Below are 207,796 nucleotides of genomic sequence, written 5' to 3'. Positions count from 1 at the left end.
GCCCGCCGCGACCCGGTGCCGCTCGGTGCAGGCGGTCATGCTGAGCCTGCCTGGCATGCCCTTCTGGCCCTCGCCGACCAGGCCGTCGCCCGCCGCGGCCCGGTGCCGCTCGGTGCAGGCGGTCATGCCGCGAGCTCCAGCGCCGGCTGCCGGCGGCGGGCCACCACCGCGACGGTGGCGGTCGCGGTCGCGGCGGCGAGGGCGGCCCAGGCGGTCAGCGTCAGGGAGTCGGGCCGCAGCAACGGCTGGCCGCGCAGGGCCTGCCAGGTCAGCAGGGCGGTGAGGATGCCGTACGCGACGCCGCCGACCGCCAGCAGCCGGATCCGGGTGAGCTCGTCGATCCGGTTGCCGAGCAGCAGGGCGAGCAGCGGCAGCGCCTGCAACGCGTGCAGCCCGATGAAGTGACCGATCCGCAGGTCACCGCCGGTGGTGCTCCAGCCGACCACCGGCAGTCCCGGTCCGCCGTCGCTCACGCCGACACTGTGCCCCATCTGGGCGGGCTGCACCATCGGGATCGCCGCCACCAGGCCGAGCAGAGACAGTCCCAGGCCCCAGCGGACGGCGTGCGCGGACACCCGGTCGGCGATCCGCTGCCGGAGCACCACCACGCCGATCACGAAGTGCGCGATGAACAGCACCATGATCGCGCTGCCCATGACCTGCCACAGCGCGGAGTTCAGCGCGGAGGTCTCGTTGTAGTGGCTGGTCTGCCCGCGCAGCACCTGCGTCACGATCACGACCATCTCGGCGACGGACATGGCGACCACCACGGTGGCGGCCCGTTCGGCGACGCGGCTGCGCCGCGGGAGCAGCGAGAGCATCCAGGCCAGGGTGGAGGTGTAGAGGACGAAGGACACCGCGAACTTGAACGGCTTGAGCCAGATCGGCGCGCCGGTCAGGACGCGCGGGTCGGCGAAGGTGCCGACCGCCGCGACGAGGGCCAGGACGGCCATCGCGGCGGCGAAGATCATCAGTGGGCGGTGCCAGCGCAGCACGTTTGTCATGCCCTTGATGCTTTCGGGGCCGGCGGGCGCTTTCGCCCATCCGCGGGCCCGTCCCCCGGCCGGTGGTCGGAGGCCTTCTCCTCCCTGGGTAGGAGGTCGCCATACTGTCCGCGTGAACGAGGTCGTGTTTCCCCGGGCCGAGGACGGCCGGCGCAGCGGTTCGGCGCTGGGCCGGGCGGTGGTCGCGGACGCTCTGCGGGTGGCTGATCCGGCGGCGGCCGCGGCGGCCGAGCGGGAGCGCGACTGGCGTACGGGCTACCTGCGGCACTTCCGGGCTCTGGTCGAGGCCGGGCTGGACGGCGGCTACGACATCGCGCGGGCCGGGCTCGCGTCTGTGCACAGCCGGATGCGGATCACCAGCGGCGCGGACGAGGTGCCGCTCGATCATGCTTTCACCACAGAGAGCAAAGTCGCCGAGCCGCTGGACACCGTCACCGTCCACGGCGAGGGCAAGCCCGAGCAGGAGCTGGTCCTGCCGTACCGGGGTGAGCTGCTGCGCGGGGACGCCCTGCTGCGCCGGCTCGACGACTGGGTGCGGGCGGGCACGATCGAGGAGTCGTGCGCCGAAGCGGTCCGTGCGGTGGCCGCCGAGCCGGACTGGCTGGACCTGTCCGATCAGCGGCTGGTGGTGCTGGGCGCCGGCGCCGAGATGGGACCGTTGCCCGCCGTGCTGGCGTGGGGAGGCACGGTGATCGGCGTCGACCTGCCCCGGCCGCGGGTCTGGGAACGGGTGGCGGCCACCGCCCGGCAGAGCGCGGGCACGCTGATCGCGCCGGGCGCCACGATCGAGGGTGCGGGCGTGGACCTGCTGACCGGGCTGCCGGCGGCGGCGCAGTGGCTGCTCGGCATCGAGGGCCGGCTGGTGCTCGGCAACTACGTGTATGCGCCCGGGGCGGCGTACCCCCGGCTCTCGGCGGCCGTCGACGCCCTGGCCGAACATGTGCGCCGGGAGCGACCCGGCACCGCCCTGGCCTTTCTGGCCACGCCGACGGATGCCTTCGCGGTGCCGGCCGGCGCCGTCGCGCAGGCCGCGGCGCGGTTCCGGGACCGGCCGGCGGCGGCCAGGGTGCTGGCCGCGATGTCCGGCGGCCGGCTGCTCCAGCCGAACTACCCGCCCGGCGCCGGCCCCGGCATCGCCGACAGTCTGGTGCCCCAGCAGGGCCCGAACTACGCGCTGGCCAAACGCATCCAGCGGTGGCGGGCGTCGGTGGCCCGGCACGACGGCACGACGGTGAGCTTCTCGGTCGCCCCGCCGACCCGGACCCGGTCGGTGCTGAGCAACCGGCTGCTCGCCGCGGCCTACGCGGGCGCGCACGTGTTCGGCGCGGAAATCTTCGAACCGGCGACCAGCAACCGGCTGATGGCGGCGCTGCTCGTGCACCAGCTGCGCAAGCCACGGCCCGCGGCGCCGAGCGCATGGACCGACGAGACCATCGGCGCGGCCCACGGCGGGCTGTGGCGGGTCGCCTACCAGCCCCGGACGGTGCTCGGGCTGGCCGCCGTACGCGGTCTGCCGGCCGCCCTGGCTAGACCCCCACGCGGCTGATCAGCGACACCAGGTCGTCCCGGCTGGGGCCGGTCGGCAGCGGGGCCCGCCAGCCGCCCGCATAGATCTCCCGGGCCCGCGGTTCGGCCGCGGCCAGCGTCGCGGGCAGGGCTTGCATCGACAGGTACGGCCCCACGTAACGCATCAGCGACGGATCCGCCTGAGCTGCCTCGACGATGTAGCCGGAGGCCAGCGGCCGGGACAGATCGATGTCGGCGCCGGCCCACTGGCGTAGCTGCTCGGCGTCCCAGATCATGTGGTCGTCGAACCAGGGCTTGATCTGCTCAGCGCACCACCGGTCGAACTCCAGCGTCACGGTTTCGAGGTCCCTGCTGCCGGGGCCGCCGATCAGCGAGACCAGGTGCTGGGCCTGCAGCACGGAGGTCGTGATGCCGCGGCCCGCGGTCGGGTTGGTGGTGCAGACCGCGTCGCCGAGGTGGATGAGCCCGGGCAGTGCCACCCGGCCCTCCTCGTCGAGCTGACCCCGGTAGGCGTTGTGCAGGTGACCGCCGGGCAGGACGGCGGTGATCGGGCGGGTGCGCGCCGGGTCGGTCCATTCCGCGAACCCGGGCACCGCCCCCGCGGCCGCCTCAAAAGCCTCGGTGACCCGCAGGCCGGCCAGCTCCCGGTCGGTGCTGAGCCGGCAGAACGTGGTGCTCAGCGTGCGGTTGTCCTGCAGGAAGACGGCGAAGAAGTAGCCCGGCATCCGGGAGATCAGGCCGACCGGCGCGTTGACCGGGCCCGGCTCGGCGCCCGGCAGCAGCTCGTACTGCCGGGAGACATAGGACAACCCGCAGTCCCGGCCGGTGCCGGGGGCGCGCAGGTCGTCGCCGATCCGCCCGGCCCGGCCGGAGGCGTTCAGCACCAGGTCGGCGGCTACCTCGGCGCCGTCGACGCGCAGTCCCGCCGCGCGGCCGCGGGAGCGAAGCACGTCCTCGACGTGGCCGCACCTCAGCGTCACGCCGGACTCGGCCGCCGCGGTCCGGCGCAACACCAGCTCGAAAACTTCCCGGCGGCAGGCCATCCCGACCACCGTCTCCGGCCGGGATCCCTCGGCTGGCAGGATGCACAGCTCGGCGCCGGCGGCCAGCAGCGCGTCACGCACCTCGGGCAGTTCCGCCTCGAGGGCCGTGAGGATCTGCCGGCGCAGCCCGTGCGGATGGTGGAACTGCATGACGCCCTTGCGCTCCCAGTCGCCGCCGGGTGCCGGGCCGGGGTCACGGTCCACGACAGTGACCTCGTGACCGTGGCGGGCCAGGGCTGTCGCGGCGTACAGGCCGGTGGGTCCGGCACCGACGATGGCTACCCTCATCCGCCGATCCTAGGGGCCGCCCGGCGGCTGCTGCTCGCTCTCAGTCGGGATCCCGTCACCGCGGCTAGGCTCTGATGATGGAGATCGCCGGTCTGGTTCTCGCCGCGGGCGCCGGTCGCCGCTACGGGATGCCCAAGGCGCTCGTGGCGCACCGGGGCAGCCTCCTCGTGGAGCGCGCGGCCGGCACCCTGCGCGAGGCCGGCGTGGCCGAGCCGGTGATCGTGATCGGTGCGCAGGCGGCCCAGGTCCGCACCGCCGCGCCCGCACTGACCTATGTCGAGAATCCGGGCTGGGCTAGCGGCATGGCCTCGTCATTGCGCACCGGCCTGGCGGCGCTCGCCGCCGGCCCGGCCGGCGCGGCGGTGGTCCTGCTGGTCGACATGCCCGGCGTCACCTCCGCGGCGGTACGCGCCATCGCCACCGACGCCACCCCGGACTCCCTGGTCATGGGCGGCTACGGGGAGCGCCGGTCCCATCCGGTCCTGCTCGGCCGCGAGCACTGGGACGGGGTCGCGCGCGCTGCCACCGGCGACCGCGGCGCCCGCGACTACCTGCGCGCGCACGCCGGTCAGGTCCGCGTCGTCCCGGTCGGCCACCTCGCCGACGACACGGATCTCGACGTACCGGAGGTGACCCGTGCGTGACGTCCTGGACGATCTGCTCCGCTGGTGGCGCGCGGGTGAGCCCGCCGGGCTGGCCACCGTCACCGCCACCTGGTCGAGCGCACCCCGGCAGCCCGGCGCGGCGATGCTCGTCAGCGCCGACGGCACGGCTGTGGGCAGCGTCTCCGGCGGCTGCGTCGAGGGCGCGGTCTACGAGCTCTGCCGCGAGGTGGCCGGGTCCGGCACCCCGCAGACCGTGCGGTACGGCGTCAGCGACGACGACGCGTTCGAGGTCGGGCTGCCCTGCGGCGGCACGATCGAGCTCTTCGTCGAGCGAGCCGGCTTCCCCGAGCTGCCCGTGCTCGCGGAGGCGGTCGCCGCGGGCCGGCCGGTCGCGCTGCTCACGTGTGTCGAGGGCCCACCGGAGGCACTGGGCCGGCACCTGGTCGTCACCGGCGACGCCCGGCACGGCTCGCTGGGCGGTGACCGGCTGGACGACGCGGTCACCGACGACGGCCGGGGGCTGCTCGCCGCCGGACGCACCGGGCTGCTGCACTACGGCCCGGCCGGCGAGCGCCGCGGCACCGGGCTCACCGTGCTGGTCACCTCGTTCGCACCGGCCGCCCGCATGATCGTGTTCGGGGCCACGGACCACGCCGCCGCGGTGGCCCGGATCGGCGCGTTCCTCGGTTATCGGGTGACGGTCTGCGACGCCCGGCCGGTCTTCGCCACCGCCCGGCGTTTCCCGGAGGCCGACGAGGTCGTCGTCGACTGGCCGCACCGCTACCTGGCGGCCGAGGCGGCGGCCGGGCGGATCGACCCGCGGACCGTGCTGTGCGTGCTGACCCACGACCCGAAGTTCGACGTGCCGGTGTTGGAGGTGGCGCTCGAGCTGCCGGTGGCGTACGTGGGGGCGATGGGCTCCCGCCGCACCCACGACGACCGGCTCAAGCGGCTGCGCGAGACCGGGCTGGACCCGGCCGCGATCGCCCGGCTGGCCTCGCCGATCGGGCTCGATCTGGGCGCGCGCACCCCGGAGGAGACCGCGGTGAGCATCGCGGCCGAAATCGTGGCCGTGCGCTGGCACGGCACCGGAGGGCGGCTCACCGGCACCGCGGGGCCGATCCACTCCTGAGCGGTGGTTTGATGGCCGCGTGCTGCACTTGAGGATCATCGTCCCGCCCGACCGCAGGGCCGCCGTCCAGGAGCTGCTGACCGGCAACGACGCCGTGACCCACGTGGTCGTGCTGCCCGGTGCGGCCGTCGAACCGGTCGGTGACCTGCTGTTCTGCGACGTCGTCCGGGAGGGCGCCAGCGCGATCATCGAACGGCTGCGTGAGCTCGGCGTCGAGCGGGACGGCTCGATCATGCTGGAGAAGGTCGACACCACGCTGTCGGCGGCCGCCGACCGGGCCGAGCGGCGGGTGCCCGGGCTCGGCGTGGACGCCGTGGTCTGGGAGGAGGTGGAGCACGCCACCGCGGCCGAGTCGGAGCTGTCCGGCGCCTTCCTGACCTTCATGATCGTGGCGACCGTGATCGCCGGCATCGGCGTCCTGCTCGACCAGCCGATCCTCATCGTCGGGGCGATGGTCGTCGGTCCCGAGTTCGGTCCGCTGGCCGCGCTCTGCGTCGGCCTGGTGCGCCGCCGGCCCCGGCTGGTCCGCCGGGCGCTGCTGGCCCTGGGGGTCGGCTTCTCCGTCGGCATGGTGGTCACCGTCGTGACCACCTGGGCGCTGACCGCGCTGGATCTGGTGAACAAGGGCATGCTGCTCGGCGAGCGCCCGCTGACCGACTTCATCTGGCAGCCGGACGCGCTGAGCTGGGTGGTCGGCTTCCTGGCCGGGGTGGCCGGGATGCTGTCGCTGACCTCGGCGAAGGCCGGCACGCTGGTCGGGGTGCTGATCTCGGTGACCACCGTGCCGGCGGCCGCGAACGTCGCGGTGGCGCTGGCCTACGGCGTACTGGACGAGGCGGCCGGTTCGGCGCTGCAACTGCTCGTCAACGTCGCCGCGATCGTCGCGGCGGGCGTGCTGACGCTGCTCGTGCAGCGGTTCGCCGGACGCCGCCGGTGAGCCCGGCCGACCTCCCACTGTGGACGGACACACAGCCGGGCCGCGGACCGGTATGGTGGCGCTTCCGCCGGTGACCTCGATCGTGGTCACCGCAAGGACACGGGGGCTTCGGGCGTGAGGATCAGCAGGTCACGAATGGTGGCGGGGGCAGCCGCGGCAGTCACCGCGACGGCACTGACAGTGACCGGAGTCGTGCTGACCCGGTCGTCCGACGACCCGGCCACAGCGCCGCCCGCCGCGACCGCAGCCGAGGCCGCCGCCGCGCCGGTGCCCTCCGGCCCGCCACCGGCGCCGGTCACCACGCAGTCGCTGGAGCTGGACGGCAAGCCGACGATCGAGGACGGCCGGGAGACCCTGCGGCTGGCCCGGCGCACCGTCTCGCGGTTCAGCCTGCTCGGCGTGACCTGGACGGACGCCCTGCTCTCGTTCCGGGGAGACGCCGCCGTGCGCACCCGGTCGGCCGCCTCCGGCGACTGGTCCGCCTGGCAGAGCCTGGATCTGGAGCACGCGGTCGCGGCCGGTGACCCGGATCTCGTGGCCGGCCGCACCCGCGGCGGCAGCACCGGCCTGTGGGTCGGGGTCTCGAACGGCGTCGAGGTGAAGGTGGTCTCCCCCGCCGGGCGCGCCTCGAGCCGGCTGCCCGCCGGCCTGCGGCTCACCCTGGTCGATCCCGGCCCCGCGACCAGCGGGGGTCAGGGTGGCGGGATGCCGCTCGCCGATCCGGAGGAGTCCACGCCGGCCGACCCGCCGGCCACCGGCACCGAGCCGCTGCCCGACCCGGAGCCCGAGCCCGAGCAGCCGCCGGCGCAGCCCGACCCCACCGACGAGGGCTCGACCAGTGCCACCCCGTCGGCCCCGGCCACCACCACAGCCGCTCCGCCGACGACGACGGCCGCCACCCCGGTGCCCACCGTCCCGGCGCAGAGCGCGATGCCGGCCTACGTGAGCCGCAAGGGCTGGAGCGCCGACGAGACGCTGGTCAAGGACGCCCCGGTGTACGGCACCACGATCAACGCCCTCTTCGTGCACCACACCGCGCACAGCGGCAGCCGGTCCAACGACTACACGTGCGCCGACGCCGGCAAGGTGATCCGCAGCATCTACACGTACGCGGTGACGGGCAAGGGCCTCAACGACATGGAATACAACTTCCTCGTCGACAAGTGCGGCACGCTCTACGAGGGCCGCAAGGGTGGCGTCGACAAGCCGGTCGTCGGGGCGCACACGCCGCCGTTCAACACCAACTACGCCGCCGTCGCCGTCCTCGGTGAGTACGGCACCACCGCCGTGCCCGCCTCGGTCACCACCAAGATCGCGCAGCTGGCGGCGTACAAGCTCGGCCGGTACGGTCACGACCCGCTCGGCCAGTTCACCACCACCGCGCAGGGCAGCAACGACAAGGTCAAGGCCGGCGACAAGGTCACCATGGGCCGGATCGCCGGGCACCGCGACGTCCAGGCGACCGAGTGCCCCGGCAACGCCCTCTACGGCAAGCTTCCCGCGTTGCGCACCGAGGCCGCCGGCGTGCTCTCCGGGCTGAAGATCACCGGGTTCAGCGGCCGCAAGGGCGTGGTCCGCGACAGCCTCACGGTCTCCTGGTCGGTCAGCACGCCCGGCGGCGAGATCGGTGGCTTCGACGTGCGCGTCGACGGCCGTACGGCCGGCAGCGCCACCGCGTCCGCCCGGTCCGCCACCGTGAAGCTGACCGCCGGCCGGCACACCGTGCAGGTGCAGATGAACCGGGTCGGCGGGCCGACGTCGGTGAGCGACACCCGCACGGTCATCGCCGACCTCACCAAGCCCACGTTCCCCGGCCGGCCGGACCTGGTGCTGCGCACCGGCACGGTCAACCCGACCGCCGCGCCGGTGACCCTCAAATGGCAGGCGGCCGACGCCGTCGGGCTGTCCGCCGTGCAGCTCACCGCACCCGGCCGCACCACGTTCGCCACCGGTGCCCGCAGCTGGAACACCACGGCCCGGCCGGGCGCGGCGACCACCTGGCGGCTGCAGGCCACCGACCTCGCCGCCAACGTGGCCACCGCCCCGGTGACCCGCACCCCCGTGCTGGTGGCCGAGACCAAGGCCAGTCGCTCGGGCAAGTGGGCCAAAGCGTCGAGCAGCGCGCACCTCGGCAAGGCGGCGCTCGCCGGCTCCACCAAGAAGGCCTCGTTGAGCTGGAGCTTCACCGGTCGCTCGGTCGCGCTGCTGGCGATGAAGAGCAAGACAGCGGGCCAGGCGTACGTCTACCTCGACGGCAAAAAGGTCGCCACGATCGATCTGCGGGCAAGCAAGAACACATACCGCCAGGCCGTGTGGACCAAGTCGTGGACCAGCGCCAAGAAGCACACCGTCAAGATCGTCGTGGTCGGCACCAAGGGCCGCCCGAAGGTCACCACGGACGGCATCGTCTACCTGAAGTGACCGCCGCCCGCCGCGGGCGCGCTGATCGATTATTCGCGTGCGCCCGCGGCGGGCGGCGGAGCACACTTCCCGGCGTGCACTCCGCTGTCACGGTGACCCCGGCCCAGCTGCCCGACCTGCTGCTGCACGTAGCGGTCGTGCGGCCGGTCTTCGTCTGGGGCGCGCCGGGCATCGGCAAGAGCTCGCTGGTGCGCGCGTTCGCCGAGTCGCTCGGGCTGGACTGCGTCACACTGGTCGGCACCCAGCTCGCCGCCGAGGACCTGATCGGCGTGCCCGAGCTGCACGACGGCCGCAGCCGCTTCGCGCCGCCGGAGTCGATCGCCCGCGACGAGCCGTACTGCCTGTTCCTGGACGAGCTCAACTCGTCCAGCCCGGAGGTGCAGAAGGCGTTCTACTCGCTGATCCTGGACCGCCGGATCGGCGGGTACGAGCTGCCGGCCGGCTCGATCGTGATCGGTGCCGGCAACCGGACCGGCGACAACGCGCTGGCCCGGCCGATGGCCTCGGCACTGATCAACCGCCTGGTCCACGTGCACCTGCGGGCCTCGCACACCGACTGGCTCAACTGGGCGCCGGCCGCCGGCATCCACCCGTGGATCCTGGCGTACCTGGACGAGCGCCCGGACCACCTGTGGGCCGCACCGCCCAAGACCGAGGAGGTCTTCTCCACCCCGCGCAGCTGGCACATGCTCAGCGACGCGCTGCGCTCCTACGGCGACGACATCGCCGAGGAGACGCTGCGCCTGCTGGCGGCCGGCACGCTGAGCCCCGCGCACGCGGCGGCCTTCTGCGGCTACCTCAAGGTCGTGCGCCACCGGTACGGGCTGGAGGCCATCCTGCGCGGCGACGCGGGCTGGCCGCAGGGCGGCGACGACCGGGATCTGCTCTACTTCCTCGCCGAGACTTTCCGGGCCCGGCTCATCAAGGATCTGCCGGCCGACAAGGACAAGGCGCCCGCCGCGGTACGCCGTTTCGCCCACCGGGCCAAGGGTCTGCTGGTGGAGCTGGCCGAGCTGTCCCTCGAGTGCGGCCGGCTGGTGATCGCCGCCGACGCCGACGGCGCCCCGGTGCTGCCGGCCTGGTTCCTGGTCGAGGTGAGCCGCGACCTGCCGCGCCTGGTCGCGGCCCGCGCCTGAGATGGTCCGGGGGATCCAGCAGGACCCGAACGCCCTGGCTTTCGCGGCGGCGTGGCAGGAGCTGTCGGCGCACCCGATGTTCCGCCCGTTGACCGCGAACGCGTGGCCGCGGCCCAGCGCCGGCGCTGTGCTGGTGGACAGCTCGGACCTGGGGTACGCCGAGGTCTCGACCGACGGCCGGATCCGGGCCAACCGCGGCCGGCGGCTCGACCAGGCCCAGTGGACCTGGGTGCTGGCGCACTGCCTGCTGCACCTCGGCTTCGGCCACCTGGACCCGCGGCACGGCCACGACGCGGCGTTCCGCGAGGCGGCCTGTGTGGCGGTGACCCGGTTCCAGCGGGCGGTGAAGCTGGGCAGCGAGCCGGAGTTGTTCCCGGTCGCGCTGCCCAAGACCGACGAGGCCGTGCTGGTGCGCCAGTGGCGGCTGGACGGCGTACCGGCGGAGTTCGCCGGCTGCGGTGCCGGCGCACCGGACCTGGTGGTGCGGGCCGATCCGGTCGCGCCCGGCCACGAGCCGGCCTGGCCGGACCGCTTCGCCCTGGGCCTGTCCGCCGCCGCCACCGCCGCGGTCGAGGTGGCCGGTGGCGCGCGGACGTCGCTGACCGATCCGCGCGCCCCGCGCAAGCCGTGGGAGCGGGCGCTGAGCTGGTTCGTCGGCTCGTACCCGCTGCTGGGCGGGCTGGCCGCCGGGTTCACCCTGGTCGCCGACACCGACCTGGCCCGGGGCTGGGACATCACCGTCGCGGCGGTGTCGAGCGCGGCCGGCGAGATCTACGTCAACCCGCTGCGGAAGCTGAGCGAGGCGCAGTGGCGGTTCGTGCTGGCCCACGAGATGCTGCACGTCGCGCTGCGGCACGGCGACCGGGTCGGGCCGCGGGAGCCGTACCTGTGGAACGTCGCCTGCGACTACGTGGTCAACGGCTGGCTCGTCGAGATGGGCGTCGGCGAGCTGCCCGACGGTCTGCTGTTCGACCCCGCCCTGAGCGGGGCCTCGGCCGAGGAGGTGTACGACCGGATCGCCACCGACCTGCGCCGCCTGCGCAAGCTCGCGACCCTGCGGGGCCGGGGCCTCGGCGACATGCTGGGTGAGCCGCTGCCCTGGCGCGGCTCGCGTGCCGGGGGCGTGGACCTGGACGACTTCTACCGGCGGGCGCTGCTCACCGGCTACCGGTACCACCAGCGGGACGGGCGCGGCCTGCTGCCCACCGGGCTGGCCGAGGAGATCCGGGTGCTCGAGCAGCCGCCGCCGCCCTGGGACGTGCAGCTGGCCCGCTGGTTCGACGAGCACGTCCCCGGCCCGGAACGGCAGCGGACGTACGCGCGACCGTCCCGGCGGCAGGCCGCCACCCCGGGCATCCCACGGCCGGGCCGGCACCTGCCGGAGGAGGTCGTACGACGGCACACGTTCGGGGTGCTGCTGGACACCTCCTGGTCGATGAGCCACGAGCTGATGGGCAAGGCCCTGGGCGCGATCGCGTCGTACGCCGCCGCCCGCGACGTGCCCGCGGCCCGGGTGGTCTTCTGCGACGCGGCCGCCTACGACGCCGGTTACCTGCCGGTGCACGAGATCGCCGGCCGGGTACGGGTCCGCGGACGCGGCGGCACGGTCCTGCAGCCGGGCATCGATCTGCTGGAACGGGCCCCGGACTTCCCGCCGGCCGGCCCGCTGCTGGTGATCACCGACGGGCACTGCGACGTGCTGCGGATCCGGCGGGCGCACGCGTACCTGATGCCGCGTGCCGCCCGGCTGCCGTTCCCCGCCCGCGGTCCGGTCTTCAGCCTGCGCTGAGGTGGGCCGGCAGCTCGCGCAGCGAGGTGATCCGGTGGGTCTCGCCGGCCGGGCCACGGTCGTGGCGGTCCAGGTGGACGGCGGACAGCCCGGCCGCGCGGGCGCCGAGCACGTCCAGCGCGTGGTCGTCGCCGACGCTGAGCACCTCGCCCGGCGGGAACCCCCAGCGCGCGCAGGCCCGGCGGAACGCCTCCGCGTGCGGCTTGGCCACCCCGAGGTCGTCGACCGTGAAGACCGGCCCGACCCGGTCACCCAGGCCGGTCCGGCCGAGCTTCCTGAGCTGCTGGCCGCGGGAGCCGTTGGTCAGCACGGCGGTGGGCAGGCCGGCGGCGGCGAGCGCGGTCAGGGCGTCGGCCACGTCGTCGTAGGCGCACCAGGCGCTCTCGTAGTGGGTCAGGTAACCGGCGAAGATCTCATCCAGCTCGGCGTCGCTGCCCTGCGTACCCAGGAAGTCGCGGACCCGGCGGCGGCGCTGCTCGGCGAAGGTGATCCGGCCGTCGCGCCAGGCCGCGAGGTGCGGCTCCTGCACGGCGGCCCAGCGGGCGATCGCCTCGTCCGTCGGCGCCAGGCCGATGCTCGGCAGCCAGCCGCGCAGACCGGCGGCGGCGGCGCCCTCGTGGTCGACGAGCGTGCCGTCGAGGTCGAGCAGGACACCACGCGGATTCACGCCGGGGATCCTAGACTTCCCGGGTGGACACCACGCCGATCGCCCTGGGCACCTGGCCGACCCCGCTCGAGCCGGCACCCCGGCTCGGCACCGCACTCGGTCTCGACGAGCTGTGGCTCAAACGCGACGACCTGACCGGCCTCGGCGGCGGTGGCAACAAGGTGCGCAAGCTGCAGTACACCTGCGCCCAGGCCCTCCAGGCGGGCGCGACGACGCTGGTCACCACCGGCGCGCCGCAGTCCAACCACGCCCGGCTGACGGCCGCGGCCGCCGCCCGGCTGGGGCTGGAGTGCGTGCTGGTGCTGCGCGGGGACGAGCCGCCGGCCAGACGCGGCAACCTGATCCTGGACCAGCTGGCCGGCGCGCGCATCGTGTGGGCCGGCGATGCCCCGCTCGACGAGGTGGCGGCCGCGCAGCCGGGCTTCGTCATCCCGTTCGGCGGCACGTCGGCGTTCTCCGCGCTGGGCTATGTGGACTGTGCGCGCGAGCTGACCGCGCAGCTGCCGGATCTGAGCACGGTGGTGGTGGCGGTGGGCTCGGGCGGCACGATGGCCGGACTGGTGGCCGCGCTGGGCCCGGGCCGGGTCTTCGGCGTGGACACCGGGGCACTGCCGGACGCGCGCGGCACCGTCGCCGCACTGCTCGACGCCATGGGTGTGCCGGTCAAGCCCGACGAGTTGCAGATCGATCACTCGCACGTGGGCGCCGGTTACGCGGCGCTGACCCGTCCGGTGCAGGAGGCGCTCAGCCTGGCCGCCCGCACGGAGGGAGTCTTCCTCGACCCGACCTACACCGGGCGGGCGCTGGCCGGGCTGCGCGCCAGCCCGCCGGACGGCAAGATCGTCTTCCTGCACAGCGGCGGCCTGCCCGGCCTCTTCGGCCACCCGGCCCTCTGACCGCCCGGGCTTCTCCGGCCGTCCGGCCCGTCGGCTTTCAAGCCGCCCGGGTCTCTTCAGCCACCCGACCCGCCGGCTTTCGAGCCGCCCCAGGCCTCTTCGGCCATCCGGCCCGCCGGCTTTCAGGCTGACCGGGCGCGCAGGCGGCGCAGCATGCGGGCGTCCACGAAGCCGACCGCGTGGGCGGCCGCCTCGACCGTCGCGCCGTGCCCGATCAGATACTCGGCGCGCTCGACCCGCAGCTGCTGCTGGTAGCGCAGCGGCGTCCGGCCGGTCGCGGCCTCGAAGCGGCGGGTCAGCGTGCGCTCGCTGACCCCGGCCGAACGGGCCAGCTCGGCCAGCGGCAGCGGCTCGGCGAAACTCTCGTCGATCCGGTCCTGCACCCGGTGCACGGCGTCGCTGAGATGCGCCCGGTGCCGCAGCATCGCACTGGCCTGCTGCTGGTCCCCGTTGCGCCGGGCGTAGACGACCATCTGCCGGGCCACCTGCGCGGCGACCGCCGGGCCGTGCCGCACCGCCACCAGGTGCAACGCCAGGTCGATGCCGCTGGCGATGCCCGCCGAGGTCACCACCCGGTCGTCGGCGACGTAGAGCACGTCGCGGACCACGGTCGCCGCCGGATAACGCCGGGCCAGGTCGTCCTGCACGTCGTGGTGGGTGGTGCAGCGCCGGCCGTCGAGCAGGCCGGCCCGGCCCAGCGCGTCGGCCCCGGCGCACACGCTGGCCACGGTGCCGCCCGCCGCGTGGTGCGCGGTGAGCCGGCCCAGCGTCTCCGCGCTGAGCAGCCCGGTGCCGGCCAGCCTCTCCGCGCGCCAGCCGGGCACCACCACCAGGTCGCCCGGGCCGAGCTCCGGCCAGCTCAGCTCGGCGCGCAGGGTGACGCCCTGGTGCGTCGGCACGTCGGGCCGCTCGGCGACGTAGGACAGCCGGTAGGGGTGCCCGTGGTCCGCCGCGGTCGAGAAGACCTGGGCGGCGCCGGCGAGGTCCAGCAGGTGCAGCCGCGGCGCGAGGACGAAGACCACCTGGTTCACGATCCGGTCAAGCTCCCGGTCAGCTCGGCGACGGTCCGGACGGTGGCGAAGCGGCCGGCCAGCGCGTACTCGGTGCGGGTCACCACGTCCTCGGCGGCCAGCGTACGCGGGTCGGCCAGCAACTCGGTGACGGTCTGGCCGGGCGGGGCCTCCCGGTGCGGGATCGGGAACGTCGCCGTTGCGTCCGTGACGAACGTGACGGCGTACCCCAGATCGGAACCGACCCGCGCGGTGGTCTCGACGCACTGCTCGGTCCGGATGCCGCAGACCGTCAGGTCGCGGATCCCGCGCTCGGTCAGCACCTGCTGCAGATTGGTCGTGGTGAACGCGTTGTGCGAGGTCTTCGTGATGATCGGCTCCCTGGGCGCCGGCTCGAGCCCGGCCATGACCCGCACGTGCCCGCGCGCCGGGTCGAACTCGCCGCCGCTGCCCGGCTCGGCGTGCAGCACCCAGACGACGAGATCACCGGCGGCGCGGGCGGCGTCGACGAGGACACCGACCCGCTCCACGACGGCGGGGTTGGAGACGGCCTGCCACAGCGGCCGGACCCGGAAGGACTCCTGGACGTCGATCACGACGAGCGCGTTGGTCATGCTGCCATCGTGGCGGCCGGGACGGCACCGGGCCAAGGCCTCGACCCGACCCGGACCGGAACGATCCGGTCACTCATGGCGGGGTGAAGATCGGCTCCGGCCGGTAAGGTCGGCAGGCATGACAGGGCCTCTGGCGGGAAAGACGGCAGTGGTGACGGGCGGCTCCCGGGGCATCGGCCGGGCGATCGTGGAACGGCTGGCGCGCGACGGCGCCACGGTGATCTTCGGCTACCGCAGCCGCGACGACGAGGCCAAGGCGGTCGAGGACGCGGTCGGTTCGGCGCGCGGCTTCCGGGCCGACCTGGCCGAACCCGGGGCGGTCCGCGAGCTGCTCGAATGCGCCGACCACCTGGACATCCTGGTCGCCAACGCGGCGGCGAGCTTCGCACCGACCCCGATCGCCGAGGTGACCGACGAGGACTACGACCGCATTTTCGCGGTCAACGCCAAGGCAACATTCCAGGCCATCCGGTACGCGGCCCGGCACATGCGCGACCACGGCCGCATCATCACCATCTCCACCCTGAACACGACGTCCCCCGCCCCGGGCGGCAGCCTCTACGTGGGCAGCAAGGGTGCGGTGGAGCAGTTCAGCGCGGTGGCGTCCCGGGAGCTGGGCGCCCGTGGCATCACGGTGAACACGGTCTCGCCCGGCGCCACGGACACCGAGCTCCTGCGCTCGACCAACAGCGCCGAGGCACTGGAGATGGCGGCCGGGATGACGCCGCTGGGCCGGCTCGGTCAACCGGCGGACATCGCCGACGTGGTCGCGTTCCTGGCGGGCCCGGACGGCCGCTGGATCACCGGCCAGAACATCCACGCCGGCGGCGGCCTGGCCTGAGCCTCAGTCGGCGAGCAGGGCGAGCAGCTTCGGCGAGGCCTGCCGGATGGTGTCGTGCCCGTCCGCCGCCTGGGCCAGCAACCGGTGGCAGCCGTCCCGCTCCACATAGAGCTGGCCGGACCCCAGGTGCAGCACGACGAACCCGCTCGCCGGGCTCGTGCACGCGGGTGCGGGCGCCGCGGCCTCGACCTCTTTCCGGACGGCGGCCCACTGCTGCTCGCTCAGGTAGCGACCGGAGGCGAACTCACCGGCCGGTTTGCCGGTGCGCTGCTGATCGGCCGGCACGCGGTACGCGCAGAGCCGGACCCGCACCGGCCCGTCGAAGCCCGCGGGCACGACGGCCGGCTCACCCTTGATCCCCCACTGCCCCGAGACCCAGACCATGTCCGCCCACTGCTGGGTGCAGCCGGCCGCCGCCGCCTCCGACGACTCGATCTGGAGGATCGGCCGGGACGAGACCGGCGTCAGCCGCAGCCCGCCGAGGGCCTCACGCACCTCGGAGCGGACCTTGCCGCAGCTGTCGTGGGGTACGCCGGGACGCACCCAGCGGCCCTGCGCGTCGAGCAGGGCGAAGAACGGCGGAAGGTACAGCTCCAGGGTGCAGGCGCCGCCGGAGAGCGGCTCGTCCGGCAGCCGCAGCGCGGCGACCAGTGCCGTCACGTCGTCGGCGCGGCTCTCCGTGGCGGTCAGGTCCTCACCACCGTCGGCCCGGCGCAGCGGCGCCGAGTTGCAGACCACCGCCGCCACCGGCTGGAAGCTGTCGTCGAGTGGCGGGAGCCCGGCAAGATCGCCGCCGCCCGAGGCGGGACCGGACGACGCCGCGCCCGCTGCCGCACACGAGGTCCAGGCCGGCTCGATCGCCGGCTTCCCGGGTTCCGCCGCCTGGCCCGCGCACCCGGCGACCGCCCCGACAAGCACTGTCGCGATCACAAATGACACACCACAACGACCCATCGCGCACCTCCGCGCCGCGTCTACGCCCTCTCCTGCGACGGTGCCGGAGGTACGACGGTTCCACTGCCGACACTTTCCGCGCCCCACTCAGTTGATCACGGTATGCGAAAGTTGTCGGTCTTCCTGGCACTGGTCTGCGCGTTCGTCGGCGGCGCCGTCCCGGCTGCGACACCAGCAGCCGCCGTCGGTGCCCGCGCCCAGGCCGCCCCCTCGTTCAACGGCACGGTGTGGGCGATCGCGTTCCGCGGCGACGTCGTCTACGTCGGAGGGTCGTTCACCGCGGTCACCTACCGGGGCCGTAGCTTCGAACGCCGGCGGCTGGCCGCGCTCGATGCCCGTACCGGTGCGGTCCTGCGCTGGCAGCCCGCCGCGGACGGCACCGTCCGCGCCCTCGCGGTCGCCGGCCCGGCGGTCTACGCCGCCGGCGACTTCGACAGCATCTCCGGGCAGAGCCGCGACGCGGTCGCCCGGATCGACGCCTCGACCGGCCGTCCCACCCGCTTCGCCCACCGCGTGACCGGCGACGTGGCCACGCTCGCGGTCGGCAACGGACGCGTGTACGTCGGCGGCAGCTTCTCCGCCGTCGACGGCGTCACCCGGCGCAACGTCGCCGCCTTCTCGCACAGCAGCGGCGCCCTGGACCGCTCGTGGCGGCCGAGCACCGGCGGACGGGTCCGTTCGCTGGCCGTCACCCGCAGCCGGATCTACCTCGGCGGGGAGTTCCACCAGGTCAACGGCTCACGAGCGGCGGACCGGCTGGCGGCCGTGCACCCGGCCACCGGGTCGCTGGTGCGCGGTTTCCGGCCGCACGCCCCGGCCAACGTGATGGACGTGGCCGCGGACGCCCGCGGGGTGTACACGGCGACCGGCGGACCGGGCGGCCGGGCCGTCGGATACTCGGCCTCGGGGGCGATCCGCTGGACCCACCTCTTCGACGGCGATGTGCACACGATCGCTGTCATGGGCGGCATCGCCTACGTCGGCGGGCACTTCGACCGGGCCTGCCGGCGGACCAGCACCGTGCGGCAGCTGGGCTGCCCCGGGGGGTACACGGCGCGGGTGAAGCTGGCCGCGCTGGACGGGCGGGGGCGGCTGACCGGGTGGAACCCGCGGGCCAACGGCACGATCGGGACGCATGTGCTGACCACCTATCCGCCGCGGCATCGTATTGCCGCCGGTGGGGCCTTCACCCGGATCGGGGGTACGGGGCGGGAACGCTTCGCTCTCTTCAACTGACCGGTCGCGCCGCCGGGCCGGATCCCCGGCCCGGCTACCGCGTCACGTCGTCGGTGGCCGAGAGCAGAGCGGCGAGATCAGCCCGGGACGGCAGCCCCTCGCAATCCCCGGGGACCGTGACCGCGAACCCGCCCACCGTCACAGCCGTGGCCAGCCGCTGAGCCGGCGCCGCCCCGGCGAGCCGGTCCGCCAGATATCCCGCCACGAACGCGTCCCCCGCCCCCACCGGGTCCACCACCGTCACGTCGAGGGCCTCGAGCGCATACCGCTCGCCTTCGATCAACCCTGTGCAGCCGCGCGGACCGTCCTTGATCACCACCTCGCCGGGACCGAGCGCCGCCAGTCCTACGGCCACCGCCTCATTCCCACCCAGCACCAGGGCCGCCTCGTCCGGTCCCGCGAAGACCACGTCCGCTCGCGAGACCAGGTCGCGCAGGACGGGCGCGGCGTCGTACCGGGACCAGAGTTTGGCCCGGTAGTTGATGTCGACCGACACCGTCACCCCGGCCGCACGGGCGGTCTCGACCGACTGGAAGACCGCGGCCCGGGCCGTGTCGCCCAGCGCCGGGGTGATGCCGGTGACGTGCAGAATCCCGGCCGACCGCAGCAGGTCGACGGGCACGTCGGTGGGGCCGAGCCGCGAGCCCGCACTGCCCGCGCGGTGATAGTCGACGGTCGTCAGCGCGCCCGTGCGGCGGTGCCGGACCATCAGGCCGGTGTAGGCATCGTCGCGGATGGCCACGGTGTGCACGCCCTCGGCGCGCAGGCGGCGCTCGATCAAGTCGCCGGTCGCGTCGGGGCCGATCCGGCCCACCCAGGTGGCCCGGCCGCCGAGGCGGGCCACGCCGATCGCCACGTTGCTCTCCGCGCCGCCGATGCCGAAGCGGAAGCCGCGCGCGTGCTCCAGCAGCCCGACCCCCTCAGCGGCGACCAGACCCATGGTTTCCCCGAGCGTGACGAGACCGCCGTTCATGAGCGGGCGAACGCAACCGCGTCAACGGCCCGCCGAGCGCGCACCGCCAGCTGAGCCAGACTGCCCCCGGTGGCCGCGTCCCCGATCAGGGGACCACCGAGCCCCACCGCCGAGGCCCCCGCACTCAACCACGTGGCGATGTCAGCGATCTCGATCCCCCCGGTAGGCATGATCCGCACGTCGGGCAGGGGCCCCCGCAGATCCTTGAGGAAGCGCGGCCCGACGGCACCGGCCGGGAAGAGCTTGACCAGCGGCGCCCCGCTCCGGCTGGCATTGAAGATCTCCGTAGGGGTGAAGGCCCCCGGATAGACCGGCACCGGGAAGCCGTCGAGCGCGGCCACCCCGACCGGGGACACCAGGAAGGCGGCACCCGCGTCCACGGCCGCCTTGGCGTCGTCGAGGGTGAGCACCGTCCCGGCCCCGACCGCGACCGAGGCCGGCAGCTGGCGGCGCAACCCGGCGATCGCTTCCAGTGCCCCGCGGGGGGTGAGGGTCACTTCGAGGGCGGTGATGCCCGCCTCGACGAGCACATCACTGACCGCGGCGAAGGCATCCGCGGTGGGCGCGCGCAGCACGGCCACGACGCCGCTCCCGACTACCGCCTCAGTGACCGACTTGTCCGACATGGAGGCCTCCCCAGGATCCATCGCTGCCTCCATACTCCCCGGGCCAGGCAAGATCAACCAGTGACGCGGGACTCCGCCGGCGTCGCGTCGCGCCGGATGTACGAGCGCAGTCCCCGCGACGGTGGCTCCACCGGCGGCAGGGGCGGAGTGGCCTCGATGCCGAGCTCCTCGCGGACCGCCGCCTCGAACTGCTGCATCACCAGCGGCACGTGCCCGAGCATCTCCCGGACCGACTTCTCCGGGTCGACGCCCGGCGGTGGGGTCGGGCGTTCGCCGTACAGCTTCTCGATCAGCAGGTGCACGGCCAGCGCGGCGCTGCGGACCTGCCCCGAGGCCAGCAACCGGACCTGCATGAGGGCGGGTCCGACGGCGTCGACGTAGGTGAACGGCCCGGGCGGGGGCTGGCCGCTGTCGTACGCCGCGCGCAGCCGGTAGGTCGCCCGTTCGAACTCCGTCATCAGGGCGATGTAGGCCTCCTTGCGCTCGGCGTACCACCGTTTGGTGCGCTTGGCGCGGCTGCGGGCGTACTCGTCGCGGGCCGACACGAGCAGGGTCACACCGGCCCCGGCCAGCGCGAACACGACGGCGACCAGGGGTAACGCCCACCAGGGGATCTCAGACACCCGCCAACGGTAGCGATGCCGGTCCGCCGGGTCCCGGGCGAGGGCCGGATCGTGACCTGGCGTCCGCCGGTTCCGGCCGATGGGCCAGGTCGGCGTCGATCGCGGCCAGCGCCGCCTCGACCACCTGGCCACCGGTCAGCACCGCGGCCCGGCGCCGGGCCGCGGTGATCCTCGCCGGGCCCAGCCGTTCGGCGACGGCGGTCCGGGCCCGGAGCAGGCGGCCGGCCTCGGCCGGATAGACCTGGGCGTCGGGCAGCGCCGCGTCGACGAGGGCGGCCGTGTCGTCGGCGCCGATCCGGGCGAGCAGCACGACCAGGTTGCGCAGCGCGGCCACCTGGAGGGTGTCGTTGCCCGCCTCGCGCCACAGGGTGAGCACCTCGCGGAAGCTGCGCAGCGCGGCCGCCGGGTCGGCGTGCCGGGACCGGATGGCGACGGCGGCGGCCGTGGACGCGCCGACGAAGAGCCGGCCGTCGACGCTGCGGGCCAGCGCGGCGGACTCGTCGAGCAGGGCGACGGCCCGGGCCGGGTCGAGATCACCGAGCGCCTCGCCGAGCGCGTACCGGGCGATCGCGCGGGCGGTCGGGTTGCCGGTCAGGTCGGCCACGTCCACCGCGGCCTCGGCCAGCGCCACGGCCTGCTCCGGCTCGTCGGTCCAGGCCAGCACCACCGCTTGGCAGGCCAGGCCGGAGGCGCGCACGGCCGGGTCGGTGGCCGACGCGGTCATGGCCCGGTAGTGGGTGAGTGCGGCCGCGCCGTCGCAGGAGACCAGCGCGATGTCGCCGAGCACCTCCTGCGCGGCGGGATGGGGCCCGGCCGCGGCCAGCAGCTCACGGGCGGCGGTCAGGTCCCCGCGACCCCAGGCGTGGGTCGCGGCCGCCGCCAGGGCACCCGCCGAGCCCGTGGTGGCGGCGGCGTAACCCCAGGCCAGCACCTCGTAGCGCTGGCCGTGGTAGCCGTACCGGTAGACGGCGGCGGCCAGCCGGGCGATCAGCGCGGGATCGTCGCGGGCGGTCTCGACCGCCTGCCGCAGGTCGGGCAGCAGAGCGTCCAGGTCCCGCGTGGCCTCTGCCTCCCGCGGCCCGCGCAGCGCGAGGTCGAGCTCCTCGGCCGCCGCGACGACGGCCTCGGCATGCCGCCGGCGCAGGCCGGCGCTCGCCGGCTGCTGCCGGACGTAGGCCCGCACGGTCTCCAGCAGCCGGAACCGGCCGGGTCCGGCCCGGCTCACCAGCGAACGGTCGACCAGCGCGGCCAGGACCGGCGCGACCTGCGAACGCGGCAGCCCGGCATCGGCGACGACGGCCTCGGCCAGCGCCACGGTGAACGAGCCGGCGAACACCCCGAGCCGCGCCAGCACCCGCTGCTCGTCGTCACCGAGCAGCCCGAACGACCAGTCGACGACCGAGCGCAGGGTCCGCTGCCGGGGCTCACCGGTGCGCCGGCCACGGGTCAGCAGGTCGAGCCGGTCGTCGAGCCGGTCCCGCAGGGTGGCGACCCCGAGCGCGGGGGCCTGGGTGGCGGCCAGCTCGATGGCCAGCGGCAGCGCGTCGAGGGCCGCGACGACCGCGCCGACGGCCTCGGCCTGGGCCGGATCGTCGAGGTCGACCGCGCCGTCGGCCCGGTCGGCGAAGAGCGCGGCGGCGGCGACCGCGGACAGCGGAGGCAGGACGAGGACCCGCTCACCGTCGATCCGCAGCCGCTCCTGGCTGGTCACGACGATCCGGGCGGCGGGCGCGGCGGCCAGAACGGCCTCGACGACCTCGGCGGCGGGGGCCAGGACGTGCTCACAGTTGTCCAGGACCAGCACGTCGCTTCCGGTCCAGGCCGCGGCGACAGCCCGCACGACGTCGTCGCCCGGGGCCGGGCGCACTCCCGTACCGGTGGCGACAGCCTGCAGGAAATCGTCCCGGCCCCGGACCGCGGCCGCGTCGACCCAGGCAACGGCCAGCCCCCGCACGGCCTCGGCGACCAACCGGGTCTTGCCGACCCCGCCCGGCCCGGCCACGGTGACCAACCCGCCGGCGGCGAGCAACGCGGCCCGCTCTCGGTCGCGACCGAGAAAGGACGAGACATATCGGGGTACGCCCACAGCCATGTCCCGCCCCGACAGAGCGACCTCCGGACCGGCCCGAGGCCGTTGCGCCCCCGCCGGGCTGAAGCCCGTCCCGGCCGCCACGTCACCACCCCCAGCGCCCGCACCCGCGCCACCGGCAACTCCGGCCCCCGCACGGCCACCGCCCGTGCCCGCGACCCCGGCAACTCCGGCCCGAGCACGGCCACCGCCCGTGCTCGTCGTGTGGGCGGCGGGCCGGCGGCCGCCGCGGGCGAGCTCGGCCTGGAGCTCGCGGACTCCGGGTGACGGGTCGAGTCCGAGCGTCTCCACCACAGCCTCGGCGTGCCCGCGCAGCACGGCCGCCGCCTCGGCCGCCGGCAGCATCCGGGCCAGCACCAGCGCACCGCGTTCCCAGCACGGGTCGGCGGCCACCTCGGCCGCCAACCGGTCGCTGCCGCCGCCCAGCTCGGCCCGGTCGGCCAGCGCCGTGCGGTGGGCCGCGCCCAGCCGGGCCGCCCAGCCGGCCAGTGGCCCGGCGGGGAACTCGGGCAGCGCCGGCCCGCGCCACAACGCCAGCGCACGGTCGAGCAGCCCGGCGCGCCCGGCCGGACTGGCGGCCCGGGCCTCGCTGAGCAGCCGTTCGAAGCACAGCGCGTCGACCTGTTCCGGTGCCAGCATCAGGCGGTAGCCGGCGGGCTCGTGCCGGAGGACGCCGTCCGGCAGCACCGTCCGCAGCCGGGCCACGTGTGATTGCAGACTGTTGCGGGCCGAGGGTGGCGGGTCGTCGGGCCACACGGCGTCGATCAGCCGTCCGATCGCGACGGGGCGCCCGGCGTGCAGGGCCAGGACGGCGAGCACGGTTCGCTGCCGCGCGCCGGCCACGACGCACGGACCGTGCGGGCCGTCCGCCTCGAACGGCCCGAGCACCCGCACCCGCATGCGACGACCCTAGGGCGGCCGGCCGGGCGGGCGCCGTCGTATTTCCGGCAGCGAAGAGTCGCCGTTCAGCCCCGCATCCGGTAGAAACGCCAGAAATCGTGCGGGATGTCGAGGACCTCGGCCTGCGCGAAGCCGGCCGCACGGGCCCAGCCGAGCATCGTCGGCGCGCGCAGCACTGTCCCGTTGGCGTCGGCCGAGCCCTCGGCGCGGGTGGCGGGCAGGCAGTGCAGGACGCTGAAGGCGTACTGGAGTCGCTCCATCTCCCCGGCCGGGGCGGTGAACTCGTCGGCGACGAGTTCGTCCCCGACGAACACGCTGCCGCCCTCGGTGAGCGCCGCGCGGGCGGCGGCCAGCACACCGACCGGGTCGGCCATGTCGTGCAGGGCCTCGAAGATGGTCACCAGGTCCACATCCGGGCCGGCCGGTCCGGCCGCATCACCGACCGTGAAGCTCACCCGGTCAGCCACCCCCGCCGCGGCCGCGTTCCGCCGCGCCTCCGCCACCGAGTTCTCGTCCAGGTCCACCCCGCGTACGGTGATCGCCGGGTACGCGAGCGCCAGCGCCACCGACGAATGTCCCAGTCCGCAACCCAGGTCGAGCACCCGGGCCCCCGGCGTGGCCCGCAGCCGCCGGTCCACCTCCGGTACGGCGGGCAGCCACTCCCCCGTCAGCTGGTGGGTGAACATCGGCCGGTTGAACGCGGCGATGCCGTGCCGGAGGTGCCGCCCGTAGTCGGCGTACGAGACGCCGGACCCGGTCCGGAACGCCTCCGTGACCGCCGGGAACGTGAGCCCGAGCCCGAGCGCGAACTGTCCGGCCGTACCCAGGTAGGCCGGCCCGGTCTCGTCGAGCAGCACGGCGGCGACCTCCTCGCTCAGCGCGAACCGCCGCTGGTCCGGGTCCGCTCCGGCCGTGGCGGACGCGGTCAGCAGTCCCGCGGCGGCCTGCTGTTCGAGCCATTCGCGGGCGTACCGGGCGTCGATGCCGGCGGTCCGGGCGAGCTCGGGCGGGGTGAGCCGGGCGCCGCGCAGGGCCCGGTAGAGGCCGAGTTCGCGGCCCAGCTCGACGGTGAACAGCTCGGCGGCGGCGGTCAGCGCGCCCAGCAGGCGTTCGGCGGTCTTCTCCGTGGTCGTCATGGGACCACCGTGGACCGGGCCGCGTGCGGTTCGCGTGCAGCCCGCGTGCGGCACTTGACCTCAACCCGGCTTCAGCTTGCAGGGTGGCCGGATGAGAGCAGCGGTGTTCGACCGGTACGGCCCGCCCGAGGTGTTGCGGGTGGCTGAGCTGCCCGATCCGGTGCCGGGTCCGGGCCAGGCGCGGGTCCGGGTACGCGCGGCCGGCGTCCAGCCCTTCGACGTCGCCGTGCGGGCGGGGTGGATGAGACGGGGGCCGGGGCACTTCCCGCATCAGGTCGGCCAGGAGTTCTCGGGGGTGGTCGACCTGCTCGGCGAGGGTGTCACCGGCCCCGTCCCGGGTACGGCGGTGCTGGGTTCCACGATGATGAACGGTCAGGCGACCCACGTGGTCGTGCCGGCCGCGGATCTCGTCGTGAAGCCGCCGCAGCTGTCGTTTCCCGCGGCGGCCGCGCTGGTGGCGGCCGGCCAGACCGCCTCCGGGGCGCTGACCCAGCTGGGCGTCACCGCGGGCGACGTACTGCTGGTGCACGCGGCGGCGGGCTCGGTGGGCACGCTGGCCGTGCAACTGGCCCGGCTCGCTGGTGCCACCGTGATCGGCACAGCCGGCCCCGCCAATCACGACTACCTACGGGAGCTGGGTGCCGTTCCGGTCGCGTACGGCGACGGCATGGTCGAGGCGGTCCGGGCGGTCGCACCCGGACCGGTGACTGTGGCCCTGGACGCGGCCGGGCGCGGGGCCGTCGCCGCGTCCGTGGCCCTCGGCGTGCCCCGGGACCGGATCGGCACGATCGCCGACGACAAGGGGGCCGCCGAGTTCGGCACCCCGGTGGTACGGGCGCCCCGCTCCCCCGTCCGGCTCGCCGAGGTGGTCGCGCTGGCCGGACGGGGGGTGCTGGCGATGCCGCTGCGGGCGTACCCGTTGACCCAGGTCGCCGCGGCGCACGCGGCCGTGCAGGCCGGGCACGGCCGCGGCAAGGTGGTCCTGATCGTCGAGCCGGATCAGTCCGGAGGGAGCTGATCAGGCCGGCGGCGCGCCGGCCGCGGCCTCCTCCTGGGCGCGGCGCTCGTCGCCGCTCAGCGTGTGCAGCGGCTTCTCCTTGATGAACAGGACGGCGAGCACGGCCAGTGCGGCGATCGGGGCACCGATCAGGAACAGGCCGGCCGTGGCCTCGCCGTAGACCTCGCGGACGACGGTCAGCACCTCCGGCGGCAGGGCGGCCAGGTCGGGCACCTTCGCCGTGCCACCGGTGGCGGGCGGGCCGAAGCGCTCAGCCAGCATCGTGGTCACCCGGGAGGCCAGCACCGCGCCCAGGGCGCTGACCCCGATCGCGCCGCCCATGCTGCGGAAGAACGTCAGTGCGGACGTGGTCGCCCCGAGCTCCTGGGCCGGTACGTCGTTCTGCGCCGCCAGCACCAGGTTCTGCATCAGCATGCCGACGCCGATCCCCAGCACCGCCATGGACAGCGCGAGCGTCGGCACGCTGGTGTGGGCGTCGATCGTGCTCAACAGCACCATGCCGGCGGTCATCACCACCGCCCCCGCGACCAGGTACGCCTTCCACCGGCCGTACTTCGTGATCAGCTGGCCGGCCAGGGTGGACGACACCAGCAGGCCGAAGATGAGCGGGAGGCTCATCAGGCCGGCGACCGTCGGGGTCTTGCCGAGCGAGATCTGGAAGTACTGCGACAGGAACACCGTGCCGCCGAACATGGCCAGGCCGACCAGCACGCTGGCCAGGATGGCCAGGGAGACCGTGCGGTTCCGGAAGATGCTCAACGGGATGATCGGCTCCCTGGCCCGCGATTCCACCCGGACGGCGAGAGCGAGCAGCAGGAGCCCGGCCGCGACGAACAGGACGGTCGGCCAGGATCCCCAGGCGAAGTGGTTGCCGGCCAGCGTCGACCAGATCAGCAGGTCACACACGCCCGCGGTGATCAGGGACGCGCCGAGCCAGTCGATCGAGACCGGTCGGCGCGGCGTCGGCGGCAGGTGCAGCGTCTTCTGCAGCAGCACGATCGCGGCCAGCGAGAACGGCACGCCGATCAGGAAGCACCAGCGCCAGCCCAGCCACGACGTGTCCACCAGCAGCCCGCCGATCAGCGGCCCGGCGATGGTCGCGACGCCGAACACCGCGCCGAACAGGCCCGAGTAGCGGCCCAGCTCGCGCGGCGGGATCATCGCGGCCATCACGATCATCGCGAGCGCGCCCATGCCGCCCGCGCCGATGCCCTGCACGACCCGGCTGACGATGAGGATGCCGACGTCGGGGGTGAGCCCGGCGATCAGCGAGCCCGCGACGAACAGGCCCAGGGAGAGCTGGATCAGCAGCTTCTTGCTGTAGAGGTCGGCCATCTTGCCCCACAGCGGCACGGTCGCCGTCATGGCCAGCAGCTCGGTGGTGACGATCCAGGTGTACACGGACTGGGAGCCGCCCAGGTCGGCGATGATCCGCGGCAGCGCGTTGGACACGATTGTGGAGGCCAGGATGGACACGAAGAGGCCGAGCATGAGGCCGGACAGCGCCTGGACGACCTCCCGGCGCGACATCCGGGTGGCGGGCGGGGTGGTGACTGAGGTCATCGAGCTCCCTCGGTGGTGGTGAGAATGACGAGTTGCTGGGTGGCGCGGGTCATCGCGACGTACCGGTCGACCGCGCCCTCGATGCCCGGGCCGAACGCCTGCGGGTCGATGAGGACGACCAGGTCGAACTCGAGGCCCTTGGACAGCTCCGGGGTCAGCGACCGGATCCGGGGCGTGGCCGGGACGGTGGCGCCCCCGGTGCTGATGACGCAGGCGATCCCCTCGGCGTGCGCGGCGAGCCAGGTGTCGAGGATGGACTGCAGTTCGGCCCCGGATCCGTGCCGTACGGGGACGCCGCTGCTGCGGATGGACGTCGGCACGTTGGCGTCCGGCAGCGCGGCCCGGATGACCGGCTCGGCCTCGGCCATGACCTCCTCCGGCGTCCGGTAGTTGATGGTCAGCGACGACATGGTGATCCGGTCGAGCCCGATCCGCTCGAGCCGTTCCGGCCAGGACTCCGTGAAGCCGTGCCGGGCCTGGGCCCGGTCCCCGACGATGGTGAAGCTGCGGGACGGGCAGCGCTGCAGCAGCATCTGCCACTCCGCGTCGGTCAGCTCCTGGGCCTCGTCCACGACGATGTGCGCGAACGGGCCGGCCAGCCGGTCGGGTTCGGCGGCGGGCACCGCGGTCTCGTCGACCAGCGCGTCCTGGAGGTCGAGCTGGCGCAGGCTGGACAGCACCCCTTCGCCGTCGTCGTAGGTGTGGGCGTGGATCAGCTCGTCGACGACCGCGGACATGCGCTCGCGTTCGACGGCGAGGGTGGCGTCGTGCCGGCGGTTGCGCCGGGACGCTTCCGGGTCGCCGAGCCGCCGCCGGGCCGCGTCCAGCAACGGCAGGTCGGCGACGGTCCAGGGCCGTCCGGCGTCCCGGCGCAGCGTGCGGACCTCGTCCGGGGTGAGCCACGGCGCGCACTTGCGCAGGTACGCGGGCACCGACCAAAGGTCCGCGACGAGGTCGGTCGCTTCGAGCACCGGCCAGGCGCGGTTGAAGGTGGCGAGCAGCTCCCGGTTCTGCCCGAGCGACCGCCGGACGAAGGTCTCCGGCTCGTCACCGTCGTACTTCTCCACCAGGATCGTGAGCAGCTCCTGGAAGATCTCGTCCCGGGCCTCGTTGTGCGGCGTACCGGGTCCGGGCGCCTCGAACGCCTCGGCCCAGTCGTCGGCGCTCAGCCGGATGTCGGCCTCCCCGGTGGAGACCGTCAGGGCGGTGGCCGGCGGCTCCTCGTAGAACCGGACGGCTGCCTCGATCGCCCGTACCAGGGGCGCCGACGACTTGAGCCGGGCCACCGCCGGGTCGGTCTCGGGTGCGGCCGCGGCTCCCTCGGTGACGAGATCGCGCAGGGTGCAGATCTGCACCTCCTCCTCGCCGAGGCTGGGCAGGACATCGCCGACGTAGGCCAGGTACGGCTGGTGCGGGCCGATGAACAGCACGCCGCCACGGCGGTGACCGAGGCGGGGATCGGCGTAGAGCAGGTAGGCGGTGCGGTGCAGGGCGACGACGGTCTTGCCCGTACCCGGGCCACCGTCGACGACCAGAGCGCCGCCGGACCCGGCGCGGATGATGGCGTCCTGGTCGGCCTGGATGGTGCCGAGCACGTCGCGCATCCGGGCCGACCGGTTGCCGCCCAGGCTGGCGATGAAGGCCGACTGGTCGTCCAGCGCGGCGTGCCCCTCGAAGCCGTCCGGGCTGAACACCTCGTCCCAGTAGTCGCTGATCCGGCCGCGGGTCCAGCGGTAGCGGCGGCGGCTGGCCAGCCCCATCGGGTTGGCGTGGGTCGCCCCGAAGAACGGCTCGGCCGCGGGCGACCGCCAGTCGAGCAGCAGCCGGCGGCCCGCGCTGTCGGTGAGGCCGAACCGCCCGACGTACACCGGCTCGGCGTCGTCGGCGCTGACCATGCGCCCCAGGCACAGGTCCAGCCCGAAGCGGCGCAGGGAACGGAGCCGCGCGGACAGGCGCCGTACCTCGGTGTCGCGGTCCACCGCCTGCCGGCCCTTGCCCGCGGGGGCCCGGCGCTCGGCCTCCAGCCGGTCGGACAGGTCGGCGATGGACTGCCGCAGGCTCTCCGCGATGGCCGCGAAGTGCCGCTCGTCGGCAGCGATCAGTTTTGGGTCGGCCTTCTGAGCCAGCCGGTCGGGAAGATCGAAGGCGCTGGTCGCCAAGGGATTCATTCACACCTCGATTGCGCAGATTCCGGGCTCGGCGGACGATTCTGCGCCAGGCACCGGGTCTTGCCACAAGCCCCGGGGTGCGATATACGTTAGAAGTGGCGGAGAGTGGTTTCTCCTCTCCTCAGCTCCCGGCAACCCAGTTCTTCAGGTCCGCGGGCAGTTCCGCCTTGCCGTAGAACCAGCCCTGGCCCAGGTCGCAGCCCTGCTCGCGCAGCCAGTCGCGCTGCACCTCGGTCTCCACACCCTCGGCGACCACGCGCAGGTTCATCGCCCGGGTCATGGCCAGCACCGCGCGCACGATGGGCTCGTTGGCGCCGTCCTCGCCCACCCGGCTGACGAACGAGCGGTCGATCTTGACGATGCCGACCGGCAGCCGGTTCAGGTAGCTCAGCGACGAGTAGCCGGTGCCGAAGTCGTCGATGCACAGCGTCACGCCGAGGCCGCGCAGCTGGTTCAGGGTGATCAGCGCGGTGTCGATGTCCTCCATCACGCCGGACTCGGTGATCTCCAGCCACAGCTGCTCCGGCGCGAGCCCGGTGTCGGCCAGCACGTCCCGCACCACCGTGACCAGGGCACCGTCGCGCAGCTGGCGAACCGAGACGTTGACCGAGACGTGCAACCGCCGGGCGTCCGGACCGCGTTCGGCCGTCCAGGCGGCGAGCTGGGCCGCGGACTCGCGCAGCAGCCAGGCGCCGCTCTGCACGATCAGGCCGGTCTCCTCGGCCACCGGGATGAAGTCCACCGGGGAGACCGCGCCGAGCGTCGGGTGCTGCCAGCGCATCAGCGCCTCGAAGCCGTCCAGCTCGCCGGTGGCCAGGTCCACGATCGGCTGGTAGTGCACGGAGAGCTCACCGCGCGGCAGGGCCCGGCGCAGCGCCTGCTCCAGGTTCATCCGGTCCCGGACCTCGTCGCGCAGGGACGTGTCGAACAGCGCGTACGCGTTGCGCCCGCTGCCCTTGGCCTTGTACATGGCGGTGTCGGCGTCGCGGATCAGCTCGAGGGCCTGCGCCCCGCCCAGCGACTTGGCCACCCCGATGGACGCGGAGATGACCACGTTGCCGACGGAGAGCTCGAACGGGCGGGCGAACTCGGCCAGCACCCGGTCGGCCAGCGACTCGGCCAGCGCGGAGTGCGACGGGCTGGCCGAGGCGATCACGAACTCGTCCCCGCCGATCCGGCAGACCAGGTCGGCCCCGCGGATCTGCGCGCTCAGCCGGCCCGCGACCGCGCAGAGCAGCTCGTCGCCGACCTGGTGACCCCAGTGGTCGTTGACCATCTTGAAGCGGTCCAGGTCGATGAAGAGCAGGCTGATCTCCTGCTCGGCGGCGGCGGCCCGGTCGCCCCACTCCGCGATCGTCTCGGCCAGCAGTTCGCGGTTGGGCAGGTCGGTGAGGGCGTCGTGGGTGGCGCGGCGGCGGGTGGCCCGTTCGGCGCGCGCCCGCGAGTTGTTGGAGCGCACCACGCGGGCGAACACGGCCAGGATGAGCAGCACGCAGAGGATCGAGCGGACCACGCCGTTGAGGGTGGAGCCGGCCGGCACGATGGTGGTGATGATCGTCGGCACGACCACCATCAGGGCGATCAGGCCGGTGCGGATCTTGCTGAGGTCGGTGACGACCACGTGTTGCGGCTCGGTCAGGGTGCGCATGGACGGGTGCAGACCGGCCGCGCCGACGAGCAGGAACGTCGCCATGAAGAGCACGTCGACGGCGTGCTGGGGCACGTCGGCCAGGGCGCCGTCGCGGAGCATGAAGAGGAAGTCACCGACGAACATGGTCGCCGAGGCCGACAGCAGCAGCCACAACGAGGGCTGACGGGCGCCGCCGGAGATCGCCAGCTGCGCGGCCAGCACCACCAGCACGACGTCGATGACCGGGAAGAACGAGTTGGCGATGCGCAGCGGGGTCAGGTCGGTCTGCGCCATCGACGGCACGATCAGGTACGTCCAGCACATGAACGCCGCGGCCAGCCCGACCAGCAGCGCGTCCACCCGGGCCGGGTCGTCGTCCGCGGCCCGCCGGCGGCGCAGCATGTCGGCGAAGGCGTAGCCCATCAGCAGGTAGCCCGGCAGCACGAAGGCGTCCGGGATGAGCGCCATCGAGGTCGGCGGGGAGTCCCCGGCGCCGGGCACGACGACCCGCAGCACGATGCCGGCGAAGAACATCCCGGCCGACCAGAGCAGCAGGCGCCAGGGCTTGCGGTGGGCGGGGACGGCGATCCGGCGGACCGCGTACGTGGTGGCCCACAGCCCGCCCACGATCGCGGTCAGCATCAGCGGCAGCTGCAACGACGCCGGCCCGGCCGCGAACAGGGTGATGGCGACGCCTGCCGCGGCGATGTATGACCAGGCCAGCACGGCGCTGCGCCGGGGCAGCACCGGGTACGCCGCGGTCGGCGCGTCCACGTCGCCGCCGGCTCGGACGGGCGCCAGCACAGAGGTCACGTCCTACCTTCGGCAGAACGGCGCGACGCATTAACGAACCCCGTGCCCGGCACCCGGAACAGAGTGACCGGTGTCACGGGAATCGGCAACCCCACACATGAGAGCCGCATACGTTTCATCCTGATCTGGCCTGGTCCGAAGCCTTTCGCGGGGGGAAACGCGTGGAGAACAAGACCCAGAGACGAGTCATGGCCGCCGTTGCCGGCACGGCGATGGCGATGAGCGGCGCGGTGACCGTACTGGCCGCCGGAGGTGGTGCGGCGGCCCGCCCGGAGGCGTTGACCGCGCCCGCCACCGAGCCCACTCTGCAGACGATCGACCTGACCCCGGTGACCGGATCCTCGGTGACCGGGCGCAGCGCGTCCGCCGCCGGTGCCCGGGCCGTCGCGCCGCGTACCACCGGGCGGTTCAGCATGGTCGGGGTCACCTGGAGCGACCCGCACCGCAAGCTCGACGGCGTCGTGGAGATCCGCACCCGGCGGGCCGCCGACGGCGCCTGGACCGGCTGGCAGCGGCTGGAGTCCGACGGCGCGTCGCCGGCCGAGCCGGGCTCGGGCGACGCGGAAGCGGCCCGGGGCAGCACCGACCCGCTCTGGGTCGGCGAGTCGAACGGGGTGCAGGCGCGGATCGCCGACGCCGGCCGGACCCGGCCGCTGCCCGCCGGACTGCGGATGGACCTGGTCAACCCGGGTGAGCCCGCGACCCCGGCGCCGCGGACGACGCCGGCCGCCTACGCACTGCCGGCGCCGGCCGGACGCGCCCGCGCCGACGTCACCGTGCCGCCGCGACCCGCCCCGGCAGTGGTCAGCCGGGCGCGGTGGGGAGCCAACGAGAAGATCGTGCAGGGCGCGCCCGAATACTCCACCGACGTGCAGGTGGTCTTCGTGCACCACACGGCGGGGACCAACAACTACAGCTGCGCCCAGTCCGCGGCGATCGTCCGCAGCATCCAGGCGTACCACGTCAAGAGCAACCACTGGGACGACATCGGCTACAACTTCCTGGTCGACAAGTGCGGGACCCTGTTCGAGGGCCGCGCCGGTGGTGTCACCCGGCCGGTGCTGGGCGCGCACACCCTCGGTTTCAACGCCCGCAGCAGTGCCATCGCGGTGCTCGGCAACTACTCCGGCACCGGCGTGCCGGCCCGGGTCAAGCGGGTGATCGCGCAGGTTGCCGCGTTCAAGATCGGGGCGTACGGCAACACGCCGACCGGCCGGGTCGCGATGACCTCCAGCGGCAGCGACCGCTACGCCAAGGGCAGCACGGCGATGCTGAACCGGGTCTCCGGGCACCGCGACACCGGCAAGACGGAGTGCCCCGGCAACACCCTGTACGCGCAGCTCGGCTCCATCCGCAGCATCGCCGGCGCCGCGCCCAGCGGCCTCGCGGTGACCAAGGTGAACGGCGCCACCAAGGTCGGCACCACCTACTACACCCGCGGCACGATCCGGCCGTTCTGGCAGGTCAGCACCGCGACCACCATGCTGTACCGGTTCGACCTGCTCGTCGACGACGTGGTCACCGCATCGGCGCCGCGCGGCGACCGGGAGCGCCTGCTCACGCTGCCCTCGGGCCGGCACACCCTGCGCGTCCGGGCGGTCGGCCTGAACGGCAAGACGTCGATCACCAGCGCGACCGTGGTGGTGGACCGGACGCTGCCCGAGTTCACCAGCGGACCCAGCGTGTCGTTGCGGACCGGGTCGCTCAACGGGATCGTGCCCGTGCGGGTGCGCTGGGGAGTCACGGACGCGGGCGGGCTCGGCAGCCTGGCCCTGACCGCCCCGACGCCGGTCAAGCTGGCCACGACCACGACGACCTGGGCCGGCAGCGTCAAGCCCGAGGCCGACACCTCGTACGGGCTGCGCGCCACCGACCGGGCCGGGAACGCGAGGTCGGTGGCCGTGCAGCGCACCGCGTCGGTCACCGCGGAGACGGCCGGCGAGCGGACCGGGACCTGGAGCACCGTGACCGGGACGGCGTACCTGGGCGGTCAGGCGCTGCGCAGCACGGCCGCGGCCTCCTCGCTGAGCTGGACCTTCACCGGCCGCTCGGCGGCACTGGCGGTGTCCCGCACGGCGGTGTCGGGCCGGGTCCAGGTCTTCGTCGACGACGCGCCGGCCGGGATCATCGACCTGCGCTCGCCCGAGACACTGCACCGGCGCGCGGTGTGGACGCGGGCCTGGCCCGACAGCACGCAGCACACGGTCCGGATCGTCGTCGAGGGCACCGCGGGCCGCCCCGGCGTGATCACCGACGGGCTGGTCTACCTGCGGTGACCGCCGCCCTGCGGGTCGGGCCGGTCGGCGAGCTGCTGATCGAGCACGACCCGCAGGGACCGCATGGCGAAGTAGAGCCGCGACTTGAGCGTCTCCACCGGTACGCCCCGGGCCGCCGCCGCGTCCTCCAGCGAGACACCCTGGTAGAAGAGCTCGATCAGCACGTCCCGGTGGGCCGCGGCGAGGTCGTCCATGGCCCGGACGATGGTCGTGCCGGCCCGCGGGGACGGCGGGGTGTCGAGCGGTTGCCGGTCGTCGTGGCCGGCCATCCGGGCACTGTCGCGCAGGATCGTCCGAGCGGTCAGCACCAGCCACGGGCGTACCGCCGAGGCCCGTTGCGGGTAGCGCGACGGGTCCTGGGCGGCGCGGTAGAGAGTCTCCTTGAGCAGGCTCTCGGCGGCCGCCTCGTCGCCGCCGGTCAGCCGCAGCACGTACGTCTCCAGCGCCTCCCGGTGCGGTTCGACCAGGGTGTCGAACGCCGAGCCGGCGCGCTGCTGCGCGGTGCGGGCGGCGGCGCTGCCGGGCGTCGGGACGAACAGGTCCGCGTGCAGCGGAGGATTACGAGGCCGGTCGGCCGCGTGGCGGCCCATGGGTGCCCCTCTCTGATGCGGTGAGCCTCCATGCTGGGCCGCCGGGCCGCCCGCGGACACGGGAGAAGTACCCACGATCAGGTATTCGGGTACGGGTCGGGTAGTTCCCCCGTGTCCGCGCGCCGGGCCGAGGGGAACTGTTGGTCGCTGGAGGACCGACATGTTGTGCGTGCACGTGCCGCCCTGTCCCGGGGCGACCCAGACCGACCACGAGGCCGCGCGGGTGGTCGCCACCCATCCTGAGCAGGGATGGAGCCTGCTCTGCAACGGTGTGGTGACCTTCGACGACAACGGCGAGCTGCTCCCCGACGGCCGCGTCACCGCGCCCCGGGGGTGCGCCGGGCTCGCCCTCGCGGCGCGACCCGAGGTGTCCGTGGGCATCCACGCGACGGCAACCGGAGGTCACACCCACTAACGTGCTCCTATGAGCACCGCCACGACCGCGCGTGGTTCCCCCGGCAACCTGCCCGCCGAGGTGACCAGTTTCGTCGGCCGGCGGCACGAGCTGACCGGGGTCCGGCGGATGCTGGCCACCAGCCGGCTGGTGACCCTGACGGGGGCCGGCGGCGTCGGCAAGACGCGGCTGGCCCAGCGCATCGGGCTGGACATGCGGCGGGCCTTCGCCGACGGCGTGTGGCTGGTCGAGCTGGCCGAGCTGCGCGATCCGGACCTGGTCGCCGTGACGGTGGCCGAGGCCCTCGGGGTACGCGAGGAGTCGGTCAGCCCGGGCGCGCCCGGACTGGTCACGTTCCTCGCCGACCAGCAGGCGCTGCTGATCCTGGACAACTGTGAGCACCTGGTCGGCGCCTGCGCGGATCTGGCCGAGACCCTGCTGCGCAGCTGCCCGGGGCTGCGCATCCTGGTGACCAGCCGGCAGGCGTTGCGGATCGCCGGCGAGGCCACGCTGACCGTGCACCCGCTCTCCGTGCCCGACGCGGACGAGGACTGCACCCCGGCCGACCTGTCCCGCTACGAGTCGGCCAGCCTGCTGGTGGAACGGGCGACCGCGGTGCTGCCCGGCTTCGCCGTCACGGACGCGAACTGCGCCACCATCAGCTCGCTGTGCCAGGCGCTGGAGGGCATGCCGCTGGCGATCGAGCTGGCCGTGGCCCGGCTGCGGGTACTGACGCTGGACGAGATCCTGGACCGCCTGACGGACAGATACCGGCTGCTCACCGCCGGTGCCCGCAACGCGCCGGCCCGTCAGCAGACGCTGCGCGCCCTGATCGACTGGAGCTGGGACCTCTGCTCCGAGCCGGAGCAGTTGCTCTGGTCGCGCCTGTCGGTCTTCTCCGGCGGCCTGGAGCTCGACGCCGCCGAATACGTCGGCGCGGACGAGAAGCTGCCGGCCGACGCCATCCTGGACGTGGTGGCGTCACTGGTGGAGAAGTCGATCATCGTGCGCACCGGGGACGGTCCGCGGGCCCGCTACAAGATGCTCGAGGTGATCCGCGAGTACGGCGTCGCCCGGCTCGCCGCCGCCGGTGAGCAGGCGGAGGTCGCGCGGCGGCACTGCGACTGGTTCGCCCGGCTGGCCGCGTACGGCGACACCCACTGGGTCAGCCCGGACCAGGCCGCGCTGATGCTGCGGTTGCGCCACGAGCAGGCCAACCTGCGCGTCGCCCTGGAGTACGCGGTCACCTCGGCCGCCCCGGAGACGGCCCTGCGCTTCGCGGCCGACCTGCAGAACCACTGGTTCGTCCGCGGTTTCCTCTCTGAGGGCCGGCACTGGCTGGACCGGGCGCTGGCCATGCCCGCGCCGCGGCACTGGACCCGGGTCAAGGCCCTGCGGGTGGCGGGCTGGATCGCCTGCGTGCAGAGCGACGCGTCACGCGCGGAGACCCTGCTGACCGACGCCCGGTCGCTGGCGATGACGCTGCCGCCGTCGCCGGAGCTGGCGTTCATTCCGCTGATCGAGGGCAACATCGCCATGTTCGGCGGCGACCACGCCAAGGCGCTGCCGCTGTTCGAGCAGGCCCTGACCCGGTTCCGGGAGCTGGGCTCGCTCAGCGGCGAGATGTGGACGCTGGCGGTGCTGGGACTGGCTCGTGGGCTGGCCGACGACGACCCGACCGACGGCTACCCGGACCTGCTGGCGTGCCGGGACCTGGCGGCGGCCAACGGTGAGGTGTGGTGGCGCTCGTTCGCGATGTGGGCGCTCAGTGTGCTGCGCTGGCTGGCCGGTGACCTGGCGGGCGCGGCCGAGGCGGCCAAGGAGAGCCTCGCCATCGGCAAGCTGGTCGAGGACGAGCAGTTCAGCGTGGGCCTGTCGCTGGAGAGCCTGGGCTGGGTGTGCGCCACCGAACGGCGCGACCAGCGCGCGGCCGAACTGCTGGGCGCGGCCGAGCGGGTGTGGCAGGCGATGCACGCGTCGCTCGCGTCGTTCCACGGTCTGCAGGACCACCACGACGAGGCGGTCGCCACGGTCCGGGCGCGGCTCGGCGACCGGGCGTTCGACGCGGCTTTCCGGCGCGGGAGCGAGCTGAGCACAGCCGAGGCACTGACGATGGCACTGGAACGCTCGGCTCCTCCCAATGTCCCGGCGCCGCGTACGGCAGCGGCCGAGCCGGCTCCCACCCCGGACGCCCGGCTGGCCGAGCTGGGCCTGACCCGGCGCGAACGCGAGGTGATCACGCTGATCGCGCAGGGGCTGACCAACCGGGAGATCGCGGCGCGGCTGGTGGTGGCCCAGCGCACGGCGGAGGGCCACGTGGAGAACATCCTGAGCAAGCTCGGCTTCACGTCCCGCGCGCAGGTGGCGGGCTGGCTGGCGGCGCAACGCGCTACCTGACAGAAGGTGTCAGCTACTTGGGGCAGGATCGGTGCGTCGGCGACGATCAGCGCCGCCCGTACCCGAAAGGCTCCCGCCATGCCCGGTTTCGCCTCCCTCGCCATGATCAATCTTGACGCCGCGGATCCTCCCGCCCTGGCGACGTTCTACTCGCGAGTGCTGGGCTGGGACATCCTGCACAGCGAGGCGGAGTACGCCATGATCGGCGACGGCTCCACCAGCATCGGCTTCGGCCGGCTGCCCGGCTACTCGGCGCCCGGCTGGCCCCAGGAGACCGCCCCGAAGCGCTTCCACCTGGACTTCTACGTCGACGACCTGGACAAGGCGGAGGAGCAGGCGCTGGCCCTGGGCGCCACCAAGCCGGACGAGCAGCCGACCCCGGACCGGTGGCGCGTGCTGCTCGACCCGGGCGGCCACCCGTTCGACATCTGCCTGCGTTCCTGAGCGGCGGGCACGGCCGGCGGCTCGCGGCCTGAGATCATCAGGCGATGCTCGCCGACCTCATCACCGCCCTGACGCCGTACGACGACCTCGCCGCCGCGCACCGGGCCGACGCGCTGGCCTGGCTGGCCGGCACGGACGACGTGTACCGCCGGGTCAAGCCCGCGACGCCGCCGAAGCACCTGGTGTCCTACGTGGTGCCGACCGACCCGGCCACCGGCGACGTGCTGCTGGTGGACCACCGCAACGCGATGCTGTGGCTGCCGCCGGGCGGCCACGTGGAACCGGGCGAGCATCCGGCGCTGACGGCCGCTCGCGAACTGGAGGAAGAGCTCGGCTGCACCGGCGTGGCGGCCGAGCCGGTCTTCCTGACCGTGACGGAGACCGTCGGCGTGGACGCCGGGCACACGGATGTGAGCCTGTGGTTCCCAGCCGTGGTGGGCCGGGACGAGCCGCTGCGGGTGGACGAGCGCGAGTTCGCCGGGGTGCGGTGGTGGTCCCGGGCGGAGCTGGCGGCGGCTGATCCGGCTCGCTTCGAGCCGCATCTCGGCCGCTACCTCGCCGCCCGGGACCGGTCGTGACGTCCCTCAGGCGAAGTACACCGCGCTGTCGGCACCGGTCCAGCCCGCACCGATCTCCACCGGGCTCCCCCACCGGACGGTCAGATCACTGTTGATGCCGTTGTTGTAGTAGCCGTACAGCTTGCCGTCGTCCTTGCGGACCACCTCGGAATAACCGTCACCCGAGATGTCGGCGAAATACACCGCGCTGTCGGCGCCGGTCCAGCCCGCACCGATCTGCACGGGACTGCCCCACCGGACGGTCAGATCACTGTTGATGCCGTTGTTGTAGTACGCGAACAGCTTCCCGTCCTCCTTACGGATCACCTCGGAGTAACCGTCACCCGAGATGTCGGCGAAATACACCGCACTGTCAGCGACCGCCCAGCCGACGCCGATCTGCACGGGACTGCCCCACCGGACGGTCAGATCACCATTGATGCCGTTGTTGTAGTACGCGAACAGCTTCCCGTCCTCCTTACGGATCACCTCGGAGTAACCATCACCCGAGATATCCGCGAAATACACCCCGCTGTCGGCGCCGGTCCAGCCCGCACCGATCTGCACGGGACTGCCCCACCGGACAGTCAGATCACTGTTGATGCCGTTGTTGTAGTACGCGAACAGCTTCCCGTCCTCCTTACGGATCACCTCGGAGTAGCCATCACCCGAGATATCCGCGAAATACACCCCGCTGTCGGCGCCGGTCCAGCCCGCACCGATCTGCACGGCGCTGCCCCACCGGACAGTCAGATCACCATTGACGCCGTTGTTGTAACGCGCCCGCAGCACCCCACTGTCCTTGCTGATCAGCTCGGCGTGCCGGTCGCCGGAGAGCGAGTCGCCGCGCGGCCGCCACAGGGCCGCGGCGATGCGCGCGCCGTCCGCCGCTTCCGGCTGGTACCGCGCCGGATAGGCGGAGACCTGAACGCGCTGACAGACGTCGCCGACGACCGCGTTCTGCCAGCTGCCGTTCGGATAGAGCGACAGCATCTTGCCGAGGAACGCGTTCGTCGCCCAGGTCGGGTCGAGCCGCTGGGCACGGGTGCCCCAGGAGGCCCGCTGCTGGAACAGGCCGAGGCTGTCGTGGTCGACCTCCTGCGAGATGTTCTCGATGGCCGACTCGGGGATCGTCGTGGTGACCGCGATGGTGGCAGCGTGCACGGGCAGGTTCCGGGCCCGTACGGCGGCCACGATCATCCGGGCACATGACACTTTGTACGGTGTCAGCCGATTTCGTAGCTGTCCGGTCAGTTGAGGGCTGAGCTGGGCCGCCAGGGCGGTGTCGCTGCTGGACACACCGGCGGGGTCGCACGCCACGGTCGCGTACGCCTGGGCCGGTGCGGCGCCGGCCACGACGGCGCCGGTGCCGGCCAGCAGGGCCACGGCGCAGGTCAGCAGGCTACGGGTGAACATTTTCATGAGAGGCTCCCGGTGGGATCGAAGGGTGCGGACGGGGCCGATCTCCCACCGGCCCCGTCCGGTGCGGAGAAGGCTCAGGCGACGTAGACGGCGGTGTCAGGCATGGTCCAGCCGTCGCCCACGACGATCGGGCTGCTCCAGGTGACCTTCAGGTCGGAGGTGATGCCGTTGTTGTAGCGGGCGATCAGCTCGCCGTTCTGCTTGGTGAAGCGGTCGGCGCGTCCGTCGCCGTTCAGGTCGGCGAAGTAGACGGCGGTGTCCGCCACGGTCAGCCCCGACTCGACCTCGACGGGGTCGCCCCACCTGACGGTCATGTCACTGTTGATGCCGTTGTTGTAGCGGACGACCAGCGCGCCGTTCTCCTTGCGGATCGCCTCGGCGTAGCCGTCGCCCGAGATGTCGGCGAACTGCACGGCGTTGTCGGCGGCCGGCCATCCGGTGCCGATGCGGACGGCACTGCCCCAGATCACCGCGCCGGTGCCGTGCACGCCGTTGTTGTAGTAGGCGAAGATCTCCCCGTTGGCGTCCTTACGGATCGCCTCGGCGTAGCCGTCACCGGTGAGGTCGGCGAAGTACACCGCGTCGTCGGGCATGGTCCAGCCGATGCCGATCTGCTTGGCCGTGCTCCAGCGCACGCCCAGCGAACTGGTGATGCCGTGGTTGTAGTAGGCGAACAGGCCGCCGTTCGGGTCCTTGCGGATGGCGTCGGTCTGGCCGTTGCCGTCCAGGTCGGCGAAGTAGAGCGCGTTGTCGGACCCGGTCCAGCCGTTGCCGATCTTGGTGGCGGCACCCCAGTTGACCGCGCCGGTCCCGCTGACCCCGTTGTTGTAGTACGCGTACAGGTCACCCGCGGTGTCCTTGCGGATCAGTTCCGCGTGCCCGTCGGCGGACAGCGATTCGCGATTGGTGGCGGCCAGTCCGGTCCGCCGGATCGGGGTGTACGACGTCAGGTCGGCCGCGCTGTCGAAACCGAGGTTGCGGAAGTTGCTGTTCGCCCACGGGTTCTGCACCGTCTCGCCGTCGGTGTTGAAGGAGTACACGTACGCGCCCTGGCTGTGGTCGCCGATGTTCTTCCAGTGTGAGAAGAGCTCCATGTGGCCGTTGCGCACGATGGCGTCGCCCGGCGCGAGCAGGTCCCGACTGGCGAGTCGGGTCCAGTATGGAGACGAGCCCTGGAAGTCGCCGGTGACGTAGCTCTGCCCCAGGTGCCAGGCCATCGACACCAGGCCGGAGCAGTCCCGTCGGTAGGTCTTGTCGGCCCAGGGATCGCGGAACCAGGTGCCGGTCTGGGTGTAGGTGATGCCGGCATCGACCCAGGACTGAGCGCGGGCGAGCACCTCGGAACGGCCGATCGGCCCGTTGACCACGGACGCGTGCGCGGCCTGCGGGGCTGTCACGACAGCTGAGCCGGCGCCCAGGCCGGCACCGGCGGCGGCCATGGCGAGCACGGTCGCTGTGGTGGCGGCGAAACGGCGGAGCCGGGCGGTTGGCAGGGAGGTGGACGCGGTGGGCTGGGACATGACTGGATACCTCTCTCGGTCGAGCGACAGTCGAATGTGGAAGGCAATTGACACCGGCGGCTACTGGCGACGGTGCCGGGGCGCGCTTAAGGTGGCGTGAGGCAGCAAGCAACCGTGTGAGGAGCCAGTCGGCGGCCTCACTCACATACGGGGTGTGCAGTGCTCGTCTCTGGGTGCGTCCTCTTTCCCGGCTTCCGGCCGGACGTCTGGGCTGCCAGGACCATCGCGCAGCGGACGGGAACGAACCTTGACCGATCCTTGACCGAGCCTGATCCCACGCCGGCATGATCGAGTTCCGGCTGCTGGGCGAGGTCCAGCTGTGGGTGTCCGGCCACCCGGTTGCGCTGGGACCGCTCAAGCAGCGGACGGTCCTGGCCGCGCTGCTGGTGGACGCGGGCAGTTCGGTGCCGACCGACACGCTCATCGACCGGGTCTGGGACGATGCCCCGCCGGCGGAGGCGCGCAACGTCCTCTACACCTACATGGCCCGGCTGCGGAGGGTGCTGCTGGCGGCGTCCGCCGACGCGCCGGCGCTGCTGCGCAAGCCGGGCGGCTACCTGCTCGACGTCGACCCCGCGCTGATCGACCTGCACCTGCTGCGCCGCCTCACCGCGCAGGCCCGCGAGCACCCGGAAGGCGATCCGGTCCGGTTGGCGGCGCTCCGGCGTGCCGTCGACCTGTGGCACGGTGAGCCGCTGGCCGGGCTGGGCGGCGAATGGGTCGCCCGGATCCGCGAGGGGGTCCGTCAGCAGATCCACGGGCTGCTCACCGACTGGGCCGAGGCCGAGATCAGCGCCGGCCGGTACGCCGTGGTGGTCGACCGGCTGTCGCCCGTCGTCGACAGTCATCCCCTGGCCGAGCCGCTCATCCTGCACCTGATGCGGGCGTTGCATCTCGACGGCCGCCGCACCGGCGCCCTGGAGCGGTACGCCCGCACGCGTCACCATCTGGCCGACGAGCTGGGCATCGACCCCTCGCCGGAGCTCCAGGAGCTGCACCAGCGGATCCTGCGGGGCACCGCGCAACGGCCGGTCCCGCCGCCCGCACCCGCACCGGCCGAGGCCCCGGCGCCGGCCGCACCCGAGGTCGGCCCGCCGCCCGGCGCCGCCACCGCGGGCTCCGACGAGGGTGTGCCCGGCCGGCAGCTCCCGGTCGGCCTCGACGACTTCACCGGTTGCGAGCCGGAGATCGCCCAGGTGGTCACCACGCTGGGCCGCCCGGCAGGTGCCGACAACCGCCAGGTCGTGGTGGTCACCGGCCCCGGCGGCATCGGCAAGACGTCCTTCACCGTCCACCTGGCCAACCTGCTGGCCCCGGCGTACCCGGACGGTCAGATCCTGGTCGGTTCGCAGGGCCGGGAAGACAACAGCAGCGAGCTCGTCGACCGGGTCCTGCGGGCCCTGGGCGTGCAGGACGCCCACCGGCTGGCCACGATCGAGGACAAGGTGGCCCGCTATCGAGCCACCATCCGCGACCGGCGCGTGCTGATCATCATCGACAACGCCGCCGGTGCCGCGGAGATCAGGCCCCTGGTGCCCGGCGCACCCGGCACAGCCCTCGTGGTGTCCAGCCGGGCCCGGCTCACCACGATCCCGCGCACCGAGCACGTCGAGCTGCGGCTGTTCTCCCGGGACGAGTCACTGACGTTGCTGCGCCGCATCATCGGACCGGAACGGGTCGCCCGCGAGCAGGAGGCCGCCGCCGCCCTGGTCACGATGTGCGCGGGACTGCCGCTGGCGCTGCGCATCGTGGCGGCCCGGCTGGCGGCCCGGCCGCACTGGCGGATCACCCGGCTGCTCGACCGGATGCGCGACGAGGAGCGCCGGCTCGACGAGATGGCGGTCGACGGCCTCGCGGTACGGATCAGCGTCGGGGTGAGCTACGAGGGGCTGCCGCCCGCCGTGCGCCGGGCGTTCCGGCTGCTGGGCTTCCTCGGCTGCGCCACGTTCGCGGAATGGATGGCGGCGGCCCTGTTCGGCGAATCGGTCGGCGACGCCGGGGATCTGCTGGAGCATTTGTTCGACGCCCGGCTCGTGGAGATCGACGACAGCCCGGCCGACTCGGTCGTGCGCTATCGCATGCACGAGCTGGTGCGCCTGTACGCCCGCGAACGCGCCCTCGAGGAGGACAGCGAAGCCGAGCTCACCGAGGCCGTACGACGGACGGTCGCGGCCGCCACCGAGATCGTCGACCGGCTGGGCGAGTCGCTGCCGTACGCGGTGGCCCGGTCCTACCAGGGCATCAGCCCGGTGGCCGGCGTGCACCCGACGGTCCTGCAGACCGACTGCAGCGGCCCCGACTGGCTGGCCACCGAGGCCGACGCGCTGGTGGCCACCGTGGTGCGGGCCGCCGGGGCGGGCCTCGTCGAAGAGGCCTGCGTGCTCGCCGACGCCCTCGTCTATTCGTCGTTCGCGCTCAACAACGACTTCAGCCGGTGGAACCGCGCGCATGCCGCCGCGCACGCCGCCGCCCGGGCGAGCGGCAACCGCGTCGCCGAGGCGGTGATGGCCTGCGGGGTGGGCCTGCTGAGGTACAAGGAGGACCGCTTCACCGACGCGGAGCGCCACTTCACAGCGGCCATCGAGCTCTTCGGCGACGTCGGCCACGAGCACGGCCGGGCCGCCGCTGTCAGTGGTCTGGGCACTGTGCTGCGGGAGGTGGGCCGGCACCAGGAGGCGGTGCCGATGCTCGAACGCGCCCTGCCGGTCCTGGAACGCGTCGGTGACCGCGCCGGCGCCGCCCACGCCGCCTACGGCCTCGGGCACGCCCACCGCGAGCTCGGCCACGACGACCAGGCGATGCGATACCTGGAACGGGCGCGCAACCTGTACCGCTCGGCCGGGCACTGGCGCGGCGAGGCGATCGCCGTCCGTGGCATCGGGCTGGTCCACCGGGCCCGCGGCGACCTGGACGCCGCGGAGGTGTGGTTCGTCCAGGCGCACGACATGGTGCTGCGCCGCGGTGACCGGCTGCTGGCCTGTTACACGACGCAGAGCCTGGCCAAGCTGTGGATCCGGCAGGGCCGGCCCGAGCAGGCCGCCGAGCCGCTCGCCCGCAGCCTGCAGCTCTGCGTCGACGCGCAGGACCGCTTCGGTGCCGCGCTGCTGCGCCGCACGCTCGGCGAGATGCATCTGGCCGCCGGACGGCCGGACGACGCGCTGCGCGACCTCTTCCTGGCCTTCGCGGTGTGGACCGAGCTGGGACACGAGCTCGGCCGGGCCCGTACCCTGCGCGACATCGGCGCGGCACACGTTCTGGGTGGTGACTGCGGGTCGGCCCACCAGGCGTGGCAATCGGCTTTCACCACCTTCAGCCGGCTCGGTCTGCGCGAGGCCGGCGATTTGAACTGGTGGATCCGCAGGTGGGGCTGTTACTGCGACCACGTCTGGCTCACCGGGGACGATGTCGAGCGCACCCTGCCCTCGCGTCCGTGACAGGCCTGCAAGAAACGTTCCAGGTTCCTGTAGGTGCCGGTTCGTAGCGTGACCGCGCCGCACCGCACCCGAACGGAGACCTCGATGAGACTTGCGAAGCTGTCCCTGGTCACGACGACGCTCTGCCTCACCGCTGCCGCGGCGGCTTGTTCGAGCGACGCCGCCACCCCGGCCGGCGCCCCGGCACCGATGTCCACCACTGCGGCGCCGGCAGCATCAGCCGCGGCGCCGGCGACCTCGGCGGCGGCCGAGCCCGTGCAGACAGCCCCGGCCAAGAAGGCACCACTGAAGAAGGCGCCGGCGAAGAAGGCGGCGACCGGTGCCCGCCCGCTCGATCCGGGGCCCCCGCCGACCGATCCGGCGTGCGCGCCGGCGGCCATCCTGCCGACGGCCCAGCGGCTGGTGGACGACCCGGCCGCCGGACTGAAGGTGCAGGCCGTGCAGGTCCCGGTCTGCCGCAACGGGTACGCCCGGGTGTTCACCGTCCCGGCCCGTACACCCCGGCGGTTCGAGGGTGACCAGCTCTTCCTCCGGCTGGTGGACGGCGCCTGGACGCTGGTGGGCCGGGGCGCGAGCATCGACTGCGGCGACGCGGGCCTGCGGCCGGCCATCGCCCGGGCCTGCGCGGCGCTGGCCTGAGCAGCCCGGCTTCTCAGCCACTTCTCAGTGGGGGCCCGCGAGCATGGCGGGCGTGAGGTCAGTTGGCCGACCAGATGGCGGCGTTCAGGGCGGTCGCGAAGGTGACCCAGGCCCAGTACGGCACCAGCAGCCACGCCGCGGCCCGGGAGATCGGCCGGAACAGGAAGATCGTCGCGCCGATCAGCAGCCACATCGCCACGATGTCGACCAGGGCCAGGCCGTACCGGCCGAAGCCGAAGAAGATCGGTGTCCACAGTGCGTTGAGCACGAGCTGCACGGCGTAGACGGTGAGGGCGCGGTTCCACCCCGTACGGCGCCAGACCAGCCAGCCGGCGACGGCGATCATCGCGTACAGGATCGTCCACACCGGGCCGAACAGCCAGGACGGCGGCGCCCACGACGGCTGGTCGAGGTTCTGGTACTCGGCGGCCGTGCCGGCGACGCCGAGGCCACCGATCAGTGCGGCGGCCGCCACCGCGGCGGCGAACGGGAGCAGACCCCACCAGGAGGGCCGGTGTACAGCGGGCGCAGTGGTCATGGACGGGAGATACCCGTAGTCGACGCTCCGCTAACTCGGTGCAACCGCGTAGTCCTTGAGGCTGATCCGCTCGGCCTTGCCGAACTGCCGGGTCATGAGCGCCCGCAGCGGCGGCCGGGTCATCATCCGCATCGACCCGGCCCGCACCGCGATCATCGCCGCCGAGTTCGGGGCGAACGCCCGCACGCCGCCCGGTGGCAGCCGGATGCCCGCCGCCACGTAGTGCCTGAGCTCCCGCTGGTACGCCGCGAACGCCGCGGCCGGATCACCGGGATTCCCGGCCAGTTCACCGGCGAGGACGTACGCGCCGACCAACGCGAGGCTGGTGCCCTGCCCGGCCAGTGGCGATCCGCAGTACCCGGCGTCGCCGAGCAGCACGACCCGCCCGCGCGCCCACCGTTCGACCCGTACCTGACTGATCGCGTCCAGGTAGCAGTCGTCGGCGTCACGCAACGCGGCGAGCAGTGCGGGCACCCGCCAGCCGACGCCGGTCATGCGTTCGGCCAGCACTTCCCGGGAGACGGGCAGGGGCGGCGACGTGAAGGTCAGCGAGGCCATCGCGGTGCCGGGACGGGCCGGGCGCAGACCGGCGACCCGTCCGCCCGGGGCGTTGTGCAGGAGGAACCAGTGGTCCAGATCGCCGGGATCGGGCACGGTGAAATAGCTCGTGTACGCACCGAGGTGCCGGACGAATTCCCGCTCCGGGCCGAAGGCCAGCCGGCGTACGGCCGAACGGACGCCGTCCGCTCCCACCACCACGTCGAAGCGTTCGGTGCGGCCGGAGGCGAACCGCACATCGACCCCGCGCTCGTCCTGGGCCAGCGCGACCAGGTGGTCACCGAACCGGTGCTCCACCTCGGGCCCGGCGTGGTCGCGCAGGACAGCGGCCAGGTCACCACGCAGGATCTCGAGCTCGGCGACGATGCCCTCGCCACCGAAGAGGTCCGCGCCGAGTTCGGCGAGCCGCCGGCCGGAGCTGTCGACCAGGGCCACGCCCCGTTCATCGACGCACCGCGCGCGAATCGTGGCCAGCAGCCCCATCCGCTCGACGACGCCGCGCGCGGCCCCGCGGATGTCGACGGTCTGGCCGCCGGGCCGGGGCGCGACCGCGCGTTCCACGATGGTGGCACCGATACCGTGCCGGCCGAGCCAGTGGGCCAGGGCCGGTCCGGCGATCCCGCCGCCCGAGATGAGTACCCGCATGCTTCTCCCCCGCTCTATGCGTACTGTGTACGCGCAGCTTGCTCAGCCCAGCGGAAACAAGCAAACTGCCCTAGTACGGTCGGTGCTGCCGACGCCGGTGTACTAGGACTGGGGAGGCGCGGTGACGGATGCCGTGCCGCCGTATCGCCGGATCGCGGAGGAACTGCGCCGCCGGATCATCGCCGGCGAGGTGGCGCCGGGCGACCGGCTACCGTCGACGCGGCGGCTGGCCGCCGACTTCGGGGTGGCGATCGCCACCGCGACGAAGGCACTCGCGGTCCTGAGACAGCAGGGCTTCACGGTCGTCCGGCCCGGCGTGGGGACGGTGGTGGCACCACAGGCGACGGTCGCACTGAGCCGCGCGGCGGACGGCGAGCTGAGCCGGGAGCGGATCGTGCGGGTGGCGACGGCGGTGGCCGACGGGCACGGCCTGGGCGAGCTGTCGATGCGTCGGGTCGCGGCCGAGCTGGGGGTGGCGACGATGTCGCTGTACCGGCACGTGCCGGGCAAGGACGACCTGATCCTGCTGATGATCGACGCGGCCCTGGGCGAGGAGCGGCTGCCGGCCGTCCGGCCGGCCGGGTGGCGGGCCGGGCTGATCGTCTCCACCACGCTGCTGTGGCGGCTGTTCCGCCGGCATCCGTGGCTGGCCCCGGCGATGTCGCTGACCCGGCCGCAACCGGCACCGAACGGGCTGCGGCTGGTCGAATGGGTGCTGGAAACGCTGGCCCCGACCCGGCTCGACCGGCGGCAACGCCTGTACGTGCACATCCTGCTGTTCAGCTTCGCCCGCGGTATCGCAACGGCGCTGGAACCGGAGGCGGAGGCCGTGCGCGAGACCGGCGTGGGCAGCGACGAGTGGATGGCCTCACTGGCATCGCCGCCCGCGCTGAGCACGGACGCCCTGCCGCACTTCGCCGAGCTGGTCCAGAGCGACGACTTCGACCTGGATCTCGACCTGCTCTTCCGCTTCGGCCTCGCGCGGCTGCTCGACGGTCTCGACGGGTGGCTGAACCGGCCGGCCTAACCGCTGAGCAGGCCCTTGATCATGCGCTGGGCGATCGCGTCGAAGCTGGGTTCGGCGGCGGGCGCGTTCTCGGCCAGCACCCGGGCCAGTTCCGGATACGCGCCGGTGGCCACCGCCGCCTGCAGCTGTTCGACGTGCGCCGCGATCCGTTCCGGGTCGGTGCGGCCGGCCTGCGCCTGGGCCAGCTCGTGGCTCACGTAGCTGGCGACGAAGCCGGTCAGCAGCGCGAGGATCTCCATCTTCGTGCCGCCGGGCAGCCCGGTCGGGGCCAGGGCGGCCAGCGCGCGTTCCAGGTAGCCGAGCATGTTGGGGCCGGTGAGCTGCCGGTTGGGCAGGGCGGTGGGCAGCCAGGGGTGGCGCAGCATCAGCTGCCGCTGCCAGCGGACCAGGTCGAGCAGGTCCGTGCCCGCGCGCTCCGGATCGAAGGCGCTGATCTGGTCGACCATCTGGTCGACCAGGTCGTCCTTGTCCCGCACGTACGTGTACAGCGACATCACCCCGGCATCGAGCTCGGCCGCCAGCCGCCGCATGGTCAGCGCGTCCAGCCCTTCGGCGTCGGCGACGGCGATCGCGGCCGCGACGACCTGCGTACGCGAGTGCTTGGGCGGGCGGCCTCGTGGCACGGGATCCTCCGGGGTGCTATTTTCAGTACAACGTACGGGAAAGGGGTCCGGTTATGGAACGACTGCCATTTTTCCTTCGCTTGCTGAGCCGCCGCGCACGGGAGGCCGTGCCGTACGAGGTGCGGTGGGAGCCCGGGATCGAAGTGCCCGCCGCCGACGGCAGCCCGCTGATCACCGACCACTACGCCCCGGTCACCGACGAGGAATGCCCGGTCCTGCTGATCCGCAGCTCCTACGGCCGCGGCTTCCCGTGGAACTCGCTGTTCGGCGCCGCCTTCGCCGCCCAGGGCTACCGCGTCATCCTGCAGAGCACCCGGGGCACCGGCGGCTCCGGCGGCGACTTCCACATCTGGCGCAACGAGGCTGCCGACGGCCAGGCCGCGGTCGACTGGCTGCGCAAGCAGGAGTGGTTCCCGGGCGCCTTCGCCACGCTCGGGCCGAGCCAGTTCAGCTACGCGCAGTGGGCCCTCGGCCTGGACCCCCCACCGGAGTGGCGGGCGGCGGTGATGCAGGTCCCCGTGCACGACTTCTACGACGCCATGTACCCGGACCAGCACTGCGCCTTCCGGCTGGAGCTGGGCCTGGTCGCCGGCGTGACGTTCTTCCATCAGGGGGCGGGCACGGGCCGATACCTCCGCGCCCTGCTGCGACTGGCGCGGCATCTGCGGCATGCCGTGCGAGGGGTGCCACTCCTCGACTCCTACCGCCGGGCACTCGGGGGTCGGCGGCCCGAGTTCGAGGAGTGGATCACCCACCCGTACCAGGATGACCTGTTCTGGGCCGGCGCCGACGCCGGGCCGGCGGCGGACCGGATGACCGTGCCGGTGAGCCTGGTCTCCGGCTGGCACGACCTGGCCCTGGACCAGACGCTGCGGCAGTATGCCCGCCTGCGCCGGGCCGGCCGGGAGCCGACCCTCATGATCGGCCCCTGGACCCACACCTCGCTGTTCGAGGTGGGCCGGCCCGAGGTCTTCGCCGACGCCCTGGAGCATCTGCGGGTGCACCTGCGCGGCGAGGGCGACCGCGGAACCCGGATCCGGGTGCACGTCAACGACGCCTGGCGCGAGCTGAACTCCTGGCCGCCGCCGAGCACACCGATCCGCTTCCACCTGCGACCGGACGGCGAACTGGGCGAGCTCGACACCGGCCGCACCACCTTCGACTACGACCCGGCCGACCCGACGCCGTCGTTCGCCGGCCAGTTGCAGTCCCGCACGGCCGGGGCCCGGGACAACAAGACCCTGGAGGCGCGGTCCGACGTCCGGACCTTCACCACCGCGCCGCTGACCTCGGCCCTGGAGATCATCGGTACGCCCACCGCCGAGCTGTACGCGAGCGGCAGCACCGGCCACTTCGACCTGTTCGTCCGCCTGTGCGACGTGCACCCCGACGGCCGCTCGGTGAACGTGTGCGACGGCTTCACCCGGCTGACCCCGGACCACGCGGACGCCGATCTCGTGCGGGTGCCCCTGGGCGCGGCCGGTCACCGCTTCGAGCCCGGTCACCGGATCCGCCTGCAGGTCAGCGGGGGCGCCCATCCCCGCTTCGCCCGCAACTACGGCACCGGCGAGCCGCTGGCCACGGCGACCGAGCTGGTCGCCACCCGGACGACCCTGCACCACGATCCGGATCGTCCGTCCGCGGTGATCCTGCCCCAGCACCGGGTGGTACTTGGCGCCGCCTAATACCGGCGCTATTATGTGACGCATGATAGCGACCGATCCGGGGGACGCCGAGCGGCAGACCCAGTTGCTGCGGGGGGCGCTCGACATGTGCCTGCTCGCACTGCTGGCCCGCGAGCCCGCCCACGGTTACGAGCTGGTCCGCCGGGTGGAGGCGGCCGGCTTCGACGGGGTCGGCTACGGCACCGTCTACCCCCTGCTGACGCGCATGCGCCGGCTCGGGTTGGTTGCCGACGAGCTGCAGGCCAGCCCGGCCGGGCCACCGCGCAAGGTCTACGCGCTCACCGCGGCCGGCCGGGCCCGGCTGGGGTCGTGGCAGCAGCAGTGGGCCCGGTTCGTCGGCGTCGTCGACGCCATGCTGAGCGACACCGTCACCGAGAGCCCGAGGAGCTGACCGTGGACCCCATCGACGACGCGCTGGCCACCGCCGACCGCGCCTGGCGGCAGCACGGCGTGCAGCGGGCCGACCGCGAGGCGCTGGCCGCCGACCTGCGCCTGGACCTGGAGTCGGCGGCCGCGGACGGGGTCGCGCCGGAGCGGCTGCTCGGCGAGGACGTGTCCACCTTCGCGCGGCGGCTCGCCGACGAGGCCGGCGTCCGGCGCGAGCCACCGGAGCTGGGGCGACTGATCGGCACCACCCTGACCGGCGCTGCGCTCGGCGCCGCCGTCGGCTACGCGTTCTTCGTGCTGTTCTTCCAGGTCGCCGCCCGCACCTTCGACATGCCGCGCGGCACCCACGTGCCGGTGCAGGTCGCCGTCGCGGTCTTCTACGGCATCCCCGCCGTGATCGTCGTCGTCGGTGCGGTGACCGCCGTCCGCTACCACCTGCGTGCGCTGCCGCGGATCCGGGCGACCGTGCACGCGATGTGCCTCCTGCTGCCCCTCGCCGGCATCGTCATCACGCCGATCACCATGGGTTTCGCCGCGCTGACCGGTTTCAGCACCTGGGCGCCCGTCGTGCTCACCGAGATGCTGCTGGTGCTGGCCGCCCTGGCCGGCGCGACCGTGCTGGCCCGCCGCTGGGCGCTGCGCGAGCAGGCCGGGATGCGGCAGACCAGCACGGCCTGAGGCGTACAACGGGATGGTCACGGTTGTTTAGCTCGACTCGACCGGGGGGTACATGCCGCGCCGCATCCCCCACACGAATTGAGGAACACCAATGAGCATCCAGGCTCTCTTCTACCTCATCGCCGTCATCCTGCTCGTGCTCGCCGCGCTGCCGATCGGCACCCGGGGCATCTCGCTGGCCCTGCTCGGCGCGGCCTTCGCCCTGCTGGCCTTCTCCTGGGACACCATCACCGGCTGACCCGGCGGTAGATGACGGCCTGCCACGGTTGCAGGACCAGATCCTCGGGCGCCGCGGCGTTGGTGAGCAGCAGTTCGGCTGCCTCCCACGCCGCGGCGTCGTCGATCTCGGCCCGGACGGCCTCGCCTGAGAAGTTGCCGATGACCAGCAAAGTCGTGTCGCCGTGGGTACGGGTGAAGGCGTACAGCCGCTCGTCGTGCGGCAGCAGCATCGTGAAGTCGCCGTAGACGACCGCCGGCTCCTCGTGCCGCAGCGCGATCAGCTTGCGGTAGAAGTGGTAGACCGAGTCCGGGTCCTTGACCGCGGCCTCGGCGTTGACCTGCTCGTGGTTCGGATTGACGGCCAGCCAGGGTGTGCCGGTCGTGAAGCCGGCGTGCGGCGAGGCGTCCCACTGCATCGGCGTCCGGGCGTTGTCCCGGCCCCGGGCCCGCAGCACGGTCAGCACGTCCTCCGGGGCGCGGCCCTCCTGGTCGACGGCCTGCACGTACTGGCCCAGCGCCTCGATGTCCCGGAAGTCGGCGATGGTGGCGAACGGCGCGTTCGTCATCCCCAGTTCCTCGCCCTGGTAGACGTACGGCGTCCCGCGATGCAGGTGCAGCACCGCGCCCAGCATCTGCGCCGACCGGACCCGGTACCGCGGTGAGTCGTCACCGAAGCGGGAGACCACCCGCGGCTGATCGTGGTTGTTCCAGTAGAGACTGTTCCACCCGTTCTCGGCCAGCCCCGCCTGCCAGCGGCCCAGGATCGCCTTGAGGTCGGTGAGCCGCAACGGGTACAGCAGCCAGGGGTCCTCGCCCCGGTCGACCCAGACGTGGTCGAACTGGAAGACCATGTCGACCTCGCCGCGGGCCGGGTCGGTGAACAGCTTCGCCTCGTCGATCGTCACGCCCGGCATCTCGCCCACGGTCAGCAGCTCCTGCGGGCGGCCGGCGAAGACCCGTTCGTGCATCTCGTGCAGGAACTCGTGGATCCGCGGGCCGTTCATGTAGGACGCCGAGCCGTCCCCGTACGTGATCCCCGGCCGCACCGGTCCGTCGGGCAGCGTGGTGTCCTTGGAGATGTAGTTGATGACGTCCATCCGGAAGCCGTCCACGCCCCGGTCCAGCCACCAGTTCATCATCGTGTAGACCGCCTCGCGGACCTCCGGGTTCTCCCAGTTCAGGTCCGGCTGCTTGCGGCTGAACAGGTGCAGGTAGTACTCGCCGGTGGCCGGGTCGAACTCCCAGGCCGGGCCGCCGAACGCCGCGCCCCAGTTGGTCGGCTCGGCGCCGGGCGTACCGGGCTCCATGCCGTCGCGGGCCGGCCGCCACCAGTACCAGTCGCGCTTCGGGTTGTCCTTGGACGAGCGGCTCTCGGCGAACCACGGGTGCTCGTCCGAGCTGTGGTTCACCACCAGGTCCATGATCAGTTTCATGCCGCGGGCGTGCACCCCGGCCAGCAGCTCGTCGAAACCGGCCAGGTCGCCGAAGACCGGATCGATGTCCTGGTAGTCACTGATGTCGTAGCCGTTGTCGTCCTGCGGCGACGGATAGACCGGGGACAGCCAGATCACGTCCACGCCCAGACCCGCGAGATGGTCCAGATGCGCGCTGATCCCGCGCAGGTCACCCATGCCGTCCCCGTCGGCGTCGGCGAAGCTGCGCGGATAGATCTGGTAAACGACGGCGCGGTGCCACCAGGGGTTCTGCATAGTCACTCCTTAACACGGGAACCTCCCGCGAAACATCGGATCCGCTCCCATACTGGGGCCCATGAGAGTGGCACTGCTCGGACCGGTCGCCTGGCGCACCCCGCCGGTTCACTACGGACCCTGGGAGCTGATCACCAGTCTGCTCGCCGAGGGGCTGACCGCGCGCGGGATCGACGTGACACTGTTCGCGACGCTCGACTCGGTCACCAAGGCCACTCTCGACGGCGTCTGCCCGAGTGGCTACGAGGACACCCCGGAGCTCGACGGCCGGGTCTGGGAGGCCCTGCACGTCGCGTACGCGCTGGAGCGCTCCGGCGACTTCGACCTCGTGCACAACCACCTCGACTGGCTGCCGCTGGCGTTCTCCGCGCACTGCCGGGCGCCCATGCTGACCACGGTGCACGGCTTCTCGGGGCCGAACATCCTGCCGGCGTACCGGCGGGGCCGCTCGCACTACGTCTCCATCTCGGACGCCGACCGCTCCCCCGACCTGGACTACCTGGCCACCGTCTATCACGGCGTCGACCTCGAGGGGCTGCCGTTCGACCCGGTCGGCGGGGACGGCCTGGTGGCCTTCGGGCGCATCCACCCGGACAAGGGCACGCACACCGCCATCGAGATCGCCCGCCGGGCCGGCCGCCGGCTGACGCTCTGCGGCATCGTGCAGGACCGGCGCTACTTCGCCGAGCAGGTGGAGCCGCACATCGACGGGGACCGGGTGGTCTACCTGGGCTCGGTCGGGCCGGCGCAACGGGCCGAGATCCTCGGTGGCAGCGCCGCCCTGCTGCACCCGATCCTGTTCGCCGAGCCGTTCGGGCTCTCCGTGGTCGAGTCGATGATCTGCGGGACGCCCGTGGTGGCGTACCGGAAGGGATCGATGCCCGAGGTGGTCGACGAGGGTCTCACCGGCCGGTTGGCCGACGACGTCGACCAGGCGGTGGCCGCGGTGGCCGACGTCGCGCGGCTGGACCGCTCGGCCTGCCGGGCGCGGGCCCGCTCGCGCTTCGGCGCGGACCGCATGGTCGAGGACTACCTGGCGATTTACCGCGATCTGGTCGGCTGAACAGCCGTTCTTGTTAATGTCTCATTACCGAATTGCGGCATTTTCACAGTCAGTCGCCGCCGAAAGCTGAAGCGTGCGCTCACGCTCCACGCCCGCGCGCGCCGGTTTGTGCTGCGGGGAGGCAGCCTCTGATCAGAAAGGTCCGTCATGCCCGCGACCTACGGCTTCCTGAGCACCTATCCCCCCACCCAATGCGGTCTGGCGACGTTCAACGCGGCGCTCGCCAGTCACCTGACGGGCGGCACGCCCGGCAGCGGTGTGGTCCGGCTGCTCTCCGCCGACGCCGCCGGGGGCGGACTGGCGGTCGACCGTACGGCGCCGCGGGTCGCGCACACCTGGCACACCGACACCCCGGGCGGCTGGATGGCCGCGGCCAACGTGCTCAACCGCTTCGACGTCGCCATCGTCCAGCACGAGTACGGCATCTACCCCGGCCTCGACGGCGACGAGGTGCTGCCGCTGCTGCGCGCCCTCAAGGTGCCGACGATCGTCGTCCTGCACACCGTGCTCAGCACCCCCTCGGTCACCCAGCGCATCGTGCTGGAACGCATCGTGGCCGCCGCCGACGCCGTGGTCACCATGACGGACACCGCCCGGCAGCGGCTGAGCACCGGCTACCGGATCGACGCCCGCAAGGTCACCGTCATCCCGCACGGCGCCGGCAGCCACTCCAGCGCCCCGCGCGAGGTCCATGACGTCCCGCACCTGCTCACCTGGGGACTGCTCGGGCCCGGCAAGGGCATCGAGTGGGCCCTGCGCTCGCTTGCCCTGCTGCGCGACCTCAGCCCGATGCCGGCGTACACGGTGGCCGGACGGACCCACCCCAAGGTGCTCGAACACCACGGCGACGTCTACCGCGAGTCGCTCAAGGCGCTGGCCGCCGAACTGGGCGTTGCCGACGCCGTCCGGTGGGACGACGTCTACCACGACCAGGCGACGCTGAGCCGGCTGATCCGCTCGGCCGACGTGGTGGTGCTGCCGTACGACTCCACCGAGCAGGTGACCTCCGGTGTGCTCATCGAAGCCGTCGGCGCGGGCGTGCCCGTGGTGGCCACCGAGTTCCCGCACGCCGTGGAGCTGCTCGCCGACGGCCCCGGCCTGCTCGTACCGCACCAGGACCCGCCGGCCATGGCCGCCGCGATCCGGCACCTGCTGTCCACCCCGGACACGGCGCCGCACCTCAACGGACTCGGCGGCGCCCCGACCCTGCGCTGGCCGGCCGTCGCCGCCCGCTACCAGGCGCTGGCCACCCGCCTGGTGCAGCACCGCACGCCCGCCACCGCCCCCGTACCCGCGTGAGCGTCTCGCTGCGGCTCGTGCCGCCGCCGATCCGGCTCGTCGACGCACCCGAGCCCAACTGGTCCCAGATCGCCCGGCTCTCCGACGACACCGGGCTGCTCGAACACGCCCGGCACGCCACCCCGCGGCGCGAGCACGGCTACTGCGTCGACGACGTGGCCCGCGGGCTGCTCGTCGCCAGCCGGGAACCGCAGCCCACCGCCCTGGTGGCCGGGCTGGCCGAACGCTACCTGGGCTTCCTCACCCATGCCCTGACCGCGGACGGCCGGTGCCACAACCGGCTCAGCTACGACCGGCGCTGGCTGGACGAGCCCGACCTGGGCGACTGGTGGGGCCGGGCGGTATGGGGGCTGGGCACGGCGGCCGGTCGCTGCCCGGTGCCGTGGATCCGGGCGGAGGCCCGTACGGCGTTCACCATCGCCGTGCGCAAGCGCTCACCCTGGCCCCGGGCGATGGCCTTCGCCGGCCTGGGCGCGGCCGAGGTGCTGCGCGCCGACCCCCGCGCCGGCGCGGCGGCCGAACTGCTCGGCGACGCCGCCACCGTGGTCGGGCTGCCCGACTCCGACCCCGAATGGGTGTGGCCGGAACGCGAACTGACCTACGCCAACCCGGCCCTGGCCGAGGTCCTCATCGCCGCCGGTGACCTGCTCGGCGACGAGCCGCTGCTCACCGACGGGCTGCGGATGCTGAGCTGGCTGTGCCGGACGCAGGAGCACCAGGGCCACCTGTCCACTGTGCCGGTCGGCGGCTGGCGGCCGGACGTGCCCCGGCACCGCTACGACCAGCAGCCGATCGAGGCCGCGGCGACGGCCGACGCCTGCGCCACCGCGGGCGCGGTGACCGGGGACGACCGCTGGGACGCGCCGCTGTTCCAGGCCATCGCCTGGTTTCTGGGTGACAACGACTCCGGCACCGTCATGTACGACCCCCTGACAGGTGGCGGGTATGACGGATTGACCCCGACCGGGCCGAACCTGAACCAAGGCGCCGAATCCACGCTCGCACTCGTCTCCACCCTCCAGCACGCCCGCGCGCTGGCCGGGCGGAGCGCGACCCGACCCTCAGGCGGCCCGGCATGACCGATTGCACCGAGCGTCACCCCCCGGCGGCCCGCCACGGCCGCGACCGGGAGGGCCATGAGGGCATGCCGAAGGAGGCACAGTCATGACGGCAACGATGGACCCTCAGGACGTCCGGACCACCACGTTGGCCAAGCGGCACGCGCTCACCATGCAACCCGACGGCCGGCGGGTCGTCATCAAGCTGTTCGTGCCCGGCGAGGACGCCCAGCTCGGGCAGAACCGGGCCTCGCTGATCATCGAGCGGATCCTGCAGCTCGACGACGACGAGATCACCCGGCTGCTCGACGACGTGCTGGCCCGCTTCTCCGGGCGCCACCACGACATCTGCGCGACCTTCCAGCACCACTACGACCTGGTGCAGCACCGGGTGCCGCCGGACATCGAGCTCTCCCCGAGCGCCCGGGCGCTGATCGGGGCCTACTTCAGCCACGAGTTCTCCGTCGAGGCGGCGGCGCTGTGCAATCCGTCGATGGTGCCGCACCCGGACCAGAGTGACCTGGCCCCGGGCGAGCTGCGGGCGGCGATCAGCCTGCGCCAGATCGGCGAGGGGCACATCTCCTCGGTGGGTTTCTGCTCGGCCGTGCTCGGCCCGGACGACCAGTTCCGGCTCGAGGACCGCGACGGGCCGCTGATGATCGGCCAGCGGGTCGGCGCCAAGCACCACCGTGACCTGCTCGCCGCCGGGCTGGCCGAGGAGGACCTGGACAACGAGATCACCGCCACGGTGCTGTCCTCGCTGCCCGACCGCTACGACGACGAGGAGTTCGAGGACGTCCTCGGCCATCTGCCCGGCGAGCTGCTGGCCCGGCCCACCGCCAACGAGTCGCTGGAGGCCATCCGGCGCATCGTGGCCAGCGACTACGCGGTGACCTTCCCGGCCACTGTGCCGCTGCACGAGCGGGTGCTGTGGCCGGCCACCCCGGCCGAGAGCAACGGCATGGAGGACGCCCGCTTCGTGCAGGTCGAGGAGGCGGACGGGCGGACGGCGTACCACGCCACCTACACCGCGTACGACGGGCGGCACATCGGCGGGCGGATGATGCACACCCGCGACCTGCGGCACTTCGAGGTCACCGCGCTGCGGGGCCCGGCGGCCCGCAACAAGGGCATGGCGCTGTTCCCGCGTACGGTGAACGGCCGGCATCTGGCGCTGTGCCGCTCCGACGGCGAGACCCTGGGGCTGAGCGTCCGCGACGAGCAGAACCGCTGGCAGGACGCGGTGCCGCTGCTGATGCCGCACCGCGGCTGGGACCTGATCCAGGTCGGCAACTGCGGGTCCCCGGTGGAGACCCAGGCGGGCTGGCTGGTGCTGACCCACGGCGTGGGCCCGATGCGGCGGTACGCGATCGGCGCGATGCTGCTCGACCTCGACCACCCGGAGCGGGTCATCGCCGACCTGCCGCACGGGCTGCTGGAGCCCGACGAGACCGAGCGCGAGGGGTACGTCCCCAACGTCGTCTACTCCTGTGGCGGGCTGGTGCACGCGGGGCGGTTCTGGCTGCCGTACGGGGCCAGTGACGTCCGGGTCGGCTTCGCCAGCATCCCGCTCGACGACCTGCTCGCCGCGATGGTGCCGGTCGTCTAGCGCGCGTCGTGCACCAGCAGGGCGACCTGGACGCGGTTCGTCAGGTCCAGTTTGGTGAGGATGCGCGACACGTACGCCTTGACCGTGGCCGTGCTCATCCGCAGGGCCGTACCGATCTCCTGGTTGGTGCGGCCCTGGGCCACGAGCAGTGCGACATCGTGCTCGCCGGGGCTGAGCTGCTGGAGCGCCGCGCGGGCCCGGTCGCGTCCCGGGTCGTGCGCCGCCGCGGCGACGTGGTTCATCATCCGGCGCAGCACCTCGGGCGAGAGCATCGGCTCGCCCGCGGCGACCCGGCGCACGGCCCGCGCGATCTCCTCGGGCGGGGTGTGCTTGAGCAGGAAGCCGCTGGCGCCGGCGCGCATCGCCCGCAGCACGTGCGCGTCGGTGTCGAAGGTGGTCAGCACGATCACCTCGGGTGGTTCGCGGCGGGCGCGCAGCGACTCGGTGGCGGTGAGGCCGTCCAGGCCGGGCATCCGGATGTCCATCAGCACCACGTCCGGGCGGTGGGTGCCGACCGCGGCGGCGACCTCGGTGCCGTCGGCGACCGCGCCGGCCACCTCGATGCCGTCGAACGCGGCCAGCATCATCGTCAGGCCGGCCCGCACGAGCGCGTCGTCGTCCACGAGCAGCACCCGGACCGGCTGCGGCTCCGCGGTCACGGGGTCCACGGCAGCCAGGCCCGCAGGTGGAACTCGCCGGTCGCGGTGGGGCCGTGGTCCAGCCGGCCGCCGGCGAGCTGCACCCGTTCGCGCAGCCCGACCAGTCCGGTGCCCGAGCCCGGCAGCCCGGAGCCGCCGGCCCGCAGCAGGTTCCCGACCTCCACGACCAGTCCCTGCTCGGCGTGGCCGGTGACCGCGACCCGTACGCGCGCGCCGGGCGCGTGTTTGCGAGCGTTGGTCAGCGCCTCCTGCACGATGCGGTAGGCGTGCCGGCCGACCCCGGCCGGCACCCCGTCGGCGGCCATTCGCAGCTCCACCCGTTCTCCGGCCTCCTGGGACTGGGCGACGAGCGCGGGCACGTCGTCGAGGGTCGGTTGCGGACGGTCCTCGGCCGGCTCGCGCAGCACGCCGATCACCTGGCGCAGTTCCTCCAGCGCGTCGTGGGCGCTCTGCCGGATCACCCCGGCCGCCAGCCGTTCGCCCGCCGGGGCGTCCCGGCGCACCTCCAGCGCTCCGGCGTGCACGGCGAGCAGCGAGATCCGGTGGGCCAGCACGTCGTGCATCTCCCGGGCGATCCGTTCCCGTTCGGCCAGCCGGGCCTGCCCGACGCGCAGTTCGTCGCCCTGTTCGGCCTCGCGGGCCCGTTCGGCCAGGGACCGGACCAGCCGGCGCTGGGCCCGGACCAGCATGCCGATCCCGACGAGGATCACGTGCAGCAGCACCAGGAACGTCGTCGCCTCCCAGTAGGTCCGGGTGGGGCCGAGCGCGATCAGGTAGACGGTGGCCAGGGAGACGGCGTGCACCGCGGTGACGGCGACGGCCACCGCGGCCGAGCGGTACAGGGCGACGGCGAACAGGGCGATCGGGGTGGCGCCCATGGGCAGCCCGAAGAGCAGGCCGAGCACGATCAGCACGAGGGCGAGCGCCACCGGGCGGCTGCGGCGGTACCTGATCAAAGCGGTGACCGCGACCGCGCCGGCGGCCAGCTCGACCCCGATCGGCCAGCCGTCGCCCTCGCTCAGGGTCGACGCCAGGAAGAAACTGCCCAGGGCCAGGGCGGTGCCGGCCAGGGCCGCTTCGACGAGCCAGCGCCTCATGACTGGACCGTACTGTGCCGGGGCCGGCTCGCGCAGTGGCCGGTCGGCGGCCGCGGCGTCGACTTTGGTCGACGCGGGTGCGACCACCGCCGCTGGCGGGAGCCCGGCGGCGGCCCGAAGACTCGGCAGTCGTGGACGAGACGATTGTGGCGACCCCGTGGTGGGCCCGGGTGGCGGTGTGGACAGCGTTGCCGGCGGCCGGCGCCGGGCTGGGGTGGGTGATACGCGAGGTGCCGGGTTGGGTGCTGCGCATCCCGTTCGTGCCGGTACGGGGGCCGCTGCGCCTGGTGGACCGGTTCGACGAGCCGTGGGCGACGCTCGGCGCGATGGTGCTCGGCACGATCGCCGGCCTGGTGCTGGCCGGGCTCGTCGACCGGGAGTCCCTGACCGTGCGCATCTCGGGCACGCAGGTGACGCTGACCCGTCCGGGCACCACCCGCGCATTGCCGCGCAGCGCTGTGGCGGTGGCCTACCGCGAGGGCGACCAGCTCGTGCTGCTCGGGCCGAGCGGGCGGGAGGTGGCCCGGGAGCCCTCGCACCTGTCGGTCGCGCGGCTCGCCGCGGCCTTCGGCACCGTGTGGTCGGCGCAGGACCCGTACGCCGGCTCCTATCGGCGCTGGGTGCCGGACCTACCGGATGTCCCGGCTGAGGCGGCGGCGCTCTTCGCCGCCCGGCAGCAGGCGCTGGACAAGGGTGACAGCGACGACGCCCGGGACCTGCGCGAGGAGCTGGCCCGGCTCGGTTTCGTGCTGCACGACCGCAAGAAGCGTCAGCACTTCCGCCGGGTGGAAGGGCTCTAGACGGTGGCCGCGACCACCCAGATCGTCAGGACCGCGAGGAACTCGCCGTCGGCGCCGGCCTGCTCCACCTGGTCGAACCAGCGCTCGCGCAGCCCGGTCGGGGTCATCCACGACTCCTGCGGCACCTGGGGATTGACCATCGGCAGCACCACCGCGGCCGAGTCCGGGTCGGGGAAGTAGCAGGTCACCGGGGTGGCGCTGATGTCGCGCAGGCCGTAGCCGACGAGCCGGCGGCGCAGCGTGCGGCCCATGTCGAGCCGGCGCGGGGTGAGCCGGCCGTGCAGGTGCGCGACGATCGTCTCGGCCAGCCCGGTGTCGACACCGTCGAAGGCCAGCGAGTCCCAGTCCGTGTCGAGCAGGCAGAGCCGGCCACCGGGGCGGATCACCCGGATCAGCTCGCCGATCGCCACGTCCGCGTCGTCGACGTGCTGCAGCACGCGCTCGCACCACACGCCGTCGAAGCTGTCGTCGGGCAGGTCGAGGTCGGAGACGTCGCCGGTCAGGTACCGGATGTCGCCGCCGTCGTGGCGGTCGCGGGCGGCGGCCAGCGTGGCCGCGGAATGGTCCAGGGCGATCACCTCGCCGCCCGGCGCGACGGCCGTCGCCAGGGCCCGGGCGACATCACCGGCGCCGCAGCCGGCGTCCAGCAGGCGCTGCCCGGCGGCCGGGCGCAGGGCCTGCCACGCGGTGTGCCGGACCCGGCGGATCTCCGGGTGGCGGGACATCCCCTCGAGGGCGGCCACCAGCATGGCGAACATGTCCGGCGGGATGGCGTCGAGGTCCGCGAAGGGGGTGCGGTCCAGCTGTGCGGGCTCCATGGCTCCGATCGTCGCGCGGCGCGGGCCACGCTGTGGGCAGCGGTCAACCTTCCGACACGGGAAGGCTCGGATTCCGGAAGTTTTCACCGATCGGGTGACTGTGACCCGCATCAGGCAGCTGCTGCCCGCCGGCAACCTGGACCGTACCCGGCTGGCCGCGACGATCCTCGGCTGTCTCGGTCTGGCCGCCGCCCTGGCCCAGGTCGGCAACGAGGAGCGGTCGCCGAGCTGGCACCTGGCGTCGTTCCTGGCCATCCTGCTCGTGATGGTGGCAGTCGGGCTGACCCACCGGCGCGGCCGGGCGCCGTGGTGGGACTCGATCACGCTGCCGGTGCTGATCACCATCGGTGGCGCCGGTCTGCGGGACCCGCTCGCGACCATCGGGCTGGCCTTCGCGGTCGCCCTGGCCCTGAGCCTGTACGGCCCGTCGAGCCTGTGGATCGTGCGTACGATCGGCGGGTTCGCGGCGATCCCGGCCGCCCTGGCCATCTCGCCGGTCTCGCTCGGCCGGGTCGTCTCGTGGCACTCCCCCACCGTGCTCGGCATGCTGCCGCTGCTGGTGCTGACGAGCGCGATGATGCGCGGCATCTACCTGGCGCTGCGGCACCAGGAACGGGTCAGCGCGCGCGACGCGGTGCTGGCCCGGACCGGCAGCCGCATGATCAGCCTGACCGAGGTCACCGCCGTGCGCCGGCTGGGCGTGGAAGCGGCGAACGCCATCGTCGCCCTGACCCCCGGGGTCGCGATGGCGATCGTGCGCCGCGACGAGCGGGGCCTGTTCATCAAGGCCGTGGCCGGTCTGCCGGAGTCGTTGCTGCAACAGCCCGTGCCCGACTCGATCGTGACCGGACCGGCCGGGCTTCAGGAGCTGGCCCCCGGGTTCCGGCACTGGCGGGTCGAGACCTTCTCCGCGGACCTGCATCTGCTGGTCGGCGGGCGCAACCCGGTGGCCGAGGACGTCGTGGCGGCGTTCCGTACGGTGTCCAACCAGGTGGTGCTCGGGGAGGCGGCCTGCGTCTCGCACGCCGAGCTCGACCACCGGGCACACCACGACCACCTCACCGGGCTGCCCACCCGCGACAAGTTCTTCCGCGAACTGGACGCGGCGACGGCGGCCGGGCCGCCGGGCAGTGTCGCGCTGCTGCTCATCGACCTGGACGATTTCAAGGCGGTCAACGACACGTACGGGCACGCGGCCGGCGACGAGCTGCTGGTCGAGCTGGCCGGCCGGATCGTCGGCGCGGGCGGGCCCGGCAGTGTGGCCGCCCGGCTCGGCGGCGACGAGTTCGCCCTGCTGCTGACCGGGCTGGGCGCCCCGGGCGACGCCGACGCGACCGCCTGCGCGGTGAGCGCCGCCATCGTCGCCCCGGTCCGGCTGACCGACGCCACGGTGACGGTCGGCGCCTCGATCGGCATCGCCGCGGCCACCGCCGGCTGCCGCGCCGGCGAGCTCACCCGGCACGCCGACCAGGCCATGTACGCGGCCAAGGCGCACGGCAAGAACCGCGTCGAGCGCTACGACCCCGACCGGCTGCAACCCGCCTGAGCGGCCCGGCCGTCCGGTGCGCGGCAGCGGTGAAGATCGCGGGACGTAGGATCCGGTCCATGACGGCTACACGGATCGGACTGGTGGGGTACGGCTCGGGCGGGCGGATCTTCCACGCCCCCCTGCTCGCGGCGGCGGAGGGTGTCGAGTTCGCGGGTGTGGTGACGCGTTCCGCCGAGCGGCGCGCCGAGCTGGCCAAGGGCCACCCCGGCGTGCCCGCCTTCGACTCGCTCGCCGACCTCGCCGCGGCAGGTGTCGAAGCCGTCGCCATCTCCACCCCGGCGGCCACCCACGCGGCCCTGGCCCGCGAGGCGATCGCGCTCGGCCTGGCCGTGGTGGTGGACAAGCCGTTCGCGCTGGACGCGGAGGCCGCCCGCGAGGTCACCACGCTGGCCGCCGACGCGGGTGTGCTGCTCAGCGTCTACCAGAACCGCCGCTGGGACTCCGACCTGCTGACCCTGCGGCGCCTGATCGGCGAGGGGGCGCTCGGCGAGGTCCGCCGGTTCGAGTCGCGTTTCGAGCGCTGGGCGCCGGACCGGGAGCCGCCCGCGGCCGGCGGTGGCACGCTGCTCGACTTCGGCGCGCACCTGGTCGACCAGGCGCACCTGCTCTTCGGCCCGGCCACCCGGGTGTACGCGGAACTGCGCGGCGACGGCGACCTGGACGACGACGTCTTCGTGGCCCTGCACCACGAGAGCGGCGTCGAGTCGCACCTGTGGGGCAGCTGGCGGCAGGCGGCACCGGGTCCCCGCCTGCGGGTCAGCGGCACAACGGGCACGTACATCGTCGACGGCATCGACGGGCAGGAGGCGGCGCTCAAGGCCGGCCGTTCCCCCGCCGGCCTCGGCGACCGCTGGGGAGCCGAGCCGGAGCACGTGTGGGGACGGCTCTACCGCGGGGCCACGGGTGCGCCGGTCCGCAGTGAGCGCGGCCGGTGGGACACGTTCTACCCGGCGTTCGCGGCGGCTGTCCGCGGCGAGGCGCCGGTCCCGGTCGACCCGTGGGACTCGGTCCGCAACATGGACGTGCTGGACGCGGCCCGGATCAGCGCGACCACCGGCGAGACGGTCGGGCTCTGAAGCGGCCGCACCGGCGGCCCAGGCGCGCGGTCGGGCTCTAGCGCGGCCGCACCGGCGGCCCAGGACGCGCGGTCGGGCTCTAGCGCGGCCGCACGTGCGGGCCCAGAACGCGGGCCGTGGCCAGGGACCCTGCGAAGGTGGCCGGCTCCAGGTCCAGACCGGCCGGCAGCCAGGCCGGTTCACCCTGATCCGGATCGGTCGCCGCGGCCAGGACATCGGCCGGGCTCAGACCCGCCTCCAGTAACGCGGCCAGCTCCCGCGGGTTGATCCCTGGCGGTAACGGGCCGTTGCCCAGATCGGTGCCGTAGCGCACTTTTCCGCCGTGGCCGAGGAATCGCCGCAGGTTGCCGAGCGCCACCTCACGCTCGGGCGTCGCGGTGCCCCAGCCGTGGATGTCCAGCGTGCTGATCCAGGTCATCCGGGCCGCGCAGTCCCGGATCAGGCCGTCGTCGAGGGCCTCGGTCCACGGGGTGTGCGCGAGCACGTCAGCCCCGGCGGCCAGGGCGGCGGCGACCGTACCCGGCCCTTCCGCGTGCACGACCACCGGCAGCGTCACCGCGTGGGCCGCCTCGACCACCGCGGCCAGCGTCGCGTCGCTGAGCATCGGGCCGCCGGCGTGCGCGGTCACCTTGATCAGCGTCGCCCCGCCGCCGTGCGCCTCGTCGACCGCCGCGGCCGCGTCCGCCGCCGACAGCACTTCGCGGCAGCTGCCGGCGGGCGCCCACGACCGGTCGCCGGGATAACCTCCGGGTGCGATCAGAAACGGACCAGCGAAGCGTACGGCCGGAGCACCGCGCGCCGCCTCGGCGGCGACCTTGGCCGGCACCCCGCCCAGGTCCCAGACCGACGAGATGCCCCCGGCCCGCACCGTCGGCAGATCCACCAGCGCCGAGTGCACGTGCGCGTCGCGCAGCCCGGGCAGCACCGTCCCGGGCAACCGCCGCCGCGCCGCCCCGGCCGGCACCTCGGCAACCGGCACGACCACCCGGCCGCCGAACGCCCCGGCCCCAGCAACCGCGCTGGCCCCAGCGACCGCCCCAGCCCCAGCGACCGGGCCGGCCCGAGTGACCGAGCCGGCCTCAGCGGCCCCGGCCTGAGTGACCGAGCCGGCCTCAGCGGCCCCGGCCTGAGTGACCGAGCCGGCCTCAGCGGCCCCGGCCTGAGTGACCGCCCCGGCCTCAGTGACCGAGCCGGCCCCAGCCGCCGGCCGGGCCGGGCCCAGCGCCACGCCGGTCCGCAGCCGGCCGTCCCACCACAACGAGTCCGGCAGCAGCCAGTCCGGGCCCGCCGGGCTCACGACTGTTTCTCGAGCAGGGTGCGCAGCACGGCCAGGCCCCGGTGCACCTCGGCGAAGCTGGTGCTCAGCGGGGCCGGCCCGATCCGGATGCCGTCGGGACGCCGGTAGTCCGGGATGACGCCGTTGTCCCAGAGGCTTTCCAGCAGCTGCTCGAAGCCGGGGCGGCGCAGCGTGACGTGACCGCCGCGCAGCTCCGGCTCGCGGGGGCTGACCACCTCGACGCCCAGCGGCGCCAGCCAGCGGTCGGCCAGCTCCAGGGCATAGCCGGTGAGCAGCACGGACTTGGCCCGTACGGCTTCGATGCCGGCCTCGGCCAGCATGTCCAGGTTGGCGTGCAGCGGGACCATGGCCAGGATCGGCGGCGTGCCGCTGAGCAGCGCCCGTACCCCTTCGGCCGGTTCGTGGCCCGGGCCCATCTCGAACGCCGCCCGGTGGCCCATCCAGCCCTGGATCGGCTGCCGCAGCTCGCCCTGCAGCTCGCGGCGCAGGTAGCCGAAGGCGGGCGCGCCCGGGCCGCCGTTGAGGTACTTGTAGGTGCAGCCGACGGCCAGGTCCGCGCCCCAGTCGTCGAGCCGCACCGGCACCGAGCCGACCGAGTGGCTCAGGTCCCACAGCGTCAGGGCGCCCGCGGCGTGCGCGATCCGGTTGATCTCCGCGGCGTCGGCGAGCCAGCCCGATCGGTACGCGACGTGGCTGAACAGCACCAGCGCGGTGTCCCCGTCGACCACCTCGGCGACCTGGGCCGGCGTGATACCGATGGCCGGGTCCGTCTCGATCCACACCAGGCTCAGGCCGCGCTCGGCGGCGATGCCCTCCAGCACGTACCGGTCGGTGGGGAAGTTGTCGGTGTCCAGCACGATGTTGCGCCGGCCGGGCCGGGCGTCGACCGCGGCCCGGGACAGCTTGTAGAGCAGCACCGTCGTGGAGTCGGCCACCACGACCTGGCCGGCGGCGGCCCCGAGCGCGACCGCGCCGAGCCGGTCGCCGAGCTGCAGCGGCCACTCCAGCCAGCCGTCCGTCCAGCCGCGGATGAGCCGGCCGGCCCACTGCTCGCGGACGAACTCGTCGAGCAGCTGGGCGGTGGCCCGCAGCGGCCGGCCGAGCGAGTTGCCGTCCAGGTACGAGACGACGTCGAAGCCGTCCGGGGTCAGGAAACGCTCGCGCAGGTGGGCCAGCGGGTCAGCGGCGTCGAGGGCCTCGGCCCGGGCCAGCAGGTCGTCGCTCATGCGCCCGCCACGCCGATCTCGGTCCGGACCGCGTACAGCTCCGGGAAGAAGGTCAGGTCGAGCGCCTTGCGCAGGAAGTTCACGCCGCTGGAGCCGCCGGTGCCGGCCTTGAAGCCGATCGTGCGCTCCACGGTCTTGAGGTGGCGGAAGCGCCAGAGCTGGAAGTTCTCCTCCAGGTCGACGAACTCCTCGCAGGCCTCGTACGCCTCCCAGTTGGCGTCCGCGTTCTCGTAGATCTTGGTGAAGACCGGGACGAGGTCCTCGTGGTACCGGTATCCCTCGGTCACGTCCCGTTCCAGCAGCGAGACCGGGACGTCGTGGCCGTGCCGGGCCAGGTAGCGCAGGAACTCGTCGTAGACGGTCGGCGCCTCCAGCGCGCCCAGCAGCAGCTCCTGCGCCGCCGGGTCGTCGTCGAAGACGGTGAGCATCCGGCGGTCCTTGTTGCCGAGCAGGAATTCGACCGCGCGGTACTGGTACGACTGGAAGCCCGAGGACGTGCCGAGGAAGCTGCGGAACTCGGCGTACTCCGACGGCGTGAGGGTGGCCAGCACCGACCACTGCTCGGTGAGGCAGCGCTGGATGTGCTTGACCCGGGCCAGGCCCTTGAGCGCGGGCCGCAGGTCGTCGGCGGCGAGCTTGCGCTGCACGGCGCGCAGCTCGTGCAGGATCAGCTTGAGCCAGAGCTCCGACGTCTGGTGCTGCAGGATGAACAGCAGCTCGTCGTGGTGCTCCGGGACGCTGACCGGGTGCTGCGCCGAGAGGACCTGGTCGAGCCGCAGATACCGCCCGTACGACATGTTGACCTTGAAGTCGCGGACGATGCCGCTCTCCAGGGGCCGTTGATTCGACGACACGTGCCTGCCCTCCTCAGATGATTCACCTGAAGGAGATCACACCCGTCAGATGTTGGCGAGCGGCCCGTCGGTAAGGATCGGACCCCAGTACACCCACTGACCGTCGTGCCGCACGAAGCGGCTGCGCTCGTGCATCTCCCCGGGCCGGCCCGCGTCGCGATAGTGGGCCCGGAACTCCACCACGCCCTCGGCGTCGAAGAGCCCGCCGCGGCTGGTGCCCAGCACGTCGAGCCCGGTCCAGCGCAGGCCCGGGTCCGGCTCGACGTCCGCCGGCCGGGTGTCCGGGTGCCAGGACCGCAGCACGTACGCCGCGTCGTCCAGCACGAAGGCGACGTAGCGCGAGCGCATCAGCCCCTCCGCGGTGGCGGCGGCATGGCCCCGGTGCGCCGGGCCGCAGCACTCACCGTACGGCTGGCCGAGCCCGCACGGGCACGGCTTCGCGTCGTCGAAGCCGGTCAGCGTCGTGGTGCGGCGGGATGCGCGTCGGGCCATGCCCTCATTCTTGCTCACCGGCGGGGTCGAGCGACCGGTAGTAGCGGATCTTCCCGCGGATGTGCTCGCGCTGCTCGGCCAGTTCGGCCAGGCGCCGGCCGATCTCGCGGTCGTGCTCCTCGAGCAGCTCCACCCGTTCCCGCAGGGTGCGCTCGTCGCGGGTCAGGTCGGCGTAGCGGCGCATCTGGGCGATCGGCATGCCGGTGTCGCGCAGGCAGCGCAGGATGCCCAGCCACGCGATGTCGTCGTCGTCGAAGACCCGCTGCCCGCCGGGGGTACGGGCGATGTCGTCGAGCAGCCCGATCCGTTCGTAGTAGCGCAGGGTGTCGAGGCTGAAGCCGGTCTTGTCGGCGATCTCGCCCGGGGAGTAGGTCGGCATCCCGCGATTCTGCCCTTGATCTGGAGCGCGCTCCAGGTGGCACCGTGCCGCCATGAGCGAAATCGTCTTGGGGGCCATGCTGTTCGGCACACGGATCGGCGAGCGTGAGTCCTTCGCCCTGCTGGACCACTTCGTCGGGCGCGGCGGGCGGTGGATCGACACCGCGAACAACTACTCCTTCTGGCTGCACGAGAGCGGCCTCGGCGGGCAGAGCGAACAGGTCGTCGGCCGCTGGCTGGCCGCGCGGCCCGGAATGCGTGACCGGGTACGGATCAGCACCAAGCTCGGCGCGCAGCCCACCGACCCCGCCATCGGCTTCCCGTCGGCCGAGGGCCTGTCCGCACCGGTGATCCGCCGGGCCACCGAGCAGAGCCTGACCCGGCTGGGCATCGAGCACCTTGACCTGCTCTGGGCACACATCGAGGACCGGTCGGTGCCGCTGGAGGAGACCGTGACCGCGTTCGGTGAGCTGGTGACGCGGGGCGTGGTGGGGCGGCTGGGCGCGTCGAACCACCCGGCGTGGCGGGTCGAGCGGGGCCGGCAGCTGGCCGCGGCCCAGGGTGTCGCGGGTTGGACCGCTTTGCAGTTGCGGCACTCGTACCTGCGGCCGCGGCCGGGGGCGGCGTTGCCCGCGTCGGCCCACCGGGTGGTGACCGATGAGGTGCTGGACTTCGTACGGGACAACGAGGATGTGGCGCTGTGGGCGTACACGGCGTTGCTGAACGGGGGTTACGTGCTGCCGGAGCGGCTCGATGAGGCGTACGAGCACCGCGGCACCACGCGCCGGCTGGCCGCGCTGGACGCCGTCGCCGCCGAGCTCGGGGCCAGCCGCCACCAGGTGGTGCTGTCCTGGTTGCTGGGCGGCGGCCCCGGAGTGTGGCCGATCGTGGGGGCGACCACCGTGGCCCGGCTGGACGAGGCGCTGGACGCGTACGAGATCAAGCTGGACGCCGTCCAGCGCGACCGGCTCGACCGGGCCGCGTGAGGCTCAGCGGGCCGGCTGGTCCAGCACGATCGCGCTGATCACCTGCTGGCAGCGGTCCAGCTCCTCGATCAGGCCGCGCATCTCCTCGATCGCCGAGACGGCGTTGCGGGTGTCGCTGCGGATGCCACCGACCTGCCCGCCGATCTCGCTGGTGGCCACGGCGGTCTCGTTGGCCAGGTCCTTGACCTCGCTGGCCACCACGGCGAAGCCCCGGCCGGCCTCGCCCGCCCGGGCCGCCTCGATGGTGGCGTTCAGGGCGAGCAGGTTGGTCTGCTTGGCGATGGTGGCGATGAGCTCGACGACCTTGCCGATCTCGGTGCTGCTGGCCTCCAGCCGCTGGATCACGTCGACGGCGGTCTGGGCCGCGCGGACCGCCGACCGGGTCGCCGTCGCCATGTCGCTGCTGACGTCGGCGAGCCGGTGCGCGGAGCCGGCCGCCGTGCTGTCCGGGTATTCCGCACCGCTCTGCCAGTCCGTCATCGCGTTCCACCCCTCGCCGGCCCTACCTCCAACATCGCACCCCGCGGTTGCCGTTCGCGGCGAATTCCCGCTATCGGGTCGCGTCGGCCCGGCCGCGCGCCGCCAGCCTGGAGTCGGGGTCGTCGGCGAGCCGCCGGGCCGCCTGCCGGCGGGTGACCGGGTCCCGGCCGTTCAGCAGCCGGTAGCCCGCCCGGCGTACCTCGGGCCGGCTGTCCCCCAGCAGCTCCCAGCCCAGGCCGGGCGGCACCCGCCGGTGGAACGGTCGCAGCGCCAGGGCCGCCTCCCGGACCACGGCGGCGGCCGGGTCCCGCAACATCGGCACCACCAGCTCCACCGGTACGGCACCGAGATGGCCGAGCGCCCGTACCGCCGCGGCCCGGACCGGCCCCGACGGGTGGCTCAGCAGCGCGACGAGCACCGGGGCGTCGCGGTCGGAGCCGGCCTCGGCCAGCCCGGCCACCGCTCCCGGCGACGGCTCGGTGGTGCGGTAGTGCCCGACGACGTCCGTACCGGCACGGCGGGCCGCGTCCCGGGCGATCGCCCGGACCAGCGGCGCCGGGTCATCCAGGGCCGGCACCGCCTCGGCCGCCGGTCCGAGCCGGAGCAGTCCGGTGAGGCCGAGGGCCCGCACCCCGGCCGGCCGGGCGGCGAAGAGCCGTTCCAGGGTGGGCCGGTGCTGCCGGAGAACCGCCTGCTCGTAGGCCACCTGCGCGGCACGGTTCCGGATCTGCGCGTCCCCCTCCCGCACTGCGAGGTCCGCCAGCGCGGCCAGGTCGAGGCGGCCCTGGTGCAGGTCGGCGTCGAAGGCCAGCCGCCGCAGGTCGCGACCGGGCGACGCGGCCAGCTGCCGCCGCACGTGGTCCGGCGCGGCGAGCACCGCGGCGATGACCAGCTCCCGCGCGAAGCGCCCGCGGTAGCGGTCGGCGAGCTTGACCGCCATCGGTACGGCACCCGGCAGGAACCGCCCGGGGTCGTCGTTGAGCAGCCGGGTCAGCGCCGCCCGGGCCGGGTTGCGCACCTGCGGGACCCAGTCGTCGGCCCGCAGCACCAGCAGGGCTCCCATTTCCGGGAACGGACGTGCGGCCAGGGCAGTGACGGCGCTCTCCCGGATCCGGCCGTCCCGGTGCAGCGCGGCGCAGGCCAGGGCGATCGGTGTCCGGCGCCCCTGGGCGAACCGCTTCAGCAGCAGGCCGAACGCGGGCGCCGGGCGGTCCGCGTACCGCCAGGTGATCCGGCGGATGCTCTCGTCCAGCCGCACCAGCAGCCGCGGCCGTTCGCCCAGCCGGGCCAGCGCCGCCCGGGCCGCGTGGTCGTCGTCGCCGGAGTCCGCCTCCGCGAGCAGTTCGACCAGGCGCAGCATGGCCTCGTCGTCGTAGGCAGGCGTCTCGAGCGCGGCGGTCAGGGCGTCGGTCATCGGGCCATGGTGTCAACCCCGGCGCCCGTCAGCGCGGCAATATCAGCGGCAGCCCGAAGGCGGTGAACAGGCTGTCGTCCATGAACACGACGGTGCGGGTGACAGCAGCGCCGGCGACCTCGAAGACCTGGATGGTGTGGGCGCGGCCGTCGACGTAGGCCGCCGCCGCGAGACCGCCGTTGGCCTCGATCGGCAGCAACCGCCAGCCGGTGCCGCGCAGCGCCCAGACCCGGGCGATGAAATCGGCGTACGCGTCGGCGCCCACGTACCAGTTGAGCACCGGCGGCATCTCCAGCACCACGTCGGCCACCAGCAGCCGGCGCAGCGCGTCCAGGTCCGCGTTCTCGAAGGCCGCCACGTACTGCTCCACCACGGCCGGATCGGGCGGCGGCCGCAGGTCGTCCTCGGCCACGTCGCCGACCCGGGACCGGGCCCGCTGCAAGCCGCTGTTGACCGCCGCCGTGGTCGTGCCCAGGGTCGCGGCGACCTCCGCGGCGGAGAACTCCAGCACGTCGCGCAGCAGCAGGATCGCCCGCTGGCGGGGCGGCAGGAACTGCAGGGCGGCCACGAACGCCAGCCGGAGCCGGGTGCGGGCGGCGACCACGTCGGCCGGATCGGTGCGCCAGGGCTGCAACCACGGCACTTCCGGCCGGGCCGTCATCGGCGCCTGCGGGTCGTCGAGGGCGCCGACCAGACCGGACGGCAGCGGGCGGCGGGCCCGGCCCTTGAGCGCGGTCAGGCAGGCGTTGGTCGCGATCCGGTAGAGCCAGGTGCGCAGGGACGCGCGGGTCTCGTCGTACGTGCCGAAGGCCCGCCACGCCCGCAGCAGCGTCTCCTGCAGCAGGTCCTCGGCGTCGTGCGCCGAGCCGGACATCCGGTAGCAGTGCGCCAGCAGTTCCCGGCGGTACGGCGCGGTCAGTGCCTCGAACTCCACGCCCATGGATACCGCCGGGCGGCCCGGAAGTCATCGCCCGTCCCGCGATGAATTCCCGTGGCACCCGCGGTAGGTACGGCCGGAACCATCGGACACCCTCGAAAGGACCGATCATGACCGACGAGAACGAGGTGCGTGCGGTGCTGCGCTCGATCACCGCGGCCTGGGACGCCAACGACGCCGACGCCTTCGCCGCCTGCTACACCCCGGACGCGACGGTGGTGCTGACCGGCGGCGTCTTCCACCGTGACCGGGAGGAGATCCGCGGCTACCTGGCCGCGGGCTTCGACGGGCCGCTGAAGGGCACCCGGGGGATCGACGAGCCGGAACTGGTGCGGGTCGCCGGGGACAGCGCGGTGGTGGTCAGCCGGACCGGCTTCCTGATGGTGGGCGAGACCGCGCTGCCGGCGGACCGGGAACGGCGGGCGACGTGGACGCTGCGGCGGACGCCGGCGGGCTGGCGGGTCGCCGCGTACGCCAACGTTGCAACGGCGAACTGACAGTATCCGCAAGACCGGTCAGCAGTTCGTCCGCCGCTGCAAGGTCCAGTACAGGATTTTGCAGAAGCCTGACGTAGTATTCCGGACGTGACCAAACGTCTCGCCGAAGTGGCGAAGAAGGCCGGCGTCAGTGAGGCGACCGTCAGCCGGGTGCTCAACGGCCGCAGCGGCGTGTCCGAGGCGACCCGGGCATCCGTGCTGACGGCCCTCGATGTGCTGGGCTACGAGCGGCCCACCAAGCTCCGCGGTGAGCGCGGCCGGCTGGTCGGCCTGGTGCTGCCCGAGCTGCAGAATCCGATCTTCCCGGCGCTGGCCGAGGTGGTGACCGCGTCGCTGGCCCAGCGCGGTTTCACCCCGGCCCTGTGCGCCCGCACGATCGGTGGTGTACCCGAGCGCGACTACATCGAGATGCTGCTGGACCACCAGGTGTCCGGAGTGGTCTTCGCCGGCGGCTCGTACGCGCTGGCCGAGGCCGAGCACGGGCACTACCGCCAGCTGCTGGACCGCCGGATGCCGGTGGTGATGGTCAACGGCGGCGTGGACGATCTCGGCTTCCCGCACATCTCCACCGACGACGCGGTGGCGGTGGAGCAGGCCTTCGGGCACCTGCGCTCGCTCGGGCACGAGCGGATCGGCATGGTGATGGGCCCGGAGGACCACGTGCCGTCGCGCCGCAAGCTGGCCGCGGTCAAGGAGGTCGCCCAGTGGACCGGCCCCGCGGCCCAGTGGCCGGTCGAGCGCACCAACTTCTCGATGGAGAGTGCCCGGCTGGCCGCGACCCGGCTGATCCAGCGCGGCGTCACCGCGCTGATCTGCGCCAGCGACGTGCTGGCCCTGGGCTCGATCAGGGCCGCCCGCCGGCTCGGCCTCGACGTGCCGCGGGACGTGTCGGTGGTCGGTTTCGACGACAGCGTGCTGATGACGTGCACCGATCCGCCGCTGACCACGGTGCGGCAGCCGATCGAGCTGATGGGTCAGGCGGCCGTCGACGTCCTGGTGAACCAGATCGAGGGCGCCGCCGCCACCACCGACGAGCTGCTCTTCGAACCGGAGCTCGTGGTGCGCGGCTCGACCGGTCCGGTGCCGGTCAAGGCGGGCTGACCAGCACATTCATCACCATCATCAGGGCGGGCCCGGCGGGTCCGCCCTTCTTTGTGCCCTGGCCCACAATCGTCGAGTTTTTTCTGTTGTTGGTTCACTTCTTGCGGGACGCGGTTGGACTTTGTATCGTCACCTCCACGAAACATCGCACCGATGAGTGAACCCCCTTAGGCGCGCACCCCACCCCCAGGAAGGGGTCTATTTCCCATGTTCAGAACCAGGCTGCGCAGTGCCCTCGGGCTGCTGCTCGTCGCCGGGGTCGCGATGTCCGCCGCCGCGTGCGGCGACAGCGACGACGCCCCCGCGGCGACCAAGGACGGCAAGGTCACGCTGGTGGTCAACGGCCTCCCGCCGGCCACCGAGAAGGCCACCCACGAGCGGTTCCTCGCCAACGTGGCCGAGTTCGAGAAGGCCAACCCGAACATCAAGATCGACGCCCGCGAGGGCAAGATGGACCCGCAGACGTTCCCGGCCAAGCTGGCCGGCGGCCAGCTCGAGGACGTCTTCTACGTCTACTTCACCGACCCGGCCAGCCTGATCGCCAAGCGCCAGGTGTCGGACATCAGCAAGTACCTCAAGGACTACCCGGTCACCTCGCAGATCAAGCCCGAGGTGCTGCGGGTGTTCCAGGACGAGGGCGGCAAGACGTACGGGCTGCCGTACAAGAACTACTCGATGGGCCTGCTCTACAACCGGGACCTGTTCAAAAAGGCCGGGCTGGACCCGAACAGCCCGCCCAAGACCTGGGCCGACGTGCGGGCGGCGGCCAAGAAGATCGCCGGCCTGGGCAACGGCACGGTCGGCTACGGCGACTACAGCAAGAACAACACCGGCGGCTGGCACTTCACCACCGAGCTCTACTCCATCGGCGGCGAGATGGCCGTCAACAACGGCGGCACCTGGAAGGCCGCGTTCAACAGCCCCCAGGGTCAGCAGGTCCTGCAGCAGCTCAAGGACATGCGCTGGACCGACAACTCGATGGGCCAGAAGCAGCTGCTGGAGTGGGCCGACCTGCTGCAGCAGATGGGCTCGGGCAAGCTCGGCATGTACCTGGCCACCGCCGACAACATCCCGACCATCGTCAACCAGTACAAGGGCAAGTACGCGACCTACGGCCTCGGTCCGATCCCGGACGGCAAGGGCACCCTGGGCGGTGGCGAGGGCTACATGTTCAAGGCCGGGCTGAGCCCGGAGAAGATCAACGCCGGTCTCAAGTGGCTGACCTTCTGGTTCACCTCGGCCGAGCGCTACGAGGCCGAGAACAAGTGGTCGAGCGAGACCGACCAGCCGGTCGGCCTGCCCGAGCCGGCCATCTTCACCGGCGCGGCGGCGCAGACCCAGGCCGCGGCCGACAAGAAGTACGCCAACGTCCCGCAGGAGAACTACGCCGCGTTCGTGGCCGCCATGCCGACCATCCCGGTGAAGCTGGAGCCGCCGAACGCCCAGCAGATCTACGCGGCGCTGGACGTGGCCATGCAGAAGGTCCTGACCGACAAGAACGCCGACATCACCAAGCTGCTCACCGACGCGGAGACCCAGGCCAACTCCATCCTGGCCGGCGTCAAGTAATTCGGAACGGGCTGCCGGCGGGCCATCCGCCGGCGGCCCGTCCTCAAGACAAGGAGTGACGATGGCGGTTCTGACGGACCGGCTGCGCCGCAGGATCCAGGACAATCTGCTGGCGTACGCGTTCATGGCAGCGGGGCTGCTGTGCTTCGCCTTCTTCTCCTGGTATCCGCTGGTCCGGGGCGTCATCCTCAGTTTCCAGCAGAACAACTTCGTCGTGCCGCCGTACTGGGTGGGCCTGGAGAACTACCGGGCGCTCTTCGACGACCCGCTGTTCTACACGGCCTGGAAGAACACCCTGCTGTTCACCGGGCTGGCGCTGGTCTTCGGCTTCGTCCTGCCGTTCTTCATCGCGGTGCTGCTCAACGAGTTCCGCCACTTCAGCGGCTTCTTCCGGATCCTGGTCTACCTGCCGGTGATGCTGCCGCCGATCGTGGCGGTGCTGCTCTGGCGCTACTTCTACGACCCCGGCAACGGCCTGTTCAACTCGCTGCTGCGCAGTGTGGGCCTGCCGGAATCCCAGTGGACGCAGTCGTCCGGCACCGCGATGATCTCGCTGGTCCTGGTGTCCACCTGGGCCAACCTGGGCGGCGCGACGCTGATGTATCTCGCCGCACTGCAGGGCATCCAGGGTGAGCTCTACGAGGCCGCCGAGCTCGACGGCGCGAGCGTCTGGCAGCGGCTGCGGCACGTCACGCTCCCGCAGATGCGGTTCATCATGCTGGTCCTGCTGCTGCTCCAGATCATCGCGACGATGCAGGTCTTCATCGAGCCGTTCGCGCTGACCGGCACCTCCAACCCGGACACCATCACCGTGCTGGTGCTCGTCTACCGCTACGCCTTCACGGTCAACCAGGACTTCGGCCTCGCGGCCGCGATGAGCATGCTGCTGTTCGTGGTGCTGGGCGCCTTCTCGGCGCTCTACCTGCGGCTGACCCGGACCGCGGACTGAGGGGACTTCCGATGACACTGACCGCCCCGCCGCAGACCCCGATCAGCGGCGCCACCCCGGTGCCGGTGCCGCCGCGCCGCAAGCGCAGGCTGGCCGGCACCAACCCGGCCACCCGTACGCTGATCTCCAGCGTCGACCTGCAACGCCACCGCGGCCTCTACTTCACCGTGCTGGGCCTGACGATCACGGTCTTCGTCCTGGTCTTCCTGGTCCCGCTCTACTGGATGTTCGCCAGCGCGGTGAAGTCGCCGGCCGAGTACGCCCTGAGCACCCCCACCTTCGTCCCGCACTCCTGGCACCCGGAGAACTACGCGACCGCGTGGGACAACATGCGCATCGCCAAGTACTTCACCAACACGGTGCTGTACGCGGCCGGCGGCTGGCTCATCGCGCTGATCTTCGACGTCGGGGTCGCGTACGCCCTCAGCAAGCTCAAGCCGATCTTCGGCAGGATCCTGCTCGGCGCGGTGCTGGCCAGCCTGATGCTGCCGGCCTCGGCCCTGCTGGTCCCGGCCTACCTGACCGTGGTCGACGTGCCGCTGGTCCACGTCAACCTGCTCAACACGCCCTGGGCCCTGTGGTTGCCGGCCGCCGCCAACGCGTTCAACGTCTACGTGCTCAAGCGGTTCTTCGACCAGATCCCCGACGACCTGCTCGACGCGGCGTCGATCGACGGCGCGGGCAAGCTGCGCCAGCTCTGGTCCATCATGCTGCCGCTGTCGCGCCCGGTGCTCGGCGTGGTCTCGATCTTCATCATCATCGCGCTCTGGAAGGACTTCCTCTGGCCGCTGCTGGTGCTGCCGGACCCGGAGGCGCAGACGCTGAGCGTGGCGCTGAGCCGGCTGGCCAACACCAGTCAGGTGCCGCCGACCGAGTTCATGGCCGGGCTGGCCATCGCGAGCGTACCCATGATCGTCGTTTTCCTGATCTTCCAGCGCAGCATCATCGGCGGACTCTCCGCGGGCTCGATGAAGGGCTGATCCCCACCCGGTCCCTGAGGCGGTCAGCGCCGACCGCCGGGACCCGTGCGCCCTCCTCACTCGTCGAGACAGACAGAAAGCAGGTCATCGTGGCTAATTCCGACCAGGATCCCTGGTGGCGGGACGCCGTCATCTACCAGGTGTACCCGCGCAGCTTCGCCGACAGCGACGGCGACGGCATCGGGGACATCGACGGGATCCGTGCTCGCCTGGGCCACCTGTCGGACCTCGGCGTGGACGCGATCTGGATGAGCCCGTGGTACCCGTCCCCGATGGCCGACGCCGGCTACGACGTGGCCGACTTCCGCGACATCGACCCGGTCTTCGGCACCCTGGCCGGCGCCGAGGCCCTGATCACCGAGGCGCATGCCGCCGGCATCCGGATGATCGTCGACATCGTGCCCAATCACATCTCCAGCGAGCACGTCTGGTTCAGAAAAGCGCTGGCCGACCCGGCCGCCCCGGAGCGGGAGCTGTTCTGGTTCCGGCCCGGGCGCGGGCCGGCCGGCGACGAGATGCCCACCGACTGGGTCGGCGAGTTCGGCGGCAGCACCTGGACCCGCACCACCGACCCGGACGGCACTCCCGGCGACTGGTACCTGCACCTGTTCACCCCGGAGCAGCCCGACCTCAACTGGGAGCACCCGGCGGTGCGCGCCGAGTTCGAGGACATCCTGCGGTTCTGGTTCGACCGGGGCGTGGACGGCATCCGGATCGACTCGGCCGCGCTGCTCATCAAGGACCGGGACCTGCCGGCCGTGGTCGAGGGCCGGCCACACCCGTTCCACGACCTGGACGAGGTGCACGACGTCTACCGGGCCTGGCGCCGGATCTCGGACAGTTATCCCGACCGGGCGCTGATCGGTGAGGTGTGGATGCCGGAGGTCGACCGGTTCGCCAACTACCTGCGGCCGGACGAGCTGCACGCGGCGTTCAACTTCGACTTCCTCGGTTGTGCGTGGGAACCCGGCCTGATGCGCGAGTGCATCGACCGGACCCTCGACGCGCACCGGGCGATCGGCGCCCCGGCCACCTGGGTGCTGTCCAACCACGACGTCACCCGGCACGTCACCCGGTACGGCCGGCAGATGACCACCTTCAGCTTCGAGAACAACCTCGACGGCAGCCCGGTCGACCTGGAGCTCGGCACCCGGCGGGCCCGCGCCGCCGCGCTGCTGTCGCTGTCGCTGCCCGGCGCCACCTACGTCTACCAGGGCGAGGAGCTGGGCCTCTGGGAGAACGAGAACATCCCGGTGGAGCAGCTCCAGGACCCGATGTGGGCCCGTCGCGGGCACAGCCGGGACGGCTGCCGCGTGCCGTTGCCGTGGAGCGATGACGAGCCGCCGTTCGGCTTCTCCACCGCGACGCCGTGGCTGCCGCAGCCGCCGGAGTGGAAGGACCGCACGGTCCAGGCCCAGACCGGCGACCCGAGCTCGATGCTGGAGCTCTACCGCGGCGCGATCACATTGCGCCGGGCCGAGCCGGGTCTGCACACCGGCGACATGGCCTGGCTGAGCGTCGCCCCCGGGGTGCTCGCCTACACCCGGGGACCTGAGTTCGCCTGTGTCCTCAACATGTCCGACGTCGCGGTCGCGCTGCCGGACCATCACCGATGCCTGCTCGCGAGCGGTCCGCTCGACGGTGTCCTCCTCCCCCGGGACACCGCCGTGTGGCTGCACCTGCGCACCGAGAGGAAGTAGCACCACCGAGGGGGCTTGGCCACCTGATGAAAGGGATCCCCATGGCCAACCGCACCGCCTACCTGTCCCTCGCGATACTCACGGCGGCCTCGGCCGTCACCGCCGTCATCACCGCGGCGGCCGCCCCGGCCGCCGCGGCGGGACTGTCCCCCTTCGACATCGCCGGTCGCGGCGCCACCGTGCCGTTCACGGAGATCGAGGCCGAGAACGCCGCCACCACCGGTACGAGGACCGGCACCAGCCGCTACTACGGCCAGCTGTCCTCCGAGGCGTCCGGCCGCGAGGCCGTCACCCTGGACAGCGCCGGCGAGTACGTCGAGTTCACCCTGACCAAGCCGGCCAATGCGGTGACCTTCCGCTACAGCCTGCCCGACGGCAACAACGGCGCCGGCCGGGACGCCACCATCGACGTCAGGGTCGGCAACGCGGTCGTCCGGACCGTGCCGGTGACCTCGAAGTACAGCTGGTTCTACGGCGGCTACCCGTTCAACAACAACCCGGGTGACACCAACCCGCACCACTTCTACGACGAGGCCCGGACCATGTTCGGGACCACGTACCCGGCCGGCACCAAGGTCCGGCTCCAGGTCAGCTCCACCGCGCAGTCGCCCAGCTTCACCATCGACCTGGCCGACTTCGAGAACGTCCCGGACCCGATCGGCAAACCGGCCGGCGCGGTCGACGCCGTGGCCCAGTTCGGCGCGGACCCGACCGGCGCCACCGACTCCACGGCGAAGATCCAGGCCGCGGTGAACGCCGGTGGCACGGTCTATCTACCGCCGGGCAACTACACGCTCTACAGCCACGTCATCGTCGACCGGGTCAACCTGGTCGGCGCCGGGCCCTGGTACACGGTGCTCGGGGGCCGGCATCCCACCCAGCGCAACCTGGCCGCCGGCATCTACGGCAAGTACAACGGCCAGGGCGGACCCAGCCAGAACGTCACGGTCAAGGATCTGGCGATCATCGGCGACATCCGCGAGCGGGTCGACGACGACCAGGTCAACGCGTTCGGCGGGGCGATGTCCAACTCGACCATCGACAACGTGTGGATGCAGCACACCAAGGTCGGTGCCTGGATGGACGGGCCGATGGACCGGTTCACTCTGCGGAACAGCCGGATCCTGGACCAGACCGCGGACGGCGTGAACTTCCACATCGGCGTCACCAACTCCACGGTCACCAACACCTTCGTCCGCAACACCGGCGACGACGGGCTGGCCATGTGGGCCGAGCGGGTCCCGAACGTGGGCAACTCGTTCACCCGCAACACCGTGGTCGCGCCGATCCTGGCCAACAACCTGGTCAGCTACGGCGGCCGGGACATCGTGATGACCGACAACGTCGTCTCGGACACGGTGACCAACGGCGGCGGCATCCACGTCGCCAACCGCTACCCCGGCGTCAACGGCGCGACCGGCGTGCAGGGCACCTGGACGCTGGCCCGCAACACCCTGATCCGGGCCGGCAACTCCGACTACAACTGGAACTTCGGGGTCGGGGCGATCTGGTTCTCCGCGCTCAACGAGGCGTTCCAGAACCCGACGATCAACATCACCGACACGGACATCCTGGACAGCTCGTACGCGGCGCTGATGTGGATCGAGGGCCAGACCAACGGCATCCACTTCGACAACGTCAACATCCAGGGCGCCGGCACGTACGCGCTGCAGGTGCAGGCGCCCAGTCAGGTGAGCTTCAACAACGTCCGGGCCAGCGGCATCGCCCAGCCGAAACCCATGCACAACTGCGTCGGCGCGGGCTTCCAGATCACCCGGACCGGCACCAACACCGGCTGGTACACCGACGCGCCGGACTGCGGCCCGTGGCCGGCCCCGCAGTGGGGCAACACCACCACCCCGCCGACCACTCCCCCGACGACCCCGCCGACCACGCCCCCGGCCACCGGAAACCTGGCGCGGGGCAAGGCTGTCACCACCTCCAGCACCTCCGGCGGCTTCGTCGGGGCCAACGCGGTCGACGGCAACGCGGCCACGTACTGGGAGAGCGCGAACGGGAGCTTCCCGCAGACGTTCACGGTGGATCTCGGTTCCCCGCAGGCCGTGGGCCGGCTGGTGCTCAAGCTGCCGTCCGGCTGGGAGGCTCGCACCCAGACCATCGCGGTCGCCGGGTCGGCCGACGGGTCGTCCTACTCGTCCCTGGTCGGCGCGACGGGCTACGCCTTCAACCCGACGGCGACGATCAACCTGCCCACCGGTAACCGGCGCTACCTGCGCCTGACGTTCTCGGCCAACACCGGCTGGCCCGCCGGTCAGCTGGCCGAGCTGGAGGCCTACGCGGACGGCGGCACGACCAGCCCGCCGCCGACCACGACCCCGCCGGCTCCCACCGGCAACCTCGCCGCCGGCCGTCCGATCACCGCGACCAGCCAGGCCGACGTCTACACCCCCGCCAACACTGTCGACGGCAACGCCAACACCTACTGGGAGAGCAGCAGCAACGCCTTCCCGCAGTCGCTGACGGTGGACCTGGGCCAGGCCCGGTCGGTCTCCCGGGTGGTGCTCAAGCTGCCGCCCGCGGCCGCCTGGGCCACCCGGACCCAGACCCTGTCCGTGCTGGGCTCGACCGACGGCTCGTCCTACAGCACCGTCAAGGCATCCGCCGGCTACACCTTCAACCCGTCCTCCGGTAACACCGCGACCGTCGCCTTCCCCGCGACCTCGCAGCGCTACCTGCGGCTGACGTTCACCGGCAACACCGGCTGGCCCGCGGGCCAGATCTCCGAGTTCGAGGCCTACACCTCGTAGCGAGCCGGGGAGGGCGGGACCCACCGAGCCCGCCCTCCCCGATCCCCCACCCAAGAAGGGCGCGCTCCCACATGTCCAGAGTCAGAAAGCTGCTAGCCGCCGCCATAGCCACCACCCTGATCCAGCTCGTCCTGCCCGCCTCCTCCGCCGCCGCGGCCGGCCCGAACCTGGCCGCCGGCAAGACGTTCACCGCCAGCAGCGTCGCCGACGTGTACGGCGCCGGCAACGCGGGTGACGGCAACGCGAACACGTACTGGGAGAGCCGGAACAACGCCTTCCCACAGTGGTTGCAGGTGGACCTGGGCGCGTCCGTCAGCGTCAACCAGGCTGTCCTGAAGCTGCCGCCGGCCGCCGCCTGGCAGACGCGCACGCAGACCCTCACTGTGCAGGGCAGCACCACCGGCTCGAATTTCGCCGACCTCAAGGCGAGCGCCGGCTACACCTTCAACCCGGCCTCGGGCAACACCGTGACCATCGACTTCGGCGCGGCCACCGCCCGCTACCTCCGGCTGAACATCACCGCCAACTCCGGCTGGCCGGCCGGTCAGATCTCCGAGCTCGAGGTGTACGGCCCCACCGCCGGCGACACCCAGGCGCCCTCCGCACCCGGCGGGCTCGCCCTCAGCCAGCCGGCGAGCGGGCAGATCCGGCTCACCTGGAACGCGTCCACCGACAACGTGGGCGTGACCGGCTACGAGGTCTACGCCAACGGCACCCTGCGCACCACCGTGGCCGGCAACGTGCTGACCTATCTGGACAGTCAGCCCGACAGCGCCACGGTCGCGTACTACGTGCGGGCCCGGGACGCCGCCGGCAACGCGTCCGGCAACAGCAACACGGTCACCCGCGCCGGGCAGGGCGGGGACAACACCGCGCCGTCCACGCCGGGCACGCTGTCCTACACCCAGCCGGCCACCGGGCAGATCCGGCTCGCCTGGGGCGCCTCCAGCGACAACGTCGGCGTGACCGGCTACAACGTCTACGCCAACGGCGCGTTGAAGACGACCGTCACCGGGCTCACCTACACCGACAGCCAGCCCGAGAGCGCGACGGTGTCGTACTACGTCAAGGCGCGCGACGCGGCCGGCAACGAGTCGGCGGCGAGCAACACGGTGACCCGTACCGGCACGGTGACCAACGGGACCAACCTGGCGGTGGGCAAGCCGATCGAGGCGTCCTCGTCGATCTTCACCTTCGTGGCCGCCAACGCCAACGACAACGACACCGCCACCTACTGGGAGGGCAGCGCGTACCCGGCGAACCTGACCGTGAAGCTGGGCGCCAACGCCACCACCCAGTCCGTGGTGGTCAAGCTCAACCCCGACACCGCGTGGGGCACCCGGCAGCAGACCTTCTCGGTCCAGGGACGCGAGCAGAGTGCCACCGGCTTCACCACGCTCGTCGGCTCAGCGACGTACACCTTCAACCCGGGCACCGGCAACACGGTGACCGTGCCGGTGAGCGCGACCGCCGCGGACATCCGGCTCAGCTTCACCGCCAACACCGGCGCGCCGAGCGGCCAGGTCGCGGAGTTCCAGGTGATCGGCAACCCGGCACCGAACCCGGACCTCACGGTGACGGGCGTGTCGGCCTCGCCGGCCGCGCCGGTCGAGACCGACACGGTGACCCTGTCGGCCACCGTGCGCAACGCCGGCTCCGCGGCCAGCCCGGCCAGCAACGTCAACTTCTACCTGGGTACGGCCAAGGTCGGCACCGCGAACGTGGGCGCCCTCGCGGCCGGAGCCTCGGCCACGGTCACGGCGGCCATCGGCGCTCGTAACGCCGGCACCTATGTCGTCAGCGCGAAGGTCGACGAGGCCAACACGGTCGTCGAGCAGAACGACGCGAACAACTCCTACACCAGCCCCACCAACCTGGTGGTGGCCCCGGTCAGCAGTTCGGACCTGGTCGCCTCCGTGGTGAGCTGGTCGCCGGGCAACCCGTCCGCGGGCCAGACGGTCACCTTCTCGGTGACCATCAAGAACGAGGGCACCCAGGCCTCGGCCGCCGGCGCGCACGGGGTCACCGTGACCGTGCTCTCCGACTCGGGCGCCACGATCAGGACGCTGACCGGCTCGTACTCGGGCACCCTGGCGGCCGGCGCGTCCTCGCCGGCGATCAACCTGGGCACCTGGACCGCCGTCAACGGCAAGTACACCGTGCGGACCGTGCTCGCCGACGACGGCAACGAACTGCCGGTCAAGCGGGCCAACAACAGCAGCGAGAAGCCGTTCTTCGTCGGTCGCGGCGCGAACATGCCGTACGACATGTACGAGGCCGAGGACGGCCAGACCGGTGGCGGTGCCGCCGTGGTCGGCCCGAACCGTACCGTCGGTGACCTGGCCGGTGAGGCGTCCGGCCGTAAGGCCGTCACGCTCAACTCGACCGGAAGCTACGTGCAGTGGACGACCCGGGCCAGCACGAACACGCTGGTGGCCCGCTTCTCCATCCCGGACAACACCACCAGCTCGATCAACGTCTACGTCAACGGCACGCTGAACAAGACGCTCCCGCTCACCTCGAAGTACGCGTGGCTCTACGGCAACGAGACGGCGCCGCAGAACTCCGGCACCGGCCCGCGCCACATCTATGACGAGGCGAACATCATGCTGGCCGGCACGGTCGCCGCCGGCAGCGTCATCAAGCTGCAGAAGGACTCCGGCAACGGCGGGAACATCGCCATCGACTTCATCAACACCGAACAGGTCGCGCCGGTCGCCAACCCCAACCCGGCCACGTACGTGGTGCCGGCCGGCTTCGACCAGCAGTCGGTACAGGCGGCGTTCGACGCGGCCCGGATGGACAGCGGCAAGGTCGGCGTCTACCTGCCCGCCGGTGACTACCAGACCGCCAACAAGTTCCAGGTGTACGGCAAGGCGATCCAGGTCGTCGGGGCCGGCCCCTGGTACACCAGGTTCTTCACGCCGCAGAATCAGACGGAGACGGACGCCGGGTTCCGGGCCGACGCCACCGCCAACGGCTCGACGTTCAAGAACTTCGCGTTCTTCGGCAACTACACGATCCGGATCGACGGCCCGGGCAAGGTCTTCGACCTGGCCAACGTCTCCAACATCACGATCGACAACATCTGGGCCGAGCACACGGTCTGCCTCTACTGGGGCGCCAACACCGACCGCATGACGATCAAGAACTCGCGGATCCGCAATCTGTTCGCCGACGGCGTCAACATGACCAACGGCAGCACCGACAACCTGGTCGACAACAACGACGCGCGGGCCACCGGCGACGACAGCTTCGCGCTGTTCTCGGCGATCGACGCGGGCGGCTCCGACGAGATCAACAACGTCTACTCCAACCTGTCCAGCACGCTGACCTGGCGCGCCGCGGGCATCGCGGTCTACGGCGGCTACGCCAACACGTTCAAAAACATCTACATCGCGGACACCCTGGTCTACTCGGGCATCACGATCAGCTCGCTGGACTTCGGCTACCCGATGAACGGCTTCGGCGCCGACCCGCCGACCGTGTTCGACAACATCTCGATCGTCCGGGCGGGCGGCCACTTCTGGGGCGCCCAGGTGTTCCCGGCGATCTGGGTCTTCTCCGCGTCGAAGGTCTTCCAGGGCATCCGGGTGAGCAACGTCGACATCGTCGACCCGACCTACTCGGGCATCATGTTCCAGACCAACTACACGTGCCCGACCTGCCCGCAGAACCCGATCAAGGACACCGTCTTCACCAACGTCTCGATCACCGGGGCGCAGAAGAGCGGTGACGCGTACGACGCCAAGTCCGGCTACGGCATCTGGGCCAACCCGATGCCGGAGAGCGGGCAGGGGCCGGCGGTCGGCTCGGCCACCTTCACCAACCTGCGCCTGAGCAACAATTTCAAGGACATCGAGAACCCGACCAGCACGTTCACCATCGTCCGCAACTAGCCACCGCGGCGAGAGGAGGCCCGCACCGATAATGGTGCGGGCCTCACGCGTGCGCCTTGTTAGGGTGCCCCGGTGTCTTCCCACCGCGCGCTGCTGCCACGCTCGACACCGGCCGCGTCGGGGGTGTCGTCCCGCGCGATCGGCGCGCTGCTGGACCGGCTCGAGGCGCGGTCCGTCGAGGTGCACTCCATCATGGTGGTGCGGCACGGTCACGTCGCCGCCGAGGGCTGGTGGGCACCGTACGCGGCCGAGCGCCCGCACCTGCTCTACTCGCTGACCAAGTCGTTCACCTCGGTCGCCGCGGGGCTGGCGATCGCCGACGGGCTGCTCTCGCTGGGCGACCGGGTGGTGGACGTGCTGCCCGAGCACGTGCCGGCCGGCCTCGGCGAGCAGGGTCGCCGGCTCACCGTGCACCACCTGCTGTCCATGACCACCGGGCACACCAGGGACAGCCTCGCCGAGGCCTGGGAGCTGGAGCCGGACGACCTGGTCAAGGGCTTCCTGCGCGTGCCGTTCCCGGAGCCCGAGGGCAGCTGGCACGCCTACGACAACGCGACCACCGGCGTGCTGGCCCGGATCGTGGAGCGGGTCACCGGCCGGGGTCTGCCGGAGCTGCTCGACGAGCGCCTGTTCCACCCGATGGGCATCGACCACGCCGAGTGGGACCGGTTGTCCAGCGGCGCCGTGTTCGGCTTCCACGGACTGCACCTCACGACCGAGGCCGTCGCCGCGTTCGGCCAGGTGCTGCTGCACGGCGGCGTCTGGGGCGACCGGCAGCTGATCCCGCGCGCCTGGGTCGACCTCGCGACCAGCCGGCACATCGCGACCCAGCAGGACCCGGAGCTCCTGCCCAATCCCGACGGACTGACCGGGTACGGCTACCAGTTCTGGATGTCGCGGCACGGTTATCGCGGTGAAGGTGCCTACGGCCAGCTGTGCGTGGTCGTTCCGGCCCACGATCTCGTGGTCGCGGTGACCGCCGGCGGCGACCCCCACCAGGAAATGCCCGGCGCATTGTGGGAGCTGCTGCTGCCCGGCCTGGACGACCCGGGCAGCGCCCGGGACGACGAGGTCCTCGCCGAGCGGCTGGGCCGGCTGTCGTTCCCGCTGCCGCGCGGTTCGGCCGATCCGTCCCGTTCCGCCACAGCCGACATCGACGCCTCGGCCGAGGCTTCGGCTCTGCCCGACGGCACCACGGTGACCGTCGAGCCGGTCGACGGCGGGTGGCATCTGCGACTCGGGCCTTCCCTCAAGCTCGCGGCCGGTCACGGTGACTGGCGGGAGAGCTCGCCGCTCGGCCGGCCGGTCGTCGCCGCCGGCGCCTGGCAGGGCGACACGTTCATCGCCGATCTCTTCGTCATCACCAGCCCGCACCGGGTCCGGCTGGTGCTCGACGCCGGCGCCGGCGTAGCCATCGCCACCTGGAGCACCGTGCCCATGACCACCTCGGACCTGAGGTTGCACCTGCGGTCGCCGCTGATGACCCGGCCCGACGTCGCATAGGGATGTCGGGCTCAGCCGGCGCGGATGCGGCCGAGGCCGGCCAGGCGGACGAAGATGCGGCGCCGGGCCACGGCGCGGCCCCGGTTGTCGAGCTGGTAGCCGTCCAGCCAGACCCAGCCCGCGTACGTCGGCCGCGCGTCCACCGCCACCACCCGGAACGTGAAACCGAGCCGCCCGGCGAACTGCACGCTCGCCGCCCGGCCGACGACCACCACGTCGCCGGCGCTGACCATCCGCTCGAGAGCCGCCACGTCAGTCACCTCCGGGTGGGGTGACGCCCCGATCAACTCTGTTCCGTCCCGGCCCGCAGCTCAATGGCCTGTACAGATGTGGCACAAAGTTGTCACTCAAGGTGCAGAAACCGGCCTCCGGACGCCGTCGGCCACGTTGTACATCCGGGCCTCGGCCAGGTCGAAGTAGAGGCCGGTGAGCTCCAGCCGGCCCTCGTCGACCGCCCGCCGTACGCTCGGGTACGTCCGCAGGTTCGCCAGCTGCCGCTCCACGTTGGCGGCGATGCAGTCCTCCTCGTGGGCCCGGCCGGTGAGGTTCGACCCGGCGGACGCCAGCCAGGAGCCCAGCGCCGTGTCCGGACCCGCCGCGCCGTCCATCATCGCCCGCACCGCGCCGCAGCCGGAGTGCCCGCAGACGGTGATCGTCGCGACGCCGAGCACGTCCACGGCGTACTCGATGCCCGCGCCGACCGAGGAGTCGCCGGTGCCGTGGGCCGGGACGATGTTGCCGACGTTGCGCAGGCAGAACAGGTCACCCGGCCCGCTGGTGGTGATCATGTTGGGCACCACCCGGGAGTCGGCGCAGGTGATGAACAGCTGTTCCGGGCGCTGGCCTTCGCGGGCCAGCCCGGCCAGGTGCGGGCGGACCAGCGGGGCGACGCTGCGCTCGAACTCGTCGATGCCCGCGGCCATGGCGTCGCGGCGCTGCTCGTTCAGGGAGATCCACTGGGCCCAGGAGCCGAGGAAGCGGGGCAGCCGGCCGGGCTGGGAACGGTTGACGCCGAGCCGCCCGGACGTGGCCCGGTGGAACCAGCTGTCGTGGACCTCCTCGATGTGCACCCGGCCACCACCGCGCTCGTAGGCGTCCCGCCAGTCCTGGATCGTCTCGAACGCGCCGTGGTCCAGGTAGTCCAGGTGCAGCTCCAGCTCGACGGACTCGCCGGGCGGGACCGCGGCGAGCTCCCGCGCGACCCGGCCGGATCCGATGAAGGCGAGCGTGCCGGTGATGACCACGAGCCACCGTCCCGGCGCGGGCGACGAGCGGTGGATCTCGCAGCGGGCCAGCCGGGCCAGCATCAGCAGCACGGCCGTGGCCATACCCAGCGCCACCCCGGTGAGCAGGTCGGTGAAGATCACCCCGAGGGCGGTGACCAGGTACGTGGGCAGCTCGCGGTGCCGCACGTACGCCTTGATCTGGGCCATGCTGACCAGCCGGAGCCCGACCACCACCAGCACCCCGGCCAGCGCGGAGAGTGGGATCTGCTCCAGCAGCCCGGCGAAGAGCAGCACGCAGACCGCGATCCAGCACCCGTGCAGCACGGCTGACGCCCGGGTCCGGGCGCCGGCGGCGACGTTGGTGGAGCTGCGCACGATGACACCGGTGACCGGCAGCCCGCCGAGCGCCCCGGACACGGTGTTGGCGGCGCCCTGGGCCAGCAGCTCACGGTTGAGGTCGGCCCGTCTGCCGTTGTGCAACTTGTCCACGGCCACGGCGGACAGCAGCGACTCGACGCTGGCGACCAGCGCGATGGTCAGCACGATGCCGGCCACCCGCAGCGGCGGCGCGTCCGGCCAGCGGGGGAGGGTCAGCTCGTCCAGCGGACGGTCCGGCAGGTCCACCCGGGCGACGTCCAGCCCGGCCAGCGCCGCGATCGCGGTGGCCACGGCGACCGCGATCAGGGCGCCCGGCAGCAGCGAGATCTTCACGAAGCGCGGCCAGATCAGCAGGATCGCGATGGTCAGCACGCCGATGCCGATCGAGACGCCGTGGTTGCCGGCGATCTGGGCGGGCAGGTCACGCAGGTTGCGCCAGGCGGAGCTCTGCGGATCCCCGCCCAGCACCACGTGCACCTGGCTGAGCGCGATGACGATGCCGATCCCGGCGAGCATGCCGTGCACCACGGCCGGGGAGAGAGCGAGCGCGGCCCGGCCCAGCCGGGACACGCCGAGCACGATCTGCACGAGGCCGGCCAGCGCCACCACCGCCGTCGTCCCGGCCCAGCCCAGCTCGGTCACGGCCCCCGCGACGATCACCGTGAGGCCGGCCGCCGGGCCGCTGACCTGCAACGGAGAGCCGCTGAGGGCGCCCGCGACGATGCCGCCGACCACGGCCGCGATCAGACCGGCGAGCAGCGGGGCCCCGGAGGCGGCGGCGATCCCGAGCGACAACGGAATGGCGATGAGGAAAACGACGATGGAGGCGGGTACGTCGTGTCGCAGCAAGGTGCGCATCGGCGCGGTGGTCCCTTCCCGGATCTGCGAATAAGCTCGCAATTGGGGTATTTCGGGCCACCCTAGCCGCGTTGCGTGAACGCGCCGTTACAAATTCGCCCCCTGGGCCACACTCTCAGTCACTTCTCAGCCTCGATCTCAAGCCGGGAGATCAACTGGGCCAGGTCGCGGCGGCGGGAATCGGCGGCCCAGACCGCCCAGGTACGCCGGACGACCGGCGCACCGATCAGAGGGACGCGCACGACGCCCGCGGGCAGCGGCTGAGTCCAGCGCGCGGGGGCGAACGCGAACGCCCGCCCGGCACTGACCGCCGCGAACTTCACCTCGGCGATCAGCGACTGCCCCGGCTCGGCGGGCGGGCCGGGCTGCAGACCGTGGCTGCGCAGGATCGCGACGATCTCGTCGTACCAGACCGGGCTGTCGGCTCGCGGGAAACCCAGCCAGTCCAGCCCGGCGAGCGACTCCAGCCGTACGCCGTCCGGGTCCGGCGGGTCACCCGTGGCGGCCAGCAGGACGCCCAGCCGCTCCTCCACCACCACCGTCGCGTCGAGTTCACGGTCGCCGGGACGGCTCCTCAGCAGCCCCACCTCCAGCTCACCGTCGCGCAGCGCGTCCAGCTGCGCGGCCGAGGACAGGTGGCGGGCCACCACCCGGGTCCGCGGATGCGTCGAGGCCAGCCCGGCGAACGCGTCCGGCAACAGGTCGGGCGGCAGTTCGAGCGGCACGCCGACACGCAGCACCGAATCACCGGCGGCGGCGAACCGGCCCACCGCGACGAGCGCCTGGTCATAGCGGGCCAGCACCGCACGCGCCTCGGCAGCCAGCACGGTGCCCGCCTCGGTGAGCTGCACGCCGGTGCTGCTGCGGACGAGCAGCTCGGCCCCGACCTGCTGTTCCAGCGCGGCCACGGTCTGGGAGACCGCCGGCTGGCTCACCCGCAACCGCCGCGCTGCCGCCGAGACACTGCCCTCTCCCGCGACGGCGAGAAAGACCCTGAACTCCCGTAGTTCCACCCACCCATCGCACCACGCGGCGCCCGATGACCGGCGATAAGGAGGGCTTATCGCGGCCGGGATGCCCGGGCCGGACCGCGCGCTTGCACCTGCCGGAACCCCCACCCCGGGGCTTCCGGAACAGAAAAGGTGAGCATCATGGCAACAGCACTCACGGGCCGGACCGCCCTGGTGACCGGCGGCACCAGCGGCATCGGCCGGGCCACCGCGGCGGCCCTGGCGGCGGCCGGAGCCACAGTGGTCCTCTCCGGACGGGACGCGGACCGCGGCGAGCAGGCGGTCCGGCAGATCGAGCAGGCCGGCGGCACCGCGTTCTTCGTCGCCGCGGACCTGCGCGACGAGGCCTCGGCACGGGCGCTGGCGACCCGCGCGGCGGAACTGGCCGGACCGGTGGACATCCTGGTCAACAGCGCGGGTGTCTTCCCGTTCGGGCCCACCGAGAAGACCACGCAGGAGCAGTTCGACGAGGTCTACGCGCTGAACGTCCGGGCGCCGTACTTCCTGGTGGCCGAGCTGGCCCCGGCCATGGCGGCCCGCGGCCACGGCGCGGTCGTCAACGTGACCACGATGGTCGCCGAGTTCGGCGCGGCCGGCATGGGCCTGTACGGCTCCAGCAAGGCCGCGATGGTCCTGCTCACCAAGTCATGGGCGGCCGAGTACGGGCCCAGCGGCGTACGGGTGAACGCGGTGAGCCCCGGACCCACCCGTACCGAAGGCACCGCCGCGATGGGCGACGCCCTCGACCAGCTCGCGTCGGCCGGGCCCGCCGGACGGCCCGGCACCGCTCAGGAGATCGCCGCAGCGATCGTCTTCCTGGCCGGCGACGCGGCGTCCTTCATCCACGGCGCGATCCTGCCGGCCGACGGCGGGCGCATCGCCGTCTGAGGCCCGGAACCGGCGTCAGCGCCGGCGGTATGCTCGGCGGGCGCCGGCCCGGGCGATCGGCGCCGCCGCCCGCACGAGCAGGGCCATCCGCCGCGGGTACGAGACGACCGCCGGCCGGGTCCGCACGCAGCGCATCAGCACCTCGACCGCCCGGTCCACCGTGATCATCATCGGCTTCACCGGCCCCTTGGCCATCTTGGTGTCGACGAAGCCGAACCGCACGGTGCTGACCGCCACCCCGCGCGGGCGCAGGGTCGCCCCCAGTGCGAGCAGGTACGCCGACATGCCCGCCTTCGACGCCGCATAGCCCGGAGCCTGCGGCGTGATGAGCGCGTCGGCGAGGCTGGACAGGCCGACGAGGTGCCCGCCGCCGGCCGCCAGCAGGTGCGGCACGACCACCTCGACCGTCCGGGCGACACCGAGCAGGTTCACCTCGATGGCCCGGGTCTGCGCCCCGAGGTCGTCGAGGTCGAGCAGGTCACCGACCCCGGCGGCGTAGACGCACAGGTCGACGCGGTCCGCCGCGGCCAGCGCCCGGGTCAGTTCCCGCGGGTAGCCGGCGGCGGTGACATCGGCAGCAACGTGTACGTACCGGTCGTGCTCGATCGTGGCGGACCGCCGGGACAGGCCGGTGACCGCCCAGCCCTCGCTGAGCAGTCGCCGGGTCAGCGCCAGTCCGATGCCGTCGGTGTTGCCGATGATGAGCGCGTGTCGCACGGCCCGGAAGCCTACGCGCCGGCGGCGTCAGCGGCTGTCCGAATCCCCCGCGGTGATCGCCGCCCGGCCCGCCTCCAGCCGCGCGACCGGCACCCGGAACGGTGAGCAGGAGACGTAGTCCAGGCCCACCTCGTGGAAGAAGTGCACCGACTCCGGGTCACCGCCGTGCTCGCCGCAGACGCCCAGCTTCAGGTCGGGGCGCACCGCCCGGCCCTCCTCGGCGGCGATCCGGATCAGCCGGCCCACGCCGTCGCGGTCGATCGACTCGAACGGCGAGATGCCGAAGATGCCCAGCTCCAGGTAGCGCCAGAAGAACGCGCCCTCGACGTCGTCGCGGGAGAAGCCCCAGCCCATCTGGGTGAGGTCGTTGGTGCCGAAGGAGAAGAAGTCGGCCGCCTCGGCGATCTGCCCGGCGGTCAGCGCGGCCCGCGGCACCTCGATCATCGTGCCGATCAGCACCCGGACGCCGCTGCCGGCCACGACCTCGGCCACGATCTGCTCGCACTCGCGGCGGACCGTCTCCAGCTCCTGCACGGCGCCGACCAGCGGCACCATGATCTCCGGGTGCGGGTCCAGGCCCTCGCCGGCCAGCTGCACGGCGGCCTCGGTGATCGCCCGGACCTGCATCGCGAACAGGCCGGGAATGACCAGCCCCAGGCGTACGCCGCGCAGGCCCAGCATCGGGTTCTGCTCGTGCATCCGGCGGACGGCGTCGAGCAGCTCGGCGTCCTCGGCGTGGTCCTCGCCGCGTTCCCGGGCCACGGCCACGTTGACCGCGAGCTCCTCCAGCGACGGCAGGAACTCGTGCAGCGGCGGGTCGATCAGCCGTACGGTCACCGGCAGCCCGTCCATCGCCCGGAACAGGTCCACGAAGTCCGCCCGCTGCAACGGCAGCAACGCGGCCAGCGCGTCTGCCCGCTCGCTGGGCGTGGCCGCCAGGATCAGCCGCTCGACCAGCTCGCGCCGGTCGCCGAGGAACATGTGCTCGGTCCGGCACAGGCCGATGCCCTCGGCGCCGAAGCGCCGGGCCCGGGCCGCGTCGTCGGCGGTGTCGGCGTTGGTGCGCACGGCCAGCGTCCGCGCGGCGTCAGCGTGCGAAACGATCTCGTGTACGGCCTCGACCAGCGGATCCTCGGTCTCCTGGGGGGTCAGCGTGCCCTCGAAGTACTGCACGACCTCGGACGGGCGCACCGGCACCGCGCCCAGGTAGACGCAGCCCGTGGTGCCGTCCACCGAGATCACGTCCCCCTCGGCGACCGTCCGGCCGGCCACCGTGAAGCGGTCCGCCGTGATCTCCAGCGAGTCGGCGCCGCAGACGCACGTGCGTCCCATGCCGCGGGCCACCACGGCCGCGTGGCTGGTCTTGCCGCCCCGAGCGGTGAGGATGCCCTGGGCGGCGATCATGCCGGACAGGTCCTCCGGGTTGGTCTCCCGGCGCACCAGGATGACCGGCTCACCGGCGGCGGCCAGCTCGACGGCCCGGGCCGCGCTGAAGACCGCCTTACCGACCGCCGCCCCCGGCGACGCACCGATGCCCTTGGTCAGCGCGACCGGTTCGGACTCCAGGTCGAAGCGCGGGAACATCAGCTGGGCCAGCTGGGCCCCGGAGACCCGGCGCAGCGCCTCGTCCCGGTCGATGATGCCCTCGTTGACCAGCTGGGCGGCGATCCGGAAGGCGGCGCCGGCGGTGCGCTTGCCGACCCGGGTCTGCAGCATCCACAGCTTGCCGCGCTCAATGGTGAATTCGATGTCGCACAGGTCCCGGTAGTGGCCCTCCAGCTTGGCCATGATCTGGAGCAGTTCCTCGTACGAGCGGGGGTCGAGGGTGGCCAGCTCCTGCAGCGGGACGGTGTTGCGGATGCCGGCCACGACGTCCTCACCCTGGGCGTTGGCCAGGTAGTCGCCGTAGATGCCCTGGGCGCCGCTGGCCGGGTCGCGGGTGAACGCCACGCCGGTGCCGGAGTCGGCGCCGAGGTTGCCGAAGACCATCGCGACCACGTTCACGGCCGTGCCCAGGTCCGCCGGAATGCGTTCCTGGCGGCGGTAGAGAACGGCCCGCTCGGCATTCCAGGAACGGAACACGGCGGCCATCGCCAATTCCATCTGTTCCCGCGGATCCTGCGGGAAGTCGTAGCCGGTGTGCTTGGCGAAAATGTATTTGTAGCGATCGACCAGGGCCCGCAGATCAGCGGCGTCCAGATGCAGATCATCGGTGGCTCCGCGGTTGTTCTTGGCCTCGTCCAGGGCCGCGGAGAATTCCTCGCCGGGTACGTCGCAGACCGTTTTCCCGAACATCTGGATCAGCCGGCGGTACGAATCCCAGGCGAACCGGTCGTTGCCGCCGGCCTGAGCCGCGAGCCCGACCACGCTGGCGTCGTTGAGCCCGACGTTGAGCACCGTCTCCATCATGCCGGGCATCGAGAAGGCCGCCCCGGAACGCACCGAGACCAGCAGCGGATCGCCGGGGTCGCCGAGCCGCCGGCCCATCGTGGACTCCAGCGCGGCAAGATGCTCGTCGATCTCCGCGGCCAGCCCGGCGGGGTTGCTGCCGGTCGCCAGGTACGCCTGGCAGGCCCGGGTGGTGATCGTGAATCCGGCCGGCACCGGCAGGCCCAGGCGGGTCATCTCGGCCAGGTTCGCACCCTTGCCGCCGAGCAGCTCCTTGAGCCCCCGATGACCTTCCGCAAAATCGTAGACGTACTTCTCGCCGGCCATTGTCACGACTGCCTCCCCTGAGGTGATGCGTCATCGAACGCCTGCGCTCGAACGTTCGTTAATGGTGTCCGGAGAGTAGGGGGCGCGCCACCGGGCGCCATAGCACCGGTGAGTAATTGCACAAGCACAAGCGCGCTCGGGCGCAGTGAACCGGTTTTTCGCGCAGCCACGAGCACGATCGCGCACGCCGGCTGGGCGGCCGAGCATCGGGGTGTCAGGATCGTCATGCTTGGTCGGCGCCGGAAATGGGCACGTCACAGGTTCGGTACATGAGCTGGCAAGGCTCCGGACAACGGACGAGGACATAGGCGGTCGCAGGCATGACGGAGTCACTCAGGGTCTCGGAGGACGACGGCGCGAAGGAGGCGGACAGCAGCACCGGCACCGAGCTCACCCTCGGTGTCGAGGAGGAGTTGCACGTCGTCGACCTCAAGACCCGGGAGCTCGTGCCCCGGGCCCCGGAGGTGCTCGACCAGCTCGACGAGGCGCATTTCTCGGCCGAGCTGCACCGGTCGGTGGTGGAGACGAACACCCCGGTGGCGGCCACCCTGGACGAGCTGCGCGACGGGATCGTGTCGCTGCGCCGCCGGGCCATCGGTGTCGCCGAGTCGCTCGGCCTCGGCCTGGTCGCCGCGGGCACGGTCCCGCTGGTCGACCTCGACTCCCTGCCGGTCACCCCCACCTCGCGGTACCGCCGGATGCTCGACGAATACCAGATGCTGGCCCGGGAGCAGCTCATCTGCGGCGCCCAGGTGCACGTCGGCATCCCCGACCGCGACGAGGCGGTGTCGATCGCCCAGCGGGTCGCCCCGGCCCTCCCGGTGCTGCTGGGGCTCTCCGCCAGCTCGCCCTACTGGATGGGAGAGGACAGCGGCTACGCCAGCGTCCGCTCACTGGTCTGGCTGCGCTGGCCGACCGCCGGCGACAGCGGCGTGGTGACCTCGGCCGCCGATCACGACGCCCTGGTGGCCGACCTGATCGCCTCGGGCACGATCACCGACCCGAAGATGGTCTACTTCGACGTCCGGCCGTCGGCCCACGTGCCGACCGTGGAGTTGCGGGTCACCGACTCCAGCCCGGACGCCGACACCGTGGTGCTGCTGGCCGGTCTGTTCCGCGGGCTCGTGCTGCGGGCCCGGCAGGACTACCGCGCGGGCCGGCCGATCGAGGTGATCCGGCCACCGCTGCACCGCGCCGCGATGTGGCGGGCCGCCCGGTCCGGCCTGGAGGGCGACCTGCTCGACCTGCCCCGCTCCCCCGTGCCGGTGCCCGCGGCGGTCGCCGTCGAGCGGCTCATCGCCGAGCTGCGGCCCCAGCTGGAGGAGCTCGGCGACTGGGAGCAGGTGTTCGACCTGTCCGTGCAGGCGCTCAGCCGGGGCAGCTCCGCGGCCCGTCAGCGCCGCGCGATGACCCGCCGCGGCCGCATTTCCGACGTGGTCGACCTGGTCATCGCCGACACCCGGGGCGGCGCGACCGGCATCGGCCCGGACGGGCAGACCGTCCCGGCCGGGCTCACCCCGTACGCGGCGGCCGGCGACGAGGCCTTCCCGGACGGCGACGTCATGCCGGACTACCAGGGGATCGTCAACGTGCTCAGCGCGCTCGGCCCGGCCGGGCTGCGCCGCCGCGAGGACGCCAAGGACGACGAGCAGCGCGCCCGCGGCATCACCTTCAGCGTGGCCGGCGAGGCGGCGACCCGGCTTTTCCCGTTCGACCTGGTCCCCCGCCTGGTCCCCGCGGCCGACTGGCGGGAGCTGCGGCTCGGCCTGGTCCAGCGGGTCCGCGCGCTGGACGCGTTCGTCAACGACGTCTACACCGACCGCGTGGTGGTCAAGGACGGCATCGTGCCGGACTGGGTCATCGACGGCTCCCCGGAGCTGCGCCCCAGCGGCGCCCTGGTCAGCCGGCCGGGCGTCCGCGCCCAGGTGGCCGGCGTGGACCTGGTCCGCGACGGCGCGGGCAACTGGTGCGTGCTGGAGGACAACCTGCGGGTGCCCTCCGGCATCGGGTACGCGATGCAGAACCGCCGGCTCACCGAGAGCGTGCTGCCGGAGCTGCCCCGCCCCGACGATCTGCTCAGCATCGAGGAGACCCCGCGATTGCTGCTGCGGGCGCTGCTCGACGCGGCCGGCCCGGCGGCGGGCGACAACCCCGCGGTGGTGGTGCTCAGCCAGGGCCCGGACGACTCGGCCTGGTTCGAGCACCGGATGCTGGCCGAGGAGATGGGCGTACCGCTGGTCCGCAGCACCGAGCTGGTGGTCGACGAGGGCCGGGTGCACCGGGTCCGCAACGGCCGCCAGTATCCGGTCGACGTGATCTACCTGCGGATGGGCGAGGACAGCCTGGTGCACTCGCCCGGCGCGGACGGCATGCCGCTGGGCCCGAGCCTGGTCACCGCCCTGCACGCGGACACCGTGGTGCTGGCCAACGCGCTGGGCAACGGCATCGGCGACGACAAGGCCGTGTACGCGTACGTGCCCCGGCTGATCGAGTACTACCTGGGCGAGAAGCCGCTGCTGGCGGACGTGCCGACGTACCTGTGCGGCATCCCGGAGCAGCGTGAGCAGGTGCTCGGCCGGCTGGAGGAGCTGGTCTGCAAGCCGGTCGACGGCTACGGCGGCGACCGGATCGTGATCGGTCCGCACGCCTCGCCCGAGGACCTGGCCGCGGTCCGCCGGCAGATCCGTACCGCGCCGCACCGCTGGGTCGCCCAGGAGGTCGTCGACCTCTCCACCCATCCGGTCTTCGACGGCCAGCAGCTCGCCCCGCGCCACGTCGACCTGCGCGCGTTCGTGTTCACCGGCAGCCGGTCGGTGGTCGCGCCGGCCGCGCTGACCCGGGTCGCCCCCGCCGGCAGCATGATCGTCAACTCCTCGCGCGGCGGCGGCTCGAAGGACACCTGGTTGTTCGGGTAAAGAGCGTTACGGCTGCGATACACAATCGAAACGGGAGCAGCACACCCTGGTCAATCTTGGGTGCGCCTCCTACTGCCCCCAAGGAGGTTCAGGCCATGTGTGGAATCGGCGGCGAACTGCGGTACGACGCCCAGGCAGCGGACGGCGACGCCGTCCGGCGGATGATGCCGTGCCTGCAGTCCCGCGGGCCCGACGGCGAGGGCCTCTGGCAGCGCGGCCCGATCGCGTTCGGGCACCGCCGGCTCAAGATCATCGACCTCTCCGAGGCCGGCTCCCAGCCGATGACCGACTCCCAGCTCGGCCTCACCCTGGTCTTCAACGGCTGCATCTACAACTACCAGCAGTTGCGCGACGAGCTGCGCGGCTACGGCTACACCTTCGGGTCCACCTCCGACACCGAGGTGATCATCAAGGCGTACCACCGCTGGGGCGCCGACTGCGTGCAGCACTTCCTCGGCATGTTCGCCTTCGCCATCGCCGAGCACGCCACCGGCCGGGTCATGCTGGCCCGGGACCGGCTCGGCATCAAGCCGATGTACCTGGCCGAGACCCCCGGCCGGCTGCGCTTCGCGTCCACCCTGCCGGCCCTGCTGGCCGCCGGCGACGTCGACACCTCCATCGACAAGGTGGCCCTGCAGCACTACATGACCTTCCACTCGGTCGTGCCGGCGCCGCGCACGATGGTCAGCGGCATCCGCAAACTGCCGCCGGCCACGGTGCGGATCATCGAGGCGGACGGCACGTCGGTCGAGCGCGTCTACTGGGCGGCCGACCACACCCGCACGCTGATCAAGTCGCGGGCCGAGTGGGCCGAGGCGATCCACGAGTCGCTGCGCACCGCCGTCGAGCGCCGGATGGTCGCCGACGTGCCGGTCGGCGTGCTGCTCTCCGGCGGGCTCGACTCCAGCTACATCGTGGCGCTGCTGGCCGAGCAGGGCCAGCGCGGGCTGACCACGTTCAGCATCGGCTTCGAGTCGGCGGCCGGCGAGAGCGGCGACGAGTTCGCCTACTCCGACATCATCGCCAAGCAGTTCGACACCACCCACCACCAGATCCGGATCGGCAAGGACCGCTTCCTGCCCGCGGTGGCGCGCACGGTCGCGGCGATGAGCGAGCCCATGGTCAGCCACGACTGCATCGCCTTCAATCTGCTCAGCGAGGACGTCTCGCAGCAGGTCAAGGTCGTGCAGTCGGGGCAGGGCGCGGACGAGATCCTGGCCGGCTACAGCTGGTACCCGCCGCTGGCGGACGTCCCGCGCGCGCAGGCCGTGGACGCGTACGCCCGGGAGTTCTTCGACCGCCCGTACGGTGAGCTGGCCCGCCAGCTCTCCCCCGAGTGGCTGCTCGACACCGACGTCAGCCGTGAGTTCGTCGCGGCGAGCTTCGCCCGGCCCGGGGCCACCACGAGCGTCGACGCGGCGTTGCGGCTGGACTCCCAGGTCATGCTGGTCGACGATCCGGTCAAGCGGGTCGACAACATGACCATGGCCTGGGGGCTGGAGGCGCGGGTGCCGTTCCTCGACCACGAGCTCGTGGAGCTGGCCGCCGCCTGCCCGCCCGAGCTGAAATTGGCCCAGGGCGGCAAGGGCGTGCTCAAGGACGCGGCCCGCGGCGTGGTGCCGGACGAGGTGATCGACCGGACCAAGGGTTACTTCCCGGTTCCCGGGATCCGGCACCTGGAAGGGCCGATGCTGGAGCTGGTCCGCGACGCGTTGCACGCACCGGCGGCCCGGGCGCGCGGACTGTTCCGGCAGGAGTACGTTGACGCGCTACTGGCCGACCCGAACACTGCTCGTACGACGCTCGGGGCGAACCAGTTGTGGCAGCTGGCGCTGCTCGAGATGTGGTTGCAGGACAAGGGGATCTAGCAAACCGAGGGAGGACCCGTATGACCGGTCAGCTGAACCGTGTCGACGTCACCGTACTGCCCGTGGGGTGGCTGAATCGGCAGTCCGGGGACCTCCCTTCGGAAGTGTCAGGCAGCTGGTCAGGGGCGCTCTCGCCCGATGGCCGGCACGCGGCGTACGTCTCCGACCGCAGCGGCTCGCCCAAGGTGTGGGTGCAGCCGGTCGGCAGCGACCTGACCTTCCTCGTGGACACCGGTGAGCACCCCGTCGTCTCGGTGCAGTGGTCCACCGGCGGCGGGTGGCTCGCCTGTCTGATCGCTCCGGGCGGCGCGCCCCGCACCGAGGTGTGGCTGGTCCGCCCGGACGGCTCGGCGCTGCACCAGGTGGCCGGCTTCGGCGCGGACAGCGCCGACAACGTGCGCTGGCTGCCCGGGCGCCCGCTGCTCGCGGTCACCGAAAACCTGGAGACCACCCTGCTGGTGGACGCCGAGCACGGCACCCGCGAGGTCATCACCACCGGCGAGCTGGTGTCGCTGTTCGACGTCTCCCCCGACCGCGGCCGGGCGCTGCTGCGCCACGGTCCGCGCAGCGGCCGCTACATCGTGGTGCGTGACCTGGCGACCGGCGTCGAGGAGTACGTGACCAGCGGCGAGCAGGCCTGCTTCGGCCCCGATGGCGCGGTGTACGCCCGCAGCGACGCCGGCGAGCTCCCGGTGCTGATCCGGGTGGCCGACGGCAAGGCCGAGATCCTGGCGTCGTCGGAGACCGCCGAGGTCGAGTCGTTCGCGCTGACCGCGGACGGCCGGGCGATCGCGGTGCTCTGGAACGTCCGCGGCGGCGAGTCCGAGCTGACCGTGCTGCGCGGTGGCGACACCACGAAGGTCGAGCTGCCCGGGACCGTGGCCTCCGGCATCTCCTGGTGCTTCGACGGCAGCACCCTGGCGTTCACCGCCGAGGGCCCGGGCCGGCCGCACGGCGTGTGGACGTACGACGGCGACCTGCACCCGGTCTCGATCGAGGAGCCGGCGCCGGACGCGGTCCGGCCGGTGCTGCACCGCTTCGCCTCGCACGACGGCCTGGAGATCAGTGGCTGGCTCTTCCGGCCGGCCGGGACCGGCCCGCACCCGACGGTGCTGTGGCTGCACGGCGGCCCGGAGGCGCAGGAACGCCCGGGTCACGGCCCGCTGTTCCAGTCGCTGGTGGACCGGGGCATCGCGGTCTTCGCGCCCAACGTGCGCGGCTCGTCCGGCTTCGGCCGCAGCTTCGTCAACGCCGACAACGGCGCTCTGCGTTACGCCGCGATCGGTGACGTGGCGGCCTGCGTGGGCTACCTGGTCGAGCAGGGCGTGGCGGATCCGGCTCGGGTCGGCTGCATGGGCCGCTCGTACGGCGGTTACCTGACGCTGGCGGCGCTGACGACGTACCCGTCGATGTTCGCCGTGGGCATCGACGTGTGCGGCATGTCGAACTTCGCGACCTTCTACGAGCACACCGAGCCGTGGATCGCCGCGGCGGCGGTGTCGAAGTACGGCGACCCGGTGGCCGACGCGGACCTGCTGCGCGACCTGTCCCCGATCACGCACATCGACAAGCTCAGGACGCCGCTGATGATCGTGCACGGCGAGAACGACAGCAACGTGCCGGTGATCGAGGCCGAGCAGGTGGCGGCGGCCCTGGCCGAGCGCGGTGTCCCGCACAAGTACCTGCTCTTCCCGGGCGAGGGTCACGAGCTGCAACACCGGGCCTCCCGCGCGGAGTATCTGCGGGAGACGGTCGGCTGGCTCACCGCCCATCTCACCCCGGCGCCGGCTCTGCTCGACTGACGCCGCGGAACCACCCGGTCGAGTGGCGTGACGGGTCCCACGTCCCTTTTGTGACCCGGATCGTTGTCGTGCCCCCGCCCTCGGAGAAAGGGTGGGGGCACGCGATCGGATGGAGTTGTTGTCATGCTGGGCGGTGCCCGGGCCTGGGCGGTATGGGCCGTGGGACTGTCGGCCTACGTGGTCGCGGTTCTGCACCGCACGTCCCTCGGCGTCGCCGGGCTGGACGCGCAGGTCCGTTTCGACATCGGCGCCGGCGCGCTGGCCTCGTTCGCCGTCCTGCAACTGCTGGTCTACGCCGGCCTGCAGGTGCCGGTGGGGGTGCTGCTGGACCGGTTCGGTTCGTTGCGGCTGGTGGTCGGCGGCGCCGTCATCATGGCGGCCGGCCAGGCACTGATGGCGTTCTCCGACGGGATCACCGGGGCGGTCGTCGCCCGGGTGCTGGTCGGGGCCGGCGACGCGATGACCTTCATCAGCGTGCTGCGCCTGGTGCCGCAATGGTTCCCCGGGCGGCGGGTGCCCGTGGTGACCCAGCTGACCGGCCTCGTCGGGCAGCTGGGGCAGGTGCTCAGCGCCGTACCGCTGGCGGCCCTGCTGGCCGGTCCGGGCTGGACCACCGCGTTCATCTCGGCGGCCGCCGCCGGGATCTTCGTGGCGGTCGTCGCGCTGGTCGCGCTGCACGACAGCCCGCAGCGCCGGGTCAGCTCGGGTGAGGCGCTCACGCTGCGCCAGCTCGGCAGCGACCTGGCGAGCGCGTGGCGGCATCCGGGCACCCGGCTCGGGTTGTGGACCCACTTCACCACCCAGTTCCCCGGCACGGTCTTCGCGCTGATCTGGGGCTATCCGTTCCTGGTGGCCGGGGAGGGATTGTCGCGGGGCACGGCCAGCGTGCTGCTGACCCTGTTCGTGCTGACCGGGATGGCCGCCGGTCCGGTCGTCGGGGTGCTGGTGCAACGGCATCCGCTGCGCCGCTCGTGGCTGGTGCTGGGCGTGATCGCGGCCAACGCGCTGGGCTGGGGCCTGATCATCGCCTGGCCCGGGCGGGCGCCGCTGGCCGTGCTGGTGGTGCTGGTGCTCGCGCTCGGCCTCGGCGGCCCCGGCTCGATGATCGGCTTCGAGTTCGCCCGCACCTTCAACCCGCCGAACAGGCTCGGCACCGCCACCGGCATCGTCAACGTGGGCGGCTTCGTCGCCTCGCTGGTGTCGATCCTGCTCGTCGGCCTGATCCTGGACGCGCGCACCGGCGGACAGGCCACGTACGGCATCGCGGACTTCAAGATCGCGATGTCGGTGCAGTATGCGATCGGGGCGATCGGCCTGATCGGCATCCTGCGCACCCGCAAGCTGGCCCGACAGCGCCTCGCCGACGAGCAAGGGCTGATCATCCGGCCGCTGCGGGAGGTGCTCGCCGACAAGGGTTGGTTTAGCGGCGAGCGCATCGGTAAACATTGACGTTTTGCCCGCTTACAGCAGTTCGATGCGAGGAGGACATGAGCGAGCACGCACCGGACCGCATCTGGTCCGGCATCGAGATCACCAAAATCATCGCGGGCACACTCGCGGCAGTCACCGCAGCCGTCATCGGCTCCTTCCTGGGAGTAGCCGGCACACTCGCCGGTGCCGCGGTCGCCAGTGTCGTCGGCTCGGTCGGATCGGAGATCTACCAGAGGTCCTTGAAACGGGGCGCCGCACGGCTCAGCACCATCGCGCCCACCTTCATCAAGGCGCCGGCGGCGGTGGGCACCCCTGAGGTCGCCGCGGCGACCGAGGAGGACCTGCCCTCGCACACGGTCCCGGAGCCGGCCCGCAAGCGGCAGGTTCGCTGGGGCCGGGCGGCGATGCTCGCCGCCGCGGTGTTCGTGCTCGCCATGGGTGCGATCTGGATGTCCGAGAAGGCCTTCGGGGAGCCCCTGTCCACCAAGGTCGGCGTCACCGACACCACCGGCACCAGCCTGGGCAACGCCGTCGGCAACAACTCGTCCACCGACCGGCCCGCACCGGGCCCGTCGGTCGCGCCGAGCGAGCAGCCGGCGACGGATGCGACCGGTGACCCGGAGCCCACGGCGACGACGGAGCCGACCGCGACCCCGACGGACACCACGACGGAGCCGACCACGGCCCCGACGACCGGGCCCACGGACACCGGCACGGAGCCGGCCACCCCGGACGGCTCCGGCGAGCAGGACCAGCAGCAACAGCAACAGCCGAACCAGGACGTCGCCCCGGACCAGGGCGCGACCGAGTAGCACCGCGGAGGGCGTCAGTGCACAGCAAAGATCTGCTCATCGAGGCCTTCGACCGGCTTCCCGAGCTCGTACGGTCGGCCGTCGACGGGCTGAGCCCCGAGCAGTTGCGGACGCCCCCGGCCGAGGGGGCCAACACGGTCGCCTGGCTGGTCTGGCACCTCACCCGGATCCAGGACGGCTACCTCGCCGAACTGACCGGCCAGGACCAGATCTGGGTGACCGGCGACCGGGCCGCGCGCTTCGGCCTGCAGCCGGACCCGGACGACAACGGCTACGCCCACACGGCCGCCCAGGTCCTGGCCGTCCGGCCGGAGAGCGCCGCGGTGCTGGTGGAGTACCACCAGGCGGTGCACGAACGCACGCAGTCCTACCTCGCCGGCCTCACGGACGGCGACCTGGACCGGGTGGTGGACGAGTCCTGGGATCCGCCGGTGACGCTGGGCGTGCGCCTGGTGAGCATCCTGAACGACGACACCCAGCACGTGGGCCAGGCGGCCTACGTGCACGGGCTGCTCGAGAACTGACGAACCCCGGCCGTCGGCGCTCCCGCAACTGCGGAGGCGCCGACGGCTTCGTCTACTGGGGAGCGGCGAGCTGGCCCATCGCCTCGGGGGCGTGCAGCTGCGTCCAGGGCTCTCCCGGCCGGCCGGTGACCGTGAGCGCCACCGAGCCCCCGGCGACCCGGACCGGGACGAGACGATCCAGCGCCTCCCCGTCGGTGGTCGCGGCCAGCACCGTACGACCCTCAACGCCGTCCAGCGCGGCCGGCGCTCCGGTGCCCGCGCCGGCGGCAGCACGAATCGCTGCGACAGTGGGCGCGACCTCGGTGCAGGTCCCGTCCGCGTGGGCGACGAGCACCCGGTCCGCCCGGCCGGCCGCCTGCCACGCGAGGAGGTCGAGCAGGGTCGCCCGGTTGCCGCCGGCGAAGTGCTCCCACTGATCGGCGGCGGCCCGCGCCAGCTGATCGCCGTGCCGGCCGACGCTGTGACCGTAGCCGTGCCCCGGCAGGGTGAGATCGGTCCACAGCAGCTGCCGGTCGGCGAGGTCGAGCACCATCGGCAGCAGCATCCGTGCGTCACCACGGAGGTCGAACCGCTGCTCGACCCGGGCGGCATCGAACTGAGCGCCACCGTCGAGCGGCCGCATCAACCCGGCGAAAGCCTCGGTGAGCAGCTCGAACGGCACAGCGTTGTAGCTGAGCACCACCGGCACCGCGTAACGCACGCCCCGCTCGGCGAGCAGCGACAGCCGCAGATCAAGGAACTCGGTGGCCCCCAGCGGGGCAGGCGCCGAGGTGAGATCACCGGAATGCACGGCGGCGTCGTCGGCGAACCGCAGCTCCGTGTAGTCGCAGTGCCCCAGCCGCTGCCAGTCGGCGTCGAAGAACGCACAGGACAGGTCGAGGTCGACCCGGGAGTCCTCGGTGTCCTCCCAGTGCAGGAACAACCGCAGCACCGAGGCGCCGGGCAGCGCGCGGATGCTGCCCCGCGGCCAGCCCGCGAACTGGGCCGAGGCGGCCCGCTCCCGCATCGGCGCGGGCACCCGGGCCAGGGCGGCGTCGATCACCGCCACGTCGAAACGACCGAGGGTCGCGGCCCGGCGGGCCAGCTCATCGTCGACGACGGTACGCACGGCGGCGACCGCTGCGGCGGGCAGGGGTTCGCGGCGCTCGGGCTCCGTCCAGGTCGTGACGGTGCTGCCCCGCGGGAAGAAGACACGCCGCGGCATCCCCGGCCCGGGCCGCCCACCGACGACCCCGGCGGCACCGCCCCCCGGCCCGCCACCGGCTTCCGCCACGCCACCATCAACCGCCGCGCCACCGTCAGAACCGGCGCCACCGTCAGCGCCCGCGCCACCGTCAGGACCGGCGCCACCGTCAGCGCCCGCGCCACCGTCAGGACCGGCGCCACCGTCAGGACCGGCGCCACCGTCGGGGGCCGCGTCCGCGACCGGCGCGGCTTCGCCGAGCGGGCGCGCGGCACCTACCTCCGGGCGTGGTCCGTCGTCTGCGGCGGAGCGGCCGGTGACAGCTCCGAGAGCAGCCCGAAGCGCCCGCCCCAAGCCGTTCCCCAGCCCCTCCCCGGCCGAGGCGGCGGTCGGAGCGGCCGCCGTGGCGGTCGTGTAGGCCGCACCGCGAGCGCGCACCACACCCGCGGCCCGGGCCGCGGCCACCGCCGCCAGCTGCTCCGGCGTCGCCGCCACCGTCTCGTCCCGCCCGTTCAGCTCGGCGGCCGCCGCAGCCAGCACCCCCGGCGACACCCGCCTCGCGCTGTCCCGCAGCACATCCGTCAGCGCCCCGGGCCCATCCGGCCCGGACGCCCGCAGCAGCTGATCCACCCGCCGCCACAGCTCACCCGGGCGTTCGCTGAGCAGCCGCGCCGCCCGGCCGACATCACCCTCGGCGAACGCCTGCTCCACCAGCGCCGCGTGCGAGCGGACGCGGACGGTGACCGTACCGTCGTCATGCCCGGTCAGGACCAGGCGGCGCGGGTCCGCAGCGCAGGCGGCCACGATCGCCGCGCCGAGCGCGGACTCCCGTGCCGTCCGGGTCTCGCGCAGCGCCGCGAACGCCACCGCCGCGCCCGGGTGGGCCGCCACCCGCTCGTACGGGTGCAGCCGCTCCCCGAGCCGCTTCCACACCGCGGCATGCCGCCGCAGATCCTCAGCCGCTGCCCCCGCCCCGCACGCGTCCAGGTGCGTGAGCACCGCCCGGCGCAGCGCCCGCGGCAGGGCCCGCACCCGGGTGACCGGCACCGGCGTGGCCGGCTCGTCCACCGGCCGCCAGGCCTCACCGGGCGCGGACGGCCCGTCGGCCCGCGCGGGCAGGATCAGCCCCGGGTCTCCCCCGGAGTACGCCCACAGCGTGCGCCCCGCATCGGTGGCCGTCTGCCAACGCCGCCGCACCTCGGCCAGCACAGCCGGGTACGCCTCGGTGAGCGCGCTCGCGTGCAGCGCCCACGCCAGGACCAGGGCCAGCGTCTCCCGCGCGGGCACTGTCTCGGGCAGCCAGTCGAGCTCCGTCGGGGCAGTGGCGACCAGCACCGCCAGGTCGGCCCGATCCGCCTCGCCCAGTGCTGCGGGCCGGGCCACGAGTTCGTCGCGCAGCGCGGTCGCAGCGCCGTCCGGGTCCGTTTCGAGGCGCAGCAGCCGTACCTGGATCGGGGGTCCGGCCGGCCGGTGCCCGCGCGGCGCGACCATCGGCAGGTAGGGCGTGCCGGCCGCGGGCCGGCGGCCGCAGATCGGGCAGGCGCTGAACTGCTCGGGCGAGAAGCAGGCCCGGCACACCGGGTGCCCGCACGGGTCCAGCGGCTCGCCGCCCTCGTCGCGGCCGCAGAGCACGCAGGGCGCGCCGGGCACGGCCAGCAGGTGGGTCAGCAGCCGGCGGACGAAGACCGCGTCCGTGTCGCGCGGGGTGTCGGGGAACGAGCGGTACAGCGGGATCATGGTGCGGTCGGCGCCGACCATCTCCTCCACCGTGGCGAGCAGCCAGTCCGCCCACTGCACCCGCAGCGGGTGCGGCAGGCGCGCGGCGGCGGACCGCAGCTCGTGGTGCAGCAGCCAGCCCCGCTCGGCGAGGTCGGCCTCCAAAGCTCGGGCCCAGGCCGCGCCGTCGGTCGTGGCTGGCCCGGCCGCGGAGACCGCGACCTTGGCGGTACGGCGCAGCAGTACGACTGCGAATGCGTCCATGGTCCGACCCTCCCCGGGACATGCGGAAGCGGTGGGCGGAGAGTCGCGACGCTAGGTTGCCATTAGAAGTCGTGGAGAAGGAAGCACCGCGGGGAGCCGCCCACCGCTGTGCCTGATCATAGGGAGCCGGAGCTCGCGGCTCACCTCATTAACGGGACGCCTGCTCGGCCAGCGGCAGGCTGACCAGGAACCTGGTGTCACCGGGCTGCGACCGCAGGACGATGTCGCCGCCGTGCCCGTTGACCACGATCCGGTACGAGATGTCCAGGCCCAGACCGGTGCCCTCACCGACCGCCTTCGTGGTGAAGAACGGCTCGAAGACCCGCTTGCGCAGCTCCTCGGGCACACCCGGCCCGGTGTCGCCGATCGACACGACGACGTGGTCGTCCTCACGGTACGTGCGGATCGTCAGCGTGCCGGCGCCGTGCATGGCCTGCACCGCGTTGTCGATGATGTTGGTCCAGACCTGGTTGAGCTCGGCCGGGTGCGCGGGCACCTGGGGCAGGCTGCGGTCGTAGTCCTTGACCACCTTGACGCCGTCGCCGATCTTGTGGCCGAGCATGACCAGGGTGCTGTCCAGCCCGGTGTGCACGTCGATCCACTGGTGCGCGGCCCGGTCCAGCTGGGAGTACTGCTTGGCCGAGGCCACCAGGGAGGAGACCCGGCCGGTCGCGTCCTCGATGTCGCTCATCAGCTGCTCGGTCTCCAGCGCGTACCCGATCCAGTGGATCGCCTGGTCGAGCAGGCCCGGCTCGACGACCTTGGCCTTGATCAGCTCGAGGCACTCGATGTCGAGGCCGCCCTGGGCGAACACCGGCGCCAGGTCCCAGCCGCCGGTGACCTGGTGCTCCTCCATCCAGTCGCCGAGCTCGTCCTCGCGGTCGGCGGCCTGCATGGCGGTCAGCGTGGGGGCCTTGGCGGCCCGCTCGATGACGTCCTCCTGGAGCTCCACCAGCGCGTCCAGCCGCTCCGGGGCGACCTTGCCGGCGGCGAGCATGCCCAGCTTGTGCCGCATGCCGGCGACCCGCTGACGCAGCGCGCCGGTGGCCCGGGACGCCGCCGCGGCGGGGTTGTTCAGCTCGTGCATCAGGCCCGCGGAGAGCGCGCCGAGGGCGACCAGGCGCTGCCGTTCGGAGATCGCCGCCTGGGTGCTGCGCATGCCCAGGGTGAGGCCCTCCAACAGGTGGATCGCCATCGGGAACCACTCGCGCATCATCCAGCCGAAGTCGGCGGCGCTGAGCACGAAGAAGGCGGAGTCGTCGAGCGCCCGCATGGACGCCATGTACTTACGCTCGAGGCCCTCGTCCCGGATGTACGCCTGGGTGGCCCCCATGTACACGCCGCGCTGCTCCGTACGGGTGGTCTGCACGTCGTCCTGCCCGACCCGGCGGGTGAGCGCGATGGTGCCGCTGAGCAGCACGAAGAACTCTTCGGCGGGCGCGCCCTCCTCGATGACCAGCTGGCCGGCGTCGACGTGCCGGACGCTGCCGTGCCCGGCGATCCAGCTCAGCTGCTCATCGGTCAGCTTCTCGAACAGAAACAGGGTCCTCAGCTCGGCCGGGGTGAGCCTGTCGCTCTCAACGGGCGCGGACATCTACTGTGCCTCCAGGTAACGATGGACCAGTGTGACGGCCATCGCGCCCTCGCCGACCGCCGAGGCCACCCGTTTCACCGAGTTGGCCCGGACGTCGCCGGCGGCGAAGATGCCGGGAACACTGCACTCCAGGTAGAACGGATCCCGGTCCCGATCCCATCCCGCCGGACGGGTGCCATTTGTGAGCAGATCCGGGCCCGTGTAGACGAAGCCCTTCTCGTCGCGGGCGACGGCGCCGCCCAGCCAGTCCGTGCGCGGCTCGGCGCCGATGAAGACGAACAGGTAGCCGCATTCGACGCTGGTCACCGTGTTGTTCTTGCTGTCACAGATGGTGATCGCCTGCAGGTGCCCGTTGCCCTGGGCGCCGACCACCTCGCACCGGGTCCGGACGCGCACGTTGTCGATCTTGTTGAGCTGCTGGATCAGGTAGTACGACATCGACGCCTCGAGGGAGTCACCGCGCACGAGCAGGGTGACGCTGCGGGCGTACCGGGCGAAGAAGAGCGCCGCCTGACCGGCGGAATTCGCCCCGCCGATGATGTAGACATCGCTGCCCGCGCAGGACGGCCCCTCGGTCGCGGCGGAGCCGTAGTAGACGCCGGAGCCGGTCAGCTCGGCGACGCCCTCGGCGGCCAGCGGCCGGTAGGCGACGCCCGTGGCCAGCACGATCGAGTGCGCGGAGATCTCCCCGCCGTCGGCGAAGTGCAGCGTGCGGGCCGAGCCGTCGGTGCGCAGCCCGACCACCTCGCGGGTGTTGAGCACCTCGGCGGAGAACTTGCCGGCCTGCCGGCGGGCCCGGTCGGTGAGCTGCGCGCCGGAGATGCCGTCGGGGAAACCGAGGTAGTTCTCGATGCGGGAGCTCTGCCCCGCCTGCCCGCCGACCGCCTGCCGCTCCACCAGCAGCGTCTTGAGACCCTCGGAGGCGCCGTAGACGGCCGCGCCGAGCCCGGCCGGCCCGCCGCCCACGATGATCAGGTCGTAGAAGTCACGCTCCGGCGCCGTCGACAGCCCGACCGCCTCGGCCACCTCCGAGTTGCTGGGCTGCGCCATCGCCCGGCCGTCCGCGGTCACCACCAGCGGGATCGACTCGGGGCCGACCCCGGCGGCCTCCAGCAGGCGGCGGCCCTCCGGGTCGTCCGCGGCGAGCCACTTGTACGGCACCAGGTTGCGCGCCAGAAAGTCCCGGACCTGGTACGACGGCTCGCTCCACCGGTGCCCGACCACCCGGATGTCCTCGACCTCGCGGTCGCCGGTGGCCTGCCAGGCGTCCAGCAGCGCGTCGAGGACCGGGTAGAGCTTCTCCTCCGGCGGATCCCAGGGCTTGAGCAGGTAGTGGTCGACGTCGACCACGTTGATCGCCTGGATCGCCGCGTCGGTGTCCGCGTACGCGGTCAGCAGGGCGCGCCGGGCGTTCGGGAACAGGTCCATCGCCTGCTCGAGGAACTCGATGCCGTTCATCTGCGGCATCCGGTAGTCGGCCAGGATCACGGCTACCCGGCCGCCGCGGAGCTTGATCTCCTTGAGCGCCTCGAGGGCCTCGGCGGCGGAGGCGGCGCGGATGATCCGGTACGCCTCGCCGTAGCGGCGGCGCAGGTCCCGGGCGATCGCCCGGGACACCGAGGCATCGTCGTCGACGGTCAGGATGGCGGGGTGGCCCATGCTTCAGTCCTCAGGGATGCGTGAACGAGGGGGCGTCCGCGACCTCGAAGGCCACGTTGTCCTGGTAGCACCACCACCAGTTCTCACCCGGCTCGTACGACTGCACGATCGGGTTGCCGGTGGCGTGGAAGTGGGCGGTGGCGTGCTTGCCGGGCGACGAGTCGCAGCAGCCGACGTGCCCGCAGGTCATGCAGACCCGCAGGTGCACCCAGCGGCCGCCCTCGGCGAGGCACTCGACGCAACCGTCACCGGACGGCTGGACGTCCTGGACCTGGTCGAGGTGGCTACAGACAGGCTTGGTCATCCGGGATTTCCTCTCGCGGCGAGCAGATCGTTGTACTCGGGGTGCCGTTCCACGTAACCGGCGACGTAGGGGCAGGTCACCACGACCGGCGTGGACCGGCCACGGGCGTCCTCCAGCGCGGCCGAGGCCAGCCGGCCGGCCAGCCCCCGGCCCTCGAAGGCCTGGTCGATCTCGGTGTGGGCGAGCTCGACCTGCCCGCTGTGACGGCGGTAGTGCAGGACCCCGGCCAGCTCCCCGCCGAGCAGGATCTCGTAGCGAGACTGCTCGAAGCTGTCCACGACGGTCGCGTCGGTGGCGTCACCGGAGCCGACCTGGGCGCTGCCCTCGACCCGCAGTTTGCGCCGGGCCCGCTCGTAGAACGAGGTCTGGCCGAAGCGGATGACCTGCGCGGCGCCGGGCACCGGGATGATGGCGAGCTGCTGGCCGGCCTCGGCGTAGCCCTGGATGATGCCATCGACCTCGATGGCCAGCCGGCCGCTGGTCGCCAGCACGTCGAGCTGGAGCTGCTCGTCCGGGGAGAGCACCAGCGAGCGGTTGAACGAGGAGTGCGCGGCGGCCGCGGAGACCAGCAGGCCCTCGACGTTGGGCGAGACGATCGGGCCACCCGCCGAGAAGCTGTACGCGGTCGAGCCGGTCGGTGTGGCGACGATCACGGCGTCGGCCGCGTACCGGACGAAGTTGCTGCCCTCGACGTTGATGCCGACGTGGGCCAGGCCGTCACCGGGCACCCGGACCAGCGCGATGTCGTTGAAGGCGGAGACTTCCTCGCCGTCGGGCAGCACCGTGCGCACGGCCGTCCGGGACTCGATGGTGAACCGGTGCTCGTCGATCGAGGACAGGGCGCCCGGCAGGTCCGGCAGATCGACCTCGGCGAGGAAGCCCAGCCGGCCCACGTTGACCCCGAGAACGGGCGTCTTGCGCCCCTCGACCAGGCGCATCGTGCGCAGCATGGTGCCGTCGCCGCCCAGGCTGACCAGCAGTCCGGCGCGCTCGACCATCTCCTCGGCGTCGACCGCGACGGCGTCGCAGTCGATCCGGTTGATCTCGTCGTGCAGGCCGAGCACGGTGACGTCCCGCGACGTGGCCCAGCTGACGATGGCGTCGATGGCGGCACCGCAGTCCCGCCGCGGGTGCAGGACGAGCCCGACCACCTTGATCATGCCCACGACTTGTACCCCACGATCATCCAGCCACCCCCGGTCGCACGCGTGTCAGCGTTCAGCCTTGCACGTCCGACCGGGAAACCGCGAGGACCGTCAGCTGGTGAGTGCCACAGCCACCGGGGTGAGCACGCTCGTGCGGTCGCGCTGGCCGTCCTCGCCGGAGACCAGGGGGGCCGACTCGTAGGTGGTGAGGGTGCGCAGCAGCCCGGGCGGCGCGTAGCCCCGCCCGGGGTCGCCGAGCAGCACGGTCGCGCCCCGCTGCATCGCACGCCCGACGAAGGGCAGCATCACGGCGGCGACCTCGGCGGTGTAGAGGCAGTCCCCGGCCAGGATCACCTCGAAGTCGGCACCGTCACCGTCGGTCAGATCGTCGGCCACGGTGGCGATCTGCACGCCGTTGGCGTTGGCGTTCGCCTGGATCGCGGCGATGGCGTAGCCGTCCGTGTCGTTGGCCGTCACCTCGGCGGCACCGGCGAGCGCGGCGGCGATGGCGACCAGGCCGGAGCCGGACGCGAGGTCGAGGACGCGGCGGCCGGCGACGACCTCCGGGTTGTCCAGGACGTACCGGGCCAGGGCCTGACCGCCCGGCCACGGGGTGGCCCAGTACGGCGCGGGCAGCGGGCCGCCGTCCTCGGCCTCGAGCCGGGCCCAGAGCAGTACGGAGTCCTCGGCGAGGAAGAGGTGGACCTCCGGGACCATCGGCACAGGGCCCATCTTCAGGGCGTCCTGCTGCACCGTGCGCGGCGGGAATGAGGCGTTACGCAGCAGGCGTCGCTGCAGGGCGCTGTGGGTCGCGGCCGCGTACGGGGCTCCGGAGTACGTCTTCACAGAACTCGTTTCATAGCAGGAGTCGAGCCGGGGGGAAAACGACCGAGGGCCGTGCCTTCCGCTGCGATGCGGAAGGTACGGCCCTCGCCGACGTTCGTCAGATGGGACGGATGTTCGCCGCCTGCAGGCCCTTCTGGCCCTGCTCGATGTCGAACTCGACCCGCTGGTTCTCCTCGAGGGTGCGGTACCCGTCAGAGGCGATGGCGGAGAAGTGAGCGAACACGTCCGGCGCACCGCCGTCCTGGGTGATGAAGCCGAAGCCCTTGTCCGCGTTGAACCACTTCACTGTGCCGACAGCCATGCTGAACCCTTTCGAAACCACAGGGAGCACGCACCTCGCGAACTCCGTCGCCGCCCGTAGAGGATCAGGAAACCGGACTCATACGACAAAAGCCCGGTGGGTTCGGATACCCACCAGGCTCTGGCAAATATGAGAAATCGGAACGGCAACTTGACAAAGCTAGCACGTTCCGTCGCCGGACGGCGTCACGCGACGCGCTGACATCGATGGACAACGACCAGCGAAGTTTCTTGACACTTCGTTAACAAATCGACAGACTCCGATCCAGAGAGCGCTCTCCGTTCCCCGGAGTTCCCCCTGCTCAGCGGAAGGATCCCCCATGTCCCGTGCTGTCCGTTCCCTGGGCGTCGCCACCGCGGCGCTCACCGTGCTGGGCCTGTTACCGGCCACGAGCTTCGCCGCCGACACACCCGCGCCGGCCGCACCCACCGCGGCCGCCCGATTCGACATGGCCCCCGGCATGGTCGCCGCCATGCGCCGCGATCTGCGGCTGACCGACCACCAGATCGCGGCCCGGCTCGCCACCGAGGCCGGCGCCCCGGTGGTCGAGAAGCAGCTGCGCAGCCGGCTCGGCTCGAGCTTCGGCGGCGCCTGGATCCCCGCGGACGGCTCCCGGCTGACCGTGGCGGTCACCGACCCCGCGGCGGCGGACGCGGTCCGTGCGGCCGGCGCGACCCCCAAGGTCGTCGCCCACAGCGACGCCGACCTGGCCGCCTCCCGCCGCAAGCTCGACAAGAACGCGGCGAAGATCAAGAACACGGTGGTACGCGGCTGGTACGTCGACGTCGCGGCCAACCAGGTCGTGGTGACCGCGGCCCCGGGCCGGGCGGCTGCCGCCCGTGCCTTCGCCGAGAGCAGCGGAGCCGGGGCGGTCACCGTCGTCGAGTCGGCCGAGGCGCCCAAGCCGATGTACGACATCCGCGGCGGTGACCAGTACGTGATCAACGGCAACACGCTGTGCTCCGTGGGCTTCTCGGTCGCGGGCGGGTTCGTCACCGCCGGGCACTGCGGCGGCGTGAACAGCCCGACCCTGGGCAACAACAACGTCGCGCAGGGCACCTTCGCCGGCTCCTCCTTCCCCGGCAACGACTACGCCTGGGTCCGGACCAACGGCAACTGGACCCCGCAGCCGTGGGTCAACAACTACGCCGGCGGCAACGTGCTGGTGGCCGGCTCGCAGGACGCCGCGATCGGCAGCTCGGTCTGCCGCTCGGGCCGCACCACCGGCTGGCGTTGCGGCACGATCCTGGGCCGCAACGAGACCATCGTCTACTCCCAGGGCGCCGTGTCCGGGCTGTCCCGCAGCAACGCCTGCGCCGAGCCGGGCGACTCCGGTGGCTCGTGGATCTCCGGCAACCAGGCCCAGGGCGTGACCTCCGGCGGCAGCGGCAACTGCTCGTCCGGCGGCACCATGTGGTTCCAGCCGGTCAACGAGATCCTCGGCGTCTACGGCCTGTCGCTGACCACGAGCGGCGGCGGCAGCGGGGGCAACTCGCTGATCAGCAACCTGAACAGCAAGTGCATCGACGTGCCGAACGCCAACTTCGCCGACGGCGTGGGGCTGCAGATGTGGACCTGCAACAACACCGCGGCGCAGAAGTGGACCTTCGTCAACGGCACGCTGCAGACCTCCAACAACAAGTGCATGGACGTCGCCTGGGGCTCGACGGCCAACGGGGCGGTGATCCAGATCGTCACCTGCAGCGGCAACCCGGCCCAGCAGTTCGTTCTGTCGGCGGCCGGCGACCTGGTCAACCCGCAGGCCAACAAGTGCGTCGACATCGACGCCTGGAACGCCAACGACGGCGCCCGGCTCATCCTCTGGGACTGCACCGGCGGCGCGAACCAGAAGTGGCGTCGCGCATAGCGAATAACTGTTATCGCCCGCCGATCGCGCTGTCCGCGATCGGCGGGCGACTCTTTGTGTGCGGCTTCCGTTAGAAAAACTTTAATGACGATCTTAATTAACGGATCCGCAGTTAGGAGTCCTAATAATTAGGCGCATCCCCGCACATCCCCCTCCGGAGGCAGTCCCCCATGCGCCGCAAACGAACACTCATCCTCTCCGTGGCCGCCGTGCTCGCGGCCGCGGGGACGACCTGGATCGCCCTGCCGGCGTCCGCCGCCGCGTCGACCGCGGCCTTCACCAAGACGTCCGACTGGGGCTCCGGCTGGCAGGGCGACGTCACCATCACCAACGGCGGCTCGTCGGCGATGACCTCCTGGAAGGTCGAGTTCGACCTGCCCGCCGGCGCCACGATCGGCAGCTTCTGGGACGCCGAGATGGTCGCCGCCGGCAGCCACCGGACCTTCACCAACCGGGCCTGGAACGGCACCGTCGCGGCCGGCGCCAAGGTCTCCTTCGGCATGGTCGGCGCGGGCGGCGCGCCGCTGAACTGCCTGCTCAACGGCCAGCCCTGCGGCGGCGGACCGACCGCCCCCACGGTCGCGCCGACCACGAGGAACCCCACCGTGGCGCCGACCACCCGGCCGCCGACGACCGCACCGACCACCCGGCCGCCGGCCACGGCCCCGACCACGGCCCCGACCGGCAACCCGGCACCGCCGCCGGCCTCGAACCTGCTGCCGGTCACGGTCACCAACAACACCGGCCGCTCCGACGCGGTGTACCTCTACCTGCTCGGCGTCAACTTGAGCACCGGCAAGCTCGGCTACGTCAACGGCGCCGGCACGTTCACCAACTGGACCGGCGGCCAGCCGACCCCGGTCCCGGCCCCCGACGTGTCGATCCCCGGACCGGCCAACGGCGCCAGCACCACCATCAAGATGCCGAAGAACCTCTCCGGCCGGCTCTACATGTCCTTCGGCAAGAAGCTCGACTTCCGCCTCAGCACCGACGGCCTCGTCCAGCCCGCACCGTGGGCCGGCGCCGACCCGAACAAGGACATCCTGTTCGACTGGAGCGAGTTCACGCTCAACGACTCCGGCCTGTGGCTCAACAGCTCACAGGTGGACATGTTCGCCGTGCCGCACATCGTCTCGGTGCAGGGCGGTAACGGGGCGACCAGCAAGACCGGCGAGCTCAAGGCCGGCGGGCGGCAGCGGGTCATCGACCGGGTCAAGGCCCAGCCGGGGTTCGAGAAGACCGTCTACACCCGGGCCGACGGGACCGTGCTGCGGGTGCTCGCCCCGGGCAAGGCGGCTGACGGCGGACAGTTCAGTGCGACGTACCTGGACCCGTACATCACGTCGGCGTGGAACGCGTACGCCGGCCGGACGCTGACCGTGGTGCCGTTCGGCGACCGCCCGGACACCAAGTTCCTCGGGCGTACCTCCGGCAACGTCATGAACTTCACCGACACCACCGGCCGGACGGTGGCCTCCTTCACCAAGCCCTCGACGGCCAACGTGTGGGGCTGCGACGGGGCCCTGGGCGCGCCGAACGACCAGGTCGTCGGGCCGATCGCCCGGACGCTGTGCGCGGCGCTGCACCGCAGCACGCTGGGCACGCTGGACACCCAGCCGAGCGGGAGCGCGGCGGACTTCTACAAGGGCACGCTGACCAACCACTACTCGCGGATCATCCACGAGCAGATGGTGGACGGTAAGGCGTACGGCTTCGCCTTCGACGACGTGCAGAACCAGGAGTCGCTGGTGCACGACGGCGACCCGCGGCAGGCCGGCATCGTGCTGACGCCGTTCTGATCCCTTCGATAGTCGGCACCGGGCCCGGCGCGTCAACCGAATTACCATTCTTCGGTAGGCGCGCCGGCCCTTTTTCCGCAATTTCTTTTGACTGTGACGGGCGGCACCAAATTGCCGCCCGGGGAATCACCACCGGAAGCCCGAACTTGTCATACCTGTGTCGGACGCTGGACAGCGACCGACCGGACGACGAGATGGGATCCACTTTCATGACCCAGGCGCCCGAACGCCTCGCAGCACCGCCGACGGCGCAGACGCCCGGGGAGCTCATGTCCCCGCGCGAGCGGCTGCAGCTCGTGCTGGTGCTCGGCTTCCTCATCGCCCTCGGCCCGCTCACCATCGACATGTATCTGCCGTCGCTGCCGACGATCACCGACGACCTGCAGACCACCACCGCCGCGGTCCAGCTGACCCTCACCGGCACCCTGGCCGGTCTGGCCCTGGGCCAGCTGCTGATCGGCCCGGTCTCCGACGCCGTCGGGCGCCGCGCGCCGCTGCTGGCCGGTGTGGCCGTGCACATCCTGGCCTCGGTCCTCTGCGTCATCGCGCCCAACCTGGCGCTGCTCGGCACGCTGCGGGTCCTGCAGGGCCTGGGCGCCGCGGCGGCCGCGGTCGTCGCCATGGCGATCGTGCGTGACCTGTTCACCGGTCTGGCCGCCGCCAAGCTGCTCTCCCGCCTGATGCTGGTCATGGGCGCCGCGCCGATCCTGGCCCCGACACTGGGCGGCATCACCCTGAACTGGACGTCCTGGCGGGGCGTCTTCGTGGTGCTGGCCCTGTTCGGCATCGCGATGCTCACGGTGACCGCGCTGGCCCTGCCCGAGACGCTGCCCGCCGAGCGACGCCGCAACGGCGGCGTGGTGGGCACCCTGCGCGACTACGGCCGGCTCTTCGGCGACCGGGCCTACCTGGGGCTGATCCTGGTGGCCGGGCTCGCGATGGCGGCGCTGTTCGCGTACGTCTCCGGCTCCTCGTTCGTCTTCCAGGAGCAGTACGGCCTGAACGAGCAGGAGTTCGGCTACGTCTTCGGCGCGGGTGCGGTCGGCCTGATCACCGCCACCCAGCTCAACGTCCGGCTGCTGCGCCGCTGGACCCCGTCGCAGATCCTGATCAGCTCCCTGGCCGGCGGGGCGCTCGCCGGCCTGGTCCTGCTGCTCTTCGCGGCCACCGGCTTCGGCGGCCTGCCGGGCGTCCTGGTCCCGCTGTGGCTGGTCCTGGCCGCAGCCGGCCTGGCCCTGCCCAACGCCCCGGCGCTGGCCCTGTCCCGCCACGGCGAGGCCGCGGGCACGGCGGCGGCCCTGCTCGGCGCTGTCCAGTTCGGCGTGGGCGCCCTCGCCGCACCGCTGGTCGGGGTCCTGGGCACCGGCGCGGTCAGCATGGCCCTGGTGATCGCCGGCGGCATGCTCGCCGCGAACGTGGTGCTGCTGCTGGTGGTCCGCCCCTGGCAGCTCCCGGTCGAGGACGCGAACCCGGCGCTCGCCACCGCCCACTGACCGTCGTCCCACCAAGCTCGACGACGGGAGCCATCGGAGCTGTGCTGCTCCGATGGCTCCCGTGTTCGCGGACCATCAGCCGAGGTCGGTGCCCCAGGCGCTCTCGCCGCCGGGCTCGACGGCATAGGCCTCGGCGACCCCGCGGTCGAAAACGGCAACGAGGTTGCTGGGCCGATACTCGACCGCGCCGTTCCCGGTCTCGCCGAGCGCCACCGTCAGGCTGTGCCCGGCGCCGGTTTCGAGCCGGACCGACCACAGCAGCTTGCTGCCGTCCTCCGCCTCAGCCGTGGCTGTGCCCACACCCGTGACGGTCGCGCCGATCAGCACGCACCACGGCCGGCCATCGGAAACGTCGACCATCCGGTTCACCCGGGCCGCCGGGCTGGCGGCGGGATCACCGACCGCACTGAGGTGTTCGTCGTAGCCGTCGATCCGCCAGGCCAGCGCGAGCTCCCCCGCCGTGGTCGAGACCACGACGCCGTGATCGACGTCCACGACCCCGGCGAGCTCGTCGCCGGACGGTACGGCTCCCTCGGGCACCCAGAGCCGGACCCGCTCGATGCGGCCGCCGACCAGATCTCGCAGAACTTGACGCTCAGACTCACTCATTCGGCTATCCAGACCGCATCCGCCCGCGTGCGTCCCAGCAGAGTCGGCGCATTCGACGGCCTGGCCCCGTGCAGCCCGAGGCTGATGATGCTCCCGGGCCCTGTGAGGGGGCCGATTTGCACCGTGAAGAAGGAACCGTCAGCGGAAAGCGGACTGCTCAGCATCGTCATTCCCGCCGGCCCCGCGATCTCCGCGTCGGTGGAGTCCGCCCACTCGCGACCAGTCGCCGTGGCCTCGCCGAGAGAGATGATCAAAGCAAATGACCTCCACGTGAAGGCCGGCGCCCCGAGGGGGCGCCGGTCGCAGACACGTTATCCCTTTCGGCCGGCCTGCGAGACGAGTCATCGCCCGATACCGGGAATTGCTCTCTCCCCGTGGAAACGCCCGGCGTCGACCGGGTGGCCGGAAGCTGGTCAGCTCTGACAAAGGTGCTGGACGCGGGACCGCACGGCGACAGCGCGGTCCCGCGTCCGGTTCAGGAACGTTTCACGTTCTGCACGTCGATCCGGTGGTCCGCCTGGGCCGCCATCGGCTGGCGCACCTCCACCGTCACGTTGTACTCGCCGATCATCGGTACCTGGGACACCGCCTGGTACGTGCCCGGCGACCCGGACACCTCCGCCATCACGATGGGCCCCTGCCGGTGTGACAGCGGCATGGCCACCATGTCGGTGTAGGCGACGACCTGGCCCTTGGTGATCGGGCTGTACGAGCCCGGCGCGCTGACCCGGGCGTCGATCCGGATCTGCAGGTCACCGAGGTGCTCGGCCGCCACGTCGATGGAGGCCTGTGGCTGCTTGCCGTTTCCCGCCGCGGCAGCGTGTGAAGCGGCCGGCGCCGCTGCCGGAGGAGCCGCCTGCGGACGGGTCACCAGGAAGCCGACCACGCCGAGGGCCAGCGCCGCCGTCATGCCTACGCAGATGCCCAGCAGCAGTCCCTGCCGGAACGGCGAGGGCGCACCCGGCCGCCGTGACGGGCCCCGGGGGGCCCGGGCGCGCTTCGCAGTGCGCTCGGGCCGTCCCAACATCTCGTCGGAGAGACGAAACTTGCTCACCGTGGCCCCTCCGCCGCCCTGACTGTCGAGATCGGATGGTCAGGCAGGGCGATCAGGCCGGTCCGGGCCGTGGCGTGCACCCGGAACAGCCCCCACTGCCCGCCGGTCAGGTGCCGGGCCAGGGTGTTGGAGCGGTAGAGGTAGTCACCCGCCGCGGCCCGGCGGCCACCGGCACCGCCCAGCACAGCCGGGTCGAGCACGACGTCGTAGCCGACGCCCGGGTTGAACTGGCCCTGGCTCGCCGCCACCTGGGACTGCGGGTCGTTGGGCGAGCGCCGCCACACGTGGTCGTACAGGGTGAAGCTGGTCGATCGGGGTTTGCCGACCGCCTGCGCCACCCGGAAGACCGTCTTGTCTCCCGCGTACGCCTCGAACAGCGGGGTGGACGGGTCTCCGTGCACCGTCGAGCTCAGGATGTTGGTGATGTTCTGATCGTTGGCATAGCGGTGCGCCCACGCCTCGTTGCGGTAGTTCACCGCCACCTCGCCCTGGTCCTCCGGGTCGTCGGCCTCCCGGCTCGGGGTCTTGACCAGGTCGAAGTTGTCCGGCACCGGCTGGTCGTCGGCGGGGTTGGCGTTGGTGTCCTTGCGGAACAACGCCAGGTCGCTGTTGAGCAGCACGATGTTCTCCCGGAAGTCGGCCTGGCCGGGGTTGCTGATCACCGCGCTGGTGCCGCTGGTCAGCGGCTGGCCGTTGGCCGGGTTGAGGTACGTCGACCCGGCCGGTTCGATCACGAGCGCACCGAACAGGCCGTGCTGGAGATGGCTCTGCACGTCGGCACGGTCCTGCAGCAGGGCCATCCCGGTCATGGTGGCCGGCGCCTTCCACCGGTACACCTGGGTGCCGCCGGGGGCGACGGTGGTGTCCGGGTTACCCCCGATGTTCGAGCCGGCCGACCACTTGTCGTGTTCCAGGAACTGCGGCCGGATCGACGCCCGGGCGCTGACCGGGAACGGCTGGAAGCCCGGCACGTTGTGCTCGTTGCGCGGCGGCTGGTCGATGCAGGCCGGGTAGGCCACGACACCCGTCTTGAAGCCGAGCTGCCCCGGCTCGGTCGCCTCGTGGCAACCGGGTGTCATCTTGGCCGGATCGAGCTGGTTCTTGAACGTGACGTTGAGGCAGTCGCCCGCGTTGGCCCGGATCACCAGGGGTTCCGGTTTCTTGGTGCCGTTGGCCAGCGCCGGCAGGTCCGCCTCGAGCGCGTACATCAGCCCGCGGGGATCGTGGTCGCCGGCGTTGTTGTAGGTGATGTCCTTGTTGATCGCGACGACGGTGAAGTTCTTGACCGTGTCCGCGGTGCCGCACGGGTCGGACATCATCGCGGCCTTCGCGGCTGTGCCGGTCTTGCCCTTCGCGGGGGCGGCGAACTGCGGGCACGGGACCTGGTTGTCCGGCAGCTCATTGATCGGCGCGTCGGCTCCCTTCGGCGGATTCTTGCAGCCGTACGAGCGCAACAGCCCCCACGCACCGAGGAAGAAGTCGTCGGTGCCGCTGTAGTTGTAGAGATAGTCGTGATAGTTGAGCGTCGCGTTCTCGGACACCTGGTCGTCGAGCGGCACTGTCGCCTCGAAGTACTCCAGCATGCCTATGTGCTGGGCCTGCACGACGTTCGACTGTGGATCCTTGGGTTCGAATTTCCATCTGAAGCGGTCCAGGTTGAAGCCGTGCGACTCCTCCTGGGACAGCTGGAACAGGTTGAACTTCACCTTGTCACCGGTGAAGGCCTGGAGTAACGGCGTGAACGGATCACCGTGCACCCCGGAGTCGAACAGGTTCGCCGGATCGCTGTTTCTTCGGCCCTCGAACGGTTCGAGCCGGTAGTTGACGCCCATCACGCCGGCGTCGTCGGTGCTGGACGGGAACTTGGCCGGGAAGATCGGCACGCCGTCCGGGGTGATGACCCGGTCGTCGTTGGTGGTCGCGGCGCTGGCCGGTTGGAACATCGGCACGTGGTCCTCGACGAACAACGAGAAGCTGCGGTAGTCCACGCCGTCGGAGACCGTGCCGTTGTAGTCGGTCGCCGTGGTGCAGACCATGTCGAAGACGGTGCCGACCGTCTTGGGCGGGGACGGCGCACAGCCGGCCGGATGGATCGTCGACCCGCCGAACAGCCCGTTGTCCTGGTGCACGTTCGGGAAGAAGTGGTCGTGGAACGAGTTCGTCGCGGTGTTCTCGTGCACGAAGTTGCGGTAGGTGATCGTCTGGTTGATGTCGGCGCCCTGGTCGTAGTTCCAGCCGTTCGCCGCGCCGTCGGAGGACAGCACGTCGAACTGCACCATGTGCTGGTGGATGCCGACCTCGTTGGTCTCCTGGGCCCGGTCGAAGACGTTGCCGCCGAACTGCCGGGGCAGCTCGTTGGTCAGCTTGTAGACCACGCAGTCACCGACGTTGAGGATCGGGGCGAACGGTTCCGGTTTTCGCCCGCCCAGCACCGCCTGTTTCTCCGACTGCAGGACGTACACCCGCGACTGCGGATTGACCCATTGCAGGTCCGGGCTGTACTGCTGGCTGATCTCGATGGCCGCGACGTCGTACGTCTTCACCGGCCGCCCGGCCGGACACGGATTCTGGAAGAAGCCGCCGGCCACCTGCGCGCCCGGATCGGCGGCGGCCTTCTCGGCCGCGGTCGGCGGGAAGACCCCGGCCGTGCCGCGCTCGGGCACGCCCAGCGGCGGCTTCGGCGCCTTGAAACCGAACTTGCCCGGTACGAACAGCGGGAAGCCCGGTGTGGTGGGGTTCGGTGACAACGGCGGATTCGTGCCGGCCACGGCGGGCTGGTAGTCGAAGTCGGCCAGCGGTTCCAGCCGCGGGATCGGCGTGCCGTCCGGGTTCACCCGGGTCCCGTCCTCGCGTTTGTCCAGGGTCCGGTTGAGACCCCACATGCCGGTCGCGAAGTGGGGATACAGGTGGCAGTGGAAGATGATGTCGCCGAAGGTGGCGGCCTTGTCCTTGTGCGCCGAGCCGGCCCCGCCCTGCACCACCAGGCTGTAGTGGCTGCCCGGGGACACGGCCTGCACGTCCAGCACGTTGGTGACCTTGGTCAGGTGGGTGGACTTGCTGATCTCGTCGACCCCGCCCTCGTCCTTGGGGTCGAACATCCACCGGTTGACATGCCAGTGGAAGGTGTGGGTCTCGAACTCCGCCGGGTGCAGCAGGCGGACCTGGGCCGGTTCCCCGCGGTAGTTGGCGAAGACGAGGTCACCGCCGCCGGGGTCGCCGTACGCCCACGAGGACAGCGACGTCTCCTCTCCGATGCACCGCTCGGCGTCGAAGCCCTGCCCGGTACGGTTGGCCGCCGAGCAGCCCACCTCCTCGCGGTTGAAGCCGGGCTCGGAGCGGTAGTTGAACCCGAACCACTCCAGCTTGACCGGGATCTCGCCCTGGACCAGCGCGTCGGCGTCGCCGCCACCGAGGTCCGGCAGCGTGCCCGCGGTCAGCTTGGCCAGTTCGGCCGAGGTGGGCTGACGGCACTCGTTGCCGCCCTGCTCGTCGCCGGAGTCGGTACGGCAGAAGCGGGTCAGCACACCCGGTTCGGCCTCCACCTCGTCGTGCATGAACAGCACGTTCTCCCGGAAGTCCTTGTTGTTGGGCAGTTTGATCACCGCCCGGGTGCCGGACGGCAGCGCGCCGCCGGTGCGCCCGTCGACCCAGGTGGCGCCGGCCGGCTCGACCAGGATCGCGCCGAAGGCCCCGAACGAGTGCGAGCCGATGAAGCGGACCTTGCCGTTGCTGTCCACCGGCCGGGTCTGCTGCGAGGACAGGTCGGCGCCGTCCTTGAACTGGAACTCGCCCTCGGTCTGGGCGTACAGCCGGTAGGTGAGGGCCGCGCCCGGCGCCGCCGTGGAGTCGGGGTTGTTGCCGACGACCGAGCCGTCGGAGCCCTTGACGTCGTAGTCGAGGCCGTCGAAGTGCATCGAGGCGTTCGGCGCGGTGGCCGGGTCGAAGTCGTTGTCCGGCACCGTGCCCGCCGGGGCGAACTCGCGTGGCGTCGGCGTCACCGTGCCGGCCGCGCGCAGCGTCTCACCGGGCAGCGTGAAGATCGCCGAGTTGCGGACCTGCTGGTTGACCGCGGGCGCCGGCTCGTTCAGCCGGTTGGTGAAGCGCACCTCCACGCACTCGCCCTGGTTGACCCGCAGGGTGAGCGGTTCGATCAGGTCGTTCTCGTTGGCCTTGGCCGGGTTGGCCGCGTCCTTGAAGCCGGCCCGCACCTTGGCGATGTTCTCGTCGAGGACGTACATCCGGCCCTCGGGGACGACGTCGCCGAAGCGGTTGAGGAACAGCGGCAGGTTGATCAGCGAGACGTTGAAGGTCCGGGCGGTCTGCCCCGCGACGCAGGGGTTGCCCGGTGACGTGGCCACCGGCGGGGCCGGCAACTGGGCCGCGGTGGCCTGGCTGACCAGCCACACCGCCCCGCCGGTGACGGAGATCCAGATGCCGGCCCCGATGGCGAGGGCGATCCGGTGTGGCAGCGTGCTTCTTCGCCGGCCCCGCAGGAACAGGACGGGTACGGCGGCGGCGAGCAGGAGCAGTGGAATGAGATCCGGATAGGACGCGGTCACGGTGCCTCCCCCGTGCGTCGACCACGGGGGCATGCCGAAAGAGGCCGGGCATACCGCCTCGGCCGGGTAGCGCGCGATGAATCCCCCGTGGTGCTGCGCTACATCGAAGCCGATGATTGTCTAGCCCCTGGTCACTGTCAAGGGCCATTTCAGTACTCTGCGTGATCAACATCGCGGCGTCTGGCGCACCGGCCACCGGGTGCGCGAGGATCGCAGCATGCGTGATCTCTCGCGGCGGTGGGCGTGGCTGGGCGTGCTGGTCATCGGGTTGGTCCTCTACGTCATCGTGCTGCGCACCCTGGTACGGACCCAGAACCCCAACTTCATCCCGTCCCTGCTGCTGCTCGGCGCGACCGTGGTGCCGTTGGCCTTCCTGACGTTCGCGCAGGCCCGTACCGGCCACTGGCAGGTGCCGCCGTCGGCCCTCGTGGTGGCGGCCTTCTTCGGCGGCGTCATCGGCGTCGTCGTGGCCGGCACCCTGGAGTACGACGCCCTGCGCGGGCTGGGCGCGCTGCCGATGGTGTTCGTCGCGCTCATCGAGGAATCAGCCAAGATGATCGTGCCCATCGTGCTGCTGTTCGCGCTGCTGGCCCGGCACGGCCGCCGGCTGCCGTCGGACGGCCTGGTCATCGGGGTGGCGTCCGGCATGGGCTTCGCCGCGCTGGAGACCATGGGCTACGGCTTCACCGCCCTGCTGTCGTCGCAGGGCAACATCGGCACGGTTCAGGAGACGCTGTTCGTCCGCGGTCTCACGGCTCCGGCCGGGCACACCGCCTGGACCGGGCTGACCTGCGGGGCCCTGTGGGCGCTGGTGGCCAGCCCGTCGGCCAGGAAGCTGCTGGCGTTCATCGCCACCTTCATCGGCGCCGTCGCGATGCACACCGCCTGGGACACCTTCGGCGGGGCCATCGCCTTCGTCATCCTGGCGATCATCAGCCTGGGCTGGCTGTTCCTGGCCCTGCACCGCTACCGGGCCTTCGCGGAGCACAGCACCTGGGCACCCCGCGAGCCGCTGACCGTTTAGTTCCGCTGGGCGCGGCCGCGTTTCCAGTAGCCCATGAAGGCGACCGAGGCGCGGTCCACGCCCCGCTCGCCGACCAGGTGCCGACGTAGCGCCACCACCGTGCCCGCCTCGCCCGCCAGCCAGGCATAGAAGGCGCCCGCCGGCTCCTCCGGCACGTCCCAGACCTCGTCCTCGGCGGCATCCACGGCGACGGGCGGCCCGCACGGCGCCGCGACGTCCAGGTGGGCCCGGACCACCGGCTCCAGCCGCTGCCCGGCCGCGCGGACCAGCCAGGTTACGGCGGCCGGGCCGCCGATCGGCAGGCAGTCGTCGCGACTCGGCACCTCCAGGAACGCGGTGGCCGGGCGGTCCAGGCTCTCGAGGATGGCCGCGGCGGCCGGTAGCGCCGTCTCGTCGGCGGCCAGCAGCAGCCGGGTGGCGCTCGCCGGCGGGCGCCAGGCGATGTCCGTGACCGGGTGGCCGTGCGTGGCACCGATCATCACCACCTTGTCACCGGGCCGGACCGCCGACGCCCAGCGTGACGCCGGACCGCTGTCACCGTGCAGCGCGAAGTCCACGTCCACCTCGAGGGCGGCGGGACGGAACGCCCGGACCGTGTAGACGCGCAGCGGCGCCCAGGAAGCCGGTGGGCCGCAACGCCAGGCGGCCAGCCAGTCCGGGCGGCGGGCGAACTCCTCGTGGTCGGCGTCCGCCGGCAGCAGGAGCAGGTTGATGCGCTGGTCGAGCCCGTGCCCGGCGAACTCGGCGAGGGACTCACCGGTCAGCGTGACCCGCAGGAAGGTGGTGCTCAACCGGACCGCTCGGGCCACCCGCAGGGGGAACGGCCGATAGGGCTGGGCGGCGGGGCGCCGGACGGGTGCGGCAGCGCGCGATGTCGTCGTCAAGAGACCGGTCCGATCGGTACGGGAGCACAGGCAAGCCAAGGCTACCCTTACCTGCCCTTTGTTATCAGTATCGATACTGATATCATTCGCGTCATGGAGCTTCCGCGGGAACGCTGGGCCGAGCTGGCCCTGCATCCGGTGCGCATCCGGATCCTGCGGGCACTGGCCGGCGCCCGGCTGACGACGCACGACCTCGTGGCGCTGTTGCCAGACATCCCGCACGCCACGCTGTACCGGCACCTCGCCACGCTGGCCAAGGCCGGCCTGATCGAGGTGGTGGACCAGCGCAGGGTCCGCGGTGCCGTCGAACGGGTCTACGCCCTGCCCGCCCACGGCGCCACGCTGGACGCGGCGGCTCTCGCCACGGCCACGCCGCAGGACCACGCCCGGTACTTCACGGCATTCGTCTCGAGCCTGCTGTCCGAGTTCTCCCGCTACCTCGCCCGCGAGCGGATCGACTTCGCCGCCGACGGGGCCGGCTACCAGCAGATCGTGCTCCACCTGAACGACACCGAGCTGGCGCAGTTCGCCGCCGACCTCAACCGGGTCATCGGGCCGATGCTCGGCAACGAGCCCGGCGAAGGCAGGGTGCCCCGCCTGCTCGCCACCATCCTGCTGCCCACCGAGCAGCCGGCGCCATCGGGGCCACACCACGAAGGGATCGACTGATGGCATCAGTCACGGTTACCGACGACAGGCAGGCGATCGAGGTCTCACGGCTGACCAAGCGGTACGGCACGGTCACCGCCGTACGGGAGCTGACTTTCACCGTCGAACCGGGCGTGGTCACCGGTTTCCTGGGGCCCAACGGCGCCGGCAAGACCACCACGATGCGCATGCTGACCGGCCTCGTCTCGCCCTCGTCCGGCACCGCGACCATCGGCGGCCGGCCCTACGCCCGGCTGCCGAAGCCCTCGCGCACGGTCGGCGCGGTATTCGACGCCGACGCGTTCCACCCCGGTCACACCGCCCGCGACCACCTGCGCGTCTACGCCGCGATGGGCGGCTGTCCGGACACCCGGGTCACCGAGCTGCTCGACCTGCTCGGCCTCACCGAGGCCGCCGACCGCCGCACCCGCGGATTCTCCACCGGCATGCGTCAGCGGCTCAATCTCGCCACCGCACTGCTCGGCGATCCCCGGGTGCTGCTGCTGGACGAGCCGAGCAACGGCCTCGACCCGGAAGGCATGCTGTGGCTGCGCGGCTTCCTGCGCCGGCTGGCCGGCGAGGGACGTACCGTGCTGATCTCCAGCCACGTCCTCAGCGAGGTCCAGCAGCTCGTCGACGACGTGGTGGTGATCCGGCGCGGCGAACTCGTCGCCGCCGGACCCTGGTCCCGGCTCGCCGGGCCACCGGCGGTCCTGGTGCGCTCCCCGGACGCCGACCGGCTGGCCGCCGCCCTGCGGGACAGCCGGCCGGACGGCGACGCACCACAGGTCGAGGCGGCCGGCCACGGCGGGCTGCGCGTACGCGGACTGGACGCGCCCGGGGTCGCCGACCTCGCCGCCGCGCACCAGCTGCGGGTGCACGAGCTGGTCACCGAGAAGTCCAGCCTGGAACAGCTCTTCCTCGACCTGACCAGCGACAAGGCGGCCACCTCATGAATCACCTGATCAAGGCCGAGTTCCGCCGGCTGTCGGCCACCCGCGTCGGGACCGGGCTGCTGCTGGCCGCCGTCCTGTTCGGCGGGGGCCTGATGGGGGCCATGGCGCTCGTCGGGCCGGAGAACTTCGACCCACCCATGCCCGGCCTGGACACCGAAGCCGGCCTCCGCGCCGTTCTCGGCATGCTGGGCTACACCGCGTTCGTGCCGGCCGCCGTCGGCGCACTCGCCGTCTCATCCGAATACCGGCACCGCACGGCCGCCGTCACGTTCCTGTTCGCTCCCCGCCGCTGGCAGGTGCTCGTCGCCAAACTCGCCACCTACGGCGTCACCGGACTGGTCTACGGGCTGGTCCTCGCCGGCACGGCGGCCGCGGCCCTGTTCACCGTCGCCGCCGCCCGTGGCATCCCGCTCGGCCTGCCGTCCGGCCTCGTGCTCGCGCTGCTCGCCCGGATCGGCCTCGCCATGGTCGTCTACCTGCTGATCGGTGTCGGCGTGGGCGCGCTGCTCCGCAACCAGGTGGTGGCCGTGGGCGTCGTGATCGGTTATCTGTACCTGGGCGAGCCGCTGCTCATGATGATCCCCGGCGTCAACGCGCTCTACCCGGTCCTGCCCGGCGGGGCCACGGCCGCCCTCACCGACTTCACCTACCTGGCCGACGCCATGTCGCAGGAGGTCGGCAGCACCGCGGTCCGGCTGCTGTCACCAGCCGCCGGCGCGCTGCTGCTCACCGGGTACGCGCTCGCCGCCTCCCTGATCGCCATCATTCTGCCCATGCGCCGCGACATCACCTGACCCGCACGTACGGGTGGGAGCGCTAGGGATGGTTCCGTCCCGCGAAGAGGGCCCGGGCGCGGGCGACCAGGGCGGGCGAGCCGCACTCCTGAGCCAGCTCCAGCCCGTCGCGCAGCACCCGGCGGGCCTGCGGCCGGCGGCGCGCCGCGTTGAGCAGAGCACCGTGGTCGACCAGGGCAGTGGCCAGCTCGAAGCGCCGCGGCGTGCCCCGCAGCACCCGGATCGCCTCCTCGGCAGCGGCCATTCCGGCCGCGCCCGGGCGGACCTGCCCCTGGATCCGCAGCGCCCGGCCCAGCGCCGAGGCGAGCCCGTGCCGCCGGGTCAGGGCGACCTCCTCGGCGACGAGCCGCTCGGCCGCCTCCCGAGCGCCGAGTCCGACGAGGACGGACGCCGCCGCTGAGCGCCACGGCAGCACGCCGGGGTGGTCGGAGCGCCGCACGGCCAGCCGCTCGCCGCACTTGTACAGGTCGGCCAGCCCCTCGCCGGGCCGCTCGGCCGCGGTGTGCAGCTTGCCGCGGACGTAGCGCAGCAGCAGGAACTCGGGGTCGTCGGGCAGGTCGTCGTCCAGCCCGGCCGCGGTCAGCAGGCTGTCGGCCAGCGCGATGTCGCCGAGGTCGAGCAGGACCGCGAGGCGCCGCGACAGCACCAGCGAGCCGGCCGGGCCGGCCTGCTCGGTGCCCGAGACCGCGAGCAGTTCCGCCGACGCGTCGGCGTCGCGGGCGGCGTCGGCCAGCCGGCCGAGCCGCCGGGCCACCGAGCTGCGCTGGGAGTAGGCCATCGCGAGGCCCGCCGCCGAGCCGTCCCGGCCGGCCACGTCGATCGCGAGGGTGCAGCCGGAGTGGGCCGCCGCGAGGTCGTCCGCGTCGGCCAGCCGGCGCAGGGCATGCAGGTATCGCGGCAGGTCGTCCACGCCGACCGGCGGCGCCAGGGGCACCGGGCGGGTTGCCGGGGGAACGGCGTTGTCACCTGAGGTGATGTCCCGGCCGAGGTCCGCCAACCCCGGCCGTTCGTCACTGACGGTCATGCAAGCGTGTGTACCCTTCCGGGCGTCCGACCCACCATCGATCGGGCTTCGATCCTTCGTGGACCCCAAGGTTTTCCCAACCACGAGAGATGCACAATGCGGCATGCGCAGTCCGACCCAACGCAATCTCGACTTTTCCTTGGTCGACAGCCTGCTCAGCGGCGTTTTCGGGGTGAATGTCAGCGAAGCCGGGGAATTGTCCGGCGGCGGCTTCGCGGCCGTGTGGCGCGCCCGCCTGGCCGACGGACGCGACATGGTGGTCAAGGTCGGTCCCCCGCCCGGCGTCCGGCTGCTGCGGTACGAGCGTGACCTCATCCCCGCCGAGGCGGCGTACTTCCGGGCCGTCCGCGCCGGCGCGCCCGGGGTGCCCGTGCCGGAGGTGCTGCATGTCGCGGACGACTGGATCGTCACGACCATGCTGCCCGGCAGCAGCCTGAGCGAGCCGGCGGACGCCGCCGGGACGGCCGCGGCGGCAGAGGTACGCGAGCAGCTCGGTTCCGCGATCGCCGGCCTGCACCGGCTCACCGGCCCGCACTTCGGCTACACCGGTGACCGTCCGGCCGGCACCGACTGGCCCACCGCGTACGCCGCGATCATCGCCGCCCTGCTGGCCGACGCGGCCGACTGGGAGGTTCCGCTGCCACCGGGGATCGACGCGCTCGCCGCCCGGCACCACGCGAACCTGGCCCAGGTCACCCGGCCCGCGTTGCTGCACTTCGATCTCTGGGACGGCAACGTGCTGGCCGCCGGCGGCCGGCTGACCGGGCTGGTCGACGGCGAACGCTTCCTCTGGGGCGACCCGCTGCTGGACCTGGTGTCGCCGGCCCTGTTCCACCGCATCGAGGAGGAGCCGGGGCATCCGTTCCTGCGCGGGTACGCCGCCGCGACCGGCCTGGTGCTCGACGACGCCGCCCGGACCCGGCTCGGGCTCTACCGCGTCCACCTCTACACGCTGATGCTGGCCGAGGGTCCGAGCCGCGGCATCCCGGTCGGCAGCGAACGGCACGACTATCTGACCGTGCTGCTCGAACGAGAGCTGCGCGACCTGAAGTGACGCAGATGCAAGTCGGAACGGCTCGACGCCCTGGCATCTGCGGCCTAGGCTGGCGGTCGTGACGACGTACCGGATCGGTGAGGCGGCCGAGCTGCTCGGGGTCAGCGTCGACACGGTGCGCCGCTGGATCGACGCCGGCCGGCTGACGGCCGAGCGTGACGGCCACGGGCACCGCACGGTCGCCGGCGCCGACCTGGCCGCGTTCGCGCGTTCACTGGCCGACGAGCCCGACACCGGTTCCCGGCGCTCCTCGGCCCGCAACCGGCTCCGCGGCATCGTCACGGCGATCACCCGGGACGCGGTGATGGCCCAGGTCGACCTCCAGGCCGGACCGTTCCGGCTGGTGTCGCTGATGAGCCGGGAGGCCGTCGACGACCTCGGCCTGGAGGTCGGCTCCCCGGCGACCGCGGTGATCAAGTCCACGACCGTGGTCGTGGAAAGAGGGGACGACGCATGAGGGCGCGACGGCTGGCCGCGGTCGCGGTGGCCGCACTCCTGGCGCTCTCCGGGTGCAGTTCCCCGGTCCCGGACGAGCCGGTCAGCGGCGGCTCGCCCGGTTCAGCCGGCCCCGGCAGCGACGCCGCCGGACCCGTGACGGTGCTGGCGGCGGCCTCGCTGACCGAGTCGTTCACCGCCATCGGCACGAAGTTCGAGCAGCTCAACCCGTCGGCCGAGGTGAGCTTCTCGTTCGGAGGCAGCGCCGGCCTGGCCCAGCAGATCACCGCGGGCGCCCCGGCCGACGTGTTCGCCGCGGCCAGTGCCGCCACCATGAAGACGGTCACGGACGCGGGCGCCGCCACCGGCACCCCGGTCACCTTCGCGCGCAACCAGCTCGTCATCGCGGTGCCGAAGGGCAACCCGGAGGGCCTGACCACACTGGCCGACCTGGCCGGCCCCGGCGTCAAAGTGGCCCTCTGCGCCGAGCAGGTGCCGTGCGGTGCGGCCGCCGGGAAGGCGTTGTCCGCGGCCGGCGTACGGCTGACGCCGGTGACCCTGGAGCAGGACGTCAAGGCCGCGCTGGCCAAGGTGAAGCTCGGCGAGGTGGATGCCGCACTGGTCTACCGCACCGACGCCAGGGCCGCGGCGGCCGACGTCGACGGCGTCGAGTTCCCCGAGTCCGCCGGGGCGGTCAACGACTACCCGGTCGTCGCGCTCGAGGACGCGCCGAATCCGGCCGGCGCGACCGCTTTCCTGGCTTTTCTCCGGACCCCCGAGGCGCAGCGGATCCTCACCGACGCAGGGTTCCAGCAGCCCTGAGCCGGTCACCGTCCCGAGCGCCGCTGGCCCTGGCGATCCCCGCGATCATCGGGCTGGCGTTCCTCGTGCTGCCGCTGGCCGGGCTGCTGATCCGGGCACCCTGGACGACCCTGCCGCAGCGGCTCACCGAGCCCGGCGTGCTGGCGGCCCTGCGGCTGTCCCTGCTGACCGCGACCCTGGCGACCGTGGTGTGCCTGCTGCTCGGCGTACCGCTGGCCTGGCTGTTGGCCCGCGCCCGGTTTCCCGGCCGGCGGCTGGTCCGGGCGCTGGTGACAGTGCCGCTGGTGCTGCCTCCGGTGGTCGGCGGGGTCGCGCTGCTGCTGGTCTTCGGCCGGCGCGGCCTGGTCGGCGGGTGGCTGGACGCCACGTTCGGTTTCAGCCTGCCCTTCACCACCGCCGGGGTGGTGGTGGCCGAGGCCTTCGTGGCGATGCCGTTCCTGGTGATCAGCGTCGAGGGGGCGCTGCGCGGGGCGGACCCGCGCTTCGAGGAGGCGGCGGCGACGCTGGGGGCGAGCCGGTGGACGGCGTTCCGGCGGGTCACGCTGCCGCTGATCGGGCCGGGGGTGGCGGCCGGGGCGGTGCTGTGCTGGGCCCGGGCGCTGGGTGAGTTCGGCGCGACGATCACCTTCGCCGGCAACTTCCCCGGGCGCACCCAGACCATGCCGCTGGCCGTGTATCTGGCCCTGGAACAGGACCTGGACGCGGCCATCGTGCTGAGCCTGGTGCTGCTCGTGGTCAGCGTGGTGATCCTGGCCGGACTGCGCGACCGCTGGCTGGGCGCGCCGTGAGCCTGGACGCGCACCTCGTCGTCCGGCGGGACGGCTTCACGCTGGACGCCGTGCTGCGCGCCGAGGCCGGCGAGGTGGTGGCATTGCTGGGCCCGAACGGCGCCGGCAAGACCACCGCCTTGCGGGCCCTCGCCGGACTCGTCGCCCTGGACGACGGCCACCTCGAGCTCGCCGGCGAACGCCTGGACGACCCGGCGGCCAAGGTGTTCATCGCGCCGGAGCACCGGCACATCGGCGTGGTCTTCCAGGACTACCTGCTCTTCCCGCATCTGTCCGCAGTGGAGAACGTGGCCTTCGGGCCTCGCTGCCGGGGCGTCCCTCGAGCGCGGGCGCGGGCCGAGGCAACCGAGCTACTGGGCCGGGTCGGGCTGGCCGAACACATCGGCAAGAAGCCGCGGCAGCTCTCCGGTGGTCAGGCCCAGCGGGTGGCGCTGGCCCGGGCGCTCGCCACCGGGCCGCGCCTGCTGCTGCTCGACGAGCCGCTCGCCGCGCTGGACGCCCGGACCCGGCTCGACACCCGGGCCCACCTGCGCGGCCACCTCGCGGCGCACACCGGGCCGACGGTGCTGGTCACCCACGATCCGCTGGACGCGATGATGCTCGCCGACCGGCTCGTCATCCTGGAGCACGGCCGGGTGGTGCAGACCGGCGACGCCGCCGCGATCACCTCCCGGCCGCGCACCGACTACGTGGCCCGGCTGGTGGGACTCAACCTCTACCGCGGCCGGGCGGACGGCGGGCTGGTCCGGATCACCGACGGCTTCGCCCTCACCACGGCGACGCCGCTGCACGGCGACGTGTTCGTGGCCTTCCCGCCCGCCGCTGTCGCCCTCTACGCGGCCCGCCCCGACGGGAGTCCCCGCAACACCTGGCGGGCGACCGTGGCGGCCGTCTCCCGGCACGGGGACGCGCTGCGCATCGAGCTGACCGGCGGGATCACGGTGGCCGCCGACGTGACGCCGGCGGCCGCCGTGCAGCTGGGACTCGAGCCCGGTCGTGAGGTCTGGGCCAGCCTCAAAGCGACCGAGGCGACGACCTACCCCGCTGTGAAGGTGTAACTACCGGAGGCCAGGCTGTAGGACGCCGCACCGCCGCTGTAGCCCTGTGGCACGGCTTCCGGCGGGGCGGTGACAGCAGCCGCGGACGAGGCCGGGACCTGCACCGTGGCTGTGGCGTTCGGCGGGACCACCACCTTCAGCGTCAGTGTGGAGCCGGTGCGGGTCCACTCCGAGCGCGTCTGGCCGTACCGGGTCTGCAGCGACGCGGTCGCCGAGGTGACCGTACCGCCGGGTTTCGGGGCGATCAGCACCTGCCGGTAGCCCGGCGCGGCCGGAGCCACCCCGCCCACCGTGCGGTAGAGCCAGTCCCCCACCGAGCCCAGGCCGTAGTGGTTGAACGAGTTCATCCCCACGTCCTGCAGCGAGCCGTCGGGCCGGATCCCGTCCCAGCGCTCCCAGACCGTGGTCGCCCCGCGCGAGTTCATGTACCCCCAGCCGGGATAGTCCGGCTGCTGCAGGATCCGGTACGCCGTGTCGGCGTGCCCGTGCTCGGCCAGCACCGGCAGCAGATTCTCCACGCCCATGAACCCCACCGACAGGTGCCCGTTGCGGCTGTCCACCTTGGCCGCGAGCTTGTCCGCCACCGCCTGCGTACGGCCGGCCGGCACCAGGCCGAAGGCGAGCGCGAGCACGTACCCGGTCTGGCTGTTGCTGCCCACGGTCCCGTCGGCGGCGACGAACCGGTTGGTGAACGCCGCCGCGATCTGGTCGGCCAGCGTGCCGTACCGGGTCGCCTCGGCCGTACGCCCGGTCGCCGCGGCCATCCGCGACAGCAGGCGCGCCGACCAGCCGAAGAACGCCGTGCTGGAGACGTCGTTCGGGGTGTTGTCGTCGACGTTGAGCCAGTCACCGAAGGTCTCGTGGTCGCGGATCAGGTCCGCGCCCGCGGTCGAGGAGAGGTAGTCGACGTAGCGGGCCATGGCCGCGAAGTGCTTGTCCACGACGGACAGATCGCCGTAGCGCTGCCACACCGTGTACGGCACGATCACCCCCGCGTCGGCCCAGCCGGCCTTGCCCGCGCCGTCGATCACGGCCGGGGCCACGTCGGTGAACGCCCCGTCGGCCCGCTGGGCGTCGACCAGGTCGTCGGCGAACTTGGTGAGCAGTCCGTGGGTGTCGAAGTTGAACGTGGACGTGGCCCCGAACGCCGCGATGTCGCCGGTCCAGCCGAGCCGCTCGTCGCGCTGCGGGCAGTCGGTCGGGATGGACAGCATGTTGGAGCGGGCACCCCAGAGGATGTTGTGCTGCAACTGGTTGACCAGCGGATCGTTGGTCGTGAAGGTGCCGGTCTCGGCGCCGTCGGTCCAGGCGGCGAGCCCGGTGAGGCTGTCCGCGGTGGGTGTGCCCGGGAAGCCGGTCAGCTCGACGTAGCGGTAGCCGTGCACGGTGAAGTGCGGCTCGAAGACCTCCGGCGCGCCCGTCCCGGCGAGCGTGAAGGTGTCCGTGGCCTGGGCGGCGCGCAGGTTGGCGGTGTAGAGCGTGCCGTCGGCGTTGAGGATCTCGCCGTGCCGCAGGGTCACCCGGGTGCCGGCCGGGCCGGTCACGGTGAGCCGGTTCCAGCCGGCGAAGTTCTGCCCGAGGTCGGCGATGAAGACGCCGGGCTTCGGCTGGGAGATGCTCTTCGGCCGCAGCTGCTGCCGCACGGTGACGCCGGGGTCGACCTGGGCGACCAGGTTCGGCTTGGCGGCGGTGCGGACGGTGACGGCCGTGCCGGCCCCGGGCCGGATGCGGGCATCCTGATCCTCGCCGTGGTACAGGTCGTCGGCGACGATCACGCCGGCGGTCGCCGACCAGGAGCCATCGGTACGCACGTCAGCCCGCGTCCCGTCGGTGTACTCGATGGACAGCTGCGCCGAGTACCAGGGCGAGGTGCCGTAGCGCCGGCTGCCGGCGAAGCCGATGTTGCCCGAGTACCACCCGTTGCCGACCAGCGCCCCCAGGGTGTTGCTGCCCTGCTTGAGGCTGCCCGTGACGTCGTAGGCGCGGTACTGGAGGCGGTCGTTGTAGTCGGTCCAGCCGGGCGCGAGCCGCTCGGCGCCGACCTTGGTGCCGTTGAGATAAGTGTCGTGCAGCCCCAGCGCGGTGGCGAAGAGGCGGGCGCGGGCGACCGGCTTGCCGACGCTGAAACCCTTGCTCAGGTACGGCGTCGGATTCGGCACCGTGACCTGCGCGCCCCACGGGCCGGTCCCGTAGGCGGCCGTCACCTTGGCCGCGGCCCAGCCGGCGTCGTTGAAGCCCGGTTGTTCCCAGCCCGCCGGACCGGACTGCGCGGCCTTCCAGGCGCTACCGGTCGCCACGGTGGTCGTGCCGCTCGTCAGCTTGGCGATGACACCGGCCGGCCCGGCGACGTTGTTGGCCGCGGCGATCGCGATGGTGTTCGTCCCGGCGCGCAGCTGCGCGGAGACGTCCACTGTGGTCGCCCGTTTCCACGAGTCGGTGACGCGGCGCGAGGTGCTGACCCGGGAACCGTTGACCCACACGTCGGCGGTGTCGTCCCCGGTCACCACGAGGGTGGACTTCGCCACCGCGGCCAGGTCGAAGGTGCGCCGGAAGAACCGCTGCTCGGCCGGGGCGGTGGTCGCCGGGTCACCCTCGGGATACCAGATCCACTCGGCGCCGGTGAGGTCGACCGTGGCCGGGCCGCCTATGAAGTCCGCCTGCCACTCGGCCGCCGGGTTGAACAGGCCGGTGTCGAAGCGGGCGGCGGCACTCCACGGGCTGGGCCGGCCCTGGGCGTCCCAGACCCGTACCCGCCAGTGGTAGGTGCGGTTGCTGGCCAGCGCCGGTCCGCCGTACGGGATGTCCACGCTCTGCCCGGAAGTGACCTGGCCGCTGTCCCAGAGGTCCGCGGCGCCCGGGGTGGTGCCGACGGTGAGCTCGTAGCGGCCCTGCAGCTGGCCGGTGGCGGCCGAGACGAGCCGCCAGCCGAAGCGCGGTTTCGCCGTGTCGAGCCCGACCGGGTCGGTCCGGCGTTCGGTGGTCAGGCCGGCGAGCGTGACCGGTGAGCCGGCGCCGGGGTCGGGACCGGCGACGTCGCTGCGCCACGGCCCGGTGCCGTACGCGCCGAGGTCCTTGGCCGCGGTCCAGGTCTGCGGCACCGAGTCGGCCGCCTGCCAGCTGCCGTCGGTGACCAGGTCGACAGCGCTCTCCGCGGTGGCGACCCGGATCCGGCCGAGGACACCGGCCGGACCCGCGCTGGTGTTGCGCGCGGCGATCGTCAGGGTGTTGCCGCCGGGCTTGAGGGCGGCGGCCAGGTCGACGTAGCGGGCGGTCTTCCAGGAGTCGGCGGCCCGGGTGGAACCGGCGAGGTAGGTGTCGTTGAGCCAGACGTCGACCGTGTCGTCGCCGGTCACGACCAGCTGGGCGTCGGTGTAGGGGCCGGCCGGGGCGGTGAAGGTGCGGCGCAGGTAGCGGGTGGCGGCGGGGGCGCTCTGCGCGGGCTCCCCCTCGGCGAACCAGATCCAGTGCGCGCCGGCGAGGCCGACCGGCGCGGTGATCAGGGCGGCGGGACGGGAGACGGGAGGCGCCGCGGCGGCCGGGGAGCCGGGCAGCAGCAGGAGGGCCGCGGCGAGCAGCAGCGGTCTGCGGGCATGGAGGGACAGGGACTTGGCCATGCGATTCTCCTCGGTGGGGGGAGGTGCGCGGGGCAGCGGATCAACGCATTTAAACGTTTCAATGCGCTGACCTTTCGAGCGTAGGGCGAACCACAAGATCCACTCAAGGGGTGCGGGATACGGTGGTGCGCGTGCAGGCACTCGAACTCGCCGACTACCGCGCGGCGGTGGCCCGGATCTACCTGACCGCGACCGACCTCTCCGACTTCCGCGCCCGGCGTGACGAGCTGTTCGCGTACCACCCCCAGTCACCGATCCCGAGCACCGGCGACTTCGAGGGTCTGTCCTACTTCCCGCCCAGCGAGGAGTTCCGCGCGGAGGTGGAGCTGCGCCCGGCGCCGGGCGAGATCGACATCGACACGGGCGGCCCGGACGGCGTGTGCCACTACGACCGGGTCGGCATCCTGGACACCCCGTGGGGCGAGCTGTCGCTGTGGTGGCTGGCCGCGTACGGGGGTGGGCTGTTCCTGCCGGTCCGCGACGCGACCTGCGGCCCCCAGTCGTACGGCGGCGGCCGGTACCTGACGGACACGGTGAAGGGCACCCACGGCCGCGGGCTGGAGATGGTCTCCCGCACCCGCGTCCTGCTGGACCTCAACTACCTCTACAACCCGAGCTGCGCGTACGACGACCAGTGGCTCTGCCCCCTGGCGCCCCCGGAGAACAGGCTGACCACCGCGATCACCGCCGGCGAGCTCAAGTACCACTGACCACGCGTCCGATTTCTTCAAGACGGTGCCGCCGCCGGGCTCCTACGCTTCGGCCATGGATGACGTCTTCGCCGCTGCCGAGCGGTTCGTCCGGGCCGAGGCCCGGCTGCTGGAGCAACGCCTGTTCGACACGCTCTTCCACGGGGCACCGGCCGGTGGGGTCGTCGACGCCCTGCGCGGTTACCAGAACGAGGACGGCGGTTTCGGCCACGGGCTCGAGCCGGACAAGCGCTGCCCGGCCAGCCTGCCCCTGGACGTCGAGATCGCCCTGCAGACCCTCGTGGCCGCCCGGACCACCGATCCGGAGATGCTGCGGCGGGCGGCCGGCTTCCTCGACAGTGTCGCGGTCGACGGCGCGGTCTCCCTGGCCGCGCCGGTGATCGAGGCCTACCCGCGCGCCGAGCACATGACGGACTGGACCTACGTGCCGGGGCTGAACCCGACCGCCGGGCTGGCCGGTCTGCTGTACCAGCTCGACGTCGCCCACCCGTGGCGCGACGCGGCCACCCGCTACTGCTGGCAGGCGCTGGACGAGAACCCGCCACCCGACGACGCGCACGCCCTGCTGGAGGTTTTCGCCTTCCTGGCCCACGTGCCCGACCGGGATCGCGCGGACAAGCTGGTCCCCGCCGTGACCGAGCGGCTGATGACCACCTCGATGTTCCACCTCGACCCCGAGACCGAGGGGTACGGCCTGACCCCGTTGCACTTCGCCCCGACCCCGGACTCGCGCTGGCGGTCCCTGTTCACCGACGCCCAGCTCGACGGGCACCTCGACCACCTGCTGCAGGCCCAGCAGCCGGACGGTGGCTGGGCGCTCACCTGGGAACCGCCGAGCACCGCGTCCCGGCTGGCGTGGCGCGGCCGGGTCACCGTGGAGGCGCTCCGCACGCTGGAGTCGTACGGCCGGCTGCGACGATGAGGCCATGCGTGCGGTGATCTACGACCGGTTCGGTGAACTGCCCGAGCTTCGCGACGTCCGCGACCCGGAGCCACCCGACGGCGGGGTCGTCGTGGCCGTCCGCGCGACCGGGCTGTGCCGCAGCGACTGGCACGGCTGGCGCGGCCACGACACCGACATCCGGCTGCCGCACGTCCCGGGTCACGAGTTCGCCGGGGAGATCACCGCGGTCGGTGCGGGCGTCCGGGGCTGGCAGGCCGGCGACCGCGTCACCGCGCCGTTCGTCTGCGCGTGCGGCACCTGTCCGGCCTGCCTGGCCGGCGACCAGCAGGTGTGCCACCGGCAGGAACAGCCCGGCTTCACCTACTGGGGCTCGTTCGCCGACCTCGTCGTGGTGCCGCACGCCGGGACCAACCTGGTGCGCCTGGACGACCGGATCAGCTTCGCCGCGGCCGCCACCCTGGGCTGCCGGTTCGCGACGGCCTTCCGGGCGGTGGTGACCCAGGGCCGGGTCCGGCCCGGCGAGTGGGTCGTGGTGCACGGATGCGGCGGTGTCGGGCTGTCCGCGGTGATGATCGCGGCGGCGGCGGGTGCCCGGGTGGTCGCCGTCGACGTGTCGGCCGAGGCGCTGGCCCTGGCCCGGCACTTCGGCGCGACCGCCACGGTCGACGCCACGACTCCGGTGGTCCAGGCGATCCGGGAGCTCACCGGCGGCGGCGCGCACGTCTCCCTCGACGCGCTGGGCAGCCAGGTCACCCTCACCGCCTCGATCGAGGGGCTGCGCCGGCGGGGGCGGCACGTGCAGGTGGGACTGCTGCCCGCGGTGACCGGCCGCCCGACAATGCCGATGGAGCTGGTCGTCGCGCACGAGCTGGAGATCCTGGGCAGCCACGGGATGCCGGCGCACGCGTACCCGGAAATGTTGTCGCTGGTGGAGACGGGCGCGCTGCGCCCCGGCGAGCTGATCACCGGTGAGCTCGCGCTCCCGGACGCCCCGGCGGCCCTGGCCGCCATGGACGGCGCCGCCCCGGCCGGCGTTCAGGTCATCGTGCCCTGAGCTCCTAGTACTTTGGGACGATCTGGCGGCGGTGGGCCGTCCGTACGATCAGTACGTGCTCGAACTGCTGCGCTCGATCCGGGACGAGCCCCGCTCCCCGCACCCGCCGGAGCGGGTGTGGCGGGACTGGGCGCTGGTCGCCGTGCTGGTGCCGCTCGCCGTGCTCGAAGGGCTGCTGCGTCCCGAACTGCCGTGGCGGTTCGTCTCGGTCGCCGTGGTCGTCGCGCTGGTGCCGACTCTGCTGTGGCGCCGGACCCGGCCGCTGCTGATGGTGGCCATCGGTTTCGGGGTCAGCGGGCTCCTCCCGGCGCTGGAGATGTACACGGTCGCCTTCGTGCTGATCCTGCTCTACGCCCTGCTGCGCTGGGGTTCCGGTCGCGAGGCCGTGCTCGGGCTGGCCGTCGTGCTGGCCAAGGGCGTGCTCGCCGCGGCCGCCGGGCAGCTCGGCGGGGCCGACCTGGTCGCCGGTCCGGCCGTCATCTCCGCGACCGTGGCCCTCGGCCTGGCCGCGCGGTACCGGGCCCGGGCCCGGCAGCGCGAGCTGGAGCAGGTCGCCCTGCTCGAACGCGAACGGCTGGCCCGGGACCTGCACGACACCGTGGCCCACCACGTGTCCGCGATGGCCATCCGGGCCCAGGCCGGCCTGGCCACCGCGCCGAACGACCCGGCCGCCGCCACCGACGCCCTGCGGATCATCGAGGCCGAGGCCTCCCGGGCGCTGGCCGAGATGCGCAGCATGGTCCGCGTGCTGCGGCACGACCGGCCGGCCGAGCCCGAGCCCGACCCCGGTCCCCGCCTGGAGGACCTGGCCACGCTGGCCGGCCGCTCCCGCACCGGCCCACCGGTCGACGTGGGCCTCACCGGTGACCTCACCGGCATCCCGTCCCCGGTCGGGGCGGCGATCTTCCGGCTGGCCCAGGAATCGGTGACCAACGCCCGGCGGCACGCCCGGCACGCGACCCGCATCGAGGTCCGGGTCAGCGCCGATCCCACCGCGGTGCGGCTGCGGGTCAGCGACGACGGCGAGAGCCGCCCGCCGCGGACCGGCGCACCGGGCTACGGCCTGATCGGCATGGCCGAGCGCGCCGGGCTGCTCGGCGGCACCTGCGAGGCCGGCCCCGGCCCGGGCCGCGGCTGGACCGTCACCGCGGTGCTGCCCCGCGGCGAAGCGCCGGCGTGAGCATCCGGGTGGTCGTCGCCGACGACCAGGAGATCGTCCGGACCGGGCTCACGATGATCCTCAACTCGCAGCCGGGCATCGAGGTCGTCGGCCAGGCCGGGAACGGCCGGCGGGCTGTCGAACTGGCCCGGCACCTGCGGCCCGACGTGTGCCTCTTCGACATCCGGATGCCCGGCGTCGACGGCATCGCGGCCACCCGAGCGCTGGCCGGGCCGGACGTCACCGATCCGCTCGCGGTGGTCGTCATCACGACCTTCGACCTCGACGAGTACGTGTACGCCGCACTGCGCGCCGGGGCCCGCGGCTTCCTGCTCAAGGACGCCGGGACGGCGATGCTGGCCCAGGCCGTGCACGCCGCCGCGGACGGGGAGGCGCTGATCGCGCCGAGCATCACCGCGCGGCTGCTGCGGACGTTCGCCCGTTCCGGGCCCGCGGCGGCGGTGCAGCCCGTCGACCCGCTGACCGACCGCGAGGAGCAGGTGCTGGGCGCGGTGGCCCGCGGGCGGACGAACGCCGAGATCGCCGCCGAGCTGCGCATCACCCTCAGCACGGTGAAGACCCACGTCACCAGCCTGATGAACAAACTCGGCGCCCGGAACCGGGTGGAGATCGCGATCTGGGCCTACGAGACGCACCGGGTGCACGGGCGCTGACGCCGAAAGTACGGTCCGGCCACCGGACCTGGGACCGATGAGCCGGCCGGCGCCGCTCGGCACCATCAGGCCATGACGAATTCCTCCCCCCGGTCCGAGTGGCGGGTCACGGCGGGTCTGCTGCTGCTCAGCGCCGTACCGGTGCTCGCCGGCGGCGTCCGGGTGACCGAACTGGCCGCCGGCGCCGAGGCCACACCGGCCAACGCCCGCTTCCTCGCCGTGCCGCTGCCGGTGGTCGTGCACATCATCGGCGCCTCCCTGTTCTGCCTGCTGGGGGCGTTCCAGTTCCACCGCGGGCTGCGCCGGCGCCGACCCCGATGGCACCGGATCGCCGGTCGTGTCCTGGTGCCGTGCGGCCTGGCCGCGGCGGTGACCGGGGTGTGGATGACCCTGTACTACCCGCTGCCGGCGTTCGACGGCCCGCGCTTCGGGGTCCTCGGGCTGGCCCGGCTGGGCTTCGGGACGGTCATGGCGGTGGCGATCGTGCTCAGCTTCCTGGCGATCCGGCGGCGCGACATCGCCCGGCACCGCGCGTGGATGATCCGGGCGTACGCCATCGGCCAGGGCGCGGGCACCCAGGCGCTGACCCACGCGCCGTGGGTGCTGACGGCCGGTCAGCCCGGCGTGGGCACCCGGGCGGTGCTGATGATCGCCGCCTGGACGATCAACCTGGCGGTGGCGGAATGGATCATCCGGCGCCGTCCCCGCCCGGTCGGGTCACGCCCGGGCGCCGCCGTCGACCGGGAGCACGGCGCCGGTCACGAAGGCGGCCCGGTCGCTGAGCAGCCACGCCGCGGCCTCGGCGATCTCGGCCGGATCGGCTGACCGGCGCAGCGGCGTCGCGGCGATGAGGCGGTCCGTCAGGCCGGGCGAGTCCGCCTCCCAGGTACGGATCATCTCGGTGCTCGTGTTGCCGGGCGCGATCGCGTTGACCCGGATGCCCTGCGGCCCGTACGTGACGGCGGCCGACTCCGTGAGGCTGTTGACCGCGCGTTTCATCGCCCCGTACGCGGGCAGCGCCGGATTGCCCCGCAGACTGCCCACGCTGGAGTTGTTGACGATGGCCCCGGCGCCGGCCGTCTCCCGGATGGCACCGATCTCGGCCACCATGGCCAGCCACACACCTCGGAGGTTCACCGCGTACAGCTCGTCGAAGTGCTCCTCCCGTACCTGGTCGAACGGCACCGGTGGGGTGATGGTGGCACCGTTGTTGAAGGCGACGTCGAGCCGCCCGAAGACCTCGACGGTCCGCGCGACGGCGGCCCGCACACTGTCGGCGTCGGCCAGATCGCAGACCACGTGGTCCGCGCGGCCGCCGTCCCGCCGGATCTCCTCGGTCACGGCCTTCAACTGTTGCCCGGTACGCGCGGCCAGCAGCACCCGGGCGCCCTCGCGAGCGAACAGGCGGGCCGCGGCGGCGCCGATGCCCCGCCCGGCGCCGGAGACGAAGGCGACCTTGCCGGCCAGCAGGCCCTCATTGGTGTTGTTCATGGTTGCGACCCTGCGCCCGCCGCCGGGACCCTATCCAGGCATCGTCGGTGCCTGGATAGCCACCGTCGTACGCGACGACACTGGGCGGGTGGACAAGCGACAGCTCGCGGATTTCCTCCGTTCCCGGCGGGAACGGATCACGCCGGCCGACGTGGGGCTCCCGGCCGGCCCGCGCCGCCGCACCCCTGGGCTGCGCCGCGAGGAGGTGGCGCAGCTGGCGTTCATCTCGACCGAGTACTACACCCGGCTGGAGCAGAGCCGCGGCCCGAACCCGTCCCGCGAGGTGCTCGCCGGCCTGGCCCGGGCCCTGCGCCTGGCCGACGCCGAACGCGACCATCTGCACCACCTGGCCGGGCAGCCACCGGGTCCGCCACCCGGCCCGTCCCGCGAGGTCCGGCCGAGCATCCTGGATCTGCTGCGACGCCTGCCGCTCACGGCCGCGATCGTCACCTCCGCGACCTACGAGGTGATCGCCTGGAACGCCCTGGCCGCCGCGCTGATGGAGGACTTCTCCGCGCGCTCCCGCCGGGACCGCAACCTGGTGCGGCGCGTCTTCCTCGGCCCGCACCTCGACGGCCGCCGCCTGTACGGAGTTTCCGACGCGGATGCGTTCGCCCGCATGTCCGCCCTGCACCTGCGGGCCACCGCCGCCCGCTATCCCGGCGACCCGGAGGTGAGCGAGCTGATCCACGACCTCCTGACGGGCAGCGAGGACTTCGCCCGGCTGTGGAGCTCGAACGACATCCGCACGGTGCCGGCCCTCATCAAGACGTTTCAACACCCGCAGGTCGGCCCGGTCACCGTCAACTGCGACGTGCTGGACATCGCGGACCGGGACCAGCGGGTGGTCATCTACACCGCGGCTCCCGGCTCGCCGTCCGAGGCGGCCCTGCATCTGCTCTCGGTCATCGGCACCCAGCGGATGACCACCACGGTCAGGCGGTGATGCGGTCCAGCCATTCGCCCAGCAGCACCTTCTCGCCAGTCGAGAGGCTTTCGAGTGCGGGCAAGGCGGCGTGCAGAGCCACGGCCGCGGTCACCGGCCCGGGCTCCCGGCCGACGGGCCGCTCGGTGCTGATCGCCGCGATGACCGCCTCCCGGGCGGTGACCGACAGAGCCGGCTCGCGCTGATCCGCCGGGGTGGCGATCAGCGCGAGGGTGACGCCGGAACCGGCCGCGTGCACGAGCGAGGCCGCCAGCGCCTCGGAGACCCGCAGCCGGCCGGCCTCGGCGATCCGCCTGATGTGCCCGGCCAGCACGTCGGCCGCCGCGTGGGTGGCCGCCGAGGCGGCATGCCCGGTGCGGGGCCGGCCGTACATCAAGGTATAGAGCGCGGGATTGGCCAGCCCCAGCTCGACGTGCAGGTCCCAGCCGCGGCGCAGGTCGGCCACCGGGTCGTCGGACAGCGGCGCCGTGGACTTGGTGGCCAGATACTGCTGGAGCCCGTGAGTCGCGATCGCGTCGAGCAGTCCCTGCTTGTCGCCGAAGAACCGGTAGATGGTCGGCGGCTGCACCCCGGCGGCGGCGCTGACGGCCCGCGTGGAGATGGCGTCCTCGCCGCCTGCGGTCAGCAGCTCCAGAGCCGCGCCGACGATGCGGTCACGCGTGTTGTCACTCACAATTCCAATGATATCTCAGACTTGATTCCACTGGTATTTCCAGTGGTACGGTCTCTGTGTTATCACTGGAAAGGACTTCACATGATCATCGTTACCGGAGCCGGCGGACAGCTGGGCCGCGCCGTCCTCGACAACCTCCTGGAGCAGGTGCCGGCCGATCAGCTCGCGGCCAGCGCCCGCGATCCACAGCAGCTCACCGGCCTGCAACAGCGCGGCGTCCGGGTCCGGCCAGGCGACTTCGACGACCCCGCCGGCCTGAGCGACGCCTTCGAGGGAGCGTCCACCGTGCTCGTCGTCTCGGTGAACAGCACCGGGGAAGAGTCCGTGCGCCGGCACCGCAACGCCGTCGACGCCGCCGTCGCGGCGGGCGCCAAGCGGATCGTCTACACCAGCCACATGGGTGCCGACCCGGCTTCGCCGTTCCCGCCGATGCCCGACCACGCCGCGACCGAGGAGGCTCTGCGGCAGGCCGGCGTGGCGTTCACCTCGCTGCGCAACGGCTTCTACGCCAGCACGGTCCCGCTGCTGCTCGGGCACGCGCTGGAGACGGGCGAGCTGCGGGTGCCCGCGGACGGCCCGGTCGCCTGGACCACCCACGCCGACCTGGCCGCGGCGGCCGCGCGGATCCTCATCGACGGCGGGTTCGACGGTTTCACCCCGCCGCTGACCGGCCCGGCAGCGGTCGACATGACCCGGGTGGCCGAGATCGCGGCGCAGCGCACCGGCCGGCCGATCCGCCGGGTGGTCGTCTCGGACGAGGAATACCGACAGGGACTGCTCGCCGCGGGCCTGCCCGAGGCGGCCGCCGACATGCTGGTGGGCCTGTTCGCCGCGAGCCGGCACGGCGACTTCGGGCCCGCCGACCCGACCCTGGCCGGCCTGCTGGGCCGGCCCGCCACCAGCATCGAGGACTACCTGGTCAGCTCGCTGCCGGCCGGTCCGGGGCGATGAGCGACCACACCTCGGTGTCGTGGCGGACACCTTGATAGAGAAACTCCCCGCGCAGCACGCCGTCGAGGCGCATCCCCAGGCGGCGGGCGACGTTCGAGCTCGCGGTGTTGTCCGTACGGCAGTGCCACTCGACGCGGAAGATGCCCCGCACCTCGATCGCCCAGTCGATGAGGAGCCGGGCGGCGCGGGTGATCAGGCCGCGGCCCTGGGCGGCCGGCTCCAGCCAGCAGCCGACCTCACAGGTGCCCGCGGCCACGTCGAAGTGGACGAACATGACGCCGCCGACGAGCGTGCCGTCGAGCCAGATGCCGTGCAGCCGGCCGCTGTCACCGGCCGCCTTGTCCGCGTAGCGCTGCAGGGTCACCGTCGCGGACTCCAGATCGGTGCTGAGGCCCGCCCACGGGATCCACGGGTCCACGGTGGCCCGGGCCCGGTCCATGTGGGCGAGGAATTCCGGCGCCTGCCACGGCTCCAGGGGCCGCAGCTGCGCTCCCCCGCCAAGATCGATCGCGTACATCCCGGCAGCCTACCCAGGCGTGACGACGAGTCCGGGCACCGCGACACCGATCCGGCCCGGGTATTCGGCCGCCGCCTCGGCAACGGCGGCACGGTGGTCGGTGCCCGGCCACAGATGGGCGAGCAGCAGGTGCCGCGCCCCCGCTTCCCGGGCCTGCCGGCCCGCATCCCGCGGACCACTGAGCAGACCCCGATCATCCAGCGGTACGCCGCCCAGATGCGTCGCGTCGGCGATCAGCAGATCCGCGTCCCGGGCCAGCGCCACCACCTCGGGACTCGGGCCGCAGTCCCCCGTGTACGCCAGCACCCGCCCACCGGCGGCCAGCCGGATCCCCGCGTTCGGCACAAAATGCGGCAGCAGCCGGGTCGACGCGGTGAACGGGCCGACCCGGAAGGGCTCCCCCGGCGTGAGCTCGTGCAGCACGTAGGCGTCGTCGAGCATCCCCGGCCGGTCCAGCGCCAGGACCGCGTCGAGCGCGCCCGGCAGCGCGAAGACCGGTAACGGTGCCGGTGGATCCGCGCTCAGCGCCCGGGCGCGCAACAGCGGGTTCAGGTCCGCGCAGTGGTCGGGGTGGCCGTGGCTGACAAAGACCGCGTCGACCGGCCCGGGCAGCCGCGGCATGGTGCCGTAGCCCAGGTCGAGCACCAGCCGGAAGCCGTCGTGCTCGACGAGGTAGCCACTGCAGGCCGAGCCCGGCTCCGGCCACGCGCCGCAGGCCCCCAGCACGGTCAGCCGCATCCGCAACCGCCACTCAGCGAATTCACAACAAAAACGCGCATAGTGGAGAACGCCCCCGTCCGGCCTTGGAGGTCTTCATGGGTCTCGTGCTCGCCATCGTGAGCTTGGTGTTGCTGCTGCTGCAGGTGTTGCTGATCGCCCGGGCGGTGCTCGACTGGACCGTGGCGCTGGCCGGGCCGTCCGCGTACGGGTCCGTGCGTTCCCGGCTCTCCGCCGGGGTGCACGCGGTGACCGAGCCGATCCTGGCCCCGGTCCGCCGGGTCGTGCCGCCGTTGCGTCTCGGCGGGATGTCCATCGACCTGGCCTTCATCGTGGTCTTCCTGGCCATCGTGATCATCCGCTCGCTGATCGGCTGACTCCCTCCGGCCTCCTCTGATCGACGACGGCCCGGCTGAGTGATCAGCCGGGCCGTCGCTTGCTCAGGCGGGCTCGGGCACGTTGCCGGGATCGCCCTCGGGCACGTTGCCCGGGTCGTCGGGGCCGGGCATCGGCTCGACCGGGGGTGGGGGCAACGTCTCCGGGGTGTCCGGGGACAGCTCACCCGGATCGTCGGGGACGGGCTCGCTCGGGTCGATCGGCGGGTAGTTGTCCGGGTCCGGACCTGGCTGCACCATGGCCATCAGTCTGCCCCACCGCCCGGCCGGGCCGAAGACTCCCCGATCCCCGGCGCGCCGGGTGGCCGACGCGCGGGGTAGCCGACGCGACGCGGCGCCGCGTGACGACGGCCGGGCGTGTGGCTCAGGCGCCGACCTCGCCGTCGATGCCCTCGCGCAGGAAGTCCGCGTGGCCGTTGTGCCGGGCGTACTCGTGGATCATGTGCAGCATCACCAGGCGCAGTGAGACCTGCTCGCCCCACCGCGCCTGGTAGCCCGTCACGTCCAGCGACTCGGCCGCCCGTTCGATGCGGCGGGCATGCTCGACCTCCTCCTGCCACGCGCCGAACGCCTCAGCCCGGGTGGACGCCGACGCGTCGTACGCGGCCTGGAAGTCACCCTCGGCCGACCAGCGCAGCGGGATGTCCTCGGCGTTGATGACCCGGCGGAACCAGGTGCGCTCGACCTCCGCCATGTGCCGCACCAGGCCCAGCAGAGTCAGCGTGGACGGCGGCATCGAGCGTTGCCGCAGCTCCTCGTCCGACAGGTCCTGGCACTTCATCGCCAGCGTCGCCCGGTGGTAGTCCAGGTAGGCGCGCAGTGTCTCGCGTTCCCCGCCGAGCAGCGGTGGGTCTATCCGGTCGTCCTGCACAGGCCCCTCATTCGTTGCGGGCCGCCTCCGGGCCGGTGATCCGGCGCAGCAGCGGCATCGTGGACGCGATCACGGCGAGCGACGCCGCGAGCCCGGCGACCACGATGACATAGAACGAGATCCCGGGTGGGCTCAGCGACAACCTCATCTGCGCGGTCAGGAACAGATGGGCGGCCAGCAGACCGGAGCCCAGCGCCACTGTCGCGGCGATCACCAGCGGGGTGACGCTCTCCAGCGCGACCACCCGGCGCAGCGTGCCCAGCGGGACGCCGGTGAGCCGCAGCATGCTGAAGGGGCGCTTGCGCTCGCTCAGGCCACCCGCCACGCTCACCGCCAGGCTGCACCCGGCGATGGCCAGGCTGGCCAGGATCACCACGTCGGCCAGCCGCTTCCAGCCCTCGAAAACCTTGGCCGTCTCGGCCATGAACTCCACGCTGGAATACGGCGAGTAGAGCATCGGGTGGGCCAGCTGCAGGATCGTCCGCGCCCGTTCCAGCGCGGGCGTCGAGCCGTCCGTCACGGTCACGACCGACTGAGCGCTGAAGGTGCTCAACCGGGCCGGGTCGACGTCCGCGGCGGGCCACGGTCCGGTCCACTCGTCCGGGCCGGTCAGGTCGGGCCACACCCAGACGGTACGGACCCCGGCAGCGCACGGGGTCACGCCCGGCAGCCCGGCGATGTCGTCGCATGAGGCCAGCACGTAAGGCCAGAAGGTGGTGGAACCGGGCGGGGCCTCGGGCACTGGCACGCTCGCCGGCGGGATCCGGGTCACGGCGACACCCAGGACACCCGGCTGCGCCGCCAGCCCGGCCGGGACCGGATCACCGATCGGCGCCGCATCCCGATCCCGGAACAGGGTGATCAGGTTGGCGGCATCAGGCGCCCGGCTCGGCGTGCCCCGGTCGGCGGCGATCGAACCCATCACCCCGACGGCCACGCTCGTGACGAACAGCGCCAGCACCAGGCCGCTGACCGAGCGGAAGCCGGCCCGTGGGTTGTCGGCCAGGCGGCGGGCCGCGATCAGCGCGGCCGGCCGCTTGGCCCGGCGCGCGACCAGCCGGGAGCCGGCCATGGTCAGCCACGGGCCGGCCACGAGCAGGCCGATCATGACGACGAAGATGCCCGGCAGGAAGGCCATGATCTGCCCGTTGGTGGTGCCGGGCCGGCGGCCCACGAAGTACGCCAGCTCGCCCAGGCCGGCCGCGAGCGGGATCAGCCGCCAGGCCCGGGGCGGGCGGGGCGTGACCCGCCGGGTGACGCCCAGCGGGGAGATCCGCACCCGGCGCAGAGCCAGCCGGGCCGCGAGCGCGGCGACCACGGGCACCCCGAGCGCCACGCCGACGAAGGTCACCGGGTCGAGCGCCAGGTCCTCGGGGAACATCGGGGCGCCGGTGAACGGGATGGCCGCCACCGTGTCCCGGACGAGGAAGAACAGGACGAAACCCAGGACCGTACCGGCGAGTGCGGAGACCATGGACTCCACCGCGGACACCGTGGAGACCTGCGCCGGGGTCGCGCCGACCAGCCGCATCGCCGCGAACCGCTGCTCGCGGCGGGTGGCGGCGAGGCGGGTGGCCGTACCGATGAGGATGAACAGGGGGAAGATCAGGGCGGCCGCCACCACCGCCAGGATCAGCTGGAGGCCGGAGGTCGGGATGCCTCGCCAGCAGCCGTTCGGGCACTGCTCCGGCGGGGTCGCCGCGATCGTTCCGACCCGGGTGACACCGGCGCGCCGGGCCAGCTCCGCGGGGGTGTAGCCGACGACGGCGACCAGCGAGTCCGGGGCGGGCAGCGCGTCGCGGCCGATCGTGCCGGCCAGGCGGCGGCCCGGGAAGCGGTCGGCCAGCTGGGCCGCCGGGGTGTCCGCGATCAGCTTGGCCAGCTCCGGCGACGCGAAATACTCCCCCGGGCCGGGCAGCCGGGGCAGGCCCGGCGGCACCGGCGAGAGCGGACCGGTCGCGGCCAGATCGACCCGGCCGACGGTACGGCTGTCGAAGCCGTCCACCCGCAACTGCCACCACAGGGGATCGACGCCCTGCTCGGCGCCGGGCGCGTCCGCCGAGTTGGCCCAGCCGTACCGGTCGTTCTGACTGGTCACGCCGTTCAGCCCGGTGAGCGCCAGCAGCAGCATGCCCACTCCGAGGGCCACGGCCAGGGCGATGACGATCAGGCGTACCGCTGCCTCCCGGCCACCGGCGAGCGTGAGCCGCAGCCCGAAGCGGATCATGCGATCGCCTCGGCGGTCAGCGAGTGCACCCGGCCGTCACGGACGACGACCTCGCGGTCGGCGTACGCGGCGACCCGCGGCTCGTGGGTGACCAGCACGACCGTGGTGCCCTCCGCCCGGGCCGCGTTGACCAGCAGGTCCATGACCTGCTCGCCGGTGAGCGAGTCGAGCGCGCCGGTCGGCTCGTCGGCGAACAGCACCCGCGGCCGGGCCACCAGCCCCCGGGCCAGGGCGACCCGCTGGGCCTGACCGCCGGAGAGCTCGCCGGAGCGGCGCTCCTCGAGGCCGTCGAGGCCGAGCCGGCCGAACCAGGCCCGGGCCTCGGCCACCGCCGCCGCCCGCCGCATCCCGTTGAGCAGCAGCGGCAGGGCGACGTTCTCCTGCGCGCTGAGCTCGGGCACGAGCTGGCCGAACTGGAAGACGAAGCCGAACTTGTCCCGCCGCAGGCGGCTGCGCTCGGTCTCGCCGAGCCGGTCCACCCGCCGGCCCTCGAAGAGGATCTCGCCGGACTCCGGCACCAGGATGCCGGCCAGGCAGTGCAGCAGCGTGGACTTGCCGGAGCCGCTCGGACCCATGATGGCCAGCAGCTCACCCTCGGCGACGGCAAGGTCGGCGCCGCGCAGCGCGGGCGTCTCACCGAACGACAGGACGACGTCGCGCGCCTCGATGACGGTCATGACCGGACCTCCTTGGCCAGGGCGTCGAGCCGGGCCGAGGTCAGGTCGATCCAGCGCAGATCGGCCTCCAGGTGGAACAGGCCGTGGTCGGCGAGCAGGGCGTCGACCAGGCCGCCGGTGCGTTTGATCTCGGTGAGCTCGCGCATCCGTTGCAGGTGGGCGGCGCGCTGGGTGTCGAGATAGCCCTCGGCGTTGCGCCCGAGCATGAGCGCGAGGGTCACCTTGGCGAAGAGCACGGTCTGCAGGTGCGGCTCGGGGGCGACGGGCTCGGTCAGCCAGCCGTCCACCTCGGTCGCGCCGAGATCGGTGATGATGTAGCGCTTGCGGTCGGGACCCTCGCCCGGCTCCAGGTCGCTGATGACGACCTTGCCGTCGCGGGCCAGGCGGGACAGCGTGGCATAGACCTGGCCGAACGAGAGCGGCTTGCCACGCCCGAAGTATGCGTCGTAGTCGCGCTTGAGGTCATAGCCGTGGCTGGGTTCACGTTCGAGAAGCCCCAGAAGGGTCAGCGGCACCGTCATGCCAAGGACTATACGCTGAGAGTATACGCTCAGGGAATAGCGGCCCGGCACCGGGACCCCGCTCGGACCGACGACAACCTATGGGTTGTACAACGACCGAGTTGTGCGTACTGTTCGGCGCATGCCCGTTCTGCAGGATGACCTGAGCCAGGTGTTCTCCGCGCTCGCCGATCCCACCCGGCGCGCGATCCTCGCCCGGCTGGCCCACGGCGACGCCACGGTCAACGAGCTGGCCGAGCCGCTGCCGATGAGCCAGCAGGCCGTCTCCAAACACCTCAAGGTGCTGGAGCAGGCCCGGCTCATCTCCCGCACCCGGACGGCGCAGTCGCGCCCCTGCGTGCTGGAGACCGGGCGGCTCGACGAGGCCGTCGAGTGGGTGGCCCGGCACCGGCAGGTCTGGGCGGACCGGCACGATCGCCTGGAGCAGCACCTGAGCAAGCTGCGCAGCGCGCCGGAGGGCACCCGGTGACCGGCACCGGCGAGCTCACCTTCACCCGGGTGCACCGCGGCTCCCCCGAGCTGCTCTTCGCCTGCATGACCGAGCCGGCCCATCTCGTGCACTTCTGGGGCCCGGCCGGCACCACGACACCGGTCGGGGGCATCGTGGTCGACCTGCGGCCGGGCGGCGCCTTCGAGACCACCATGGTCAACGAGGCCGACGGCAGCACGTACACGATGCGGGCGGTCTTCGCCGAGATCGACCGGCCGCACCGGCTCGTCTGGGTCGAGGCCGGCGTCGAGGGCGGCATGCGGACCACGGTCACCTTCACCGACCTGCACGACGGGCGTACCGAGGTCGTCACCCACCAGAGCAATGTGCCCGCCGCGTATCTCGCCGCCGAGGCCCAGGCCGGGTTCGTCACCAGCCTGGACCGCTACGCCGCCTACGTGGCCCAGCTGACCAGCCAGGAGCCCACATGACCACCGTGACATCCGCCGACGGCACCGAGATCGCCTACGACAGCGCCGGCCGCGGGCCCGCGCTCGTCCTGATCGACGGGGCCATGTGCTACCGGGCCGCGGGCCCGATGCGGCCGCTGGCCGCCCTCCTGACGAGCGCCTTCACCGTCTTCACCTACGACCGGCGGGGCCGCGGCGAGAGCGGCGACACCCAGCCGTACGCGACGGAGCGCGAGGTCGAGGACCTGCGGGCGATCGTGCGGGCCGCCGGTGGCCGGGCCGCGCTCTACGCCATGTCGTCGGGCGGTGCCCTGGCCCTGGCCACCGCCGCCGCCGATCCGGGCGTCACCGGGCTGGTGCTGTACGAGCCGCCGTTCCTGGGCGGGGACAAGGAGTACACCGCGCGGCTCGGTGAGCTGCTGGAGGCGGGCCGGCGCGGGGACGCGGTCGAGCTGTTCATGACCACCGTCGGCGTGCCCGCACCGGTGATCGCCGGCATGCGGAGAGGCCCGGGCTGGTCGGCCCTGGAGGCGATCGCCCCGACGCTGGCCTACGACGACGCGTTGCTCGATGACGGGCGAGTGCCGGGCGAGCTGCCGGTCACCGTACCGATGCTGGTCGTCTCGGGGACCGCAAGCCCGGCGGAGATGCGGCAGGCGGCGCAGGCGACGGCGGCCGCGTTCCCGGCGGCCGAGCATCGCTCGCTGGCGGGCCAGACGCACGACGTGCGGCCGGACGCCCTGGCCCCGATCATGATCGATTTCCTCCTGGACTGAGCAACCACCCATGACAAATATCAGTGGTTGAGTGAGTGCTCGCTCATTAAGCTCCACGGAGTGACCAACCCGGACCGGAGTGCGCGACGCCGACGGGTGCCCGCCATGGCCCCCGAGGACCGGCGGGCCGCCCTGATCGCCGCGACCATCCCGCTGCTGCACGAGCACGGGCTCGACGTCAGCACCAAGCAGATCGCCCAGGCGGCCGGGGTCGCCGAGGGCACCATCTTCGGTGTCTTCCCCGACAAGAGATCACTGCTCACCGCCGCGATGGTGCAGGCCTTCGATCCCGCGCCCACCATCGACGCCGTCGCCGCGATCGGTCCGGGCCGGGATCTGCGGGGCCGGCTGGCCGCCGCCACCACCCTGATCATGAAGCGGTTCGCCCACAACGCCCGCCTGATGGCCGCGGTCCGGCACGCCCATCATGCCCACGATCCGGCGGGCATCATGCGGATGAACCGGGCTCGCGAGCAACTGCTCGCCGCCCTGACCGAGCTGATCGAGCCGGACGCCGCCCAGCTGCGACGTTCACCGGCCGAGGTCGCCCGGCTGGTTCTGCTCTTCTGCGGAGCCAATACCTACGGCCCGTTCGCCGACCGGCGCTTCGACGGCGACGAGCTGGTGTCGCTGCTGCTCGACGGGCTGCTCGTCCAACCAGACCATTCACACGGGGGTGTCTGACCGGTGCTCGTCCGACTTCTGCGCGCGCGGCTGCGACCGTACGGGAAAGCGATCTGGATGGTCGTGCTCTTCCAGTTCGTCGCCACGCTCGCCACGCTCTACCTGCCCACGCTGAACGCGGACATCATCGACAACGGCGTGGTGCCCGGCGACACCGGCTACGTCATGATGGTCGGCGCCGAGATGCTCGGCATCACGCTGGTGCAGATCGCCGCCCAGGTCGCCGCCGTCTACTTCGGCGCCCGCACCGCCATGGCCGTCGGCCGCGACGTGCGGGCCGCCGTCTTCTCCCGGGTGCTCGACTTCTCGGCCCGCGAGGTCGGCCAGTTCGGCGCGCCCTCGCTGATCACCCGCACCACCAACGACGTCCAGCAGGTCCAGATGCTGGTGCTGATGACGTTCCTGCTGATGGTCTCGGCTCCGATCATGTGTGTCGGGGGCATCGTGCTGGCGCTGCGGCAGGACGTGCCGCTGTCCTCGCTGCTGCTGGTCGTCGTGCCCGTCCTGGTCGGCGTGGTCACGCTGATCATCGTCCGGATGCGCCCGCTGTTCCGCACCATGCAGGTGCGCATCGACAAGGTCAACCGGGTGCTGCGCGAGCAGATCACCGGCATCCGGGTGATCCGCGCGTTCGTCCGCGACGACCGCGAGCAGGCCCGCTTCGGCGTGGCCAACGCCGAGCTGACCGACGTGTCACTGCGGGTCGGGCGGCTGATGGCGCTGATGTTCCCGACCGTGATGCTGCTGGTGAACGCCTCCAGCGTGGCGGTGCTGTGGTTCGGCGGGCACCGCATCGACGACGGCTCGATGCAGATCGGGGCGCTCACCGCGTTCCTCAGCTACCTGATGCAGATCCTGATGGCGATCATGATGGCCACCTTCATGTTCGTGATGATCCCCCGGGCCGAGGTCTGCGCCGAGCGCATCGAGGAGGTGCTGGTGCTGCCGTCCAGCGTGGTGGTCGCGCCGCGGCCGGTCACCGAGCTGAGCCGGCACGGCTCCCTGGAGCTGCGCGGCGTCGACTTCCACTACCCGGGCGCCGAGGCGCCGGTGCTGTCCGGCATCGACCTCACGGCCCGGCCCCGGGAGATCACGGCCGTCATCGGCAGTACCGGCAGCGGCAAGACGACCCTGCTCAACCTGGTCCCCCGACTGTTCGACGCCACCGGCGGCACCGTGCTGGTCGACGGGGTCGACGTCCGCGAGCTCGACCCGGCGCTGCTGTCCCGCACTGTGGGCCTGGTGCCGCAGAAGCCGTACCTGTTCAGCGGCACCGTCGCGTCGAACCTGCGCTACGGCAACCCGGACGCGACCGACGAGGAGCTGTGGACCGCACTCGAGGTGGCCCAGGCCCGGGACTTCGTCGAACGGATGGAGGGCGGGCTGGAGGCGCCGATCGCGCAGGGCGGCACCAACGTCTCCGGCGGTCAGCGGCAGCGGCTGGCGATCGCCCGGGTGCTGGTGCACCGGCCGGAGATCTACCTCTTCGACGACTCGTTCTCGGCGCTGGACTACGCGACCGACGCGGCGCTGCGGGCGGCGCTGACCGCGCACATCGCCGACGCGACCGTGGTGATCGTGGCCCAGCGGGTCAGCACCATCCGCGACGCCGACCGGATCGTCGTGCTCGACAACGGCGTGGTCGTCGGCACCGGCTCGCACACCGAACTGATGGACACCAATCCCACGTACCGCGAGATCGTTCTTTCTCAGCTGACTGAGCAGGAGGCTGCCGCATGACTGCGCCAACTCGCCGTCCCGCCGGACCGCCGATGGGCGGGCCCGGGGCCCGGATGATGGGCGGCGGGGGCATGCCGGCCGAGAAGCTGCAGGATTTCAAGGGCTCCAGCCTGCGGCTGCTGCGCATGCTGCGCCCGCAGCGGGTCCTGGTCGGGGTGGTGCTGCTGCTCGGCATCACCAGCGTGACGCTGTCGGTCATCGCCCCGCGCCTGCTCGGCCACGCCACCGACATCATCTTCGACGGCATCGTCGGCAAGGGCCTGCCCGCCGGGGTCAGCAAGGCCGAGCTCGTCGAGCGGCTGCGCGCCGAGGGCGAGACCAACCGGGCCGACATGCTGGCGTCGATGGACGTCATCCCGGGCCAGGGCGTCGACTTCACCCGCCTCGGGCACCTGCTGCTCTGGGTGCTCGCGCTCTACGTGGCCGCGTGGGCCTTCGGCGTGTTCCAGGGCCGGCTGACCGCGACGGTGGTGCAGGCCACCGTGTCCCGGCTGCGCGGGCAGGTCGAGGCCAAGCTGGCCCGGCTGCCGCTGGCCTACTTCGACCAGCAGCCGCGCGGCGAGGTGCTGAGCCGGGCCACCAACGACACCGACAACATCGCGCAGACGTTGCAGCAGACGTTCAGCCAGCTCGTCACCAGCCTGCTGACCATCATCGGCGTACTGGCCGTGATGTTCTGGATCTCGCCCCTGCTGGCACTGATCGCGCTGGTCACCGTACCGGTGTCGGTCTGGGTCACGACCCGGATCGGCAAGCGGTCGCAGCCGCAGTTCGTCGCCCAATGGGCGACGACCGGGCGGCTCAACGGCCACATCGAGGAGATGTTCACCGGCCACTCGCTGGTCAAGGTCTTCGGCCGCGAGCAGGAGGCGGCCGAGACCTTCCGGGAGCACAACGACAAGCTGTACGCGTCCAGCTTCCGCGCCCAGTTCATCTCCGGCCTGATCCAGCCCGCGATGATGTTCATCAGCAACGTGAACTACGTACTGGTCGCGGTCGTCGGCGGGCTGCGGGTGGCCACGGGTTCGCTGTCGCTCGGCGACGTGCAGGCCTTCATCCAGTACTCACGGCAGTTCAGCCAGCCGCTGACCCAGGTGGCCAGCATGGCCAACCTGGTGCAGTCCGGGGTGGCGTCGGCCGAGCGGGTCTTCGCGCTGCTGGACGCGCCGGAGCAGTCCGCGGATGCGCCCGCTCCGGTGCTCGGTGACCCGGTCCGTGGCCGGGTCGCCTTCGAGGACGTGTCGTTCCGCTACCTGCCGGACAAGCCGCTCATCGACAACCTGTCGCTGACCGTGCAGCCCGGGCAGACCGTGGCGATCGTCGGCCCGACCGGCGCCGGCAAGACCACGCTGGTCAACCTGCTGATGCGCTTCTACGAGGTGACCGGCGGCCGGATCACCCTGGACGGCGTCGACATCGCCACAATGCCCCGCGAGGAGCTGCGCGAGCACATGGGCATGGTGCTGCAGGACCCGTGGCTGTTCGGCGGCACGATCTTCGACAACATCGCGTACGGGGCCGACCACCCCACGCCGGAGTCCGTGGCCGAGGCGGCCGAGGCGGCCCACGTCGACCGGTTCGTCCGGTCGCTGCCGGACGGCATGGAGACGGTGATCGACGAGGAGGGCTCGAACGTGTCGGCGGGCGAGAAGCAGCTGATCACGATCGCCCGGGCGTTCCTGGCCGAGCCGAGCATCCTGATCCTGGACGAGGCGACGAGCTCGGTCGACACCCGTACGGAGGTGCTGATCCAGCGCGCGATGAACAGGCTGCGGACGGGCCGCACCTCGTTCGTGATCGCCCACCGCCTGTCGACGATCCGGGACGCCGACGTGATCCTGGTGATGGAGCACGGCGCGATCGTCGAGCAGGGCACCCACGACGACCTGATCGCCGCGGACGGCGCGTACGCCCGGCTGTACTCGGCGCAGTTCGCCCAGGCCGCCGTGGAGGTCGACTGAGGGTGCCGTCCGGTTGTGCTCCGGGTCGCGGGGCGGCGACTCCTCAGCTCCGTGGCCCGGTTTCCGAAGGTTCCGGCGATGCCGCCCGGCTCGGCGCGGTGTGACGCTGGACCGGAGGTCGTCACGGTGTTGAACGTTGCCCAGTGGGCCGTGCTGGCGACGGCGTTGCCGGGGTTGCTCGGAGCCGCTCCCGCCCCCGCCGCCCTGCCCGATACTCCTCCGGCGGTCTGCCCGCAGCCGGCGGGTGACTGCGGCTTCGCCGTCACCCCGGGGCGGGCCTACACGATCACGTCGGCCTACCAGGCGAGTTCGACGGTCCGGGCGGTCGCGTACACGTACAGCGCGGCCACGGGCTGGCGACGGTGGTTCACCGGCACGCCCTACGGGCCGTCGGTGTCCTGGGCGCCGCTGGCGACGACCACACCCGCGGTGCCGGCCGGAACCGAGCGGCTCGGCGTCGACCTCCCGGGCGCCACCGCGGTCGGCGAGGTAGCCGTCGCGGCGGCCGCGCCGGCTCAGCGCCGACAGGCATACCGTCCGGCGCTCGGGCGCGGCACCGGCCTGGTGACGAACGGTTTCGCCTACCACAACCCGAGGAACAAGCGGGCGGTGCGCTCGGCGGTCTGGCACGTGACCACCGGCTCGCTGTTCGCCACGCGCGGCAGCGGGGACACCGGAAAGATCGACGACGGCGCCCCGGGTCCCCGCTCGTCGGTCAACACCGGCTCGTCGGTCTTCCGGATGCATTCCGTACGCCACGACTTCACCGACGTCAAAGTGTCGTTCCGGCTGAACATCGCCTACCAGACCTCGACGTCGTACACCCCGAAGAGCAGCTATGACGGCGTCCACATCTGGCTGCGCCACCGGACGCAGTACGAGTTGTACGCGGCCAGCGTCGCCCGCCGCGACGGCAAGGTGCTGATCAAGAAGAAGTGCCCGGGCGGACCGGTGAACGGCGGCACGTACTACACGTTGGGCGCGGAGATTCCAGGGATGCCGATCGTGCGCGACAAGTGGCGCCCGATGGCGGCGACCGTGCAGAACAACCCGGGTGGCTCGGTGACCATCGTGCTGTACGTCGACGGCAAGGCGACGGTCAGCGCGGTCGACACCGGGATCGGGTGCGCGCCGATCCGCGCGGCGGCGCCGATCGGGATCCGCGGCGACAACACGCGGTTCCGCTTCACCGACGTCACGGTGAGCGGGCTGTAGGACCCCCGGCGAACAGCGGAGGGGCGGCCCGTGTGGGGCCGCCCCTCCTTCGTGCTGTCTGACCCGGTCGCTAGCGACCGGACCGGATCACTTGCTGACGATGCGCTTGGTGCCGGTCCAGTTGCTCAGGATGCCGAAGTTGGCGTTGGAACCCACGAGCGCCCGGAAGGTGTAGGCCGACTTGGACCGCAGTCCGGTGACGGTCCGGCTGTACTGACCGTTGGCGTTCAGGATGCCGGTGCCGACGGTCGTCCAGGTGCCGTTGGCGTTACGGCGCTCGAGGCGCACCGTGAGGCCACGGACCTTCGGGTTGCCGGTCACGGTGAGCGTGGCGGCACCCTTGCGGGGCGACGAACCGCCGATGACCGGGGTCTCCTTGAGGTACACGGTGACCGGCTTCGACCGGACACCGTCGACCTCGACCGCGAACTGGGTGCCCCGGCTGGTCAGCGAGCCCGCGAACGAGAACTTGCCGCTGGCGCCGACCTCGAACGACTCACCGTACGGCTGGAGGCCGGCGGTGCTGCCGAGCGTCTGAGCCATGGGAACCACGGTCGAACCCGGCGTGGCGTTGCCGCTCAGGGTGACGGCGCCCGGGCCGACCCGCACGGTGGTGCTGGCGGTCAGCGTCGTGGCCACCGGCGTCACGGTGTCGTTGTCGTCCATGATCGTGACCGAGCCGGTGCCCTGCTTGACGACCACACCGGCCGGGCCGGGCTTGCCGAGCATGACCTCGAAGTCCTCGTCGGACTCCTTGATCTTGTCGTTCAGGATCGGCACGTTGATCGTGGTCGAGTCGTGCGTCGGCGTGATCGTGGCGGTGCCACCCGACTTGGTGTAGTCGCTGCCGGCCTTGGCCGAACCGTCGACGGTCCACCACGGCACCGAGATGGTCTGCTCGGTGGAGGTCGTGTCCGCGTCGAACTCGAGCGAGATGTCCAGGTCGACCGAGCCCTCGCCCTCCTTGATGGACTCACTGCTGACCTTGACGGCCGGCGGCAGGTCACCCGCGTCGTCGTTGATGCGGTAGACCCCGACGTTGGTCTTGTAGCCGACCGTGCTCGGCGCCGTCTCCGTCGCGGTGAGCTCGATCGTCTCGACCGGCTCGTCGATGGAGTCGTTGTTCAGGTCCAGCGTGCCCAGCGAGATCTCGCTGGTGGTACCCGCGAGCAGGGTGTAGGTGTCCGAGACGAACTCGTCGTAGTCGGCCTTCTCCGCCGCATCCTCGCCGGTGGACCCCAGGGTCAGCGTGAGCGGGATGTCCTCCTGAGCCGTGCCCACCGGGGTGGCGGTCACCTTGAGGCTGGTGCCCTCGGTCCCGGAGCCGCCGTTGAACTTCAGCGTCGGGACGGCGTCGTCGTTCTTGATCGCCAGCGAGGCGCTGTGGGATCCGCCCGGCGCGGGAGAGGCGTCGGCCAGGAGCTCACCGGGCGCCAGCGCGACACCGATCGTGATCGATTCCTCGGACTCGAACACCTTGTCGCCGTTGATGGTGACATCGACGTAGCCCGTGGTGCTGCCGGCCGGGATCGTCACCGCGGCAGTCGGAAGATCGAAGTCCCGGCTACCGATTGCCCCAGCGGTCGGGTCGGCGGTGCCGCCGGTCACGGTGGCGATGAGGTCGACGTCGCCGTTGGTCTGACCGGAGAGCTTGACCGGGAACCTGACCTTGTTGGTCGTGTCGCCCTCGTCGACGGACATGTTGCCGACGGTGAAGGTCGGCGCGTTCAACTCGTCGTCGGTGATGGTGAACGCCCGCGCACCGAGGCTGGCGGTGTTGACGGACATGTTGGGGCTCGACAGGTTGATGTTCACAACCTCGTTGCCGGGCTCGTAGATCGTGTCACCGATCGTCTCGACCACGATCTTGCCGAGGGTCGAGCCGGCCGGGATGACCAGCGAGGTCGCACCCGCGGGGATCGTGATCGAGCCGGAGGCCGGCTTGTAGTCGACACCGCTGGTAGCGGTACCGCCGCCGAGAGTCCAGTCGACCATGACCGGAATCGTCGAAGCCTTGTCCAGGGTGAGAGTGATCTCCGTCTTGGTCGTGCCGGTGTTTCCCTCGAGCACGCTGTTGGCGCTGAGGGACACGGTCGGCGCCGCCTCGTTGTCGTTGATCGCTCCGCTGGCCGACGTCGTCGCACCCAGGCCGGCGTTGACCGGGCTGGAGATCGTCGCCGTCAGTGCTTCGGGGCTGCTCTCCACGTCGTTGTCATCGATGGTGTCGACGAGCGCCGTCTGGGCGACCGAGTCACTCGGGAACACGACCGTCGCCCCGGCGAGCGGGTTGTAGTCCTTGCCCGCGGTGGCGCTGGCCGCAGTGGCCGAGGCCGGCCCGTCAGTGGTGTTGACCGTGACCGTGACCTGCTTCTCCGCCGCCGCGCTGAGCAGGAGCGGGAACCCGAGCGGGTCGCCCTCCACCGCCTGGCCGGCACCGCCGATGCTGACGGTCGGCGCGCTGTCGTCGTCCTTGATGTTGATCGTCACCGCGTCCGCGGAGGCGTTCTGCGGAATGGCGTCGGTGAAAGCGGGATCGACCCGGACCCTGAAGTCCTGCAGCGTGTCCTCGTAGCGCTTGTCATCGATGATCTCGACCTCGGTGTAGCCGCTGGTCTGGCCGGCCGCAACCTTGATCAGCGCCGCACTGCCGGTGAGCGCCGTGTAGTCCGCGTGCGCCGCATCGGTGACGTTGGAGATGGCGTCGCCGTCGACCGTTTCGACCGGGATGTCGATCGGGCTGCCGGCCGGACCCGACAGGGTCGCAGTGATCCGCACCTTACGGAAATCCGGAACATAGGTGATGTTGGGGGCGACGCCCTGGGGCTTGGTGCCCACCGCCGTCTCGTCCACCGGGGTGACAGTCGTCAGCCGGTACGTCGGCGTGTCGTTACCGTCCTCGATGGTTGCCGTCGCCGTGTCGGTCCCGATGGGAGCAACGTTCTGGCTGGTGGCAGTGAGGTCGAACGTCTCGTCCGACTCACTCGCCCCGTCAACCTTGGTCTTCACCGTGACCGTCGCGCTGGCGCCCGGCGCGAGCGTCACGGTGGAGGGCTGCGGGCTGGCGACGTAGTCGGCCGGAGCGGTGGCGCTTCCGTTCTGCGTGCTGAGGGCATAAGTCACCGGCCCGGTGCCGCCAGCGGCGCGAGTGATGGTGAAGACGACGTCCTGGCCTTCGATGACGTTGCTCGGCGCGGTGACGGTCACGTCGTTCGGCGCGGCAGACGCGGGGGACGCGATCAGGATGGTCGGCACCAGGCCGACGACTCCCGCGACCGCGGCCGTCATTGCCGTCCGCAGCGACTTGGGGCCACGCAGCATGAACGGAACCGAGCCGCTCTTGGCCGCATGGGCTGGTGAATAGCGCATGTGTTTCTGTCTCCTTCGGCGGCTGGGCCGCCTCCCGCTCGGGAGGTCCCTGGCTTTGCGTCCCCGCCTCTCGACGGGTTTGCCTTTCTCGGTGCCGCACGCGACGGCTTGTGGTGCGCCGGCGTGAACCGGTTGGCGCGGGCACCTAGCGCGGGGACATAGCTCGCACTTCGGAACTGCGCCGTCCGTACTGTAACCAGCGGATTGCTGAGTTGTGGGGGAATTGGACTTTTAGGCCGGATAGCCCCGTGGGTACGGTCTTGTGTCTATTTCGTCTCGGCCGAGCGGACCCTCTACCAGGAGAAATGCATCGGTACGGCGGATCTAGACGGCGGCAAGACGGGCGCGGGCAACCGGGAGCCAGGCGAGCAGCACGGCCAACGCCAGCAACGCCAGGAAGGGCAACCGCCAGAACCGGTCGATCGCGCCCGGCAGCGGCGCCGGCGGGTCGGCCACCCACGGCCGCGCGGTCTTCGACCACGCCAGGAAGGCGTCACCGATCGGCAGCGCGCCGGCCACATAGCGCTTGGACCACGGCGTCGACACCGGTACGCCGATCAGCTCCCCGTAGTTGGCCAGCGCCCCGGCCAGTTGCCCGTCGCCCTGCACGGCGGCCGCGCCCAGCGTCACCGCGGTGGCCGACAGGCTCACACCCAGCGGCAGCGGACCCGAGTCGACGTCCGCCGGCCCGTCCGTCCCGCGCGGATACTCCCGTACCGCCGGCCCCAACCGCAGTGGCCGCACCACGAACAGGGACCGGAACCGCAGATACTGCTCGCGCGCGAACGGTGGGTCGATGTCGACCAGGAACCGCTGGATGATGCTCTGCGACGTGCCCCGGGCGCCCGAGGTGGGCCGGCCCGACACCGGATCGACAGTGTGCGGCAGCAGCCCGGTCGCCGGGTCGAGGCGTTGCCGGACTCCCGCCAGCCAGCGACCGGTCGTGCCGGCGTACCGGGGTGTCAGGAGTCTGTCGTGCAGGCGCAGGGAGGCGACCGCGACCGTCGAGTCGACCGGCCAGGCCTGTCCGGGATAGGCCGCCAGGTACGGCGTCGCCGCCGCGTCCAGGGCCGTGGCCAGCGCCGCGGACGCGGACTCGAAGTCCCGCCGCAGCGCCGGGTCCGGACCCAGCGAGAGAACGCCGCCGCGGAGCCAGTTGGTCCAGCCCTGATAGAAGACGCCGTACGCGGGAGTCAGAGCAGCGTCGAACGGCCGGCGGCCGGCCGGTGACTCCAACCGGGCCAGCGCCCAGCGGGCCTCGCGAGCGTCCTCGGCCGGGTCCACGGCGGTACGGCCCAGGTCGACGCGGGCGAGGCCGTAGAGGGCGTACAGAAAGAAGTAGCCCTCCGGGAACAGTTCCTGGGCTTGCTGGGCGGCGCCGGCGTCGAGCTGCGCGCGCAGGAACGTCAGCTGCCGGCGTACCCCCGAGGTGTCCGGTGGGGCGACCAGCCGCACGGCCGCGACCAGGGCGATCAGGGTGACCACGACGGCCGCTGTCCGGCGGAGCATGCGCCGAGCCTAGGCATCGCCCGCCAGCGGTACGGTCGGGTCATGGCTTACGACGAGGCCCTGGCCGAGCGGGTGCGCGACCGGCTCGCCGAGCTGCCCGGGGTGACCGACAAGCGGATGTTCGGCTCGCTGGCCTTCCTGACCGAGGGCCGGCTCACCGTCGGGGTCACCGGCGACGACCTGATGGTCCGGGTCGGGCCGGCGGCCGCCGACGAGGCGCTGACCCGGCCGGGGACCCGGCTGATGGAGATGGGCGGCCGGCGCATGCGGGGCTGGGTGCGGGTGGACGGCGCCGAACTCGACGACGATGTGCTCGAGGAATGGCTGATCCGGGCCCGCGATTTCGTCAGCACGCTGCCGCCCGGGTGAATCGCCCGTTTCGGTGTGCTCGGGGGCCGCACAACAGCAGGTCGACCCGCATTCATGCCAACCGGCACAACGACGTTCGCGCAGGCCGTGGCGGGTGGACATGTGCGGACACGACCGATTTGGACACGGGGGCAATGGTCAGCCGCGCATTAGTGCAGTCTTAAGCCCGCATTAGGCGCGGTTTTGCGAAGATGTGATCTTCACGGTGTTCCGGATACGCTCGGCCGTCGATCCACCACAAGGGAATATCTCCGAGGAAAGTAGACAGTTGATGTTGCGCAGGGCGCACGTGCCGGCCCATGCACCGGCACCGCGGCGGGGGATTCGCAGCACCCGATCGCTCACCATCATCGGCACCGCGGTGCTGGCCGTCACCGCCGGGACGCTGGTGCCCGTCTTCGCGGGCGACGACGACGGTCTCACCCTGCGGCCGGTGGCCGACACCACCGTCACCCAGGTGCCGCAGGACGGCGACACCAACGGCAAGACCACCCTGGCGAGCTGCCCGTCGCTGTGCGACGGCAACCCCAGGGGACGCCGGGACGCCACCCTGCAGTTCGCCGTGGACAAGCTTCCGGCCAACGCCACCGAGGTGAAGGCGACCCTGCGCGTCTACGCCTGGCACGACTTCGCCGCCCGGATCCTGGCCCGCACCGTCCCGGGTGACCTGGCCGCGGCGAGCAGCCCGGCCCAGCTCGCGGCCGTCGGCAGTGTGCAGGCGCTGGACAAGGTCTCCAAGGGCTACAACGAGTTCGACGTCTCGGGCTCGGTGCGGGGCAACGGCACCTACACGTTCGCCCTCTCCCAGGAGAGCCTCAACACCCGGGTCTACTGGGCCTCGCGGGAGAACTCGAAGGACAACCTGCACCCCGAGCTGGTGCTGTCGTACCGGACGCAGGCCAAGCCGACGCCGGGCAAGAGCACGCCGAGCACGGCTCTGCCCCCGGCGCCCTCGACCAAGCCGACCACGGCCGCGCCGACCGCCACGTCCCCGAGCGCGACGAAGCCGGCCACCACGGCCCCCGCGACCACCAAGCCGCCGGCCGCGCCCACCCCGCCGGCCACCGACGGCTGGCGCCTGGTCTTCAACGACGACTTCACCTCCGGCAGCATCGACAAGTCGAAGTGGAACCTGCGCGACGGCGAAGGCCGGTCGATCGATATCGGCTGCAACGTCGACGACCCGAAGAACACCTTCGTCAGCGGCGGCAACCTGACCCTGCGGGCCCTGAAGCAGTCCTCCACGTGCAGCTCGCAGACCCGGCAGTACACCCAGTCCTACCTGGACACCATGGGCAAGGCCTCGTTCAAGTACGGGCGCTTCGAGATCCGCGCCAAGTCGCCGAACAAGCCCGAGAGCTCCAAAGGTCTGTGGCCGGCGTTCTGGCTGCGCCCCGACGACGGCGGCAACGGTGAGATCGACGTGACGGAGCTGCCCGGCGGTCCCGGCTGGCACGACAAGTCGACCGCGGCCATCTTCTGGGACTACACGCCGGTCAAGCAGGACACCCGGATCGCCATGCCCGGCGGTGCGCACCCGGCCGACGGTTTCCACACGTACACCACCGAATGGGACGCGAAGTCGCTGAAGTGGTACATCGACGGCAAGCTGGTGTGGACCCGCGACAGCAGCACCACACCGTGGTACGACAAGGCGTTCAACAAGCCGTACAACCTGCGCCTGAACTTCCAGGTCGGCGGCTGGCTGGGCAACCCGGACGCGAGCACGCGGTTCCCGGCCGACTTCGTCGTCGACTACGTGCGGGTCTATCAGCGCTGACACGTATCGCCTATCGTCGACGCCGTGGTCAACGAGTCGACACGGACGTCCGTCCCGGGCCAGCGGAGCCCATCCGATCCACTGGTCGGGGCGGACACCGACCCGAGGCAGCGGCAGGACGGGCTGGGCTGGGTCACCCGCGCCATCTTCGGTGATCCCCGGCTGCGGGTCACCGTCGGCGACGACCCGGCCGCCACCGTCCGGTACGCGGTCATCCCGTCCCTGGAGCACGCCCGTTTCCTGCTGCCGCTGGCCTCCCGCAAGGTCACCGCGGCGTCCCTGCTGGCCTACAACGCCCTGCGCCCGCCCAAGGTCCGGGCCGGTCGCGCCGCCGTCGGCCTGCTCGCCAGAGTCGGCGCCCTGGGCCTGACCCGGGCACCGATCCTGTCCGTGCACGCCCAGGAGCGCGAGCTGCTGCTCTCCTCGTTCCTGGCCGATCAGCTCGGCGAGCCGGAGCTGCATGCGGCGATCGGCATCCGGCCACCGGACCCGCACCACAAGCCGACCCTGCAGCTCTTCGACGCCCAGGGCCGGCCCCGCGGCTACGCGAAGATCGGCTGGAACGACGGCACCCGCGCGATGGTCCGCGCGGAGGCCGCCACCCTGGCCGAGCTGCCGACCGGCAACGGCTTCCCACCCGCCCCGCGGCTGATGCTGCACACCCGGTGGAACGGCCGTGAGATCGCCGTCATCGAGCCGATGCCCCGCCGGGTACGCCGGATCAGCAAGCCCGACAGTCCCCGCCTGGACGCGATGCTGGCGGTCGCCCGGTGGGGTGCACCCGCCAGCGGGGCCCAGCCCGTGACGGCGCTGCTGGCCGGGTGGCGGGCCCGGGCCGAGGGCGCCGATCCACGCATCCACGCCGCCATCGACAAACTCGACCCGGAACTGACGCTGGAGTTCGGCAACTGGCACGGCGACTGGGTCCCGTGGAACATGGCCCGGCACAAGGGTGGCCTGCTGGTCTGGGACTGGGAGAACAGAGCGCCGGGTGTGCCGGTCGGTTTCGACCTGGCCCACCAGGCGTTCCAGACGGCGCTGTCCACCCGGGGACGGCCCGCGGCCGAGTGCGCGACGGCCGTGGACGAGGCGTTGCGACGTCACGGGGCCGCGCTGGGCCTGGCCGATCCGGTCCGGCAGCGGTTCGTCGCCGACGCCTACCTGGTGGAGCTGTGGCTGCGCACGTACGAGCTGTCGGGCGGGGGTGCGGGCTGGAACCCGAAGCTGCACCCCGCCCTGCTCGACATCCTCGGCGAGCGGCTGCCCTGACTAACTCCAGTCGAAGGTCATGCCCAGACGCTCGGCGAGGGCCGCGTTGTGCGGGCGGTAGTACGCCGTCAGCTCCGCGCGTACCTCGTCGTCCATGCCCTTGCTGGGCCGGTCGTTGAAGACGTCGTAGGCGCCCAGGTCGTACGGCGGCAGCCCGATGAAGTCCAGGATCCGCGCGTACGTCGCCGCCGGCTCCCGGTACAACGTCTCGCTGGCCACGAACAGCAACTGCTCCCGGTCGAAGTGGTCCAGCCACGGCGTCAGATGCTCCAGGTAGCGGCCCCGCGCCCGGTACGAATACCAGTCGTAGGCCTCGCTGAAGTAGTTCGGGTCGGCGAGCAGCTTCTCCCGCTCCCCCGCCGTCCGGGACTCCTCCGCCGCCAGCGCCGCCGCGAAGTCCAGCGGCTCCACACCCTCGGTACGCCGTTCCTTCCAGTGCGAGTACGCGCGTTCCACCGGGTCGCGGAGCAGCACGACCATCCGGGCCCGCGGCATCAGCCGCGCGACCCGGGCGGCCACCAGGGGATGGAACATGTACAGCGGCGCGGCCTCGCCCACCTTCGGCGGTGCCCCGTGCTTGCGTTCCAGTGCCGCGCGTTGCTTCACCGTCGGGAAGTGCGAGCGGTACCAGGCCTCCCCGCGCGGCCAGTTCTCCTCGAAGTAGTGCGAGGTCTTGGTGTTCCACGCCGGGAAGAGCCGCGGCACCAGCGGATGCTGGATCAGGTAACGCCACAGCGACGTGGTGCCGCCACGCTTGGTGCCGATCACCAGGAAGTCCGGCAGCGGCCGCTGGTCGCTGGTGCGTTCGCCGTAGCGGACCAGCAGCTCACGGACCTGTTCCTTGGCGCCCTTGGGGGCGACGCTCTTGATCCGGTCCTTCACGGTCACGACGAGACCTCCTGAGTCGGTGCCGGCCGGAGCTGCGTCCGGACGTTGTGCAGGGCCGCGCGGACGCGGCGGTCGGCCAGGGCGGCGAGGGCGGCGGCGGCGATGACGCCGAGCGTGACGGCCAGGCCGGGCAGGCCACGGCCGGCGATCAGCACGCCGGTCACGGCCGCGACGCCGGTCGCGGCGATCGCCACCCCGGCGGCGAGCACGAGGGTACGGCCGAACAGCGGCTCGCCCAGCGCCCGCCGGGCCAGGATCGCGGCCAGCACGTTCTCGCAGACGATGCCGAGTGACCAGGCGACCGCCGCACCCAGGGCACCGTGCCGCGGGATCAGCACCACGCACGCGACGACGTTGAGCAGCAGCCCGGCCACGGTGGCGAGCAGGTGCCCGCGACTGTTGCCGCTCATCAGCAGCACGGTCTGCACCAGGCCGACACCGACGTTGACGAGCATCGCGACGGCCAGCACGGCCATCGGGGTGGCGCCGGAGCTGAACTCGCGCCCGAACAGCGCCAGGAAGGCCGGCGCGAACACGGCCAGGATCAGGTAGGCCGGCCAGGAGAGCAGGACGATCCACAGGGTGGTCCGCCGGTAGACCCGGGCGGCGTCGGCGCGCCGGTCGGCCCCGAGCAGCCGGGAGAGCTGCGGTGCGATCGCGACCCGCAGGCCCTGCATGATGAGCAGGCCGGCCAGCGCGTACCGGCCGACGGCGGCGAAGACACCGGCCTCGGCCTGGGTGGCGAGGGCGCCGGTGAGCAGGACGCCGACCCACATGCTGCTGGCGTCGACGGCCACCGAGGCGGCCCGGGGCAGCGCGAAGCCCCAGAACGTGCGCCAGTCGGCCCGTACGGACCGCAGGCTCGCGCCCGCACCCAGCCCGAGCGGGCGCACGACCAGCACCAGCGCCAGCCCGACGGCCGCGGCCAGCGGCAGCAGCCAGCCGCCGAAGCCGAGCAGCACCCCGCCGCCGGTCAGCACCGCGGCGATCATCAGCACCGGCCGGGCGATCGGCACCAGCAGGAACTGCACCCCCACGTACGCCGACACGGACCGGGTGGCCCGGACCGCCGCGAGCAGCACGGTCGAGACCACGACCAGCGGGACACCGACGGCGGCGAGCCGGATCAGCGCCGCGCCGTGCGGGTCGTCGAGCAGCGCCCGGGCGATCGGGCCGGCGGCCAGCAGCCCGGTCGCGGCGACCACCAGAGCCAGGCCGAACGTCGGCAGCACGGCCAGCGGCAGCAGCCGGGCCGCGTCTCCCCGCGGGCCGAGCCGGCGCCGCGGGATCGCCCACATCAGGCCGGTGTCCGCGCCGAAGCAGCAGATCGCCCCGGCGATGGTGACCAGGCCGATGACGCTGAACAGCGCACCCGAGCCGTCCGCGCCGAAGGCCCGGACGATGACGGTGGTGAGCACGAACCCGAAGGCGCCGTTGACCGCCGCACCGACCAGCCCGATGGCCCCGCTGCGGGTGCTGCGGCGGACCTCGGTGTCGGCGGGACCGGGCGCGGCGACCGCTGTCATGCCGGCACTTCCTTCGGGATGCGGTTGACCGGCCCGTCCACCGCCGCCAGCCCGAGGCCGAGGGCGAAGAACAGCACCGACATGTTGGGGTCGATGTAGGAGTAGAACGGCGTCACGATCGCGGCGATGACCGGCAGCGCGCTCAGCCACAGCCCGGACGGCGTCACGGCCGCCGCCAGCCGGCGGGCGATCACCAGCAGCAGCAGGTAGAAGCAGATCGTCGCCGGGATGCCGTGGCTGTAGAGCAGCTGCCAGATCATGCCCTGGGTGCCCAGCGGCTCGGACGCGTGCGTGGTGTCGACCGAGTTGGGCTGCCCGAAGCCCAGCAGCGGCGAGTGCACCACCGCGGCCCAGGTCTGCACGTAGAGGTCGAAACGGTCCGACGTGGTGTCCGTGCTGGAGGTGCGGTTGGTGATCAGGTCGAAGACCGGGATGAACAGCGTGACGATCCAGCCGATCAGCACGATGCCGACGACGGGCAGCAACAGCCGGACCCGGCCGCGCATCACCTCCCGGAACAGCAGGTAGGCGACCCCGGCGCCCAGGCCGATGAACATGCCGCGGTTGAGCGTCAGGAACGCCGGGACCAGCGACAGCGGCAGCGAGACCAGCAGCACGATCCGCATCGGGCCGCGGCGCACCGACGTCAGGTACGCGAGCACGAACGGCACCAGGAAGCTGTACGCCGTACCCCAGTTGTTGGTGTACGGGTACGGCGCCGCCGGCCGGTAGATCGGGTTGCGGCTGAACTTGTTGAACTCCGTCGAGTCCAGATGGGTGATGTCGAGGATGTACCGCTCGGCCTGCACGCCGTGCGGCAGCACCAGCTCGAACGGGCTCGGGAAGCTGAACGTCGGCAGGAGCACCCCGAGCCAGCCCAGCGCCACCATCGACAGCCAGAAGATCGCCAGCGGGTTGGCCACCTTGGTCCACGGCACGCCGTCGCGGATCAGGTTGTAGACGTAGATCCCGACCAGCAGGCCGGTGACCAGGTGCCCGAGCCGGAGGCCGAAGATGATCAGGTTGGTGACATAGCTCAGGCGGGTGGCGCTCACCGTGACGATGCCCAGGAAGATCAGCCACAGCACGGTTCCGGTGGGCAGCCGGATGTTGCCGCGCGAGGTCAGCAGGGACAGCAGCACCGCGCCGAACAGCGGCCAGGCGATGTAGAAGAGCCCGAGACCCCACCACAGCGGCAGCAGCGCGAACATGCCGACGATCGGCCACACCGGGAGCTTGGCCTGGCGTACCGCCCAGGCGCCCGGCTCCAGCACGCCCGGCTCGACCGGGGCGACCGCGCGGGCCCGGGCCGGCGCGGATGCCCGCGCGGTCCGCCGGCCACGCACGACCGTCCTGGCCAACGCTCAGATCCCCTTGCCGCGCTTCTGCGCCATCCGCAGCACCCGCTCGCCGGTCACCAGACCGAGGATGACGGGTACGGTGACCAGCACGCGCTTCTCCCGCGGGTTCAGCCGGATGACCGCCGCCAGCTCCTTCATCGCCTCGGTGCGCCGGTTGCCCGAGGCCAGCGCGAACGCGATCTGCCCGCGCAGCCGGGCCATCCCGGCCCGGCTGGTGGCCAGCTCGGGGTGCTTGCCGATGAGGTACCGCTGGGCCTCGACGATGGTCGCCCAGCGCCCGAAGTAGAACGAGCCGCCGTGCCAGTCGACGATGACCAGCGCCTCCCGGACAACGGCGATCGGTGTCGTCGCCGACACCCGCAGCAGCCACTCGTAGTCCTCGCTGTAGCCACCGGGGATACCCTCGTCGACCTCACCGGCCGCCGCCCACGTCGACCGGCGCACGAGCATGGTGCTGGAGTGCACCTCCATCACCCGGTCGGCGAGCAGTTCCCCGTGCACGACCCGGTCGCGGTCCAGCACGCGTTCCTTGTCGATGCCGGGCCCGCGCAGCCGCAGGCCACAGCTGACCGCGCCGATCGCCGGGTCGGCGAGCTGCTCGACCTGGCGGCTCAGCTTGGTCGGCAGCCAGATGTCGTCGTCGTCGCAGAACGCCAGCAGCTCACCGGTCGCCGCCTCGACCCCGCTGTTGCGGCCGCCGGGCAGTCCCGGCCGGCGGCTGTTGGCGATCAACTTGAGCGATCGGTCCGGACCGGCCGGCACGTCCAGCTCCCGCACGTCGACGTGGTCGTAGACCACGACACACTCGACCCGGCCGGGATAGTCCTGGCCGAGGATGCTGGCGACGGCGCGTTCGAGCAGCCCGGGCCGGTCCCGGGTGGCGACGACGACGGTGATCTCCGGGTAGGTCTGCGGCACGGCGTTCTCCCCTGCGCGGTCAGGCACGGCGCTCTCCGGCGCGGCGTGGTCGGGGCCGGCGCCGGCCCGGTTCGGCCCGGCGCTCTCGGGTACGGCGCAGTCAGGCACTGCGGCCTCCGGTGAGCACGAAGCCGACCGTCTGGGCGCCGGCCGAGCGCAGCCGGTCGACCAGCCGGGACAGCTCGGCGTTGCGGGTGCGGTCGCGGGCCACCACGAGCACCGCGACCCCGGACTGCGCGGCCCGGACGCCCCGCTCGTCGGTGTCGGACGGGGGCGCGTCGATGACGACGATGCCGGACCCGGGCTCCTCGCCGAGGTTGCACAGCCGGATGACACCGCCGCCGATCAGCACGACCAGCAGCCGGCTGTCCGCCTCGGCTCCGGCCGACCCGGCCGCGACCACGGGCGTCTGCCGGACCGGCGCCTCCATGATCAGAGTGGCCTCGGGGTCGGCCGAGGTGGTCTGCACCTGGGTCGGGGCGTCGGCGGTGCGCAGGCCGGAGCCGGCGATCCGGGTGACCCCCGGCGCCGCGGTGGCACCGGTGCCGCCCAGCCCGAGCCGGCCCGCGGTCGCCGATCCGTTCAGCCCGGCGGGCGCGGACGGCGACAGCGTGCGGGGGCGCGGCGGAGTGCGCTTCTGCGCGGCGAAGAGCACCCGCTTGAGCTCCTCGTGGGTCTCCGGCGGCGCGGCGAGCGTGACGTCCTGCCCGGCCTCGGCCAGCGCGACCGCCAGATTGCCGGTCACCGTCGTCCGGCCCTCGTCGTTGCGGCCGGACAGCACGACGAGCGCCCGGTCGGGGTGCCGGTCGATCCACTTGAGCACGGCCAGCGAGACGTACCGGGCGTCGGCCGCGGCGGCCTCGTCGTGATGCCGGCCGACCGCGCGGACCACGCCGAGCGCCGGCAGCCCGACCAGGTCGGCGGCCTGATCGATGGAGCGGACCCGGCGGTCCAGCGCCTCCCGGGCGTGCGCGGCGACCATGCCCAGCAGCAGCCCGCCGAGGCCCGCGCCGAGCAGATAGAGCAGGCCGGCGTCGTGGCTGGACGGGATCGGCGCGCGGGCCGCGGCGGTGATCGAGCCGGGGCTCAGGTCGGCCGAGGAGACCTTGGCGCGCGCGTTGGCGAGCTGGGCGATCTGGTCGTTGAGCGCACTGACCTGGTCCAGCGTCGCCTGGGTACGCGGCGACGCGGTGTCGGTGCTGCCCTTCTGGTTGGGCAGCGTCTTCTGCACCGCCAGCCGCTGCCCGGTCACCTGCTTGATGGTGTTGTCGTAGGAGAGGATCAGCGCGGCCCGCTGCTGCTTGTAGATGTCCTCACGAACCCGCAGGTAGGTCTGCGCGGCGGTGTTGGCGCCGGTGATCGCGCTGCGCTCGCTGTCGCCGGCGTACTGGAAGCGCAGCACCTGGCCGCCGGTGGGCACCTCGGTGGTGAGCGACTCACGGACCGCCTCGGGATCGCGGTCGAGGATCCGGGCGGTCGAGTCGATGACGTCGTTGCCCAGGGCGATGCCGTTCTCGGCGGTCATGTTGATGGCCCGGTCGGCGCCGCTGGACGGCAGGGTGAACGGGTCGGTGACCACGGGACGCAGCACGACAACCGTTGTCGCGCGATACGTCGCCGGGAAGAAAAAGAGGTAGGCGAGCACCGCGAGCGTGACGGCCGCGGTGGCGGCCAGCACGATGCGCCACCGGCGCAGCGGAATCCGTACGACGTCCGCGAAGCCGACGACCCGCTGCCGGCTCGCGGCGACGGAATCAGTCACATCCATGAGTCGTCTCTCCCCGACATGTCTGCAGTTGTGTTTCGGTAGAGCTTGTTCTCGCCGAAACCTTCCCCGGCCGGCATCCTCGCGCGGCCGGGGAAGGTTACGCAACAGAGAGTCGTCGCTCCGACGACAGTCTGTGTTACGAAGTGGCGAAGAACAGGGTCGGGTTCGACCATGTCGCCTCGGCCGTCGGCGCCGCCACCACAGTGGCGGTGGAGCCGTCGACCGCGGTCGACGCCGAAGCGTCGAAGCTGACCGTCCGGAGTGTTCCGTCGGTGGAACCGTAGACCAGCTTGCCGGCCACCCAGGTCATGCCGCGCACCGTGCGCCAGTCGATGCCCGAGGTGGGCAGCGTGAAGGCGGTGGCACCGATGACGTAGCCGTCCGGCGTGAGGTAACGATAGAACAGCGCGTTGCTCGACGCTGTCGTGTAATACATCCGGCCCTGCAGGTAGAACGAGCCGGTCATGCTGGCCGCCGTGAACCACGAGTTGTAGCCGCTGCCGACCCACGGGGCACCGATCGCGCCGGATCCGCTGAGGATCGAGATGTTCAGCAGACTGCCGCTGGGCGCGCTGCTGTCCGTCTTGGCCCAGTACACCTTGTTGGCCACCACGAACGCCGACTTGGCGTTGGTGAGCTGCGGCTGGCTGACCGTCGCCGGGGTGCCCACACCGGACACGCCGTACGACACCTTGGTCACCTGGCCGTTGCCGGCCCCCAGGTAGAGGTAACCGGAGGCGGCCTGCGGGGCGTCCTGGATCGCGATGGTACGGCCACCGGCGTCCGGGAAGTAGCCCTGCCGGCCGTGGTACTCGTTGCCCAGGCCGTCGGCGTCGAAGCCGGCGAACAGCCCGTTCGGGCCCTTCCACAGCTCCCACATGATCGGGCCCCAGTTGGTCCCGCCGGCCGGCAGCTGGCTGCCCGGCGACCGGGTCGGGTTCCAGTTCAGCGGCACGCCGTTCTGCTGGTCCAGCGCGGCGATGCCGTAGCGGCTGACGCCACCCGGGCCCTGCGAGTCGTTGCCGTTGGCGTTGTTCTGCCAGCGGAAGTGCCCGCCGACGTAGACAACGCCGTCGGCGACCTCGACCGAGGTGACCGAGTCGGTGCCGGTGACGTCGACCCAGGTCGCCTGGACGTTGCTGCCCCGGTCCGCGGTCTCCCAGCGGGCGGTGGCGTCGCAGTACGCGTCACCACGGCCACCGTCGGCGATGATGACGAAGTAGCTGCCGTCGTCGTTGAAGTCGACGTCACGGGCGTAGAACGGGAACGAGCTGCTGTAGCAGGCGGCCACGTACCGGTCGGTGTTCCAGTCCGCGACGGTGGGCGTGCTCGCGGTGTCGATCATGACGACCTGGTTGCGGGCGTTGCCGTTGACCTCGGTGAAGTTGCCGACCGCCACGACCGTGTCACCGTCGGGCGCGACCGCGAGGCCCCAGACCAGCTCGGTGCTGTTCGGGTACGGCCGGGGGCCGCTCGCGTCGACCTGGAAGGTGTTGTCGATCGCGCCGGTGGTGGCGTTGAGGCGGGCCAGCAGCCCGTGCTCGGTGCCGTTGATCCAGTGGAAGGCGCCGGCGATGTAGAGGTGGTTGTCGTGCACGATGGCGCGGCGCACCACCCCGCCGTCGGCACGGCCGACCCAGCCGGTCACCGTGGCGCCGGTGGCCGGGTCAAGCTCGACGAGGTTCTTGCGGGACACCCCGTTCACCGTGCCGAAGCTGCCGCCGACGATGAGCTTGCCGTCCGGGCTGACCGCCAGGGTCTGCACCGCGCCGTCGAGCACCGGGGCGAAGCCCGTGCGCAGCGCGCCGGTGCCGGCGTCGTAGGCGACCAGGTTGCTCGCCGGCGACCAGGTGCTCGCGCCGGCGGCCTTGATGCCGGTGAAGGAACCGCCGGCGTAGACGGTGTTACCGATCTGCGCGAACGCCCGCATGCTCCCGTTCTGGGCGTGCGGCGTGTAGTCGACCGGGTTGGCCGAGACGATGGTCGCGGGGTCGTTCGGGGGCACGTACACGGCCGAGGCCGGTACGGCGGTCAGAGCGACCGTCAGACTCAGCACTGCGGTGGCCGCCAGGATCCTGGTGACCTGCCGCGGCCGGAGTCGACGTTGTAGGGACACGGGCCCTCCTAAAGAGAACTTAAAGATTGACGCAGCCTCGTGGGCCGGGCGTCACTGCGCTATCGACCGTCCGGACGGAGACGTTGCCTGCTCGGTTCGAGCAGGGGCACAGAGGATGGACGAAGAGTGTGCGATCACGACGGAGCCAGCCGGAACGGCGCCACCCCGGGGCTCGCCCGGACACGCCACGCTGCCGCCTCCGCCAGATCCTCGAGGCCGACCTCCGGCGCTTCCCGGGCCACGACCAGTTTCCTGCCTTCCAGCTCGCGGGCCATCGCGACCTGATGGTCGTCGACGTGCTCACCGAAGGCCTTGCGCCGCGGTACGTACAGCGCGCGCTTGCCGGCCTGCATCGCCGCCAGCGCGGAGCCCACCCCGGCGTGCGAGATGACCACGTCCGCCTCGGCCAGGGCCTGGCGCATCTCGGTGATCGGCACCTGTTTGCGGGCGCCGGCGGGCATCTTATCGACCACGGTCGAGCCCACCTGCCACAGCACGTCCCATTCCGGCGGCATCAGGGTCACGAGATGGTTGAGCAGGCGGGGGAACGTATAGCGCTCGTGGGTGCCCAGCGTCACCACGACCTTGCTCACCGCGCGCGGCTCGGCCACCGGCTCCGCCTCGAAGGCGTCGAAGATGGACCCGCCGTACTGCCAGGTGTCGTCGGCCCAGGCCGGATACTGCGTGTAGAGCCGGGTGCGCGGCACCCGGGCGGCGAGCCGGCCGGTCAGCGAGGGGCCCTCGGTGCGGGTGGCACTCTCGATGTAGGAGCAGGGCACGCCGGCGCGGGTGGCGGGCAGGAAGAACGCCAGGGCCACGCTGGCGCCGGTGCTGATCACCCGCTCGTAGCGCTCGCGGCGGAACATCCGCTCCGCGGCGATCAGGTCCTTGACCGCGCCGACCAGGTCCCGGCTGGTGGCCGGGGGCACGAAGACGACATCCTCGCCGTCGAGCAGAGACCGGCTCTGCGGACTGTCGAAAGTCACCCAGCGCCGCTGCCCCACGCCGAGCCGGGGCGTCAGGTCGTGCAACTCGGCGAGATGACCTCCGGTCGAGGCGACGAGCAGTGTCGTCACGGCGCGGTGGCCGGGACAGCGGACCCGGTGGCCGGAGCGGCCGACCCGGTCTCCGGCGCGATCGGCCCGGTCGCCGTGCCGGACGGGCCGGTCGCCGTGACGGCCGGACCGGTCCCGGGGGCGGCCTCGGCCGCGCCGGTGGCAGACCCCGCCCGCGGGCGTGGATACCGGCCGACCAGGATGCCGACGGCCAGGGCGTAGCCCAGGAACAGCGCCGGGCCGAAGATCAGGCCGCTGATGACATCGGTGAGCCAGTGCTTCTGGGTGTAGATGCGCGAGTAGCCCTCGTACGTCGCCATGATCAGCACGACGGTGCCCAGCACCACGTGCCAGCGCCGGCCCATCTGCCAGGTCAGCGCGACGAATAGCGCGATCGCCCCGAAGGTCATGACCACCCGGGCGATGCCACCCGACGGGTACGAGCCCAGCCCGGTCGGCGGGTGTCCCCGGTTGACCATGCCGGCCAGGATGGCCTGCACGTACTGCTCCAGCGGGAAGCTGACCAGGATCGCCACCAGCGGGATCCAGAACCGCTTGCGCCAGAACGGGGCGAAGAGCACCGCCGCCACGACCACCACGATCTTGAGCGGGTCCCGGTCGCCGAGCGCCGTGTACCACCAGTTGAAGTCCTCGAAGCCGGGACTGCGGCGATCGGTCACCCAGAGCAGCACCGGCCAGTCGACGACGTTCTCCAGGCTGTGCGCCAGCAGGCCGACCGGCCAGAAGACGGCCACGACGACGGCGGCCCAGAACAGCAGGAAGGCCAGCGCGGTCAGCGGCCGCCCGAGGGTCACGACCAGCCCGGCGACGGACTCGCGGGTCTTCGCCGCCAGCCGTCCACGGGCCAGCCGCCGGCCCGGCCCGTACGCCAGCAGCGGACCCGCCACCGCGGGCACGATGACCGCGAACGCGGCGATGAAATACAGCAGTACCACCGAAGTGTCCCCATCCTGCGGCGTCCCGGCCGCATGCTTGCACCACCTGTCGAACGACGCCCCACGCGCCGCTCAGTAGGCTCCCGAGCCCCGCATGACCGCCATCGCGGTCCGCATGAGGATCACCAGGTCGACGGTGAGCGACCAGTTCTCCACATACCGCAGGTCGAGCCGGATCGAGTCCTCCCAGGACAGGTCCGACCGGCCGCTCACCTGCCACAACCCCGTCATGCCGGGCTTGACCACCAGCCGCCGGCGCATGTCCTGCGGATACTGCTCGACCTCACTGGGCAGCGGCGGGCGCGGCCCGACCAGTGACATCTCCCCCAGCAGGACGTTGATCAGCTGCGGCAGCTCGTCCAGCGAGTAGCGGCGCAGGATCCGTCCGGTCCGGGTGACCCGCGGGTCCGCGCGGATCTTGAACAGCACCCCGGCGTGCTCGTTCTGCTGCCGCATTGCCTCGAAGCGCGCCTCGGCGTCGGTGTGCATCGTGCGGAACTTGTACATCCGGAACGATTCGCCGCCGCGGCCCACCCGGACCTGGCGGAAGAACACCGGGCCACCGGTGTCCAGCCGGATGACCAGCGCGACCAGCAGGAACAGCGGCGCGAGCAGCACCAGCAGCAGCGCGGCCACCGACACGTCGAACATGGACTTGATCAGGCGCCGGCCGCCGGAGAGCCGTGGGTGCTCGATGTGCATCATCGGCAGCCCGTCGACCGGGCGCACGGTGATCCGGTCACCGGCGGTGTCCACCAGCGACGACGAGACGATCAGATCGATGTCGTCGCGCTCCAGCTCCCAGGCCAGGCGGCGCAGCATCGGGCCGTCGAGCTCCGGGCAGGACAGCACCATCACCGTGTCGGCCCCGGCGGCAGCGGCTGAATTCGCCGCCGCGCCCAGGGCACCGAACACGGGCACGTCCACCGTGTGCGCCGCGTCGGCGAGCTGGCCCGCCGGCAGGCAGGCGCCGATGACCTGGAACCCGTGGTGCGAGCGGCGGTGCAGCTGGCGGGTCATCTGCGCGACGGCCGTGGCGTGCCCGAGCGCCAGCACCCGGTGCATGCAGGCCCCGCGCCGGCGGGATCGGTGCAGCACCTTGCGCAACACGAAGCGGCCGGTCAGCGAGAGCACGGTGGTCAGCACGAGAGCGATCAGCAGATAGCCCCGGGCGATGTCCGCTTTGGCGACATAGGAGGCGAGTGCGATGCCCATGGTGAGGCGTACGCCGGCCCGCAACACCCGTTGATACTCCTCGCCGCCGACGAACAGCACCCGCCGTTCGTAGGCGTGCGTCAGCGCCAGCAGACCCACCCACACCGGCGGGATCAGCGCGGACAGCATCAGATACCAGTCCGCGTACGGCGCGCCCTGGAACCGCAGCACGAAGGCGGCCAGCGTGGCCACCAGGGTCGCGCCGAAGTCGATGACCAGGAGCAGCTTGACGTAGCGGGCCTCCCAGACCCAGCGGTCGGCGTGGCCCCGCTCGTCGGTGGCACCGAGATCCCGTTCGGTGACGCCCGCGTACGAGGAAGCTGTCGGAATCGGTCCGGTCGCGGCGTTGTCCGCCGTTGTTTCCGTCGTTGTCACGACGCCCCTGCCCACCGTGAGACCCCACGCCCACTCGGCAATTTCGTGCACCCCACTTACGACGCCCCCCACCCCTTGGCCTCAGAACAACAAAGCGCAAGGACGCTCAGGCGGTGAACGCTAGACGACGGCCAGGAAAATAGAGACCCCAGGGTCGCAATCTTTACGAACGCGGGACCAAGTTTTCGGATACCGGGGCGGGCGGCAACATCGTGCATTGCCGGTGAACTCGGCTCTACATCGGACAAAATAACAGGCATACCGAGAGTGAGGTCAACAGACGCCGACCTACCGGCTCCGGTCCGCTTTTTCCACATTGGCGCCCATGATTTGTCCGATAAAACCGATCATGGCATCGCACCGTAACATGCCGGACGCGGAGCGCGTGCGCGGGGTAGTCGTGACCTTCGATGTCAGGCCGACCCTAATCGATCATCCGGGTTGGACAGAAGTGGCCGAATGTGAGACACGCCCGCCGATCGGCCCCCTTGACAATGGATGATCCACTGAGTCGGTCGGCGAAAAGATCAAGCCACGACCATTCCGGACGAGGTGCGGAACGGCGAGCGCGAAGCAGTTCAGCGCTGCACGAGCCGCAGCGCCAGCGCGGGGCAGCGGTCGACGGCCCGGCGGGCGGAACCCTCGAGTTGCCGCGGCACCGCGGGCTCCGCCTCGCCGTCGCGGGCCACCGGGTAGCCCCAGTCGTCCTCGCTCAACAGCTCGGGCAGCAACTCGGCGCAGAGCCCGCGGCCGTCGCAGGCCGTCCGGTCCACGTGCAGCCTGGTGGTGCTCATCGCCGTACCCCCTGGTGTCCGGATGCGACGGCCCGGCAGTGGCCGGCCAGATGCGCGGCCACGTCGGCCTCGAAGGCGCGCATCGCGCTGATGATCATGCGGGCCGTGCCGTCCGGGTGCCGGCAGGCGCCGCGGCCGGTGACCAGCGCGGCCAGCCGCCGCACCTCGGCCGGCAGGCCGGGCCGGGCCCGGTGGTGGGCCAGGTCGCCCAGCGTGGCGGCCAGCCGGGGCAGGCCGTTGACACACGGGCCGCACTGGCCCGCCACCTCCCCGGCCAGGTATCCGGCGATCCGGGCGGTCTCGGCCAGGCCGCACACGTGCGCCGGGAGCGCGAGCACGACACCCGCGCCCGGGGACACACCCAGCGGGGTCAGCGCCGCCCGGCTCACCTCGATCCCGGGCCGGGCCGGGACCCAGCCGCCGTGGTAGCCGCCGAGCAGCACCGCCTGCAGTGGAGCGGTCGCGCCGCCCGCCGCGTCGACGAGGTCACCGAGCGGGACGCCGTACCCGGCCTCGATCACGCCGGGCGCGCGCACCGCGCCGCCGACCGTCGCCAGGAAGGTGCCCGGCTCGTCGGGCGTGCCCGCGGCGCGGAACCAGCCGGGACCGTGCCGGGCGATCAGCGCCAGGTGGGCCAGCGTCTCGACGTTCTGCACGAGCGTCGGCGCCCCGCCCACCCCGGAGTCGGTGATCCGCACCAGCTTGTCGGCGGGCACGGCGGGCCGTCCCGAGACGGCGGCGACCACCGCCGACTCCTCCCCGGCCACGAAGGACAGCGGCGCGACGGTCACGGTGACCGGCACCCGGTCCAGGCCGGCCCCGCGCCGCGCGGCCAGGGCCGCCCGGACCCCGTCGGCTGAGGCTGCCGCGACATGGAGATGGGCGGTACGCGCCCCGAGCGCACCGGCCGCGAGCTGCAAGCCGTCCAGGACCAGATGCGGCTGGTACGCGAGCAGCGCCCGGTCCTTGCCACTGGCCGGCTCCCCCTCGGCGCCGTTGGCCACGACCACCGGCGTACCCCCGGCCCGGCGCACCGCCTCGACCTTGCGCCACGTGGCGAAGCCGGCCCCACCGCGACCGGTCAGCCCGGCGGCGCGCAGCAGTTCGACGAGCTGCTCGGCGTTGAGCACCGGCGCGCGTCCGTGCCGGCCGAGATGGGTGTCGAGCCGGCCGTCGTTGTCCCCGGCGAGCAGGCGCAGCCGCACTCCGCCCGAGGCGTCCACCGTGGTCATCGGACCTCCTGAGGGGTGCGGACCCGGCGCGGGACGCGGGCGGGAAACCGGGCGAACGAGGGCGTGCACCGCCACGCGACAGCGGCCAGGACCAGCGCGGTGCTGAGCACCAGGACGGTCCGCAGCCACCAGCTCGCCGCGTCCGTGCCGGTCTGCCAGCCGTGCAGCAGCGAGATCGGCCAGCACAGGTACGCCAGCCAGTGCACGAGCCGCCACCCCCGCACGCCGAGCCGGTGCCGCAGCAGGCTGGTGGCGATGAGCGCGACCACCACGTCGAAGGCCAGCGTGCCCAGCCCCAGCCAGAACGGCCGGTACTCGCCGGCGAACGGCACCACCAGATCGAAGAAGCGCAGCTGCGCGTACGGGTCGAACCAGAGACTGGCCACGTGCACGACGAGCAGCGCGACGGCCAGCAGCGCGGCGTTGCGGTGCAGCATGTTGACCGCGAAGCGGGGCAGCCCGAAGGCCGTCCGCCCGGAGCGCGCGCCGATGCCCAGCGCCACCACGATCGAGAGCAGGACGAGCGAGACGACCCCGCTGCCCCGCCCGAGGTACCACAGCGCGTCGGTCATGCCGGCCACCCGCCCAGCCGCAGCACGTCCAGCTCCGGGGTGACCAGCCGGGCCGGCCCGCCGCGAAGCAGCTCCGGCGCCGCGTGGCCCCGCACGACCGCAGCCGTGCTCAGCGTGTTGGCGCGCAGGCACGAGGACGCCGCGACCGAGACCGTCCGCCACACCCGGGGCGCGGGCCGGCCGGTGCGCGGATCGAGGATGTGGTGCAGCAGTTCGCCGGGGCGTCCCCAGGTTCGGCCGGCCGTGCTGGAGGTGGCGAGGGCAGCACCGGCGGGCAGCCGGACCGTGCAGTGCGGGTCGCCGGGCCGGTCCTGCACCAGCACCGACCAGCCACCGTCCGGGGCGGGCCCGGCGGTCGCGATGTCGCCACCCAGCGCCACCAGTACGCCGACGCCGAGCCGAACGGCCACCAGCCGGGCGGCCCGGTCGGCGGCGGCGGCCTTGGCGGTCGCGCCGAGGTCGAGCCGGACGCCGTCCGGCACGGTGAGCTCGCGGTCGTGCAGCCGCACCGATCGCCAGTCCGGGGTGGCGAAGACGCGGACGGCCGGGGCGACCACGCGCCCGGTGACGGCGGCGAAGTCCCGGTCGTAGCCGAGACCGCACAGCGCGGCGCCGATCGTGGGGTCGACGTCGCCGCCGGTCTGCCGGGCGGCTTCGAGAGCGGCACCGACCAGGTCGGCGAGCAGCGGGCTGACCACCACCGGACGGCCACCGCCCCGGCAGGCGAGGGAGAGCTCGGAATCCGGCCGGAACCGGCTGCACGCCGCGTCGACCGCGGCCAGCTCGGCCTCGACGACCGCGGTGGCCCTGGTGAGCAGGGCCGGCTCGGTGACGACGACGCGCGCCACAGTGCTCCAGACGGACCACTGGGCCGTGCCCGCCCCGATCGGCAGGGTCTCGATCATCGGCATGTCACGACCCTCCGGAGGTGGCCTGGCCGGAGCCGTCGCTGCCGCCGGACAATGACGGCGCATCCGTGCCGGTCGAGCCGCTACCGCTGTCGGTGGCGCTCTCGGTGGCGCTCTCGGTGGCGCTCTCGGGAGCCGACGAGCTGCCGGTGGCCGGGGTGCCTTTCTCGGCGGAGTCGGCGGCCCGGGCGGCCAGGCCCACCCCGAGTGTCCCGGCCAGGCCGGCTGCGACCAGTGCCCCGGTGAGCGCCGACGTGCGGCGTAGTGCCTTGTCCCGGTCCATCGAATCGTCCCCCTCATTTGTTGACGACTCAACCAATGTGCCGGGCCGACCTCGCCGTGGCCTGTGGCCCGGCTGGGCTCTTTCTGTGAACCGGTGACGCAACGAGGGACCGGTAAGGTTCCCGGTGCCGGCCCGTCCCGCGGCGGCTCACAGCAGGCCGTGGCTCATCGCCCGGGTTACCGCGGCCGTGCGGTCGGCGACGTCCAGCTTCGCGAAGGCGCGCAGCAGGTGCGTCTTGACGGTGGCCTCGGTGATGAACAGCTCCCGGCCGATGTCGGCATTGGTCAGTCCCCGCGCCACCAGGCGCAGCACTTCGGTCTCCCGGGCGGAGAGCGCGGGCGGCGCGGGGCTGCGGACCTGCCGGATCAGGGTGGAGGCGACGCTGGGCGCGAGCACGGTCTCGCCGCGGGCGGCGGCCCGGACGCCCTCGGCCAGCTCCGCCGGCGAGGCGTCCTTGAGCAGATAACCCCCGGCGCCGGCCTCGATCGCCCGCAGGATGTCACGATCCGACTCGTACGTGGTCAGCACCATCACCCGTACACCGGGCACAGTGGCCACGATCTGCGCGGTCGCCTCGACACCGTCGCCACCGGGCATCCGCAGGTCCATGAGCACGATGTCCGGCCGCAGCTCGGCGGCGAGCGCCACGCCCTCCGGTCCGGACGAAGCCTCACCGACGACACTCAGGTCCGGCTCGGCCTCGAGCATGCCGCGAATGCCGTGCCGCACCACCGGATGATCGTCGACCAGAATCAACCGGATCACGCCGGCACCTCCACTTCTACGAGGGTTCCTGTGTCCGGGTCGCTGTGCACGATGAGCTTGCCGTTCACCTGCTCGGCGCGGGCCCGCATGCCGGGCAGCCCGAAGCCGGTCGTGGCCGCGGTGTCGAATCCCCGGCCGTCGTCGCGCACCACGAGCCGGATCCTGTCCGCACCGAAGGCGAGCAGCACCGCGACCTCGTGGGCGTTCGCGTGGCGGCGGACGTTGGTCAGTGCTTCCTGCGCCGCGCGGAGCAGCACGACCTCCACGACGGTCGGCAACGCCCGGGTGTCGCCGGTGCGGCGGAAGGTCGCCGGGATGCCGGTCTCCTCGGTGAAACGGGTCGCCTGACGGCGTACCGCATCGGGCAGGGAGCCGGCCGCCAGCGCGGCCGGCGCCAGCGCCGCAACCAGGGCCCGCGACTCGGCCAGATTTTCCCGGGCGGTCCGCACGGCCAGCGCGAGCCGCTCGTCGGCCAGCGCCGGATCGGCCGCCTGGAGCAGGGTGATGATGCTGGTGAAGCCCTGGGCGAGGGTGTCGTGGATCTCGCCGGCGAGCCGGGCCCGCTCGGCGGCGACGCCGGCCTCGTGCGAGAGCCGGGCCACCTCGGCGCGGCTGCTCTCCAGCTCGGCGATGAGTGCCGCCCGTTCCTTGCTCTGCTCGACCACCCGGTGGATCCACACCCCGAGCCAGACCGCGGCGGCCGACGTCGTGGCGGAGATCGGGGCGACGTGGGTGAGGAAGTACCAGTCGACCCCGTCGTCGGTGAGGGCACCGACGAGCGGAAGCAGGTTGGCGCAGACGACCGCGACGACAGCCGGGCGGATCTCCAGTGCCAGGAAGATCAGCGGGCAGAGCGCGAAGAGCAGGTAGCTGACGGTGGAGACCGCGACCGTGCCGACCGCGAAGACGACCAGCACGACCACGATGAACGGCAGGCCGGCCTGCCCGCGCCGCCCCCACAGCCCGTAGAGCAGGGCGATCACCGCGATGGCGCCGACCGCGACGGCCCGGCGCCCGGTGCCGGTCTCGGACTGGCCGAGCACTGCCGCCGCCACCGCGAGGGCGACGACGGCGTAGAAGATCGCCCAGGCCCGGGAGTACCGCGCGACCGGCTCCCGCGGGCCGATCACTTGTCCCGGGTGTTCGTCCAGCGGAAGGTGAGCAGGCACAGCACTGATCCGATCACACACCAGGCCAGCAGGACCACGGCGATCCGGCCGTGCTCCCAGGCGCCGCCGGCCTCGTAGACGACCGCGGAGTCCGGCAGGAAGACCGACCGGAAGCCCTGGGCCATCCACTTCACCGGGAAGATCGACGCCACCGTGATCATCCAGCCGGGCAGCTGAGTGATCGGATGGATGAACACCCCGGACAGGAACTGGAGTGCGACCACCGGCACGTTCAGCACGGCTCCCGCGGTCCTCGCCGAACGGACCAGGGCGCTCGCGGCGATGCCGAGCAGCCCGCAGGCGATGACGGAGAGCACGAAGAGCCAGCCGAAGGTGAACCAGCGACCGGCGTCGGTGGGCAGCGGCAGGTCGAAGAACAGCACCCCGACGCCGAGCAGCACGACGACCTCGGCGGCGGTCAGGACCGCGACCATGATCAGCTTTCCGAGGAAGTACGCGGTGGCAGTGACGGGCGTGCCCCGCAGCCGCTTCAGCGTGCCGTCCTCCCGATCGGTGGCGATCCCGACGCCCATGGTGATGAACGCGGTGGCGACGATTCCGTACGCGATCATGCTGGCGGAGAAGACCCGGGCGGCGCTGAGCCCGGGGTGGTCGTAGTCGTCGGCGAAGATCGTGCCGAAGAGCAGCAGAAGCAGGGCGGGGAAGAGAAAACTGAAGATGACGGCGGTGCGGTCGCGGAAGAACTGAAGGATCTCGACCCAGCCCCGGCTGAGGCCCATCCGCGCGGTCGAGGGAAGGGCCGTGTCGGTGGTGGTCATCGCTGCTCTCCGATCAGGGTCAGGTAGGTGTCCTCGAGGCTGGGACGGGTGACGGTCAGGCTGGTCAGATCGGCGCCGGCCGCGGTGAGCCGGGCGATCAGCGCGGCGGGGTCGGTGGTCTGCTCGGACTCCCGGCCGTTCGGCCCGGCCCACTCGACGGTGGCGCCGGCGCCGGCCCGGCCGCCGAGCGTGGCCGGGGTGCCCTCGGCCACCAGGGTGCCGGCGGCGATGACGGCCAGCCGGTCGGCGAGCGCCTCGGCCTCGTCGAGGTAGTGGGTGGTGAGCAGGATGGTGGTGCCCTCGGCGGCGAGCGCCCGGACCAGCTGCCAGAACTGCCGCCGCGCCTGCGGGTCGAAGCCGGTGGTGGGCTCGTCGAGGAACACGACCTCGGGACGGCCGACGATGCCGAGCGCGACGTCGAGACGGCGGCGCTGACCGCCGGACAACGCCCGTACCTTGGTCCTGGCTTTGTCGGAGAGCCCGACCAGCTCGATGACCTCGGCGGCGGACCGCGGCCGGGGATAGAAGCCGGCGATGTGCCGGACGGTCTCGGCGACGGTGAGGTCGGCGGCGTCGGCGGCCGACTGCAGCACGATGCCGATCCGGGCCCGCCAGGCCCGTCCGCCGGTGGCCGGATCCTGCCCGAGCACCCGGACGTCGCCGGAATCCCGCTGCCGGTGCCCCTCGAGAATCTCCACGGTGGTGGTCTTGCCGGCGCCGTTGGGGCCGAGCAGGGCGAACACCTCACCGTGCGGAACGGAAAGATCGATACCCGCGACCGCGGGACGGGAGCCGTACGTCTTACGGAGGCTGGTGACCTCGATCGCTGTCATGCCTACGAGCTTGTCGAAGGACGGGCTGCGCCCGGGACGACCGCCCGGCTGTCACCGGGTGTCCACCGATCGATGGACAGCCGCGCCGGCCCGGGTCACTCCCAGCGGAACTTGCGAGCGGCCGCGGTGAGCGCGACCGCGGCCCAGAGGGTGAGGCTGAGCCAGATGCTCGCCGGCACCGCGGTGCCGCTCGTGAGGGTGTCGCGCAACGCTTCGGCGTGCGCCGCCAGCGGCAGCAGGAAGTGCCCGGCCGGGCCGAGGTCCGGCGCCGCGAACATGATCCCGCCCGCGGCCAGCATGAGCACATAGATCAGGGTGGCCGCGGCGGTGGTCGTCTCGGGCCGCAACACGCTCGCGATGAGCAGGGCCAGGCCACAGTAGGCAGCGGTGGCCAGCACGGTCACACCGATGGCGGGCAGGACGTGGGTGAGCTCGGGCCGCCAGCCGACCACGACACCGACCACAGCGAGGGCGAGCACCTGCAGCGCGACCAGGCAGAGGATCGCGGCGGTCTTGGCGAAGAGCAGGCCGGGGCGGGTCAGCGGGGAGGCCCCGAGGCGTTTCAGGACGCCGTAGCCGCGTTCGTAACCGGTAATGATCGCCTGGCCGGTGAAGGCGGTCGACATCACCGTCAGGGCCAGCACGCCCGGGACGACAAAACCCAGGCGGTCGTCGCCGGGGACGTTGGTGGCGTTGGTCAGGCCGGCACCGAGCAGCACCAACAGGGGTACGCCCATGGCGAGCACCACGGCCTCACCCCGGCGGGCGGTCAGCAGCAACTCCATGCGGACCTGCTGGCGGAGGATCGCCCGCATCGGCGCCCGGCCGGGGGCGGGGGTGAACGTGCCGGCTTCGGTGCTCATCGCCCAGCTCCAGGATTCGTCGCGGTCGGGCGTCGCCGGTGGGACCCGTGGGTCATCGGGTGGCTCCCGCGGTCAGCGCCAGGTAGACGTCTTCGAGGGTGCGGCGGCGGGTGTTGACCGCGGTCACCTGGGCGCCGGCCGTGGCGAACCAGCCGAGCACCGCGGCGATGGCTTCGGTGTCGAGGGCGCCGGCGATCGCGTACTCACCCGGGTTGTCCTCGGTGACCTTGGCGTCCAGGCGGGCGGCGAGGTCGGCGACCGGGAGGGCGGGGTCCGCGCGCACCTGGAGGAGGTCGATGCCGGCCGCGGCCGTGAGCTCCGCCGGCGTGCCGGTCGCGGCGACCACGCCGTTGTCCATGATGACCACGTGGTCGGCGAGGCTCTCGGCCTCGTCGAGCAGGTGCGTGGTGAGCAGGACCGAGACGCCGTCGGTGCGCAGGCTCTCGACGAGTTCCCAGGTCGTCCGGCGGGCGCCGACGTCCATGCCCGCGGTGGGCTCGTCGAGGAAGACCAGCTCGGGCCGGCCCACGAGGGCGACGGCCAGGGAAAGCCGCTGCTGCTCACCGCCGGAGAGCCGGCGGAACGTGGTCCTGGCGAACTTCCGCAGCCCCAGCCGGTCGAGCAGCATGTCGGTGTCGAGCGGATGCGCGGCGAAGGAGGCGAAGAGCCGGAGGATGTCACCGGCGGTCGCCCAGGGATAGACACCGCCGGACTGCAGCATGATGCCGAGCCGCGGCATCAGATCGTCGTGATCGGCGACCGGGTCGAGCCCCAGCACCCGGGCGGACCCGGCGTCGGGCGCCCGGAAGCCCTCACAGACCTGGAGCAAGCTGGTCTTACCGGCGCCGTTGTCGCCGAGCAGGGCCAGGATCGCGCCGCGCGGCACGGTCAGCGAGACGCCGTCGACGGCAACGACATCGCCGTACTTCACGACGACGTCCTGCACCTCGACGGCTGCCTCACGCATGCCGAAACTGTACTGGCTGGCCGGTCCGCTACTCCCGCCTGTCCACAGCGGTGTGGCCCAGGCCGCGCCGGGCCCGCCTGTCCCGGGCGAGAACCGCAGGTCGCGGAGCGGCTGGTCGGCGGTGGTATGTGAGTGTTTCCGAATGGTTTGGCGGCGGGCGGCCGATTCGCTAGGCTGGCGGTGGGAGCGCTCCCACCGCTCTCGGGCACTGCGGGGGCAGGCCGCCGGTCCGGAACCGGTTCCCCCCGGCAAGCCTGCGGCGTCACGCAGGCACCGGATCGGCGGCCTGACGCTCACTCGATGCGGTGGGAGCCTCCCGCTCTGCCGCCCTCCCGGCTCGAGCTGGTCGGTAGGGTGCTGCGCATGACTGGCTCGGCCACTGCGGTGGAGATCTACACCGACGGCGCCTGTATCCCCAATCCCGGACCCGGCGGTTGGGGTGCCGTGCTGCGCTGGGGCTCCAGCGAGAAGGACCTCTGCGGCGGCGAGGCCTCCTCCACGACCAACAACCGGATGGAGCTCATGGCCCCCATCCAGGCACTGGAGAGCTTGACCCGCGCGCCGCTCGCCGTGCTGCTCTACACCGACAGCATCTACGTGCGGGACGGCATCACGAAGTGGATGCCCCGCTGGAAGGCCAACGGCTGGCTCACCTCGGCCAAGCAGCCGGTCAAGAACGTCGACCTGTGGCAGCGCCTCGAAGCGGCCGTGTCCCGGCACGACGTGCAGTGGCACTGGGTCAAGGGCCACGCCGGTCATCCCGAGAACGAGCGCGCCGACCGGCTCGCCGCGCGCGGCCTGCAGGAAGCCCTCGCCGCCCGCTGACGGGTTCAGTCCGGCTCGGGGCTCAACTGCTGAAGAACCCGCAGGAAGACCCGCTTGTCCGCCGACGTCAGCCCGCTCAGCAACTGCTCCTCGGCGGCCCGGACGCCGGTTCTCACGGACGCGTACAGCTGCCGGCCGACCGGCGTCAGCCGCAGCAGGCGTACCCGTCGGTCCTCGGGGTCCGGCTCGCGCTCGATCAGGGCGCGTTCCTGCAGCTCGTCGAGGGTCCCGATGATCCGGGTCTTGTCCGCGCCGATGGCGCGCGCGAGCGCCGCCTGGGTGCGCATCGGCTCGTCGGCCAGCGCACTGAGCACGACGTAGCCCCACATCGACACGTCGTGAGCGGCGAGCACCGGCCGCTCGGCCGCGATCAGCGCGCGGCCGAGCCGCACGACCATCGCGCCGAGATCGGGTCGGTCGCGGTCCGGGTCGGGCACGGCCGAAAACCTACACCTTGACAAATCATGTACGCCCGCAGATCGTAAGCACATGCATACTATTGACCTCCTCGCCACCCACGCGCGAGCTGTCCGGGCGACCGTGCCGATCGTCGCGCGGGTCCGGCCGCCGGACTTGTCACTGCCGACACCGTGCGCGGAATGGGACCTCGGCCACCTCCTCGCCCACATGACCGCCCAGCACCGCGGTTTCGCCGCGGCAGCCGCCGGCCACGGCGGTGATCTCGACATCTGGCAGCCCCGCCCGCCGGCCGACGACGTCACCCGGGAGTACGCGGAAGCAGCCGAGTCCGTCATCGCGGCGTTCGCCCAGCCCGACGTGGCCGGACGCGGCTTCCTGCTGCCCGAGATCACGCCACAGCCGATTCCCGGCCGGCTCGCCATCGGCTTCCACCTCGTCGACTACGTCGTGCACGGCTGGGACGTCGCGCGCACGCTCGGCGTCGCGTACGAGTTGCCGCCGGACGTGCTCGCCGCGGCCCTGCCCATCGCGGAGGCCGTGCCCGCCGGCGAAGCCCGGCTGGCGCCCGGAGCGGCCTTCGCGCCGCCGGTTCCGGACCCCGGTCAGGACCCGCTGGATCGCATCCTCGCCCTGCTCGGACGCGATCCGGGCCAGAATGTCGTACCGGGCCGCTAGCGTCCCGGACCATGAATCAGCGGTCGTCCGGGATCACGCCCTTCGCGATCAGGGCCGGTGCCGAGGCCCTCGCCGACCTGCGGGAGCGGCTCCGGCGGACGCGCTGGCCCGAGCCGGCCACCGCCGGCGGCTGGGCGCAGGGGGTGCCCCTGGCGGAGCTGCGGGCACTCTGCGGCTACTGGGCCGAGGGTTACGACTGGCCGGCGGCCGAGGCCCGGCTCAACCGGATGCCCCAGTTCCGGACGACCGTCGACGGCCTCGGCATCCACTTCGGGCATGCGCGCTCGCCGCATGCCGAGGCCGTGCCGCTGGTGCTCACGCACGGCTGGCCGGGCTCGATCGCCGAGTTCACCAAGGTGATCGGCCCGCTCACCGATCCGGTCGCGCACGGCGGCGAGGCGACGGACGCCTTCCACGTGGTGTGTCCCTCGCTGCCGGGGTACGGGTTCAGTGACCGTCCCGCCGAGCCGGGCTGGACAGTGGAACGGACAGCCGCAGCCTGGGTGCAGCTCATGGCGCGACTGGGCTATCCGCGTTTCGTGGCCGCGGGTCACGACTGGGGCACCAGCATCAGCACGAGCATCGCCCAGCAGCATCCCGGCCAGATCCTCGGCATCCACGTCATGCCCCCATTGGTGGCGCCGGACCCGGCGACGTTCGAAGCGCTCACCGAGGCGGAGAAGGCCGCCCTGCGCGACCTCGAAGCCTCGGGCGACAGCGGGGACGGCTACTCGCTGGAGCAGTCGACGAGGCCGCAGACCATCGGCTACGGGCTGGTCGACTCGCCGGCCGCGCTGGCCGCCTGGATCATCGAGAAGTTCCAGGCCTGGACGGACTGCGACGGTGACCTGTCCACGGTGCTCACCCGCGACGAGCTGCTCGACAATCTGATGCTCTACTGGCTTCCCGGGACGGGCGCCTCGGCGGCGCGGCTCTACTGGGAGAGCTTCCGGGCGGTCCAGGCACGGTTCCGCACCGGCACCACGGATGTGGTCGAGGTGCCGACGGCATGCTCGGTGTTCCCGAAGGAGAATCCGCGACCGTCGCGCCGGTGGGCCGAGAAGCGTTTCCGGGACATCCGCTACTGGGGCGAGCCGGCCCGGGGCGGGCACTTCGCGGCCTTCGAGCAGCCCGCGCTGTTCGTCGCGGAGCTGCGGGCCGGACGGCGGGCGATGCGACTGGGAGGCTGATCGCTTCGCGCAGGCTGCGACGTCCCGGGCCTCACCGAAATCCCCGGCCCGCAGGCAGCGACGTCCCGGGCCTCACCGCATCGCCGGTGCGCAGGCCGCGGGCCATCGGGCGAACGGTCGCGGAGAGCAGCCGACGGCTCGCTGGACACGCCGCCGCGCGCACAGGACGATGGGCGCGTGCCGCACATCAACCTGCCCGAACTGCCCGGCATGGTCGGGCTCCTGGTCCAGTATCCGCACACCGCGGGCCCGCTCAACGGCCTGGCCGATGCGCTGCTGCGGGGCCCGTCACCCCTGACGCCCGGCGAGCGGGAGACGATCGCCGCGTACGTGTCGAGCCGCAACGAGTGCACGTACTGCAGCGGGATCCACAGCGCGGTCGCCGGCCACCTGCTGCACCAGGAGGGCAAGACGACCGAGCACGCGCAGACCGACCAGAAGATGCGGGCCCTGCTGTCGATCGCGGAGAAGGTACGCGTCGACGGCCGCAGCGTCAGCCCCGCGGACATCGACCTGGCTCGCGAGCACGGCGCCGACGACAAGACCATCCACGACACGGTGCTGATCGCGGCGGCCTTCTCGATGTACAACCGCTACGTCGACGGCCTGGCCACCCTCGCCCCGCGGGAGCCCGAGGTGTACGCCCAGCACGCCAAGAACCTGGCCGAGGGTGGCTACCTGCGTTAGGGACGGGCGGCCGGCCACTCGGCGCGGGTCAGGGCGTACTCAACGTCACCCTGCTCGCTCGTACTGCGCCACCCGGCACGGAAGCACCACGTCCCGGACCTCCGTCTCCAGGTGGATGCCCACGACCCCCTGCTGACCTAACCGCTGGTCGGCGGGTCGGCGTCGGGCAGGCCGGCGACGTAGGCCGCGGCCACCCGCTTCGGCACCACCATGCGCCAGGCGTCGATGACCAGCTCCTCCATCTGGCGGTGGTCGAGCTCCGCCAGCCAGGCCTGGACCCACCGGAAGCGCATGTCGGTCGCCTTCGGCAGGTGGAAGACCTTCGGCTGGGACGCCACCAGGGACGCGCGCTCCTCCTTCGGGAAGCCGAAACCCATGACTGTCTCATCGCGGGAGAACGCCACGTAGACGATCTGCCCCACCCGGAACTTCACCCGGTCGTAGATCAGGTGCTCGGTAGTGCGGGGCAGCCTCAGGGCGACCTCGCGGACCTCCTGGACGGTGACCATGGCGCACCCTAACGCCGGGCTGTGACACTTCCCGGCGTCACGACTGGCGGGGGCGGGGTACCGACGGGGGCAGGCGGGTGGTGTCCTCGGAATCGTCGTCGTCGAGGATCGCCTCGCGCACCTTCGCCCGGGCGACGCGGTCCGGCGTCAGACGGTAGGTGGGGGCCCGGACCAGTTCGTCGGGCACGAGGTGGCGGCCGCCGCCGGCGCTTTCGGTCTGGCCGGCCGAGGACGAACGCCGCACGGTGGCCGACGGCGAGCCCTTCCCTGGGTCCGGCGATTCCGTCCTGCTGGGAGGCGCGCTGTCCGCCGCGAGCGGGGAATCTGTCGATGCCGGGGTTGAGCCCGCCGCCGCGCTCGGTGAACCCGGCGATGAGCCCGCCGGGCGGGGTGAACCCGGCCCCGCAACCGATGCGCCGGAAGGGGAAGTCTCCCCCAGTGCCGACGAACCCGTCTCGACGACCGGCGGATTCTTGCCTTCGCCTGATGAGCTCTTCGCCGCAGGAGACGGGCCCTTCCCCGTGGCGAAGGGACTGTTCCCCTGTCGCGAGGAGCTGTTCCGCGTAGGACCGGAGCCGTGCGCCAGCGGCGAAACAGAAGTGGGCGCCGGAAAACCGAAGGCGGCGGCAGTATCGGTCGCCGAGGGGGAGGCAGGCCAGGGCGAGCCGGCGAGCGGACCCGACGAGGAAGCGGCCGGCGACGCCGAGCGGGGTGCGGAAGCTGCGGTCCCGGCCGACGAAGACGAAGCGGAGCGGGATGAGGCGGCAGCAGCGCGGGCCGGGGAGCTGACGGCGGACGGACGAAGATCCGGGGGCGGCGGCGTCACAGACGACGAGGCGGGCAGCAGCACCGACTGATCACGCCGGGACGCGACTGCCGGCGATACGACCGCCGTACCGCGGACCGCTCGCCGGGGGCCGATCAACCGCGCCGCCAGGCTGAACACGCTGCGCGTCGCTGTGTCGTATCCGTCCCGGTACGCCTCGTCGCGGTCCAGGACTGTGCGGTACCACTGGTGCAGGCGGCCGGCGGCGTATCCCACGCAGGCCGTGAACGCGGCCAGCAGTGTGATCAGGAGTGCGTCGTTTCCGGGCGCGGTCATGACCCGATTCTTGCCAAGGTATTGACCACTAGCTATAGCCCGTTCGACGTACCCCGATCGGTCGACAATCGTCAGCGATGTGTCGCAGCCCACGTCGCGATCTGGGCCCGGCGGGACGCCGAAAGCTTGGTCAAGATGTGTGCGACGTGCGCCGACACGGTCTTGGGCGAGATCGACAGCGCCGCGGCGATCTCGCGGTTGGTGGCGCCCTCCCTGATCAGACCGGCCACCTCCCGCTCCCGCGCGGTGAGCTCAGGCGGATTCGCGCCCGGCGACCCCGGCCCGGACAACGACGCATGTGGGGTGCCGCCGGCAGTCGCCGGCGAACGGGGCCGCCCAGCAGCAGCGGCACCGGCAGGGATCAACACCACCGCCCCAGCCGCTTCAGCCTCCGCCGCCGCCTGGGCCGACAACCGCGCGGCGTCCCCGGGCCGCCGCGACCGGTACGCACACCGCGCCTGATCAGCCACCGCCTGCGTACCCTCCCAGAAACGCCGCCGCCCCCGCCAGAACTCAGCCGCCCGCTCCAGCTCGACCCGCGCTTTCCCGGTCTGCCCCTCGTGCAGGTGCACCAGCCCGGCCCCATGATCAAGCGCCCCGAGCGTCCCCGGGATCTCCCGGTCCCGCAGCAGCTCCCCGGTGCGCCGCAGCCAGTCCCGCGCTCCGGTCAGATCCTGTTTCGCCAGGTGGGCCCGCACCCCCGTCACCACGTACGGGAACACATAAGCCGCATCCCGCACCCTGGCCGAAGCCTCGTACCCGCGCTCGCACCACCCGATCGCCTCGGCCGGCTCTCCCCGCAGCAGAGCGATCGACGCCAGGCCCCACCACGCCGGTGAGATGCGCTGGAGCTCCCCCATCGCTTCCCCGAGCGCCGCCGCCTCGCGCATGCATTCATCGGCGATGTCGAACGATCCCCGGCCCAAGGCCACATAGCCCAGCACGTGCAGGGCCGTGATCCGGGTGGTGACGCCCTGTCCGTCGGCCAGCGCCCGGGCCGCTCCCGTCTCCGCCGCCGGCCACGCTCCCTCGGCCCAGTCCACGTGGGCCAGGTGCGCCGCCATGTAGTGATGGTCGTTGCAGCGTTCCACCGAGTCCGCGTACTCGATGCCCTCGCTCAGCCATTGCCGGGCCAGGTCGTATTCGACCAGCACCGACGCCGACGAGCCGATCATCCGGTAGCCGCGGGCCGCCTCCGCTTCGAGGCCGCCGCGGCGGGCCCGGCCGATCGCGTTCGCCAGCATCTGCCAGCCTTCGTGCATGCGGCCGGCGAAGACCAGGATCGAGCCGAGGGTGCCGCCGAGGTGGCAGCGCAGCGGATGATCACAGTCCGCCACCTTGAACGCCTCGGCCAGCACCCCCACCTCGGTGGCCTCCTCGAGCCGCCGGTCCAGCATGTAGGCCGCGGCCAGCGCCGCGTGCAGCCCGGCGCGGATCTCCTGGGCCGGCTCGTCGTCGCGTGACGCGATCAGGTCCAGGCCGTTGCGCAGCAGCCCGGTGCGCTCCTCCAGGCCCGCACCGAGCAGATGCCGGACCGCGACGAGCTGCGGGGCGACGGCGGCCGCGCTGAGCGCGTCCCCGGCCTCCAGACGCATCCGGTACGCCGTGAGCAGCGTCTCCGCGGCCTCACTGTTCTCGTCGACCGCCGCGAGTTCGCCGCCCAGCGCGGTCAGCAGGGCCGCCGACTTGTCCACCGGGAGGCCGGCCGGCGCTGTCCGCAACGCCCGCCGGTACAGCTCGACGGCCTCGCGGTGCGCGGACATCCGTACTGCCGCGGCCGCCGCGGTCAGCGCGTGCTGGTGGGCCTCGGCCGGACGATGCGCGCGTTCGTACTGGTCGCTCACGAAGGCGTCGGACAGCCCGGCCGCGAGCGCCGCCTCGGCTGCCCGGGCGTGCAGCTCGCGGCGCCGGAGCGGGGGCAGGTCGGCGTGCAGCGCGTCGCGGATCAGAGCGTGGCGGAAGTCGTACGTGAACCCGTCGGCGTGCGGCTGGACGAAGAAGCGCTCGGCCAGTTCGCGCAGACCGTCGTCGATCTGGTCCGGGCGTTCGCCGGTGATCGCGGTCAGCAGGTCCACGTCGAAGGAGCGGCCGATCACCGACGCCGTGCCGGCCAGTGACCGAGCTGCCGCGCTCAACGACGCCGCCCGGGCCAGCACCGCCTCGGCGAGCGTGTCCGGCAGGGCCGTCTCCGCGTCGACCGTGGCCAGGAACTCCTCGACGTGCAGCGGGATCCCGTCGCTGCGGGTGAAGATCGCGCCGGTCACCGTGGCGGGCAGGATGCGGTCGGAGATCGCGGTGGCCAGCGCCGCGGTGTCCGCCGGGCTCAGCCGGGACAGGCGGACCTCCTCGGCGTGCCGCTGGTTGAGCAGCCGGGTGCGCCACTCCCGCATCGGGACCCGCGGGTACAGCTCGTCGCTGCGGTACGTCCCGACGATCAGCAACGGCAGGCCGGGCAGCCGGTGGGCGAGCCGGGCCAGCGTCTGCAGGGTCACGTCGTCCGCCCAGTGCAGGTCCTCCAGCGTGATCAGCACCGGCTGCGGTCCCGCGCCGGCCTCGGCGAGCGCGTCGGCCAGGCCGGTGACCAGCAGCCGACGCTGGCGGTGGCTGTCGCCGTCGTGGGACCGGCGGAGGAGCTCTGCTGTGCGCGTACCGAAAGAAGAGAGTGCGTCGGTGATCAGCCCGGCGGCGACGTCGGCGTCGGCCGGGAAGGCGGCCGCGCCGGCCACCGTGAAACCGCTCGCCGTGGCCCGGCCGGCGATCTCGGTCAGCAGGCGGGTCTTGCCGATGCCGGCCTCACCGGCCAGGAAGAGCAGCTCGCCGCGGCCGCCGGCGGTCGCCGCGAGCCGGCGGTCCGCGAGCGCCAGCAGGTCGTCGCGGCCGACCAGCACGGGGCTCGGGGCACGCATGGCGTGACTCTAGGCCGAAGCCGATGGCCTTCCTAGGTGTTATGACCGATGTCCGACGCGGACCGTCCCCGCAGGCTGATGCCGGTAACCGAGTGAGGGGACGAGTTCGATGGCGAAGTTCATGGACGTGCACAGCGGGTTCCACGGGGTGACCCCGGCGGAACTGGACGCCGCGCACGAGGCCGACCTGAAGATCGAAGGGGAGGAGGGGGTGCACTTCGAGCGGGCGTGGCTCGACCCTGAGCAGGGCAAAGTGTTCTGCCTGTCGACCGGGCCGAGCAAAGAGGCGGTCCAGCGCGTGCACGAGAAGGCCGGTCACCCGGTGACCGAGATCTACGAGCTGACCGCCGAGGCGTGAGCGGGTTCCGCCCGGGCCGGGTGCGGCCCGGGCGGAACCGTCCGCTCAGGAGGAGGCCGGACGCGGGACACCCGACGGCGGCATACCGCCCGGCCCGCCGCCGCCGGTCTCCTCGCCGGACGGATCGACCGCGATCGTGAGCTTGGCGACGTAACCGTCGGCGACGCTGCCGGTGACGGTGGCCAGCTCGGTGACCGCCGAGTCGTCACCGAACACGTTGTCGGTGGCCAGACTGACCTGGCTCATGTTGCTGACGCTCCTGCTGTAGCCGTCGGTGGCGTAGACGGCGTCGGCCACGTCCTGCGGGAGGGCGATCTGCGAGGTCTTGACGATCGGGCCGTCCCCGCTGGTGGCATCGGCCGGCGACGAGTAGACCTCGAAGTGGATGTGCGGCCACCGGCCCGAGTAGCAGGCCGGGAAGATGCTCGTGAAAGTCGCGGTGCCGGAGGCGTCGGTCTCCTGGATGCCGCGCAGATAGTTCTGGTCGGTCACCCCGGTGGAATACAGCGAGTAGTTGCCGTCGCGGTCACAATGCCAGGCGTAGACCGCGGCCCCGGGGAAAGCTCTGCCGTCGAGGTCGGTGACGACCAGAGAGAATTCCAGCGGTACGCCCTCAGCGGTCCCGCTCGAGTCCCCGAACGACGTGCGGATGTCCTTGCGCACGATGCCCGACTCGGTCCGCACGTCCGGCCCGTTCGACCCGTCCGCCGGGTACGGCCCGGCCGTCTCCGACTCGACCTCGGTGGCGGTGCCGGCGGCAGCGGCGGCACTGGTGGCGCCGGCCGTCGTCCCCGTCTCGGTCGTGCTGCCGCAAGCCGCGGTCCCACCGACCAGGGCGAGGGCACCCACCCCGCCGAAAGCGGCCAGCAGCCGGCGCCGCGACATGGTCCGCAGGTCGAACTGCAGCCCCTTGTCGTGCACCCGGCGCACGTATGCGGCGTTGTCCTGATCACCTTGTTCCTGCACGGTGGTCGCCTTTCCTCGCGGGTTGTCTCCCCGAAGACAACCAAGGTTCACTGTGCGTCATCTGTGTCCCGGCTGTGGCCCGGACTTTAATGTCGGGGCATGGTGACTGTGGCGATCGTGAGTCCGGGACACATGGGCGCGGGCCTGGGCGGTGCCCTGCGGGCCGGCGGCGCGAGAGTGGTCGCGACCACGGCCGGGCGCTCCGAGCGGACCCAGCGGCTGGCCGCCGGCCTGGAACTGCTGCCCGGCCTGGACGAGGTGATCGCCGCCGCGGACGTGGTGCTGTCGGTGACCCCGCCGGCGCAGGCTCTGGGTGTCGCGCACAGCGTCGCGGCGGCGGCCCGCCGTACCGGGGTGACGCCGGTGGTGGCGGACCTGAACGCCGTCGCGCCGCCGACGATGACCCGGATCGCGCGGGCCTGCGCCGGACTGCCGGTCGTGGACGGCTCGATCTCGGGACCGCCGCCGTCCGCCCGGCCGGGTGCCCGGATCTACCTCAGCGGGCCGCAGGCGGAGGTCGTGGCCGGGTTGCCGTGGGACGGTCAGGTCGAGCCGGTGGTGCTCAGCGGTGGGCCGGGTTCGGCCAGCGCGCTGAAGATGTGCACGGCCGGCGTCTACAAGGGACTGACTGCGCTGGTCACGCAGGCGATGCGGACGGCCGGGCAGCACGGGGTGCTGGAGCAGGTGCTGGCGGACCTGGCCCGCAACGGACTGGACGACTCGGCGGGGGTGGTGAGCGCGGCCACGAAGGCGCACCGGTTCGTCGACGAGATGCGGGAGATCGCGGTCACCCAGCAGGCGGCGGGGCTGACGCCGGCGCTGTTCGAGGCCCTGGCGGTGGTGTACGCGGACATCGCCGCGACCGAGCTGGCGGCCGGCGCGCCGGAGTCGGCGGATCGTCAGCTCCCGCCGGAGGAGATCGTGCGGCGGCTGTCACGCTGAGCGGTAGCGGCGCAGGGTGACCGGGCTGCCGTCGGGCGCGGTCCAGTCCGCCACCGCGCTGCCCGTGAAGACCCACCCGGTGCGCTCGTAGTAGGCCGCTGCCGCGGCGTTGGCCACTTCCAGCACCAGCGGCCCACCGTGAGCCGCACGCGCGTGAGCGATCAACTCTCGCGCCAGGCCGGCGCCGCGCCGCTGGGGACTGACGAAAAGTCTGCTCAGCTCCCCCGCACCGGTCACGATCGCATGCCCGGCGACCGCCTCCCCTTCGACCGCCACCCAGGCGCCGCGCAGGCCCGGCGGCGTCAGCCAGGCTTCCGGCTCGGCCGGCCAGTTCAGCGGATAACCGTCCACCTCGTGCACCACCCGCAGCGCGACCACGCAGGCAGGCAGATCCGTGGCTGCTCTGGATCGGATCATTGCCCCAGGATAATGGTAAAGAGTTGTTGCGCAACAATCATTAACCATGCCAGAGTGGGGTCATGGCTCAGATCAAGGACGCCGCCGTCCTCAAGGCGGTCGCGCATCCGGTACGACGCCGGCTCCTGGACGTGCTGCGCGTGGACGGGCCGTCCATGCCCAGCGTGCTGGCCCGCACCACCGGCCAGGCCGTGGCCAACGTGAGCCACCACCTGCGGGTGCTCGCCGAGGCCGGTCTCATCGAGGAGGCGCCGGAGCTCGCGCGCAACCGCAAGGAGCACTGGTGGCGCATGCCGGACCGGAGCATCAGCTGGAGCACGGCCGACTTCGCCGCCGACGCCGCGGACATCGCGGCGGCCGACGCGGCCGTGGCGATCGGGCTGCAACGGCAGGTGGAGCTCATCTCGACCTGGCTGGGCAGCCCGGCCTCGCGCGAGGAGCCGTGGAGCGACGCGGCGTTCGCCACCGACGGTTTCCTCCGGTTGAGCCCGGCCGAGCTGGCCGAGATGGGCGCGGAGATCCAGGCGGTCATGGACCGCTACGCGGGACGTCCGGAGGCGCCGGACCGGGAGCCGGTCTTCGTGATCGGCCGGGGCTTCCCGGCTCGCCCGTGACCGCCCGGCCCCCGGCCGGCCCGGCAACGACCAGCCCCGACCGGGCCGGCCCGAACACGGCCGTCGCGACCCCGGCCGGCCCGGGTGAAGCCAAGCGCCGGAGTGTCCTCCGCGACGCCGATTTCCGCAAGCTGTGGGCGGGCATGACCGTCAGCCGCCTGGGCAGCTCGGTCGCCGCCGTCACCACTCCCCTGATCGCCGTGCAGGTCCTGGACGCGAGTGCCTTCACCGTCAGCCTGCTCACCGCCGCCGCCTGGTTGCCCTGGCTGCTCATCGGCCTGCCCGCCGGCGCCTGGATCGACCGGGTCGCCCGCCGGCCGGTGATGCTCGTCAGCGACCTGGTCTCCGCCGCACTCGTGATCAGCGTGCCGGTCGCCGCCTGGGCCGGCGCTCTCACCATGGTCCATCTGCTCGCCGTCACCCTGCTGCTCGGCGTCGCCACGGTGTTCTTCAGCGTCGCCTGGGCGGCGTACCTGCCGGCGATGTTCGACGACGACCTGGTCGGAGCGAATTCCGCGTTGCAGAGCACCGAGTCCGCCGCCCAGGTGGCCGGCCCGGCGGCGGGCGGACTGCTCGTCGCCGCGGTCAGCGCGGTGGCCGGCCTGGTCGTGGACGCGTGCAGTTTTCTGATCTCGGCCTTCGCACTGTGGCGCATCCGGCGCGCGGAGCGGCGGCCGGCGCCGACCGCGCGGGCGAGCATCCGCGCCGACATCGTCGTCGGCGCGCGCTGGCTGCTGCGGGACAAGTACCTGCGCAATCAGACCGTCTACGGCGCGGCCGCGAATCTGTGGCTCACCGGCATCAACGCGATCGCGGTCGTCTTCCTGGTGCGTGAGATCGGGGTCAGCACCACCACCGTCGGGCTGTTGTTCGCGGCGGTGAGCCTCGGTGGGGTGGGTGCCGCTTCACTGACCCCGCGGCTGGTCCGCCGGCTCGGCGGCGCCCGGGCACTGGTCGCCTGCAAGACCTTCGGCGGGGTGGCTTCCGCGCTCATCCCCTTCACCCGGCCGGGCCTGGGTCTGCTCGTCTTCGTCGCCGGGATGCTCGGCGTCGCCGCCGGCGCCATCGCCGGCAACGTGGTCGGCGCGAGCTTCCGGCAGGCGTACTGCCCGCCCGCGCTGTTCGGCCGGGTGCTGACCAGCATGCAGTTCGTCAACTTCGGCGCGATCCCGGTCGGGGCCGTGCTGGGCGGCGCGCTGTCAGGCCCGCTGGGCCTCCGCGGCGCGATCATGCTGATGGCCATCGGGTACGCCGCCAGCGGCCTGATCCTCGTGCTGGGCCCGTTGCGAGGCCGCCGCGACCTGCCGACCGCGGCGGCCCTCACCCAGTAGCAGTGGACGGCCGCTGCCGCGGCCCGTGCGAACGCCCCGATGGTGAGGAACTCGTCTGCCATGTCCATCACCGTGGACCTGGCCCCACGGTGAAGGTCAAATGAGAGGGGGCCCCGCACCGGCCGGTGCGGGGCCCGCTCTTTTCCAGCAGCTCAGATGGCCGCCGGCGCGGGGGCAGGCGCCGGAGCCAGGGGCTGCTGAAGGGGGCGCCGCCGCACGAACGGCGAGAAGCGCGGCGGCCGGCGGGCCGCGATGTCCTCGACCCAGCCCAGGGCGAGCACGATCACCGCGAGCGTGGCCAGCGCGATGGTGAAGTCGACGGCGCTCTCCAGGCCCTGGGTGGGGATGCGCCACAGCTTCAGCGGGTCGAAGAGGTAGACCGCGGCGGTGATGGCCACGTTGTGCCACAGGTAGATCGTCACCGCCCGGTTGTTCACCATCGACACGAAGCCGTCCAGCGGCCGGGCCCGGGCGAGCCAGTCCATCCGCGGCGCCCAGCGCAGCAGGGCCAGCACGAAGCCGATGGAGAAGACCGCGTACGCGACCGGCAGGCCGGTCAGGTCCATCCCGGTGTCCGCCGGATGCAGGTACGCCCAGCCGAGCCCACCGGCGACGCAGGCGGCGGCCAGTCCCAGCACCACGGCCGGCCGGAGCCTGGCCAGGTCGCCTTCGCGGTGGGCGAAGCCGAGGATCCAGCAGGAGCCGAAGGCCAGCACGTTCTGCACCACCCAGCCGGCGGTCGTGCCGAAGGTGTCCGGGTAGGCGGTCAGCAGCATCAGCCCGAACAGCGGCAGCAGCACGGTCGGCAGGTTCCACCGGCGGTAGAGGCTCAGCAGCAGCGGCGACAGCAGGACCAGCCACAGGTAGGTGACCAGGTACCAGAGCACTCCCGCGGCCGGGTAGCCGAACTCACTCGCCGGCGGATCCGCGACGGGCAGGATCCAGAGCAGCAGGTGCGGCCAGGACGGCCGGTCCGGCCAGCCGCGCTGGATCATCACCGGTACGGCGATGAGCGCCATCACCCACAGCGCGGGCAGCAACCGGCGCACCCGGCTGCGCACCGCCCGGGTCGCCGACCGGTCCAGTGACTTGACCATGAGCGAGCCGCCGAGCGCGAACATGACCCCCATCGAGGGGAAGACGAGTTCGAGCGCGGCGAGCGGGAAGGCGTGGAACAGCACCACCCGGATGATCGCGACAGCACGCAGCGTGTCGAAGTATCGATCCCGGCCGACGGTGATGATGTCCGTCACAACGCCTCCAGCAGCCACTATCGGCTCCGGCCGTCCGGACCGGAGACTACAGACAGTAGTATTTTTGCCGATCTTCGCAGCGGTCCGAACGGTTGGTCCGGGCCGCCGATCCGCTCGGTGGGGCCGGACCGGTCGGCGTGTGCCGGGGCGGCCGCGCCGGGCGGTGTCGATGTCATAATTGCCGCCTGAGCCGCCAGATCGCCTCCGGCCCACCGTTCTCGCCGACAGTTCGGAGCACCATGCCCGCATCCCGGTCCGCCGACGGCGCCGTCGACGAAGCGACCGCCCGCCGGCCGACGCTCACCCAGGTGGCCGCCCTCGCCGGCGTGAGCCTCAAGACGGCGTCGCGGGCGCTCAACAGCGAGCCGAACGTCGCCGAGGACACCGGCCGCCGGGTCCGCGACGCGGCCGACCAGCTCGGCTACCGGCTCAACGGCATCGCGCGCGAGCTGCGCCGGGGCGCCACCTCGGCGCTGGTGGCGCTGATCAGCGGCGACCTGACCAACCCGTTCTACTCGGCCGTGGCCAGCGGGATCGAGCGCGAGCTGCGCCAGCACGGGCTGCAACTGGTGACGGCCAACAACGACGAGGACCCGACGCTGGAACGGGAGCTGATCGACACGTTCCTGGAGCGGCGGGTGCGGGCGCTGCTGATCGTGCCGAGCGCGGACCGCCACGAGTATCTGGCCATCGAGGGCAGCCGCGGCGTGCCGTTCGTCTTCCTGGACCGGCCACCGGACGGCATCGACGCCGACGTGGTGGTCATCGACAACGCGGGCGGCGCCCGGGCCGGCGCCGAGCATCTGCTCCGGGGCGGCCACCGGCGGATCGCTCTGGTGGCCGACCTGGCCCGCACGGTGCCGCAGCGCAAGCGCATCGAGGGCTTCCGGGCGGCCATGAACGCGGCCGGCAACGACGAGTGGGAGCGGTATCTGCGCACCGACGTGCACGACGTACGCCGGGCCGAGGAGACCGTGCGCGAGCTGCTGGCGCTGGACCCGGCGCCCACCGCGCTGTTCACCACGAACAACCGGCTGACCACCGGCGCGTTGCGGGCGCTCAAGGACCGGCCGGATCCGCCCGCGCTGATCGGCTTCGACGACTTCGACCTGGCCGAGGTCATCGGCACGACGGTGGTGGCGCACGACGCGGTGGCGATGGGCCGGGAGGCGGCCCGGCTGGCCCACGAACGGATCAGCGGCCACTCCGGCCCGGCCCGCTCGATCGTCATCTCGACCTCGGTCATCCCCCGCGGCAGCGGTGAACGCCCACCCCGCTGAGCGCGACGGTCACCCTGCTCACGTGCGGGGGAACGTCATCCTGCGCTGGTGATGCGGCGACCCCGGCGGCTCCCCTAGAGTGCTGCTTGTGACGTTGGAGATCGAGCGGACGCCGCTGTCGCGCGTCGACGTCGGGCTCCCGTCGGAGGGTGAGCTGCGCGCCGAGCGCCGGGCCGCCCGGGTGCGCTCCGAGGTCGCGCTCAAGGTCACCCTGGTCACCCTGATCTGGCTGGTCTCCGTGTCGCTGCTGGTCGGCTGGGGCGTCACCGGACCCGAACGGCAGCCGGGCACCCTGCTGCTGGCCGCGCTGGCCGCTGTCGTGGGGCCGTTCGTCGGCGCTGTCATCGCCACCCGGCACGGCCAGTTCTTCCTCGGCGGCGTGTACGTGGTGCTGACCCTGGCGATGGTGCTTCCCGCCCTGAGCCTGGTCCGGGCAGGATGAGGCCATGGCGGACAAAGAGGAACGGGCCGGCGTACCCCTGACGAACCTGGACCAGGAGCTCTTCCCCGGCGCCGGGGCGACCAAGCGGGACCTGGTCGACTACCTGGACGCGGTCCGCGATCCGGTCCTGGCGGTTCTGCGCGACCGGCCGCTCTCGGTGATCCGGGTGCTGCGCGGCCAGGACAAATTCATGCAGAAGAACCTGCCGAAATACACGCCGGAATGGGTGCCGCGGACCGCCGTGTGGGCCGAGGCGTCACACCGCGAGGTCCAGTACGCCCTCTGCAACGACCGCCGCACGCTGCTCTGGTTCGCCAACCAGCGCGCGGTCGAATACCACCCCACCCTCATGACCGTGGCCGACCGCGACCACCCGACCCACCTGATCATGGACCTGGACCCGCCCGAGGGCGCCGGCTTCGACGTGGTGGTCCGGGCCGCCCACCTGGTCCGCCGGGCGCTGGCCGACGCGGGCATGGCCGGCGCGGTCAAGACCAGCGGGTCCAAGGGCGTGCACATCTTCGTGCCGCTCGACGGCAGCGCCGCGACCGTGGACGTGGCCGCCGCGACCCGGGCCGTCGCGGCGCGCGCCGAGCGCCTCGATCCGGAGCTGGCGACGACGGCGTTCATCCGTGAGGACCGGCACGGCAAGGTCTTCCTCGACGCGACCCGGGCGGGCGGCGCGACTGTGGTGGCGGCGTACAGCCCGCGGGTGCGGCCGGGGTTGCCGGTGTCGTTCCCGGTGGGCTGGGACGTGCTCGACGACGTGACGCCGGCCGACTTCACCGTACGGACGGCGCCGGAGCTGCTGAACGGCAGCGACCCGTGGGCGGCGCACATGCCCGCGCCACAGCCGCTGGACCCGGGGCTGGTCGCCGAGGGACACACGATCCCGGTCGCCCGGGTGGCCGCCATGCACGAGGGCAAGCGCCGAGCCCGCGCGAAGCGCGAAGTCGAGGGATAGGGAGTGCACGGGAATCCCGGAAACACCGACATACTGGTGTCGCGTCGGCATCCAACACTGGATGCATGACCGAGAACACGAACCCCGCAACCAGCTCGACCGCCCGGCACTCGCTCGACCTGTGGCTGACGATGTGGAACACCGACGGCGACATCGCCCGGCAGATCTGTGCCGACGACTTCCGGATTCATTTCGCCGTGACCGAGCCCGACGGGTCGACTCCCGCGGACGCCATCCGCACCGCCGAGGAGTTCGCGCGGTATCTCGACTGGTGGCACAAGCAGAACCCGGGCGTCGTCTTCACACGCGTCGCCGATGCCATCGACGGCGACCACGGCCGGCTGCTCTGGGACGTCGAGGCGGACGACCGGCGCGCGGGCGGTGTTGACGTGTTCGACTTCGCCGAGGACGGCCGGGTCCGACGTGTCTGGTCTGTCGGCGGACAGCGGAGCATGCGGAGCTGAGGAACGGCACCAGGAGCGGCTGCCTCTGCCAGACTTCGGGACATGAAGCGAGCCGAGCGGCAGTACGCCCTCGTCGACCTGCTCCGCGGAGCGCGTCGGCCGTGGTCCGCTGCTCGGCTCGCCGCCGAGTTCGGGGTTTCCTCGCGCACCGTCGAACGCGACATCGGGTCGCTCCAGCTGGCCGGGGTCCCCATCTACGCGGATCGCGGGGCGGCGGGCGGCTACTCGATCCTGCGTGAGTACTCGCTGCCGCCGCTGAACCTGTCCGCCGGCGAGTCGCTGGCGGTGCTCGCCGGACTCGCGCTGCTCGATTCCTCGCCGTACCAGGGGGCGGCCCGTCGCGCACGATCGAAGATCGCTGCCGTCATGGCGGAGGAACATCGTGCGCTCGTGCAGGAGATGCTCGGGATGATGCGGGTCATCGACGCCGTCGCCCCGACGAGCGGCGCCGTGCCACTCGGGATGCTCTCCGACGCGATCGCCGCCCGGCGCCTCGTGCGGCTCACCTACCTGGGTGAGGACAAGGACGGCGGCCCGGACCACACCACCAGCACCGTCCGCGACGTCGAGACGATGGGACTTCTCCGCGCGGGCGACGCTTGGCTGCTGATCGGTTGGTGCCGGCTCCGTGATGCGATCCGCGGCTTCCGCATCGAGCGGATCACCCGACTCGACATCCTCGACGAGATCCCGCCACCCCGTGACCCGGCGCTCCTCGAGGCAGACCTCGCGCGGTGGCCGACGCGGCGTCTCGCGTCAACCGCCCTGGACGGACCCGCCGCGACCATCCCGCCGCCCAGCGACCGGCAGGCCCACGGCCGGCGAGGCAGCCGCGGCGGGCGGGCACCCGCTTCAGGAGAGACGCTCCCCAGGGCCTGATCTAGCTGTAGTGACCAGGACCGTTGTTGATGCGGCTGATGGGTGGCTGGCCTCCGAGCGCGGTGTGGGCGCGGTGGTGGTTGTAGGTGTGGAGCC

180 protein-coding genes and 1 riboswitch are annotated in these 207,796 nt (G+C 72.4%); of the genes, 92 read left to right on the top strand and 88 right to left on the bottom strand.

Features of this window, described 5'->3' with window-relative positions:
• Positions 1 to 122: 122 nt before the first annotated feature.
• A complete protein-coding gene (locus tag AB0C12_RS29155; protein ID WP_360553031.1) occupies positions 123 to 1,004 on the bottom strand; it encodes a hypothetical protein in 882 nt (293 codons plus the stop codon).
• Positions 1,005 to 1,116: 112 nt separating this feature from the next.
• On the opposite strand from AB0C12_RS29155, the gene AB0C12_RS29150 reads away from it, so the two are divergent.
• Positions 1,117 to 2,550 (top strand): hypothetical protein, encoded by a 1,434-nt coding sequence (locus AB0C12_RS29150; protein WP_360553030.1) that lies wholly within the window; start codon positions 1,117 to 1,119, stop codon positions 2,548 to 2,550.
• On the opposite strand, the gene AB0C12_RS29145 is transcribed toward AB0C12_RS29150, so the two are convergent.
• Positions 2,531 to 3,862, bottom strand: coding sequence for an FAD-dependent oxidoreductase (locus tag AB0C12_RS29145; protein WP_360553029.1), 1,332 nt, complete (start codon positions 3,860 to 3,862; stop codon positions 2,531 to 2,533). The genes AB0C12_RS29150 and AB0C12_RS29145 overlap by 20 nt on opposite strands.
• Positions 3,863 to 3,939: 77 nt before the next feature.
• Here AB0C12_RS29145 and AB0C12_RS29140 point away from each other — a divergent pair, with 77 nt between their 5' ends.
• From AB0C12_RS29140 to AB0C12_RS29115, 6 genes are all read left to right on the top strand, one after another.
• Positions 3,940 to 4,506 carry a nucleotidyltransferase family protein gene (locus AB0C12_RS29140; RefSeq protein ID WP_360553028.1) on the top strand — a complete coding sequence of 189 codons (567 nt, stop codon included), beginning with the start codon at positions 3,940 to 3,942 and terminating at the stop codon, positions 4,504 to 4,506.
• Complete coding sequence (locus AB0C12_RS29135; protein WP_360553027.1) at positions 4,499 to 5,599, top strand: XdhC family protein; 1,101 nt, start codon at positions 4,499 to 4,501, stop codon at positions 5,597 to 5,599. Before AB0C12_RS29140 ends, AB0C12_RS29135 begins: the two co-directional genes overlap by 8 nt.
• Positions 5,600 to 5,618: 19 nt before the next feature.
• Positions 5,619 to 6,536, top strand: coding sequence for a DUF389 domain-containing protein (locus tag AB0C12_RS29130; RefSeq protein WP_360553026.1), 918 nt, complete (start codon positions 5,619 to 5,621; stop codon positions 6,534 to 6,536).
• 135 nt (positions 6,537 to 6,671) lie between these two features.
• A complete protein-coding gene (locus AB0C12_RS29125) occupies positions 6,672 to 8,957 on the top strand; it encodes an N-acetylmuramoyl-L-alanine amidase (protein ID WP_360553025.1) in 2,286 nt (761 codons plus the stop codon).
• A 92-nt stretch (positions 8,958 to 9,049) separates the two neighbouring features.
• Positions 9,050 to 10,093, top strand: coding sequence for a MoxR family ATPase (locus tag AB0C12_RS29120; RefSeq protein ID WP_360553356.1), 1,044 nt, complete (start codon positions 9,050 to 9,052; stop codon positions 10,091 to 10,093).
• A 1-nt stretch (position 10,094) separates the two neighbouring features.
• Complete coding sequence (locus tag AB0C12_RS29115; RefSeq protein ID WP_360553024.1) at positions 10,095 to 11,882, top strand: hypothetical protein; 1,788 nt, start codon at positions 10,095 to 10,097, stop codon at positions 11,880 to 11,882.
• Here AB0C12_RS29115 and AB0C12_RS29110 read toward each other — a convergent pair.
• Positions 11,869 to 12,549 (bottom strand): HAD family hydrolase, encoded by a 681-nt coding sequence (locus AB0C12_RS29110; protein ID WP_360553023.1) that lies wholly within the window; start codon positions 12,547 to 12,549, stop codon positions 11,869 to 11,871. The two genes, AB0C12_RS29115 and AB0C12_RS29110, sit on opposite strands and share 14 nt — an antisense overlap.
• A 23-nt stretch (positions 12,550 to 12,572) precedes the next feature.
• On the opposite strand from AB0C12_RS29110, the gene AB0C12_RS29105 reads away from it, so the two are divergent.
• Complete coding sequence (locus AB0C12_RS29105) at positions 12,573 to 13,445, top strand: pyridoxal-phosphate dependent enzyme (RefSeq protein WP_360553022.1); 873 nt, start codon at positions 12,573 to 12,575, stop codon at positions 13,443 to 13,445.
• Between the two features lie 122 nt (positions 13,446 to 13,567).
• On the opposite strand, the gene AB0C12_RS29100 is transcribed toward AB0C12_RS29105, so the two are convergent.
• Together AB0C12_RS29100 and AB0C12_RS29095 are read right to left on the bottom strand one after the other, a co-directional pair.
• Entirely contained in the window at positions 13,568 to 14,476 is a 909-nt protein-coding gene (locus AB0C12_RS29100) for a DJ-1/PfpI family protein (protein ID WP_360553021.1), read from the bottom strand.
• Positions 14,473 to 15,069, bottom strand: coding sequence for an isochorismatase family protein (locus AB0C12_RS29095; RefSeq protein WP_360553020.1), 597 nt, complete (start codon positions 15,067 to 15,069; stop codon positions 14,473 to 14,475). The genes AB0C12_RS29100 and AB0C12_RS29095 overlap by 4 nt, the downstream gene beginning before the upstream one ends.
• 118 nt (positions 15,070 to 15,187) lie before the next feature.
• On the opposite strand from AB0C12_RS29095, the gene AB0C12_RS29090 reads away from it, so the two are divergent.
• Positions 15,188 to 15,910 carry an SDR family oxidoreductase gene (locus AB0C12_RS29090; RefSeq protein WP_360553019.1) on the top strand — a complete coding sequence of 241 codons (723 nt, stop codon included), beginning with the start codon at positions 15,188 to 15,190 and terminating at the stop codon, positions 15,908 to 15,910.
• Between the two features lie 3 nt (positions 15,911 to 15,913).
• Here AB0C12_RS29090 and AB0C12_RS29085 read toward each other — a convergent pair whose 3' ends face one another.
• Positions 15,914 to 16,840, bottom strand: coding sequence for a hypothetical protein (locus AB0C12_RS29085; protein ID WP_360553018.1), 927 nt, complete (start codon positions 16,838 to 16,840; stop codon positions 15,914 to 15,916).
• Between the two features lie 126 nt (positions 16,841 to 16,966).
• Between AB0C12_RS29085 and AB0C12_RS29080 the strand changes: the two genes are divergently transcribed.
• Positions 16,967 to 18,100: a hypothetical protein gene (locus tag AB0C12_RS29080; RefSeq protein WP_360553017.1), complete on the top strand. Its 1,134-nt coding sequence runs from the start codon at positions 16,967 to 16,969 to the stop codon at positions 18,098 to 18,100.
• Positions 18,101 to 18,134: 34 nt separating this feature from the next.
• Here the strand turns inward: AB0C12_RS29080 and AB0C12_RS29075 are convergent, their stop codons facing one another.
• From AB0C12_RS29075 to AB0C12_RS29055, 5 genes are all read right to left on the bottom strand, one after another.
• On the bottom strand, positions 18,135 to 19,073 hold the full coding sequence (locus AB0C12_RS29075) for a sugar kinase (RefSeq protein WP_360553016.1): 939 nt from the start codon (positions 19,071 to 19,073) through the stop codon (positions 18,135 to 18,137).
• A complete protein-coding gene (locus AB0C12_RS29070) occupies positions 19,070 to 19,699 on the bottom strand; it encodes a bifunctional 4-hydroxy-2-oxoglutarate aldolase/2-dehydro-3-deoxy-phosphogluconate aldolase (RefSeq protein WP_360553015.1) in 630 nt (209 codons plus the stop codon). The genes AB0C12_RS29075 and AB0C12_RS29070 overlap by 4 nt, the downstream gene beginning before the upstream one ends.
• Positions 19,700 to 19,752: 53 nt before the next feature.
• Positions 19,753 to 20,322 carry a hypothetical protein gene (locus AB0C12_RS29065; RefSeq protein WP_360553014.1) on the bottom strand — a complete coding sequence of 190 codons (570 nt, stop codon included), beginning with the start codon at positions 20,320 to 20,322 and terminating at the stop codon, positions 19,753 to 19,755.
• Positions 20,315 to 23,311, bottom strand: coding sequence for a winged helix-turn-helix domain-containing protein (locus tag AB0C12_RS29060; RefSeq protein ID WP_360553013.1), 2,997 nt, complete (start codon positions 23,309 to 23,311; stop codon positions 20,315 to 20,317). Before AB0C12_RS29060 ends, AB0C12_RS29065 begins: the two co-directional genes overlap by 8 nt.
• A gap of 65 nt (positions 23,312 to 23,376) precedes the next feature.
• Positions 23,377 to 24,447 (bottom strand): class I SAM-dependent methyltransferase, encoded by a 1,071-nt coding sequence (locus tag AB0C12_RS29055; RefSeq protein ID WP_360553012.1) that lies wholly within the window; start codon positions 24,445 to 24,447, stop codon positions 23,377 to 23,379.
• 91 nt (positions 24,448 to 24,538) lie between these two features.
• Here AB0C12_RS29055 and AB0C12_RS29050 point away from each other — a divergent pair, with 91 nt between their 5' ends.
• Positions 24,539 to 25,465, top strand: a complete 927-nt coding sequence (locus AB0C12_RS29050) for an NADP-dependent oxidoreductase (RefSeq protein ID WP_360553011.1) — start codon at positions 24,539 to 24,541, stop codon at positions 25,463 to 25,465.
• Here AB0C12_RS29050 and AB0C12_RS29045 read toward each other — a convergent pair whose 3' ends face one another.
• The 3 genes from AB0C12_RS29045 to AB0C12_RS29035 form a co-directional block, all read right to left on the bottom strand.
• Positions 25,466 to 27,028, bottom strand: a complete 1,563-nt coding sequence (locus tag AB0C12_RS29045; RefSeq protein WP_360553010.1) for an MDR family MFS transporter — start codon at positions 27,026 to 27,028, stop codon at positions 25,466 to 25,468.
• Entirely contained in the window at positions 27,025 to 29,196 is a 2,172-nt protein-coding gene (gene helR / locus AB0C12_RS29040) for an RNA polymerase recycling motor ATPase HelR (RefSeq protein WP_360553009.1), read from the bottom strand. Before helR ends, AB0C12_RS29045 begins: the two co-directional genes overlap by 4 nt.
• Before the next feature lie 121 nt (positions 29,197 to 29,317).
• Positions 29,318 to 31,639 carry an EAL domain-containing protein gene (locus AB0C12_RS29035; protein WP_360553008.1) on the bottom strand — a complete coding sequence of 774 codons (2,322 nt, stop codon included), beginning with the start codon at positions 31,637 to 31,639 and terminating at the stop codon, positions 29,318 to 29,320.
• A gap of 188 nt (positions 31,640 to 31,827) precedes the next feature.
• Between AB0C12_RS29035 and AB0C12_RS29030 the strand changes: the two genes are divergently transcribed.
• Positions 31,828 to 33,915 carry a peptidoglycan recognition protein gene (locus AB0C12_RS29030; protein WP_360553007.1) on the top strand — a complete coding sequence of 696 codons (2,088 nt, stop codon included), beginning with the start codon at positions 31,828 to 31,830 and terminating at the stop codon, positions 33,913 to 33,915.
• On the opposite strand, the gene AB0C12_RS29025 is transcribed toward AB0C12_RS29030, so the two are convergent.
• The gene (locus AB0C12_RS29025) at positions 33,903 to 34,505 is read right to left on the bottom strand and encodes a sigma factor-like helix-turn-helix DNA-binding protein (RefSeq protein ID WP_360553006.1); all 603 of its coding nucleotides are present in this window, start codon (positions 34,503 to 34,505) and stop codon (positions 33,903 to 33,905) included. The genes AB0C12_RS29030 and AB0C12_RS29025 overlap by 13 nt on opposite strands.
• Before the next feature lie 160 nt (positions 34,506 to 34,665).
• Between AB0C12_RS29025 and AB0C12_RS29020 the strand changes: the two genes are divergently transcribed.
• From AB0C12_RS29020 to AB0C12_RS29005, 4 genes are all read left to right on the top strand, one after another.
• A complete protein-coding gene (locus tag AB0C12_RS29020) occupies positions 34,666 to 34,920 on the top strand; it encodes a DUF5999 family protein (protein WP_360553005.1) in 255 nt (84 codons plus the stop codon).
• Positions 34,921 to 34,929: 9 nt separating this feature from the next.
• Positions 34,930 to 37,296 carry a LuxR C-terminal-related transcriptional regulator gene (locus tag AB0C12_RS29015; RefSeq protein WP_360553004.1) on the top strand — a complete coding sequence of 789 codons (2,367 nt, stop codon included), beginning with the start codon at positions 34,930 to 34,932 and terminating at the stop codon, positions 37,294 to 37,296.
• Positions 37,297 to 37,374: 78 nt separating this feature from the next.
• On the top strand, positions 37,375 to 37,740 hold the full coding sequence (locus AB0C12_RS29010; protein WP_360553003.1) for a VOC family protein: 366 nt from the start codon (positions 37,375 to 37,377) through the stop codon (positions 37,738 to 37,740).
• A gap of 44 nt (positions 37,741 to 37,784) precedes the next feature.
• Positions 37,785 to 38,318 carry an NUDIX hydrolase gene (locus AB0C12_RS29005; protein WP_360553002.1) on the top strand — a complete coding sequence of 178 codons (534 nt, stop codon included), beginning with the start codon at positions 37,785 to 37,787 and terminating at the stop codon, positions 38,316 to 38,318.
• 6 nt (positions 38,319 to 38,324) lie between these two features.
• Here the strand turns inward: AB0C12_RS29005 and AB0C12_RS29000 are convergent, their stop codons facing one another.
• On the bottom strand, positions 38,325 to 39,719 hold the full coding sequence (locus AB0C12_RS29000) for a VCBS repeat-containing protein (protein ID WP_360553001.1): 1,395 nt from the start codon (positions 39,717 to 39,719) through the stop codon (positions 38,325 to 38,327).
• 74 nt (positions 39,720 to 39,793) lie between these two features.
• Positions 39,794 to 41,239, bottom strand: a complete 1,446-nt coding sequence (locus tag AB0C12_RS28995) for a hypothetical protein (RefSeq protein ID WP_360553000.1) — start codon at positions 41,237 to 41,239, stop codon at positions 39,794 to 39,796.
• A 284-nt stretch (positions 41,240 to 41,523) separates the two neighbouring features.
• Here AB0C12_RS28995 and AB0C12_RS28990 point away from each other — a divergent pair, with 284 nt between their 5' ends.
• Together AB0C12_RS28990 and AB0C12_RS28985 are read left to right on the top strand one after the other, a co-directional pair.
• On the top strand, positions 41,524 to 44,673 hold the full coding sequence (locus AB0C12_RS28990; RefSeq protein WP_360552999.1) for a BTAD domain-containing putative transcriptional regulator: 3,150 nt from the start codon (positions 41,524 to 41,526) through the stop codon (positions 44,671 to 44,673).
• 84 nt (positions 44,674 to 44,757) lie between these two features.
• A complete protein-coding gene (locus tag AB0C12_RS28985; protein WP_360552998.1) occupies positions 44,758 to 45,312 on the top strand; it encodes a hypothetical protein in 555 nt (184 codons plus the stop codon).
• 58 nt (positions 45,313 to 45,370) lie between these two features.
• Here AB0C12_RS28985 and AB0C12_RS28980 read toward each other — a convergent pair whose 3' ends face one another.
• Complete coding sequence (locus AB0C12_RS28980) at positions 45,371 to 45,850, bottom strand: TspO/MBR family protein (protein WP_360552997.1); 480 nt, start codon at positions 45,848 to 45,850, stop codon at positions 45,371 to 45,373.
• Between the two features lie 30 nt (positions 45,851 to 45,880).
• Positions 45,881 to 47,053: an FAD-dependent monooxygenase gene (locus AB0C12_RS28975; RefSeq protein WP_360552996.1), complete on the bottom strand. Its 1,173-nt coding sequence runs from the start codon at positions 47,051 to 47,053 to the stop codon at positions 45,881 to 45,883.
• A 121-nt stretch (positions 47,054 to 47,174) separates the two neighbouring features.
• Here AB0C12_RS28975 and AB0C12_RS28970 point away from each other — a divergent pair, with 121 nt between their 5' ends.
• Positions 47,175 to 48,080: a GntR family transcriptional regulator gene (locus AB0C12_RS28970; protein WP_360552995.1), complete on the top strand. Its 906-nt coding sequence runs from the start codon at positions 47,175 to 47,177 to the stop codon at positions 48,078 to 48,080.
• On the opposite strand, the gene AB0C12_RS28965 is transcribed toward AB0C12_RS28970, so the two are convergent.
• Positions 48,077 to 48,703: a TetR/AcrR family transcriptional regulator C-terminal domain-containing protein gene (locus tag AB0C12_RS28965; RefSeq protein ID WP_360552994.1), complete on the bottom strand. Its 627-nt coding sequence runs from the start codon at positions 48,701 to 48,703 to the stop codon at positions 48,077 to 48,079. The two genes, AB0C12_RS28970 and AB0C12_RS28965, sit on opposite strands and share 4 nt — an antisense overlap.
• An 80-nt stretch (positions 48,704 to 48,783) precedes the next feature.
• On the opposite strand from AB0C12_RS28965, the gene AB0C12_RS28960 reads away from it, so the two are divergent.
• The 4 genes from AB0C12_RS28960 to AB0C12_RS28945 all read left to right on the top strand — a co-directional run bounded on the left by AB0C12_RS28960 (position 48,784) and on the right by AB0C12_RS28945 (position 51,691).
• Positions 48,784 to 50,388 (top strand): CocE/NonD family hydrolase, encoded by a 1,605-nt coding sequence (locus AB0C12_RS28960; protein WP_360552993.1) that lies wholly within the window; start codon positions 48,784 to 48,786, stop codon positions 50,386 to 50,388.
• 22 nt (positions 50,389 to 50,410) lie between these two features.
• Positions 50,411 to 50,779 carry a PadR family transcriptional regulator gene (locus tag AB0C12_RS28955; protein WP_360552992.1) on the top strand — a complete coding sequence of 123 codons (369 nt, stop codon included), beginning with the start codon at positions 50,411 to 50,413 and terminating at the stop codon, positions 50,777 to 50,779.
• Positions 50,780 to 50,781: 2 nt separating this feature from the next.
• Positions 50,782 to 51,453, top strand: a complete 672-nt coding sequence (locus AB0C12_RS28950; RefSeq protein ID WP_360552991.1) for a hypothetical protein — start codon at positions 50,782 to 50,784, stop codon at positions 51,451 to 51,453.
• 91 nt (positions 51,454 to 51,544) lie between these two features.
• Complete coding sequence (locus AB0C12_RS28945) at positions 51,545 to 51,691, top strand: hypothetical protein (protein WP_212990991.1); 147 nt, start codon at positions 51,545 to 51,547, stop codon at positions 51,689 to 51,691.
• Here the strand turns inward: AB0C12_RS28945 and AB0C12_RS28940 are convergent.
• Positions 51,681 to 53,381: an alpha-glucosidase gene (locus tag AB0C12_RS28940; RefSeq protein ID WP_360552990.1), complete on the bottom strand. Its 1,701-nt coding sequence runs from the start codon at positions 53,379 to 53,381 to the stop codon at positions 51,681 to 51,683. The genes AB0C12_RS28945 and AB0C12_RS28940 overlap by 11 nt on opposite strands.
• Before the next feature lie 61 nt (positions 53,382 to 53,442).
• On the opposite strand from AB0C12_RS28940, the gene AB0C12_RS28935 reads away from it, so the two are divergent.
• The 4 genes from AB0C12_RS28935 (at position 53,443) to AB0C12_RS28920 (ending at position 58,410) form a co-directional block, all read left to right on the top strand.
• The gene (locus AB0C12_RS28935; protein WP_360552989.1) at positions 53,443 to 54,444 is read left to right on the top strand and encodes a glycosyltransferase family 4 protein; all 1,002 of its coding nucleotides are present in this window, start codon (positions 53,443 to 53,445) and stop codon (positions 54,442 to 54,444) included.
• Positions 54,445 to 54,591: 147 nt separating this feature from the next.
• A complete protein-coding gene (locus tag AB0C12_RS28930; protein ID WP_360552988.1) occupies positions 54,592 to 55,743 on the top strand; it encodes a glycosyltransferase in 1,152 nt (383 codons plus the stop codon).
• Positions 55,740 to 56,822 carry a glycosyltransferase gene (locus AB0C12_RS28925; RefSeq protein WP_360552987.1) on the top strand — a complete coding sequence of 361 codons (1,083 nt, stop codon included), beginning with the start codon at positions 55,740 to 55,742 and terminating at the stop codon, positions 56,820 to 56,822. Before AB0C12_RS28930 ends, AB0C12_RS28925 begins: the two co-directional genes overlap by 4 nt.
• Positions 56,823 to 56,907: 85 nt before the next feature.
• A complete protein-coding gene (locus tag AB0C12_RS28920; protein WP_360552986.1) occupies positions 56,908 to 58,410 on the top strand; it encodes a glycoside hydrolase family 130 protein in 1,503 nt (500 codons plus the stop codon).
• On the opposite strand, the gene AB0C12_RS28915 is transcribed toward AB0C12_RS28920, so the two are convergent.
• Both AB0C12_RS28915 and AB0C12_RS28910 read right to left on the bottom strand, forming a co-directional pair.
• A complete protein-coding gene (locus tag AB0C12_RS28915) occupies positions 58,407 to 59,069 on the bottom strand; it encodes a response regulator transcription factor (RefSeq protein WP_360552985.1) in 663 nt (220 codons plus the stop codon). The two genes, AB0C12_RS28920 and AB0C12_RS28915, sit on opposite strands and share 4 nt — an antisense overlap.
• The gene (locus AB0C12_RS28910) at positions 59,066 to 60,166 is read right to left on the bottom strand and encodes a histidine kinase (RefSeq protein WP_360552984.1); all 1,101 of its coding nucleotides are present in this window, start codon (positions 60,164 to 60,166) and stop codon (positions 59,066 to 59,068) included. Before AB0C12_RS28910 ends, AB0C12_RS28915 begins: the two co-directional genes overlap by 4 nt.
• Positions 60,167 to 60,297: 131 nt before the next feature.
• Between AB0C12_RS28910 and AB0C12_RS28905 the strand changes: the two genes are divergently transcribed.
• Positions 60,298 to 60,966, top strand: coding sequence for a hypothetical protein (locus AB0C12_RS28905; RefSeq protein ID WP_360552983.1), 669 nt, complete (start codon positions 60,298 to 60,300; stop codon positions 60,964 to 60,966).
• On the opposite strand, the gene AB0C12_RS28900 is transcribed toward AB0C12_RS28905, so the two are convergent.
• A complete protein-coding gene (locus AB0C12_RS28900) occupies positions 60,963 to 61,784 on the bottom strand; it encodes a methyltransferase domain-containing protein (RefSeq protein WP_360552982.1) in 822 nt (273 codons plus the stop codon). The genes AB0C12_RS28905 and AB0C12_RS28900 overlap by 4 nt on opposite strands.
• A 100-nt stretch (positions 61,785 to 61,884) precedes the next feature.
• Here AB0C12_RS28900 and AB0C12_RS28895 point away from each other — a divergent pair, with 100 nt between their 5' ends.
• Positions 61,885 to 63,330, top strand: a complete 1,446-nt coding sequence (locus tag AB0C12_RS28895) for a GGDEF domain-containing protein (protein ID WP_360552981.1) — start codon at positions 61,885 to 61,887, stop codon at positions 63,328 to 63,330.
• Between the two features lie 59 nt (positions 63,331 to 63,389).
• Entirely contained in the window at positions 63,390 to 64,409 is a 1,020-nt protein-coding gene (locus tag AB0C12_RS28890) for a Gfo/Idh/MocA family oxidoreductase (protein WP_360552980.1), read from the top strand.
• A gap of 79 nt (positions 64,410 to 64,488) precedes the next feature.
• On the opposite strand, the gene AB0C12_RS28885 is transcribed toward AB0C12_RS28890, so the two are convergent.
• From AB0C12_RS28885 to AB0C12_RS28865, 5 genes are read right to left on the bottom strand one after another with little or no spacing between them, the layout of a single operon-like run.
• Positions 64,489 to 65,706, bottom strand: a complete 1,218-nt coding sequence (locus AB0C12_RS28885) for an amidohydrolase family protein (RefSeq protein ID WP_360552979.1) — start codon at positions 65,704 to 65,706, stop codon at positions 64,489 to 64,491.
• Positions 65,703 to 66,932, bottom strand: coding sequence for a kynureninase (gene kynU, locus AB0C12_RS28880; protein WP_360552978.1), 1,230 nt, complete (start codon positions 66,930 to 66,932; stop codon positions 65,703 to 65,705). The genes AB0C12_RS28885 and kynU overlap by 4 nt, the downstream gene beginning before the upstream one ends.
• Entirely contained in the window at positions 66,929 to 67,786 is an 858-nt protein-coding gene (locus AB0C12_RS28875; protein WP_360552977.1) for a tryptophan 2,3-dioxygenase family protein, read from the bottom strand. Before AB0C12_RS28875 ends, kynU begins: the two co-directional genes overlap by 4 nt.
• A gap of 45 nt (positions 67,787 to 67,831) precedes the next feature.
• A complete protein-coding gene (locus AB0C12_RS28870) occupies positions 67,832 to 68,278 on the bottom strand; it encodes a YchJ family metal-binding protein (RefSeq protein ID WP_360552976.1) in 447 nt (148 codons plus the stop codon).
• 4 nt (positions 68,279 to 68,282) lie between these two features.
• Complete coding sequence (locus AB0C12_RS28865; protein WP_360552975.1) at positions 68,283 to 68,657, bottom strand: MerR family transcriptional regulator; 375 nt, start codon at positions 68,655 to 68,657, stop codon at positions 68,283 to 68,285.
• 52 nt (positions 68,658 to 68,709) lie between these two features.
• Here AB0C12_RS28865 and AB0C12_RS28860 point away from each other — a divergent pair, with 52 nt between their 5' ends.
• Positions 68,710 to 69,642: an aldo/keto reductase gene (locus tag AB0C12_RS28860; protein WP_360552974.1), complete on the top strand. Its 933-nt coding sequence runs from the start codon at positions 68,710 to 68,712 to the stop codon at positions 69,640 to 69,642.
• Positions 69,643 to 69,645: 3 nt separating this feature from the next.
• Here AB0C12_RS28860 and AB0C12_RS28855 read toward each other — a convergent pair whose 3' ends face one another.
• The 3 genes from AB0C12_RS28855 to AB0C12_RS28845 all read right to left on the bottom strand — a co-directional run bounded on the left by AB0C12_RS28855 (position 69,646) and on the right by AB0C12_RS28845 (position 72,476).
• Positions 69,646 to 70,122 carry a methyl-accepting chemotaxis protein gene (locus tag AB0C12_RS28855; protein ID WP_360552973.1) on the bottom strand — a complete coding sequence of 159 codons (477 nt, stop codon included), beginning with the start codon at positions 70,120 to 70,122 and terminating at the stop codon, positions 69,646 to 69,648.
• A gap of 70 nt (positions 70,123 to 70,192) precedes the next feature.
• Complete coding sequence (locus tag AB0C12_RS28850; RefSeq protein ID WP_360552972.1) at positions 70,193 to 71,536, bottom strand: HEAT repeat domain-containing protein; 1,344 nt, start codon at positions 71,534 to 71,536, stop codon at positions 70,193 to 70,195.
• A gap of 28 nt (positions 71,537 to 71,564) precedes the next feature.
• Positions 71,565 to 72,476: an RNA polymerase subunit sigma-70 gene (locus AB0C12_RS28845; RefSeq protein ID WP_360552971.1), complete on the bottom strand. Its 912-nt coding sequence runs from the start codon at positions 72,474 to 72,476 to the stop codon at positions 71,565 to 71,567.
• Positions 72,477 to 72,583: 107 nt separating this feature from the next.
• On the opposite strand from AB0C12_RS28845, the gene AB0C12_RS28840 reads away from it, so the two are divergent.
• The 9 genes from AB0C12_RS28840 to AB0C12_RS28800 all read left to right on the top strand — a co-directional run bounded on the left by AB0C12_RS28840 (position 72,584) and on the right by AB0C12_RS28800 (position 87,439).
• Positions 72,584 to 72,970 (top strand): SgcJ/EcaC family oxidoreductase, encoded by a 387-nt coding sequence (locus AB0C12_RS28840; protein WP_360552970.1) that lies wholly within the window; start codon positions 72,584 to 72,586, stop codon positions 72,968 to 72,970.
• 87 nt (positions 72,971 to 73,057) lie between these two features.
• Positions 73,058 to 74,071: a LacI family DNA-binding transcriptional regulator gene (locus tag AB0C12_RS28835; protein WP_360552969.1), complete on the top strand. Its 1,014-nt coding sequence runs from the start codon at positions 73,058 to 73,060 to the stop codon at positions 74,069 to 74,071.
• Positions 74,072 to 74,278: 207 nt separating this feature from the next.
• A complete protein-coding gene (locus AB0C12_RS28830; RefSeq protein ID WP_360552968.1) occupies positions 74,279 to 75,640 on the top strand; it encodes an extracellular solute-binding protein in 1,362 nt (453 codons plus the stop codon).
• Positions 75,641 to 75,701: 61 nt separating this feature from the next.
• On the top strand, positions 75,702 to 76,589 hold the full coding sequence (locus AB0C12_RS28825) for a sugar ABC transporter permease (RefSeq protein WP_360552967.1): 888 nt from the start codon (positions 75,702 to 75,704) through the stop codon (positions 76,587 to 76,589).
• A gap of 11 nt (positions 76,590 to 76,600) precedes the next feature.
• Positions 76,601 to 77,569 (top strand): carbohydrate ABC transporter permease, encoded by a 969-nt coding sequence (locus tag AB0C12_RS28820; RefSeq protein WP_360552966.1) that lies wholly within the window; start codon positions 76,601 to 76,603, stop codon positions 77,567 to 77,569.
• Between the two features lie 89 nt (positions 77,570 to 77,658).
• Positions 77,659 to 79,269, top strand: a complete 1,611-nt coding sequence (locus AB0C12_RS28815) for a glycoside hydrolase family 13 protein (protein ID WP_360552965.1) — start codon at positions 77,659 to 77,661, stop codon at positions 79,267 to 79,269.
• Between the two features lie 41 nt (positions 79,270 to 79,310).
• Complete coding sequence (locus AB0C12_RS28810; RefSeq protein WP_360552964.1) at positions 79,311 to 82,037, top strand: discoidin domain-containing protein; 2,727 nt, start codon at positions 79,311 to 79,313, stop codon at positions 82,035 to 82,037.
• Positions 82,038 to 82,108: 71 nt separating this feature from the next.
• Positions 82,109 to 85,936: a discoidin domain-containing protein gene (locus AB0C12_RS28805; protein ID WP_360552963.1), complete on the top strand. Its 3,828-nt coding sequence runs from the start codon at positions 82,109 to 82,111 to the stop codon at positions 85,934 to 85,936.
• Positions 85,937 to 86,008: 72 nt separating this feature from the next.
• The gene (locus tag AB0C12_RS28800; protein WP_360552962.1) at positions 86,009 to 87,439 is read left to right on the top strand and encodes a serine hydrolase; all 1,431 of its coding nucleotides are present in this window, start codon (positions 86,009 to 86,011) and stop codon (positions 87,437 to 87,439) included.
• 11 nt (positions 87,440 to 87,450) lie between these two features.
• On the opposite strand, the gene AB0C12_RS28795 is transcribed toward AB0C12_RS28800, so the two are convergent.
• The 3 genes from AB0C12_RS28795 to AB0C12_RS28785 form a co-directional block, all read right to left on the bottom strand.
• Positions 87,451 to 87,672: a hypothetical protein gene (locus tag AB0C12_RS28795; RefSeq protein ID WP_360553355.1), complete on the bottom strand. Its 222-nt coding sequence runs from the start codon at positions 87,670 to 87,672 to the stop codon at positions 87,451 to 87,453.
• 114 nt (positions 87,673 to 87,786) lie between these two features.
• Positions 87,787 to 89,901, bottom strand: coding sequence for a bifunctional SulP family inorganic anion transporter/carbonic anhydrase (locus AB0C12_RS28790; RefSeq protein ID WP_360552961.1), 2,115 nt, complete (start codon positions 89,899 to 89,901; stop codon positions 87,787 to 87,789).
• 119 nt (positions 89,902 to 90,020) lie between these two features.
• Complete coding sequence (locus AB0C12_RS28785) at positions 90,021 to 90,914, bottom strand: LysR family transcriptional regulator (RefSeq protein ID WP_360552960.1); 894 nt, start codon at positions 90,912 to 90,914, stop codon at positions 90,021 to 90,023.
• 138 nt (positions 90,915 to 91,052) lie between these two features.
• On the opposite strand from AB0C12_RS28785, the gene AB0C12_RS28780 reads away from it, so the two are divergent.
• Positions 91,053 to 91,799, top strand: coding sequence for an SDR family oxidoreductase (locus tag AB0C12_RS28780; protein WP_360552959.1), 747 nt, complete (start codon positions 91,053 to 91,055; stop codon positions 91,797 to 91,799).
• 15 nt (positions 91,800 to 91,814) lie between these two features.
• Here AB0C12_RS28780 and AB0C12_RS28775 read toward each other — a convergent pair whose 3' ends face one another.
• A complete protein-coding gene (locus tag AB0C12_RS28775; RefSeq protein WP_360552958.1) occupies positions 91,815 to 92,516 on the bottom strand; it encodes an SDR family NAD(P)-dependent oxidoreductase in 702 nt (233 codons plus the stop codon).
• A 27-nt stretch (positions 92,517 to 92,543) separates the two neighbouring features.
• Positions 92,544 to 95,231, bottom strand: a complete 2,688-nt coding sequence (gene ppdK / locus AB0C12_RS28770) for a pyruvate, phosphate dikinase (protein ID WP_360553354.1) — start codon at positions 95,229 to 95,231, stop codon at positions 92,544 to 92,546.
• Positions 95,232 to 95,551: 320 nt separating this feature from the next.
• On the opposite strand from ppdK, the gene AB0C12_RS28765 reads away from it, so the two are divergent.
• The 6 genes from AB0C12_RS28765 (at position 95,552) to AB0C12_RS28740 (ending at position 104,583) form a co-directional block, all read left to right on the top strand.
• Positions 95,552 to 98,146: a carboxylate--amine ligase/circularly permuted type 2 ATP-grasp protein gene (locus AB0C12_RS28765; RefSeq protein ID WP_360552957.1), complete on the top strand. Its 2,595-nt coding sequence runs from the start codon at positions 95,552 to 95,554 to the stop codon at positions 98,144 to 98,146.
• 95 nt (positions 98,147 to 98,241) lie between these two features.
• Positions 98,242 to 100,014, top strand: a complete 1,773-nt coding sequence (locus AB0C12_RS28760) for an N-acetylglutaminylglutamine amidotransferase (protein WP_360552956.1) — start codon at positions 98,242 to 98,244, stop codon at positions 100,012 to 100,014.
• 104 nt (positions 100,015 to 100,118) lie between these two features.
• Entirely contained in the window at positions 100,119 to 101,816 is a 1,698-nt protein-coding gene (locus AB0C12_RS28755) for a S9 family peptidase (RefSeq protein ID WP_360552955.1), read from the top strand.
• Positions 101,817 to 101,939: 123 nt separating this feature from the next.
• Positions 101,940 to 103,265, top strand: coding sequence for an MFS transporter (locus AB0C12_RS28750; protein WP_360552954.1), 1,326 nt, complete (start codon positions 101,940 to 101,942; stop codon positions 103,263 to 103,265).
• Between the two features lie 38 nt (positions 103,266 to 103,303).
• A complete protein-coding gene (locus AB0C12_RS28745) occupies positions 103,304 to 104,059 on the top strand; it encodes a hypothetical protein (RefSeq protein ID WP_360552953.1) in 756 nt (251 codons plus the stop codon).
• A 17-nt stretch (positions 104,060 to 104,076) separates the two neighbouring features.
• Positions 104,077 to 104,583, top strand: coding sequence for a DinB family protein (locus AB0C12_RS28740; RefSeq protein WP_360552952.1), 507 nt, complete (start codon positions 104,077 to 104,079; stop codon positions 104,581 to 104,583).
• 52 nt (positions 104,584 to 104,635) lie between these two features.
• Here the strand turns inward: AB0C12_RS28740 and AB0C12_RS28735 are convergent, their stop codons facing one another.
• The 7 genes from AB0C12_RS28735 to AB0C12_RS28705 all read right to left on the bottom strand — a co-directional run bounded on the left by AB0C12_RS28735 (position 104,636) and on the right by AB0C12_RS28705 (position 113,595).
• Entirely contained in the window at positions 104,636 to 107,746 is a 3,111-nt protein-coding gene (locus tag AB0C12_RS28735) for an MXAN_6230/SCO0854 family RING domain-containing protein (protein ID WP_360552951.1), read from the bottom strand.
• A 148-nt stretch (positions 107,747 to 107,894) separates the two neighbouring features.
• Positions 107,895 to 109,340, bottom strand: a complete 1,446-nt coding sequence (locus tag AB0C12_RS28730) for an ATP-binding protein (protein WP_360552950.1) — start codon at positions 109,338 to 109,340, stop codon at positions 107,895 to 107,897.
• Entirely contained in the window at positions 109,341 to 110,999 is a 1,659-nt protein-coding gene (locus AB0C12_RS28725; RefSeq protein ID WP_360552949.1) for an FAD-dependent oxidoreductase, read from the bottom strand.
• A gap of 10 nt (positions 111,000 to 111,009) precedes the next feature.
• Complete coding sequence (locus AB0C12_RS28720) at positions 111,010 to 111,303, bottom strand: UBP-type zinc finger domain-containing protein (protein WP_360552948.1); 294 nt, start codon at positions 111,301 to 111,303, stop codon at positions 111,010 to 111,012.
• On the bottom strand, positions 111,300 to 112,463 hold the full coding sequence (locus AB0C12_RS28715; protein ID WP_360552947.1) for an NAD(+)/NADH kinase: 1,164 nt from the start codon (positions 112,461 to 112,463) through the stop codon (positions 111,300 to 111,302). Before AB0C12_RS28715 ends, AB0C12_RS28720 begins: the two co-directional genes overlap by 4 nt.
• Positions 112,464 to 112,559: 96 nt before the next feature.
• Positions 112,560 to 113,294, bottom strand: a complete 735-nt coding sequence (locus tag AB0C12_RS28710) for a 50S ribosomal protein L11 methyltransferase (protein ID WP_360552946.1) — start codon at positions 113,292 to 113,294, stop codon at positions 112,560 to 112,562.
• A gap of 97 nt (positions 113,295 to 113,391) precedes the next feature.
• Entirely contained in the window at positions 113,392 to 113,595 is a 204-nt protein-coding gene (locus AB0C12_RS28705) for a cold-shock protein (RefSeq protein WP_023561244.1), read from the bottom strand.
• A gap of 319 nt (positions 113,596 to 113,914) precedes the next feature.
• Here AB0C12_RS28705 and AB0C12_RS28700 point away from each other — a divergent pair, with 319 nt between their 5' ends.
• The 3 genes from AB0C12_RS28700 (at position 113,915) to AB0C12_RS28690 (ending at position 118,754) form a co-directional block, all read left to right on the top strand.
• Entirely contained in the window at positions 113,915 to 115,462 is a 1,548-nt protein-coding gene (locus tag AB0C12_RS28700; RefSeq protein ID WP_360552945.1) for a ricin-type beta-trefoil lectin domain protein, read from the top strand.
• A gap of 170 nt (positions 115,463 to 115,632) precedes the next feature.
• Positions 115,633 to 117,261: a beta-1,3-glucanase family protein gene (locus AB0C12_RS28695; RefSeq protein WP_360552944.1), complete on the top strand. Its 1,629-nt coding sequence runs from the start codon at positions 115,633 to 115,635 to the stop codon at positions 117,259 to 117,261.
• 209 nt (positions 117,262 to 117,470) lie between these two features.
• Positions 117,471 to 118,754 (top strand): multidrug effflux MFS transporter, encoded by a 1,284-nt coding sequence (locus tag AB0C12_RS28690; protein WP_360552943.1) that lies wholly within the window; start codon positions 117,471 to 117,473, stop codon positions 118,752 to 118,754.
• 75 nt (positions 118,755 to 118,829) lie between these two features.
• Here AB0C12_RS28690 and AB0C12_RS28685 read toward each other — a convergent pair whose 3' ends face one another.
• From AB0C12_RS28685 to AB0C12_RS28675, 3 genes are all read right to left on the bottom strand, one after another.
• Positions 118,830 to 119,363, bottom strand: a complete 534-nt coding sequence (locus AB0C12_RS28685; RefSeq protein WP_360552942.1) for a hypothetical protein — start codon at positions 119,361 to 119,363, stop codon at positions 118,830 to 118,832.
• Between the two features lie 475 nt (positions 119,364 to 119,838).
• Positions 119,839 to 120,417, bottom strand: a complete 579-nt coding sequence (locus AB0C12_RS28680; protein ID WP_360552941.1) for a hypothetical protein — start codon at positions 120,415 to 120,417, stop codon at positions 119,839 to 119,841.
• Positions 120,414 to 124,976, bottom strand: a complete 4,563-nt coding sequence (locus tag AB0C12_RS28675; protein WP_360552940.1) for a hypothetical protein — start codon at positions 124,974 to 124,976, stop codon at positions 120,414 to 120,416. The genes AB0C12_RS28680 and AB0C12_RS28675 overlap by 4 nt, the downstream gene beginning before the upstream one ends.
• A 217-nt stretch (positions 124,977 to 125,193) precedes the next feature.
• On the opposite strand from AB0C12_RS28675, the gene AB0C12_RS28670 reads away from it, so the two are divergent.
• Positions 125,194 to 126,000, top strand: a complete 807-nt coding sequence (locus AB0C12_RS28670; RefSeq protein ID WP_360552939.1) for a PrsW family glutamic-type intramembrane protease — start codon at positions 125,194 to 125,196, stop codon at positions 125,998 to 126,000.
• On the opposite strand, the gene AB0C12_RS28665 is transcribed toward AB0C12_RS28670, so the two are convergent.
• Positions 125,997 to 127,019 carry a siderophore-interacting protein gene (locus AB0C12_RS28665; protein WP_360552938.1) on the bottom strand — a complete coding sequence of 341 codons (1,023 nt, stop codon included), beginning with the start codon at positions 127,017 to 127,019 and terminating at the stop codon, positions 125,997 to 125,999. The two genes, AB0C12_RS28670 and AB0C12_RS28665, sit on opposite strands and share 4 nt — an antisense overlap.
• On the opposite strand from AB0C12_RS28665, the gene AB0C12_RS28660 reads away from it, so the two are divergent.
• From AB0C12_RS28660 to AB0C12_RS28650, 3 genes are read left to right on the top strand one after another with little or no spacing between them, the layout of a single operon-like run.
• Positions 126,978 to 127,553: a helix-turn-helix domain-containing protein gene (locus AB0C12_RS28660; RefSeq protein ID WP_360552937.1), complete on the top strand. Its 576-nt coding sequence runs from the start codon at positions 126,978 to 126,980 to the stop codon at positions 127,551 to 127,553. The genes AB0C12_RS28665 and AB0C12_RS28660 overlap by 42 nt on opposite strands.
• The gene (locus tag AB0C12_RS28655; protein WP_360552936.1) at positions 127,553 to 128,488 is read left to right on the top strand and encodes an ATP-binding cassette domain-containing protein; all 936 of its coding nucleotides are present in this window, start codon (positions 127,553 to 127,555) and stop codon (positions 128,486 to 128,488) included. The genes AB0C12_RS28660 and AB0C12_RS28655 overlap by 1 nt, the downstream gene beginning before the upstream one ends.
• Positions 128,485 to 129,282 carry an ABC transporter permease gene (locus tag AB0C12_RS28650; protein ID WP_360552935.1) on the top strand — a complete coding sequence of 266 codons (798 nt, stop codon included), beginning with the start codon at positions 128,485 to 128,487 and terminating at the stop codon, positions 129,280 to 129,282. The genes AB0C12_RS28655 and AB0C12_RS28650 overlap by 4 nt, the downstream gene beginning before the upstream one ends.
• Positions 129,283 to 129,304: 22 nt before the next feature.
• Here AB0C12_RS28650 and AB0C12_RS28645 read toward each other — a convergent pair whose 3' ends face one another.
• Positions 129,305 to 130,306, bottom strand: coding sequence for a hypothetical protein (locus AB0C12_RS28645; RefSeq protein ID WP_360552934.1), 1,002 nt, complete (start codon positions 130,304 to 130,306; stop codon positions 129,305 to 129,307).
• A gap of 103 nt (positions 130,307 to 130,409) precedes the next feature.
• On the opposite strand from AB0C12_RS28645, the gene AB0C12_RS28640 reads away from it, so the two are divergent.
• Genes AB0C12_RS28640 through AB0C12_RS28620 form a run of 5 tightly spaced genes read left to right on the top strand, consistent with a single transcriptional unit; the run spans position 130,410 to position 134,463 of the window.
• The gene (locus tag AB0C12_RS28640) at positions 130,410 to 131,360 is read left to right on the top strand and encodes an aminoglycoside phosphotransferase family protein (protein WP_360552933.1); all 951 of its coding nucleotides are present in this window, start codon (positions 130,410 to 130,412) and stop codon (positions 131,358 to 131,360) included.
• A gap of 58 nt (positions 131,361 to 131,418) precedes the next feature.
• On the top strand, positions 131,419 to 131,817 hold the full coding sequence (locus AB0C12_RS28635; protein ID WP_360552932.1) for a TOBE domain-containing protein: 399 nt from the start codon (positions 131,419 to 131,421) through the stop codon (positions 131,815 to 131,817).
• Entirely contained in the window at positions 131,814 to 132,617 is an 804-nt protein-coding gene (modA, locus tag AB0C12_RS28630) for a molybdate ABC transporter substrate-binding protein (RefSeq protein WP_360552931.1), read from the top strand. Before AB0C12_RS28635 ends, modA begins: the two co-directional genes overlap by 4 nt.
• Positions 132,614 to 133,405, top strand: coding sequence for an ABC transporter permease (locus AB0C12_RS28625; protein ID WP_360553353.1), 792 nt, complete (start codon positions 132,614 to 132,616; stop codon positions 133,403 to 133,405). The genes modA and AB0C12_RS28625 overlap by 4 nt, the downstream gene beginning before the upstream one ends.
• Positions 133,402 to 134,463 carry an ABC transporter ATP-binding protein gene (locus tag AB0C12_RS28620; protein WP_360552930.1) on the top strand — a complete coding sequence of 354 codons (1,062 nt, stop codon included), beginning with the start codon at positions 133,402 to 133,404 and terminating at the stop codon, positions 134,461 to 134,463. The genes AB0C12_RS28625 and AB0C12_RS28620 overlap by 4 nt, the downstream gene beginning before the upstream one ends.
• On the opposite strand, the gene AB0C12_RS28615 is transcribed toward AB0C12_RS28620, so the two are convergent.
• On the bottom strand, positions 134,442 to 138,077 hold the full coding sequence (locus AB0C12_RS28615) for a family 78 glycoside hydrolase catalytic domain (RefSeq protein WP_360552929.1): 3,636 nt from the start codon (positions 138,075 to 138,077) through the stop codon (positions 134,442 to 134,444). The genes AB0C12_RS28620 and AB0C12_RS28615 overlap by 22 nt on opposite strands.
• Positions 138,078 to 138,208: 131 nt before the next feature.
• Between AB0C12_RS28615 and AB0C12_RS28610 the strand changes: the two genes are divergently transcribed.
• From AB0C12_RS28610 to AB0C12_RS28585, 6 genes are all read left to right on the top strand, one after another.
• Positions 138,209 to 138,787 carry a DUF1684 domain-containing protein gene (locus AB0C12_RS28610; protein WP_360552928.1) on the top strand — a complete coding sequence of 193 codons (579 nt, stop codon included), beginning with the start codon at positions 138,209 to 138,211 and terminating at the stop codon, positions 138,785 to 138,787.
• Between the two features lie 55 nt (positions 138,788 to 138,842).
• Positions 138,843 to 139,709 carry a hypothetical protein gene (locus AB0C12_RS28605; RefSeq protein ID WP_360552927.1) on the top strand — a complete coding sequence of 289 codons (867 nt, stop codon included), beginning with the start codon at positions 138,843 to 138,845 and terminating at the stop codon, positions 139,707 to 139,709.
• 4 nt (positions 139,710 to 139,713) lie between these two features.
• On the top strand, positions 139,714 to 140,745 hold the full coding sequence (locus tag AB0C12_RS28600) for an alcohol dehydrogenase catalytic domain-containing protein (protein WP_360552926.1): 1,032 nt from the start codon (positions 139,714 to 139,716) through the stop codon (positions 140,743 to 140,745).
• Positions 140,746 to 140,800: 55 nt separating this feature from the next.
• Positions 140,801 to 141,925, top strand: a complete 1,125-nt coding sequence (locus tag AB0C12_RS28595; RefSeq protein ID WP_360552925.1) for a histidine kinase — start codon at positions 140,801 to 140,803, stop codon at positions 141,923 to 141,925.
• Positions 141,922 to 142,578, top strand: coding sequence for a response regulator transcription factor (locus AB0C12_RS28590; protein ID WP_360552924.1), 657 nt, complete (start codon positions 141,922 to 141,924; stop codon positions 142,576 to 142,578). The genes AB0C12_RS28595 and AB0C12_RS28590 overlap by 4 nt, the downstream gene beginning before the upstream one ends.
• Before the next feature lie 72 nt (positions 142,579 to 142,650).
• Complete coding sequence (locus tag AB0C12_RS28585) at positions 142,651 to 143,403, top strand: DUF2306 domain-containing protein (protein ID WP_360552923.1); 753 nt, start codon at positions 142,651 to 142,653, stop codon at positions 143,401 to 143,403.
• On the opposite strand, the gene AB0C12_RS28580 is transcribed toward AB0C12_RS28585, so the two are convergent.
• Complete coding sequence (locus tag AB0C12_RS28580; RefSeq protein WP_360552922.1) at positions 143,296 to 144,069, bottom strand: glucose 1-dehydrogenase; 774 nt, start codon at positions 144,067 to 144,069, stop codon at positions 143,296 to 143,298. The two genes, AB0C12_RS28585 and AB0C12_RS28580, sit on opposite strands and share 108 nt — an antisense overlap.
• Before the next feature lie 88 nt (positions 144,070 to 144,157).
• Between AB0C12_RS28580 and AB0C12_RS28575 the strand changes: the two genes are divergently transcribed.
• A complete protein-coding gene (locus tag AB0C12_RS28575; protein ID WP_360552921.1) occupies positions 144,158 to 145,015 on the top strand; it encodes a helix-turn-helix transcriptional regulator in 858 nt (285 codons plus the stop codon).
• Here the strand turns inward: AB0C12_RS28575 and AB0C12_RS28570 are convergent.
• Entirely contained in the window at positions 145,005 to 145,688 is a 684-nt protein-coding gene (locus AB0C12_RS28570; protein ID WP_360552920.1) for a TetR/AcrR family transcriptional regulator, read from the bottom strand. The two genes, AB0C12_RS28575 and AB0C12_RS28570, sit on opposite strands and share 11 nt — an antisense overlap.
• Before the next feature lie 81 nt (positions 145,689 to 145,769).
• On the opposite strand from AB0C12_RS28570, the gene AB0C12_RS28565 reads away from it, so the two are divergent.
• A complete protein-coding gene (locus AB0C12_RS28565) occupies positions 145,770 to 146,639 on the top strand; it encodes an NAD(P)H-binding protein (protein WP_360552919.1) in 870 nt (289 codons plus the stop codon).
• Here AB0C12_RS28565 and AB0C12_RS28560 read toward each other — a convergent pair.
• Positions 146,608 to 147,156, bottom strand: a complete 549-nt coding sequence (locus AB0C12_RS28560) for a GNAT family protein (protein ID WP_360552918.1) — start codon at positions 147,154 to 147,156, stop codon at positions 146,608 to 146,610. The two genes, AB0C12_RS28565 and AB0C12_RS28560, sit on opposite strands and share 32 nt — an antisense overlap.
• Positions 147,157 to 147,165: 9 nt before the next feature.
• Complete coding sequence (locus AB0C12_RS28555; protein WP_360552917.1) at positions 147,166 to 147,894, bottom strand: MBL fold metallo-hydrolase; 729 nt, start codon at positions 147,892 to 147,894, stop codon at positions 147,166 to 147,168.
• 77 nt (positions 147,895 to 147,971) lie between these two features.
• Between AB0C12_RS28555 and AB0C12_RS28550 the strand changes: the two genes are divergently transcribed.
• Positions 147,972 to 148,250: a YggT family protein gene (locus AB0C12_RS28550; RefSeq protein ID WP_360552916.1), complete on the top strand. Its 279-nt coding sequence runs from the start codon at positions 147,972 to 147,974 to the stop codon at positions 148,248 to 148,250.
• 63 nt (positions 148,251 to 148,313) lie between these two features.
• Here AB0C12_RS28550 and AB0C12_RS28545 read toward each other — a convergent pair whose 3' ends face one another.
• The 5 genes from AB0C12_RS28545 to AB0C12_RS28525 form a co-directional block, all read right to left on the bottom strand.
• A complete protein-coding gene (locus tag AB0C12_RS28545; protein ID WP_360552915.1) occupies positions 148,314 to 148,508 on the bottom strand; it encodes a hypothetical protein in 195 nt (64 codons plus the stop codon).
• Positions 148,509 to 148,632: 124 nt separating this feature from the next.
• Entirely contained in the window at positions 148,633 to 149,139 is a 507-nt protein-coding gene (locus AB0C12_RS28540) for a DinB family protein (RefSeq protein WP_360552914.1), read from the bottom strand.
• Between the two features lie 7 nt (positions 149,140 to 149,146).
• A complete protein-coding gene (locus AB0C12_RS28535; RefSeq protein WP_360552913.1) occupies positions 149,147 to 151,366 on the bottom strand; it encodes an FtsX-like permease family protein in 2,220 nt (739 codons plus the stop codon).
• Positions 151,363 to 152,043 carry an ABC transporter ATP-binding protein gene (locus tag AB0C12_RS28530; protein ID WP_360552912.1) on the bottom strand — a complete coding sequence of 227 codons (681 nt, stop codon included), beginning with the start codon at positions 152,041 to 152,043 and terminating at the stop codon, positions 151,363 to 151,365. Before AB0C12_RS28530 ends, AB0C12_RS28535 begins: the two co-directional genes overlap by 4 nt.
• The gene (locus AB0C12_RS28525; RefSeq protein ID WP_360552911.1) at positions 152,040 to 152,564 is read right to left on the bottom strand and encodes a PadR family transcriptional regulator; all 525 of its coding nucleotides are present in this window, start codon (positions 152,562 to 152,564) and stop codon (positions 152,040 to 152,042) included. Before AB0C12_RS28525 ends, AB0C12_RS28530 begins: the two co-directional genes overlap by 4 nt.
• A gap of 121 nt (positions 152,565 to 152,685) precedes the next feature.
• Between AB0C12_RS28525 and AB0C12_RS28520 the strand changes: the two genes are divergently transcribed.
• The 7 genes from AB0C12_RS28520 to AB0C12_RS28490 all read left to right on the top strand — a co-directional run bounded on the left by AB0C12_RS28520 (position 152,686) and on the right by AB0C12_RS28490 (position 159,840).
• Positions 152,686 to 153,033 (top strand): metalloregulator ArsR/SmtB family transcription factor, encoded by a 348-nt coding sequence (locus AB0C12_RS28520; RefSeq protein ID WP_360552910.1) that lies wholly within the window; start codon positions 152,686 to 152,688, stop codon positions 153,031 to 153,033.
• Positions 153,030 to 153,485: an SRPBCC domain-containing protein gene (locus tag AB0C12_RS28515; protein WP_360552909.1), complete on the top strand. Its 456-nt coding sequence runs from the start codon at positions 153,030 to 153,032 to the stop codon at positions 153,483 to 153,485. Before AB0C12_RS28520 ends, AB0C12_RS28515 begins: the two co-directional genes overlap by 4 nt.
• The gene (locus AB0C12_RS28510; RefSeq protein ID WP_360552908.1) at positions 153,482 to 154,240 is read left to right on the top strand and encodes an alpha/beta fold hydrolase; all 759 of its coding nucleotides are present in this window, start codon (positions 153,482 to 153,484) and stop codon (positions 154,238 to 154,240) included. The genes AB0C12_RS28515 and AB0C12_RS28510 overlap by 4 nt, the downstream gene beginning before the upstream one ends.
• 105 nt (positions 154,241 to 154,345) lie before the next feature.
• A complete protein-coding gene (locus AB0C12_RS28505) occupies positions 154,346 to 154,924 on the top strand; it encodes a helix-turn-helix domain-containing protein (RefSeq protein WP_360552907.1) in 579 nt (192 codons plus the stop codon).
• A 3-nt stretch (positions 154,925 to 154,927) separates the two neighbouring features.
• Positions 154,928 to 156,664, top strand: coding sequence for an ABC transporter ATP-binding protein (locus tag AB0C12_RS28500; RefSeq protein ID WP_360552906.1), 1,737 nt, complete (start codon positions 154,928 to 154,930; stop codon positions 156,662 to 156,664).
• Positions 156,661 to 158,625, top strand: coding sequence for an ABC transporter ATP-binding protein (locus AB0C12_RS28495; protein ID WP_360552905.1), 1,965 nt, complete (start codon positions 156,661 to 156,663; stop codon positions 158,623 to 158,625). The genes AB0C12_RS28500 and AB0C12_RS28495 overlap by 4 nt, the downstream gene beginning before the upstream one ends.
• Before the next feature lie 126 nt (positions 158,626 to 158,751).
• Positions 158,752 to 159,840, top strand: a complete 1,089-nt coding sequence (locus tag AB0C12_RS28490; protein WP_360552904.1) for a hypothetical protein — start codon at positions 158,752 to 158,754, stop codon at positions 159,838 to 159,840.
• 87 nt (positions 159,841 to 159,927) lie between these two features.
• Here AB0C12_RS28490 and AB0C12_RS28485 read toward each other — a convergent pair whose 3' ends face one another.
• Both AB0C12_RS28485 and AB0C12_RS28480 read right to left on the bottom strand, forming a co-directional pair.
• Complete coding sequence (locus tag AB0C12_RS28485; protein ID WP_360552903.1) at positions 159,928 to 163,206, bottom strand: Calx-beta domain-containing protein; 3,279 nt, start codon at positions 163,204 to 163,206, stop codon at positions 159,928 to 159,930.
• A gap of 14 nt (positions 163,207 to 163,220) precedes the next feature.
• Positions 163,221 to 163,300, bottom strand: a riboswitch (cyclic di-GMP riboswitch).
• A 230-nt stretch (positions 163,301 to 163,530) separates the two neighbouring features.
• Positions 163,531 to 164,715 (bottom strand): hypothetical protein, encoded by a 1,185-nt coding sequence (locus tag AB0C12_RS28480; RefSeq protein ID WP_360552902.1) that lies wholly within the window; start codon positions 164,713 to 164,715, stop codon positions 163,531 to 163,533.
• Between the two features lie 42 nt (positions 164,716 to 164,757).
• Here AB0C12_RS28480 and AB0C12_RS28475 point away from each other — a divergent pair, with 42 nt between their 5' ends.
• The 3 genes from AB0C12_RS28475 to AB0C12_RS28465 all read left to right on the top strand — a co-directional run bounded on the left by AB0C12_RS28475 (position 164,758) and on the right by AB0C12_RS28465 (position 168,133).
• Positions 164,758 to 165,084, top strand: a complete 327-nt coding sequence (locus AB0C12_RS28475; protein WP_360552901.1) for a TfoX/Sxy family protein — start codon at positions 164,758 to 164,760, stop codon at positions 165,082 to 165,084.
• A 271-nt stretch (positions 165,085 to 165,355) separates the two neighbouring features.
• Positions 165,356 to 166,864, top strand: a complete 1,509-nt coding sequence (locus AB0C12_RS28470) for a family 16 glycosylhydrolase (RefSeq protein WP_360552900.1) — start codon at positions 165,356 to 165,358, stop codon at positions 166,862 to 166,864.
• A gap of 81 nt (positions 166,865 to 166,945) precedes the next feature.
• Positions 166,946 to 168,133, top strand: coding sequence for a hypothetical protein (locus AB0C12_RS28465; RefSeq protein ID WP_360553352.1), 1,188 nt, complete (start codon positions 166,946 to 166,948; stop codon positions 168,131 to 168,133).
• Here AB0C12_RS28465 and AB0C12_RS28460 read toward each other — a convergent pair whose 3' ends face one another.
• The 20 genes from AB0C12_RS28460 to AB0C12_RS28365 form a co-directional block, all read right to left on the bottom strand.
• Entirely contained in the window at positions 168,134 to 169,015 is an 882-nt protein-coding gene (locus AB0C12_RS28460; protein WP_360553351.1) for a sulfotransferase domain-containing protein, read from the bottom strand. It lies immediately after the preceding gene.
• A 2-nt stretch (positions 169,016 to 169,017) separates the two neighbouring features.
• Positions 169,018 to 170,547 carry a polysaccharide biosynthesis C-terminal domain-containing protein gene (locus AB0C12_RS28455; protein WP_360552899.1) on the bottom strand — a complete coding sequence of 510 codons (1,530 nt, stop codon included), beginning with the start codon at positions 170,545 to 170,547 and terminating at the stop codon, positions 169,018 to 169,020.
• Entirely contained in the window at positions 170,544 to 171,908 is a 1,365-nt protein-coding gene (locus tag AB0C12_RS28450; RefSeq protein WP_360552898.1) for an O-antigen ligase family protein, read from the bottom strand. Before AB0C12_RS28450 ends, AB0C12_RS28455 begins: the two co-directional genes overlap by 4 nt.
• A gap of 3 nt (positions 171,909 to 171,911) precedes the next feature.
• The gene (locus AB0C12_RS28445) at positions 171,912 to 172,853 is read right to left on the bottom strand and encodes a glycosyltransferase family A protein (RefSeq protein ID WP_360552897.1); all 942 of its coding nucleotides are present in this window, start codon (positions 172,851 to 172,853) and stop codon (positions 171,912 to 171,914) included.
• A gap of 73 nt (positions 172,854 to 172,926) precedes the next feature.
• A complete protein-coding gene (locus AB0C12_RS28440) occupies positions 172,927 to 174,594 on the bottom strand; it encodes a hypothetical protein (RefSeq protein WP_360552896.1) in 1,668 nt (555 codons plus the stop codon).
• A gap of 136 nt (positions 174,595 to 174,730) precedes the next feature.
• Complete coding sequence (locus AB0C12_RS28435) at positions 174,731 to 176,665, bottom strand: delta-60 repeat domain-containing protein (protein ID WP_360553350.1); 1,935 nt, start codon at positions 176,663 to 176,665, stop codon at positions 174,731 to 174,733.
• A gap of 179 nt (positions 176,666 to 176,844) precedes the next feature.
• Positions 176,845 to 177,786 carry a glycosyltransferase gene (locus tag AB0C12_RS28430; protein WP_360552895.1) on the bottom strand — a complete coding sequence of 314 codons (942 nt, stop codon included), beginning with the start codon at positions 177,784 to 177,786 and terminating at the stop codon, positions 176,845 to 176,847.
• Complete coding sequence (locus tag AB0C12_RS28425; RefSeq protein WP_360552894.1) at positions 177,783 to 178,721, bottom strand: phosphatase PAP2 family protein; 939 nt, start codon at positions 178,719 to 178,721, stop codon at positions 177,783 to 177,785. The genes AB0C12_RS28430 and AB0C12_RS28425 overlap by 4 nt, the downstream gene beginning before the upstream one ends.
• A gap of 72 nt (positions 178,722 to 178,793) precedes the next feature.
• Positions 178,794 to 180,311: a sugar transferase gene (locus AB0C12_RS28420; protein ID WP_360552893.1), complete on the bottom strand. Its 1,518-nt coding sequence runs from the start codon at positions 180,309 to 180,311 to the stop codon at positions 178,794 to 178,796.
• 578 nt (positions 180,312 to 180,889) lie between these two features.
• A complete protein-coding gene (locus AB0C12_RS28415) occupies positions 180,890 to 181,105 on the bottom strand; it encodes a ferredoxin (RefSeq protein WP_360552892.1) in 216 nt (71 codons plus the stop codon).
• Positions 181,102 to 182,337 (bottom strand): NADH-ubiquinone oxidoreductase-F iron-sulfur binding region domain-containing protein, encoded by a 1,236-nt coding sequence (locus tag AB0C12_RS28410; RefSeq protein ID WP_360552891.1) that lies wholly within the window; start codon positions 182,335 to 182,337, stop codon positions 181,102 to 181,104. Before AB0C12_RS28410 ends, AB0C12_RS28415 begins: the two co-directional genes overlap by 4 nt.
• A complete protein-coding gene (locus AB0C12_RS28405) occupies positions 182,334 to 182,909 on the bottom strand; it encodes a ferric reductase-like transmembrane domain-containing protein (RefSeq protein ID WP_360552890.1) in 576 nt (191 codons plus the stop codon). The genes AB0C12_RS28410 and AB0C12_RS28405 overlap by 4 nt, the downstream gene beginning before the upstream one ends.
• A complete protein-coding gene (locus AB0C12_RS28400; RefSeq protein WP_360552889.1) occupies positions 182,906 to 183,820 on the bottom strand; it encodes an FAD:protein FMN transferase in 915 nt (304 codons plus the stop codon). The genes AB0C12_RS28405 and AB0C12_RS28400 overlap by 4 nt, the downstream gene beginning before the upstream one ends.
• 1 nt (position 183,821) lies before the next feature.
• A complete protein-coding gene (locus AB0C12_RS28395; protein WP_360552888.1) occupies positions 183,822 to 184,100 on the bottom strand; it encodes a hypothetical protein in 279 nt (92 codons plus the stop codon).
• Between the two features lie 147 nt (positions 184,101 to 184,247).
• Positions 184,248 to 184,865: a response regulator transcription factor gene (locus AB0C12_RS28390; RefSeq protein ID WP_360552887.1), complete on the bottom strand. Its 618-nt coding sequence runs from the start codon at positions 184,863 to 184,865 to the stop codon at positions 184,248 to 184,250.
• Positions 184,862 to 186,034 carry a sensor histidine kinase gene (locus tag AB0C12_RS28385; protein WP_360552886.1) on the bottom strand — a complete coding sequence of 391 codons (1,173 nt, stop codon included), beginning with the start codon at positions 186,032 to 186,034 and terminating at the stop codon, positions 184,862 to 184,864. The genes AB0C12_RS28390 and AB0C12_RS28385 overlap by 4 nt, the downstream gene beginning before the upstream one ends.
• Positions 185,992 to 186,813, bottom strand: coding sequence for an ABC transporter permease (locus AB0C12_RS28380; protein WP_360552885.1), 822 nt, complete (start codon positions 186,811 to 186,813; stop codon positions 185,992 to 185,994). The genes AB0C12_RS28385 and AB0C12_RS28380 overlap by 43 nt, the downstream gene beginning before the upstream one ends.
• Positions 186,810 to 187,646, bottom strand: coding sequence for an ABC transporter ATP-binding protein (locus AB0C12_RS28375; protein WP_360552884.1), 837 nt, complete (start codon positions 187,644 to 187,646; stop codon positions 186,810 to 186,812). The genes AB0C12_RS28380 and AB0C12_RS28375 overlap by 4 nt, the downstream gene beginning before the upstream one ends.
• A 95-nt stretch (positions 187,647 to 187,741) precedes the next feature.
• Entirely contained in the window at positions 187,742 to 188,509 is a 768-nt protein-coding gene (locus AB0C12_RS28370) for an ABC transporter permease (protein WP_360552883.1), read from the bottom strand.
• A 52-nt stretch (positions 188,510 to 188,561) separates the two neighbouring features.
• Entirely contained in the window at positions 188,562 to 189,476 is a 915-nt protein-coding gene (locus AB0C12_RS28365; RefSeq protein ID WP_360552882.1) for an ABC transporter ATP-binding protein, read from the bottom strand.
• Positions 189,477 to 189,839: 363 nt separating this feature from the next.
• Here AB0C12_RS28365 and rnhA point away from each other — a divergent pair, with 363 nt between their 5' ends.
• Positions 189,840 to 190,301, top strand: coding sequence for a ribonuclease HI (rnhA, locus tag AB0C12_RS28360; RefSeq protein WP_360552881.1), 462 nt, complete (start codon positions 189,840 to 189,842; stop codon positions 190,299 to 190,301).
• Between the two features lie 5 nt (positions 190,302 to 190,306).
• On the opposite strand, the gene AB0C12_RS28355 is transcribed toward rnhA, so the two are convergent.
• The gene (locus tag AB0C12_RS28355; protein ID WP_360552880.1) at positions 190,307 to 190,738 is read right to left on the bottom strand and encodes a MarR family transcriptional regulator; all 432 of its coding nucleotides are present in this window, start codon (positions 190,736 to 190,738) and stop codon (positions 190,307 to 190,309) included.
• A gap of 52 nt (positions 190,739 to 190,790) precedes the next feature.
• Here AB0C12_RS28355 and AB0C12_RS28350 point away from each other — a divergent pair, with 52 nt between their 5' ends.
• From AB0C12_RS28350 to AB0C12_RS28340, 3 genes are all read left to right on the top strand, one after another.
• Positions 190,791 to 191,396 (top strand): TIGR03086 family metal-binding protein, encoded by a 606-nt coding sequence (locus AB0C12_RS28350; RefSeq protein ID WP_360552879.1) that lies wholly within the window; start codon positions 190,791 to 190,793, stop codon positions 191,394 to 191,396.
• Between the two features lie 11 nt (positions 191,397 to 191,407).
• Positions 191,408 to 192,586 carry an epoxide hydrolase gene (locus tag AB0C12_RS28345; protein ID WP_360552878.1) on the top strand — a complete coding sequence of 393 codons (1,179 nt, stop codon included), beginning with the start codon at positions 191,408 to 191,410 and terminating at the stop codon, positions 192,584 to 192,586.
• 177 nt (positions 192,587 to 192,763) lie between these two features.
• Positions 192,764 to 193,273, top strand: a complete 510-nt coding sequence (locus AB0C12_RS28340; RefSeq protein ID WP_360552877.1) for a carboxymuconolactone decarboxylase — start codon at positions 192,764 to 192,766, stop codon at positions 193,271 to 193,273.
• A 137-nt stretch (positions 193,274 to 193,410) separates the two neighbouring features.
• Here AB0C12_RS28340 and AB0C12_RS28335 read toward each other — a convergent pair whose 3' ends face one another.
• Together AB0C12_RS28335 and AB0C12_RS28330 are read right to left on the bottom strand one after the other, a co-directional pair.
• Positions 193,411 to 193,782: an MmcQ/YjbR family DNA-binding protein gene (locus tag AB0C12_RS28335; RefSeq protein WP_360552876.1), complete on the bottom strand. Its 372-nt coding sequence runs from the start codon at positions 193,780 to 193,782 to the stop codon at positions 193,411 to 193,413.
• Positions 193,783 to 193,819: 37 nt separating this feature from the next.
• Entirely contained in the window at positions 193,820 to 194,026 is a 207-nt protein-coding gene (locus AB0C12_RS28330; RefSeq protein WP_360552875.1) for a hypothetical protein, read from the bottom strand.
• Between the two features lies 1 nt (position 194,027).
• On the opposite strand from AB0C12_RS28330, the gene AB0C12_RS28325 reads away from it, so the two are divergent.
• The gene (locus AB0C12_RS28325) at positions 194,028 to 194,639 is read left to right on the top strand and encodes a hypothetical protein (RefSeq protein ID WP_360552874.1); all 612 of its coding nucleotides are present in this window, start codon (positions 194,028 to 194,030) and stop codon (positions 194,637 to 194,639) included.
• Positions 194,640 to 194,955: 316 nt separating this feature from the next.
• Here AB0C12_RS28325 and AB0C12_RS28320 read toward each other — a convergent pair whose 3' ends face one another.
• Complete coding sequence (locus tag AB0C12_RS28320; protein ID WP_360552873.1) at positions 194,956 to 197,790, bottom strand: AAA family ATPase; 2,835 nt, start codon at positions 197,788 to 197,790, stop codon at positions 194,956 to 194,958.
• 109 nt (positions 197,791 to 197,899) lie between these two features.
• Between AB0C12_RS28320 and AB0C12_RS28315 the strand changes: the two genes are divergently transcribed.
• Positions 197,900 to 198,148: an SCO4226 family nickel-binding protein gene (locus AB0C12_RS28315; RefSeq protein WP_360552872.1), complete on the top strand. Its 249-nt coding sequence runs from the start codon at positions 197,900 to 197,902 to the stop codon at positions 198,146 to 198,148.
• 45 nt (positions 198,149 to 198,193) lie between these two features.
• On the opposite strand, the gene AB0C12_RS28310 is transcribed toward AB0C12_RS28315, so the two are convergent.
• On the bottom strand, positions 198,194 to 199,114 hold the full coding sequence (locus AB0C12_RS28310) for an intradiol ring-cleavage dioxygenase (protein WP_360552871.1): 921 nt from the start codon (positions 199,112 to 199,114) through the stop codon (positions 198,194 to 198,196).
• 99 nt (positions 199,115 to 199,213) lie between these two features.
• Between AB0C12_RS28310 and AB0C12_RS28305 the strand changes: the two genes are divergently transcribed.
• Positions 199,214 to 200,056 carry a DUF1932 domain-containing protein gene (locus AB0C12_RS28305; RefSeq protein WP_360552870.1) on the top strand — a complete coding sequence of 281 codons (843 nt, stop codon included), beginning with the start codon at positions 199,214 to 199,216 and terminating at the stop codon, positions 200,054 to 200,056.
• Here the strand turns inward: AB0C12_RS28305 and AB0C12_RS28300 are convergent.
• Positions 200,048 to 200,473 carry a GNAT family N-acetyltransferase gene (locus AB0C12_RS28300; RefSeq protein ID WP_360552869.1) on the bottom strand — a complete coding sequence of 142 codons (426 nt, stop codon included), beginning with the start codon at positions 200,471 to 200,473 and terminating at the stop codon, positions 200,048 to 200,050. The two genes, AB0C12_RS28305 and AB0C12_RS28300, sit on opposite strands and share 9 nt — an antisense overlap.
• 62 nt (positions 200,474 to 200,535) lie before the next feature.
• Here AB0C12_RS28300 and AB0C12_RS28295 point away from each other — a divergent pair, with 62 nt between their 5' ends.
• Together AB0C12_RS28295 and AB0C12_RS28290 are read left to right on the top strand one after the other, a co-directional pair.
• A complete protein-coding gene (locus AB0C12_RS28295; RefSeq protein WP_360552868.1) occupies positions 200,536 to 201,087 on the top strand; it encodes a helix-turn-helix domain-containing protein in 552 nt (183 codons plus the stop codon).
• A complete protein-coding gene (locus AB0C12_RS28290) occupies positions 201,084 to 202,418 on the top strand; it encodes an MFS transporter (protein ID WP_360552867.1) in 1,335 nt (444 codons plus the stop codon). Before AB0C12_RS28295 ends, AB0C12_RS28290 begins: the two co-directional genes overlap by 4 nt.
• A 152-nt stretch (positions 202,419 to 202,570) precedes the next feature.
• Here the strand turns inward: AB0C12_RS28290 and AB0C12_RS28285 are convergent, their stop codons facing one another.
• Positions 202,571 to 203,671, bottom strand: a complete 1,101-nt coding sequence (locus AB0C12_RS28285; protein ID WP_360552866.1) for an acyltransferase — start codon at positions 203,669 to 203,671, stop codon at positions 202,571 to 202,573.
• Between the two features lie 239 nt (positions 203,672 to 203,910).
• On the opposite strand from AB0C12_RS28285, the gene AB0C12_RS28280 reads away from it, so the two are divergent.
• From AB0C12_RS28280 to AB0C12_RS28260, 5 genes are all read left to right on the top strand, one after another.
• Positions 203,911 to 204,951 (top strand): LacI family DNA-binding transcriptional regulator, encoded by a 1,041-nt coding sequence (locus AB0C12_RS28280; RefSeq protein ID WP_360552865.1) that lies wholly within the window; start codon positions 203,911 to 203,913, stop codon positions 204,949 to 204,951.
• An 88-nt stretch (positions 204,952 to 205,039) separates the two neighbouring features.
• Positions 205,040 to 205,393: a hypothetical protein gene (locus tag AB0C12_RS28275; protein ID WP_360552864.1), complete on the top strand. Its 354-nt coding sequence runs from the start codon at positions 205,040 to 205,042 to the stop codon at positions 205,391 to 205,393.
• Positions 205,394 to 205,397: 4 nt separating this feature from the next.
• Positions 205,398 to 206,357: a non-homologous end-joining DNA ligase gene (ligD, locus tag AB0C12_RS28270; RefSeq protein WP_360552863.1), complete on the top strand. Its 960-nt coding sequence runs from the start codon at positions 205,398 to 205,400 to the stop codon at positions 206,355 to 206,357.
• A gap of 65 nt (positions 206,358 to 206,422) precedes the next feature.
• Complete coding sequence (locus tag AB0C12_RS28265; RefSeq protein ID WP_360552862.1) at positions 206,423 to 206,821, top strand: nuclear transport factor 2 family protein; 399 nt, start codon at positions 206,423 to 206,425, stop codon at positions 206,819 to 206,821.
• Between the two features lie 42 nt (positions 206,822 to 206,863).
• Entirely contained in the window at positions 206,864 to 207,700 is an 837-nt protein-coding gene (locus AB0C12_RS28260; RefSeq protein WP_360552861.1) for a YafY family protein, read from the top strand.
• Positions 207,701 to 207,796: the final 96 nt, after the last annotated feature.

This window comes from Actinoplanes sp. NPDC048967, from assembly GCF_040649415.1.
In the GTDB taxonomy this organism is placed as follows: domain Bacteria; phylum Actinomycetota; class Actinomycetes; order Mycobacteriales; family Micromonosporaceae; genus Actinoplanes.
This window is presented reverse-complemented; position numbering and strand designations above follow the sequence as displayed.

Excerpts from the sequence above, each read along its gene's own strand:
- AB0C12_RS29155 (WP_360553031.1), bottom strand. The coding sequence starts at position 1,004 with ATGACAAACGTGCTGCGCTGGCACCGCCCACTGATGATCTTCGCCGCC.
- AB0C12_RS29145 (WP_360553029.1), bottom strand. The coding sequence starts at position 3,862 with ATGAGGGTAGCCATCGTCGGTGCCGGACCCACCGGCCTGTACGCCGCG.
- AB0C12_RS29140 (WP_360553028.1), top strand. The coding sequence starts at position 3,940 with ATGGAGATCGCCGGTCTGGTTCTCGCCGCGGGCGCCGGTCGCCGCTAC.
- AB0C12_RS29125 (WP_360553025.1), top strand. The coding sequence starts at position 6,672 with ATGGTGGCGGGGGCAGCCGCGGCAGTCACCGCGACGGCACTGACAGTG.
- AB0C12_RS29115 (WP_360553024.1), top strand. The coding sequence starts at position 10,095 with ATGGTCCGGGGGATCCAGCAGGACCCGAACGCCCTGGCTTTCGCGGCG.
- AB0C12_RS29095 (WP_360553020.1), bottom strand. The coding sequence starts at position 15,069 with ATGACCAACGCGCTCGTCGTGATCGACGTCCAGGAGTCCTTCCGGGTC.
- AB0C12_RS29090 (WP_360553019.1), top strand. The coding sequence starts at position 15,188 with ATGACAGGGCCTCTGGCGGGAAAGACGGCAGTGGTGACGGGCGGCTCC.
- AB0C12_RS29080 (WP_360553017.1), top strand. The coding sequence starts at position 16,967 with ATGCGAAAGTTGTCGGTCTTCCTGGCACTGGTCTGCGCGTTCGTCGGC.
- AB0C12_RS29075 (WP_360553016.1), bottom strand. The coding sequence starts at position 19,073 with ATGAACGGCGGTCTCGTCACGCTCGGGGAAACCATGGGTCTGGTCGCC.
- AB0C12_RS29070 (WP_360553015.1), bottom strand. The coding sequence starts at position 19,699 with ATGTCGGACAAGTCGGTCACTGAGGCGGTAGTCGGGAGCGGCGTCGTG.
- AB0C12_RS29060 (WP_360553013.1), bottom strand. The coding sequence starts at position 23,311 with ATGCGGGTGCGGGTGCTCGGGCCGTTCGAGGCGGACGGCCCGCACGGT.
- AB0C12_RS29055 (WP_360553012.1), bottom strand. The coding sequence starts at position 24,447 with ATGACGACCACGGAGAAGACCGCCGAACGCCTGCTGGGCGCGCTGACC.
- AB0C12_RS29050 (WP_360553011.1), top strand. The coding sequence starts at position 24,539 with ATGAGAGCAGCGGTGTTCGACCGGTACGGCCCGCCCGAGGTGTTGCGG.
- AB0C12_RS29045 (WP_360553010.1), bottom strand. The coding sequence starts at position 27,028 with ATGACCTCAGTCACCACCCCGCCCGCCACCCGGATGTCGCGCCGGGAG.
- helR (WP_360553009.1), bottom strand. The coding sequence starts at position 29,196 with ATGAATCCCTTGGCGACCAGCGCCTTCGATCTTCCCGACCGGCTGGCT.
- AB0C12_RS29030 (WP_360553007.1), top strand. The coding sequence starts at position 31,828 with ATGGCCGCCGTTGCCGGCACGGCGATGGCGATGAGCGGCGCGGTGACC.
- AB0C12_RS29025 (WP_360553006.1), bottom strand. The coding sequence starts at position 34,505 with ATGGGCCGCCACGCGGCCGACCGGCCTCGTAATCCTCCGCTGCACGCG.
- AB0C12_RS29020 (WP_360553005.1), top strand. The coding sequence starts at position 34,666 with ATGTTGTGCGTGCACGTGCCGCCCTGTCCCGGGGCGACCCAGACCGAC.
- AB0C12_RS29015 (WP_360553004.1), top strand. The coding sequence starts at position 34,930 with ATGAGCACCGCCACGACCGCGCGTGGTTCCCCCGGCAACCTGCCCGCC.
- AB0C12_RS29010 (WP_360553003.1), top strand. The coding sequence starts at position 37,375 with ATGCCCGGTTTCGCCTCCCTCGCCATGATCAATCTTGACGCCGCGGAT.
- AB0C12_RS29005 (WP_360553002.1), top strand. The coding sequence starts at position 37,785 with ATGCTCGCCGACCTCATCACCGCCCTGACGCCGTACGACGACCTCGCC.
- AB0C12_RS29000 (WP_360553001.1), bottom strand. The coding sequence starts at position 39,719 with ATGAAAATGTTCACCCGTAGCCTGCTGACCTGCGCCGTGGCCCTGCTG.
- AB0C12_RS28995 (WP_360553000.1), bottom strand. The coding sequence starts at position 41,239 with ATGTCCCAGCCCACCGCGTCCACCTCCCTGCCAACCGCCCGGCTCCGC.
- AB0C12_RS28990 (WP_360552999.1), top strand. The coding sequence starts at position 41,524 with ATGATCGAGTTCCGGCTGCTGGGCGAGGTCCAGCTGTGGGTGTCCGGC.
- AB0C12_RS28985 (WP_360552998.1), top strand. The coding sequence starts at position 44,758 with ATGAGACTTGCGAAGCTGTCCCTGGTCACGACGACGCTCTGCCTCACC.
- AB0C12_RS28980 (WP_360552997.1), bottom strand. The coding sequence starts at position 45,850 with ATGACCACTGCGCCCGCTGTACACCGGCCCTCCTGGTGGGGTCTGCTC.
- AB0C12_RS28975 (WP_360552996.1), bottom strand. The coding sequence starts at position 47,053 with ATGCGGGTACTCATCTCGGGCGGCGGGATCGCCGGACCGGCCCTGGCC.
- AB0C12_RS28955 (WP_360552992.1), top strand. The coding sequence starts at position 50,411 with ATGATAGCGACCGATCCGGGGGACGCCGAGCGGCAGACCCAGTTGCTG.
- AB0C12_RS28945 (WP_212990991.1), top strand. The coding sequence starts at position 51,545 with ATGAGCATCCAGGCTCTCTTCTACCTCATCGCCGTCATCCTGCTCGTG.
- AB0C12_RS28940 (WP_360552990.1), bottom strand. The coding sequence starts at position 53,381 with ATGCAGAACCCCTGGTGGCACCGCGCCGTCGTTTACCAGATCTATCCG.
- AB0C12_RS28935 (WP_360552989.1), top strand. The coding sequence starts at position 53,443 with ATGAGAGTGGCACTGCTCGGACCGGTCGCCTGGCGCACCCCGCCGGTT.
- AB0C12_RS28930 (WP_360552988.1), top strand. The coding sequence starts at position 54,592 with ATGCCCGCGACCTACGGCTTCCTGAGCACCTATCCCCCCACCCAATGC.
- AB0C12_RS28920 (WP_360552986.1), top strand. The coding sequence starts at position 56,908 with ATGACGGCAACGATGGACCCTCAGGACGTCCGGACCACCACGTTGGCC.
- AB0C12_RS28910 (WP_360552984.1), bottom strand. The coding sequence starts at position 60,166 with ATGAGGCGCTGGCTCGTCGAAGCGGCCCTGGCCGGCACCGCCCTGGCC.
- AB0C12_RS28900 (WP_360552982.1), bottom strand. The coding sequence starts at position 61,784 with ATGGAGCCCGCACAGCTGGACCGCACCCCCTTCGCGGACCTCGACGCC.
- AB0C12_RS28890 (WP_360552980.1), top strand. The coding sequence starts at position 63,390 with ATGACGGCTACACGGATCGGACTGGTGGGGTACGGCTCGGGCGGGCGG.
- kynU (WP_360552978.1), bottom strand. The coding sequence starts at position 66,932 with ATGAGCGACGACCTGCTGGCCCGGGCCGAGGCCCTCGACGCCGCTGAC.
- AB0C12_RS28870 (WP_360552976.1), bottom strand. The coding sequence starts at position 68,278 with ATGGCCCGACGCGCATCCCGCCGCACCACGACGCTGACCGGCTTCGAC.
- AB0C12_RS28865 (WP_360552975.1), bottom strand. The coding sequence starts at position 68,657 with ATGCCGACCTACTCCCCGGGCGAGATCGCCGACAAGACCGGCTTCAGC.
- AB0C12_RS28860 (WP_360552974.1), top strand. The coding sequence starts at position 68,710 with ATGAGCGAAATCGTCTTGGGGGCCATGCTGTTCGGCACACGGATCGGC.
- AB0C12_RS28855 (WP_360552973.1), bottom strand. The coding sequence starts at position 70,122 with ATGACGGACTGGCAGAGCGGTGCGGAATACCCGGACAGCACGGCGGCC.
- AB0C12_RS28850 (WP_360552972.1), bottom strand. The coding sequence starts at position 71,536 with ATGACCGACGCCCTGACCGCCGCGCTCGAGACGCCTGCCTACGACGAC.
- AB0C12_RS28845 (WP_360552971.1), bottom strand. The coding sequence starts at position 72,476 with ATGGGCGTGGAGTTCGAGGCACTGACCGCGCCGTACCGCCGGGAACTG.
- AB0C12_RS28840 (WP_360552970.1), top strand. The coding sequence starts at position 72,584 with ATGACCGACGAGAACGAGGTGCGTGCGGTGCTGCGCTCGATCACCGCG.
- AB0C12_RS28830 (WP_360552968.1), top strand. The coding sequence starts at position 74,279 with ATGTTCAGAACCAGGCTGCGCAGTGCCCTCGGGCTGCTGCTCGTCGCC.
- AB0C12_RS28825 (WP_360552967.1), top strand. The coding sequence starts at position 75,702 with ATGGCGGTTCTGACGGACCGGCTGCGCCGCAGGATCCAGGACAATCTG.
- AB0C12_RS28820 (WP_360552966.1), top strand. The coding sequence starts at position 76,601 with ATGACACTGACCGCCCCGCCGCAGACCCCGATCAGCGGCGCCACCCCG.
- AB0C12_RS28810 (WP_360552964.1), top strand. The coding sequence starts at position 79,311 with ATGGCCAACCGCACCGCCTACCTGTCCCTCGCGATACTCACGGCGGCC.
- AB0C12_RS28805 (WP_360552963.1), top strand. The coding sequence starts at position 82,109 with ATGTCCAGAGTCAGAAAGCTGCTAGCCGCCGCCATAGCCACCACCCTG.
- AB0C12_RS28795 (WP_360553355.1), bottom strand. The coding sequence starts at position 87,672 with ATGGTCAGCGCCGGCGACGTGGTGGTCGTCGGCCGGGCGGCGAGCGTG.
- AB0C12_RS28790 (WP_360552961.1), bottom strand. The coding sequence starts at position 89,901 with ATGCGCACCTTGCTGCGACACGACGTACCCGCCTCCATCGTCGTTTTC.
- AB0C12_RS28780 (WP_360552959.1), top strand. The coding sequence starts at position 91,053 with ATGGCAACAGCACTCACGGGCCGGACCGCCCTGGTGACCGGCGGCACC.
- ppdK (WP_360553354.1), bottom strand. The coding sequence starts at position 95,231 with ATGGCCGGCGAGAAGTACGTCTACGATTTTGCGGAAGGTCATCGGGGG.
- AB0C12_RS28765 (WP_360552957.1), top strand. The coding sequence starts at position 95,552 with ATGACGGAGTCACTCAGGGTCTCGGAGGACGACGGCGCGAAGGAGGCG.
- AB0C12_RS28760 (WP_360552956.1), top strand. The coding sequence starts at position 98,242 with ATGTGTGGAATCGGCGGCGAACTGCGGTACGACGCCCAGGCAGCGGAC.
- AB0C12_RS28750 (WP_360552954.1), top strand. The coding sequence starts at position 101,940 with ATGCTGGGCGGTGCCCGGGCCTGGGCGGTATGGGCCGTGGGACTGTCG.
- AB0C12_RS28745 (WP_360552953.1), top strand. The coding sequence starts at position 103,304 with ATGAGCGAGCACGCACCGGACCGCATCTGGTCCGGCATCGAGATCACC.
- AB0C12_RS28735 (WP_360552951.1), bottom strand. The coding sequence starts at position 107,746 with ATGGACGCATTCGCAGTCGTACTGCTGCGCCGTACCGCCAAGGTCGCG.
- AB0C12_RS28730 (WP_360552950.1), bottom strand. The coding sequence starts at position 109,340 with ATGTCCGCGCCCGTTGAGAGCGACAGGCTCACCCCGGCCGAGCTGAGG.
- AB0C12_RS28725 (WP_360552949.1), bottom strand. The coding sequence starts at position 110,999 with ATGGGCCACCCCGCCATCCTGACCGTCGACGACGATGCCTCGGTGTCC.
- AB0C12_RS28720 (WP_360552948.1), bottom strand. The coding sequence starts at position 111,303 with ATGACCAAGCCTGTCTGTAGCCACCTCGACCAGGTCCAGGACGTCCAG.
- AB0C12_RS28715 (WP_360552947.1), bottom strand. The coding sequence starts at position 112,463 with ATGATCAAGGTGGTCGGGCTCGTCCTGCACCCGCGGCGGGACTGCGGT.
- AB0C12_RS28705 (WP_023561244.1), bottom strand. The coding sequence starts at position 113,595 with ATGGCTGTCGGCACAGTGAAGTGGTTCAACGCGGACAAGGGCTTCGGC.
- AB0C12_RS28700 (WP_360552945.1), top strand. The coding sequence starts at position 113,915 with ATGTCCCGTGCTGTCCGTTCCCTGGGCGTCGCCACCGCGGCGCTCACC.
- AB0C12_RS28695 (WP_360552944.1), top strand. The coding sequence starts at position 115,633 with ATGCGCCGCAAACGAACACTCATCCTCTCCGTGGCCGCCGTGCTCGCG.
- AB0C12_RS28690 (WP_360552943.1), top strand. The coding sequence starts at position 117,471 with ATGACCCAGGCGCCCGAACGCCTCGCAGCACCGCCGACGGCGCAGACG.
- AB0C12_RS28685 (WP_360552942.1), bottom strand. The coding sequence starts at position 119,363 with ATGAGTGAGTCTGAGCGTCAAGTTCTGCGAGATCTGGTCGGCGGCCGC.
- AB0C12_RS28670 (WP_360552939.1), top strand. The coding sequence starts at position 125,194 with ATGCGTGATCTCTCGCGGCGGTGGGCGTGGCTGGGCGTGCTGGTCATC.
- AB0C12_RS28660 (WP_360552937.1), top strand. The coding sequence starts at position 126,978 with ATGGAGCTTCCGCGGGAACGCTGGGCCGAGCTGGCCCTGCATCCGGTG.
- AB0C12_RS28665 (WP_360552938.1), bottom strand. The coding sequence starts at position 127,019 with ATGCAGGGCCAGCTCGGCCCAGCGTTCCCGCGGAAGCTCCATGACGCG.
- AB0C12_RS28655 (WP_360552936.1), top strand. The coding sequence starts at position 127,553 with ATGGCATCAGTCACGGTTACCGACGACAGGCAGGCGATCGAGGTCTCA.
- AB0C12_RS28650 (WP_360552935.1), top strand. The coding sequence starts at position 128,485 with ATGAATCACCTGATCAAGGCCGAGTTCCGCCGGCTGTCGGCCACCCGC.
- AB0C12_RS28645 (WP_360552934.1), bottom strand. The coding sequence starts at position 130,306 with ATGACCGTCAGTGACGAACGGCCGGGGTTGGCGGACCTCGGCCGGGAC.
- AB0C12_RS28640 (WP_360552933.1), top strand. The coding sequence starts at position 130,410 with ATGCGCAGTCCGACCCAACGCAATCTCGACTTTTCCTTGGTCGACAGC.
- modA (WP_360552931.1), top strand. The coding sequence starts at position 131,814 with ATGAGGGCGCGACGGCTGGCCGCGGTCGCGGTGGCCGCACTCCTGGCG.
- AB0C12_RS28615 (WP_360552929.1), bottom strand. The coding sequence starts at position 138,077 with ATGGCCAAGTCCCTGTCCCTCCATGCCCGCAGACCGCTGCTGCTCGCC.
- AB0C12_RS28605 (WP_360552927.1), top strand. The coding sequence starts at position 138,843 with ATGGATGACGTCTTCGCCGCTGCCGAGCGGTTCGTCCGGGCCGAGGCC.
- AB0C12_RS28600 (WP_360552926.1), top strand. The coding sequence starts at position 139,714 with ATGCGTGCGGTGATCTACGACCGGTTCGGTGAACTGCCCGAGCTTCGC.
- AB0C12_RS28585 (WP_360552923.1), top strand. The coding sequence starts at position 142,651 with ATGACGAATTCCTCCCCCCGGTCCGAGTGGCGGGTCACGGCGGGTCTG.
- AB0C12_RS28580 (WP_360552922.1), bottom strand. The coding sequence starts at position 144,069 with ATGAACAACACCAATGAGGGCCTGCTGGCCGGCAAGGTCGCCTTCGTC.
- AB0C12_RS28565 (WP_360552919.1), top strand. The coding sequence starts at position 145,770 with ATGATCATCGTTACCGGAGCCGGCGGACAGCTGGGCCGCGCCGTCCTC.
- AB0C12_RS28560 (WP_360552918.1), bottom strand. The coding sequence starts at position 147,156 with ATGTACGCGATCGATCTTGGCGGGGGAGCGCAGCTGCGGCCCCTGGAG.
- AB0C12_RS28555 (WP_360552917.1), bottom strand. The coding sequence starts at position 147,894 with ATGCGGCTGACCGTGCTGGGGGCCTGCGGCGCGTGGCCGGAGCCGGGC.
- AB0C12_RS28550 (WP_360552916.1), top strand. The coding sequence starts at position 147,972 with ATGGGTCTCGTGCTCGCCATCGTGAGCTTGGTGTTGCTGCTGCTGCAG.
- AB0C12_RS28545 (WP_360552915.1), bottom strand. The coding sequence starts at position 148,508 with ATGGTGCAGCCAGGTCCGGACCCGGACAACTACCCGCCGATCGACCCG.
- AB0C12_RS28535 (WP_360552913.1), bottom strand. The coding sequence starts at position 151,366 with ATGATCCGCTTCGGGCTGCGGCTCACGCTCGCCGGTGGCCGGGAGGCA.
- AB0C12_RS28530 (WP_360552912.1), bottom strand. The coding sequence starts at position 152,043 with ATGACCGTCATCGAGGCGCGCGACGTCGTCCTGTCGTTCGGTGAGACG.
- AB0C12_RS28525 (WP_360552911.1), bottom strand. The coding sequence starts at position 152,564 with ATGACGGTGCCGCTGACCCTTCTGGGGCTTCTCGAACGTGAACCCAGC.
- AB0C12_RS28520 (WP_360552910.1), top strand. The coding sequence starts at position 152,686 with ATGCCCGTTCTGCAGGATGACCTGAGCCAGGTGTTCTCCGCGCTCGCC.
- AB0C12_RS28510 (WP_360552908.1), top strand. The coding sequence starts at position 153,482 with ATGACCACCGTGACATCCGCCGACGGCACCGAGATCGCCTACGACAGC.
- AB0C12_RS28505 (WP_360552907.1), top strand. The coding sequence starts at position 154,346 with ATGGCCCCCGAGGACCGGCGGGCCGCCCTGATCGCCGCGACCATCCCG.
- AB0C12_RS28495 (WP_360552905.1), top strand. The coding sequence starts at position 156,661 with ATGACTGCGCCAACTCGCCGTCCCGCCGGACCGCCGATGGGCGGGCCC.
- AB0C12_RS28485 (WP_360552903.1), bottom strand. The coding sequence starts at position 163,206 with ATGCGCTATTCACCAGCCCATGCGGCCAAGAGCGGCTCGGTTCCGTTC.
- AB0C12_RS28480 (WP_360552902.1), bottom strand. The coding sequence starts at position 164,715 with ATGCTCCGCCGGACAGCGGCCGTCGTGGTCACCCTGATCGCCCTGGTC.
- AB0C12_RS28475 (WP_360552901.1), top strand. The coding sequence starts at position 164,758 with ATGGCTTACGACGAGGCCCTGGCCGAGCGGGTGCGCGACCGGCTCGCC.
- AB0C12_RS28470 (WP_360552900.1), top strand. The coding sequence starts at position 165,356 with ATGTTGCGCAGGGCGCACGTGCCGGCCCATGCACCGGCACCGCGGCGG.
- AB0C12_RS28455 (WP_360552899.1), bottom strand. The coding sequence starts at position 170,547 with ATGACAGCGGTCGCCGCGCCCGGTCCCGCCGACACCGAGGTCCGCCGC.
- AB0C12_RS28440 (WP_360552896.1), bottom strand. The coding sequence starts at position 174,594 with ATGGATGTGACTGATTCCGTCGCCGCGAGCCGGCAGCGGGTCGTCGGC.
- AB0C12_RS28415 (WP_360552892.1), bottom strand. The coding sequence starts at position 181,105 with ATGAGCACCACCAGGCTGCACGTGGACCGGACGGCCTGCGACGGCCGC.
- AB0C12_RS28410 (WP_360552891.1), bottom strand. The coding sequence starts at position 182,337 with ATGACCACGGTGGACGCCTCGGGCGGAGTGCGGCTGCGCCTGCTCGCC.
- AB0C12_RS28405 (WP_360552890.1), bottom strand. The coding sequence starts at position 182,909 with ATGACCGACGCGCTGTGGTACCTCGGGCGGGGCAGCGGGGTCGTCTCG.
- AB0C12_RS28400 (WP_360552889.1), bottom strand. The coding sequence starts at position 183,820 with ATGCCGATGATCGAGACCCTGCCGATCGGGGCGGGCACGGCCCAGTGG.
- AB0C12_RS28395 (WP_360552888.1), bottom strand. The coding sequence starts at position 184,100 with ATGGACCGGGACAAGGCACTACGCCGCACGTCGGCGCTCACCGGGGCA.
- AB0C12_RS28380 (WP_360552885.1), bottom strand. The coding sequence starts at position 186,813 with ATGACCACCACCGACACGGCCCTTCCCTCGACCGCGCGGATGGGCCTC.
- AB0C12_RS28375 (WP_360552884.1), bottom strand. The coding sequence starts at position 187,646 with ATGACAGCGATCGAGGTCACCAGCCTCCGTAAGACGTACGGCTCCCGT.
- AB0C12_RS28370 (WP_360552883.1), bottom strand. The coding sequence starts at position 188,509 with ATGAGCACCGAAGCCGGCACGTTCACCCCCGCCCCCGGCCGGGCGCCG.
- AB0C12_RS28365 (WP_360552882.1), bottom strand. The coding sequence starts at position 189,476 with ATGCGTGAGGCAGCCGTCGAGGTGCAGGACGTCGTCGTGAAGTACGGC.
- rnhA (WP_360552881.1), top strand. The coding sequence starts at position 189,840 with ATGACTGGCTCGGCCACTGCGGTGGAGATCTACACCGACGGCGCCTGT.
- AB0C12_RS28350 (WP_360552879.1), top strand. The coding sequence starts at position 190,791 with ATGCATACTATTGACCTCCTCGCCACCCACGCGCGAGCTGTCCGGGCG.
- AB0C12_RS28345 (WP_360552878.1), top strand. The coding sequence starts at position 191,408 with ATGAATCAGCGGTCGTCCGGGATCACGCCCTTCGCGATCAGGGCCGGT.
- AB0C12_RS28335 (WP_360552876.1), bottom strand. The coding sequence starts at position 193,782 with ATGGTCACCGTCCAGGAGGTCCGCGAGGTCGCCCTGAGGCTGCCCCGC.
- AB0C12_RS28320 (WP_360552873.1), bottom strand. The coding sequence starts at position 197,790 with ATGCGTGCCCCGAGCCCCGTGCTGGTCGGCCGCGACGACCTGCTGGCG.
- AB0C12_RS28315 (WP_360552872.1), top strand. The coding sequence starts at position 197,900 with ATGGCGAAGTTCATGGACGTGCACAGCGGGTTCCACGGGGTGACCCCG.
- AB0C12_RS28305 (WP_360552870.1), top strand. The coding sequence starts at position 199,214 with ATGGTGACTGTGGCGATCGTGAGTCCGGGACACATGGGCGCGGGCCTG.
- AB0C12_RS28300 (WP_360552869.1), bottom strand. The coding sequence starts at position 200,473 with ATGATCCGATCCAGAGCAGCCACGGATCTGCCTGCCTGCGTGGTCGCG.
- AB0C12_RS28295 (WP_360552868.1), top strand. The coding sequence starts at position 200,536 with ATGGCTCAGATCAAGGACGCCGCCGTCCTCAAGGCGGTCGCGCATCCG.
- AB0C12_RS28280 (WP_360552865.1), top strand. The coding sequence starts at position 203,911 with ATGCCCGCATCCCGGTCCGCCGACGGCGCCGTCGACGAAGCGACCGCC.
- ligD (WP_360552863.1), top strand. The coding sequence starts at position 205,398 with ATGGCGGACAAAGAGGAACGGGCCGGCGTACCCCTGACGAACCTGGAC.
- AB0C12_RS28265 (WP_360552862.1), top strand. The coding sequence starts at position 206,423 with ATGACCGAGAACACGAACCCCGCAACCAGCTCGACCGCCCGGCACTCG.
- AB0C12_RS28260 (WP_360552861.1), top strand. The coding sequence starts at position 206,864 with ATGAAGCGAGCCGAGCGGCAGTACGCCCTCGTCGACCTGCTCCGCGGA.